206 protein-coding genes, 3 pseudogenes and 1 riboswitch (2 of these 210 cut by a window edge) are annotated in these 224,166 nt (G+C 72.3%); of the genes and pseudogenes, 107 read left to right on the top strand and 102 right to left on the bottom strand.

All coding sequences use genetic code 11. From position 1 onward, the window contains the following. On the bottom strand, positions 1–89 hold the beginning of the coding sequence (locus ACIQJT_RS02945; RefSeq protein WP_402640063.1) for a beta-galactosidase. Its footprint begins 2,296 nt before the window's first position; only the first 89 of its 2,385 coding nucleotides appear in the window; it begins with the start codon at positions 87–89; its stop codon lies beyond the left edge, outside the window. Positions 90–231: 142 nt separating this feature from the next. Further along, the gene (locus ACIQJT_RS02950; RefSeq protein ID WP_402639346.1) at positions 232–1,407 is read right to left on the bottom strand and encodes an MFS transporter; all 1,176 of its coding nucleotides are present in this window, start codon (positions 1,405–1,407) and stop codon (positions 232–234) included. A gap of 133 nt (positions 1,408–1,540) precedes the next feature. Here ACIQJT_RS02950 and ACIQJT_RS02955 point away from each other — a divergent pair, with 133 nt between their 5' ends. The 3 genes from ACIQJT_RS02955 to ACIQJT_RS02965 all read left to right on the top strand — a co-directional run bounded on the left by ACIQJT_RS02955 (position 1,541) and on the right by ACIQJT_RS02965 (position 3,677). Continuing rightward, entirely contained in the window at positions 1,541–2,194 is a 654-nt protein-coding gene (locus ACIQJT_RS02955; RefSeq protein WP_402639348.1) for a transcriptional regulator, read from the top strand. Then, the gene (locus ACIQJT_RS02960; RefSeq protein WP_402639350.1) at positions 2,191–3,168 is read left to right on the top strand and encodes a threo-3-hydroxy-L-aspartate ammonia-lyase; all 978 of its coding nucleotides are present in this window, start codon (positions 2,191–2,193) and stop codon (positions 3,166–3,168) included. Before ACIQJT_RS02955 ends, ACIQJT_RS02960 begins: the two co-directional genes overlap by 4 nt. Before the next feature lie 149 nt (positions 3,169–3,317). After that, positions 3,318–3,677, top strand: a complete 360-nt coding sequence (locus ACIQJT_RS02965; protein WP_365459447.1) for a cupin domain-containing protein — start codon at positions 3,318–3,320, stop codon at positions 3,675–3,677. A gap of 26 nt (positions 3,678–3,703) precedes the next feature. On the opposite strand, the gene ACIQJT_RS02970 is transcribed toward ACIQJT_RS02965, so the two are convergent. Next, positions 3,704–4,678, bottom strand: coding sequence for an NAD(P)-dependent alcohol dehydrogenase (locus ACIQJT_RS02970; protein WP_402639352.1), 975 nt, complete (start codon positions 4,676–4,678; stop codon positions 3,704–3,706). 123 nt (positions 4,679–4,801) lie between these two features. On the opposite strand from ACIQJT_RS02970, the gene ACIQJT_RS02975 reads away from it, so the two are divergent. Next, a complete protein-coding gene (locus ACIQJT_RS02975; RefSeq protein ID WP_365459441.1) occupies positions 4,802–5,503 on the top strand; it encodes an SDR family oxidoreductase in 702 nt (233 codons plus the stop codon). Positions 5,504–5,540: 37 nt separating this feature from the next. Here ACIQJT_RS02975 and ACIQJT_RS02980 read toward each other — a convergent pair whose 3' ends face one another. The 4 genes from ACIQJT_RS02980 to ACIQJT_RS02995 all read right to left on the bottom strand — a co-directional run bounded on the left by ACIQJT_RS02980 (position 5,541) and on the right by ACIQJT_RS02995 (position 9,973). Continuing rightward, the gene (locus ACIQJT_RS02980) at positions 5,541–6,887 is read right to left on the bottom strand and encodes a VWA domain-containing protein (protein ID WP_365459438.1); all 1,347 of its coding nucleotides are present in this window, start codon (positions 6,885–6,887) and stop codon (positions 5,541–5,543) included. Next, a complete protein-coding gene (locus ACIQJT_RS02985; RefSeq protein ID WP_365459612.1) occupies positions 6,884–7,741 on the bottom strand; it encodes a MoxR family ATPase in 858 nt (285 codons plus the stop codon). The genes ACIQJT_RS02980 and ACIQJT_RS02985 overlap by 4 nt, the downstream gene beginning before the upstream one ends. A 132-nt stretch (positions 7,742–7,873) precedes the next feature. Further along, entirely contained in the window at positions 7,874–9,184 is a 1,311-nt protein-coding gene (locus ACIQJT_RS02990) for an FtsX-like permease family protein (RefSeq protein ID WP_402639355.1), read from the bottom strand. 3 nt (positions 9,185–9,187) lie between these two features. Next, complete coding sequence (locus ACIQJT_RS02995) at positions 9,188–9,973, bottom strand: ABC transporter ATP-binding protein (RefSeq protein WP_365459432.1); 786 nt, start codon at positions 9,971–9,973, stop codon at positions 9,188–9,190. A gap of 155 nt (positions 9,974–10,128) precedes the next feature. Here ACIQJT_RS02995 and ACIQJT_RS03000 point away from each other — a divergent pair, with 155 nt between their 5' ends. From ACIQJT_RS03000 to ACIQJT_RS03010, 3 genes are all read left to right on the top strand, one after another. Next, positions 10,129–10,773, top strand: a complete 645-nt coding sequence (locus tag ACIQJT_RS03000; RefSeq protein WP_402639357.1) for a hypothetical protein — start codon at positions 10,129–10,131, stop codon at positions 10,771–10,773. A 45-nt stretch (positions 10,774–10,818) separates the two neighbouring features. Then, a complete protein-coding gene (locus ACIQJT_RS03005; RefSeq protein WP_402639359.1) occupies positions 10,819–11,418 on the top strand; it encodes a hypothetical protein in 600 nt (199 codons plus the stop codon). A gap of 144 nt (positions 11,419–11,562) precedes the next feature. After that, positions 11,563–14,532 carry a family 78 glycoside hydrolase catalytic domain gene (locus ACIQJT_RS03010; RefSeq protein WP_402639361.1) on the top strand — a complete coding sequence of 990 codons (2,970 nt, stop codon included), beginning with the start codon at positions 11,563–11,565 and terminating at the stop codon, positions 14,530–14,532. On the opposite strand, the gene ACIQJT_RS03015 is transcribed toward ACIQJT_RS03010, so the two are convergent. From ACIQJT_RS03015 to rhaI, 6 genes are all read right to left on the bottom strand, one after another. Beyond that, positions 14,505–15,161, bottom strand: coding sequence for a lactate utilization protein C (locus ACIQJT_RS03015; protein WP_402639363.1), 657 nt, complete (start codon positions 15,159–15,161; stop codon positions 14,505–14,507). The genes ACIQJT_RS03010 and ACIQJT_RS03015 overlap by 28 nt on opposite strands. Continuing rightward, positions 15,158–16,636: a LutB/LldF family L-lactate oxidation iron-sulfur protein gene (locus ACIQJT_RS03020; RefSeq protein ID WP_365459417.1), complete on the bottom strand. Its 1,479-nt coding sequence runs from the start codon at positions 16,634–16,636 to the stop codon at positions 15,158–15,160. Before ACIQJT_RS03020 ends, ACIQJT_RS03015 begins: the two co-directional genes overlap by 4 nt. Beyond that, positions 16,633–17,388, bottom strand: coding sequence for a (Fe-S)-binding protein (locus ACIQJT_RS03025; protein ID WP_402639365.1), 756 nt, complete (start codon positions 17,386–17,388; stop codon positions 16,633–16,635). The genes ACIQJT_RS03020 and ACIQJT_RS03025 overlap by 4 nt, the downstream gene beginning before the upstream one ends. 71 nt (positions 17,389–17,459) lie before the next feature. Further along, positions 17,460–18,896, bottom strand: coding sequence for a rhamnulokinase family protein (locus tag ACIQJT_RS03030; protein ID WP_402639367.1), 1,437 nt, complete (start codon positions 18,894–18,896; stop codon positions 17,460–17,462). Then, positions 18,893–20,932, bottom strand: coding sequence for a bifunctional aldolase/short-chain dehydrogenase (locus ACIQJT_RS03035; protein WP_402639369.1), 2,040 nt, complete (start codon positions 20,930–20,932; stop codon positions 18,893–18,895). The genes ACIQJT_RS03030 and ACIQJT_RS03035 overlap by 4 nt, the downstream gene beginning before the upstream one ends. Before the next feature lie 114 nt (positions 20,933–21,046). Beyond that, on the bottom strand, positions 21,047–22,207 hold the full coding sequence (gene rhaI / locus ACIQJT_RS03040) for an L-rhamnose isomerase (protein ID WP_365459407.1): 1,161 nt from the start codon (positions 22,205–22,207) through the stop codon (positions 21,047–21,049). 274 nt (positions 22,208–22,481) lie between these two features. Here rhaI and ACIQJT_RS03045 point away from each other — a divergent pair, with 274 nt between their 5' ends. The 11 genes from ACIQJT_RS03045 (at position 22,482) to ACIQJT_RS03095 (ending at position 34,003) form a co-directional block, all read left to right on the top strand. Next, entirely contained in the window at positions 22,482–23,999 is a 1,518-nt protein-coding gene (locus ACIQJT_RS03045; RefSeq protein ID WP_365459404.1) for a sugar ABC transporter ATP-binding protein, read from the top strand. Continuing rightward, on the top strand, positions 23,996–25,036 hold the full coding sequence (locus ACIQJT_RS03050; protein ID WP_365459401.1) for an ABC transporter permease: 1,041 nt from the start codon (positions 23,996–23,998) through the stop codon (positions 25,034–25,036). The genes ACIQJT_RS03045 and ACIQJT_RS03050 overlap by 4 nt, the downstream gene beginning before the upstream one ends. Next, positions 25,029–26,039, top strand: a complete 1,011-nt coding sequence (locus ACIQJT_RS03055) for an ABC transporter permease (RefSeq protein WP_365459398.1) — start codon at positions 25,029–25,031, stop codon at positions 26,037–26,039. Before ACIQJT_RS03050 ends, ACIQJT_RS03055 begins: the two co-directional genes overlap by 8 nt. A gap of 54 nt (positions 26,040–26,093) precedes the next feature. Then, positions 26,094–27,173, top strand: a complete 1,080-nt coding sequence (gene rhaS / locus ACIQJT_RS03060; RefSeq protein WP_365459395.1) for a rhamnose ABC transporter substrate-binding protein — start codon at positions 26,094–26,096, stop codon at positions 27,171–27,173. Positions 27,174–27,198: 25 nt separating this feature from the next. Next, positions 27,199–27,519: an L-rhamnose mutarotase gene (locus ACIQJT_RS03065; RefSeq protein ID WP_365459392.1), complete on the top strand. Its 321-nt coding sequence runs from the start codon at positions 27,199–27,201 to the stop codon at positions 27,517–27,519. Between the two features lie 41 nt (positions 27,520–27,560). Next, entirely contained in the window at positions 27,561–28,985 is a 1,425-nt protein-coding gene (locus ACIQJT_RS03070; protein ID WP_402639373.1) for a BNR repeat-containing protein, read from the top strand. 81 nt (positions 28,986–29,066) lie between these two features. Continuing rightward, positions 29,067–30,092, top strand: a complete 1,026-nt coding sequence (locus ACIQJT_RS03075) for a LacI family DNA-binding transcriptional regulator (protein ID WP_365459386.1) — start codon at positions 29,067–29,069, stop codon at positions 30,090–30,092. Between the two features lie 103 nt (positions 30,093–30,195). Further along, positions 30,196–31,497, top strand: coding sequence for an alpha/beta fold hydrolase (locus tag ACIQJT_RS03080; RefSeq protein ID WP_402639376.1), 1,302 nt, complete (start codon positions 30,196–30,198; stop codon positions 31,495–31,497). A gap of 123 nt (positions 31,498–31,620) precedes the next feature. Beyond that, complete coding sequence (locus tag ACIQJT_RS03085; protein ID WP_402639378.1) at positions 31,621–32,232, top strand: FxLYD domain-containing protein; 612 nt, start codon at positions 31,621–31,623, stop codon at positions 32,230–32,232. A gap of 54 nt (positions 32,233–32,286) precedes the next feature. After that, positions 32,287–33,150, top strand: a complete 864-nt coding sequence (locus tag ACIQJT_RS03090; protein ID WP_402639380.1) for a sigma factor — start codon at positions 32,287–32,289, stop codon at positions 33,148–33,150. 49 nt (positions 33,151–33,199) lie between these two features. Continuing rightward, the gene (locus ACIQJT_RS03095; RefSeq protein ID WP_402640066.1) at positions 33,200–34,003 is read left to right on the top strand and encodes a pentapeptide repeat-containing protein; all 804 of its coding nucleotides are present in this window, start codon (positions 33,200–33,202) and stop codon (positions 34,001–34,003) included. Here the strand turns inward: ACIQJT_RS03095 and ACIQJT_RS03100 are convergent. Then, positions 33,971–35,485: a cytochrome P450 gene (locus tag ACIQJT_RS03100; RefSeq protein ID WP_402639382.1), complete on the bottom strand. Its 1,515-nt coding sequence runs from the start codon at positions 35,483–35,485 to the stop codon at positions 33,971–33,973. The two genes, ACIQJT_RS03095 and ACIQJT_RS03100, sit on opposite strands and share 33 nt — an antisense overlap. 107 nt (positions 35,486–35,592) lie before the next feature. Here ACIQJT_RS03100 and ACIQJT_RS03105 point away from each other — a divergent pair, with 107 nt between their 5' ends. Further along, positions 35,593–36,201: a TetR/AcrR family transcriptional regulator gene (locus ACIQJT_RS03105; RefSeq protein ID WP_365459368.1), complete on the top strand. Its 609-nt coding sequence runs from the start codon at positions 35,593–35,595 to the stop codon at positions 36,199–36,201. An 89-nt stretch (positions 36,202–36,290) separates the two neighbouring features. Beyond that, complete coding sequence (locus ACIQJT_RS03110) at positions 36,291–37,016, top strand: DUF2470 domain-containing protein (RefSeq protein ID WP_402639384.1); 726 nt, start codon at positions 36,291–36,293, stop codon at positions 37,014–37,016. On the opposite strand, the gene ACIQJT_RS03115 is transcribed toward ACIQJT_RS03110, so the two are convergent. The 3 genes from ACIQJT_RS03115 to ACIQJT_RS03125 form a co-directional block, all read right to left on the bottom strand. Next, positions 36,984–38,228 carry a lactonase family protein gene (locus tag ACIQJT_RS03115; RefSeq protein WP_402639386.1) on the bottom strand — a complete coding sequence of 415 codons (1,245 nt, stop codon included), beginning with the start codon at positions 38,226–38,228 and terminating at the stop codon, positions 36,984–36,986. The genes ACIQJT_RS03110 and ACIQJT_RS03115 overlap by 33 nt on opposite strands. Positions 38,229–38,322: 94 nt before the next feature. Beyond that, positions 38,323–39,348, bottom strand: a complete 1,026-nt coding sequence (locus ACIQJT_RS03120) for a hypothetical protein (protein ID WP_402639388.1) — start codon at positions 39,346–39,348, stop codon at positions 38,323–38,325. Between the two features lie 36 nt (positions 39,349–39,384). After that, a complete protein-coding gene (locus tag ACIQJT_RS03125; RefSeq protein ID WP_365459359.1) occupies positions 39,385–40,662 on the bottom strand; it encodes an aromatic acid exporter family protein in 1,278 nt (425 codons plus the stop codon). Between the two features lie 224 nt (positions 40,663–40,886). On the opposite strand from ACIQJT_RS03125, the gene ACIQJT_RS03130 reads away from it, so the two are divergent. Further along, positions 40,887–42,197, top strand: a complete 1,311-nt coding sequence (locus tag ACIQJT_RS03130) for an erythromycin esterase family protein (protein ID WP_402639390.1) — start codon at positions 40,887–40,889, stop codon at positions 42,195–42,197. Here ACIQJT_RS03130 and ACIQJT_RS03135 read toward each other — a convergent pair. Then, the gene (locus tag ACIQJT_RS03135; RefSeq protein WP_365459353.1) at positions 42,161–42,748 is read right to left on the bottom strand and encodes an ABATE domain-containing protein; all 588 of its coding nucleotides are present in this window, start codon (positions 42,746–42,748) and stop codon (positions 42,161–42,163) included. The two genes, ACIQJT_RS03130 and ACIQJT_RS03135, sit on opposite strands and share 37 nt — an antisense overlap. A 139-nt stretch (positions 42,749–42,887) precedes the next feature. On the opposite strand from ACIQJT_RS03135, the gene ACIQJT_RS03140 reads away from it, so the two are divergent. The 4 genes from ACIQJT_RS03140 (at position 42,888) to ACIQJT_RS03155 (ending at position 46,852) form a co-directional block, all read left to right on the top strand. Further along, positions 42,888–43,895 carry a zinc-binding alcohol dehydrogenase family protein gene (locus tag ACIQJT_RS03140; protein WP_402639392.1) on the top strand — a complete coding sequence of 336 codons (1,008 nt, stop codon included), beginning with the start codon at positions 42,888–42,890 and terminating at the stop codon, positions 43,893–43,895. Positions 43,896–44,268: 373 nt separating this feature from the next. Next, positions 44,269–45,261: a phosphotransferase family protein gene (locus ACIQJT_RS03145; RefSeq protein ID WP_402639394.1), complete on the top strand. Its 993-nt coding sequence runs from the start codon at positions 44,269–44,271 to the stop codon at positions 45,259–45,261. A gap of 6 nt (positions 45,262–45,267) precedes the next feature. Then, complete coding sequence (locus tag ACIQJT_RS03150; protein WP_365459344.1) at positions 45,268–46,548, top strand: ROK family protein; 1,281 nt, start codon at positions 45,268–45,270, stop codon at positions 46,546–46,548. Between the two features lie 61 nt (positions 46,549–46,609). Further along, positions 46,610–46,852, top strand: coding sequence for a hypothetical protein (locus ACIQJT_RS03155; RefSeq protein ID WP_365459341.1), 243 nt, complete (start codon positions 46,610–46,612; stop codon positions 46,850–46,852). A gap of 18 nt (positions 46,853–46,870) precedes the next feature. Here ACIQJT_RS03155 and ACIQJT_RS03160 read toward each other — a convergent pair whose 3' ends face one another. Continuing rightward, positions 46,871–47,899 carry an SDR family oxidoreductase gene (locus ACIQJT_RS03160; RefSeq protein WP_365459338.1) on the bottom strand — a complete coding sequence of 343 codons (1,029 nt, stop codon included), beginning with the start codon at positions 47,897–47,899 and terminating at the stop codon, positions 46,871–46,873. 105 nt (positions 47,900–48,004) lie between these two features. Between ACIQJT_RS03160 and ACIQJT_RS03165 the strand changes: the two genes are divergently transcribed. Then, on the top strand, positions 48,005–48,661 hold the full coding sequence (locus tag ACIQJT_RS03165) for a M15 family metallopeptidase (protein ID WP_402639397.1): 657 nt from the start codon (positions 48,005–48,007) through the stop codon (positions 48,659–48,661). Positions 48,662–48,766: 105 nt separating this feature from the next. Here ACIQJT_RS03165 and ACIQJT_RS03170 read toward each other — a convergent pair whose 3' ends face one another. From ACIQJT_RS03170 to ACIQJT_RS03185, 4 genes are all read right to left on the bottom strand, one after another. After that, complete coding sequence (locus tag ACIQJT_RS03170) at positions 48,767–49,726, bottom strand: SDR family NAD(P)-dependent oxidoreductase (protein WP_402639399.1); 960 nt, start codon at positions 49,724–49,726, stop codon at positions 48,767–48,769. 296 nt (positions 49,727–50,022) lie between these two features. Further along, on the bottom strand, positions 50,023–51,192 hold the full coding sequence (locus ACIQJT_RS03175; RefSeq protein ID WP_402639401.1) for an aromatic acid exporter family protein: 1,170 nt from the start codon (positions 51,190–51,192) through the stop codon (positions 50,023–50,025). Between the two features lie 29 nt (positions 51,193–51,221). Beyond that, positions 51,222–51,878 (bottom strand): HAD family hydrolase, encoded by a 657-nt coding sequence (locus ACIQJT_RS03180; protein WP_402639403.1) that lies wholly within the window; start codon positions 51,876–51,878, stop codon positions 51,222–51,224. A gap of 38 nt (positions 51,879–51,916) precedes the next feature. Continuing rightward, positions 51,917–52,954: a PHP domain-containing protein gene (locus ACIQJT_RS03185; protein ID WP_402639405.1), complete on the bottom strand. Its 1,038-nt coding sequence runs from the start codon at positions 52,952–52,954 to the stop codon at positions 51,917–51,919. Positions 52,955–53,121: 167 nt separating this feature from the next. Between ACIQJT_RS03185 and ACIQJT_RS03190 the strand changes: the two genes are divergently transcribed. Genes ACIQJT_RS03190 through ACIQJT_RS03200 form a run of 3 tightly spaced genes read left to right on the top strand, consistent with a single transcriptional unit; the run spans position 53,122 to position 55,224 of the window. After that, positions 53,122–53,931, top strand: coding sequence for an SDR family oxidoreductase (locus ACIQJT_RS03190; protein ID WP_402639407.1), 810 nt, complete (start codon positions 53,122–53,124; stop codon positions 53,929–53,931). Beyond that, positions 53,928–54,944 (top strand): DNA topoisomerase IB, encoded by a 1,017-nt coding sequence (locus ACIQJT_RS03195; RefSeq protein ID WP_402639409.1) that lies wholly within the window; start codon positions 53,928–53,930, stop codon positions 54,942–54,944. Before ACIQJT_RS03190 ends, ACIQJT_RS03195 begins: the two co-directional genes overlap by 4 nt. 43 nt (positions 54,945–54,987) lie before the next feature. Beyond that, entirely contained in the window at positions 54,988–55,224 is a 237-nt protein-coding gene (locus tag ACIQJT_RS03200; protein WP_053852781.1) for a hypothetical protein, read from the top strand. A gap of 9 nt (positions 55,225–55,233) precedes the next feature. Here the strand turns inward: ACIQJT_RS03200 and ACIQJT_RS03205 are convergent, their stop codons facing one another. The 3 genes from ACIQJT_RS03205 to ACIQJT_RS03215 all read right to left on the bottom strand — a co-directional run bounded on the left by ACIQJT_RS03205 (position 55,234) and on the right by ACIQJT_RS03215 (position 58,315). Then, on the bottom strand, positions 55,234–56,469 hold the full coding sequence (locus ACIQJT_RS03205) for an RICIN domain-containing protein (RefSeq protein WP_365459314.1): 1,236 nt from the start codon (positions 56,467–56,469) through the stop codon (positions 55,234–55,236). A gap of 113 nt (positions 56,470–56,582) precedes the next feature. Beyond that, on the bottom strand, positions 56,583–57,137 hold the full coding sequence (locus ACIQJT_RS03210) for a VanZ family protein (RefSeq protein WP_365459311.1): 555 nt from the start codon (positions 57,135–57,137) through the stop codon (positions 56,583–56,585). 515 nt (positions 57,138–57,652) lie between these two features. After that, complete coding sequence (locus tag ACIQJT_RS03215; protein ID WP_402639412.1) at positions 57,653–58,315, bottom strand: DUF4230 domain-containing protein; 663 nt, start codon at positions 58,313–58,315, stop codon at positions 57,653–57,655. A 151-nt stretch (positions 58,316–58,466) separates the two neighbouring features. Here ACIQJT_RS03215 and ACIQJT_RS03220 point away from each other — a divergent pair, with 151 nt between their 5' ends. Then, complete coding sequence (locus ACIQJT_RS03220) at positions 58,467–59,660, top strand: cytochrome P450 (RefSeq protein WP_365459305.1); 1,194 nt, start codon at positions 58,467–58,469, stop codon at positions 59,658–59,660. Positions 59,661–59,675: 15 nt separating this feature from the next. On the opposite strand, the pseudogene ACIQJT_RS03225 reads toward ACIQJT_RS03220, so the two are convergent. After that, a pseudogene (locus ACIQJT_RS03225) lies at positions 59,676–59,981 on the bottom strand (GTP-binding protein); the annotation flags it as partial. A gap of 101 nt (positions 59,982–60,082) precedes the next feature. On the opposite strand from ACIQJT_RS03225, the gene ACIQJT_RS03230 reads away from it, so the two are divergent. Then, positions 60,083–61,036, top strand: coding sequence for a ribose-phosphate pyrophosphokinase (locus tag ACIQJT_RS03230; RefSeq protein ID WP_053852027.1), 954 nt, complete (start codon positions 60,083–60,085; stop codon positions 61,034–61,036). 57 nt (positions 61,037–61,093) lie between these two features. On the opposite strand, the gene ACIQJT_RS03235 is transcribed toward ACIQJT_RS03230, so the two are convergent. After that, a complete protein-coding gene (locus ACIQJT_RS03235; RefSeq protein WP_402639415.1) occupies positions 61,094–61,474 on the bottom strand; it encodes an anti-sigma factor antagonist in 381 nt (126 codons plus the stop codon). Positions 61,475–61,643: 169 nt separating this feature from the next. Further along, positions 61,644–62,081: a MarR family transcriptional regulator gene (locus ACIQJT_RS03240; protein WP_365459298.1), complete on the bottom strand. Its 438-nt coding sequence runs from the start codon at positions 62,079–62,081 to the stop codon at positions 61,644–61,646. A gap of 103 nt (positions 62,082–62,184) precedes the next feature. Between ACIQJT_RS03240 and ACIQJT_RS03245 the strand changes: the two genes are divergently transcribed. Continuing rightward, positions 62,185–63,639 carry an aldehyde dehydrogenase family protein gene (locus tag ACIQJT_RS03245; RefSeq protein ID WP_365459295.1) on the top strand — a complete coding sequence of 485 codons (1,455 nt, stop codon included), beginning with the start codon at positions 62,185–62,187 and terminating at the stop codon, positions 63,637–63,639. 23 nt (positions 63,640–63,662) lie between these two features. Next, complete coding sequence (locus tag ACIQJT_RS03250) at positions 63,663–64,769, top strand: NAD(P)-dependent alcohol dehydrogenase (RefSeq protein ID WP_402639417.1); 1,107 nt, start codon at positions 63,663–63,665, stop codon at positions 64,767–64,769. A gap of 7 nt (positions 64,770–64,776) precedes the next feature. Here ACIQJT_RS03250 and ACIQJT_RS03255 read toward each other — a convergent pair whose 3' ends face one another. After that, positions 64,777–65,727, bottom strand: coding sequence for an NADP-dependent oxidoreductase (locus ACIQJT_RS03255; protein WP_402639419.1), 951 nt, complete (start codon positions 65,725–65,727; stop codon positions 64,777–64,779). A 71-nt stretch (positions 65,728–65,798) separates the two neighbouring features. Between ACIQJT_RS03255 and ACIQJT_RS03260 the strand changes: the two genes are divergently transcribed. Both ACIQJT_RS03260 and ACIQJT_RS03265 read left to right on the top strand, forming a co-directional pair. Further along, positions 65,799–66,758 (top strand): helix-turn-helix domain-containing protein, encoded by a 960-nt coding sequence (locus ACIQJT_RS03260; RefSeq protein WP_365459286.1) that lies wholly within the window; start codon positions 65,799–65,801, stop codon positions 66,756–66,758. A gap of 61 nt (positions 66,759–66,819) precedes the next feature. After that, positions 66,820–67,656: a hypothetical protein gene (locus ACIQJT_RS03265; protein WP_402639422.1), complete on the top strand. Its 837-nt coding sequence runs from the start codon at positions 66,820–66,822 to the stop codon at positions 67,654–67,656. Between the two features lie 7 nt (positions 67,657–67,663). On the opposite strand, the gene ACIQJT_RS03270 is transcribed toward ACIQJT_RS03265, so the two are convergent. After that, the gene (locus tag ACIQJT_RS03270) at positions 67,664–68,227 is read right to left on the bottom strand and encodes a TetR/AcrR family transcriptional regulator (RefSeq protein ID WP_402639424.1); all 564 of its coding nucleotides are present in this window, start codon (positions 68,225–68,227) and stop codon (positions 67,664–67,666) included. Beyond that, the gene (locus ACIQJT_RS03275; protein ID WP_365459277.1) at positions 68,224–68,586 is read right to left on the bottom strand and encodes a DUF1304 domain-containing protein; all 363 of its coding nucleotides are present in this window, start codon (positions 68,584–68,586) and stop codon (positions 68,224–68,226) included. The genes ACIQJT_RS03270 and ACIQJT_RS03275 overlap by 4 nt, the downstream gene beginning before the upstream one ends. A gap of 92 nt (positions 68,587–68,678) precedes the next feature. Between ACIQJT_RS03275 and ACIQJT_RS03280 the strand changes: the two genes are divergently transcribed. The 3 genes from ACIQJT_RS03280 (at position 68,679) to ACIQJT_RS03290 (ending at position 70,176) form a co-directional block, all read left to right on the top strand. Further along, positions 68,679–69,212: a GNAT family N-acetyltransferase gene (locus ACIQJT_RS03280; protein WP_402639426.1), complete on the top strand. Its 534-nt coding sequence runs from the start codon at positions 68,679–68,681 to the stop codon at positions 69,210–69,212. Between the two features lie 25 nt (positions 69,213–69,237). Further along, positions 69,238–69,705 carry a pyridoxamine 5'-phosphate oxidase family protein gene (locus ACIQJT_RS03285; RefSeq protein WP_402639428.1) on the top strand — a complete coding sequence of 156 codons (468 nt, stop codon included), beginning with the start codon at positions 69,238–69,240 and terminating at the stop codon, positions 69,703–69,705. 78 nt (positions 69,706–69,783) lie between these two features. Next, positions 69,784–70,176 carry a VOC family protein gene (locus ACIQJT_RS03290; RefSeq protein ID WP_402639430.1) on the top strand — a complete coding sequence of 131 codons (393 nt, stop codon included), beginning with the start codon at positions 69,784–69,786 and terminating at the stop codon, positions 70,174–70,176. A 1-nt stretch (position 70,177) separates the two neighbouring features. On the opposite strand, the gene ACIQJT_RS03295 is transcribed toward ACIQJT_RS03290, so the two are convergent. Further along, a complete protein-coding gene (locus tag ACIQJT_RS03295) occupies positions 70,178–70,474 on the bottom strand; it encodes a DUF4235 domain-containing protein (RefSeq protein WP_053852038.1) in 297 nt (98 codons plus the stop codon). A gap of 28 nt (positions 70,475–70,502) precedes the next feature. After that, the gene (locus tag ACIQJT_RS03300) at positions 70,503–71,534 is read right to left on the bottom strand and encodes a glutathione S-transferase family protein (RefSeq protein WP_402639432.1); all 1,032 of its coding nucleotides are present in this window, start codon (positions 71,532–71,534) and stop codon (positions 70,503–70,505) included. A 96-nt stretch (positions 71,535–71,630) separates the two neighbouring features. Here ACIQJT_RS03300 and ACIQJT_RS03305 point away from each other — a divergent pair, with 96 nt between their 5' ends. After that, positions 71,631–72,602: a cation diffusion facilitator family transporter gene (locus tag ACIQJT_RS03305; protein ID WP_365459262.1), complete on the top strand. Its 972-nt coding sequence runs from the start codon at positions 71,631–71,633 to the stop codon at positions 72,600–72,602. Positions 72,603–72,664: 62 nt separating this feature from the next. On the opposite strand, the gene ACIQJT_RS03310 is transcribed toward ACIQJT_RS03305, so the two are convergent. After that, a complete protein-coding gene (locus tag ACIQJT_RS03310; protein ID WP_365459259.1) occupies positions 72,665–73,114 on the bottom strand; it encodes a nitroreductase family deazaflavin-dependent oxidoreductase in 450 nt (149 codons plus the stop codon). Between the two features lie 143 nt (positions 73,115–73,257). Between ACIQJT_RS03310 and ACIQJT_RS03315 the strand changes: the two genes are divergently transcribed. From ACIQJT_RS03315 to ACIQJT_RS03325, 3 genes are read left to right on the top strand one after another with little or no spacing between them, the layout of a single operon-like run. Beyond that, a complete protein-coding gene (locus ACIQJT_RS03315) occupies positions 73,258–73,452 on the top strand; it encodes a hypothetical protein (protein ID WP_402639435.1) in 195 nt (64 codons plus the stop codon). Between the two features lie 58 nt (positions 73,453–73,510). Then, complete coding sequence (locus ACIQJT_RS03320; RefSeq protein WP_402639437.1) at positions 73,511–74,710, top strand: cytochrome P450; 1,200 nt, start codon at positions 73,511–73,513, stop codon at positions 74,708–74,710. 18 nt (positions 74,711–74,728) lie between these two features. Beyond that, positions 74,729–74,929: a ferredoxin gene (locus ACIQJT_RS03325; RefSeq protein ID WP_402640068.1), complete on the top strand. Its 201-nt coding sequence runs from the start codon at positions 74,729–74,731 to the stop codon at positions 74,927–74,929. A 530-nt stretch (positions 74,930–75,459) separates the two neighbouring features. On the opposite strand, the gene ACIQJT_RS03330 is transcribed toward ACIQJT_RS03325, so the two are convergent. Beyond that, positions 75,460–76,011 carry a TetR/AcrR family transcriptional regulator gene (locus tag ACIQJT_RS03330; protein WP_365459253.1) on the bottom strand — a complete coding sequence of 184 codons (552 nt, stop codon included), beginning with the start codon at positions 76,009–76,011 and terminating at the stop codon, positions 75,460–75,462. Between the two features lie 106 nt (positions 76,012–76,117). Between ACIQJT_RS03330 and ACIQJT_RS03335 the strand changes: the two genes are divergently transcribed. From ACIQJT_RS03335 to ACIQJT_RS03345, 3 genes are all read left to right on the top strand, one after another. Further along, positions 76,118–76,576, top strand: coding sequence for a nuclear transport factor 2 family protein (locus ACIQJT_RS03335; protein WP_365459251.1), 459 nt, complete (start codon positions 76,118–76,120; stop codon positions 76,574–76,576). A gap of 9 nt (positions 76,577–76,585) precedes the next feature. Continuing rightward, complete coding sequence (locus ACIQJT_RS03340) at positions 76,586–77,122, top strand: flavoprotein (RefSeq protein WP_365459248.1); 537 nt, start codon at positions 76,586–76,588, stop codon at positions 77,120–77,122. 77 nt (positions 77,123–77,199) lie between these two features. Next, positions 77,200–78,171, top strand: a complete 972-nt coding sequence (locus ACIQJT_RS03345) for an aldo/keto reductase (RefSeq protein WP_402639440.1) — start codon at positions 77,200–77,202, stop codon at positions 78,169–78,171. Between the two features lie 13 nt (positions 78,172–78,184). On the opposite strand, the gene ACIQJT_RS03350 is transcribed toward ACIQJT_RS03345, so the two are convergent. Continuing rightward, on the bottom strand, positions 78,185–78,985 hold the full coding sequence (locus ACIQJT_RS03350; RefSeq protein ID WP_365459242.1) for a phytanoyl-CoA dioxygenase family protein: 801 nt from the start codon (positions 78,983–78,985) through the stop codon (positions 78,185–78,187). Positions 78,986–79,048: 63 nt separating this feature from the next. Between ACIQJT_RS03350 and ACIQJT_RS03355 the strand changes: the two genes are divergently transcribed. Both ACIQJT_RS03355 and ACIQJT_RS03360 read left to right on the top strand, forming a co-directional pair. Continuing rightward, on the top strand, positions 79,049–79,981 hold the full coding sequence (locus ACIQJT_RS03355; protein WP_402639442.1) for a helix-turn-helix domain-containing protein: 933 nt from the start codon (positions 79,049–79,051) through the stop codon (positions 79,979–79,981). A 366-nt stretch (positions 79,982–80,347) separates the two neighbouring features. Further along, complete coding sequence (locus ACIQJT_RS03360) at positions 80,348–82,273, top strand: ricin-type beta-trefoil lectin domain protein (protein WP_402639444.1); 1,926 nt, start codon at positions 80,348–80,350, stop codon at positions 82,271–82,273. Positions 82,274–82,279: 6 nt separating this feature from the next. Here ACIQJT_RS03360 and ACIQJT_RS03365 read toward each other — a convergent pair whose 3' ends face one another. The 3 genes from ACIQJT_RS03365 to ACIQJT_RS03375 form a co-directional block, all read right to left on the bottom strand. Further along, the gene (locus tag ACIQJT_RS03365; RefSeq protein WP_402640070.1) at positions 82,280–83,536 is read right to left on the bottom strand and encodes an arsenic transporter; all 1,257 of its coding nucleotides are present in this window, start codon (positions 83,534–83,536) and stop codon (positions 82,280–82,282) included. An 88-nt stretch (positions 83,537–83,624) separates the two neighbouring features. Then, positions 83,625–84,287 carry a DUF4232 domain-containing protein gene (locus tag ACIQJT_RS03370; protein ID WP_402639446.1) on the bottom strand — a complete coding sequence of 221 codons (663 nt, stop codon included), beginning with the start codon at positions 84,285–84,287 and terminating at the stop codon, positions 83,625–83,627. 176 nt (positions 84,288–84,463) lie between these two features. Further along, positions 84,464–86,845, bottom strand: a complete 2,382-nt coding sequence (locus ACIQJT_RS03375) for a SpoIIE family protein phosphatase (RefSeq protein WP_402639448.1) — start codon at positions 86,843–86,845, stop codon at positions 84,464–84,466. Between the two features lie 1,190 nt (positions 86,846–88,035). Between ACIQJT_RS03375 and ACIQJT_RS03380 the strand changes: the two genes are divergently transcribed. After that, positions 88,036–90,279, top strand: coding sequence for a glycoside hydrolase family 9 protein (locus ACIQJT_RS03380; RefSeq protein ID WP_365459227.1), 2,244 nt, complete (start codon positions 88,036–88,038; stop codon positions 90,277–90,279). On the opposite strand, the gene ACIQJT_RS03385 is transcribed toward ACIQJT_RS03380, so the two are convergent. The 3 genes from ACIQJT_RS03385 to ACIQJT_RS03395 all read right to left on the bottom strand — a co-directional run bounded on the left by ACIQJT_RS03385 (position 90,224) and on the right by ACIQJT_RS03395 (position 93,473). Beyond that, positions 90,224–91,747 carry a cytochrome bc complex cytochrome b subunit gene (locus ACIQJT_RS03385; protein ID WP_402639450.1) on the bottom strand — a complete coding sequence of 508 codons (1,524 nt, stop codon included), beginning with the start codon at positions 91,745–91,747 and terminating at the stop codon, positions 90,224–90,226. The genes ACIQJT_RS03380 and ACIQJT_RS03385 overlap by 56 nt on opposite strands. Next, complete coding sequence (gene sigJ / locus ACIQJT_RS03390; RefSeq protein WP_402639452.1) at positions 91,744–92,658, bottom strand: RNA polymerase sigma factor SigJ; 915 nt, start codon at positions 92,656–92,658, stop codon at positions 91,744–91,746. The genes ACIQJT_RS03385 and sigJ overlap by 4 nt, the downstream gene beginning before the upstream one ends. Positions 92,659–92,750: 92 nt before the next feature. Continuing rightward, on the bottom strand, positions 92,751–93,473 hold the full coding sequence (locus ACIQJT_RS03395) for a 2OG-Fe(II) oxygenase (protein ID WP_402639454.1): 723 nt from the start codon (positions 93,471–93,473) through the stop codon (positions 92,751–92,753). A 150-nt stretch (positions 93,474–93,623) separates the two neighbouring features. Here ACIQJT_RS03395 and ACIQJT_RS03400 point away from each other — a divergent pair, with 150 nt between their 5' ends. From ACIQJT_RS03400 to ACIQJT_RS03410, 3 genes are all read left to right on the top strand, one after another. Further along, complete coding sequence (locus ACIQJT_RS03400; RefSeq protein ID WP_402639456.1) at positions 93,624–93,869, top strand: hypothetical protein; 246 nt, start codon at positions 93,624–93,626, stop codon at positions 93,867–93,869. Between the two features lie 3 nt (positions 93,870–93,872). Beyond that, positions 93,873–94,250, top strand: coding sequence for a hypothetical protein (locus ACIQJT_RS03405; protein ID WP_007386606.1), 378 nt, complete (start codon positions 93,873–93,875; stop codon positions 94,248–94,250). 537 nt (positions 94,251–94,787) lie between these two features. Beyond that, positions 94,788–96,404 carry an RICIN domain-containing protein gene (locus ACIQJT_RS03410; RefSeq protein WP_402639458.1) on the top strand — a complete coding sequence of 539 codons (1,617 nt, stop codon included), beginning with the start codon at positions 94,788–94,790 and terminating at the stop codon, positions 96,402–96,404. 122 nt (positions 96,405–96,526) lie between these two features. On the opposite strand, the gene ACIQJT_RS03415 is transcribed toward ACIQJT_RS03410, so the two are convergent. The 4 genes from ACIQJT_RS03415 to ACIQJT_RS03430 form a co-directional block, all read right to left on the bottom strand. Next, the gene (locus ACIQJT_RS03415; RefSeq protein ID WP_402639460.1) at positions 96,527–97,696 is read right to left on the bottom strand and encodes a lactate 2-monooxygenase; all 1,170 of its coding nucleotides are present in this window, start codon (positions 97,694–97,696) and stop codon (positions 96,527–96,529) included. A 58-nt stretch (positions 97,697–97,754) separates the two neighbouring features. Beyond that, on the bottom strand, positions 97,755–98,456 hold the full coding sequence (locus ACIQJT_RS03420) for an alpha/beta hydrolase (protein WP_365459205.1): 702 nt from the start codon (positions 98,454–98,456) through the stop codon (positions 97,755–97,757). Then, entirely contained in the window at positions 98,453–100,021 is a 1,569-nt protein-coding gene (locus tag ACIQJT_RS03425) for a cytosine permease (protein ID WP_365459202.1), read from the bottom strand. Before ACIQJT_RS03425 ends, ACIQJT_RS03420 begins: the two co-directional genes overlap by 4 nt. A 156-nt stretch (positions 100,022–100,177) precedes the next feature. Further along, a complete protein-coding gene (locus ACIQJT_RS03430; protein WP_402639463.1) occupies positions 100,178–100,741 on the bottom strand; it encodes a hypothetical protein in 564 nt (187 codons plus the stop codon). Between the two features lie 322 nt (positions 100,742–101,063). Between ACIQJT_RS03430 and ACIQJT_RS03435 the strand changes: the two genes are divergently transcribed. Next, a complete protein-coding gene (locus ACIQJT_RS03435) occupies positions 101,064–101,495 on the top strand; it encodes a protease inhibitor (RefSeq protein WP_402639465.1) in 432 nt (143 codons plus the stop codon). Positions 101,496–101,629: 134 nt separating this feature from the next. Here ACIQJT_RS03435 and ACIQJT_RS03440 read toward each other — a convergent pair whose 3' ends face one another. The 7 genes from ACIQJT_RS03440 to ACIQJT_RS03470 form a co-directional block, all read right to left on the bottom strand. Then, a complete protein-coding gene (locus tag ACIQJT_RS03440) occupies positions 101,630–102,028 on the bottom strand; it encodes an STAS domain-containing protein (RefSeq protein ID WP_402639467.1) in 399 nt (132 codons plus the stop codon). A 136-nt stretch (positions 102,029–102,164) separates the two neighbouring features. Beyond that, positions 102,165–102,374, bottom strand: a complete 210-nt coding sequence (locus tag ACIQJT_RS03445) for a CDGSH iron-sulfur domain-containing protein (protein ID WP_402639469.1) — start codon at positions 102,372–102,374, stop codon at positions 102,165–102,167. After that, positions 102,355–103,041, bottom strand: a complete 687-nt coding sequence (locus ACIQJT_RS03450) for a HemK2/MTQ2 family protein methyltransferase (protein ID WP_365459187.1) — start codon at positions 103,039–103,041, stop codon at positions 102,355–102,357. Before ACIQJT_RS03450 ends, ACIQJT_RS03445 begins: the two co-directional genes overlap by 20 nt. Then, complete coding sequence (locus tag ACIQJT_RS03455) at positions 103,042–104,055, bottom strand: iron-containing redox enzyme family protein (RefSeq protein ID WP_402639471.1); 1,014 nt, start codon at positions 104,053–104,055, stop codon at positions 103,042–103,044. 57 nt (positions 104,056–104,112) lie between these two features. Continuing rightward, complete coding sequence (locus ACIQJT_RS03460) at positions 104,113–104,283, bottom strand: hypothetical protein (RefSeq protein ID WP_402639473.1); 171 nt, start codon at positions 104,281–104,283, stop codon at positions 104,113–104,115. A gap of 22 nt (positions 104,284–104,305) precedes the next feature. Continuing rightward, on the bottom strand, positions 104,306–105,316 hold the full coding sequence (locus ACIQJT_RS03465) for a Ppx/GppA family phosphatase (RefSeq protein ID WP_365459178.1): 1,011 nt from the start codon (positions 105,314–105,316) through the stop codon (positions 104,306–104,308). Between the two features lie 197 nt (positions 105,317–105,513). Continuing rightward, positions 105,514–107,016, bottom strand: coding sequence for an MFS transporter (locus ACIQJT_RS03470; protein ID WP_365459175.1), 1,503 nt, complete (start codon positions 107,014–107,016; stop codon positions 105,514–105,516). Between the two features lie 166 nt (positions 107,017–107,182). Between ACIQJT_RS03470 and ACIQJT_RS03475 the strand changes: the two genes are divergently transcribed. Continuing rightward, a complete protein-coding gene (locus ACIQJT_RS03475; protein WP_365459172.1) occupies positions 107,183–107,527 on the top strand; it encodes a metalloregulator ArsR/SmtB family transcription factor in 345 nt (114 codons plus the stop codon). A 6-nt stretch (positions 107,528–107,533) separates the two neighbouring features. Then, positions 107,534–108,043 carry an SRPBCC family protein gene (locus ACIQJT_RS03480; protein ID WP_365459169.1) on the top strand — a complete coding sequence of 170 codons (510 nt, stop codon included), beginning with the start codon at positions 107,534–107,536 and terminating at the stop codon, positions 108,041–108,043. Positions 108,044–108,047: 4 nt separating this feature from the next. Here the strand turns inward: ACIQJT_RS03480 and ACIQJT_RS03485 are convergent, their stop codons facing one another. The 5 genes from ACIQJT_RS03485 to ACIQJT_RS03505 all read right to left on the bottom strand — a co-directional run bounded on the left by ACIQJT_RS03485 (position 108,048) and on the right by ACIQJT_RS03505 (position 115,139). After that, entirely contained in the window at positions 108,048–110,861 is a 2,814-nt protein-coding gene (locus ACIQJT_RS03485; RefSeq protein WP_402639476.1) for an NHLP bacteriocin export ABC transporter permease/ATPase subunit, read from the bottom strand. Between the two features lies 1 nt (position 110,862). Further along, positions 110,863–113,085: an NHLP family bacteriocin export ABC transporter peptidase/permease/ATPase subunit gene (locus tag ACIQJT_RS03490; RefSeq protein WP_365459163.1), complete on the bottom strand. Its 2,223-nt coding sequence runs from the start codon at positions 113,083–113,085 to the stop codon at positions 110,863–110,865. Continuing rightward, complete coding sequence (locus ACIQJT_RS03495; protein WP_402639479.1) at positions 113,082–113,888, bottom strand: HlyD family efflux transporter periplasmic adaptor subunit; 807 nt, start codon at positions 113,886–113,888, stop codon at positions 113,082–113,084. Before ACIQJT_RS03495 ends, ACIQJT_RS03490 begins: the two co-directional genes overlap by 4 nt. Positions 113,889–114,059: 171 nt before the next feature. Next, positions 114,060–114,275, bottom strand: coding sequence for a type A2 lantipeptide (locus ACIQJT_RS03500; protein WP_365459157.1), 216 nt, complete (start codon positions 114,273–114,275; stop codon positions 114,060–114,062). A 450-nt stretch (positions 114,276–114,725) separates the two neighbouring features. After that, a complete protein-coding gene (locus ACIQJT_RS03505) occupies positions 114,726–115,139 on the bottom strand; it encodes a PaaI family thioesterase (RefSeq protein WP_365459154.1) in 414 nt (137 codons plus the stop codon). 192 nt (positions 115,140–115,331) lie between these two features. On the opposite strand from ACIQJT_RS03505, the gene ACIQJT_RS03510 reads away from it, so the two are divergent. Further along, positions 115,332–116,720, top strand: a complete 1,389-nt coding sequence (locus tag ACIQJT_RS03510) for a S1 family peptidase (RefSeq protein WP_402639482.1) — start codon at positions 115,332–115,334, stop codon at positions 116,718–116,720. A gap of 198 nt (positions 116,721–116,918) precedes the next feature. Here ACIQJT_RS03510 and ACIQJT_RS03515 read toward each other — a convergent pair whose 3' ends face one another. Then, on the bottom strand, positions 116,919–119,063 hold the full coding sequence (locus tag ACIQJT_RS03515; RefSeq protein ID WP_402639484.1) for a SpoIIE family protein phosphatase: 2,145 nt from the start codon (positions 119,061–119,063) through the stop codon (positions 116,919–116,921). A 579-nt stretch (positions 119,064–119,642) separates the two neighbouring features. On the opposite strand from ACIQJT_RS03515, the pseudogene ACIQJT_RS03520 reads away from it, so the two are divergent. Then, positions 119,643–119,927: pseudogene (locus ACIQJT_RS03520) on the top strand (LuxR C-terminal-related transcriptional regulator); the annotation flags it as partial. Here ACIQJT_RS03520 and ACIQJT_RS03525 read toward each other — a convergent pair. From ACIQJT_RS03525 to lanKC, 4 genes are all read right to left on the bottom strand, one after another. Continuing rightward, positions 119,850–121,730, bottom strand: coding sequence for an ATP-binding cassette domain-containing protein (locus ACIQJT_RS03525; RefSeq protein ID WP_402639486.1), 1,881 nt, complete (start codon positions 121,728–121,730; stop codon positions 119,850–119,852). The pseudogene ACIQJT_RS03520 and the gene ACIQJT_RS03525 sit on opposite strands and share 78 nt — an antisense overlap. Next, positions 121,727–123,448 carry an ABC transporter ATP-binding protein gene (locus tag ACIQJT_RS03530; RefSeq protein WP_402639488.1) on the bottom strand — a complete coding sequence of 574 codons (1,722 nt, stop codon included), beginning with the start codon at positions 123,446–123,448 and terminating at the stop codon, positions 121,727–121,729. Before ACIQJT_RS03530 ends, ACIQJT_RS03525 begins: the two co-directional genes overlap by 4 nt. Before the next feature lie 88 nt (positions 123,449–123,536). Then, a complete protein-coding gene (locus ACIQJT_RS03535; RefSeq protein WP_020117173.1) occupies positions 123,537–123,653 on the bottom strand; it encodes a SapB/AmfS family lanthipeptide in 117 nt (38 codons plus the stop codon). A 59-nt stretch (positions 123,654–123,712) separates the two neighbouring features. Further along, positions 123,713–126,334, bottom strand: a complete 2,622-nt coding sequence (gene lanKC, locus ACIQJT_RS03540) for a class III lanthionine synthetase LanKC (RefSeq protein ID WP_402639490.1) — start codon at positions 126,332–126,334, stop codon at positions 123,713–123,715. A gap of 195 nt (positions 126,335–126,529) precedes the next feature. Between lanKC and ACIQJT_RS03545 the strand changes: the two genes are divergently transcribed. The 5 genes and pseudogenes from ACIQJT_RS03545 to ACIQJT_RS03565 all read left to right on the top strand — a co-directional run bounded on the left by ACIQJT_RS03545 (position 126,530) and on the right by ACIQJT_RS03565 (position 131,450). Further along, the gene (locus ACIQJT_RS03545) at positions 126,530–128,971 is read left to right on the top strand and encodes a SpoIIE family protein phosphatase (protein ID WP_402640072.1); all 2,442 of its coding nucleotides are present in this window, start codon (positions 126,530–126,532) and stop codon (positions 128,969–128,971) included. 46 nt (positions 128,972–129,017) lie between these two features. Further along, positions 129,018–129,437, top strand: a complete 420-nt coding sequence (locus ACIQJT_RS03550; protein ID WP_402639492.1) for a CBS domain-containing protein — start codon at positions 129,018–129,020, stop codon at positions 129,435–129,437. Between the two features lie 154 nt (positions 129,438–129,591). Next, complete coding sequence (locus ACIQJT_RS03555; protein ID WP_365459133.1) at positions 129,592–129,768, top strand: hypothetical protein; 177 nt, start codon at positions 129,592–129,594, stop codon at positions 129,766–129,768. Between the two features lie 85 nt (positions 129,769–129,853). Next, positions 129,854–130,018: pseudogene (locus ACIQJT_RS03560) on the top strand (sugar phosphate nucleotidyltransferase); the annotation flags it as partial. Between the two features lie 628 nt (positions 130,019–130,646). Further along, positions 130,647–131,450 carry a class I SAM-dependent methyltransferase gene (locus tag ACIQJT_RS03565; RefSeq protein WP_365459130.1) on the top strand — a complete coding sequence of 268 codons (804 nt, stop codon included), beginning with the start codon at positions 130,647–130,649 and terminating at the stop codon, positions 131,448–131,450. A 68-nt stretch (positions 131,451–131,518) separates the two neighbouring features. Here the strand turns inward: ACIQJT_RS03565 and ACIQJT_RS03570 are convergent, their stop codons facing one another. After that, entirely contained in the window at positions 131,519–133,462 is a 1,944-nt protein-coding gene (locus ACIQJT_RS03570) for a glycosyltransferase family 2 protein (RefSeq protein ID WP_402639495.1), read from the bottom strand. 311 nt (positions 133,463–133,773) lie between these two features. Here ACIQJT_RS03570 and ACIQJT_RS03575 point away from each other — a divergent pair, with 311 nt between their 5' ends. Beyond that, the gene (locus ACIQJT_RS03575; RefSeq protein WP_402639497.1) at positions 133,774–134,286 is read left to right on the top strand and encodes a metallophosphoesterase family protein; all 513 of its coding nucleotides are present in this window, start codon (positions 133,774–133,776) and stop codon (positions 134,284–134,286) included. A 624-nt stretch (positions 134,287–134,910) separates the two neighbouring features. On the opposite strand, the gene ACIQJT_RS03580 is transcribed toward ACIQJT_RS03575, so the two are convergent. Then, positions 134,911–136,011 carry an XdhC family protein gene (locus ACIQJT_RS03580; RefSeq protein WP_402639499.1) on the bottom strand — a complete coding sequence of 367 codons (1,101 nt, stop codon included), beginning with the start codon at positions 136,009–136,011 and terminating at the stop codon, positions 134,911–134,913. 499 nt (positions 136,012–136,510) lie between these two features. On the opposite strand from ACIQJT_RS03580, the gene ACIQJT_RS03585 reads away from it, so the two are divergent. Further along, complete coding sequence (locus ACIQJT_RS03585; protein ID WP_402639501.1) at positions 136,511–138,475, top strand: GTP-binding protein; 1,965 nt, start codon at positions 136,511–136,513, stop codon at positions 138,473–138,475. A gap of 77 nt (positions 138,476–138,552) precedes the next feature. After that, positions 138,553–140,412, top strand: a complete 1,860-nt coding sequence (locus ACIQJT_RS03590; RefSeq protein WP_402639503.1) for a cellulase family glycosylhydrolase — start codon at positions 138,553–138,555, stop codon at positions 140,410–140,412. Positions 140,413–140,506: 94 nt separating this feature from the next. On the opposite strand, the gene ACIQJT_RS03595 is transcribed toward ACIQJT_RS03590, so the two are convergent. After that, positions 140,507–141,751, bottom strand: coding sequence for a YncE family protein (locus ACIQJT_RS03595; RefSeq protein ID WP_402639505.1), 1,245 nt, complete (start codon positions 141,749–141,751; stop codon positions 140,507–140,509). Between the two features lie 184 nt (positions 141,752–141,935). On the opposite strand from ACIQJT_RS03595, the gene ACIQJT_RS03600 reads away from it, so the two are divergent. Then, entirely contained in the window at positions 141,936–142,598 is a 663-nt protein-coding gene (locus ACIQJT_RS03600; RefSeq protein WP_402639507.1) for a TetR/AcrR family transcriptional regulator, read from the top strand. Between the two features lie 242 nt (positions 142,599–142,840). On the opposite strand, the gene ACIQJT_RS03605 is transcribed toward ACIQJT_RS03600, so the two are convergent. The 3 genes from ACIQJT_RS03605 to ACIQJT_RS03615 all read right to left on the bottom strand — a co-directional run bounded on the left by ACIQJT_RS03605 (position 142,841) and on the right by ACIQJT_RS03615 (position 145,726). Then, positions 142,841–144,064 (bottom strand): glycosyltransferase, encoded by a 1,224-nt coding sequence (locus tag ACIQJT_RS03605; RefSeq protein ID WP_402640073.1) that lies wholly within the window; start codon positions 144,062–144,064, stop codon positions 142,841–142,843. Positions 144,065–144,141: 77 nt separating this feature from the next. Further along, on the bottom strand, positions 144,142–145,005 hold the full coding sequence (locus ACIQJT_RS03610; protein WP_402639509.1) for a bifunctional 5,10-methylenetetrahydrofolate dehydrogenase/5,10-methenyltetrahydrofolate cyclohydrolase: 864 nt from the start codon (positions 145,003–145,005) through the stop codon (positions 144,142–144,144). A gap of 22 nt (positions 145,006–145,027) precedes the next feature. Then, positions 145,028–145,110: riboswitch (ZMP/ZTP riboswitch) on the bottom strand. A 250-nt stretch (positions 145,111–145,360) separates the two neighbouring features. Then, positions 145,361–145,726, bottom strand: coding sequence for a nuclear transport factor 2 family protein (locus ACIQJT_RS03615; RefSeq protein WP_053849960.1), 366 nt, complete (start codon positions 145,724–145,726; stop codon positions 145,361–145,363). Positions 145,727–145,899: 173 nt separating this feature from the next. Here ACIQJT_RS03615 and ACIQJT_RS03620 point away from each other — a divergent pair, with 173 nt between their 5' ends. After that, complete coding sequence (locus tag ACIQJT_RS03620) at positions 145,900–146,190, top strand: hypothetical protein (protein WP_053849959.1); 291 nt, start codon at positions 145,900–145,902, stop codon at positions 146,188–146,190. Positions 146,191–146,298: 108 nt separating this feature from the next. Here ACIQJT_RS03620 and ACIQJT_RS03625 read toward each other — a convergent pair whose 3' ends face one another. Beyond that, positions 146,299–148,053, bottom strand: a complete 1,755-nt coding sequence (locus ACIQJT_RS03625; RefSeq protein WP_402639511.1) for an ABC transporter ATP-binding protein — start codon at positions 148,051–148,053, stop codon at positions 146,299–146,301. Positions 148,054–148,336: 283 nt separating this feature from the next. On the opposite strand from ACIQJT_RS03625, the gene ACIQJT_RS03630 reads away from it, so the two are divergent. The 6 genes from ACIQJT_RS03630 to ACIQJT_RS03655 all read left to right on the top strand — a co-directional run bounded on the left by ACIQJT_RS03630 (position 148,337) and on the right by ACIQJT_RS03655 (position 153,370). Further along, positions 148,337–149,422, top strand: a complete 1,086-nt coding sequence (locus tag ACIQJT_RS03630; protein WP_402639513.1) for an S-(hydroxymethyl)mycothiol dehydrogenase — start codon at positions 148,337–148,339, stop codon at positions 149,420–149,422. Continuing rightward, the gene (locus ACIQJT_RS03635) at positions 149,422–150,051 is read left to right on the top strand and encodes an MBL fold metallo-hydrolase (protein ID WP_402639515.1); all 630 of its coding nucleotides are present in this window, start codon (positions 149,422–149,424) and stop codon (positions 150,049–150,051) included. Before ACIQJT_RS03630 ends, ACIQJT_RS03635 begins: the two co-directional genes overlap by 1 nt. Beyond that, on the top strand, positions 150,041–150,415 hold the full coding sequence (locus ACIQJT_RS03640) for a DUF4180 domain-containing protein (protein ID WP_365459093.1): 375 nt from the start codon (positions 150,041–150,043) through the stop codon (positions 150,413–150,415). The genes ACIQJT_RS03635 and ACIQJT_RS03640 overlap by 11 nt, the downstream gene beginning before the upstream one ends. A gap of 97 nt (positions 150,416–150,512) precedes the next feature. Further along, positions 150,513–151,427, top strand: a complete 915-nt coding sequence (locus ACIQJT_RS03645) for an SDR family oxidoreductase (RefSeq protein ID WP_365459090.1) — start codon at positions 150,513–150,515, stop codon at positions 151,425–151,427. Positions 151,428–151,766: 339 nt separating this feature from the next. Further along, positions 151,767–152,570 (top strand): SDR family NAD(P)-dependent oxidoreductase, encoded by an 804-nt coding sequence (locus ACIQJT_RS03650; RefSeq protein WP_402639518.1) that lies wholly within the window; start codon positions 151,767–151,769, stop codon positions 152,568–152,570. Between the two features lie 104 nt (positions 152,571–152,674). Beyond that, positions 152,675–153,370, top strand: coding sequence for a L,D-transpeptidase family protein (locus tag ACIQJT_RS03655; RefSeq protein WP_053849951.1), 696 nt, complete (start codon positions 152,675–152,677; stop codon positions 153,368–153,370). Between the two features lie 29 nt (positions 153,371–153,399). On the opposite strand, the gene ACIQJT_RS03660 is transcribed toward ACIQJT_RS03655, so the two are convergent. The 4 genes from ACIQJT_RS03660 to ACIQJT_RS03675 are packed head-to-tail and all read right to left on the bottom strand — an operon-like array spanning position 153,400 to position 157,885. Then, positions 153,400–154,602: a Gfo/Idh/MocA family protein gene (locus ACIQJT_RS03660; RefSeq protein WP_402640075.1), complete on the bottom strand. Its 1,203-nt coding sequence runs from the start codon at positions 154,600–154,602 to the stop codon at positions 153,400–153,402. 29 nt (positions 154,603–154,631) lie between these two features. After that, on the bottom strand, positions 154,632–155,972 hold the full coding sequence (locus tag ACIQJT_RS03665) for an ABC transporter substrate-binding protein (RefSeq protein WP_402639520.1): 1,341 nt from the start codon (positions 155,970–155,972) through the stop codon (positions 154,632–154,634). A gap of 10 nt (positions 155,973–155,982) precedes the next feature. Beyond that, positions 155,983–156,912, bottom strand: coding sequence for a carbohydrate ABC transporter permease (locus tag ACIQJT_RS03670; protein ID WP_402639522.1), 930 nt, complete (start codon positions 156,910–156,912; stop codon positions 155,983–155,985). A 16-nt stretch (positions 156,913–156,928) separates the two neighbouring features. Further along, positions 156,929–157,885, bottom strand: coding sequence for a carbohydrate ABC transporter permease (locus ACIQJT_RS03675; RefSeq protein WP_402639524.1), 957 nt, complete (start codon positions 157,883–157,885; stop codon positions 156,929–156,931). A gap of 167 nt (positions 157,886–158,052) precedes the next feature. Between ACIQJT_RS03675 and ACIQJT_RS03680 the strand changes: the two genes are divergently transcribed. The 3 genes from ACIQJT_RS03680 (at position 158,053) to ACIQJT_RS03690 (ending at position 160,278) form a co-directional block, all read left to right on the top strand. Then, positions 158,053–159,213 carry an ROK family protein gene (locus ACIQJT_RS03680; RefSeq protein WP_402639526.1) on the top strand — a complete coding sequence of 387 codons (1,161 nt, stop codon included), beginning with the start codon at positions 158,053–158,055 and terminating at the stop codon, positions 159,211–159,213. A 99-nt stretch (positions 159,214–159,312) separates the two neighbouring features. Then, complete coding sequence (locus ACIQJT_RS03685) at positions 159,313–159,498, top strand: hypothetical protein (protein ID WP_007386663.1); 186 nt, start codon at positions 159,313–159,315, stop codon at positions 159,496–159,498. 549 nt (positions 159,499–160,047) lie between these two features. After that, the gene (locus tag ACIQJT_RS03690) at positions 160,048–160,278 is read left to right on the top strand and encodes a hypothetical protein (RefSeq protein ID WP_402639528.1); all 231 of its coding nucleotides are present in this window, start codon (positions 160,048–160,050) and stop codon (positions 160,276–160,278) included. A 7-nt stretch (positions 160,279–160,285) separates the two neighbouring features. Here the strand turns inward: ACIQJT_RS03690 and ACIQJT_RS03695 are convergent, their stop codons facing one another. Together ACIQJT_RS03695 and ACIQJT_RS03700 are read right to left on the bottom strand one after the other, a co-directional pair. Continuing rightward, positions 160,286–161,653 carry a S1 family peptidase gene (locus ACIQJT_RS03695; protein ID WP_402639530.1) on the bottom strand — a complete coding sequence of 456 codons (1,368 nt, stop codon included), beginning with the start codon at positions 161,651–161,653 and terminating at the stop codon, positions 160,286–160,288. Between the two features lie 253 nt (positions 161,654–161,906). Next, positions 161,907–162,596: a TetR/AcrR family transcriptional regulator C-terminal domain-containing protein gene (locus tag ACIQJT_RS03700; protein ID WP_402639532.1), complete on the bottom strand. Its 690-nt coding sequence runs from the start codon at positions 162,594–162,596 to the stop codon at positions 161,907–161,909. Positions 162,597–162,662: 66 nt separating this feature from the next. On the opposite strand from ACIQJT_RS03700, the gene ACIQJT_RS03705 reads away from it, so the two are divergent. Beyond that, entirely contained in the window at positions 162,663–163,781 is a 1,119-nt protein-coding gene (locus ACIQJT_RS03705) for an FAD-dependent oxidoreductase (protein WP_402639534.1), read from the top strand. A gap of 159 nt (positions 163,782–163,940) precedes the next feature. Beyond that, positions 163,941–164,321, top strand: coding sequence for a PPOX class F420-dependent oxidoreductase (locus ACIQJT_RS03710; RefSeq protein ID WP_365459055.1), 381 nt, complete (start codon positions 163,941–163,943; stop codon positions 164,319–164,321). Positions 164,322–164,381: 60 nt separating this feature from the next. Here ACIQJT_RS03710 and ACIQJT_RS03715 read toward each other — a convergent pair whose 3' ends face one another. Continuing rightward, positions 164,382–167,126, bottom strand: coding sequence for an alpha/beta hydrolase family protein (locus ACIQJT_RS03715; RefSeq protein WP_402640077.1), 2,745 nt, complete (start codon positions 167,124–167,126; stop codon positions 164,382–164,384). A 209-nt stretch (positions 167,127–167,335) separates the two neighbouring features. On the opposite strand from ACIQJT_RS03715, the gene ACIQJT_RS03720 reads away from it, so the two are divergent. Beyond that, on the top strand, positions 167,336–168,688 hold the full coding sequence (locus tag ACIQJT_RS03720) for a Gfo/Idh/MocA family oxidoreductase (protein WP_402639537.1): 1,353 nt from the start codon (positions 167,336–167,338) through the stop codon (positions 168,686–168,688). Between the two features lie 39 nt (positions 168,689–168,727). On the opposite strand, the gene ACIQJT_RS03725 is transcribed toward ACIQJT_RS03720, so the two are convergent. After that, entirely contained in the window at positions 168,728–169,141 is a 414-nt protein-coding gene (locus ACIQJT_RS03725; RefSeq protein ID WP_402639539.1) for a Zn-ribbon domain-containing OB-fold protein, read from the bottom strand. A 208-nt stretch (positions 169,142–169,349) separates the two neighbouring features. Then, positions 169,350–170,018 (bottom strand): TetR family transcriptional regulator, encoded by a 669-nt coding sequence (locus tag ACIQJT_RS03730; protein ID WP_402640079.1) that lies wholly within the window; start codon positions 170,016–170,018, stop codon positions 169,350–169,352. A 156-nt stretch (positions 170,019–170,174) separates the two neighbouring features. On the opposite strand from ACIQJT_RS03730, the gene ACIQJT_RS03735 reads away from it, so the two are divergent. From ACIQJT_RS03735 to ACIQJT_RS03745, 3 genes are all read left to right on the top strand, one after another. Then, complete coding sequence (locus tag ACIQJT_RS03735; RefSeq protein WP_365459046.1) at positions 170,175–171,008, top strand: hypothetical protein; 834 nt, start codon at positions 170,175–170,177, stop codon at positions 171,006–171,008. A gap of 108 nt (positions 171,009–171,116) precedes the next feature. After that, complete coding sequence (locus tag ACIQJT_RS03740) at positions 171,117–171,776, top strand: peptidoglycan-binding protein (protein ID WP_402639541.1); 660 nt, start codon at positions 171,117–171,119, stop codon at positions 171,774–171,776. Positions 171,777–171,785: 9 nt separating this feature from the next. Then, complete coding sequence (locus ACIQJT_RS03745) at positions 171,786–172,277, top strand: flavin reductase family protein (RefSeq protein ID WP_365459040.1); 492 nt, start codon at positions 171,786–171,788, stop codon at positions 172,275–172,277. Between the two features lie 65 nt (positions 172,278–172,342). Here the strand turns inward: ACIQJT_RS03745 and ACIQJT_RS03750 are convergent, their stop codons facing one another. The 4 genes from ACIQJT_RS03750 to ACIQJT_RS03765 form a co-directional block, all read right to left on the bottom strand. Further along, positions 172,343–174,730, bottom strand: coding sequence for a SpoIIE family protein phosphatase (locus ACIQJT_RS03750; RefSeq protein ID WP_402640081.1), 2,388 nt, complete (start codon positions 174,728–174,730; stop codon positions 172,343–172,345). A gap of 162 nt (positions 174,731–174,892) precedes the next feature. Beyond that, a complete protein-coding gene (locus tag ACIQJT_RS03755; RefSeq protein ID WP_365459037.1) occupies positions 174,893–175,459 on the bottom strand; it encodes an antibiotic biosynthesis monooxygenase in 567 nt (188 codons plus the stop codon). A 49-nt stretch (positions 175,460–175,508) separates the two neighbouring features. Next, positions 175,509–175,892: a hypothetical protein gene (locus ACIQJT_RS03760; RefSeq protein ID WP_365459034.1), complete on the bottom strand. Its 384-nt coding sequence runs from the start codon at positions 175,890–175,892 to the stop codon at positions 175,509–175,511. Between the two features lie 354 nt (positions 175,893–176,246). Continuing rightward, positions 176,247–177,170, bottom strand: coding sequence for a MurR/RpiR family transcriptional regulator (locus ACIQJT_RS03765; RefSeq protein WP_402639544.1), 924 nt, complete (start codon positions 177,168–177,170; stop codon positions 176,247–176,249). Between the two features lie 283 nt (positions 177,171–177,453). On the opposite strand from ACIQJT_RS03765, the gene ACIQJT_RS03770 reads away from it, so the two are divergent. Then, positions 177,454–177,855, top strand: coding sequence for a DUF3662 domain-containing protein (locus ACIQJT_RS03770; RefSeq protein ID WP_365459028.1), 402 nt, complete (start codon positions 177,454–177,456; stop codon positions 177,853–177,855). A gap of 29 nt (positions 177,856–177,884) precedes the next feature. Here the strand turns inward: ACIQJT_RS03770 and ACIQJT_RS03775 are convergent, their stop codons facing one another. The 3 genes from ACIQJT_RS03775 to ACIQJT_RS03785 all read right to left on the bottom strand — a co-directional run bounded on the left by ACIQJT_RS03775 (position 177,885) and on the right by ACIQJT_RS03785 (position 182,660). Then, positions 177,885–179,564, bottom strand: a complete 1,680-nt coding sequence (locus ACIQJT_RS03775) for an ArnT family glycosyltransferase (protein ID WP_402640084.1) — start codon at positions 179,562–179,564, stop codon at positions 177,885–177,887. Between the two features lie 94 nt (positions 179,565–179,658). After that, positions 179,659–181,590 (bottom strand): phosphatase PAP2 family protein, encoded by a 1,932-nt coding sequence (locus tag ACIQJT_RS03780; protein WP_402639546.1) that lies wholly within the window; start codon positions 181,588–181,590, stop codon positions 179,659–179,661. A gap of 170 nt (positions 181,591–181,760) precedes the next feature. Then, a complete protein-coding gene (locus tag ACIQJT_RS03785; protein ID WP_053848141.1) occupies positions 181,761–182,660 on the bottom strand; it encodes an N-acetylglucosamine kinase in 900 nt (299 codons plus the stop codon). Between the two features lie 307 nt (positions 182,661–182,967). On the opposite strand from ACIQJT_RS03785, the gene ACIQJT_RS03790 reads away from it, so the two are divergent. The 6 genes from ACIQJT_RS03790 (at position 182,968) to ACIQJT_RS03815 (ending at position 191,164) form a co-directional block, all read left to right on the top strand. Further along, positions 182,968–184,089, top strand: a complete 1,122-nt coding sequence (locus tag ACIQJT_RS03790) for an ROK family protein (RefSeq protein ID WP_402639549.1) — start codon at positions 182,968–182,970, stop codon at positions 184,087–184,089. 277 nt (positions 184,090–184,366) lie between these two features. Continuing rightward, the gene (locus tag ACIQJT_RS03795) at positions 184,367–185,689 is read left to right on the top strand and encodes an ABC transporter substrate-binding protein (RefSeq protein ID WP_402639551.1); all 1,323 of its coding nucleotides are present in this window, start codon (positions 184,367–184,369) and stop codon (positions 185,687–185,689) included. A 124-nt stretch (positions 185,690–185,813) separates the two neighbouring features. After that, entirely contained in the window at positions 185,814–186,725 is a 912-nt protein-coding gene (locus ACIQJT_RS03800) for a sugar ABC transporter permease (RefSeq protein WP_365459012.1), read from the top strand. Further along, positions 186,722–187,624: a carbohydrate ABC transporter permease gene (locus ACIQJT_RS03805; RefSeq protein ID WP_365459009.1), complete on the top strand. Its 903-nt coding sequence runs from the start codon at positions 186,722–186,724 to the stop codon at positions 187,622–187,624. Before ACIQJT_RS03800 ends, ACIQJT_RS03805 begins: the two co-directional genes overlap by 4 nt. Before the next feature lie 2 nt (positions 187,625–187,626). Then, positions 187,627–189,318: a hypothetical protein gene (locus ACIQJT_RS03810; RefSeq protein ID WP_402639553.1), complete on the top strand. Its 1,692-nt coding sequence runs from the start codon at positions 187,627–187,629 to the stop codon at positions 189,316–189,318. A gap of 13 nt (positions 189,319–189,331) precedes the next feature. Further along, positions 189,332–191,164 carry a hypothetical protein gene (locus tag ACIQJT_RS03815; RefSeq protein ID WP_402639555.1) on the top strand — a complete coding sequence of 611 codons (1,833 nt, stop codon included), beginning with the start codon at positions 189,332–189,334 and terminating at the stop codon, positions 191,162–191,164. A gap of 15 nt (positions 191,165–191,179) precedes the next feature. Here the strand turns inward: ACIQJT_RS03815 and ACIQJT_RS03820 are convergent, their stop codons facing one another. Further along, entirely contained in the window at positions 191,180–191,836 is a 657-nt protein-coding gene (locus ACIQJT_RS03820; RefSeq protein WP_402639557.1) for a nucleoside/nucleotide kinase family protein, read from the bottom strand. Between the two features lie 78 nt (positions 191,837–191,914). Between ACIQJT_RS03820 and ACIQJT_RS03825 the strand changes: the two genes are divergently transcribed. The 5 genes from ACIQJT_RS03825 (at position 191,915) to ACIQJT_RS03845 (ending at position 198,468) form a co-directional block, all read left to right on the top strand. Next, positions 191,915–192,352: a nuclear transport factor 2 family protein gene (locus tag ACIQJT_RS03825; RefSeq protein WP_402639559.1), complete on the top strand. Its 438-nt coding sequence runs from the start codon at positions 191,915–191,917 to the stop codon at positions 192,350–192,352. 43 nt (positions 192,353–192,395) lie between these two features. Then, positions 192,396–193,133 carry a beta-phosphoglucomutase family hydrolase gene (locus tag ACIQJT_RS03830; protein WP_402639561.1) on the top strand — a complete coding sequence of 246 codons (738 nt, stop codon included), beginning with the start codon at positions 192,396–192,398 and terminating at the stop codon, positions 193,131–193,133. Beyond that, a complete protein-coding gene (locus tag ACIQJT_RS03835) occupies positions 193,130–195,484 on the top strand; it encodes a glycoside hydrolase family 65 protein (protein ID WP_402639563.1) in 2,355 nt (784 codons plus the stop codon). The genes ACIQJT_RS03830 and ACIQJT_RS03835 overlap by 4 nt, the downstream gene beginning before the upstream one ends. 161 nt (positions 195,485–195,645) lie before the next feature. After that, positions 195,646–197,133, top strand: coding sequence for a hypothetical protein (locus ACIQJT_RS03840; RefSeq protein WP_402639565.1), 1,488 nt, complete (start codon positions 195,646–195,648; stop codon positions 197,131–197,133). A gap of 156 nt (positions 197,134–197,289) precedes the next feature. Continuing rightward, the gene (locus tag ACIQJT_RS03845) at positions 197,290–198,468 is read left to right on the top strand and encodes a HoxN/HupN/NixA family nickel/cobalt transporter (protein ID WP_402639567.1); all 1,179 of its coding nucleotides are present in this window, start codon (positions 197,290–197,292) and stop codon (positions 198,466–198,468) included. A 13-nt stretch (positions 198,469–198,481) separates the two neighbouring features. Here the strand turns inward: ACIQJT_RS03845 and ACIQJT_RS03850 are convergent, their stop codons facing one another. Together ACIQJT_RS03850 and ACIQJT_RS03855 are read right to left on the bottom strand one after the other, a co-directional pair. Next, positions 198,482–199,441, bottom strand: coding sequence for a hypothetical protein (locus tag ACIQJT_RS03850; protein WP_402639569.1), 960 nt, complete (start codon positions 199,439–199,441; stop codon positions 198,482–198,484). A gap of 11 nt (positions 199,442–199,452) precedes the next feature. Beyond that, positions 199,453–200,925 (bottom strand): APC family permease, encoded by a 1,473-nt coding sequence (locus ACIQJT_RS03855; protein WP_402639571.1) that lies wholly within the window; start codon positions 200,923–200,925, stop codon positions 199,453–199,455. 353 nt (positions 200,926–201,278) lie between these two features. Between ACIQJT_RS03855 and ACIQJT_RS03860 the strand changes: the two genes are divergently transcribed. Next, positions 201,279–201,761: a DUF5709 domain-containing protein gene (locus tag ACIQJT_RS03860; RefSeq protein WP_365458978.1), complete on the top strand. Its 483-nt coding sequence runs from the start codon at positions 201,279–201,281 to the stop codon at positions 201,759–201,761. Positions 201,762–201,764: 3 nt separating this feature from the next. On the opposite strand, the gene sthA is transcribed toward ACIQJT_RS03860, so the two are convergent. Continuing rightward, positions 201,765–203,168 carry a Si-specific NAD(P)(+) transhydrogenase gene (sthA, locus tag ACIQJT_RS03865; protein WP_402639573.1) on the bottom strand — a complete coding sequence of 468 codons (1,404 nt, stop codon included), beginning with the start codon at positions 203,166–203,168 and terminating at the stop codon, positions 201,765–201,767. A 148-nt stretch (positions 203,169–203,316) separates the two neighbouring features. Between sthA and ACIQJT_RS03870 the strand changes: the two genes are divergently transcribed. Beyond that, positions 203,317–204,450 (top strand): sulfite oxidase, encoded by a 1,134-nt coding sequence (locus ACIQJT_RS03870; RefSeq protein WP_402639575.1) that lies wholly within the window; start codon positions 203,317–203,319, stop codon positions 204,448–204,450. A gap of 88 nt (positions 204,451–204,538) precedes the next feature. On the opposite strand, the gene ACIQJT_RS03875 is transcribed toward ACIQJT_RS03870, so the two are convergent. Then, positions 204,539–204,745: a hypothetical protein gene (locus tag ACIQJT_RS03875; RefSeq protein ID WP_402639577.1), complete on the bottom strand. Its 207-nt coding sequence runs from the start codon at positions 204,743–204,745 to the stop codon at positions 204,539–204,541. Positions 204,746–204,921: 176 nt separating this feature from the next. Between ACIQJT_RS03875 and ACIQJT_RS03880 the strand changes: the two genes are divergently transcribed. Next, on the top strand, positions 204,922–207,171 hold the full coding sequence (locus ACIQJT_RS03880) for an MMPL family transporter (RefSeq protein WP_402639579.1): 2,250 nt from the start codon (positions 204,922–204,924) through the stop codon (positions 207,169–207,171). On the opposite strand, the gene ACIQJT_RS03885 is transcribed toward ACIQJT_RS03880, so the two are convergent. Together ACIQJT_RS03885 and ACIQJT_RS03890 are read right to left on the bottom strand one after the other, a co-directional pair. Further along, on the bottom strand, positions 207,128–208,201 hold the full coding sequence (locus ACIQJT_RS03885) for a PP2C family protein-serine/threonine phosphatase (protein WP_402640086.1): 1,074 nt from the start codon (positions 208,199–208,201) through the stop codon (positions 207,128–207,130). The two genes, ACIQJT_RS03880 and ACIQJT_RS03885, sit on opposite strands and share 44 nt — an antisense overlap. Before the next feature lie 56 nt (positions 208,202–208,257). Further along, positions 208,258–209,448, bottom strand: a complete 1,191-nt coding sequence (locus ACIQJT_RS03890; RefSeq protein ID WP_402639581.1) for a glycoside hydrolase family 64 protein — start codon at positions 209,446–209,448, stop codon at positions 208,258–208,260. A gap of 334 nt (positions 209,449–209,782) precedes the next feature. Here ACIQJT_RS03890 and ACIQJT_RS03895 point away from each other — a divergent pair, with 334 nt between their 5' ends. Then, a complete protein-coding gene (locus ACIQJT_RS03895) occupies positions 209,783–210,679 on the top strand; it encodes a GNAT family N-acetyltransferase (RefSeq protein ID WP_402639583.1) in 897 nt (298 codons plus the stop codon). Positions 210,680–210,710: 31 nt separating this feature from the next. Here the strand turns inward: ACIQJT_RS03895 and ACIQJT_RS03900 are convergent, their stop codons facing one another. Next, positions 210,711–211,610, bottom strand: a complete 900-nt coding sequence (locus ACIQJT_RS03900) for a Gfo/Idh/MocA family protein (RefSeq protein ID WP_402639585.1) — start codon at positions 211,608–211,610, stop codon at positions 210,711–210,713. 254 nt (positions 211,611–211,864) lie between these two features. Here ACIQJT_RS03900 and ACIQJT_RS03905 point away from each other — a divergent pair, with 254 nt between their 5' ends. The 3 genes from ACIQJT_RS03905 (at position 211,865) to ACIQJT_RS03915 (ending at position 214,504) form a co-directional block, all read left to right on the top strand. Next, positions 211,865–212,722: an aldo/keto reductase gene (locus tag ACIQJT_RS03905; RefSeq protein WP_402639587.1), complete on the top strand. Its 858-nt coding sequence runs from the start codon at positions 211,865–211,867 to the stop codon at positions 212,720–212,722. A 103-nt stretch (positions 212,723–212,825) separates the two neighbouring features. Further along, positions 212,826–213,644, top strand: a complete 819-nt coding sequence (locus ACIQJT_RS03910) for an SAM-dependent methyltransferase (RefSeq protein WP_402640088.1) — start codon at positions 212,826–212,828, stop codon at positions 213,642–213,644. A 128-nt stretch (positions 213,645–213,772) separates the two neighbouring features. Then, entirely contained in the window at positions 213,773–214,504 is a 732-nt protein-coding gene (locus ACIQJT_RS03915; RefSeq protein ID WP_402639589.1) for a class I SAM-dependent methyltransferase, read from the top strand. Positions 214,505–214,513: 9 nt separating this feature from the next. Here the strand turns inward: ACIQJT_RS03915 and ACIQJT_RS03920 are convergent, their stop codons facing one another. Together ACIQJT_RS03920 and ACIQJT_RS03925 are read right to left on the bottom strand one after the other, a co-directional pair. Beyond that, entirely contained in the window at positions 214,514–215,431 is a 918-nt protein-coding gene (locus tag ACIQJT_RS03920) for a helix-turn-helix transcriptional regulator (RefSeq protein WP_365458945.1), read from the bottom strand. A 130-nt stretch (positions 215,432–215,561) separates the two neighbouring features. Then, a complete protein-coding gene (locus ACIQJT_RS03925; RefSeq protein ID WP_402640090.1) occupies positions 215,562–215,783 on the bottom strand; it encodes a DUF397 domain-containing protein in 222 nt (73 codons plus the stop codon). 216 nt (positions 215,784–215,999) lie between these two features. Here ACIQJT_RS03925 and ACIQJT_RS03930 point away from each other — a divergent pair, with 216 nt between their 5' ends. From ACIQJT_RS03930 to ACIQJT_RS03940, 3 genes are all read left to right on the top strand, one after another. After that, positions 216,000–216,581 (top strand): ATP-binding protein, encoded by a 582-nt coding sequence (locus ACIQJT_RS03930; RefSeq protein ID WP_402639591.1) that lies wholly within the window; start codon positions 216,000–216,002, stop codon positions 216,579–216,581. A 28-nt stretch (positions 216,582–216,609) separates the two neighbouring features. Beyond that, positions 216,610–217,152 carry a hypothetical protein gene (locus ACIQJT_RS03935; protein WP_365458936.1) on the top strand — a complete coding sequence of 181 codons (543 nt, stop codon included), beginning with the start codon at positions 216,610–216,612 and terminating at the stop codon, positions 217,150–217,152. Between the two features lie 88 nt (positions 217,153–217,240). Next, a complete protein-coding gene (locus tag ACIQJT_RS03940; RefSeq protein ID WP_402639593.1) occupies positions 217,241–219,007 on the top strand; it encodes an ABC transporter ATP-binding protein in 1,767 nt (588 codons plus the stop codon). A gap of 18 nt (positions 219,008–219,025) precedes the next feature. Here ACIQJT_RS03940 and ACIQJT_RS03945 read toward each other — a convergent pair whose 3' ends face one another. After that, positions 219,026–219,373, bottom strand: coding sequence for a hypothetical protein (locus tag ACIQJT_RS03945; RefSeq protein ID WP_365458930.1), 348 nt, complete (start codon positions 219,371–219,373; stop codon positions 219,026–219,028). Between the two features lie 172 nt (positions 219,374–219,545). Between ACIQJT_RS03945 and ACIQJT_RS03950 the strand changes: the two genes are divergently transcribed. Next, positions 219,546–219,788 (top strand): DUF5133 domain-containing protein, encoded by a 243-nt coding sequence (locus ACIQJT_RS03950; RefSeq protein ID WP_365458927.1) that lies wholly within the window; start codon positions 219,546–219,548, stop codon positions 219,786–219,788. A 24-nt stretch (positions 219,789–219,812) separates the two neighbouring features. On the opposite strand, the gene ACIQJT_RS03955 is transcribed toward ACIQJT_RS03950, so the two are convergent. Beyond that, positions 219,813–220,787 carry a GlxA family transcriptional regulator gene (locus ACIQJT_RS03955; protein ID WP_402639596.1) on the bottom strand — a complete coding sequence of 325 codons (975 nt, stop codon included), beginning with the start codon at positions 220,785–220,787 and terminating at the stop codon, positions 219,813–219,815. Between the two features lie 180 nt (positions 220,788–220,967). Here ACIQJT_RS03955 and ACIQJT_RS03960 point away from each other — a divergent pair, with 180 nt between their 5' ends. Together ACIQJT_RS03960 and ACIQJT_RS03965 are read left to right on the top strand one after the other, a co-directional pair. Then, a complete protein-coding gene (locus ACIQJT_RS03960; protein WP_402639598.1) occupies positions 220,968–221,423 on the top strand; it encodes a hypothetical protein in 456 nt (151 codons plus the stop codon). A gap of 117 nt (positions 221,424–221,540) precedes the next feature. Beyond that, a complete protein-coding gene (locus tag ACIQJT_RS03965) occupies positions 221,541–221,756 on the top strand; it encodes a hypothetical protein (RefSeq protein ID WP_053848107.1) in 216 nt (71 codons plus the stop codon). Here the strand turns inward: ACIQJT_RS03965 and tgmB are convergent. The 3 genes from tgmB to ACIQJT_RS03980 form a co-directional block, all read right to left on the bottom strand. Beyond that, positions 221,750–222,733 carry an ATP-grasp ribosomal peptide maturase gene (gene tgmB / locus ACIQJT_RS03970; protein ID WP_402639601.1) on the bottom strand — a complete coding sequence of 328 codons (984 nt, stop codon included), beginning with the start codon at positions 222,731–222,733 and terminating at the stop codon, positions 221,750–221,752. The genes ACIQJT_RS03965 and tgmB overlap by 7 nt on opposite strands. Before the next feature lie 16 nt (positions 222,734–222,749). Continuing rightward, positions 222,750–222,941, bottom strand: a complete 192-nt coding sequence (gene tgmA / locus ACIQJT_RS03975) for a putative ATP-grasp-modified RiPP (RefSeq protein ID WP_053848105.1) — start codon at positions 222,939–222,941, stop codon at positions 222,750–222,752. Positions 222,942–223,072: 131 nt separating this feature from the next. Further along, on the bottom strand, positions 223,073–223,390 hold the full coding sequence (locus tag ACIQJT_RS03980; protein ID WP_053848104.1) for a YkvA family protein: 318 nt from the start codon (positions 223,388–223,390) through the stop codon (positions 223,073–223,075). A 213-nt stretch (positions 223,391–223,603) separates the two neighbouring features. Here ACIQJT_RS03980 and ACIQJT_RS03985 point away from each other — a divergent pair, with 213 nt between their 5' ends. Next, positions 223,604–224,166 carry the 5' portion of a hypothetical protein gene (locus ACIQJT_RS03985; protein ID WP_402639603.1) on the top strand. 457 nt of this gene lie beyond the right edge of the window, so 563 of the gene's 1,020 nt are visible here — the first part of the coding sequence; it begins with the start codon at positions 223,604–223,606; its stop codon lies beyond the right edge, outside the window.

The following is a 224,166-nucleotide window of genomic DNA, read 5'->3' on the forward strand; positions in this document are numbered from 1 at the left end:
GGCACCCCGGGCGCGTCCGTGAAGGGCAGGTGCCCGGTCAGCGGAGGCCCGGCAGGGGAGGGGAGGCGCAGGTGGTGAGGGTGGGACATCAGTCGTTCTCCGGTACGAGGTCGGGTGTGAAGTAGTGCACCGCGCCGGAGATGATCCGGAACGGCTCGCCGTGCAGGAGGCAGCCGTCCGAGGACGTCGTCAGAGCGGGCATGCGGGGCATCCCTTCGATGCGGCGGGAGTTCAGTGGGTTCGGGTGCTGCGGACGAGCCAGAGGGTCGCGGCCAGGCACACCGCCGAGACACCGCTCAGCAGGAGCGGGACCGCCCTGATCCCGGACCACTCGATGGCCTTGCCCAGCGCGGGTCCCGCCGCCACACCGCCGATCATCGAGGCGGCGATGACCAGGGCGCCGGCCCGTCGGGCGCCGGGGGCGGCCCGGTGCAGCCAGGGCAGACCGGTCGGGAAGACCGGCGCGATGAACAGACCGACACCCGCGTACGCGTAGGGCGCCAACTCCCCTACGGATGCCAGGAGCAGACAGACCGTCATGCCCGCGCAGGACACGGTGATGATGGTCTGCGCCGAGAACCGCAGGGCGACCGGGGCGACCAGGAAGCGGCCCACGGTCATCATCAGCCAGTAGACGGAGGTGACGGTCGCGGCCACCGCGGCACTGTGTCCCACGGTCTCCAGATGGGTGGGCTCCCAGCCTCCGACGCCCGCCTCGACGCCCACGTGCAGGACGTAGAGCGCGACGAACACGCCGAGCACGGAGGCCAGGCTGCGGCCGAGGACGGCAGGCGGGCCAATGGTGTCGGGAGCCGGGCCGGACGGCTGCGGTGCCCGGTCCCGTACGCCCTTCAGGCACAGCACCAATGGCAGAACGACCAGCGCGAAGCCGAGGAAGACCGCCGGGTAGTGGCCTGCGCCCACCGCGCCGATCAGTGCCGGACCGAGGATCGCGCCGATGCCGAAGTGCGCGTTGAGGATGTTCAGCATCGCGGTGGAACGGTGCCCGAAGCCGACCGCGAAGAGCTGGTTCAGGCCGTAGTCGATGCCTCCGAAGCCGAGACCGGCGAGCAGCGCGGCGGCCAGGGCGGCCGGCCAGTTCGGCGCGAGCGCGAAACCCGCCGCGCCGAGCGCCATCAGCAGGTACGAGGCGCCCAGGAGCCGCCGGTTGCCGGTCCGGCCGAAGCACCGGTCGAACAGCAGGACACCGGCCACTCCGCCCGCGAAGTGGGCGCTCAGCCCCAGTCCGGCCCCGGAGGGAGAGAGGCCGAACTCCTCGCGGATCGCCGGGATCGCCGGGCCGTACAGCGCTTGGAGCGCGCCGATCAGTACGAAGCCGCCGCAGGAGGCGACCACTGCGGCCGGGCTGAGGACCGGAGTGCGCGCGAGCGCCGGTGCCGAGGACATGGTGAGGAATGTTACCGGTAACATCCGGGCCGTCAAGATCTGCGGACAATCGTCGGAAGAGGCAGGGTTCTGGACTGGTGGTCCAGAGGCTGGATTGCTAGTCTAGAAGGACTGGTGGAGGCGGGAGGGCGTGATGGAGGCCGAGCGGGACGCGATCATCGCCGCGCTCAGGACGGTCGTCGACGGGATCGCGGCGACCTTCGGGCCGGTGTGCGAGGCGGTGCTGCACGACTACCGGAGACCGGAGAGCTCGGTGGTGGCCATCGCCGGCTCGGTGACCGGGCGCTCGGTGGGCGGGGCGATGAGCGAGATCGGCCTGCGCATGGTGGCCCGGGGCGACGAGGCGGCCGACGAGCTGAACTACGTCACCCGGACCGGCACCGGCAAGCTCGTCAAGTCGTCGACGATGCTGTTGCGGGACTCCTCGGGCGCGGTCTTCGGAGCGCTGTGCGTCAATGTCGACGTCACCGCGGCGAGCGAGGTCCATGCCCTGCTGGGAGCCCTGGCCGGGATCGGAGCCGCCCCCGAGGAACCGCCCGTCACCACCTTCGGCGACGACATCGACTCCGTCGTCGACGTCATGCTCGACGCGCACCGGCACCAGTCGTGGGCGCTGCTCGACCGTGCCGGACGCCTGGACCTGTTCCGCAGCCTGGACGAACGGGGCGTGTTCGCGGTACGGCGGGCGATCGAGCAGGTGGCCGGACGGCTCGGCATCTCCCGCGCCTCCGCCTACAGCTATCTGTCCCAGTCCCGGAAACAGGCGACCACCGGAGGCCCCTCGTGACGACCACCACCCCACCGGTCACCCTGGACGACGTCCGGGACGCGGCCGCCCGGCTCCAGGGCGTCGCACACCGCACACCCGTACTGCGCTCACGGACCCTCGACGCCCTGGTCGGCGCCGAGGTCTTCCTCAAGTGCGAGAACCTCCAGCGGGTCGGCGCCTTCAAGTTCCGCGGCGCCTACAACGCCGCCTCCCGGCTCACCCCCGAGCAGTTGGCCCGAGGCATCGCGGCCTACTCCTCGGGGAACCACGCCCAGGCCGTCGCCCTGGCCGCCCGCGAGCTCGGCACCACCGCGGTGATCGTCATGCCCGAGGACGCCCCGGCCTCCAAGCGGGCGGCCACCGAGGGCTACGGCGCCGAGATCGTGACGTACGACCGCTACACCGGCGACCGCGAGGCCATCGCCCAGGGACTGGCCGCCGAGCGGGGCCTGGCGCTCATCCCGCCGTACGAACACCCGCACGTCATGGCGGGTCAGGGCACCGCCGCCCTCGAACTCCTGGAGGAGACGGGCGAGTTGGGTGCGCTGCTCGCGCCGGTCGGGGGCGGCGGGCTGATGGCGGGCAGCGCGACCGCCGCCAAGGGCCTGTACCCGGGCATCCGTATGGTCGGCGTGGAACCCGAGGCCGGTGACGACACCAAGCGGTCCCTGGAGGCGGGGCGGCGCGTCAGCGTCCCGGTGCCGAGGACCATCGCCGACGGACAGGCCCTGCACACGCCCGGCGAGCTGACCTTCTCGGTGAACCGGCGGCTGGTCGACGAGGTCGTGCTGGTCTCCGACGACGAGATCCGCGCGGCCATGCGCTTCGCCTTCGAGCGGCTCAAGACCGTCGTCGAGCCGAGCGGCGCGACCCCGCTGGCCGCCCTGCTCAGCGGCCGGCTGAGCGGCCTCCCGGACCGGGTCGGGGTGATCGTCTCCGGCGGCAATGTCGACGCGGACCGTTTCGCGCGGCTCTGCGCGGGCGGCGACTGACCCGGACGCCCTTCACCCGAATGGCAGGCCCGACCGGACGGGCGGACGATGGAGTGATGGGGCCAGGCCCCCGCCGGTGCCGCCCGGGCAGGGCGGGAGACGGAGGCGGCCCCGGCCGTACCGCAACACGGCCGGAAGGGAGAGCCGTCATGTTTGAGGTGAAGACGCTCGACAAGCCGGACGAGCGTCGCGATTTTCCGCGGGGCCACCTCGAAGCGGTCCACATGAGCGGGCTGGACTTCGCCGTGGGCACCTTCGAGCCGGGCTGGCGCTGGTCGGAGTCCGTGGGGCCCATCGCGGGCACCAAGAGCTGCGAGGTCCACCACAACGGCTATGTGGTCCAGGGCCGCATGCACGTCGTCACGGACGAGGGCGGCGAGGGCGAAGTGGGCCCCGGCGACGTCTTCGTGCTGGCGCCCGGACACGACGCCTGGGTCGTCGGTGACGAGCAGTGCGTTCTCTACGACTTCGCGGGCGGCATGGCGAAGGACTACGCGAAGGGCGAGTGAGGCACACCCGCTCCTGCCGTCGCCTCTCACACCGTGACGACGATCTTCGCGCGCGCGTGCTCCACCTCCAGATGGCGGATCGCCTCGGCCGCCTCGCTCAGCGGGTAGGTCCGCTCGACTGCCGGAGCGATTCGGCCTGCCTCGGCGAGTTCGCGCAGGGCCGCGAGGTTCTCCTTGCGTGCCTTCGCCATGAGCTGGAGCAGCCGTTGCCGGACGAAGGGGGACAGGAGCGTGCCGCGCAGCGTGAGCCGCACCGGGCCGAGGACACTGCCGCCCTCGTACACACCCCCGCCGGACAGCACGACCGTGCCGTCGGGGGTTGCCGCGCGCCGCAGGTCGCGCAGTGACCGGTTGCCCACCAGGTCCAGGACGACGTCGTGGCGGCGTCCGGCGCGGGTGAAGTCCTCCCGGGTGTAGTCGACGATCTGGTCCGCGCCGAGCGACCCGACGAGTTCGACGTTGCGCGCGCCGCACACGCCGGTCACCTCGGCGCCGTACGCCTTCGCGATCTGCACGGCGAACGTGCCCACGCCGCCCGACGCGCCGTTCACCAGGACGGACTGCCCGGCCCGCACCCGGGCCACGTCCCGCAGTCCGACGAGCGCGGTGTTCGCGGCCAGCGGCATGGCGGCCGCCTGCTCGAAGGAGAGGCCGGCGGGCTTGAGGTCCGTCCGGCTGTCCTTGGCGCACACGAACTCGGCGAAGGTCCCGTCCGCCTCGCCGTACACCTCGTCACCGGGGCGCAGGCCCGTGACCCCGGCGCCGACCGCCTCGACGCGGCCCGCGAAGTCCCGGCCCCGGATGCGCACCTTCGGCGCGCGCAGCCCGAACGACAGCCGGGCGATCTTCGGGTCGCCGCGGAGGTAGTGCCAGTCGTAGGCGTTGACCGAGGCCGCGTGCACCCGCACGAGCACCTCGTCGGCGGCCGGCACGGGCTGTTCGACCTCCCGCAGCTCCAGTGTGTCCGCCGAGCCGTACCGGTCCTGGACGACTGCCTTCATGGGACCCCCTCCGTCGCTTCAGGAGCGTAGGGAAGTGGCCTCGCCTTGCCATCGGAAACCGATCGGTTTACTCTGCTGGACGTAGGTAAACCAATCGGTTTCTCAACGTTCCTGGAGATCCCCATGACCACCATCGAAGGCTCCGTCGCCCTGGTCACCGGCGGCAGCCGCGGCATCGGCCGGGCCCTGGTGTCCGCCCTGTACGAGCGCGGTGCGAAGAAGGTGTACGCCACCGCCCGGGACCCGCGGACCGTGACCCACCCCGACGCGGTGCCGCTGGCCCTGGAGGTGAGCGACCCCGCCTCGGTGGCGGCCGCCGCCGAACAGGCCCAGGACGTCACCCTGCTGATCAACAACGCCGGCGCGTCCGTGAACGCGAACTTCCTGGACGCCCCCGTCGAGGACGTCCGCCGCGAGTTCGAGACGAACTTCTACGGCCCCCTCCTGGTGACCCGCGCCTTCGTCCCGGTCATCGAACGCAACGGCGGCGGACACATCCTCAACGTCCACTCGGTGCTGTCCTGGCTCGGCGTCGCCGGCTCCTACAGTGCCTCCAAGGCCGCCCTGTGGTCGCAGACCAACTCCCTGCGCCTGGACCTGAAGCCGCGCGGCATCGAGGTCACCGGACTGCACGTCGGATACGTCGACACGGACATGGCTGCGCACGTCGACGGCCCGAAGACCACCCCTGAGAGCGTGGCCGCGCAGGCCCTCGACGGCATCGAGGCGGGCGCCTTCGAGGTGCTCGCCGACGACCTGTCCCGCCAGGTGAAGGCGGGCCTCGCCGCGGATCTCGGCGCGCTGTACCCGCAGTTGGCGGCCTGAGCCACCTGTGGGACCCCCGCCTCGGCCGGAGCGGGGGTCAGATCGGCAGCAGGCGCCCCACCAGGGCGCTGAGCTGCCGGACATTGCGGCACTCGTGCATCTCCACCAGCTCGGCGTACGCGTACGCGGCCGAGTCGCCGGTGCCCCACTGCGCCCGCGCCTCCGGGTTCAACCAGTGGACGCGGCGCGCCCGTTCGGTGATCTCGCGGACCGCGGGCAGGTTCGGGTCGCTCATGTTGGTCCGGGCGTCGCCGAGGACGAACACAGTGGTCCGCGGGCTCAGCGCGTCCCCGTAGAGCGACGCGAACTCCCCCAGCGCCACACCGTAGTCGCTGCTGCCGTGCCACCCCGTGAGCGTGGCCTCGGCCCGGATGCGGGCGCCGAGCCCCTCCGGGTCGGCCGCACCGTGCCGCAGGAGCGGGGTGACCTCGTCGAGGCGGTTGACGAAGGCGAACACCCGCACCTTGCTGAACTGGTCGTGCAGCGCCTGCACCAGCAGCATCGTGAAGTCCGAGAACCCCGACACCGAGCCCGACACATCGCACAGCAGCACCAGTTCGGGCCGGGCCGGCCGGCGCCTGCGCAGCACCGGCTTCATCGGCACCCCGCCCGTCGACAGCGAACCGCGCAGGGTCCGCCGCAGATCGATGCTGCCCCGCGCGGCACGACGGCGGCGGGCCGCGAGCCGGGTGGCGAGCTTGCGGGCCAACGGCTGCACCGTGCGCCGCAGTTCGGCCAGCCGGTCCTTCCCGGCGAACAGGAAGTCCACCCGGTCGGCCGTCGGGGCCACCGCCCGCCGCGCGATCTCGTCCCGGTCCCGGCGCTCCGCGACCCGCCGCCGGGCCTCGGCCGCCACCAGTACCCGGAACGCCTCGATGCGCCGCCGGATCTCGTCCTCCAGGAGCCGGTCCGTGAACCCGGACATGCCCTGCCGCCCCCGCACGTCGTCCCGGACGCGCGCGAGCAGCGTCTGCGGGCGCAGCCGGTCGAGCGTCTGGTACGACGACCAGCCGTCCGAGGAGGGGGAGCTGCCGTATCCGCCGAACCCGTCGACGGCCTCCGCCGCGAGGCGGGCCAGCAGCGTCTCGTCGTTCGCGGCCAGGGCCCCGGCGAGGCGCTCGCGCAGGTCCTCCCGGTCCGCGGGGCCGGTGCCGGGCCCGCCGACGCCCCGCGGGAAATAGAGGTCGAAGACCGGGTCGAACACCGGCCGTTGGGCCGTGCTGTGCAGCAGGGTCGCCGCCAGCCCCTCCCGCAGCAGCTCGCGGTCGGCGAGTCCGAGGGCCTCGACCGCCTGCGCCGCGTCCACGGTCTCGCCCGTCCCGACGCGCACGCCGTGCGCGCGCAGGGCGCCGACCAGGGAGGTGAGCCGCTCGGCGGTGCTCACACCGCGTCCAGGTCGAGCTTGGCCCCGGCCTTGAGGATGTCGTCCTGATGCTTGAGCAGCACGCCCAGACTGTCCCGTACGACCGTCTCGTCGAGGTGGTCCGCGCCGAGCGCGAGCAGGGTGCGCGCCCAGTCGACGGTCTCCGCGACCGAGGGCACCTTGCGCAGGTCCATGGCCCGGAGCGCCCCCACGACCCGCACCACGGACTTCGCGAGCGTCTCGTCGAGGCCCGGCACCTTCAGCCGTACGATCCGCCGCTCCAGCTCCTCCTCGGGGAACCCGATGTGCAGGAACAGGCAGCGGCGGCGCAGCGCCTCGGAGAGTTCGCGGGTCGCGTTGGAGGTGAGGACGACGAAGGGCCGGCGGGACGCGGTGATCGTGCCCAGCTCGGGGACCGTGACCTGGAAGTCGCTGAGCACCTCCAGGAGCAGGCCCTCGACCTCGACGTCCGCCTTGTCGGTCTCGTCGATCAGCAGCACCTTGGGCTCGTCGCCGCGGATCGCGGTCAGCAGGGGCCGGGAGAGCAGGAACTCCTCGCTGAAGATGTCCGTGCGGGCCTCGTCCCAGGTCTCGTCCCGGCCGGCGCTGATGCGCAGGAGCTGCTTGGCGTGGTTCCACTCGTACAGCGCCCGGGACTCGTCGACGCCCTCGTAGCACTGGAGCCGGACCAGCCGCGCCCCGGCGACCTCGGCCACCGCCTTGGCCAGCTCCGTCTTGCCGACCCCGGCGGGGCCCTCCACCAGCAGCGGCTTGCCGAGCCGGTCGGCGAGGAAGACGGTCGTGGCGACCGCGGGCGAGGCGAGGTAGCCGGACTCGGCGAGGCGTGCGGAGACGTCGTCGACGGATGTGAACAGCAACGGGGCCTCCCGGGCGGCGCGAACTCGTTCCGCCAACTATCTAAGCGCTTGTTCACCGCTTCTGTCACGTGGTGCGGGAGCACACGGCGGGGGGCGCCACCGAAGCGGCGCCCCCACCGGCCAGGCCCCTCACGCCGTCGCTCCCACCGCCTGCACCGCAGGAGTGCGCAGCACCCGGTGGGCCGTCGCCAGGCTCGTCCCGATCGTCGCGGCCGCCGCGATCGCAGCCACCGCCCACCAGATGCCGAGACCCTGACGGGGCAGCACCGAGTCGGTGCGGACCACCGTGAACGGGACGATCCCGGCCAGCGCCGCCACCGTGCCGAAGAACAGCCCGACCGCCGTGAGGATCAGCCCCTCCGCGCCCACCGTGCCCAGCACCTGACCCGGGCTCGCCCCGGCCAGCCGCTGCTGGCCGAACTCCCGGACGCGGTAAGCGGTCGCCGCGTACAGCGAGTTGACCAGCATCACGCACACGAACACCACGATGATGCCGACGACCGTGAGGTTCAGCGTCTCCAGGTTCTTCGCGTCGACCGTCTTGACCGCGCCCGACGCACTCATGGCGTCGCTCTCGACACCCTGCATGTACAGCGTGGCGACGGACACCGCCGTGAACAGGATCAGCGACACCAGGATCCCGGAGAGGTCGTCGAGCCGCCGGCGCAGGTTCCGCACGGCCAGCCAGCCGCTCGCGCCGGTCAGCGGCAACCGGTCCAGGACGCCCTTCAGCAGCCGCGGAGCGAGCAGCGCGCACCCCACCGAGAGCAGGATCGCCCCGTACGCCGGCGTCGCCATGAGTGCCTCGTCCGTCGCGGAGAAGGCGAAGGTGGAGGTCACCGACAGCGCCCCGGCACCGAGCGCCGCGTACGCGAGGAACGCGCGCCCCCGGCCCTGGCGCCGGCGCCCGCGTGTGGCCCGTCGTACGGCGAGGAAGGCGGCGCCCGCCGCCGCGACCAGCGTGATGTCGACGCCCGACAGCAGCGCGACCGGACCGAAGGAGTGGTCGACGTCCTCCGCCACCTGCCCGCTGTCGCGGAAGACGTCCAGCAGCGCCCGCCCGCCGAGCACCGCCGGACCGATCGCCAGGACGGCACCGGTCAGGGCGACCGCCACGGACTCGCCCACGACCATCCGCCTGATCTGGCCCGGGGTCGCCCCCGAGCAGCGCAGCAGCTCCAACTCACCCGCCCGCTGCCGGACGTTGACCGTCAGGGTCGACGCCACCGCGAAGAAGACCAGGAGGGTGCCGTAGCCGCCGACGACACTCGCGGACAGCGTCAGGGTGTCCGAGCTCACCCGGTCGACACCCGGCCGGCCCGCCGTGTCGTGGAGCGAGTTGAACGTCATGATGACGCCCGCTCCCAGGAAGGAGGCCAGCAGGGTTGCGAGAAAGCGTCCGGGCCGGTGCCGTATCGACCGCATCGCCAGCATGAACATCGCTCACACCCCCGTCGTCACGTCGTCGCCCAGGTGCGCGAGGCGCTCGGCCACCGCGTCCGGCGTCGGCGCGTCCATCCGGCCGACGAGCCGGCCGTCCGCGAGGAACAGCACCGAGTCGGCCCAGGAGGCGGCGACCGGGTCGTGGGTCACCATCACCACGGTCCTGCCGTGCACCCGCACCGCCTCCTGGAGCAGCCGCAGCACGTCCCGCGCGCTGCGGGTGTCCAGGGCGCCGGTCGGCTCGTCCGCGAAGATCACCCGGGGGTCCGCGACCAGCGCGCGGGCGATCGCCACGCGCTGCCGCTGCCCGCCGGAGAGCTGGTCGGGGCGGTGGCCGAGCCGGTCGCCGAGCCCGACGGCCGTGAGGACCTCCGTCACCCGTCCCCGGTCGACCTTCCGCCCGGCGAGCTTCAGCGGCAGGACGGTGTTCTGGGCGACCGTCAGCGTCTCCAGCAGGTTGTACTGCTGGAACACGAACCCCACCCGCCCGCGCCGGAACCGCGTCAGGTCGGCCTCGCCGCCGCCGGTCAGCTCCGTGCCGTCCACCCGCACGATCCCGCTGTCCGGCCGGTCGAGACCGGCCGCGCACTGCAGCAGCGTGGACTTGCCGGACCCCGACGGCCCCATCACCGCGGTGAAGGTGCCCCGGCCCAGGCTCAGCGTGACCCCGTCCAGGGCGGTCACGGCACCGTCGCCCGTGCCGTAGGTCCGGGTGACCTTCACCAGCCGCAGCGCCTCGGCGGCGGGCCCCGCGTCCTGCGGGCGTCGTGAACGTGTGCGCACCATCGTCGTCCCCCTTCGTCCGGCACGCCGTGTGCCTCGCTGAAGACGCTAGGGAGAGACGGGCCCGGGCACATGGGGCGCAGAACCCGTCTTCCGGGGTGTACTCAGTGACACCCCCCGGCGGATACGGCCGGGCGGATACGGCAGGGTTGATCGTCATGACCGACGGAATAGCCTGGCTCGCCGAGCCGAAGTCCATCGCCCGGGGCGGTTACAGCGTGGTGATCGCACCCGACCTCGAGTCGGAGTCACTGGCAAGGCGCGTCGCCGGGACCGCGCACCGGCCCTACCGCCCCCGCTCGATCGGCGAACTCACCGGCCGCCAGGTGCAGGACCTGCTGGAGGGCCTGTACGGAGACGTCCTGGAGGGCATCGCGCTGCGCCACGGCGAGCTCGACGAGTGGTCGTACGTCGTCAAGTACGGCGGCTGGCAGGGCGAGTTCGGCACCGGAAGCCGGCCGGTCGACCGCGGCGGACTGCACGTCTACCACCTGGAGTACGAGGAGGAGAACGGCAAACCGGTGCCCCCGCACTTCGCCTACCGGCACGACGAGAACCTGATGTGCACCTTCAACCTGCACCTGGACGGCAGTTGGGGCCACGGCAGTCCCGAGGGCGACCCCGAGGTGACCGCCGCCGTCCGGGAAGGGCTCACCGCCGCCGGACTGCCCGACGACGACCTGGAGCACCGTGCCGTGCACCGGGCCTGCCTGGAGGTGGTCCAACGGCACTTCGGCCTCACCCTGCCCCGCGGGCGGATCCTGGAGGACACCCTGCCCACGCTGCTGCTGACCGGCCCCTGACGGGACGCGGAGGCGTTGTCAGTGGGGCCCTGTAGCTTGCGGCGCATGGGGTTCTATCTGGTGAGCGTGGGTGCGCGGGAGTGGTTCGACGAGGACGAGGACGAGGGTGGCCGGGGCGCCCTCGCCGCGGCCCTCGGTGAGGAGTTGAACCGGCGAGGGCTGCCGCCGTTCACGTCCGTGCCGGAGGAGCCGGAGCGGGTCGTCCGCGGGGCGGGGCTCTCGTTCGAGGAGAAGCTCGTGCCGCCCATGGACGGGTTCGCGGCCCTGTGCCAGGCGCACCTGTCGCGGGAGGAGTACGAACTGCTCTGCGGCTGGTCGCTCCTGGTGCCCTTCGCGCTCGACGACGAGATATGGCTGCCGGTCGAGGACTCCTACGCCGACACGACGATGGTTGCCGGGGCCCCGCAGGTGCTCGCCCTCGCCGAACGGCTCGCGCGGGCCGTCGGCCTGCCGGTGGACGAGATACCCGAGACCTGCGACAACCTCGACCTCACCATGTGGTTCCTGGACGGCGAGGCGAAGCGGGTCGCGGCCGCGCGCCCCGGACCCTGGGCCGACGACCTCGACGCCGCGTTCTACGTGGCCCTGTACCTGCGCGCCGCCCAGCACTGCCTGCGGCGCGGCTGCCCGATCGTCTACACCTGACCTGACCGCGGTCCAACAGCGTCCCTTCGGTTTTGAACGGTTCAATGATCGACGCGGACAGTGGACACCCGTCGCATTCGCCAGTAACTTCAACCGCCCAACGGGCTGAATCGATACAACCCGAGCCGCCGAAGGGACCACGGCATGACCGACGGAGTCCACCGCACCGCCGTCGAGGGCCTCACCGTGGAGCACCGCACCGATCCCGTCGGCGTGGACGCGGCCCGCCCGCGGTTCGGCTGGCGCACCGCGTCCCGGGTCCGCGGCCGGCGTCAGACGGCGTACCGCCTCCTGGTCGCGTCCGGCCCCGGTCCGCTGGCCGAGGGCCGCGCGGACGTCTGGGACAGCGGCCGGACCGACGCGCCGGACTCGGTGGCCGTGCGCTACGCGGGCCCCGAGCTGCACCCCTCCACCTCCTACCACTGGACGGTCCAGGTCTGGGACGAGCACGGCCGCAGGCTCCCCGACGCCCCGGCGGCCCGTTTCGAGACGGGTCTGCTCAGCACCGACGGAGTGACCGGCTGGGACGGCGCGCGGTGGATCTGCATGGCGGGCAAGGCACCGGACAGCGCGGGCGCACCGCTGCTGCGACGGCAGACCACCCTGAAGGCCGGCCGGGTGTGCGCGGCCCGGCTCTACGTCTCCGCGCTCGGCGTGTACGACGCCTACGTCAACGGCAGCCGGGTCGGCGTGCCCCAGGACGGCGGCACCACGTACGAGCTCCTCACCCCGGGCTGGACCAACTACGACACCACCGTCAACTACTTCACGTACGACGTGACGGGCCTGCTGGAGGGGCAGCCCCGGGTCACCCTCGCCGCCGTCCTCGGCAACGGCTGGTACAACGGCCGTGTCTCCGAGAACAGCGTCTACCGCTCCGGGGGCGGCGATCGCCTCGCCCTCAAGGCCAAGCTCCTCATCCGCTACGAGGACGGCTCGGTCCAGACCGTCGTCACCACACCCGGCGACGACTGGAGGGCCACGGACACCGGCCCCTACCGCGCCGACGACCTCTACGACGGCCAGACCTACGACGCCCGCCGCGAACTGCCCGGCTGGACCGCGAACGGCTTCGACGCCTCGGCCTGGTCCACCACCGAGGAGCACGACTTCACCTCCCGGTTCCCCGACTCCCGGCTGGTCGCCCACCCCGGCGAGTCGGCCCGGCTGATGCCCGAGTGGGACCACGGCCCACGCTCGATCACGGTGTACACCGGTGGCGGCGATTTCGTCCCCGACCCCGCCCGCACGGTCACCGACCCCGCTGAGGCCGCCACCGCCCCCCTCACCCTGCACCCCGGCGACACCGCCGTGCTCGACCTCGGCCAGAACCTGGTCGGCGTCCTCCGCTACACCCTCCGCGGCCCGGCCGGCGCCCAAGTCGCCTTCCGTCCGGGGGAGATGCTCAACGACACCAGCCCGGGCGCGGACGGCCCCGAGGGGTCCGTCTACCGGGCCAACCTCCGCACCGCCGAGGCCACCAGCACGTACATCCTCAAAGGTGACCCGGAGGGCGAGACCCATCAGGACTCCCTGACCTTCTACGGCTTCCGCTACGTCTCCGTCACCGCTTCGAAGACGGTCACCCTCACCGGACTGACCGGCAGGGTCGCCACCTCCGCCCTCCACGACATCGGCCACGTCACCACCGACGACCCCGACATCAACCGACTGATCGACAACGTCCGTTGGGGCCAGCGCGGCAACTACCTCTGGGTCCCCACCGACTGCCCGCAGCGCGACGAACGCTGCGGCTGGACCGGCGACACCCAGGTCTTCGCCCGGACGGGCCTCTACAACACCGACGCGGTCGCCTTCCTGAGCCACTTCCAGGACACCCTGATCGACTCCCAGCGCACCTACGGCGCGGACGGCGCCCAGTTCCCGTGGATCGCCCCCGGCGCCCGCTACAACGAGCCGGTCCCGGCGAGCGGTTGGGCGGACTGCGGGATCGTCCTGCCTTGGACCGTGTGGCAGATGAGCGGGGACACCACCATCGTCGACCGCAGCTGGGACGCGATGACCGCCTACATGGACTGGATCCGCGCGCACACCGGCGACACCGGTGCCGGTCAGGGCGCGGTCTTCGGCGACTGGCTGGCCTTCCAGGTCACCAGCACCCAGCTCGTCAGCGACGCCTGCTACGCCTACAGCGCCCGGCTCATGGCGGACATGGCCCGTGCCACCGGCCGCAGCGCCGAGGCCCACGCCTACGAGGAGCTGTTCGCCCGCATCAAGCGGGTGTTCGTCAGCAAGTACCTCGGCACCGAGGACGGCCGGCTCACCGTGCGGTCCAGCCTCGGCTCCCCGCCGCCGTGGACCCCGGGAGGCAGCCCCACCCGGACCGAGGACGACAGCCAGACCGCCCTGCTCTGGGTCCTCAAACTCGGCCTGTACGACACCGAGGCGCAGCGGCGCGCGATCGTCGGCCTCCTCGTCGAGAACATCGGCAACTCCACCGCCTACAAGGCCGCCCACCCCGGCAGCACCCGTGTCGGGTACGCCGAGAACACCCTCTCCGTCGGCTTCCTCGGGGTGAACGTCCTGGCCCCCGTCCTCACCGAGGAAGGCCAGGTGGAGCTGGCCTACGAGGTGCTGCTCCAGGACGCCATGCCGTCCTGGCTGTACTCGGTGAAGAACGGCGCGACCACGATCTGGGAGCGCTGGAACTCGTACTCGAAGGAGGACGGCTTCGGGCCGGTCGAGATGAACTCCTTCAACCACTACGCCTACGGCGCGATCATGGAGTGGATGTACGAGAGCATGGCCGGCATCGCCGGGGACCCGGCCCACCCGGGCTTCAAGCACTTCTTCCTGCGCCCCCGTCCCGACCCGACCGGCAGGATCACCCGGGTCACCGGCTCGCACCGGTCGCCGTACGGCGAGATCGTCAGCGCCTGGACGGTACGGGACAGCAGGTTCACGCACCGAGTCGCGGTCCCCGCCAACAGCACCGCGACCCTGTGCGTCCCCACGGCCGACCCCGACTCCGTGCGCGAGGACGGCACCCCCCTGTCACAGGTCGGGGGAGTGGCGTACCTGGGCTTCGAAGGCGGTGTCGCGTCCTATGAACTCCCCTCGGGGTGCTACGAGTTGACGTCCTCGCTCGGCTGAGACCCCACCAGTACGACCTCCAGCGTGCGCGGACCGTGCACCCCCTCGACCCGGTCCAGCTCGATGTCACTGGTCGCCGAGGGACCGGAGATCCAGGTCAACGGTCGTACCGGGTCGAGGCGTTCGAGGGCCTGCGGCACGGAGGCGACCACCTGGTCCGGGACGCGCACGACACAGATGTGGTGGTCCGGGACCAGGGTGATGCGGCGCCGGCCCTGGTCCGGGCCGCCGTCCAGCACGATGGTGCCGGTCTCGGCGACCGCCACCGCGCACGCCGTGACCACGCTGTCGACGCGGTCCAGTTCGTGCGGGGTGCTCTCGGCCCGGTCCGGGACCTGCTCGACGGCGGCGTCCGCGAGCCACGCCGGTTCGAGACCCGGGGGCACCAGGACGGTCCTCGCGCCCCGTGCCGCCAGCATCCCGGCGAGCGTCGCGGGCAGGTCGGCCGTCGTGCAGCGGTGCACGATCGCCCGGTAGTCGGCGAGGTTCTCGGCCAGCAGCTCGACCGTCTCCTCGACGCTCCGGTGGCCGTGCTCCCGCAGATACGCGCGCTCGATCGGCACGTCCGCGCCCGGCGCGTCGGCCAGCGCGCGCCGCACCCGGCCCAGGATCCGCTCCCTGCTGCTCACTTGCCGCCCTCCTTGCCGCCGCCCGTGCGCTGCCACCAGTCGCGGAAGGGTTCCGCGGGCACCGGCGGCAGGTTCCGCGTGTCGCTCCAGGCCCGGCCGGGCCCCGGCAGCGTGCGGGGATGCAGACGCCGGGTCCGGGATGCCGCCCGCTGGCCGGTGCGCAGGACGCCGGGGTGGGCGAACGCCCAGCGGGCCGCCCGCATCGCCGCCCGCTCGGCCGCGTGCCCCTTGGCGGGCTTGAGGACCACCTTGTTGCCCTCGCGGACCACCGGCCCGCCCTCCACGACCCGCTCCCGCAGGTGCACCAGCACCTCGGGGATGTCGATGGCGACCGGGCACACCTCGTAGCAGGCCCCGCAGAGCGAGGAGGCGTACGGCAGGGAGGCGTCGATCTCGCTTGCCGTGCCCCGCAGTTGGGGGCTGAGGATCGCACCGATCGGGCCCGGGTAGACCGAGCCGTAGGCGTGCCCGCCGGCCCGCTCGTACACCGGGCAGACGTTCAGGCAGGCCGAGCAGCGGATGCAGCGCAGGGCCTGGCGGCCGACCTCGTCGGCGAGGGTGTCGGAGCGGCCGTTGTCGAGGAGCACCAGATGGAAGTTCTGCGGCCCGTCCTCGTCCGTCGTACCCGTCCAGGTGGACGTGTACGGGTTCATGCGCTCGGCGGTCGAGGAGCGGGGCAGCGTCTGGAGGAAGACCTCCAGGTCCTGCCAGGTCGGCACGATCTTCTCGATGCCGACGACCGAGATCAGCGTCTCGGGCAGGGTCAGGCACATCCGTCCGTTGCCCTCGGACTCCACGACCACCAGGGTGCCGGTGTCGGCAACCATGAAGTTGGCGCCGGAGACGCCGACCTTGGCACGCAGGAACTTCTCCCGCAGGTGCAGCCGGGCCGCCTCCGCCAGTTCGGCGGGCGTGTCGGTGAGGCCCTCGGGGGCCGGCCGGCCCCACTCGCTCATCTCGCGCTCGAAGATGTCCCGGATCTCGCCCCGGTTGCGGTGGATCGCCGGGACCAGGATGTGCGAGGGCCGGTCCTTGCCCAACTGCACGATCAGCTCGGCGAGATCGGTCTCGTAGGCCCGGATGCCCGCGGCCTCCAGGGCCTCGTTGAGCCCGATCTCCTGCGTGGCCATCGACTTGACCTTGACGACCTCCGACTCGCCGGTCATCTTGACGAGCCGGGTCACGATCTCGTTGGCCTCGTCCGCGTCGGCGGCCCAGTGGACGGTGCCGCCCGCCGCCACCACCGACTCCTCCAACTGCACGAGGTAGCGGTCGAGATGGCGCAGCGTGTGGTCCTTGATCCGCTTGCCCGCCTCGCGCAGCTCCGCCCAGTCGGAGACCTCGGAGACGGCCTTCGCCCGCTTGGCGCGGATGGTGTGCGTCGCGTGGCGCAGATTGCCGCGCAGGGTCTGGTTGTTGACCGCGTCGTGCGCGGCCCGGGGGAAGGCCGGCATCCCCACGAACGTCCCGCTCATACGGCCGGTTCCTCCTCCGTGCTCGCCAGGATCTCCGCGATGTGCACCGGCCGCATGGCCGACTCCAGCCGGCCCATCGTGCCGCCGATGTGCATCAGACAGGAGTTGTCGGCCGCGCACAGCACCTCGGCGCCCGTCGACTCGGCGTTGCGCACCTTGTCCGCGCCCATCGCCGCCGAGACATCGGAGTTCTTCAGGGCGAAGGTGCCACCGAAGCCGCAGCACTCGTCGGCGCCCGGAAGCTCCTTCAGCTCAAGTCCCTTGACCGCCTGGAGCAGCCGCCGGGGCCGGTCTCCCAGCCCCAGGCCGCGCAGCCCGTGACAGGTCGGGTGGTACGTCACCGTGTGCGGGTAGTACGCCCCGACGTCCGTCACCCCCAGCACGTCCACCAGGAACTCCGTCAGCTCGTACGTCTTCGGCACCACGGGCGCCAGCGTCGCCGCGAGGCTCTCCCCGCGCCCCTCGGCCCGGGCCCGCTCACCCATCCGCGGGTACAGCTCCCGCACCATCGCCCCGCAGGAGCCGGACGGCGTCACGATCGCCTCGTAGTCCCGGAAGACATCGGAGAAATGCCGGGCCAGCGGTTCCGCCTCATGCCGGTAGCCGGTGTTGTAGTGCGCCTGCCCGCAGCAGGTCTGGGACATCGGGAAGTCGACGTCGACGCCCAGCCTGGTCAGCAGTTTCACCACAGCGCGCCCGGTGTCCGGATAGAGCGTGTCGTTGACACAGGTCAGGAACAGGGCGACACGCATCGCGGCTCCTTGTGGTCGATCATCGGATGAGTGAAGCGTAGTCGGGGGCGCGGGGGCGGGGGAGACGCCGGTCAGTTCCCGCCGAGCCGGGCCTGGGCCTCGCGCCAGCGCGCGGGGTCGCCCTGCGGCTCGTACCGGGTGAGCGGCTGGGTCCGGGTGAGCAGGTCGCGCCCAACCGCGAGGTCGCTCACGAGCCCGTGGGCCCGCGCCTGGACCAGGACGTTGCCGAGCGCGGCCGCCTCGGTCGGCCCCGCCACCACCGGCAGCCCGCAGGCGTCGGCGGTGAGCTGGCACAGCAGGGCGTTGCGCGTCCCGCCCCCGACGACGTGCACGACGTCCACCGGATGGTCGGCCAGCCGCTGCGCCTCCTCGACCGCCTTGCGGTGGGCGAGGGCCAGCGAGTCGAGGATGCAGCGCGTGATCTCGGCGGGCGAGACGGGCACCGGCTGCCCGGAGGCACGGCACGCCTCGGCGATCCGCTCCGGCATCCGGCCCGGCGCCAGGAACACCGCGTCCCCCGCGTCCACCACCGACCGCAGCGCCGGCACCTCGGCCGCCTCCCGCAGCAGCTCGCCCAGGTCCGGGTCACCCCAGGCCCTTACGCACTCCTGGAGCAGCCACAGCCCCATGATGTTCCGCAGGTACCGGACCGTGCCGTCGAGCCCCAGCTCGTTGGTGAAGTTGGCGGCCCTGCTCTCCTCCGTCAGCACCGGCGCGTTAAGTTCGAGGCCCGCGAGGGACCAGGTGCCGGTGCAGATGTAGGCGAACCGCTCGCCGGACGCGGGCACGGCGGCCACCGCGGAGGCGGTGTCGTGGGAGCCGACGGCCGTCACCGGCACGGGCCCGGAGAGACCGGTCTCCTCCAGCACCTCGGGCCGCAGCAGGCCGGCCGGGTCACCGGGCTGCCGCAGCGGCGCGAACAGCCCCAGGTCGATGCCCAGCCGCTCGGCGATGTCGTACGACCATCCGCGCGTCCGGGGATCGATGAGCTGGGTGGTCGAGGCGTTGGTCAGCTCGGTGCCCTGCTCGCCGGTCAGCCAGTAGGTCAGCAGGTCGGGGATGAGCAACAGCCGCTGCGCGCCGGTGAGCCGGTCGGCGACGAGCTGGTACAGCGTGTTGAAGGGCGCGTACTGGAGCCCGGTCGCCGCGTACAGCTCGGGCGCGGGCACGGTCGCCCACACCTTCTGCGCGACCCCCTCGGTACGGGAGTCCCGGTAGTGCACCGGGTTGCCGATCAGCGCCCCGTCGGCGTCCAGCAGCCCGTAGTCCACGGCCCAGCTGTCGATGCCGACGGAGTCGACCTGCCCGGCCGCCCTCAGCCCGTCCAGGACACCGCCGTAGAGCGAGAGGACGTCCCAGCGCAGGCCCTCCGGCAGTCGCACGGGCCGGTTCGCGAACCGGTGTGCCTCGGTCAGCTCCAGGCTGTCGTGGCCGACGCGGCCGACCATGACCCGTCCGCTGGACGCGCCGAGGTCGACCGCGGCGTACGACGTCACGGACGCGCTCATCGCAGGAAGGCGGCCGCGACGCCGGCGTCGACCGGGACGTGCAGCCCGGTGGTGTGCGTCAGCTCCCCGCCGGTCAGCGCGAACACGGCGTTGGCCACGTGCTCGGGGAGCACCTCGCGCTTGAGGATGGTCCGCTGGGCGTAGAACTCGCCCAGCTTCTCCTCCTCCACGCCGTACACGGCAGCGCGCTGGGCGCCCCAGCCGCCGGCGAAGATGCCGGACCCGCGCACCACGCCGTCCGGGTTGACGCCGTTGACGCGGATGCCGTGCTCGCCCAGCTCGGCGGCGAGCAGCCGCACCTGGTGGGCCTGGTCGGCCTTGGTGGCGGAGTAGGCGATGTTGTTGGGCCCGGCGAACACGGCGTTCTTGGAGGCGATGTAGACGATGTCGCCGCCCAGCTTCTGCGCGATCATCACCCGGGCCGCCTCACGGGACACCAGGAAGGAACCGCGCGCCATGATGTCGTGCTGGAGGTCCCAGTCCTTGGCGGAGGTCTCCAGGAGCGGCTTGGAGATGGAGATGCCGGCGTTGTTGACCACGAGGTCCACCCCGCCGAAGGCCAGCAGCGCGGCCCGGAACGACTCGGCGATCTGCTCCTCGTCCGTGACGTCCACGGTCACGGCGACGGCCTTGTCGGGCCCGCCGAGCTCCTCGGCGACCGCGGCCGCGTTCTCGGCGTTGAGGTCGGCGACGACGACACAGGCCCCCTCGGCGACGAGGCGCTCGGCGATGGCCTTGCCGATACCACTGCCCGCACCGGTGACCAGCGCGACCCGGGTGGCGAGCGGCTTGGGCTTCGGCATCCGCTGGAGCTTGGCCTCCTCAAGGGCCCAGTACTCGATGCGGAACTTCTCGGACTCCTCGATCGGCGCGTACGACGAGACGGCCTCGGCGCCCCGCATCACGTTGATGGCGTTGACGTAGAACTCACCGGCGACCCGGGCGGTCTGCTTGTCCTTGCCGAAGGAGAACATGCCGACACCCGGGATCAGCACGATCGCCGGGTCGGCGCCGCGCATGGCGGGGGAGTCGGGCAGGGCGTGCCGCTGGTAGTAGGCGGCGTACTCCTCGCGGTACTCGGCGTGCAGTTCGCCGAGCCGTGCGACGGCCTCCTCCAGCGGAGCCGTCGGCGGCAGGTCCAGGACGAGGGGCCGCACCTTGGTGCGCAGGAAGTGGTCGGGGCAGGAGGTGCCGAGCGCGGCGAGGCGCGGGTGCTCGGCGCGGGCCAGGAAGTCCAGCACCGGCTCGGAGTCGTTGAAGTGCCCGACCTGCGGCTTGTCCTGGGATGCGATCGCGCGGACGTACGGCGCGAGAGCGGCGGCCCGCTCCCGGCGCTCGGCCTCGGACAGGGCGCCGTACCCCTCGATGACGGGTCCGAAGGGCTCGGCCTTGCCGCGCTCCTCCAGGAACTTCTCGGCGGTCCGGATGATGTGCAGCGAGTTCTTCTCGCACTCCTCGGCCGTGTCGCCCCAGGCGGTGATGCCGTGCCCGCCGAGGACGACCCCGATCGCCTGCGGGTTGGCCGCCTTGATGGCGGCGATGTCCAGTCCGAGCTGGAAGCCGGGCCGCCGCCACGGCACCCAGGCCACGGTGTCGCCGAAGCACTCCGCGGTCAGCTTCTCCCCGTCGGCGGCGCAGGCGAGCGCGATGCCGGAGTCGGGGTGCAGGTGGTCGACGTGCGCGGCCTCGACGAGCCCGTGCATGGCGGTGTCGATCGAGGGAGCCGCCCCGCCCTTACCGTGCAGGCAGTAGTCGAACGCGGCGACCATCTCGTCCTCGCGCTCCACACCGGGGTACACGTCGACGAGCGCCCGCATCCGGTCCAGCCGCAGCACGGCGAGCCCGGCCTCGGTCAGCGTCCCGAGGTCACCGCCGGACCCCTTGACCCACATCAGCTCGACGTCCCCGCCGGTGACGGGATCGGTGTCAATGCCCTTCGCGGACGCGTTGCCGCCGGCGTAGTTGGTGTTACGGGGATCGGAGCCGAGCCGGCGGGACCGGGCGAGGAGAGCGGCGGCTTCGGGATGGGTTGCCATGACGTTCGGTTCCTTACTGGGGATAGGGCGGGGATATGCCGTTAGGGGCGCGGGGAACTGCGCGACCAGCCACAGACGGCCGTCAGTCCGCAGACTTCGGAACGAGGCGGACGCTTACGCCCCCCAACCGGCCTGATGTCCACCCACTCGCTCAGCCACGATCTTCTCGGCCCACCCGGACCGCTTGTACGCGGCGATGGGGTTCGCGTCGATCCCCATCTCCTCGCGCACCTCGGCGAGCAGCGGCCGCACATCCGTGTTGTACGCGTCCATCAGCACCGCGTTCGCCTCCAGCACATCCCCCTCGCGCTGAGCCACCGCGAGGGCGTCCCGGTCGACCAGGAGCGCCTTCGCGGTCGCCTCCTGCACGTTCATCACCGACCGGATGATCGCCGGGATCTTCGCCTCGATGTTGTGGCACTGGTCGAGCATGAACGCCACCTCGGAGGTGAACCCGCCCCCGCGCACCACCTCGTACATGATCCGGAAGAGCTGGAACGGATCGGCCGCGCCCACCATGAGGTCGTCGTCGGCGTAGAACCGCGAGTTGAAGTCGAACCCGCCGAGCTTCCCCTCCCGCAGCAGCGTGGCGACGATGAACTCGATGTTGGTACCGGGCGCGTGGTGCCCGGTGTCGACGACGACCTGGGCCTTGGGCCCGAGCTTCAGGCAGTGCGCGTAGGCCGTGCCCCAGTCCGGCACGTCGGTCGAGTAGAAGGCCGGCTCGAAGAACTTGTACTCGAGGAGCATCCGCTGCCCGTCGCCCAGACGGTCGTACACCTCGGCGAGACCTTCGGCCAGCCGGTCCTGGCGGGCCCGCAGATCGTCCTGGCCGGGGTAGTTCGTACCGTCGGCGAACCACAGCTTGAGGTCCTGGGAGCCGGTCGCGTCCATGATGTCGACGCACTCCAGCAGATGGTCGAGGGCCTTGCGGCGCACCGAGGCGTCCGGATGGCAGATGCTGCCCAGCTTGTAGTCGTCGTCCTGGAAGGTGTTGGAGTTGACGGCGCCCAGCCTCACGCCCCGCTCCTCGGCGAACTTCGCCAGCGCGGCGTAGTCCTCGACCTTGTCCCACGGGATGTGCAGGGCGACGGTCGGGGCCACCCCGGTGAACGCGTGCACCTGTGCCGCGTCCTCCAGCTTCTCCTGCGGCGTACGCGGTACGCCCTGCTGGGCGAACACCTTGAAGCGGGTTCCCGAGTTCCCGTACGCCCACGACGGCGTCTCGACGGCCTGGGTCTTGAGAGCGGCCTTCACCGCGGCGAGCTCGGTCACTTGAGGGCTCCTGTGACGTGGGGTCTTGAGGGCTTTCGAACAGCTTCACTGTGAAACGATTCAAGACGGGAAAGTATGGGGCCCCCGCAGGGGTGTCAACCCCTGCGACCAAGGCTGTTGCTCGTGACCCCCCTGTGACCTGAGTTCATCGAAAGTTTTTCGACACGAACCCATTGACGTGACATGCGCTCCATGCCTAACGTCCCGGCAACCAAGTTGAAACCTTTCACGACGCCGTGAGGGCCGTCCCGCCGGCGTCGTCGAGGAGCCCCCAATGACCCACCCGTCCACCACGGGTCCGGCCCCGGTTCTCGCGCTCAGGGACATCTCGAAGTCCTTCGGCGCGGTTCGCGCCCTGCGGGACGTCTCCCTGGAGCTGTTTCCCGGGGAGGTGCACGCCCTCGCCGGCGAGAACGGCGCGGGCAAGTCGACCCTCATCAAGACCCTCGCGGGAGTGCACCGGCCGGACTCCGGTCAGGTACTGCTCGACGGCGAGCCGGTCGTCTTCCACGGTCCCGGTGACGCCCGCGACGCCGGTATCGCCGTGATCTACCAGGAGCCCACGCTCTTCCCCGACCTGTCGATCGCCGAGAACATCTTCATGGGCCGCCAGCCCCGGCGCGCCCTCGGCCGGATCGACCACAAGGCCACCCACACCGCGACCCTGGCCCTGATGCAGCGCCTCGGCGTCGAGCTCGACCCCGACCGCCCGGCGCGCGGCCTGTCCATCGCCGACCAGCAGATCGTCGAGATCGCCAAGGCGCTGTCCTTCGAGGCCCGCGTCCTGATCATGGACGAGCCCACGGCCGCCCTCACCGGCAGCGAGGTGGCCCGCCTCTTCGGCGTCGTCAAGGCGCTGCGTGAGCAGGGTGCCGCGGTGCTGTTCATCTCGCACCGCCTGGAGGAGATCTTCCAGATCTGCCAGACGGTCACCACCCTGCGCGACGGTGCCTGGATCTCCAGCGAGCCGATCGAGGGCATGACCGAGGACGACCTGGTCCGCCGCATGGTCGGCCGGGACCTCGACGAGCTCTACCCCAAGCAGGACGTGCGCCCCGGCGAGGTCGCGCTCACGGTGCGCCGGCTGACCCGGGAGGGTGTCTTCACCGACGTCTCGTTCGAGGTCAGGCAGGGCGAGATCGTCGGTCTCGCGGGTCTCGTCGGCGCGGGCCGTACCGAAGTCGCACGAGCGGTGTTCGGCATCGACCGCTGGGACGCCGGAGAGGTCACCGTGGGCGGGAAGCCACTGGTCAACGGCGCGCCCTCGACGGCGATGGCCGCGGGCCTCGCCCTGGTCCCCGAGGACCGGCGCGCCCAGGGTCTCGTGATGGACATGTCCATCGAGCGCAACATCGGTCTCACCGGACTGCGGACGACCGTCAGGGCCGGACTGATGGACCGCGGTGCCGAGCGCAGCCGTTCCCTCGACTGGGCCGTCAAGCTCCAGGTGAAGTACGCCCGGATCGCCGACACCGTCAACACGCTGTCGGGCGGCAACCAGCAGAAGGTCGTCCTCGCCAAGTGGCTGGCCACCGGCCCCAAGGTGCTCATCGTCGACGAGCCGACCCGCGGCATCGACGTCGGCACCAAGGCCGAGGTGCACCGGCTGCTGAGCGAGCTGGCCGCCGACGGGGTGGCCGTCCTGATGATCTCCTCCGACCTGCCCGAGATCCTCGGCATGGCCGACCGCGTGCTGGTGATGCACGAGGGCCGCCTGACCGCCGAGATCCCGCGCTCCGACGCCACCGAGGAAACCGTGATGGCCGCAGCCACCGGGAGGGCCGCCGCATGACGGTGACCACCCCCAACGAGGCCCCCGTGACCGACGTACCCAAGTCCAGCGGCACCCGCCTGGTCGACCGCGTCTTCAAGATGCGCGAGCTGGCCATCCTGGTCGTCTTCCTGGTGATGATCGTCGTCACCCAGATCGGGAACAGCGACTTCCTCACCGAGCAGGGCATCAAGGACCTGCTGCTGAACGCCACGATCCTGGTGCTGGTCGCCACCGGCCAGTCGCTGGTCGTCATCACGAGGAACGTCGACCTCTCGGTCGGCTCCACCCTCGGCATCAGCGCCTTCGCCGCCGGCACCTACCTCCAGGGCGGCGGCAACCCCGTCGTGGCGATCGTGCTCGCCGTCCTGCTCGGCGTGGGCTTCGGCCTTCTCAACGGTCTGCTCGTCAGCCTCGGCCAGGTGCCCGCGCTCGTGGTCACCCTCGGCACGCTGTACATCATCCGGGGCATCGACTCCATCTGGGTCGGCTCCCGCCAGATCACCGCGGCCGACCTCCCCGACAGCTTCGTGAACTTCGGCTCCGGCGGCATCTCCGCGGTGCCCTGGCTGGCCCTGATCGCGCTGGCGGTGCTCGTCGCCACCGCCTACTACCTGAAGCACTTCGGCAGCGGACGCGAGCTGTACGCGCTCGGCTCCAACCCCGAGGCCGCCCGGCTCGCCGGCATCCCGGTGCGCAAGCGGATCCTGGCCGCCTACACCTTCTGCGGCGCCCTCGCCGGCCTCGCCGGAGCGATGTACCTGGCCCGGTTCGGCAACGTCGACTCCGGGACCGGCAACGGCTACGAACTCACCGTCGTCAGCGCGGTCGTGGTCGGCGGCGTGGTCTTCACCGGCGGCTCCGGCAGCGTCTACGGCGCGGCCCTCGGCGCCCTGCTGCTGACCTCCATCAACAGCGTGCTGCCCGCCCTCGGCGTCAGCTCGGTCTGGGTGCTCGCCATCAACGGCATCCTGCTCATCCTCGCCATCGCGGTCGACCGGGTCGTCGCGCTGCGCGTGGCCTCCGCCCTGAAGAAGAGGAACGCCCGCCATGCCTGACTCCCTCACGCGTGCCATCCGCTGGGACACGGTCGTCGGCGCGCTCCTGATCGTGGTCCTGCTGCTGTCCTTCGGCACGGTCGACGGCTTCGGCAACGCGCTCAACCTGTCGTTCCTGATCGGCAACACCCTGCCGATCGCACTGATCGCCCTGCCCATGACCATGCTCGTGGTGTCCGGTGAGATCGACCTCTCCGTCGCCTCCACGGCCGGCCTGTCCGGGGCGGTGATGGGCGCCCTGTGGAACCAGGGCCTGACCATCGAGGTGATCATCCCGATCTGCCTGCTGCTCGGTGTGGTCTGCGGGCTGGTCAACGGCCTGCTCGTCACCCGGCTCGGCCTGCCCTCGCTCGCCGTCACCATCGGCACCCTCGCCGCCTACCGGGGCATCGCGCAGATCGTGCTCGGCTCCGACGCGGTGACCGACTTCCCCACCCAGTACCTGGACTTCGCGGCCGGGCGCATCGGGGACACCTTCGTCCCGCAGGCGTTCGTCCCCTTCCTGGTCCTGCTCGCGATCGCCGTGGTCGTCCTGCACGCCACGCCGTTCGGGCGGTCGGTGTTCGCGACCGGCGCCAGCGAGGAGGCGGCGCGGTTCGCCGGCATCCGGGTCAAGCGCCAGAAGCTGATCCTGTTCACGGTGACGGGCCTGATGGCCTCCCTCACCGGCATCTTCTGGGCACTGCACTACGCCAGCGCCCGCTACGACAACGCCACGGGGCTCGAACTCTCCGTCGTGGCCGCCGTGCTGCTGGGCGGCATCGACTTCGACGGCGGCAAGGGCACGCTCGGCGGCGCGATCGCGGGAGTCTTCCTGCTGGGCGCGCTGCAGAACGTGATGAGCCTCCAGGACGTCTCCGCGCAGTCGCAGATCGTCGTCACCGGCGTTCTTCTCGTCCTCTCCGTGCTCGGCCCCCGGGTCGCACGGCAGATCTCGGTTGCGAGGGCCGGCCGCCGAGCCGCCTCGACACCGGCGTCCAAGGCGCCCACCCCGGCCGGCTAGGCCCGGGCGCCCCGGAAACCTCGTATCCGCTCACCCTCGTAAGGAAGATCCGTCATGCGCAAGTCATCCCTCCGCCGTACCTGTGCGGCCCTCGCCGCCGGCACCTCCCTCGCCCTCGCGCTCACCGCGTGCGGCGGCACCACCAAAAAGGACGTGCAGGACGAGGGCGCCTCGGCGGCCTCCACCGCCAAGGCCGACCCGAACGCGGCCACCAAGAAGGGCCTGACCGTCGGGTTCCTGCCCAAGCAGGTCAACAACCCGTACTTCACCTCCGCCGACAAGGGCGGGGAGAAGGCGCTGACCGAACTGGGCAGCAAGTACAAGGAGGTCGGTCCGTCCAGCGCCACCGACACCGCCGGACAGGTCTCCTACGTCAACACGCTGACCCAGCAGCAGGTGAACGCGATGGCCGTGTCCGCGCAGGACCCGGGCGCCCTGTGCACCGCCCTCAAGCAGGCCATGAAGAACGACATCAAGGTCGTCACCTACGACTCCGACACCAAGCCGGAGTGCCGCAACGCCTTCGTCTCGCAGGCCTCCGCCGAGGACCTGGGCCGTACCGAGGTGCAGCTGCTCGCCGAACAGATCGGCTACAAGGGCGAGATCGCGATCCTGTCCGCCGCCCAGACGGCGACGAACCAGAACACCTGGATCGACTTCATGAAGGACGAGCTGAAGGACCCGAAGTACAAGAACGTCAAGCTCGTCAAGGTCGCGTACGGCAACGACGACGCCCAGCAGTCCTTCCAGCAGACCCAGGGCCTGCTCCAGGAGTACCCGAACCTGAAGGGGATCATCTCCCCGACCACCGTCGGCATCAAGGCCGCCGCCCAGTACCTGTCCGGCTCCAAGTACAAGGGCAAGGTCAAGCTGACCGGCCTCGGCACCCCCAACGACATGCGCAAGTACGTAAAGAACGGCACCGTCGAGGCGTTCGAGCTGTGGGACCCCTCGAAGCTCGGCGCGCTGGCCGCCCAGACCGCCGTCGCCCTGGCCTCCGGCCAGATCACCGGCAAGGAGGGCGAGACCTTCAAGGCCGGCGACACCACGTACACCATCGGCAAGGACGGCGTGATCAACCTCGGCAAGCCGACCGTGTTCGACGCCAAGAACATCGACCAGTTCAACTTCTGATCTCCCCCTGAAGGAGCGGTACTTCATGCAGCGCGTCTGTTTCCTCCTCAAGGTCCGTGAGGACCGGATCGCCGAGTACCGCGAACGCCACGCCGCCGTGTGGCCGGAGATGCTGAATGCACTCTCGGCCACCGGCTGGCACAACTACTCGCTCTTCCTGCGCGACGACGGCCTGCTCGTCGGCTACCTGGAGACCGAGGACTTCGAGGCCGCCAAGGCCGGGATGGAAGCCACCGAGGTCAACGCACGCTGGCAGGCCGAGATGGGTGAGTTCTTCGAGTCCCTCGACGGAGCCCGCCCCGACGAGGCGATGAAACCGCTCACCGAGGTGTTCCACCTCGCCTGACCCCTCCCCGCAGAGCTCACCAGGACCGCAGGAGCCGCTCCATGAGAAGACGCACGCTGCTCGCAGGTGCCATCGTGTCCGCCGTGTCCACCTCCGCGCTCACCGGCGGCACCGCCCGCGCCGCCGACCCCGGTCCGTCCGTCACCCGGACCGGGACCACCACGCTCGACGGCCAGGCCGTCTTCTTCGTCTCCTACGACGGCCTGGTGAACAACAACTCGTTCCAGAAGAACGGCCTGCTGACCTACAAGGGCCACCAGTACGCCGTCTGGTACACCGCCGACAAGAACGCCGTCGTCGGCCGCCGCGTCCTCGGCGGCAGCACCTGGTCCACCGTCCGGGTCGGCCACACCCTCAAGGCGAGCGACTCCCACAACGTCATCTCCATGGGCGTCTCCAAGGTGGACGGCCGCCTCCACCTCAACATGGACTCGCACAGCGACGGCTTCACCTACGTCAAGTCGGTCGCGGGCCTCATGGACGACCCGTCCGGACTGAGCTGGACCGCCGCCCGCTTCGGCGCGCCCCAGTCCACCCTGGACGGCCTGGCGCTGACGAGTCAGTTCACCTACCCGCAGTTCATCTCGGCCCCCGACGGCAAGCTCCAGCTCAGCTACCGCGTCGGGATATCCGGCAACGGCCGCAACGCCCTCGCGGAGTACAACGGTTCGTCCTGGACCGACCTCGGGGAGTGGTCCGCCTCCACCGGCACCTACACCAGCGAGCACGGCTCCTCCACGGCCCGCAACATGTACCTGCACGGCATCGACTACGACCGGAACGGCCGGCTGCACTCCTTCTTCACCTGGCGCGAGCAGAACGGCGCCGTCATGTGCAGCGGCGGCGGCATCACCAACCACGACACCGGCTACGTCTACTCCGACGACCGCGGTCGCACCTGGCGGAACAACGCCGGCACCGTCGTCGGCACCACTGGCGGCTCCGACAAGGTCGGCGTCACCGACTCCGGCCTGGTGATCGACGCGCTGAACCCGGACCACTCCCTGATGAACCAGGAGAGCCAGTTCACGGACTCCGCCGGCCTGCCGCACGCGATCATCAGCTACGTCCCCGGCCGCTTCGGGCAGTGCACCACGAACTACGTCGCCGACCGCACCGCCAACGGCCGCGCCTTCCACGTCCGCAAGAACTCCTCGGGCACCTGGCAGAAGACCGAGATCCCGGTCGTGCTCGGCTCCAGCCAGCGCACCAAGCTGCTCCTGGACAAGTACGACAACGCCTACGCGGTCTTTCCGTTCGGCCGGATCGCCGCCGCCTCCAGGTCGTCCGGGTACACCGACTGGAAGATCCTCTTCGACGGCAGCGGCCTCAACGCCTTCGGCGAGGTCGTCATCGACGAGACACGGATCGCCCAGGACAACGTGCTGTCGTTCATGTACCAGGAGAAGTCGAGCGGTACGACCCCCTCGGCGCTGCACGTCGTCGACTTCGCGTTGCCCGCCTGACCGTGACCGGTGTGGGGGCGGCTCGACGATAATGTGAAGGTCGTCCCGCCGCCCCTCGTCTCCCCTGGAGGTCCCTGCCCGATGGCCCAGTCGGTGGGTATCAAGGACGTCGCCCGCGCCGCCGGAGTCTCCGTCGGCACGGTCTCGAACGTCATCAATCGTCCGGACTCCGTCGCGACCGAGACCCGGGCGCGCGTCCAGTCCGCGATAGACCGGCTCGGCTATGTCCGCAGCGAGTCCGCCCGCCAACTGCGCGCGGGCCGCAGCCGGATCATGGGTCTGCTCGTCCTCGACATGGGCAACCCCTTCTTCGTCGACGTCGCGCGCGGCGCCGAGCGGGCGGCCCGCGAGGACGGCCTCGGCGTCATGGTCTGCAACAGCGCCCAGAGCGCGAGCGAGGAGGCGGAGTACCTGTCCCTCTTCGCCGAGCAGCGGGTGCGCGGTGTCCTGCTCACCCCGACCGACGCCTCCGGCCGCAACATCGACTCCTTCCGCCGCCACGGCATCCCCTTCGTCCTCGTCGACCGGGTCGCCGAGGGCACCACCGAGTGCTCGGTCTCCGTCGACGACGTCGCGGGCGGCGCACTGGCCGTGCGCCACCTCGTGGACGCGGGGCACCGCTCCATCGCGTACGTCAGCGGCCCGCCCGGACTCAACCAGGTCCGCGACCGCCGCACCGGCGCCCTGAACGCGCTCGCCGAGGCGGGCCTGGGCCCCGAGAACCTGCGCGAGCTGCCCACCGAACGGCTCGACGTGGCCGCGGGCCGGGACGCCGGCGCCCGTCTGCTCGGCCTCGCGGACCGCCCGACCGCCGTGTTCTGCGCCAACGACCTGCTCGCCCTCGGCGTGCTCCAGGCCATGTACGCGGCGGGGATCACGGTCCCCGACGATCTCGCCATCGTCGGCTACGACGACATCGAGTTCGCCGCCGCGGCGGCCGTCCCGCTCACCTCGGTCCGGCAGCCCGCCGTCACGATGGGCGCCCTGGCCGCCGAGCTGCTCCTGGAGGAGACCGAGGCGGAGACCACCGGCAAGCGGCACGAACACCGCAGGGTGGTGCTCCAGCCCGAACTCGTGGTGCGGCGCTCCAGCCTGGCGGCGCGCTGACCGGTGATTCAGTAAGATTTCATGATCGAAGGGGTCCGGAGGCGGACGAACATGTGCTGAACTGGGACGCGCCCTGAAGAATCCGTCCGTCCCGGGAGCCCTGTTGACCGCGACCTACCGCCAGCCCGGCCTCGTCCTCACCGACCGCCGCTTCACCGTCCCCCTCGACCACGACGACCCGGCCGGGGAGACGATCGAGCTCTTCGCCCGCGAGGCAGTCGCGAGCGACCGGGTGGGCCAGAACCTGCCGTGGCTGGTCTACCTCCAGGGCGGCCCCGGTTTCGGGGCGAACCGGTTCATCGGCAAGGGGGCCTGGTTCGGCCGGGCCCTGAAGGAGTACCGCGTCCTCCTGCTCGACCAGCGCGGCACCGGCCACTCCACCCCGGCCAACCGCCAGACGCTCCCGCTGCGCGGCGGCCCCGCCGCACAGGCCGACTACCTGGCCCGCTTCCGCGCCGACTCCATCGTCCGCGACTGCGAGGCGATCCGCACCGAGGTCACCGGGGGCGCCCCCTGGACCGTCCTCGGCCAGAGCTTCGGCGGCTTCTGCGCGACGACCTACCTCTCGTTCGCCCCCGAGGGCCTCGCCGGTGCCCTCATCACCGGCGGCCTGCCCTCCCTCGACGCCCACGCCGACGACGTCTACCGGGCCGCCTACCCGCGCATCGAGCGCAAGGTCGCCGCGCACTACGCCCGCTACCCGCAGGACGTCGAGCGGGCCCGCCGTATCGCCGACCACCTGCTGACCCATGACGTGACCCTGCCCAACGGCTACCGGCTGACCGTCGAGGCCTTCCAGTCGCTCGGCATCCTCCTCGGTGGCGGCGAGGGCAGCCACCGGCTGCACTACCTCCTGGAGCACGCCTTCGTCCGCACCCCGCACGGCCCCGAGCTCGCCGACGCCTTCCAGGAGGAGATCCAGGGCCTCCTCTCGTACGCGTCCCACCCGCTGTACGCCCTCGTCCACGAGGCCACCTACGGCCAGGACGAGCGGCCCACCGCCTGGGCGGCCGAACGCGTGCGCGCCGAGTTCCCGCAGTTCGACGCGGCCAAGTCGCTCGCCGGGGACGAGCCGCTGCTGTTCACGGGGGAGACCATCCACCCATGGCTGTTCGACTGCGACCCGGCCCTGCGGCCGCTGCGCGAGACGGCCGAGCTCCTCGCCGCCCGCACCGACTGGCAGCCCCTGTACGACCCGGCCCGCCTCGCGGCCAACGAGGTCCCGGTCGCCGCCGCCGTCTACCACGACGACATGTACGTCGACACGGCCCACTCCCTGGAGACCGCCCGCGCGATCCGCGGACTGCGCACCTGGGTGACGGACGAGTTCGAGCACGACGGCGTCCGCGCGGGCGGGCCGCGCGTCCTGGACCGGCTGCTCGCCCTCGCCCGTGACGAGGTCTGACGCCGCGGACCCGGGCGGTGGCCGGCCCGGCGGCCTCCGGGTGACGACATGCCTCGCTCTCAATTCCGGCATAAGGTTCATTTCGGTCGAGAGTCGACGCCGGAGCCGAGAGGACGTCAGCCGATGAGCACACCGTCACCCCACGGACGGTCCCGGATCGCCGCCCTCGCCGTGGCCCTGGCCGCCGCGAGCACGCTCACGCTGACGGCGTGCGGCAGCGACGACGACTCCGGCGGCACGTCGGTCTCCGCCGAACGGCCCACGGCTCCCGACACCGCCTCCTTCTCCGGCAACGCGGCCTCCGCGCTGGCGTCCGCCGAGGCCTCGGCACGGGCGAGGGCCTCCGAACGGGCCGCGTCCGCCTCCGCGGCCGCCTCCTCCTTCGAGGCCTCCGTCTCCGCCGAGACGGAACGCACCAACAGGGCCGCCCGGACGGAGCTCGCCAAGGTCGACGGACCGGGCAACGCCATGTCCGAGGTCACCATGACGGGCAAGCCGCGCTCCGAGACCGGCGGCCTGCTCGCCGTCGTCGTCACCGTCACCAACAAGTCCGGCGCGACGGCCTCCTACGCCGTGCAGGTCGACTTCCTCGACTCCGACGGCAAGGTGGTGGAGACCCGGTACGTCGGCGCCGAGGACCTGAAGGCGGGGGAGAGGGCACAGCCCCTCGTCGTCAGCCGCAAGCCCCCCGAGCCGGTGCTCACGCCCAAGCTGGCGAAGGCCCAGCGTTACTGACCCACGCCGTGCATCATGTGATCGTCTCGCTTTCACGGACGACACGGGGGTGGCGTGAACGGAACGGAACTGCTCGCGGAGCGCTTCCAGAAGGACCGTGGGCACCTCAGGGCGGTGGCCTACCGCATGCTCGGTTCGCTGCGTGACGCGGAGGACGCGGTCCAGGAGACCTGGCTCAGGCTGAGCCGCGGCGCCGGGGACGGGATCCCGGAACCGGGCGGCCGGCTCACCGCGGTCGTCGGCGGGGTCTGCCTCGACCGGCTGCGCTCCCGCGCCGCCCGTCCCGCGGAGGTCTTCGTCCCGGACCCCGTGATCGCGCCCCTGGCTCCGGCCGACCCGGAACAGGAGGCCCTGTACGCGGCCGCGACCGGCCTCGCGCTGCTGGTGGCGCTGGAGCAGCTGGAGCCCGCCGAGCGCCTCGTGTTCGTCCTGCACGACATGTTCGCCGTGCCCTTCGACGACATCGCGCCGATCGTGGCACGCACCCCGGCCGCCGCCCGGCAGCTCGCCGGGCGTGCCCGGCGCCTGGTGCGGGAGTCCGCTCCCGCCGCGGAGACCGACCCGGGCCGGCAGCGCGAGGCGGTCGAGGCGTTCCTGACGGCCGCCAGGGCGGGGGACCGGGACGCCGTGGTCGCCGTGCTCCACCCCGACGCGGTGCTGCGCGCCGACTCCGGGACACCGGCCGACACGGTCCGCGGCGCGCGGGCGGTGGCCGAACAGGCTCTGCGATTCCGGCAGTTCGCCGAGTGCGCCCGGCTCGCGCTGGTCAACGGCGAGATCGGGATCGTCAACCTGCCCGAGGGCCGCCCGCCGGCGGTCGCGGGCGTCACCGTCGCCGGGGGACGGATCGTCGCCCTGCACGTCCTCGCCGACCCCGCCCGCCTCGCTCGGCTCGACCTGCCGGGCACCGACCGCTGACCCGGACGGTCACGGGCGGGCCGTAGGCTGGGCTGCGATGCAAGAACAAATGATCGACCTGCGCGGCGACTGCGAGCGGTGCTTCGGCCTGTGCTGTGTCGCCCTGCCCTTCGCCGCCTCCGCGGACTTCGCCCGTGACAAGCCGGCCGGGAAACCCTGTCCGAACCTCGGGGACGACCACCGGTGCGGCATCCACGCCCGGCTGCGCACCGAGGGCTACACCGGATGCACGGTCTACGACTGCTTCGGCGCCGGACAGAAGGTCTCCCAGGTGACCTTCGGCGGCCGGGACTGGCGTGACGGCCCGCGCGCGGACGCCCGCCGGATGTTCGACGTCTTCCCGGTCGTGCGCCAGCTCCACGAACTGCTCTGGTACCTCACCGAGGCGCTCACCCTGCCCGCCGCCCGCCCCGTCCACGCCGATCTGCGCCGCATGCTGGAGCGGACCGAGGCGCTCACCCGGGGCGGCGCCGAGGAGCTCGCCGCACTGGACGTCCCCGCGCACCGGCAGGAGGTCAACCTTCTTCTGCTGCGCACCAGTGAGCTGGTGCGGGCGGGGGTCGGCGGCAGGAAGAAGGACCGCCGGGGCGCCGACCTGATGGGCGCCCGTCTCAAGGGCGCCGACCTGCGCGGGGCCAGTCTGCGCGGCGCCTACCTCATCGCGGCCGACCTCACCGGCGCCGACCTGCGCGGCGCGGATCTGATCGGCGCGGACCTGCGGGACGCCGATCTGACGGACGCGGACCTGACCGGGGCGTTCTTCCTCACCCAGCCGCAGCTCAACGCGGCCCGGGGCAGCGCCGGCACCCGGCTGCCGCGGTCAGTCACCCGCCCGGTGCACTGGGCAGCGTGACTCCGCGGCGGCGGCCTCGTCGGGGACCGGCATCGGCGCGGGGGTGGCGCCACCGGCCGTGCGGCGGTCCAGGTGCAGCCGCAGCCCCTCCGGCATCAGCGTCAGCCGCTCGGTGACGCTGAGCCGGTAGCCGGGGTCGGCCCGCAGCTCGTAGCGGCGCAGCAGCAGACCGAGCACCAGCGTGGCCTCGTGGAGCGCGAACTGGCGCCCGATGCACGCCCGCGCCCCGGTGCCGAACGGCTTGAAGACGTGCGGGGGCCGGGCCCGTACGGCCTTGGGTTCGAAGCGGTCCGGGTCGAAGCGCTCGGCGTCGGCGCCCCACACCTCGGGGTCGCGCTGGAGCATCGGCGTGAGCACCAGCGTCCACGCCCCGCGCCGCATCGGGTGCCGCCCGGCCAACACGGTGTCCTCGACGGCCTCCCGGGCGAACGCGGGTGCCGTCGGCCACAGCCGCAGCGACTCGTCCAGCACCCGGCGCACGTACCGCAGTTTGGCGACCTGGTCGTAGCCCGGCGCCTCGGCCGGGCCCCAGACCCGGTCCACCTCGGCACGCGCGCGTGCGGCGACCTCGGGGTGGCGGGAGAGGTAGTGCAGGGCGAAGGAGAGCGCGCCCGACGTGGTCTCGTGGCCGGCCACGAGGAAGGTGATGACCTGCCGGCGGACGTTCTCCGGCGACAGCCGCTCCCCGGTCCCGGGGTGGGCCGTCTCCAGCATCCGGTCCAGCAGGTCACCGTCACCGCTCGTCTCGCGCCGGGCCCGGACCAGGTCGTCGACCATGCGGTTGAGGTAGGCGATGTCCTGCGCGTTGCGCCGCGCGGCACGCCGCAGCAGAGCGGGGAACGGCACGGAGTTGAGCCGCTGGGCGTAGGTCAGGGTGCCCACCATCGCGGTGACGAAGGGGTGCGGCCGGTCCCGTTCGAAGGAGCCGAAGTCGTGCCCGAACCCGGTGCGCGCGATGGTCTCCAGGGTCAGCTTCGTCATGTCCCCGGGTACGTCCACCGACCGGCCCGCCGCCTGCTCGCGGTCCCAGTGGTCCGTCAGCCGGCCGGCCACGGCCAGCATCATCGGGTGGTAGGCCGCCATCGCCTCCCGGCTGAAGCCCGGGGCCAGCACGTCGTGCGCCAGCTGCCAGTTCGGCTCGTGGTTGTACGCGGTGAACAGCCCGTCCCCGGCGACCGGGCGCAGATTGGCCACCCCGAGACCCACGTGCTTGGCGAAGCGCGACTCGTCCGCCAGGTCCGCCACCAGATCGGCGCCCCAGGTGAACACGAACTCCCGGTTGAACGCCCGCCGCCGGTAGATCGGCCCCAACTGGCGGGCGAAGCGCAGGGAGTCCTGGAGCGGCGTGGCCCGGTTGACGCCCAGCACGTCGCCGAGGAGAGGGAGCCGGCGCGGCGGATGCGGAATGCGGTGCAGCTCGGGCCAGCCCAGCTCGGCGCTGCGGAATCCGGTCGGCCGGGTGGCCGTCGTCGTCTCCGCCATGACGAGATCTCCCTTGGTCCAGCGGCAGTTCAGCGCGTTGTACGTGGGTTCAATAACGCGGTTCAGTCTGGTCCTCCTGTTGAACCGGCGTCAAGTAAAGTGCGGGCATGGCCGGGAAGCAGGGCGGGCGCACGCGCCGCAGGCTCAGCACCGGGGAGCGCCGGGAGCAGCTCCTGTCGGTGGGGGCGAGGCTGTTCTCGGAGAGCCCGTACGACGACGTGTGGATCGAGCAGGTCGCCGAGATCGCCGGTGTCTCGCGGGGACTGCTCTACCACTACTTCCCGACGAAGCGGGACTTCTTCGCCGCGGTCGTCGAGCGCGAGAGCGAGCGGATGCTGGCCATGACCGCGGCCGTGCCCGGCGTCCCGGTGCGCGAGCAGCTCACGGCGGGCCTGGACACGTATCTGGAGTACGTCCACGCGCACGCGCACGGCTTCCGCGCCTTCCACCGCGCCGACGCAGCCGGGGACCAGGCCGTGCGCCGGGTCTACCAGCGGGCGCTGGCCGCGCAGGAGCGGCAGATCCTGGCGGCGCTGGCCGCCGACCCCGAGTTCGGCCCGGCGGCGCAGGAGCGCCCCGACCTCCGGCTGGCCGTGCGCGGCTGGCTGGCCTTCACCACGGCCGTGTGCCTGGAGTGGCTGCGCGGTGCGGACCTCTCCCGCGAGCAGGTGCGCGATCTGTGCGCACGGGCCTTGCTCGGCGTCCTTCAGCCCTGACGGGGATTCGCACGTCCGTCACACGTTCCCGGTTGGCTTCGTCGCCGATCTTCGCTAAGTTAGGCAAGCCTTACCTTAGGAGGAAGTGGATGGGTGACAGTCAGACCTGGACGGCCGCGCCTTCCGCGGCGGAACACGCCCGGTCGGTCCTCGCCGCCTCGTGGTCCTGCGCGGTGACCGCCGGGGGCGGCCGCGAGGAGTTCGTCGGCGCCCACAGCGTCACCGCGGACGGCCGGGTGACGCTGGCCGTGCCCGAGGACAGCACCCTGCTCACGGCCGCGATCTGCGCGCCCCGCGGTGAGCCGTCCGCCGTCCTGGAGTTCGCCGACGTGGCGCCCGTCCCCGTGCGCAGCCGGATCCGGGCCCGGCTGTGGATCGCCGGCCGGTTCGTCCCCGGGGACGGCCGACTGGAGTTCGAGGCCACGCGCGTGGTGCTGCGCCGGCCGTCCGGCGCGGTGGTCGTCGACCTCGACGAGTTCGCCGCCGCCGCGCCCGACCCGCTCGCCACGGCCGAGGCCGGGCTGCTCACCCACCTCGCCGACTGCCACCCCGACGCGATCGAGCGGCTCACGCGGCTTGTGGACCACGGCAGCCTGCACGGCGCGGTCCGCGTCCAGCCCCTCGCCGTCGACCGGCACGGACTGACCCTGCGCATCGAGCGCGCCCGCGCCCACGGCGACGTACGCCTGCCCTTCCACGCGCCGGCCGACGACGTGGCGGGGCTGACGGAGCGCATGCACGTGCTGCTGACCCAGGCGAGCGCGGCCGCCTGCCCGCGGGCCCTACAGCGGCAGCGCACAGACGGCGACGGGTGAGGCGAACGGCTCGCCCGCGAGCCGCAGACCCCCGTCGGCCGCGTCCACGTGGAACACGCTGACGGTGCCCGACCTCTGGTTGGCCGCGAAGAGCAGCCTGCCGTCCGGGGAGAAGGCGATCTGCCGCGGGAAGTCACCGTGCACGGGCACGGTGTCGAGCAGCCGCAGCCGGGCGCCGTCCGCCTCCACGGCGTACCGCGTGAGGCTGTTGTGACCCCGGTTGGCGAGATAGGCGTACGAGCCGTTCGCGGTGACCAGGAGCTGCGCCGGGTAGTTGGTGCCCGACCCCGTCCCCGTGGACTGCGGCGCCCCGACGGACAGCCGGCCGGAGGCGCGGTCGTAGGCGCAGACCGCCACCGTGTCGTCGGACTCGTTGGCCAGGTAGGCGTACCGGCCGCCGGGGTGGAAGGTGAGGTGACGCGGTCCGGCACCGGCCCGGGTGCGGGCCCGGGAGACCTCCGTGAGGGCACCGGTCCGTTCGTTCAGGCGGTAGCTGTAGACGGTGTCCGTGCCCAGGTCGACGGCGAGCACATGGCCGCCGTCGGGAGCGGTGAGGAACTGGTGCGCGTGCGGGCCCTCCTGGCCGGGCCCCGGAGCCGGACTGGAGTGCGTGACCAAGTCCCTGAGCTCGCCGAGCGCTCCCGAGGAGTCGATCGGGTGCACCGCCACACTGCCGGAGCCGTAGTTGGCGCTGAGCAGCCAGCGCCCGCCCGGATGCACCGACAGATGACACGGCCCCGCCCCGCCCGTGCTCCGGCTCCCCAGGACCTTGCGGTCGGACAGGCGTACGGCGGTCACGGCACCGGCCTCCTGCTCGGCCACCGCGTACAGGGTGCGGCCGTCGGGGTGCGAGGCGAGGTACGACGGGTCGGTGACGCCGGTGATGGTGCCGGTCCCGGTGATCCGGCCGCTCCCGGCGTCGTAGGCGGCGACGCCGATGCCGGTGCCGCCGCCCTCGCCGGAGGTGTAGGTACCGAGGTAGAGGGGGCTCGGTCCCTTCCGGGCCGGTACGGACGACGTCCTCGCGGGGTTCGGTGAGGCGGCTCCGGGGGAACCGGCGGCCCGGGAGGGCGCCGGGTCCGACGAACGTCCTGGCGGCGTCGGGGCCGACGACGGTCCCGACGACGTCGAGCAGCCGACCAGTCCCGCGCCCGCTCCCGCGAGAGCGCCGACGAACCGGCGCCTGTTCCAGCCGCCGTTCGCACTGCTCATCCCTGCGCACCCCGGGTGATCGACCGTCTCGGACCTGGACAGCCACCTTCACCCGGACCGGCGGGCCGGTGCAACCCGAGCCGCCGGCCGTCCGCTACCAGTCGCCGTCCTCGACCGGCTTGCCCGGCGCGTCCCCCAGCGGCTTGACCTGGCCCGGCGCGGGCGGCTGCCAGGGCTCGTGGTCGTCGCCGAGCCAGTCGCCCACCGGTTTCACGCCCTCCAGCGTGTCCGTCGGGGCGAGATCCTCCGCGTCCTGGTCGTAGTAGTCGAACCAGGGCAGGCCCGCCCTGGTGTAGGCCGCGCGGTCCACGGGCGACGGCGGGGGAGCCTCGCCGGTGATGCGGCGCCACTCGGGCGGTGTCACCAGGTGCACGAAGACCCGCCCGCCCGGGGTGTCCGCCCAGTCCGACAGCGGCCGCTCGTCCCGGTAGACCTCCTGGCGCATGGAACCGCCGACGCCCAGTCCCATCACGGGCGCGCCGCGGGGCGCCGCCGCCGGCGCGGGCGGCGCGGCCATCGCCGCCATGGGCACGGCCGCCCCGTAGGCCATGCCCGGCCCGCTCGCCGAGCGCAGTCGTTCCTGCGCCTGGCGCCACTGCGCCAGCCGCTCCTCCACCAGCGGGAAGGTCTGGAGCTGTACGCCGCCCCAGACCTCCTCGCCGGTGACCTGCCCCTCGACGGTGGCACCCAGCCCGAGGGGCACCGCGACGAACTGGCGGACCGTCCCCTCGCCGGAGTTGATGCCGTCCAGCCACGGCTGACGGGGCAGAACCACGTAGTTCTGCGGGTCACGGGTGAGCCGGTCGCTCCACGGCTTGCCGGAGACCGCGCACACCTTGCCCACCCCGACCTGGAGGGCGGCGGGTTCGGTGGTGCCCCCGAAGCTCAGCCACATCGCCTCCCGCAGGTACACCGGCAGCATCACCCCGCCCCGGGCCCGCCACTGCTCCGGCACGGTGTCCGGGTAGTCGGAGACGCGGCGCACCGGGAACTCGCCGAGCCCGGGAGGCAGCGGATGCGTGCCCGTCTCGGGCAGCCGCAGGGTGCGGACGAACCGCACCGCCGCACCGCCCGGCAGCCGCAGTGTGTTCCCGTCGATCCGCACGTTCGTGCCGGTCATCGCTCCGCCCCCTGGGTTGGTCCCGTTGTTCCTGTGTCACCTGGAACGACGGGAGAGTGCCGCGCGGTTCCGGCGCCAGCGTTCCCGCATGCGGGTCAGGTGCGGCATCCGCTCGCGCTGATCGCGGGACGCGCGGTCCAGCTCCTCCAGCAGACGGCGGGAGCGGTGCTCGGTGTCCAGCTCGTCGAGGATGCGGTTGACCTCGGTGAGCACCGCCCCGTGCAGCTGCCACTGGCGGGAGTCCCGCTGGATCTCCTCCAGCAGCAGCTGGGCCAGCTTGTCGCGGGTCGCCGAGGCCTGCCGCAGCTCGGCGGTGAGCCGGGCCTCCGCGGACTCGGCGCTCACGCTGACGTGGGTGGTGACCAGCACCGCGAAGCTGACCACGGCGTCACCGATCTCGGACAGCAACCGCTCCACGGTCCGCCCGGTCTCCGGACCGAACAGCGGGTCGGGCACCGGCTCCTCGTCGCTCGGGTACGGCTCGTCGGCGAAGGGGTCGCGTTCCTTGGCGAGGTCGGTGAGGGTGCGCGCGAGGACCCGCAGCACGACCGTGCAGATCTCCAGGGTGTCCAGGCCGGTGCGCAGCACCACCCGGTGCAGCAGGCCCTCCTTCACCCTGGGGTTCAGCTTGAGGCTGTCCTCGGCCTGCCTGAGGGCCGCGTCCACCTCGACGATGGCGTGGTCGAGTTCGCGGGCCTCGTACAGCCGGGCCGTCGCCACGTCCACGGGGGTGCGGCCCGCGGCCTCCTCACCCATCCGCAGCATCAGCTTCCGCACCCGGCGGGCCAGCCCCTCGATCGACTCGCCGGCCTCGTCCACCCACACCGGGGGAGCGAGCAGCAGATTGCAGGCGAGGCCGACGACCGCGCCGATCAGCGTCTCCACCACGCGTGCCCAGGCGGTGTCCCCGACCGTCGTCACCCCGAGCACCAGCATCGCGCTGATCGCCACCTCGGGCACGAACTCCTCGACCCGCACCAGCCGTCCGACCACCAGCGAGGCCACGATCAGCAGGCCGAGGCTCCACCAGGTCAGACCCACCAGGAGACTGAAGGCGATGGCGACGAGGACGCCGGTCACCACCGAGTTCACCCGGCGGACGCCGGTGGTGAGCGTGGAGTAGAGGGTCACCTGGACGACGAGCAGGGCGGTCAGGGGAGCGGTGAGCGGGGCCGCCTCGGGGCTGAGCCGCAGCGCGATGACGTACGCGATCGTCGCCGCGGCCGCCGACCGCAGCGTCTGCACGACCACGGGGTCCCGGCGCCGTTTCAGAAACCGCACCGGCGACGCCGTCCACTCACGTACATCTCGCATCCTCAGTGTGTTCCCCTTCCACATAAGCGACCGGTGCAGTCCTGGCGGAATGTGAAGATCCGCCGACGTGCCCCATTCTGGGACGCGGCGGCCCCACGGCAAGGACCCGGGGCAGTGACGGCGGACACCCCGGGCCACCTCGGACGATTCCTGGGGAGAACCCCCGCCGCCGACGGGGGCCCGCCGGATGGCCCGCGGGCGGTACCGAGCGACAGCGTGGAGCGATGAACCGGACCCGGATCTCGACCATCCTGACCCTGCTCGTCACTTTCGGCACGGCGGTGCCGGCCACGGGCGCGCCCCGGGCGCATACCCCCACCGTCGTCGAGGCCCTCGACCGGACCGCCCACCCCCTGCGTACCGTCGAACCCGGCGGCCGCACCCGGGATCTGCGCCCCCTCGGGCGGATGGTCGGCGGCGCCGGAGTCGTCGGCGTCGGCGAGGCCACACACGGCTCCCACGACTTCTTCGCCCTCAAGGACCGCCTCTTCCGGTACCTGGTCGAGGAGAAGGGCTTCCGCACCTTCGCCCTGGAGGCCCCCTGGAGCACCGGGCTGCGGCTCGACGACTACGTGGTGCACGGCACGGGCGACCCCCAGCGCATCATGCGCGAGGAGTTCCAGCGGGACTACCTGTGGTGGAACAACACCGACTACCTGCGGCTGGTCGAGTGGATGCGGGCCCGCAACGTCCGCAACCCGGGCGACCCCGTCCGCTTCGTCGGCGACGACACCGCGTGGACCGGCCCCGAGACGTACGACGCGGTCGTGGCCCGGGTGACCGCCCTCGACCCCACCGCGGGCGAGCGCCTGGCCGGGCTGTACGGCCGGCTGCGGCCCACCGAGCAGGCCGGGGCCTCCATCGAGCGCCACCTCGCCATGCCGTACGCCGAACGCAGGGAGCTGGCCGAGCGCAGCGGCGAGGCGCTGGAACTGGTGAGGCGGGCCGGAGCAGATGCCCGGACCGTCCAGGACGCGACGGCGATCGACCGGACCGCCCGTCAGTACGCCTTCGACTTCGAGGACCCCGGACAGGTCGCCGCGGCCATGCGCTACCGCGACGAGGCGATGGCCGCCAACGTGGTCTGGTGGCAGCGGCACACCGGCACCAAGATCCTTCTGTCAGCGCACGACGCCCATGTCGGCTACGAGAGCTACGACCCCGCCTCTCCGCAGTCGCAGGGCGCGTTCCTGCGGGACAGCCTCGGTTCGGCGTACGTGAACGTCGGCCTGACCTTCGGCCGGGGCTCGTTCGTCGCCACCGGTCAGGACGGCGCCGCCGTACGGCGCTGGACCGTGGGCCCGGCCGCCGCGGGCAGCAACGAGCGGACCCTGGACCGGGTCCGGTACCGCGACTACGCGCTCGACCTGCGGACGGTCGCCTCACCGGCCCGCGCCTGGCTGCACGGGGCCCGCCCGACCTACCGCATCGGCACTGCCTACCCCGACGGTCCGCACGAGGTCGCCCTGGCCCGCACCCACGACGTCCTGATCCACCTTCACCGGGTGACGGCGGCCCGGCTGCGGGACCGGTAACCGGCGATCTTCGCGAGGTTCCCGCAGCGGTCCATCGAGCACCAACGGCGGCGACGGGCCTGCGAGTCGTCCAGGAACAGCAGCGAACAGCCCGGGTTCTCGCACTCCTTGACCCGCTCCAGGAGCGGGCCGCGCACCAGCAGTACGGCGTCCCGCGCCACCGTCGACAGGGCCGCGCGGGCCGGACTGCGGGCCGTCCAGCGGGCCGGGCCGAGCTGGGGGGCGAGGTCCGGCTGGGCGGCGGCCGCGTTGACCCGCTCCACGTCGGAGGGGTCCGCTTCCCGCCCGGCCATCGCCGCGCGGACCAGGGCGTACACGGACTCGCGCAGGAGACGGGCCTGCGTCAGGTCCCTCGCGGTGACCCGCACCGGCTCCTCGCCGGTGGCCAGCTCGGCCTCCGTGAACCAGCGTGCGAGCGCGTCCGTGTCGGGGAGTCGCTCCAGCGGGGTGGCGTGCCGTTTGCCGAGGGTGGCGGCGAAGTCCAGACAGGGGCGGCCGCCGAGGAACGGGAACGTGAGGGCCGGGTCGGCGGGGGTGGGGCTGCCGGTCATGCCGTCGAGAGTACACCGGTTCAGGCGGTGTCGGTCGGTGTCGCACGAGCACTTGACACCGGTTGAGGCAGTGTCGGAGGGTGACACCACTTCAACCGGTGTCAGCGGCTCGGGTGACCGGGCAGGGAGCAGGTGCGGTATGCGTGCGGTGCGGATCGACAGCTTCGGCGGACCGGAGGTACTGGTGCCGGTCGACGTCCCCGACCCGGTACCGGGGCCGGGGGAGGTGCTGGTGCGGATCGGCGCGGCCGGGGTGAACCGGGCCGACGCCCTGCTCCGCGCGGGCCTCTACCACCGCGCCGGACGCCCGCCGCTGATCCCGGGCGCCGAGGCGGCCGGGGTCGTCGTCGAGGTGGGGGAGGGGGTGACCGGCGTCGCGCCGGGGCAGCGGGTCATGGCGCTGGACGGCGGCAAGTCGTCCGGTTTCTACGCGGAGTCGGCCACGGTGCCCGCCGCCAACGTGGTCGCGCTCCCCGACGGCGTGGACCTCACCCAGGCCGCCGCCCTGCCGATCGCCTGGCTCAGCGCCTGGTACTGCCTGCGCCACCTCGCCCGCGTCACCAAGGACGACACCGTCGTGGTGAAGGCCGCGGCGAGCGGGGTGGGCACGGCGGCCGTGCAGATCGCCGCCGAGGCGGGGGCGACGGTCATCGCCCTGGCCGGTTCGGCCGAGAAGGCCGCCTGGGCGGGGGAGTTCGGCGCCGACGTCACCCTCGACACCTCCGCCCACCCCGACGACGCCGAGGTCGAGGAGGTGCTGAGGCTGACCGGCGGACGGGGCGCCGACGTCGTCCTGGACACGGTCGGAGGGGCCGCCTTCGGGCGCAGTCTGCGCGAGGTGGGGCACGGCGGCCGAGTCGTCGCCCTCGCCAACGTGGCCCTGGAACCGAGCACCGTCGACACCCGCGACTTCTATCCCAAGAACGCCTCGATCCTCGGCTTCCAGCTCACCAACCTCCAGATCCACGGCTACGATCCGCGTCCCGACCTGCGGGAACTGGCCGAGCGGGTCGCCGCCGGCGTGTACCGCGTGCCGATCGAGACCGTCGTACCCCTGGAGGAGGCGCGGGCCGCCCACGAGCGGCTGGAACGGCGTGACAACCGCGGCAAGATCGTGCTGTCGGTGGGGTCCGGGTCCGGCACATGAGATGCGGGCGTCCTCCTCGTTGAACCGTGTCGCGGCCGTGTCCGGCTCACCGGACCGTTGCCCCGGGCGTGACGCATCGCGCTGAAATTCCGCCGTCAACTGGTCGGCGCCGCAGCGCGGTTCGGCTGCTCGCACATCCACCGGCCGGAGCACCGCTCGCCCGAGGTCCGGGAACTTCTGCGGGCTGTTGCCCGTGTGTACGTGTGTACGGGAACGGATCACGACGGCTCCCGGCGTGCGTTCCGTACCCTGTTGCGGGAACACACGCCCGACGCCGACGAGACGGCCGCCGAGCGGTGGTTGTACGGGCTGGGGCGGGACGGGCGCTGCATCGAGGACGTGTACGCCACGGGGTGACAGAAGGGGCGGGACGTTGGTGGACTCCTGGGAGTGGGCTCGGCAGGTGCTGGAGGACGCGGGCCTCGACCCCGGCCGGCTCGCACGCGTCCGCCCCCTGAGCGGCGGCACGTACAACACCGTCGAGGAGCTCCTCCTCACCGACGGCACCCGGTACGTCCTCAAGGTCCCGCCCGCGTCCACCGTCCCCGGCCTGCGCCACGAGCGTGAACTCCTCGTCTCCGAGGCGGAGTTCTACCGCGCGGCCGCCACGGTCGAGGTCGCGGCGCCGCACGTGGTGGCCGTCGGTGCCCGCACCGGCGTACCGCACCTGCTGATGACCGCCTGTCCCGGAGACCCCTGGGACAGCTCGGTCACCGAGGCCGAACGGGCCCCGCTGCGCAGGGAACTGGGCCGGCAGGTGGCCCGGCTGCACACGGTGACCGGGCCGGGCTTCGGCTACCCCTCCCGCGCACTCGGCCCGCTCGCCCCCGACTGGCGGACCGCGTTCACCACCATGATCGAGGCCGTTCTGGCCGACGCCCGGGACTACGGGGCACGGCTGCCCCGCTCCGTCGAACAGACCGAGAGCACGCTGCGGGCCGGGTTTCCCGCACTCGACGAGGTCACGGTCCCCGCACTGGTCCACTTCGACCTGTGGGACGGGAACATCCTGGTCGACCGCCCGGCCGGCGGGGAGCCGCGCGTCGGCGGGCTCATCGACGGGGAGCGGATGTTCTGGGGCGACCCCCTCGCCGACTTCGTCTCCCTGGCACTGCTCGGGGACATCAAGAAGGACGAGGCCTTCCTCGCGGGCTACCGGGAGGCGGGTGGCCGGGCCGGGTCCGACGTCCCGGCCCGGGTGCGCCTGGCCCTCTACCGCGCCTACCTCTACCTGATCATGCTGACGGAGACCGTCCCCCGGGCGGTCGACGACGAGAAGGAACGCCGGGTCCAGTCGGCGGTCGCCCCGGAACTCGTCGCCGCACTGGACGAGATCGAGGCCCTCGCCAGGGTCACGGGAGCCTGAACAGCCTTGAACAAACGCACCGTACGCGACCTCAGACGCGCCAACCGCACGGCCGTGTTGCAGCGCCTCTACTTCGACGGACCCCTCAGCCGCTTCGAGCTCGGCCCCGTCACCGGCCTCAGCTCCGGCTCGGTCAGCAACGTCGTCGCCGACCTCGTGGCCGACGGCCTGCTGGAAGAGGCCGGGAGCGTCGACTCCGACGGCGGACGCCCTCGCACCCTGCTGCGGGTGGCGCCCGGTAGCGGCCACATGATCGGCGTCGACGTCGGCGAGACCCGGGTGCGCGTCGAGCTGTTCGACCTCACCCTCACCGAACTCGTCCGCGCCGAACGGCCGTTGACCCAGCCGGGCTACGACGTCGAGGCCATCGTCGGGCACATCCGCGACGGCATCACCGAGGTGCTCTCCGCCGCCGCGGTCGAGCCCGAGGCGCTGCTCGGCGTCGGTATCGGCGTGCCCGGCATCGTCGCGCACACCCCCGAGCGGGGGGCCGTCGTGCACGGGCAGACCATCGGCTGGGACGCCGTCCCGCTGGAGGCCCTGCTGCGCACCGGCTCCCCGCTCCCCGCCGGCGTCCGGTACTTCATCGACAACGGCGCCAAGACCCTCGGCCAGGCCGAGATGTGGTTCGGCGGCGGACGCGGTGCCCGCAGCGCCGTCGTCGTCCTCTTCGGCTCCGGCGTCGGCGCCTGTCTGGTGACACCCGAGGTGGAGCACGGCCGGGGGGTCGAATGGGGGCACCTCACCGTACGGGTCAGGGGGCGCCGCTGCCGCTGCGGTGCCCTCGGCTGCCTGGAGGCGTACGCGGGCGCCGAGTCGCTGCTGGAGCGCTGGCGGGAGGCGGGCGGCCGGCCCTCCGAGGGCGCCGACGAGGAGAGCGCGCTCACCGAGATGCTCGCCGCCGCCCACCCGGCCGAGGGCACCCCGGGCGATCCCGTGGCGCTCGCCGTCCTGGAGGAGACCGCCGAGTACCTGGGCGCCGGGCTGTCCGACCTGATCAACCTCTTCCAGCCCGAGCGGATCATCGTCGGCGGCTGGGCCGGGCTCCAGCTCGGCGAGCGGTTCCTGCCGGCCGTACGGCGCCATGCGACGGCGTACGCGCTGCGGTACCCGGCCGAGAAGGTCACCGTCGACCTCGGCCGCCTCGGGCCCGACGCGGTCACCGTCGGCGCCGCCATCCTCCCGCTGGCCGACTTCTTCGCCCGCGGCGGCCGGCGCCCCGAGCCCGCACCCGAGGGACCGGCACCGGCCTGGCGGACCGCCCTGGAGGAGCGCGCCCCGCACTGACGTTTCGCCGACCGGCGCGGAGGTACTCGCGCTCCCGCCGTGCACACGAAGGGAGAACACCGTGGACCACCGCAACGAAGGCCCGGGCGAGAACGGCGACCCCGTCCCGCGGGATCTGCCGGACCAGCAGGCCGGTGAGGGCGAGGACCCCTGGGAGGTCGCCGGCGTCCCGGACGGGGAACCCGGCACCGACGAGCCGGAGGACGTCCCCGACACCGACGAGGCGGGAACCGGACGGCAGGGGTCGGCGCGGTCGGACACCGTGCACCCCGAGCACCCGGGGGCCGAGGAGTCCTCCGGCTGACCCGGGCGGCCCGCCGGGTCAGCCCACCTTGCGGCCCTTCATCGGCTCCGTCCGCGCCCCCGCGCCCTGCTGCATCCCGTGCAGGAACTCCTCCAGGACCTCGGTCGCGGTGTGTTCCGGGTACCAGCCCAGTTCCGTACGCGCCCGCGTGCAGTCCATCAGGGGCAGCCGCAGCACCGCGTCGAACAGATGCGGGGACGCGGGCAGCAGGTGCAGGCCCCACGCGGCCGCGATCGCCGAGCGGGCCGCGCTGCGCGGCAGCCGCACGCGGCGGGTGCCGAGCATCTCGCCCAGCAGCTCGGCGTCGACCGGCGGCTCGCCGGCCAGGTTGAAGGCGCCCCGCACGTCCGAGTGCACCGCCAGCGCGTAGGCCTTGGCGGCGTCGTCGGTGTGCAGTGCCTGCACCCGCAGCCCGGGGATGTCGGGCAGGAAGGGCAGCAGGTCGGGCCGGGCGAGCTGGCCCGGCAGGAACCGGCCGCCGAAGATGCGGCGCTGCTCGCTCGCCGACTCCCGCTTGAAGAGGAACGCCGGGCGCATCCGGACGACCCGGACGGCGGGGTGGTCGCGCTCGAAGGTGTCCAGGGCGCGCTCCAGATACGCCTTCTCCCGGCAGTACGCGGCGTCCGGCCAGCCGTGCGTCGGCCACGACTCGTCCACCGCGTGCTCCTTGGGGCCCGGGGAGTAGGCGCCCACCGACGAGGCGTGCACCAGCGTCGGCACCTTCGCCGCCGCCACCGCCTCGAACACCCGGATCGAGCCGAGGACGTTGGTGCGCCAGGTCACCGCGGGGTCGTGCGTCGGCTGGAACGCCCACGCGAGGTGGATCACCGCGTCGGCGCCCGCGAACTCCTCGACCAGATCCGTCCGTTCCGAGGACAGGTCGACCGCGGACCACTCCGTCCTCGCGGGCGACCAGTCCGGGATCCGCCGGGCCAGGCCCCGTACGGAGCCGACCTCCGGATCCTCCGAGAGAAGGCGCACCACACTGGTTCCCACGTTGCCGGTGGCGCCCGTGACCACGATCCTGCTGCCGGTTGAAGTGCTCACCTTCAGGCTCCTTCGGGCCGCTGGGGCGGGGGGCCGCCCGAGTACCCGGCCTCCGGCGATGCACGCGACGCACACGACGGTCCGCGGCCGCGGGATGATCACCCCATGAGCGAGATCATCCTGATGTCCGACGCCCGGGTCGCCGCCGTCCCCGTCGAGGAGAGCGGCGAGCCCCTCGTGGACGTCCGCGGCCGTCTCCTGGTCGACGACCGCAAGCAGGAGGACTCCCTGGGCGCCGAGGTCTTCCTGCGCCGGGGTGTCCTCGACCGGCTGCTGCGGGCGCAGGCCCTGCTGCCCGGCGGACTGCGCCTGCTCTTCGTGGAGGGGTACCGGCCGCCCGCCCTCCAGCGCCGCTACTTCGAGGAGTACGCCGAGGAACTGCGCGTCGCCCACCCCGACTGGGACGCCGCCCGGATCCGCACCGCCGCCAGCCGCTACGTCTCCCCGCCCGAGATTGCCCCGCACAGCGCCGGCGCGGCCGTCGACCTCACCCTGGCCGACGCCGACGGCCGCGAACTGGACCTGGGCACCGCGATGAACGCCAACCCCGAGGAGAGCGACGGCGCCTGCTACACCGGCGCCGGGAACATCACCGAGGAGGCGAGGGCCAACCGGGCCGTGCTGGGCCGGGCGCTCAGCGCGGCGGGCCTGGTCAACTACCCGACCGAGTGGTGGCATTGGTCCTACGGCGACCGCTACTGGGCGCTGGTGACCGGAGCGCCCGCCGCGCTGTACGGGCCGAAGGAGGCGGCCGGTCTCTGAGCGACCCGTACGGGCCGAAGGAGGCGGCCGGTCTCTGTCAACCCGTACGGGCGGAAGGAGGCGGCCGGTCGCCGAGTCACCCGCCGACCGCCCGCGGGCCCCGGCTCAGGCGAACGCGTTCACGCCCGTGAGCTCCGCCGACAGGCTCCACAGCCGGGCGGCCTGCTCCGGGTCGGTCGCCCACGCCCGCACGCCGCTGCTCTGGTCGCCCTCGACGGCGGGCTCGGCGATGTCGCAGTCCTCCAGGTAGACGCCGCCCATCCCCGCGAGCTGGGGCGAGGTCGCCGCCCACACCTGCGTGGCCGCGCCCTGCTCGGGGCTCTTGAATCCCGAGGGGTTCAGGGCGTTGCCCTGCTCGTCGATCCAGCCGCGCTCCACCATCTCCGCCTTGGGGAGGTGGCGCTGCAACGGGGTGAGGATGCCGCCCGGGTGGAGCGCGAAGGCCCGCACCCCGCGGTCGGCGCCGAGCTTGTCGAGGTGGACGGCGAACAGGACGTTCGCCGTCTTGCCCTGGCCGTACGCCTGCCACTTGTCGTAGCCCGTCCGCCAGTGGACGTCGTCCCAGCGCATGCCGGAGAAGTGGTGGGCGCGCGAGGACACCGACACCACCCGGGCGCCGCCCGGCTCGATGGCCGGCCACAGCCGGTTGACCAGGGCGAAGTGCCCGAGGTGGTTGGTGGCGAACTGCGCCTCCCAGCCCGGCCCGACCCGGGTCTCCGGGCAGGCCATGATCCCGGCGCTGTCGATGACGAAGTCGACCGTGCGGCCCGAGTCGAGGAACCGCTCGGCGAAGCCGCGGACGCTGTCCAGGTCCCCGAGGTCGAGTTCGTCCAGTTCGACACCGCCGAGGCCGGCGAGGGCCTTCCAGGCGGTGTCGGGACGCCGGGCCGGGACGACGACCCGGGCGCCGGCCCTGGTGAGCGCACGGGTGGTCTCCAGACCGAGCCCCGAGTAGCCGCCCGTGACGATCGCGAGCTTGCCGGACAGGTCGACACCCGCGAGGACGTCGTCGGCCGTGCTGTGGGCGCCGAACCCCGAACCGATCTTGTGCTGTGCAGTGCTCATGCCGGGAACGCTACGAATTGGAGTGCTCTCGAAGTCAAGCCGGCCCGCCCGGCGCGCCGGTCCCGGACATGAGGAAGCCCCGACCGGACGGGGGAATCACGGTCGGGGCGGTCAGGTGGTGGGCACGGATGGCGGTCGCCTCTCGGCGAAAGGCTCCACAGGGCTTCAGCCGAACGATCGTCCCTGTGGGCGAAAGGTGAGGCCCGGGGACACTGTCCCATCCGTACCCACGGTCTGTTCAACGGGCAACGACCCTTCGGTGTTCCACCGTACGGCGTACTTCCGGGTGAGCTGCGTCACCCGTGCCGACCGGTCGGAACGGTCTCGCTCCACAGGTTCTCCGCCTGCAACAGCAGGGTCCCCAGCACCGCCGCGCCCTCGGCCCCCTGCCCGGCGTGCTGCCGCAGCCCCTCCTGGAGCTGACCCCGAAGTTCCCGCATCGCCGCCTCGGCGTGCTCGTCCGGCCGCGCCTCACCGTCGGTCGCCAGCAGCCGGTCGCCCTCCGCGCGGCACGCGTCGCCGATGAGCTGGAGCAGATCGGCGTAGGCATCCAGGGCCGGTCCGGCGGGCGGCACGGGGGCGCGGTCCTCGTCGGCGGCCACGGCAAGCGTCCGGGTGAGCGCGCGGACGTGCCCGGTGACCCGGCTCCAGCGTTCGTCCTCCTGCTCCGACGGCAGCGGCGCGGGAGGCCGCCGTACCGCACGCAGCGGGGTGGCGGTCAGCCGCAGGCTCTCCCGGCTCCAGGCACGCGCGGACCGCAGCGCCTCCAACCGGCGCTCCAGCCGGGACGAGGCGTGCGACCAGCCCTGGGTGTCCCAGGCACCCTCGCGCAGGTCACCGGCCACGGTGTGCAGGGTGTCGCCCGCCTCCCGGGCCAGCGCCGCGAGGTTCTCCCGTACGTCCCGCAGATGGATCGGCGGGAACACGAACGCGTTGACGGCGAGACCGATGACCGCCCCGAGCGCGGCCTGTCCCACCCGGTGGCCGACGGCCGAGGCCCCGGCGGCGCTGGTGGAGAGGGTGAACAGCGCGGTGGTGGCGCCGTAGATCCCCTGGTCGCCGAAGCGCGGCCAGTTCGCGAGGAGCACCAGCAGCGGCACGGACAGGGCCACCGCGCCCAGTGTGCTCCCGGTGACCGCCAGGGCCACCGACGCCAGCACGGTCCCGCAGCAGATCGCCGCGAGCTGCCGTACGGCCTGCATCAGCGAGCTGTACACCGTGGCCTGCACCAGCACCACCGCCACCCAGGGCGCCATCAGGGCCATCGGGTCGCCCATCCACACACCCGCCACCAGCCAGGCGAGGATCGCGGCGGCCGAGGCCTTGAGCGACTGCACGAGCAGGTCGCGCTCCCGCCCCGGCCCACGGCAGGCGGCACGGGCCGCCCGGCCCACGGCACCGGCCTCCTGCCGCAGGGCGTGCGTCGGACGGGGCTGTCGGCGGAGGGCTTCTGTCACACCAGTCATGAGCTGTGGGTTCCGTGCCGTCGGGCACGTCATGCCAGCGGACTGTCCGCCAGGGACGCCAGGAGATGGGCCGGGTCGTCGTAGATCGCCTGCGCGCCCGCCTCCTCCAGGTCGGCGCGGGGGATGCCGCCGCACAGGACGCCGACGCAGCGCACCCCCGCCCGGGTGCTGGCCTGCATGTCCCAGACGGTGTCGCCGACGAAGACCGCGCGCTCGGCGGGGACCCCGGCCAGCTCAAGGGCGTGCTCGACCGGCTCCGGGGCGGGCTTGCCCTCCTCGACGTCGTCGGCACTGGCGGTGGCCATGATGGCGTCGTCGGCGGAGATCGCCCGGCGCAGCGCGGACAGTTCCGCCCCGCCCGCCGAGGTGGCGAGGACCACCCGCCAGCCGTCGTGGTCGAGGCGCCGCAGCAGCCGGCCCGCGTCCCGGAGGGCGGGCAGCCGGTCGAAGTACTGCCCGTACAGGGCCTTGTGGGCGGCGCTGAGCTCGTCGTCCCGGTCCTTGTCGCGGTCCTCGCCGAGGAGGTGGGCGACGAGGTCGTCGGAGCCGAGCCCGATGGCCCGGTGGACGGCGTGCATCGGCACCTGGTGACCCGCCTGCCGCAGCGCCTCCCACCAGGTCGTCACATGCAGGTGGTTGGTGTCGACCAGGGTGCCGTCGACGTCGAACACTGCCGCCCGTTCCATGTACCGCTCCTTTTCCGTGGGGGCGCACGGGTACCACGTCAGGCGCCCGCCACTCGGGCCGGCACCCGGCCCTCCCGGGACCAGGCCAGCAGGTCGCCGAGGCTCCAGGTGGTCACGATCCGCTCGGCGGGCACCCCGCACTCCTCCGCCCGCTCGCAGCCGAGGATCTGCCAGTCGAGCTGGCCGGGCGCGTGCGCGTCGGTGTCGACCGAGAACAGCACGCCCGCCCCGACCGCCCTGCGCAGCAGCCGGCGCGGCGGGTCGAGGCGCTCCGGGCGGCTGTTGATCTCCACCGCCGTGCCCGACTCGGCGCAGGCGGCGAACACCTCGTCCGCGTCGAACTCCGACTCGGGCCGGCCCCGCCCGGTCACCAGCCGTCCCGTGCAGTGCCCGAGGACGTTCGCGTGCGGATTGCGTACGGCGGCCACCATGCGCCGGGTCATCGAGCGGGCGTCCATGCGCAGCTTGGAGTGCACGGACACGACCACGACGTCCAGGCGTTCCAGGAGTTCGGGCTCCTGGTCCAGCGAGCCGTCGTCGAGGATGTCGCACTCGATACCGGTGAGCAGCCGGAACGGCGCCCAGGTCTCGTTCAGGGCGGCCACCACGTCCAACTGCTCCCGCAGCCGCTCCGGGGACAGCCCGCGGGCCACGGTCAGCCGTGGCGAGTGGTCGGTCAGCACCGCCCACTCGTGGCCCAGCTCCGCGGCGGTGCGGCCCATCTCCTCGATCGGGCTGCCGCCGTCCGACCAGTCGGAGTGCAGATGGCAGTCACCGCGCAGCAGCGCCCGCAGCCTCTCGCCGCCCCGCGCCCGGGGCGCGGTGGACTCCGCCTCCAGTTTCTCCAGGTAGCCGGGCACGCCTCCGGCCAGAGCCTCGCGCACCACCTGGGCCGTCTTCGGGCCGACGCCCTTGAGCGACTCCAGCGAACCGGCCTGCGCGCGCTGGCGCACCTCGTCCGCGGACAGCTCGTCCAGCACCCGGGCCGCCGTACGGAAGGCACGGACGCGGTACGTGGGCGCCAGGGACCGCTCCAGCAGGAAGGCGATCCGTTCCAGGGCCTCGACGGGTTCCATGGCCACCTCCACCTCCAGAGTTCCCCAGGGGCCCGGGGGCCGCACGACGGGCGGGCGGTTTGTGCGGTACGGCGCCGGGTACTGCGATGCCTCACCGGATCACCTCCGGGTGTCCGGCAGTTGCCTGGTCGTCCCCCGACGACACCCCGCCCCACGAGGAGGCCGACATGTCCGCCCCCACCGAACCGCGCAGCAAGGTGGCCGTGATCACCGGCGCCGACTCCGGCATCGGCCGGGCCACCGCCGTCCGCCTGGCCCGGGCGGGGATGGACATCGGCATCACCTGGCACACCGACCGTGAGGGCGCGGAGGAGACCGCCGAGGAGGTCCGCGCCCTGGGACGGCGCGCGGCCGTGGCGCAGATGGACCTGACCCGGCTGCCCGGCGCCGCCGGCACCGTCGACGAGCTGTGCGACCGGCTCGGGCGGCTGGACGTCCTGGTCAACAACGCGGGCACCGGCACCATGACGCCGTTCCTGGACATCGGGCTCGACACGTTCCGCGAGGTCCTCGACGTCGATCTGGTCGGACCCTTCCTTTGCGGGCAGCGGGCCGCCCGGCACATGATCCGGCAGGGCGACGGCGGCCGGATCGTCAACGTGACCTCCGTGCACGAGCACCAGCCCCGGGTCGGCGCGGCCCCCTACTGCGCGGCCAAGGGCGGCCTGGGACTGCTCACCCAGGTCATGGCCCTGGAACTCGCCGAGCACGGCATCACCGTCAACGCGGTCGCGCCCGGTGAGATCGCCACGCCGATGACGGGCCAGGAGGACACCGACGTCCGCACCGAGGAGCGCCCCGGTGTCCCGCTGGGCCGCCCGGGTGACGCCCGCGAGGTCGCCGCGGTGATCGCCTTCCTGGCCGGGCCCGAGGCCACGTACGTCACCGGCGCGTCCTGGAGCGTCGACGGCGGCATGCTCAGGATGGGGCCGCAGGCCGGCTCGCACCTGGAGAACGACGAGTGGAGGCGCCCTTGAGACTGCGGACCAGTTCCTGCGACCGCCCCGGCTTCACCCGCGTCCGTTGTGGCCGGGGCTTCCGCTACCGCGACGCGGAGGGCCGGCCGGTCACCGACCCGGACGCGCTCGCCCGCATCCGCGCGCTGACCATCCCGCCCGCCTGGCGCGAGGTGTGGATCTGCCCCTGGCCCAACGGCCACCTCCAGGCCGTGGGCACCGACGACGCCGGGCGCCGCCAGTACCTGTACCACGAGCGGTTCCGTGAGCAGCAGGACCAGGCCAAGCACGAGCACGTGCGCGAGGTGGCCCGGGCGCTGCCCGCGCTGCGCGAGCGGGTCGCCGAGGACCTCGCGGGCCGGGGTCTGAGCCGCACCCGGGTCACGGCCTGCGCGGTGCGCCTGCTCGACCTCGGCTTCTTCCGGATCGGCAGCGACCGGCACACCGCCCGGATGGAGACCTACGGCCTGACGACCATGCTCCGCGAGCACGTCACCTGCGGTCGTGAGGAGCTCACCTTCGCCTATCCGGCCAAGGGCGGCATCGATCTGGTCCGCGCCCTCGTGGACGAGGACGCCCTGGCCGTCGTACGCGCGCTCAAGCGCCGCAGGCGGGGCGGGGACCGGCTGCTGGCGTTCTGGGAGGGCGGTGCCTGGCACGACCTGCACGGCGCCGACCTGAACGAGGCGCTGCGGAGGCTGTCCGGCACCGACGTCACCGCCAAGGACTTCCGCACCTGGCACGCCACGGTCCTGGCCGCCGTCGCCCTCGCCGTCACCGCCGAGGACGGCCGGGCCACCGAGACGGCCCGGCGCCGGCAGATGGCCCGGACCGTGCGCGAGGTCAGCCACTACCTGGGCAACACGCCGGCGGTGTGCCGGGCCTCGTACATCGACCCGCGGGTCTTCGAGCTGTTCGAGCAGGGGAGGACGGTCGCCCCCGCACTCACCCGACTGGGCGAGCACGGGGACTTCGGACGGCCCGCCACCCAGGGGGCGGTGGAGGCGGCTGTCCTCGACCTGCTGGGCGGATGACGTCCGCCTCTCCCTCCCGCGGGATGCGTTCTACGCTCGTTCCATGACCGAAATCGCGAGCCCGCACATCGGCAAGCCGCGGATCATGGTGCTCGGGGTCCAGCCGACCACGCCGCCGTTCCGCATCGTCGAGATCGACGGGGAGGTGGTCGGCGAGGCGAGGACCGTGACCGACGTGTTGGAGGCGGCCGCCGCCTTCGGCATCACCGTCCACGACCTGGACGATCCGGACGTGGTGCGCTGGGTGGGCGGCGACAAGTTCACCTGGACCCGGCACTGACCGGCCGGCTCAGCCGACCGTCCACTTCTGGTTGGCGGCGCCCGTGCAGGTCCACAGCTGGAGCCGGGTGCCGTTGGCGGAGTTGTTGCCGGTCACGTCGAGGCACTTGTTCGCCTGCTGGTTGACGATGTCGCGGGCGCCCGTGACGGTCCACCGCTGGGCCCCGGTGCCGTTGCAGTCGTAGAGCTGTGCCGGCGTGCCGTCCGCGGTGCCGCCGCCCGTCGCGTCCAGGCACTTGCCGAGCGCGCGGATCGTGCCGTCGGAGCCGACGGTCCACTGCTGGGCGGCGGTTCCGTTGCAGTCGTAGAGCTGGACGGCGGTCCCGTTCGCCGGATTCGCCCCGGCCACGTCCACGCACTTGCCGGCCAGGCCACGGATCGCCGAGCCGGTGGCCGTGTCGCCGGTGGTGACCGACACGTGGTCCACGACGAGCTGCTGCGGGAAGGCCGTGGAGCCGTCCGGGTCGCCGGGCCAGTAGCCGCCGACCGCGAGGTTGAGGATCAGGAAGAACGGCTTGTTGAACACCCAGGTGCGGCCGCCCAGGTCGGCGGGGGTGCGCCGCTGGTAGACGGTGCCGTCCACGGACCAGGTGATGGAGTCGGGCGCCCAGTCGACGGCGAAGGTGTGGAAGGCGTCCGCGAAGGCCTGCCCGTTCGGCAGGGTGTAGCCGGCGCCTATGCCGCCCGAGCCGGAGTAGCCGGGGCCGTGGATGGTGCCGTGCACGGTCGAGGGCTCGAAGCCGACGTTCTCCATGATGTCGATCTCGCCCGAGTCGGGCCAGTTGACCGGGGTGCCGAGCATCCAGAACGCGGGCCACATGCCCTGTCCGCGCGGGATCTTCATCCGTGCCTCGACGTGCCCGTACTGGGCGGTGAACTTCCCGGAGGTGTTGAGCCGGGCCGAGGTGTACTGGCAGGTGCCGTACCAGCACTGGTAGTTGGCCGGGTTCTCCTTCCGCGCGGTGATGACCAGGTGGCCCTGGCCGTCGAGGGCGGCGTTCTTGTTGCCCGACGTGTAGTACTGCCGCTCGTGGTTGTTGACGTTGTCGCCGGTCTCGATCTGCCACTTCGAGGAGTCGACCGCGGCTCCCGCGGGTCCGTCGAAGGTGTCGGAGAACGTCACCGCCGCCGCGGCGGCGGCAGCGGTGGGGGCGGCGGGCGGGTCCGCCTGGGCGGTACCGGAGGCGATCAGTACGGCGGACAGCGCGGTGAGGAGACATCCGCGCAGCAGGCGTGAGGCGGCCACGGCTCATCCTTCGGGAGTGGGGGGTGAAGGTGTCGCCTCTTGATTTAAGGAGTGAGTTAAGGGGTCGTCAATACTTTGGTACAGACCAGAAGTCGAGCGGACCGCCGGACCGCCTACGCCTTCTTCTCCTTCGCCGGCTTGTGCACCGCCCGGCTCAGCCGCCGCCCCAGCAGCAGATAACCGATCAGGGCGCCGGAGGTGTTGAGGATGACGTCGTCGATGTCGAAGGCCCGGCCCTCCACCAGCGCGCCCTGCGCGAACTCCACCAGCAGCATCACGACGGCCGTCAACAGCACGATCCGCAGCATTCCGCGCGTCTTCGGGGCGATGATCGGGACCAGGATGCCGAACGGCACACCCAGCAGGATGTTCCCGCCGATCTGCTTGACCGCGTCCCGCATCTCGGGCTGGTCCAGATATGCCTTCAGGGATGCGCCGGGATGCAGGTTGGTGTGGGTGAGATCGACCGACGCGGGCGAGGGTTCGAGCGTCAGCCGGGCCAGCACGACGGCGAACGCCACCATGAACGCGAAGGCGAACACCATCGCCACGAAACGGACGACGAGCGAGAGCGGGTCCCGCCGGGGACGGGTGGGTTTCGCCGCGCGCTCGGTCTTGGGAGTGCCGGTGTCCGACCCCGCTCGCGAACGTGAGGGCGCCCAGGCCATTACATTCCTCCGCTCATCAACTTCCCTGTGTCGTAAGGCGATTACCCCTGAACGTTCCGAGGATGCCGCCGCGCCCCGACCGGACTCCGGTTTCCCCTCCGCTTGCGCGCGACGGGCGCTTCCCGGGCGACGGCGCGGGGAGGCGGCGCGTGTGCGCACCGGGGAACCGGGCACGCACGCGATCGGCCGGGAACTGCACGCACACGGGCGGCCGGACGCCGTGGTCCTCGCCGCGTTCGTCCTCCGCCTCGGCAAGTCCGTCACCGAGCAGGGCGCGGGGGCCGGACACCGTGCTGTGCGCGGCGGCGAGCTCTGCGGGTCGCCACCCGCGTGCACCGGGGCGGCGTCAGGGCCGAGGCGGGGTCCCTCACCTCCGTCCACCGGACCCCGGCCGGCGTCCTGCTCGACCGCGTCGGCCGGGGTCCTCTCCCACCTCGCCGTCACCTGCCCGAAAAGGTGGTTCGCGTGCCACGCCGATGCGGCCGGACATCACCGCCCGTGCGCTCGGCGGCTGATCAGGTGCCGTAGGTGACCTCGACCTTCTTGAAGCCGAGGGACCCCAGCAGGCCCTTGAGCATGTGGGTGGTGTTGGTCTCGGCCCGCTTGGTCAGCTCGCTCTCCTTCGCCGCCTCGGTGATGTGCTTCACCGCGAGCTTCTGCACCGCCTGCTCGCTGTTGGGGTTGTCGGAGAAGAAGTCGCCGAGCCGGTCGAGCAGACCGCGCTGCTTGGAGACCGCGTAGGAGCGGTCGGCGTCCAGCGTGGCCTTGCCGAGCCGGGCGTGCGGGAGGTGCAGGGTGGCGGCCGTGCGGTCCTCGTTGACCGTCACGTCGTCCTTGGCGACCTTGCCGAGGTCCACGTAGGCGTCGACGGCACCCGCCCCGACGTACAGGGTGCGGGAGCCGCGGATCGCGTCGGGCAGGAACTTCGTGTCCTTCTCCAGGTCCACGACGACCTGGAAATTGCCGGAGGCGGCGTCGTAACGGCTGATGTCCTGGATGGACTCCAGGAGTGCGGGACCCGAGCGGTCGCGGGTCTCCGTGCCGAACAGGTCCTTGAGGCCGGGGAGCACACTGAACCGGATACCGGCGAAGAACACCACGAGCACCACCACGACGGCGGTCAGCACCTTCGCCCAGCCCGGCATGCGCCTGGACACGCGCCTGATGGGAGTCGTCATGCGACGGCCCTCCTTCCTACTGCACGGATGCCCACGGATGACCCCCAAAAGCCAGGCCGCTTCGTCTTGTTGGCCAATTGCGACACAGACGGGGGCATGAGCGGCGCACTAGCGTGGAGACCTCTGCCCGCCGGCGTGTCTGGAGACCCGGATGAGCACGGACAGCACGTCCCGGACCCTTCGCCCCATGCACCGCGTCCCCCTGCCGGAGAACGGCCCGCCCCGGCTCACCGCCCTGGCCACCGGCACCCCGGTGTGGCTCGTCACCCGCTACGCCGACGTGCGCCAGGTCCTCATGGACCCCCGCTTCGACCGTCGGTCGCTGCACGCCGAGGACGCCCCGCCGCTGCTCCTCGTGCCGAACCTGCTGGACTCCCCGGACGGCCTCCTCAACCAGGACGGCCCCTCGCACCAGTTGCTGCGCGGCACCGTGCAGCGGGCCTTCACCCCGCGCGCGATCGCCCGCTGGCGGCCCTGGACCGCCTCCGTGGTGGAGTCCCTCCTCGACGACCTGGCCCGGCAGCCGCAGCCCGCCGACATCGTCGAGGGGTTCACCCGCAAGCTGCCGGTCTCGGTGATCTCCCGGCTGATGGGACTCGAGCACGCCGACTGGGAGCGCATCCGCGACTGGGCCGACCACGCCCTGTCCGGCGGCGCGCACACCGCCGAGGAGGTCGGCGCGGCGATGGCGGCGTTCGGGCGCTTCTGCGCGGAACTGGTCGCCGAGCGGCGCGAGCAGCCGGGCGACGACCTGGTGAGCGCCCTGGTCGCCGCGGGCGACGGGCTCGGCATCGAGGAGCCGCGCCTGGTCGTCCTGGTCCTGGGACTGGTCGTCGCCGGACACGAGACGACCATGACCGCCCTCGGCAACATCGTCGTCCACCTCCTCACCGACGGGCGGCAGGCCTGGCCGGGCCTCGCCGAGAGCCAGGAGGCGGCCGAGACCGCCGTCGAACAGTTGCTGCGCACGATCCCGCTGAGCGAGGGCAGGGTGCTGCCCGGGCTGATCCGCCGGGCCGTCGCGGACGCCGAGGTCGGCGGGGTGACGATCCCGGCGGGGGCCGTGGTGGCCGTCCAGACCAACGCGGCCAACCGGGACCCGGACGTCTTCCCGCGTCCGGAGGAGACCGATCTGTTCGCCCCGCTGACCACCCCGAGCGTGGTCTTCGGCGCGGGTCCCCACCACTGCCTGGGCGCGTGGCTGGCCCGTCTGGAGCTGGGGCTGGCCCTGCACCGGCTGGCGGTCCGGTTCCCCGGCCTGCGGGCCGAGTTCACCCCGGAGACGATCGCGTGGCGGGAGGGGCAGATGACCCGGGGGCCGCGGCGGCTGCCGGTGTCCTGGTGAGCACGTCCGGTGCGGCTTGACCTCGCGGTCGCCCGAGGGCCTTGACCACCACACCCCCTCACCGTGGGTGAGCCCGGGCAGCCGCAGCTCGATCTCCCGCACCCGCCGGGCCGGGAGCTCACCGGTGATCACCCAGGCCGCGGTGCCGCCCGTCGTGCCCGTGAACTCGGCCCCGGCCAGGGCGAGCCGGCCGGGGACCGAGGCCGGCGCGGCCGACGGCACCTCGGCCTCGAACGCGTGACAAGGCTCGAACAGCCGGGTCCCCGCCCGCTCCAGGGCCCGCCGCAGCACGACCGGCGTGAGGTCACGGAAGGCGCCAGCCGGCCGGGGCACCGCAACCGGTTCTCGGCGCCCGGCCGGCCGACGGGCGGGCCAGTAGCATGAGCCCGGCAACCCGAGATGATCATCCTAGGAGCGGATCCGTGCGAGACATCGCCGTGTTCAGCGGTAGCGCCCACCCCGAACTGGCGGCGGAGGTCTGCGCGCATCTGGGGGTGCCGCTCAGCCCCACCCGGGTCAGCCGGTTCGCCAACGACTGCCTGGAGGTGCAGCTCCAGGCGAACTGCCGGGAGCGGGACGTCTTCCTCGTGCAGCCGCTGGTCAGGCCGGTCCAGGAGCACCTGGTGGAGCTGCTGCTGATGTGCGACGCGGCCCGCGGTGCCTCCGCGCGCCGGATCACCGTCGTCATGCCGCACTACTCCTACGCCCGCTCCGACAAGAAGGACGCGCCCCGGATCTCCCTCGGCGGACGCCTGGTCGCCGACCTGATGGTGTCGGCCGGGGCGAGCCGGGTCCTCGCCATGACCCTGCACTCCCCGCAGGTGCACGGCTTCTTCTCGGTGCCCGTGGACCACCTGCACGCCCTGCGCGAGCTGGCCGCGCACTTCCAGCAGTACGACCTCTCCCGTACCACCGTGGTCTCCCCGGACCTCGGCAACGCCAAGGAGGCGGCCGCCTTCGCCCGGCTGATCGGCGCCCAGGTGGCCGCGGGCGCCAAGCAGCGCTTCGCCGACGACCGGGTCAGCATCAGCGACGTCATCGGCGAGATCGCCGGGCGGGACGTCATCGTGCTGGACGACGAGATCGCCAAGGGCAGCACGGTCCTCGAACTGCTCGAAAGGCTGCGGGAGTTGGGCCCGCGTTCCATCCGGGTCGCCTGTACGCACGGGCTCTTCGCCGACGGCGCCCTCAAGCGGATCGGGGAGCAGCCCGACGTGCTGGAGATCGTGTGCACCAACACCGTGCCGGTCCCCGACGAGGAACGGACCGACAAGCTACGGATCCTGTCCATCGCCCCCGCCCTGGCCGAGGCCGTGCGGCGCATTCACAACGGCGAGTCCGTCAGCGCCCTGTTCGACGCGCCCCGGAGCGAGTAGCCGGGAAGCGGCTCGGGACGACCCGGGCATCATCCCGGTGACCGGGCGTGCCCTCGGTCATAACGTCTCGGACGTCGCCTCGGTCTGTCCCAGGGCCGCGTCCAGCGACGGCAGCGGGGGCAGCAGCCGGGCCAGGCCGGTCACCCGGACGATCCGCAGGGTCAGCGGGTGCGTGCAGACCAGGAGCAGCGTGCCGTGGTGGGCGAGTACGCGTGAGCGGGCCCGGTACAGCAGCCGCAGCCCGGAGCAGTCGAAGAACTCCACGGCACTGAGGTCGATGACCAGCCGTGCGCCGGGCTGCCCGGTGAAGCGGTCGAGGTGGGGGAGGAGCTCGGCGGCCGCGGCGATGTCGATCTCGCCGTGGAACTCCAGCACGGTGTGGCCGCGGTCCTGGTGGACGCGCAGATGCCGGGACGGCGGCGCGGGTTCCTGCTGCACGACGACATCGCCTCCAACCGGCTCCTCGGGGGGCACGGGAGTGCGTGCAAACCCTTTCCCTGCCCTGCAAGTTACCCTCGATGGAGTGAATTTGAGCATGTTCGATTGACATATGTCTTTGATTTGCGGCGCTAGTTCGCGCCGTGTTCACGCGGGGCTCGCGCCCGGCTCACGACAAGGCGTGCCAGGCCCTGGTCAGCGCTTGCCGGAACTGCTCGGTCTGGTGCGCGGTGAGGTCCCGCACCATCCGTTCCTCCAGTTCCCGCACGGGGCCCGCGTGCCGAGCGAGCAGCGCCCGCCCCTCCTCGGTCAGCAGGATCAGCAGCTCGCGGCGGTTCTTCGGATTGCGCTCCCGGCGCACCAGTCCGCGGCTCTCCAGGGAGCGCACGAGATCGGCGATCGACTGGGCGGTGACGAAGGAGTCCCGGGCCAGTTGCGCCGCGGACAGTCCGTCGTGCCGCTCCAGGACCGTGAGGGCCGTGTACTGCAGAGCGGTGATCCCGGACGGCCTGACCAACTCGTCCAGATGGGAGCGGACGACGAGCTCCACCTGTTTCACCATGTAGAGGAGTGACGGGGGCGCCTTGGTCACCTGTGTGTCCAGCATGGGCTCAGGCTAGACCATTGACAGGAAACCTGTCTGTAAAGAGACTGCGAACCAACAGGAATCCTGTTTGTTGAAATCTTGGCGACGAAGCTGAGGAGCGGCGATGTCCTCCATCGAGATCGAACCCGGGCGGTTGTTCGTGGGCGGCCAGTGGCGCGAGGCCGCCGACGGCGCCCGCACCGAGGTGGTCGACCCGTCCCGGGGCGCGGTCCTCACCACCGTCGCGGAGGCCGGCGCCGCCGACGTGGACGCGGCCGTCCGCGCCGCCCGCGCCGCCTTCGACGACGGCGCCTGGTCGGGTCTCAGCGGCCGCGAGCGGGGCCGGATCCTGCACCGGGTGGCCGAACTGATCCGCGAGAACGCCGACGACCTCGCGCAACTGGAGAGCCTGGACGTCGGCAAGCCGATCTCGCTGTGCCACGCCGTGGACGTGACCAACGCGGCCAACGACTACGAGCACTTCGCGGCCCTCGCCCACTCCCTGGACGGCGCCGTCCGGGACACTCCCATGAACGCCCTGGCCTACACCAGGCGCGAACCGCTCGGCGTGGTCGCCGCGATCACCCCCTTCAACTTCCCGCTCGTCCTCGCCGGTTCCAAGATCGGCCCCGCCCTCGCCGCGGGCAACACGGTGGTGCACAAGCCGGCCGACGAGACCCCGCTCAGCGCCCTCCACATGGCCGGACTGCTCCAGCGGGCCGGTGTCCCGGACGGGGTCGTCAACGTCGTCACCGGCGCCGGGCCGGTGGCCGGCGAGGCCCTGCTGCGCCACCGCGGGATCGACAAGGTCGCCTTCACCGGCTCCACCGCGATCGGCCGGCACGTGGCGGCCGTCGCGGGTGAGGCCCTCAAGCCCGTCACCATGGAGCTCGGCGGCAACGCGGCCCACATCGTCTTCGAGGACGCCGACCTGGAGAAGGCGGTCGGCGCGATCATCAAGGCGTTCGTCTTCAACACCGGCCAGTTCTGCATGGGCGGCCCGCGCCTGCTCGTGGCGCGCCCGGTCCACAGCACCCTGCTGGGCATCCTCGCCGACGCCGTGCCCAGGGTGCCGGTCGGTGACCCGCGCGATCCCGGGACCGTCGTCGGTCCGATGGCGGGGGAGAAGCACCTGAAGAAGGTCGAGGAGTACGTCGACCTGGCCCGCAAGGAGGGCGGCCGGATCGTCTGCGGCGGTGCACGCCTGGACCTCGACGGCGGCTTCTACTACCGGCCCACCGTGATCGCCGACCTGTCCGACGACTCCCGGGTCGTGCAGGAGGAGATCTTCGGCCCGGTCCTGACCGTGCAGCCCTTCGACACCGAGGACGAGGCCGTCGCGCTCGCCAACTCCACACCGTACGGCCTGGCCGCGGGTGTCCAGACGACCAACCTCGCCCGGGCGCACCGGATCGCCGGCCGGCTCCAGGCGGGCATCGTCTGGGTCAACGACTGGGCGATGCTCGACCCCGCGGTGCCCTTCGGCGGGGTCAAGGACTCCGGCTACGGCCGTGAGTACGGCCCCGAGGCGCTCGACGCCTACACCAAGGTCAAGTCCGTCGTCGTCTCGCTCGACTGAGCGCCCGCAGAGGAGTCCGTACGATGTCCGTCACCACCCGTGCCGCAGTGGTCGAGTCCGGCGGCGCACCCTTCACCCTCTCCGACGTCACCCTCGACGAGCCGGGACCCCGTGAGGCGCTCGTCCGCATGGTCGCCACCGGCCTGTGCCACACGGACCTCGGTGTGGCGAGCGGGGGACTGCCCTTCCCGCTGCCGGGAGTCCTCGGGCACGAGGGCGCGGGAGTCGTCGAGGCCGTGGGTTCCGCCGTCACCGGTGTGGCCGCCGGCGACCATGTCGTGCTGTCGTTCACCTCCTGCGGCGACTGCCGCAACTGCGCCGGCGGACACCCCGCCTACTGCGCGACCTGGCTGCCGCTGAACCTCCTCGGCGGCCGCCGACCCGACGGCACCAGCACGATCAGCCGGGACGGCGAACCGCTCGGCGGCCACTTCTTCGGCCAGTCCTCCTTCGCCGAGCGCGCCCTGGTCGACGAGCGCAGCCTCGTCAAGGTCGACCCGGACGTGCCGCTGGCGTCCGTCGCCCCGCTCGGCTGCGGAGTGCAGACCGGAGTCGGCGCCGTGTGGAACGTACTGAAGCCGGTCACCGGCTCCACCATCGTCGTCCTCGGCGCCGGAGCCGTCGGCCTGTCCGCGGTCATGGCCGCCGCCCTCACCCCGGCCACGACGATCGTCGCCGTCGACCGGGTCGGTGAACGCCTCACCCTGGCGCGGGAGTTGGGCGCCACTCACACCGTCGACGCGGCCGAGGAGAACCTCGGCGAGGCCCTGGCCGCCATCACCGGCGGGCAGGGCGCGGACGGGGTCGTGGAGACCACGGGCAACGTGAGCGTCCTGCGCCAGGGCGTCGACGCGCTCGGCGCCCGCGGCACGCTGGTCGTCGTCGGCGCCCCGCCCTTCGGCACCGAGGTCTCCCTCGACGTCAACGGACTGCTCGGCGGCAAGCGGGTCGTCGGGCTCACCCTCGGCGACGCCGAGACGCAGAGCTTCATCCCCGCCCTGGTCCGCCTCGTGAAGGAAGGCCGGCTCCCGCTGCACCGCCTGATCAGCACCTATCCGTTCGCGGACATCGACCGGGCGGTGCGGGACATGGGCGCGGGCAAGGCGATCAAGCCCGTGCTGATGTTCTGAGCCGGGGTCAGTCCGTCACGAGGACCAGCTTCCCCTTCGTCCGGCCGGTGTCGCCCAGCGCATGCGCCTCGGCGGCGTCGGCCAGCGGGAAGGTGGCCGCGATGGTGGGGCGCAGCTCGCCCTTCTCGACCAGCCCGGCGATCGCCTCCATCCCCGTCCGGTCGGCGTCCACGAGCATGCGCACGGCCCGCACGCCGAGCCGCTCGGCCTCCTCGCCGAACTCGTCCGAGCCGACCGGCAGGATCGACACCACGATCCCGCCCGGCCGCAGCACCCGCAGCGAACGCACGGACGTCTCGCCGCCGAGCGTGTCCAGCACGACGTCCACGTCCTTCACCGCCTCGGCGAAGTCCGTCTCCCGGTAGTCGATCACCTCGTCCGCGCCCAGCTCACGCAGGAAGTCGTGCTTGCCCGCGCTCGCGGTGCCGATCACATGGGCGCCCAGCGCCTTGGCGATCTGCACGGCCACATGACCCACCCCGCCGGCCGCGGCGTGGATCAGCACCCGCTGTCCCGGCTGGAGGTCGGCGCGCTCGACCAGCGCCTGCCACGCGGTCAGCGACACGAGGGGCAGCGCGCCGGCCTGGACGTGGTCGATGGAGGCCGGCTTGTGCGTGAGGGCGCGCACGGGCGCGATCACGTACTCGGCGTGCGAGCCGTGCCCCCACGGGTACGGCAGCATGCCGAACACCTCGTCACCCGGCTCGAAGGCCGCGACGCCGATGCCGACCGCCTCCACCACGCCGGAGACGTCCCAGCCGAGGACGAACGGCGGCTCGCCGAGGAAGCCGCCGGTGGCGCGGTGCTTCCAGTCGGTCGGGTTCAGGCCGGCGGCCCGGACCCGGACCAGCACCTGGTTCGGTCGCGGCGCGGGGCGTTCGACCTCGATCTCCTTGAGGACCTCGGGACCGCCGAGGGTGTCCTGGCTGATGGCTCGCATGGTGTTCACAGTGCTCATGGTCGTTCAGCCTGCCCGGTTCCGCCCGTCCGGGAAATGGCATGATTGCCAAGCTTCGATAGGATCGTGCCATGCGAGATGTGCAGCGGACCGAGCGGGTCGTCGTACTGGCCCTGGACGGCGTCTACCCCTTCGAGCTGGGCATCCCCAGCCGGATCCTCGGCGCCGCCGACGGCCGGTACGAGGTGCTGACCTGTTCGGTCGACGGCCGACCGGTGCGCAGCAACGCCGACTTCACCATCGGCGTGGAACACGGACCCGAGATCCTCGCCACGGCCGACACGGTGGTGATCACACCCGTCGCGGCGGAGCGGATGCCCGTCGAGCTCCCGGAGGAGGTGCGCGAGGCGCTCGCCCTCATCCGCCCCGACGCCCGGATCGTCTCCATCTGCACCGGCGCCTTCGTGCTCGCCGCGGCCGGTCTCCTGGAGGGCCGCCGGGCGACCACCCACTGGCAGCTCGCGGACCACTTCCGGCGCCTGTACCCGCACGTCGACCTCGACCCCGACGTGCTCTTCGTCGACGACGACCGCATCCTCACCTCGGCCGGCGCCGCCTCCGGCGTGGACATCTGCCTGCACCTCGTCCGCAAGGACCACGGCAGCGAACTCGCCAACACCGTCGCCCGGCGCTGTGTGGTCCCGCCGTTCCGGGACGGCGGCCAGGCCCAGTACATCGAGCAGCCCGTCCCGGAGCAGGGCGCCGCGAGCACGGCCGGAACCCGCGCCTGGGCGCTGGAACGCCTCGACGAGCCCCTGACCCTGGGCGATCTCGCCGCCCACGCCCGGATGAGCCTGCGCACCTTCGCCCGCCGCTTCAACGACGAGGTCGGCCTCAGCCCCGGCCGCTGGCTGATCCAGCAGCGCGTGGTCCGGGCCCGGCACCTCCTGGAGTCCAGCGATCTGTCCGTCGACCAGATCGCCGCCCGCGTCGGCTTCGCCACGGGGGCGTCCCTGCGCCAGCACCTGCACGCGGCGATCGGGGTGTCCCCGCAGGTCTACCGGCGCACTTTCCAGACGGCGGCCCGCTGAACGTTCCCGGCCGCCCCGGCGTCGAAGGATCATGCAGGCGGACGGAGTACAGGGGGCGGGCATGCGCGCAGGTCTGTGGGTGGCACTGGCGGCCGTGGCCATGACGACGGTGGGCTGCGAGTCGGGGGAGGGCCTGGTGATCGAGGGCGACGCGCCGGCCACCGTCTACGACGGACCGATGCACGTCCCCACCGAGGAACTGGACGGGCACACACCGCGGGCGCTGCGGATCGTCTCGGGAGCCGCCGGACGTGCCCTGGAGTGCACGGGGGATATCCACAACGGCAACGGCCCCGACGGCTGGAGCGAGGACGACGGCGGGGACAGCCCGGAGGAGGGACTGGAGCTGTACTTCGACCTGTTCGACCCGGGCGAGCCCCGCTCCGGCTACCGCGTGGAGCGCCGGGAGACGGACCGCGTGCTGTACTCCTACGACGTCGGAGGCCGGACCAAGGTGGCCGTCGTGGTCGCCAAGGACCAGCGGGACAGGCCCGGTTGGGGCCCGGAGACCAGCGCGTCCTGCGACCCCTCCGAACTCCCGGCCGAGTGGACGGCCTCCCACGGCTACGAGATCTGGACCGACCGCGCGGGCGAGCGGGTGCCGACCACCGAGGTGAGCAGCCGGCCCGGGGACGACCACTGCGACTGGAGTGAGGTGCACTTCCTCCATCTGGGCGGGCGGACGTACGCCCGTGACCCGGAGGGCCTGCTCGAACCCGGCGTGCTCACCGCGTCGTACGACGGCTCGGCCACCCTGCCGCCGGACGCCCGCGACACCGGATACCGGTACGGGGACCAGCAGTTGTGGCTGGCCGAGGACTCGCGCTCGGCGTACGTCCGCACGCCCACGGGTGTCGAGGTCTGGCCCCTGCTCAGGGAACAGGTGGCCTGCAAGTGAGTCGAGTTCACCGGCTGGCGTGCAGCGCGACCAGCAACTGCCAGACCTGGTCGGCGATGTCGGCCGCGTCGGCGTCGAGCAGGCCGTGCAGCCAGTCGGCGAGGACGCCGGCGAAAGTGGCGGCGACGGCCGAGGCGACCAGCGGGGCGTCGGCGGCGCCCGCGAGCTCGCGCTCCCGCAGGCTGTAGGCCCGCAGGTCCCGGTGCAGCACCCGGCCCAGCGGTCCGCCGCCGCCCGGAGCGAGCAGGGACCGGTACAGGGCGGCGTGCGGGGTGAGCGAGGCGAAGAACTCCGCGAGTGCGGGCGGCGCGTGCACCGGGTCGGGTCGCCCGCGCCAGGCGTGCAGCGCCTCCACGGCGTCCCGGACGACGTCCGCGCAGGCGTCGACGGCGAGCGCCTCCAGGCCGTCGTAGTGCACGTAGAAGGTGGCCCGGCCGACCCCGGCCCGGCGCACCAGCGCGGCCACGCCGACCTCCTCCAGCGGCCGCTCGGCGCACTCCGCGAGCAGTGCCTCCCGCAGCTTCGCCCGGGTGCGGGCCGCTCGCGGGTCCTCAGGGGCGGGGCGGGTCACCGCGCGAGGAGGACGGCGGCCAGGGCGAGCGCGCCCGGCAACGCCTGCGCGGCGAGGATCCGGACGTTGGCGGTGACGGCGCCGTACACGCCCGCGACGATCACGCAGACCAGGAAGAACACCTGCGCCCGGAAGCCGGTCGGGTCCCCGGCCACCAGACCCCACACCAGGCCCGCCGCGAGGAAGCCGTTGTAGAGCCCCTGGTTGGCCGCCATGGCGGCGGTGGCCCGGGCCATCTCCCGGTCGAAGCCGTGGAAGGACATCCCCGGCTTCCGCTGCCACAGGAACATCTCCATCACCAGGATGTACACGTGCAGCGCCGCCACCAGGCCGACCAGCACGTTCGCCAGGATCTCCATCAGCTTCCCCTACTTCTTGGACGGGTGTCCACTATAGCTGGACATCCGTCCAGGAAATCCGCTGTCAGTGGCAGCCGCTAGCGTGCGGGTCCATGACCACCGACGAAGACCTCACCGTCCGCCGCGCCCGTCACGACGACATTCCGGGGCTCGTCGCCTCCAGTGCGGGCCTGTTCGCCGAGGACGCCGGGACCAGGGACCCGAGCGTCGACATCGGCTGGCCGCGCGAGCACGGGGCGGCCTCCTTCACGGCGGCGCTGGAGGATCCGGCCCGGCTCGTCCTGGTGGTGGCGCACGGCGGCGAGGTCGTGGGACACCTGACCGGTTCCCTGACCGAGCCCTCGGCCGTGCGACCCGTCAAGTCGGCCAAGCTGCAAGGCCTGTACGTCCGACCGGCCCACCGGCGCGCCCGCGTCGGCGCCCGGCTGGTGGCGGAGTTCCTGGCCTGGGCCGAGGACCAGGGGGCCCGGCAGGCGGAGGTCGCCGCCTACTCGGCCAACCCGGAGGCGATCCGCTTCTACGAGCGCCAGGGCTTCGGCGCCCACGCCGTGACGCTGCGGCACGCCCTGGGGCGAAAGAAGGAGGCGGAACCCGGGGCGAACGACCAGACTGATCACGTCAGTTGACGACCCGCCAGGAGGACGTACGCCGATGGCCCCGCAGCCGCCCCGCCCCGCGAAGCAGCGCAAGCAGGACACCCTGCACCGGCTGGAGCACGACGAGGACGTCTGGGTCGCCACGGCCCCGGACGACGGCTCGGGGGTGCCGTACCTCGTCCCGCTCTCGTTCCTCTGGGACGGCTCCGCGCTCCTCCTCGCGACCCCCGAGGCCAGTCCCACCGGCCGGAACCTGAAGGCGACCGGCCGGGTGCGGCTCGGCCTCGGGCCCACCCGGGACGTCGTGATGATCGAAGGGACGGTGGACACCGTCACCCAGGACGAGTTGAGCCAGGAGGAGGGGGACCGGTTCGCCGAGCGGACCGGCTTCGACCCCCGGCAGCTCACCACGCCCTACCTGTACTTCCGCGTCCACCCGCGGCGCGTGCAGGCCTGGCGGGAGGCGAACGAACTCACGGGGCGTGAGCTGATGCGGGACGGACGGTGGCTGGCCGCCGACTGAATCGGCCGTGCCGGGATATCCGCAAGGTACAGGGCCGCGGGGCGCCAACACCCCGTGGCCGGACCCTTCGGAGGAGACATGGCACTGGTGAAAGCGGGGGTCGTCGTGCTCGACTGTGCCGAGCCCGAGAAACTCGCCGTGTTCTACAAGGAGCTGCTGGGGGCCGAGGAGACCGACGCGACCGCCAACCGCGTGGAGATCAGGGGAGCGGACGGGTTCCGGCTGGCCTTCCGCCGTGACGTGAACGCCACACCGCCGAGCTGGCCCCGCCCCGAGAACTCCCTCCAGGCCCACATCGACTTCGTGGTGGAGGACCTGGACGAGACGGAGCGCAAGGTGGTGGAGCTCGGGGGACGCCCACTGGAGACGAAGGACGCGGCGGGGCCGTTCGAGGAACGCGGATACGCCGACCCCGCCGGACACTCCTTCACCCTGCGCCTGGTCGCCTCGACGGCGCCCAAGCAGGGCTGAGTCAGTCGCGGCCGCCCTTGTCGTCGGCCGGCCAGACTCCGGTGGAGCGTTCGATGGCCGTGGCGCCCGCGCGGTCCACCGCGCTGCGGACCACGGCGAAAATGGCGCCCTGGACCGCCGCGGCCAGCAGGATCTCCCCCCAGCCGCGGTCACGGTCCAGGGCGTCGGGCGCGTTGTCCTCGTGACGGATCGCCTTCCAGGTCTTCTGGAAGGCCAGTCCGGCCACCGTGCCGCTCGTCCAGCCCAGTACGAAGCCGAGGGGCTTGTAGGCGAGGGGCAGCTTCTTCTTCTTTGCCATGTCTGTCTCCTTGGTCAGTGGTCAGTGGTCAGTGGTCAGCGGTGGGTCGGTGGTGTGCCGGGACCGCCTCGGCCGGCGGCACCGGGCCCGGCGGGGTCCCGTCGCCGAACGGACGGCCGCCGAGCTCCTCGCGGTGATGCGGCGTCAGCCACCCCGCCAGGTCCGGCCCGAGCGGCACGATGCCGGTCGGGTTGATACCGGAGTGCACCTGGTAGTAGTGCCGCTTGATGTGGTCGAAGTCGACGGTGTCGCCGAATCCCGGCGTCTGGTACAGATCGCGGACGTACGCCCACAGCACCTCGTTCTCCGTCAGCTTCCAGCGGTTGCACTTGAAGTGACCGTGGTAGACGGCGTCGAAACGCACCAGTGTGGTGAACAGGCGGATGTCCGCCTCGGTGATGGTGTCCCCGACGAGGTACCGCTGCCGTGCCAGCCTCGGTGTCAGCAGCTCGAGCCGACGGAACACACCCGCGCACGCCTCCTCGTACTCCTCCTGGCCGGTCGCGAAACCCGCCCGGTACACACCGTTGTTGACGTCCTCGTAGATGTCCGCCATCACCGTGTCGATCTCGTCGCGCAGCGCCCGCGGGTACAGGTCGGGCGCGCCCTCCCGGTGCAGGGCCGTCCACTCGGTGGCCAGGTCCAGGGTGAGCTGCTGGTAGTCGTTGGTGACGAGCTTCCCGCTGGGGACGTCCACGAGCGCGGGCACGCTGACCCCGCCCGGATAGTCGCTCTCCCGTTTGTCGTAGGCCTCGCTCAGGTAGCGGATGCCGAGCACCGGGTCGCGGCCGTCCGGGTCCAGGGTGAAACGCCAGCTGCGGTCGTCCTGGATCGGATCGGCGATCGCCATCGAGAGCGCGTCCTCGAGCCCGAGCAGCCGTCGCGAGATCACCGCCCGGCTGGCCCAGGGGCACGCGCGGCTGACCACCAGGCGGTAGCGGCCGGCCTCCACCGGCCAGCCGTCCCGGCCGTCGGCGGTGACCCGGTCCGCGAAATGACTCTTGGACCGCTTGAACGCCTTCCGGCCGTACGCGCTGTTGCCGTCGTCGGCGCTGCCCATGCTTCCTCCTGTGTGCCGCCTGTCCTGGTGGACGCGTTCCCCGTTTTCGGGAATCGGCACGGTGTGAGTGCCCCTTGAGCCGGGCATTCGGCGTTGGTGAGCGGGACATCGACGAACGACGAAGCGGACCGGAAAACTCGTGTCACCGTACTGGTGGCCCTGGCGGCGAACCTGGTGATCGCCGTCGCCAAGGCCGTCGGCGGCCTCCTCGCGGGCTCGCCCGCGCTGCTGTCGGAAGCGGCGCACTCCGTGGCGGACAGCCTGAACGAGGTCTTCCTGCTGGCCGCGCTGCGCCGCAGCCGCCGCCCCGCCGACCGGCGACATCCCTTCGGCTACGGCAAGGAGCGGTTCTTCTGGTCGCTGATCGCGGCCGTCGGCATCTTCGTGATGGGCGGCTGCTTCTCCTTCTTCCAGGGCGTGGAGGCGCTCCGCAACGGCGCCGAGGAGGAGCTCAGCGGCTATGTGGCCGGTCTGATCGTGCTGGGCGTGGCGTTCGTCGCCGAAGGCGTGTCGCTGCTGCGGGCCCTGCACCAGGTGCGCAAGCAGGGCGGGGCCGCCGAGGGCATGCGCGACCCGGCCCTGCGCACGGTCGTCGCCGAGGACGGCACGGCGGTGCTCGGGGTGACGCTGGCCATGGTCGGCATGGCGCTGCACATGGTCACCGGGCAGGTGGTGTGGGAGGCGTCCGCCTCCCTGGCCATCGGGGTGCTGCTGGTCTACGTGGCCTACCGGCTGGGCCGCGAGGCCAAGGGGCAGCTCATCGGCGAGGCCGCGGACCCGGAGTCCAGTGCCCGGATCAGGGCGGTGCTGGAGGCGCAGCCCGAGATCGACAGCGTGGAGGCGCTGTTCACCATGAAGATGGGGCTGGACTCGGTCCTGGTGGCCGCCCGGGTCGACCTGGTGCCGGGCCTGGACAGCGAGGAGGTCGAGGAGGTCGCCGTACGCATCAAGCGGTCCGTGTCCCGGACCGTGGCCGAGGCGGACCAGATCTTCCTCGACGTGACCGACCGGCCGGCCGAGGAGGCAGCGGAAAGCCCCGCCGCGACGGGGGAACGCGGCGGGGCCTGACGCTCAGGTGCCCGGCCGGAGCCGGTCCATGCGTGGGCGTCGGGACATTTCCCGGCGTCCGGTCAGTTGCCGTCCGAGGGTTCCAGCACGAAGACCGGGATCACCCGGTCCGTCTTCTTCTGGTAGTCGGCGTAGGGCGGGTACGCGGCGACGGCACGGTCCCACCACTCGTCCTTCTCCGCCCCCGTGACCTCGCGGGCGACGAAGTCCCGCTTGACCGGGCCGTCCTGGAGCTCGACGTGCGGGTCGGCCTTGACGTTGTGGTACCAGACCGGGTGCTTGGGGGCCCCGCCCAGCGAGGCGACCACCGCGTACCGCCCCTCGTGCTCGACCCGCATCAACGGCGTCTTGCGGATGCGGCCGCTCTTCGCGCCCCGGGTCGTCAGCACGATGACCGGCATCCCCGTGTCCATGAGCGTGTTGCCCTCGGTGCCACCGGAGCTCTCGTACAACTCCACCTGCTCACGCACCCACTGGGTCGGGCTGGGCTCGTACTCGCCCTCAAGAGGCATGGTTCACGTCTCCTCGTTCGCTACGGCGTCTCGCACGGCACTGCAACGCAGCCCCGCTCGGGAATCATCCCGAGCGGGTTCCCAGGGACCTGCCCCCTACGACGACCGCTGACACGGCGCTCCGCGGTGACGACGAGCACGTCATGGCCGACGGAGCCCACACCGTCGGCGCCCGGTGTGGCCGGATACCGAGGTGGGCGGAGGGCTCCCTTCCGGCGGGGCGGGCACGATGCCGGGACACGGCCGCCCCGCTCGGCAAGAAAACCCTCGGCACGGCGGCGATCTCCGGCCAGATTGTTGCCGCCACCGATCTGGCCGAACTTCTCGTCGCCCTATAGATGCCCGGGGCATCTAATGAAGATCTGCACGAGGCACCCTTCGTCTGCGAGGTCTTCCATGACGGAAACGGAACCCGTCGCCTTCCCCCAGGACCGGACCTGCCCCTACCACCCGCCCGCCGCCTACGACTCCCTGCGCGCCGACCGCCCGCTGTCCCGGATCACCCTCTTCGACGGCCGTCCGGCCTGGCTGGTCACCGGACACGGCACCGCGCGCGCCCTGCTCGCCGACCCCCGGCTGTCCACCGACCGCACCCGGGACGGCTTTCCCGCGCCGACGGCACGCTTCGCGGCGGTCAGGAACCGGAGGACCGCGCTGCTCGGCGTCGACGACCCGGAACACCGCGTCCAGCGACGCATGATGGTGCCCAGTTTCACGCTGCGCCGGGCCACCGAACTGCGCCCCCGCATCCAGGAGATCGTCGACGAACGCATCGACGCGATGATTGCCCAGGGGCCGCCCGCGGAACTGGTGACCGCCTTCGCGCTGCCCGTCCCCTCGACCGTGATCTGCGCCCTGCTCGGCGTGCCCTACACCGACCACGACTTCTTCGAGGGACAGTCCCGGCGCCTGCTGCGCGGCCCCACGGCCGACGACGTCATGGACGCACGCGATCAACTTGAGGCGTACTTCGACGAGTTGATCGACCTCAAGCAGAAACAGCCGGAGCCCGGCGACGGTGTGCTAGACGAACTCGTGCACCGCGAGCTGCGGAACGGGGAGCTGAACCGTGAGGGACTGATCGCCCTGGCGATCATCCTGCTGGTCGCCGGCCACGAGACCACCGCCAACATGATCTCGCTCGGCACCTTCACCCTCCTGCGGCACCCCGACCGACTGGCCGAGTTGCGCACCGACCCCGCGCTGATCCCGAACGCGGTCGAGGAGCTCATGCGGATGCTGTCGATCGCCGACGGACTGCTGCGGATGGCCCTGGAGGACATCGAGGTGGCCGGCACGACGATCCGGGCGGGTGAGGGGGTGGTGTTCGCGACCTCCGTCGTCAACCGCGACGAGGACGTCTACCCGGACCCCGACACCCTCGACTGGCACCGGTCCGCCCGGCACCACATCGCGTTCGGCTTCGGCATCCACCAGTGCCTCGGCCAGAACCTCGCCCGCGCCGAACTGGAGATCGCCCTGGGCACCCTCTTCGACCGGCTGCCCACCCTGCGGCTCGCGGCCCCCGCCGAGGAGATCCCCTTCAAACCCGGCGACACGATCCAGGGGATGCTGGAACTCCCCGTGACCTGGTAAGAGGCTCCGACGATGCGCATGGACATCGACATCGACAAGGACGTCTGCATCGGGGCGGGCCAGTGCGCCCTGGCCGCCCCGGGCGTCTTCACCCAGGACGACGACGGCTTCAGCACGCTCCTGCCCAGCAGGGAGGACGGCGGCGGCGACCCCATGGTCCGAGAGGCCGCCCGGGCCTGCCCCGTCGCCGCCATCACCGTGTCGGAGACGGTGAGCTGACAAGCGGGGGCGCCGTCGTACGGGCTGCTCCGCCCGTCCTCAGCCACGCAGCTGAGCAGGAGCAGCGGCCGTCCCGGGGCGCCGCCCGCGAACCGGAAACACTCACGCCGAGCCGCGGGCGCCCCGCGCGGCAGCGCGACCGGGCCGGGCGCACCGCACCCGGCTGCCGCGCCGGGGCCGCCGCACCCAGCGAGAGCCCCACGGCCGCCGGGCCGCCTCATGCGCCTCGGCGGCGGGGCTGGGGCCTAGGTGTAACTCTCGCCATCGCCGTCCCACAGCCTGGGAGCCGCCCGCACCCCGGTCTGTCGCCGTCGTGCCGGCCCGGGCGCGGAGACCGGCGGACCGTCCCGCTCAAGTGTCCTTGGTGGGCGCCTAGCAGCAGCCGGACCGCCTCACCCGCCTCGGCGGCGGGGGCTGGAGCCTCCGGCTGATCCGCCCCGTCCCGGCTCCCGGCGTCCCACGGCCTGGGAGCCCGCCCGCATCCCGGTCTGTCGCCGCCGTGCCGGCCCTGGCGTCGAGACCGGCACCGTTTAGCGGGCGCCCAGCAGCAGCCGGGCCGCGTCCCGTGCCTCCGTGGCCGGGTGGGTGGTTCCCGTGATGCCCGCCGTCACCATCGCGCCCTCGGCGAGCAGGAAGAGCGGGCCCGCCAGAGCCGCGGGCCGCCCCGCGTCGGCCACGAGGGAGGCGAGGTAGTCGGCGAACGCCCTCTTGTGGGCCCGGACCTGGGTGACCACCCGGTCCGAGGTCGCGCCCAGCTCGCCGTAGGAGTTGATCCAGGCGCACCCGCGGAAGCCCTCCTCGCCGAACCATTCCTCCAGCCAGTCGAAGACAGCCAGGATCCGATCCTCGGGGTCCGGCCGGAGTGCCACGAACTCGGCCAGCCGGCCCCGCCAGCGGCCGTCCCGCCGCTCCAGATAGGCCTCCACGAGCTGCTCCTTGGCCGGGAACAGCTGGTAGAGCCGCTTGAGGGAGACCCCGGACGCGCCGCGTATCTCGTCCATGCCGACGGACTGGACGCCCCGCCCGTAGAACAGCTCCTCGGCGGCGTCCAGCACCCGCTCGCGGGCCACTGCGCTGTCCATGGACGACCACTCCTTGACGTGAGAACGTGCGTTCTCCTACGGTAGCAGGCACCCCGGAGAACGCCCGTTCTCCGCCTTGTCGGCCGCTTCGGCCACGGAGGACGAGATGAACGACCGCCCGCCCCTGCCGCCCTTCACCCGCGACACCGCCGCCCAGAAGGTGCAGGCAGCCGAGGACGCCTGGAACACCCGCGACCCGCAGCGGGTGGCGCTCGCGTACTCGGAGGACTCCGTGTGGCGCAACCGCGGCACCTTCGTCACCGGCCGCGCCGAGATCGTCGAGTTCCTCACCGCGAAGTGGGCGCGCGAGCGGGAGTACGCGCTGCGCAAGGACCTGTGGGCGTTCGACGGCAACCGCATCGCGGTCCGTTTCCAGTACGAGTGCCAGGACGCTGAAGGGCAGTGGTGGCGGTCGTACGGCAACGAGCTGTGGGAGTTCGACGAGCACGGGCTGATGACCCGGCGCGAGGCGAGCATCAACGACGTGCCCATCGAGGAGAAGGACCGCCGGATCCGCGGACCGCGGCCCGAGAGCGAGCGCGGGCTGTCCTTCCCGCTTCAGTAGGGTTCCTGGATGACCGCACAGGGCTCTCGAGCGACCGCGCAGGACGGGACACCGCCCTTCCTGTACGTCGTCGTCTGCGCCGCCGGCATCGCCGCGGGCGTCGGCAGGCTGATCACCGCGGCGCAGGAGCGGGAGTGGCGGGTGGGCGTCATCGCCACGCCCACCGCCATGAACGGCTTCTTCGACGCGGCCGCCGTCGAGGCGCAGACCGGCTACCCGATCCGTTCCGCGTGGCGCCGCCCGGGGGACGCGCGGCCCTTCCCGGACCCGGACGCCGTCGTGGTCGCCCCGGCCACCTTCAACACGATCAACAAGTGGGCGGCCGGCATCGCCGACACCCTCGCCGTGGGCACGCTGTGCGAGGTGGTCGGACGGGGCGTGCCCGTCGGTGTCCTGCCCTGTGTCTCCGACGACCTCGCCGGGCACCCCGCCTACCAGGACAGCCTGATCCGGCTGCGGGGGATGGGGGTGCGGTTCGGACACCCCCACCGGGGCGAGGGGGACGGGGAGTTCGCGTGGGAGCGGGCGCTGGACCTGGTCGAGTAGGCCGGGGAGGGGACCTTGATCGCCCGCGAGGTCGTACGCTCCCCTTCGGACCCCTCTGGAAGGCAGGAGCAGCAACGATGCAGTACGTGAAGCTCGGTTCGACGGGCCTGGACGTCTCGCGGATCTGTCTGGGCTGCATGTCCTACGGCCTGCCGGACCGCGGTGTGCACGAGTGGACCCTCGACGAGGAGGCGTCGCGGCCACTGATACGCCAGGCCCTGGACGCCGGGATCAACTTCTTCGACACCGCGAACGTCTACTCCGACGGCACCAGCGAGGAGATCGTCGGCAAGGCCCTCGCGGACTTCGCGAACCGCGACGAGATCGTGCTCGCGACCAAGGTGAACGGCCGGATGCGGTCCGGGCAGAACGCGGCCGGGCTCTCCCGCAAGGCCATCATGACGGAGATCGACCACAGCCTGCGGCGGCTCGGCACCGACTACGTCGACCTGTACCAGATCCACCGCTTCGACCCCCGCACCCCGGTCGAGGAGACGATGGAGGCGCTGCACGACCTGGTGAAGGCGGGCAAGGTGCGCTACATCGGGGCGAGTTCGATGTACGCCTGGCAGTTCTCCAAGATGCAGTACACGGCCGAGCGGCACGGCTGGACCAAGTTCGTGTCCATGCAGAACCACTACAACCCCCTCTACCGCGAGGAGGAGCGCGAGATGCTGCCGCTCTGCGCCGACCAGGGGGTCAGCACCCTGCCGTGGAGTCCGCTGGCCCGCGGCCGCCTGACCCGGGACTGGGGCACGGTCACCGACCGCAGCTCCACCGACGACTTCGGCAGCCGCCTCTACCAGGACGGTGACCGCACCATCGTCGAGGCGGTCACCCGCATCGCCGGCGACCGGGGCGTCCCCCGCGCCCGGGTGGCCCTGGCCTGGCTGCTGGCCCAGGACACGGTGGCGGCCCCGATCGTGGGAGCGGGAAAGCCGCACCACATCGAGGACGCCGTGGCGGCGGTGGACCTGGAACTCAGCGAGAAGGAGATCGAGGAACTGGAGAGGCCCTACACGGCCCGCCCCGTCGTCGGTCACGGCTGACAGGCCCGCCCGGCTAGTGCGGTCCGTGCGGTGCGAACTCCGTACCGCACGGCCCCGCCCCCTCGCTCTCCGCCAGGGGCACCCGCTCGCCGTTCATCGACAACGTCCGGTAGTAGTGCCCGATCCGCTCGGTGGAGGCGCCCACGTAGTGCCCGATGAACGAGCGCCGGAACCGGTCGGCGGTGCGGTTCGGCCGGGACCCGTGCACCAGGCTGCCGTTGAAGAACAGGACGTCCCCCGGAGCCATGTCGACGGGAACCGGCGCGAGCCCCGGCGGCGGTGCCACGTACTCCCGCGCGAACGACACCTCGGGGTCCGCGAGTTCGGGGCAGAACAGGTCCATCCGGTGCGTGCCCGGGACGACCTCGAGACCGCCGTTGTCCCGGTCGATCACATCGCAGGCCACCCAGGCCGCGACACACGTGCCCGGCTCGGCCCGCAGATAGAAGTTGTCCTGGTGCAGCGCCTGCCCGCGGGCCCCCGGCGGCTTGAAGTAGAACATGCTCTGCGCGGCCAGCACCTCCTCCCCGAGCAGCGTCTCCAGCACCTCCCGCAGTCGCGCGTCCAGCAGGAACCGCCGCGCAAGGTCGCTGATCTCGTGCGGCTGCATCACGCGCGGATACCTGCGCAGCGGATCCGCCGGCTCACCCGGCGCGCCCGGCTCGAAGTGCCCCGGCACCGGCCCCCCGGCGTGCAGGGCCGTGAACGCGGCGCACAGCCGGTCGATCTCCTCGCGCGCGAACAGCCCGCGGGCGACCGTGAAGCCGTCCTCCTGGAACCGCCGGACCTCTGGCGCGATGCCTGTGACTGTCATGTGTCCCCTCCTCGGTCTGATGTGTTCCACTCGTCACGCTAGGCCGCAGCCCGTGCCAGGAGGATGCCCGTGACCGCCGACGGATTGCCCGAGACCGCTGCCTCCCTGGACCCCGGCCCGCCGCCCGGCCTCGTGGTCGTGGGCCGCTACGACGAACGCCCGGGCTACGCCGTCCAGCGATCGCGCGGCGCCGAGAGCTGGCTGTTCACCTGGACGCTCAACGGCCGGGGCACCCTGCGCCAGGGACGGAGCGAGACCATTGCGGGCGCCGGCGACCTGGTGGTGCTCGCCCCCGGCATCCCGCACCGCTACGGCGTCCAACAGGGCGCCGACCGCTGGGAGTTCTGGTGGGCGCACTGCGGAGCCCGGCCGTCCTGGACCGCCTGGCTGGGGCCGCACGACAGGGGGGACGGGCTGTACGCCGTCACCCCGGAGCCCGCCGGCGCCGGCTCGCACGCCCGCATCGAGACGGCCTTCCGCCGGATGCTCGCCGACGCCCGCTGGACCGGCACCGGCACCCCGCCCGACACCGCCCCGCCCGACGACCGGGTGGCCGTCGCCGTGGCCCACGGCACCACCGCCCGCGAACTCGCCCTGTGCGCACTGGAGGAGGTCGTCCTGCTCACCGCCGGAGCCGCGCGCGGGACGCGGTCCGGGACCGGCGTCGATCCGCGCGTCCAGCGCGCCCAGGAGCTGATCGCCGCCGACCCCGGCGCCCCGCACACCGTCCGGTCGCTCGCCGCCGAGGTCTCGCTCTCCCCGTCCCGGTTCGCCCACCTCTTCACCCGGCAGTTCGGCCGCTCACCGATGCGCGCGCTCCGCGAGGCGCGGTTGCAGCACGCCGCCCGACTGCTGGAGAGCACCGACCTGTCCGTGGAACGCGTCGCGGCCGCCTCCGGTTTCGCCAGTCCCTTCCACTTCAACCGCGTCTTCCGCGACCGCTACGGCACTCCACCGGGTGCCTACCGGGCGGGCGTCCCAATGGTTGGGACGTGACGTCACGGGCCGCCGATACGTGCTGTGTAGTGGACGTTCAATGGTTGTCCGGATCTCTTCACGGAGTTGACCGGATCTCGTTTCCCATTGCCGAATCCCGAGAACCGCAAAGCGCGGGACGCCGGTGTTGACAAGACGTCTATCTGTGCCGGGCCAACGGGAGGCGTAAAAGCGCGACATCACTTGTTGGGCGTCCCTGACCTGTGCAAAGGTGTGCCTTGTCAGCGCACGGACAATGCAAATTCCCCCTGTGCGCACGTGACCCCCGCCGTACGCCCTTCACGCTTCAAAAGAGCTGTCCCAGGCGGACGAACCCATTGGTATGGACTTATGCAACGCAGCATGCCCTCGGGAGGAAATGCCGCCGTGAAAGACGCAGGACTGTCGAATTCCCCGTCTCCGGTTCGCCCGTACGACGTCACGGACGAGCAACTGAGCGCCGAGCTCAAGAAGTGGAGCGGCACGACACCGGCCCTGCAACCCGTCGGTGAACTCCTCGACCGGCACTGGGAAGCCGCCTTCGCCTACGCGCGGCTGTGCACCGACGGTCCCCGCCCCGCGGGCATGCTCACCACGGCGGCGTTCACCCGCCTCTTCGGCGAGTCCCTGCGCCAGATGGGGCCGACCGCCGCCTGGCGGCCCCATCTGCTCGTCACCGTCCGCCGGATCGCGGCCGAGTGGGACGCCGACGGCCGGCGGGAGATGCTCCACCCCGAGCTGAGAACCGAGGCGGGCGGCGACCGCGCCGCGGCCCGGCTGCTGCCCCCCGCCGAGCGGCGCCTGCTGTCCGGTGCCTTCCAGCGCCTGCCGCAGTCCGCCCGCTGCCTGCTGTGGCACACCGAGGTCGAGGCCGAGCCGATCTCCGTCCCCTCGGGCCTCCTCGGCCTGGACGAGGAGGACGCCCGCGTCGAACTCCGCCGGGCCCGCGAGCGGCTGCGCGAGGAGTGCCTCCAGGTCCACCGCGAACTCGCCCCCGAGCAGGAGTGCCGGCACTATCTGCGCCTGCTCGACGTGACCTACCGGCGCGGCGGTGTCGACATCGACCCCGATCTGCGCGCGCACCTGGAGCGGTGCAGGCACTGCATGCACACCGCGGACCAACTGCACCAGTTCAACGGGCAGCTCGGACTCGCCCTCGCGGAGGCCGTGCTCGGCTGGGCTGCCGCCGCCTACGTCCAGTCGCGGCTGACCGTCGACGACCCGGGAGCGGCGCGGGAGGCCCGGCGGCACGCTCCGGCGAGGCCGTTCGCGGCCGAGGACTTCGCGGCTCCGACGCCCTTCGCCGAACCTGGCCGGGACGCCGCGGCAGCCGGCCCCGCTCCCGTCGGCCCGGCGGCCACCACTGCCGGTCCCGGCCCCCGCACCCGCTCGGCGTCCCGCCGCTCGGCCCACAAGGCCGCCCGCCGCGCCTCCCGCCGCAACCTCGCCCTCGCCGTCCTGACGGTGAGCGGGCTCGTCGTCCTTCCCCTGGTCATGTGGTCCTCGTTCCGCTCCGACGACAACGGCCCCGCCGACGCCGCCCCCTCCGAGGCGCCCGGCTCCGACGCGGCCTCCCCGACCAGCGACCCGTCGAAGGCCGGGGCGAGCGCGACACGCCAGGGAGAACTGCGCGGCCGTCTGCACAACGTCGAGTCCGGGCTGTGCGTCGATGTCGTCGGCGGGAAGCTCGCCCGGGGCGCCGAGACCGCACTCGCCGACTGCTCCGGGGCCGAGGGCCAGCAGTGGACGTACGAGACCGACGGACTGCTGCGCAGCGGCTCCGACCCGGACCTGTGCCTCGACTCCCGCCTCGGGTTCTCGGTACGGCTCGCGACCTGCACGGGGGCGAGCGCGCCCGACGCCAAGGACATCCGCTACGACTTCACCCTCCAGGGCACCCTCGTACCGCGCTGGAACCAGGACCTCGCCCTGACCCCCGCCGCCACCGACGGGTCCGGCGCGTTGGTTTTGAAGAACCGCGAGAACGGCCCGGCCCAGCGCTGGGTGTTCGACACCTCGACTGCCGACCCCCAGATGGCGGCGGTCAACTGGGACGAGGACAGCAGCCCCGTGCCCACTCCGAAGTCCGCCCCCGCGCCCTCCAGGACGCCGGCGCCGACCCCGAAGACGACCGCCGCACCGACGGCCACGCCGACCCAGTCGAGCAGCCCGTCCCCGGGCGACGACTGCTCCACCGACCCGTACTACTGCGCCTGGGACGACCGCAGCGGCGGCGGATACGGCGGCCACGGCGGCGGATACGGGTACGGCGGTGGTTACGGGTACGGAGGCGGTTACGGGGGCGGGCGCTGACCCCGCTCAGGTTCCGACGAGCTGGAGCGATCCCCACAGAGCAGCCACCGACGCGGCCAGCGCGGTCGGCACGGTCAGCAGGCCGAGCCGGGTGAACTCGCCGAGGCCCACCTCGTGGTCGTCGCGGTGCAGGATGCGCCGCCACAGCAGCGTGGCCAGGGACCCGGCGTAGGTGAGGTTCGGGCCGATGTTCACCCCGAGCAGCACTGCGAGGACCGCGCCCGGCCCGGCCGCGGCGGTGAGCGGCAGCAGGACCAGGACCGCGGGCAGATTGTTGATCAGGTTCGCCAGTACGGCGGCCAGCGCGGCGATCCCCAGCAGCGCGAGGAGTCCCGTCCCGTCGGGCAGGACATGGCGCAGGGCGTCCGCGAGGCCGTTGTCGACGACCGCGCGCACCACGATGCCGAGGGCGAGCACGAAGGCCAGGAAGGCGGGCGCCGCCGCCCGCAGCACCGACACCGGGCCGGCCTTCCTCCGGACGAGCGCACGGCCCGCGAGCACCAGGGCCCCCGCGCACGCGACCCAGGCGGGATCGACGCCGAAGGCGGAGGCCACCACGAACCCGGCCAGCGTGCAGCCGACGGTGACCAGCGCGAACAGCGGCAGCCTGGGCTCCTCGGACGGCTCGGGAGAGTGGTCGACGACGGTGAGGTCGGTCTCGAAGAACCGCCGGAACACCGCGTACTCGACGGCGATCGCCGCCAGCCAGGGCAGCGTCATCAGCAGCGCGAACCGGGTGAAGCTCACCCCGCTCGCCTCGAAGGCCAGCAGATTCGTGAGGTTCGACACCGGCAGCAGCAGCGAGGCCGTGTTCGACAGGTGCGCGCACGCGTACACGTGCGGCTTCGCACGGGCCCCCATCCGGGAGGCCGTGACCAGCACCACCGGTGTCAGGAGCACCACGGTGGCGTCCAGACTGAGCACCGCGGTGATCGCCGACGCCAGCCCGAACACCCCGGTCAGCAGCCGCCCGGGCGAGCCCGCCGACCGCCGGGCCAGCCAGGCCCCGCAGGCGTGGAACAGCCCCTCGACGTCACAGAAGTGGGCGAGGACCAGGACCGCGGCCAGGAAGCCGACCACCGGCCCCAGCCGCTCGGCCTCCGCCCACGCGTGCTCCGGGGTGATCGCCCCGGTCAGGACCACGAGCCCCGCCGCGGGGACCGCGACCACGGCCTCCGGCAGGCCCCGGGGACGCAGGACCGCCCACACGAGTACGGCTACGAGAAGAGCGACGGACAGGGTTTCGGCGAGCGGGGTGTTCAGGGCGGTTCCTTCGAAGGGCGGACATACCGTGCCCGGACATGAAACCAGGCCCGGGTAAGAACCCTCCAAACGTCCCCGACCTGGGCCGTCAGGCGCCGGTGCCCGGGCTGAAGGGGATGAGCCGGACCGACGCCTCGTCGCCGGACACCGGGACCTCGCCGCCCTTCCAGGCCACCTTCAGCGGGTCCTCCTCGTCCGGCGGGGTCACCAGCAGGGCGGCGGGGGTGGCCGTGCGCGCCCCGCTGACCTCGGGGTTCGCGAAGGACAGTCCGGCCCAGGCGCTCTGCCCCGGCGCCAGTCGCACGGTCTGCGGACCGGTCGCGGAGCGCTCGGGGTCCGGGCCGAGCTGCCTGCCGGACGCGTCGACGAAGGCGGTGCCCGGATAGCCGTACAGGGTGCAGGTGCGGCTCGACCTGTTCGTCAGCACGACCGGGAAGTTCTCCTGCCCGGCGCCGGGGTTGTTGCGGCCGACGGACGCGCTGAGCTCGGAGGTGTGGCAGCGGGTCGCGCCGGCCGGGGACGGTGTCGAGGACGGGGTCAGGGAGTTGCTCACCGCGTCGGTGGGGACGCCGCTCGGGTCCTGCGAGGCGGACGGCGCCGTGGTACCGGTCGCGGGTGCCGCCGTGCCCGACTCCGTACCGGAGCCGTCCGCCGTGCCGTCGCCGCTGCCGCAGCCCGCCAGCACGCCGAGCACCGCGACCGACGCCGCGAGCAGTGCCGACCGCCGCACACCCAGGGACCTGTTCGTCATGTCTCCACACTCCCGGAGATTGCGCGCACGCGCCCGTACGGCGCCTTGTGCCCCGTCACCGAGGTCCCGATGCGGCACGGACCGGAAAAGTTCGCTCACCGTGCCGCTCATCGTGCCACCGTCGTGCCGAACGCGCCGGCACCCGTAGGTCCGGCCCGGGCCGCGCGGGTGGCGGCTCACTCCAGGTCGAGGAGCCCGATCTCCGCCCAGATCGTCTTGCCGTCGGCCGTGTGGCGGCTGCCCCAGCGCTGGGTGAGCTGAGCGACCAGGAGCAGTCCCCGGCCGCCCTCGTCCCACGTCTTGGCGCGCCGCAGATGGGGCGCGGTGTGGTTGGTGTCGGAGACCTCGCAGATCAGCGTGGCAGCGTCATGGATGAGACGCAGCCGGATGGGACGGGCGCCGTACCGGATCGCGTTGGTCACCAGCTCGCTCGTCACCAGCTCGGCCGTGAACGAGGCCTCGCTCAGGTCCCAGCGGGCGAGCTGCTCCACGACCTGCTTGCGGACGGGCGCCACCAGCGACGGGTCGGCGGGGATGTCCCAGGTCGCCACCTGGGAGGCGGGCAGCCCCAGAGTGCGCGCCAGCAGCAGGGCCACGTCGTCGGTGGAACCGCCGGCCGGGAGCAGTGCGTGCAGCACCCGGTCGCAGCTCTCCTCCAGGGAGTCGGAGGGCACGGCCAGGGTCTCGCACAGCAGCGCGCGGCCGGCGTCCGCGTCCCGCTCCCGGGACTCGATCAGCCCGTCCGTGAACAGGGACAACACGGTCCCCTCCGGCAGCGCCAGCTCGGCGGACTCGAACGGCAGCCCGCCCAGGCCCAGCGGCGGCCCCGCGGGCAGGTCCACCAGGCGCGCCTCGCCGCCCGGCGTCAGCATCACGGGTGCGGGGTGCCCGGCCCGGGCCAGCGTGCAGCGCCGCGACACCGGGTCGTACACCGCGTACAGACAGGTCGCCCCGACCTCGCCGGGGCTGCCCTCGCCACCGGCCTCCGCGGACAGCCGTACGACGAGGTCGTCGAGGTGGGTGAGGAGCTCGTCCGGGGCCAGGTCGATGTCGGCGAGGGTACGCACGGCGGTGCGCAGCCGTCCCATCGTCGCCGAGGCCTGGATGCCGTGTCCGACCACGTCCCCGACGACCATCGCGACCCGCATCCCCGACAGCGGGATCACGTCGAACCAGTCGCCGCCCACCCCGGCGCGCGCGGCCGGGAGATAGCGGGAGGCCGCCTCCACGGCGGCCGTGCGCGGCAGAGAGCGGGGCAGCAGACTGCGCTGGAGGGCGAGCGCGGTCTCGCGCTCGCGGGAGAAGCGGCGGGCGTTGTCGATACACACCCCGGCCCGCGCGGTGATCTCCTCGGCCAGCAGCACGTCGTCCGGGGTGAAGGGGTCGGGACGCCGGTAGCGGGTGAGGACCGCGACCCCGAGGGTCTGGCCGCGGGCCTGGATCGGCACGGACATCGTGGAGTGGATGCCGTACTCCTTCACCCGCTCGCCGCGGGTGGTGTTCCAGGTGAGCCACCGGTCGAGGCGTCCGGAGGCCACGGTGGCGACGATGGTGCGGCCCGCCGTCAGCGAGTCGGCCTGCGGTGAGGTGTCGGGGTACACCTCGGTGTGCCCCGGCTTGACCACCGCCAGCGGATTGCCGGGGTCCACCGACTGGTGGGCGGCGCGGCGCAGCTCGACCGGTGCGGTGAGCGGCGCCGGGGCCTCGCCCTCCTCGCGCGCGTCCAGCAGGTCGACGCTGACGAAGTCGGCGAGTGCCGGGACGCAGACGTCCGCCAGCTCCTGGGCCGTGCGGGTGACGTCGAGGGTGGTGCCGATGCGCACACTCGCCTCGTTGACGAGCTGGAGCCGCTCGCGGGCGAGGAAGTTGTCGGTGAAGTCGTGGGCGGCCAGGCACACGCCCCGCACCCGGCCCGCCGGGTCCGTGACCGGCGCCATCCGGGCCAGCCAGGCGTGCGCGCGGTCCTCGCCGCCCGTGCGCATGTACGTCTGCACGTCCTGGGGCCGGCCCGTGGTGAGCACGTGCAGCAGGTGCTCCTCCAACTCCTCGCTCTGCGGCTTCCCGCCGATCTCGGACAGCCTGAGCCCCTGGATGCGCTTCTCGGGCAGTCCGATCACGTCGGCCATGGCGTCGTTGACCCGGCGCAGCCGCAGGTGCTCGTCGTACACGGCGACGGCACAGGGCGACTGGGTCAGCACGGCCGTGCCCAGCGGGTCGTCGGGGGAGCGGGGGCCGCCGGGCTCCAGGGGGGTGACCACGAGCCAGTGCCCGGGCCCGCCGTCCGACGAGTTCTGGTGGTGGGCGAGCAGCCACACCGAGACCGCGGTGCCGTCGCGGTGGCACAGCGTGAGGGTGCCGTCCCAGCGGGCGCCCACGGGCCCGTCGGGCCCTTCCTCGCCCCCGCTGACCAGGAGGTTCACCGCCGGTCTGCCCACGACTTCGGCGGGTGACCAGCCCAGCAGCCGCTGCGCGCCGGCGTTCCAGGCGACCAGCGTGCCGTCCTCACCGACGACGGCTCGAGCCGTCGCCGCGTCGTCGAACGGGTACACGAGGGTCATCGTCGCCACTCCATTGCGCGCACTCTCAGTGAACAAACAGGTCACTTGGGTTCCAGCCTAGTGCGTCGCGCTCGGTCACGAACGGCGAACCCCTGTGCACGCCCCACCCGTGACCGGACCGCCGTCAAGGGGGAAATCCGGCCGGGTCGGCGGGCGGGGGAGGAGCAGCCGACCGCACCCTCGACCGCCCTGACCGGCTCACAGCTGCACCAGCCCGCACGGCAGCGCGGGCACGTTCCATCCGTCATGGCAAGTGCCCCGCCTGCCAGGCGAGTTGACCGTGGTTGCGAGGACGACCGGCAGGGCGGTCGCCACCGACGTGCTCCGCACGGCCGGTAGGCCCCTCGCGCTCCCTCTCGCCGCCGACCGGAAGTCCCGCGCCGCGGACGGCCGTTCGCCGGTCCTCGTCACCGCCGACGTCGTCGACGCCTGTGAAACGGTCGTGCTCGACGCGAGCATCACCCGGACCGGCCCGCACCGCCTCGCACGGCAAAATCCTCACGATCGTCCGGTTCGGCGCCGAACGGATCGTGAGGGTGACGGCGAGCGCGGAGGGGAAGCGGGCGGAGGCGGCGAAGGCGCATCACCCCGTCCCGCTCGGCGGCTCTCACCGAGCCGGCCGACCTCACCCCCGGCCTTCCGCCCCTTGCGAACCGCCCTGCGGGGGACGCCAGTTACTTCGGCGGAACCGGACACGTCTCCCGCCGCCATGCTCGACGGTGACCCCGCCACCGACTGGTCCGACGACTTCAGCGAGGCCGCCGTCGCCCTGCCGCCCGCCTTCGGCGGCACGCGGCCCAGGTCTGGGTCCTCGTGGACCGCGGGCGGCCCTGGACCCTCGTCCGGGCGGCGATCTCCTTCACCCTGAGCGCGTCCCCCAGCCTGCCCCGGATACGCGCTGGTCGGCGTGAGCCGGGGCGGAGAGCCGCGGACGGCGTCGAAGGTTCTCACCGTCGGCACACTCGAGACGGCACCCCGTGGCGACGGTCTCCTCCTGCGTGACCTGGGGAGCGGTGCGCGTCGCCGAGCCGGACGTTCCGGCGAGCAGACCGCTTCGCCGGCGGTCCCGGCGGCAACCCGTCCCGTCCGGACCGTTGACGGGGTGTCATGCCTGCAACAAACATGGCCTGCGACCGTTGGGAGCGCTCCCATTCCGAGCGCCGCCCGTATCTCCTCCGAGGAGCCCGGACGTGAACAGACGCAGAACCGCCCTGTTGTCCCTGACCGCGCTGCTGGGTGCGGCACTAGTGGCCTCGCCCGTCTCCCCGGCCGCCGCCGACGAGGTCGAGCAGCTCAAGAACGGCACCTTCGACACCGCCGTGGAACCCTGGTGGGCGAGCAGCAACGTCACCGCGGCCGTGTCCGACGGACAGCTCTGCGCGGACGTGCCGGGTGGCACCGCCAACCGCTGGGACGCCGCCGTCGGCCAGAACGACGTCACCCTGGTGAAGGGGGAGTCGTACAAGTTCTCCTTCACGGCGAAGGGTTCGCCCGAAGGGCATGTCGTGCGGGCGATCGTGGGGCTGCAAGTGGCGCCCTATGACACTTATTTCGAGGTGAGCCCGCAGCTCAGCGTGTCCGGGAACTCCTACTCGTACACGTTCACCTCGCCCGTCGACACCGCCCAGGGACAGGTCGGCTTCCAGCTCGGCGGCAGCGCCGACCCGTTCCGGTTCTGCATGGACGACGCCTCCCTGCTGGGCGGGGTCCCGCCCGAGGTGTACGAGCCCGACACCGGGCCGCGCGTGCGCGTCAACCAGGTCGCCTACCTGCCCGCCGGACCCAAGAACGCCACCCTGGTCACCGACGCCACCGCGCAACTGCCCTGGCAGCTCAAGAACGCCTCCGGCGCTGTCGTCGCCCACGGCACGACCGTGCCCCGGGGTGTCGACGCCTCCTCCGGGCAGAACGTCCACTCCATCGACTTCAGCGCCTACAAGAAGCGCGGCACGGGCCTCACGCTGGTCGCGGACGGCGAGACCAGCCGCCCCTTCGACATCGGCACGGGCGCCTACGAGCAGCTCCGCCTCGACGCGGCGAAGTACTACTACACCCAGCGCAGCGGCATCGCCATCCGCGACGACCTGCGCCCCGGCTACGGCCGCGCCGCCGGTCACGTGAACGTGGCCCCCAACCAGGGCGACAAGGACGTGCCCTGCCAGCCGGGCGTGTGCGACTACACCCTCGACGTCACCGGCGGCTGGTACGACGCCGGCGACCACGGCAAGTACGTCGTCAACGGCGGCATCTCCACCTGGGAGGTGCTCAGCACCTACGAACGCGAGCTGCTGGCCCGCACCGGGCAGCCCGCGAAGCTCGGCGACGGCACCCTCGCCATCCCCGAGAGCGGCAACAAGGTCCCGGACATCCTCGACGAGGCCCGCTGGGAGCTGGAGTTCCTGCTGAAGATGCAGGTGCCGGACGGCAGGCCGCTGGCCGGGATGGCCCACCACAAGATCCACGACGAGCAGTGGACCGGTCTGCCGCTGCTGCCGAGCGACGACCCGCAGAAGCGTGAACTGCACCCGGTGTCCACCGCGGCCACCCTCAACCTCGCCGCGACGGCCGCGCAGGCCGCCCGCCTGTACAAGCCGTACGACAAGGCGTTCGCGGCGAAGGCCCTGGCGGCCGCCCGCAAGGCCTGGACCGCAGCCCTGGCCCACCCCGACCTGTACGCCTCGGAGAGCGACGGCACCGGCGGCGGCAGCTACGCCGACAACAACGTGACCGACGAGTTCTACTGGGCGGCCGCCGAGCTGTACCTGACCACGGGCGAGAAGTCCTTCCAGGAGCACGTGCTCGCCTCACCGGTGCACACCGCCGACATCTTCAGCCCCGTCGGCTACGACTGGGCCCGCACGGCCGCGGCGGCCCGGCTGGACCTGGCGACCGTGCCCAGCAAGCTGCCCGGCCGCGACAAGGTCCGCCAGTCCGTCGTCAAGGGCGCCGACCGCTACCTGGCCACCCTGAAGGCCCACCCCTACGGCATGCCGTACGCCCCCGAGGGCAACCTCTACGACTGGGGCTCCAACCACCAGATCCTGCACAACGGCATCGTCATCGCGACCGCCTACGACATCACCGGCGCCTCCAAGTACCGGGACGGCGCGCTCCAGGGCATCGACTACATCTTCGGCCGCAACGCCCTGAACATCTCGTACGTGACCGGCTACGGCGAGGTCAACTCCCACAACCAGCACGCCCGCTGGTACGCCCACCAGCTCGACCCGAACATGCCGAACCCGCCGAAGGGAACCCTCGCCGGCGGGCCCAACTCCTCCATCCAGGACCCCTACGCACAGAGCAAACTCCAGGGCTGTGTCGGTCAGTTCTGCTACATCGACGACATCCAGTCCTGGTCGACCAACGAGCACACCATCAACTGGAACTCCGCTCTGACCCGGATGGCGTCGTTCGTGGCGGATCAAGGCTGACCCTCGCGTGTTCCACCAGCTCACCGGGCCGTTCGTGCGCGGTGAGCGTGTGGAGCCGGGCCTGATCGAGCGGCTGGTGCACCTCGACGTACTCACCGTGCGGCAGCCGCTTGATCAGCCCGGTCTCCCGGCCGTGCAGCACCAGCTCGCGGTCCCGGAGCTGGAGGCCGAGGCAGATGCGCCGGGTGGCGACGAAGACGGCCACCGGGACCACGAACATCCCGATCCGAACGGCCCAGGTGACGGTGTTGATCGACAGGTGCAGCCGGGTGGCCACGATGTCGTTGCCGCCGCCCGCCAGCAGGATCAGGTACAGGCTGATCCAGGAGGTGCCGATCGCCGTGCGGACCGGCCTGTTGCGCGGGCGGTCCAGCAGGTGGTGCTCCCGCTTGTCCTTGGTGAACCGGGCCTCCAGGAACGGGTAGATCCCGATGAAGACCAGTAGCAGCGGGAAGACCACGACCGGGATGAGCACCCCCAGGATCAGCGTGTGGCCCCCTACGGTGATCTCCCAGCCCGGCATCACCCGCACCAGGCCCTCCGCGAAGCCCAGGTACCAGTCCGGCTGCGCGCCGGTGGAGACCTGGTCGGCGCGGTAGGGACCGTACGACCAGACCGGGTTGATCGAGGCCACGGCCGCGATCAGGGTGAGTGTCCCGAACACCAGGAAGAAGAACCCGCCCGCCTTCGCCAGGTACACCGGGAAGAACGGCGTGCCGACCACGTTGCGTTCGGTCTTGCCGGGGCCCGCGAACTGGGTGTGCTTGTGGTAGACGACCAGGATCAGGTGGGCCACCACCAGGGCCGCCATGATGCCGGGGATCACCAGGATGTGCAGCGAGTAGAAGCGGGCCACGATGTCGTGGCCGGGGAACTCGCCGCCGAACAGGAACATCGCGAGGTAGGTGCCGACGATCGGCACCGACAGGGTGGCGCCGTAGACGAACCTGAGGCCCGTGCCGGACAGCAGGTCGTCCGGCAGGGAGTAGCCGAACAGGCCCTCGAACAGGCCGAGGAACAGCAGCGACCAGCCGAACAGCCAGTTGACCTCGCGCGGCTTGCGGAACGAGCCGGTGAAGAAGTGCCGCATCATGTGCGTGAGCATCCCGGCCACGAAGATCAGCGCCGACCAGTGGTGCAGCTGCCGGATCAGCAGTCCGCCGCGCACGTCGAAGCTGATGTCGAGCGTGGAGGCGTACGCCTCCGACATGCGCACGCCGTTCAGGGGCGTGTAACTGCCGTGGTACGTCACCTCGTTCATCGACGGGTGGAAGAACAGGGTCAGCCACACCCCGGTCAGGATCAGCACGACGAAGCTGTACAGGCAGATCTCGCCGAGCAGGAAGGACCAGTGGTCAGGGAAGACCTTGCGCAGGTACTTAGCGCCCAGTGTGCGGGTGCCCAGCCGTCCGTCGAGCCAGCCCGAGAGCCGCTCGCCCCTGCCCGCCGGGAGTTCCGTGCGCGTCACGCCTCCTCCTTCTGCACATGCGAGAGCTTGTCGGGGTTGGTGACGACGAAGAGGCCGCGGACCCGGTCGCCCTCCGGGGTGAGGTCCAGGACGATCACCGCGTACGGCGCGTCGTCCCGGAACAGCACGGCCGCGTCGTCGCCGTTGACCCTGCGGTGGCGCAGCTCCAGGGCGGATCCCAGGCCCCCGCCCCGCTTCGCGTAACCGGTGAGCAGCCGAACGGCCTTGTCGCGGCCGTGCACCGGGCGCAGCGCCGTCGGCCTGCGCTTGCCGCCGCCGTCCGTCCACACCGTCACGTCCGGCGCGAGGATCTCCATCAACTCCGCGATGTCCCCGCCGACGGCGGCCTTCACGAAACGTTCCGTCGCCTCCCGGCGGACCCGGGGGTGCGCCTCGTACAGCGGCCGGCGGGCGAGCACATGGGCCCGGGCGCGGTGCGCCACCTGCCGTACGGCGGCCGGGGTGCGGTCGAGGATCTCCGCGATCTCGGTGTGGGCGTAGCCGAACACCTCGTGCAGCACGAACACCGCGCGTTCCAGCGGGGACAGCGACTCCAGGACCACCAGCATCGCCAGCGACACGGACTCGGTGCGCAGCGCGGGGTCGTCGGCGCCGTCCTCGTCGGCGACCAGCGGCTCGGGCAGCCACGGGCCGACGTAGGTCTCCCGGCGGCGGCTGATCACGGCCCGCCGCTGGAGCGTGTGGTTGACGGCGATCCGGACCAGGTAGGCGCGGGGGTTGTCGACCCCGTCCGCACCCCGGCGCGACCACGACAGCCAGGTGTCCTGGAGCACGTCCTCGGTGTCGGCGACGCTGCCCAGCATGTTGTAGACGACGCCGAACAACAGCTCCCGGTGCTCGACGAAGACACCGGTCGCCGCCTCGGCGTCGGGATCGCGGATCTCGGACATCTTGTGTGGCCTCCCAGTAGCGCGCTCACTACTGCGAGGCCCCGCGGCCGCGGAATGTGACATCCGCGGCTGGAATGTGACCCACGCCTCACCTAGGAGGCGTCGTGGAACACGATCCCCAGCGCGTGCCGCCGCCCGGAGCGCACTGTGCTCACCCCGTGCCGCATCGCCCCGGCGGACCATCCGCGCTTCGTGCGCACCGGCCGTTCGCGGGTCGTGAAGACCACGCCGTGACCCCGGGGGAGGACGGTCGCCGTGCCCCGGGACTGGGCGCGGGGACGCTGCTCGACCATCAGGAACTCGCCGCCGGTGTAGTCGTTGCCGTACTCGTCCAGACCCACCACCACCTGGAGGGGGAAGACCAGGTCGCCGAAGACGTCGCGGTGCAGGGCGTTCCAGTCGCCCGCCGTGTAGCGCAGCAGGATCTGGGCCGAGCGGTCCTGCCCGGCGGCGTGGCAGCGCTCCAGCCACTCGTCGAGGGAGTCCGGCCAGGGGGCGGGACGGCCGAGCCGGGCGGCCCAGTCACGGGCCACGGGCAGCAGGCGGGGGTAGAGCGCGGCGCGCAGCGCGGCGACCGGGGCGGGCAGGTCGTGGGTGAAGTAGCGGTACTCGCCCGAACCGAAACGGTGGCGTGCCATGTCGACGGTGGTGCGGAACAGCTCCGGTTTCCCGTACAGCGCCGTCAGCTCCCGGCACTCGGCCGGTGTCAGCAGCGGTGCCGTCGGCGCGCAGCCGTGCACGTCCAACTCGGCGGCGAGCGCGGCCCAGTCGGTCTCGGCGGCCCGGGCGGCGGCCAGGTCGGGGGTGACTGTCATGACGTTTCCTCCTCACCTCGAGTCTCGGACCCGGACCCCCGCGCGTCCGGCGGGAATCGGACGTCGTGCTCGGCCCCCTTCGGTACCGCTTGCTGACCGGTCTGACCTGCGACTATTTACGGCCGAGTACCCGCGCGGTACCGTGAAGGCATGCCAGCTCTCAACGTGGAGTTCAGCGATCGCGAGCTAGAGGACCTGCGGCAGATCGCCAAGGAGCGCGGTACGTCGATGAAGGCCCTCGTCCGGGAGGCCGCCGCGGCCGACATCGCCCGGCACCGGGCGCTCCAGGAGGGCGCGGAGGCGTTCCGGCGCTTCTTCTCCACCCACGCCGAAGAGTTCGCCGCCGCCTTCCCCGAGGACGAACCGGCCTCCAAGGGCGCGGGGCGGGTCGCCTGAGCGATGGCATCCGTGGTTCACATCGACGTGCCCTGGCTGCTCCAGCGGCACGAAGAGGTCCTGCCCGACCAGCCCACGATCAACGACTTCTCGGCCCTCGTCGCAGCCGTCGCCCGGCACCGCGTCGACCCGCCCCGCCTCGGCGTGGACTCCGACCCGGCCTGGCGCGCGGCGGCCCTCCTGCACACCCTGGCGCTGCTCAAGCCCTTACCGTCGGCCAACGCCCGCTTCGCCTGTGCCACCGCCGTGGCCTACATGTTCGTCAGCGGCGTCGGCATCGACCCGCCCTACGGGGCCCTCGTCGACCTGGCCCGCGACCTGATCTCCGGCAAGACCGACGTGTACGGCGCGGCCGACCGGCTGCGCTCCTGGCAGATCTGAGGACGCCGGTCGCGCCGCCGGTCCGGAGCCCGACCCGGGCGCCCGGCCGGACGCCGACCACCTCGCCCCCGGGGCCGCCGACCGAGGGCGGGAGGAACGGGGTCGGCGGCCGGGGTTTCGCGCGGGAGAGCCGCCGTCCCGCGCGGGGCCTTCGAGAAGGGCCGTCTCCAGTGGACTACCGGTCAACTCGCCGGGGGAGCGTGCGCGGCGCTCCGGCGCGTGCGCGGGTTTCACACGGGGCGCATGAAATGTCGAAAGCCGGTGCGAGGGCACGCAGTTGCGACTTCGTCTGACCATCTTTCAAAGTGCTGCGGATGTTGCCCGGGTGCCTTGTTGGCCGTGAGTGACCTGTGCAAGGGTGAACCACCTGTGTGGGGGGCAAGGCCGGGTCGCATTCGCCCCGTGGGGAACCGGGGCGAGGGGGCGCCGGCGCATTCGTGCTTCCCACCCTCGCGCCCGAAAGGGATGCCCTTCGGCACGCCTTTTCGGCAGGGGAACTTCAGTGCGTCCCATGTCTGTGGGAAGGAAACCCGCTCAGTGCCCACCCCCCACCCCCCGCTCCCTCCTTACCCGCCGCCCGGCGGCGCCTCCGGAGAATCCGACGAGGATCTCGCCGCTCGCCTCAGGGGCCGTCCCGACGGTGAGGCCGCCCGGGCCGTCGCCCTGCTCATGGCCCGCCACTGGAAGCCGGCCCAGGACTACGCCGTCATCTGCCTCGCCTCCTCGTCCGCGACCGCCTCCATGGTGGCCGCGGCCGCCTTTCACCAGGTCCTGGACCGGCTCGCGCTCGGCGAACCCGCTCTCGCGCTGCGTCCCAGAACCCTCGTGGCCGTGCGGGACACGGTCAGGCAGTGGACGGCCGAGGACCGGACCACCGGTGTGCTGCCGGACCTGATGAAACCGAACGGCGGCCGCGGAATGCGGGCCGCCAAGTCCATGACACCCGAAAACCGCAAGCTCGCCGAGCGGTCATTCCAGTCCCTTCCCGGACTCGCCCGCTGTCTGCTGTGGCACACCGAGGTGGAACGGGAGTCGACAACGGTGCCCGCCGCACTCCTCGGCATGGACACCGACACCGCGTCGGCCGCGCTCGAACAGGCGCGGGAGAAATTCCGTGAAGGGTGTGTACACGCCCATCGGGAACTCGCGCCGACGAAGGACTGCCGCTTCTACAACCGTCTCCTCGACGTTCCCATTCGCCGCGGCGGAGCCCTGCTGCCGGATGTCCAGCAGCATCTCGCCGAGTGCCGCTACTGCCGCTCCGCCGCGGAACAACTGAGCCATTTCGAAGGAGGGCTGGGGGTACTCATCGCCGAGGCGGTGCTGGGCTGGGGTGCCCGCCGCTATCTCGAACTGCGCGCCGGGCGTACGCCCCCGCCGGCGGCCCGTGGCCGGGGCGCCGGCCGGCACGGCGCGGGACGCCGCGGCATCCTCGCGCGCATCCCCGCTCCCGGCCGCCGCGCCCCCGGCGAGGGCGGGGGGCCGCGGTCCTCACGGACCCTGCTCACCGGCGTGGGCCTGACCTCCGCCGGCCTCCTCGCGGCCATGCTCGCCGCAGGCCTGTGGTCGCACGACGGCGGCGCCGACCCCGCCGCCTCCAACAGCGCCACCGGGAGGGGCACGACTCCGGGTGCCGGGACCCGTACGCCGGGCACCGCCCAACTGCCCACCGCCCCCGCGGTGACCCGGCTGCGCAACGCCGCCGCCGACCTCTGCCTCGACATCCGGGGCGTCGTGAAGGCGGGCGCGAGCACCGAACTCGCCGCCTGCTCCGGCGGGTTGACCCAAAGATGGTCGTACGGAGCGGACGGCCTGCTGCGCAGCGAGGCGGACCCCGAGCTGTGCCTGGACTCGCACAAGGACGCGGGCGTGGTCATCCTCGGCACGTGCGCCGACGAGAAGTCGAAGCGGGCCGACGACGTGCGCTACGACCTCACCGTGCAGGGCGAGTTGCTGCCCCGCTGGGACGAGCAGCTCGCTCTCGCGCCCACTGCCGGGAACCCCGGCGCCGATGTCGTCGTCAAGGTGCGCGACCGCTCCGACCAGCAGCGGTGGCTGGCCGACACGGCCACCGGGGCGAGTCCCGGTTCGCTGTCGGTGACCGGGAGCGAGGCGCCGCGGGCCCGGCCCGCGGACCTCAGGGACCGGGTCTAGCGACGGTCCCCTCGCGGGTTCGCGGGCCCGTGGCCGGCGGGGAGGCGTTCCCCGGTGGATGCCTCCCCCTCTGTGGGGGCCTCCCCGCAGGCGGGATCATCCGCCTCGGTGGGGGCCTCCTCTCAGGCCGGGTCCTCCACGAGGTCGTCGGGGCCGACCGTGGCCGGGCCCGCGTGGCCGGAGAGGGCGAGCGTGAGGTCCAGCTCCGCGAGCAGACAGCGGATCACATGCTCGACGCCCGCCTGTCCGTCGAGTCCGAGGCCGTAGACGTACGGGCGTCCGAGGAGCACCGCGCGGGCGCCGAGGGCGAGGGCCTTGAAGACGTCGTCGCCGGTGCGGACACCGCTGTCGAAGAGCACGGTCAGCCGGTCGCCGACCGCCTCCACCACCCGCGGCAGCGCGTCGGCCGCCGCGACCGACCCGGCGACCTGCCGGCCGCCGTGGTTGGACACGACGACCCCGTCCATCCCGGCGTCGGCCGCCCGGCGGGCGTCGTCCGGGTGCAGAACGCCCTTGAGGACGATCGGCCCGTCCCAGTTCTCCCGGAGCACCGCGAGGTCGGGCCAGGTCTTGCCGGGGTCCGCGAACATGCCGACGAAGTGCAGCACGGCGGCGTTCGGGTCCTCGTGCACCGGCTTGGCCAGGCCCGCCTGGAAGGCCGGGTCGGAGAAGTAGTTGGCGGTGCCGACGCCGTGCAGGAACGGCAGGTAGGCCTGGTCGAGGTCGCGGGGCCGCCAGGACAGCAGCGGGGTGTCCAGGGTGACGACCAGGGCCGTGAAACCGGCCGCCCTCGCCCGGTCCAGGAAACTCAGGGCCACCTGCGGGTCCTTGGGCCAGTAGAGCTGGAACCAGCGCTCGGCGTCCCCCATCGCCTCGGCGACCTGCTCCATCGGTGTGCTGGAGGCGGACGACAGGATGTAGGGCACGCCCTGTGCCGCCGCCGCCCGGGCCGCCGCCGACTCCGCGTCCGGGTGCATGATCGACAGGACGCCGACCGGTGCGAGCGCCAGCGGTGCGGGCAGCGGACGGCCCAGCACCTCGACGGACAGGTCGCGTTCGTGGACGTCCCGCAGCATGCGCGGGACGATCCGGCGCCGCTCCAGCGCGGCCCGGTTCGCCCGCGCCGTACTGCCGTCGCCCGCGCTGCCCGCCACGTAGCCCACCGGACCCGGGCCGAGGCGCTGCTCGGTGAGCTCCTCCAGCCGGGTCAGGTCGGTGGGCAGCCGGGGCACCGCACCCGACATCCCGTTCAGGTAGATCTCGTACTGGAAGTCCGCCCAGTGCCTGGCCATCGGTCCGAACCGCCTCTCCTCGTCGGGTCCGCCGACGATATCGGGGGGCGGGCGCCGGTCAGGAAGGGGTGGCCGTGCCCAGGCCGGCGAGGATCGCGGCCAGTTCGGCCGGCTCGGAGAACATCGGCCAGTGCCCGGTGTCCATCTCGACCAGCTCCCAGTGTCCGCTCTTCACCAACTCGGCCACGACGGGCGGCGGTTCCTCGTCGTCGAGGACGCACTTGACGTACGTCGCCGGGAGCTCGCCCAAGGGACGGGTGAGGACGGCGGGTTCGGTGAGCGTCGCCCCGGGGTGCGGGCACGAGCGGTCGACGATCCGGGCGATCTGCTCGTCCGTGAGCCCCTGGCCGGCGAAGTGTTCCGCGGGTGCCGGCGGCCAGAAACCGTCGTGTGCCGCCATGGCCTCGCGGATGTGGTCGCTCGGCCAGCCCGACAGGAACGACTCCCCGTCCACGGGCACCTCCGAGTCCACGAACACCACCCGCGCGAGCCGGTCGCCGATCCGCTCGGCCGCCTGCCCCACGGGCACGCCCGCGTAGCTGTGCCCGACGAGCACCACTTCGCGCAGGTCCAGGCGCTCGACCTCGTCGACGACGTCCCGCACATGGGTCTGCTGCCCCGCCGGGACGTGCCGCTTCTCCGCGAGACCCGACAGCGTCAGCGGACGGGGCCGGTGCCCGGCGGCGCGCAGCCCGGCCGCCACCTCGTCCCACGCCGACGCCCCGAGCCGCGCTCCCGCCACGAGTACGAAATCAGTCATGCCCGCAACGTAGCCGACGGCGCGGGCGACGCCCCCGGCCCGGTGACCGGCGGCACCGGCACCTCGACGGTGCGGGCCAGCCGCGCCCCCTCGGGCCCGTACACGGCCCGCGGTTCGGGGAAGGCCCGCAGCAGCGTCAGGAACAGCACCGCGGCCACCACCAGCGACAGCGGCAGGCTGATGTCGACGCCGTTCGCCAGATCGCCCAGCGGGCCGACGAACTGCCCCGGGATGTTGGTGAACAGCACGCCGAGCACCGCGGACACCCACCACGCGGTCATGCCCCGCCAGTTCCAGCCGTGTGCGAACCAGTAACGGCCGCCGCGCTGACGGCGGTTGAAGACCTGGAGGGCGTCCGGGTCGTACCAGCCGCGCCGGGTCCAGAAGCCCAGCATCATCACCACCATCCACGGTGTGGTGCAGGTGATGATCATCGTGGCGAAGGTGGAGATGGACTGCACGAGGTCGAGCCCGAACCGTCCGACGAAGATGAACACGGTCGACAACACGCCCACCAGCAGCGTCGCCCGCACCCGTGACAGACGCGGGAACACCGAGGAGAAGTCGAGGCCGGTGCCGTACAGGGCCGTCGTGCCCGTCGACATGCCGCCGATGAGGGCCAGCAGGCAGACCGGCAGGAAGTACCAGCCGGGGGAGATCGCGAGCAGCCCGCCGACGAAGTCCGGGGCGGCGGGATCGACGTAGTCGGGTGCCTTCGCCGCGATGATGCTCGCGGTGGCCAGGCCGAAGACGAACGGCACCAGGGTGGCGACCTGGGAGAGGAACGCGGCGCCCATCACCCGGCGGCGCGGCGTGCTCGCCGGGATGTAGCGCGACCAGTCGCCGAGGAACGCGCCGAACGACACCGGGTTCGACAGCACGATCAGGGCCGCGCCGATGAACGACGGCCAGAACAGGTCCTTGGTCGCCGCGTCGGCCGTGTCCGTGAAGACGCCCGCGTACGACGCGTCGAAGTCGCCCGCGAAGGCGATCGCGCCGAGCAGGAAGAGCACGGTCGCCGAGGCCACCGCGACCTTGTTGACGAACAGCATGAAGCGGAAGCCGTACACGCACACCGCGAGGACCAGACCCGCGAACAGCGCGTAGGCGACGGCGTACGTCAGATCGCCGCGGCTCAGGCCGAACAGCCGGTGCGCGCCGCCGACCAGGGCGTCGCCGGAGCTCCACACCGAGATGGAGAAGAACGCGATCGCCGTCAGCAGGGAGAGGAACGAGCCGACCACCCGGCCGTGCACACCGAGGTGGGCGGAGGAGGAGACGGCGTTGTTGGTGCCGTTGACCGGGCCGAACACCGCCATCGGGGACAGGATCAGCGCACCGGCGAGCACGCCGAGCACGGTGGCGGCCAGGCCCTGCCAGAAGGAGAGCCCGAAGAGGATCGGGAAGGCGCCGAGAACGCACGTGGAGAAGGTGTTGGCGCCGCCGAAGGCCAGGCGGAACAGGTCGAGCGGGCTCGCGGTGCGGTCGGCGTCGGGGATGCGCTCCACGCCGTGGGTCTCGACCTCGGTGAGGGACTGCTCGGCGGAGTCGGACTGCGGGGACAAGGGGGCTCCAGCGGGAAGAACGGCGGTGGAGCGCGGGGTGACGCGTCGGGGGAGGACGGCCCGTGTCCGCCACGGGGTGTGCGGCGCACGCGGATGCCGTCCTGCGGGGGTGTGCCGACGCTACGGCCCGCTCAAGTGTCCCGACCAGTGGACGTTTCATCCATCTTCCGGGTCCCCGGTGGAGGAATCGGCCACCTCCCCGGTGTCCGGCCCCCGCTCCCGCACCCGCTGGACGTGCTCCAGGGACTCCCGCAGCTCGGTGAGCCAGTCGTCGGTGTGCCGCTGGACCAGCCGGACGCACCAGGCGAGCGCGTCACTGCGGCTGCGGGCGACCCCGCCGGCGATCAGGGTGTCGAGGACCTGCCGCTCGGGCTGGCGCAGCCGGGTCATCACGGGCGCGGCCACGTGGGTGAACAGCGCGCGCTCGCCGGCGCACTCCACACCCCAGGACACCTTGCGGCGGAACCTGTGCTCGGCCTCGCGGGCGACGGCGACACGGTCCTCGCGGGTGCGCTCCCGGAACTCCTGGATGCGGCCCTGCACGGCCGCCTCCCGCTCGGCGGCCGAGACGTCCTCTGGGGTGCGGGGGCCGGGGATGCGTCCGATGACCGTGATCTCCTCGCGGTCGACGACCAGCTCGACCAGGGACTCGAAGAGGCCGTCGGGCAGCCGGCCGGTGAACCAGCCGCGCACTGTCTCTCGTTGTTCGTCGGTAATCATGTAATGACGATTACTCCGCCGTTCCATGAACGCAAGGGGTTGCGACGGTGTGCGCCGAGGGCTGAAGCGGAATGTTTCAGGCCTATTGCCGAGGCGGGGTAATCCGGCCATCCGGCCGGATCGGGCGATCAAGAACCGCCCTGTTGCGGGGCTCGACTGTTCGGATGATGTGACTTCACGCCACTGATTCAACACGCAAGGTTACTGAAAGCTGTGGGGTCGATGTGAAGTTGTGGCCAGGACTCGGCAGACTCGCGCTCGCCGCTCCGGCACCGACCGAGTCGGACGGCACACCCTCGAATCCAGCGGAAGGATGCACACAATGCGGAACACCGCGCGCTGGGCAGCGACCCTCGGCCTCACGGCCACCGCCGTCTGCGGCCCCCTGAGCGGGGCCGCCCTCGCCGAACCCGCCGCCGTCCCGTCGGGTCTCTACGCTCCGTCGGCCCTCGTGCTCACCCTCGGCCACGGCGAGAGCGCCGCCACCGCCACCCCGGAACGTGCCGTGACCCTCACCTGTGCCCCGACCCCCTCGGGCACCCACCCGGCGGCGAGCCCGGCCTGCGCCGAACTGCGCTCCGCCGGAGGGGACTTCGACGCGCTCGGGGCCGGTTCCGACGCCGTGTGCACCAGGGAGTACGCACCCGTGGTGGTCACCGTCGACGGTGTCTGGCGGGGCAAGCGCGTCTCCTACGAACGGACCTTCTCCAACGAGTGCGTGAAGAACTCCTACGGGACCGTCTTCGCGTTCTGATGGACCGGGGTCGCGTGGTGTCCGTGACCTGCCCGGGGGGCCCGCAGTTGGGGAGTGCCGCCCCTCTCACGGAACCGTGCGATCCCGCACCGAGGTCCGGCGGACGGAGTGGGGCCGTCCGCCGGGCCCTCGGGTCACCGCCTGTCCGGGGACTCCGGAAACGCGGATGTGCCCGGGAGTTCGAGGAGCGGGGTGAAGCGGCCCCACAGACCGGACGCGCGCAGGAGCCGGTGCAGACGCGGTCCGTCGGCGACCACGCGCAGCCGTCCGTCGCGTCGTCGGGCCCGGGACTCGGCGCGGCAGAGCACCCGCAGGCCCGAGCAGTCGAAGAACTCGACGCGCCGCAGGTCGACCAGGACGTCCGGCCGGCCGGACGCGGTCGCCGCGTCCAGGTGCTCCGCGAGGAAGCCCGCCGTCGCGAGGTCGATCTCGCCGACGGCCTCCACCACCGTGAAGCCGTCGCTCCTGCGGGTGCGGGCATACGGGTTCGCCGCGGGCGTTACGGGAACGCGGTCGTCGGACTCCGGTGTCATGGCCGCTCCACCAGGGCGAGGGAGCATTCGGTCCCGGTAGTTACCCCGCGGCGGTCCGGGCCATCCACGCACGGGGGCCCGCACCATCCGGTTCACTCGACTCGGTAAATTTGTACTGATTGCGTTGACTTTCCGCCTATGAACGGGTCCGTTCCCGGTGGCTGGTGTCGCACCACGGGTAGCGACGACTGCGCCGACAGGTGCACAGGGCCACCCGGAAGCGGTCGGAGGCGGCCGTGGAGCCGTCCTCCAGTTCCACTTCCACGGGGCCCTCCACGAGCAGGGGGCCACGGCGCTGGACCCGGATGCGGCACGGCTGGTCGGGGTCAGAGGGGGAGTTCGGCACGGACGACCACCAGCTCTTCCTTCTCGTCGGCCGCGGACAGCAGACCGCGCTGCCGCAGCCAGTCCTCACGCGTACGCAGCACCGGTCCGAACGCGATGCGGTGACGACGGGTCACGGCGGCCTTGAGGCCGGCCGCACGCAGATGACCCACCGTCCGTCCGGAGTCGCTCAGTTCGGAGTGCACGATCAGCAGAACCCCGCCGGGGCGCAGCAGGCCGGGCGCCTCCCGGCAGACCTGGTCCAGCACGTACCGGCCGTCGTGGCCCGCGTCCCAGGCCCGGGCCCTTCCGCGGGGCGGCCGGCCGCCCGTCGGCGCCGGCACGTACGGCGGATTGGTCAGGATGAGGTCGAACGACTCGTCCCGCACGGGATGGAAGAGGTTGCCGCGCCTGACCCGGACCGACGCGCCGGTCAGCCAGGCGTTCGCCCGGACCGTGCACACCGCCCGCCACGACACGTCGACCGCGGTCACCCGGCTGCCCCGGCGCGCCGCCTGAAGGGCGAGGGCACCGGTCCCGGTGCCCACGTCGAGGACCTCCGCGCCGGGCGGCAGCGGTTCTTCGGACAGGGCTCCGGCCAGCAGTTCGGTGTCCTCCTGCGGCTTGTACACGCCCGGAAGGACCAGTGGGGGATTCAGTGATCTCACGTCGCCCAAGTACCCCGACATTCAGGAAGTATGGTGAATTTCGGAAGCCAGGGGCGTGCGCAGGGACGAACGTCCGTCCGCCCAGTCCCGCAGCAGGCGGTCCGCGAGCCGGTCCTCGACGTGTCCGGTGACGTCGATGCCGAAGGCCACGTCGGCGGCGAGGTGCGGTTCCTCGGCCAGCAGGCCGCCGATGACCTCGTGGCGCACGACCTGCTCGTGGACGGCGTCGGCCTCGACGTGCTCGTCGTAGAAGTGCTCGGCGGCCGGTCCCGCGCCGGTGCGGCGCATCGCCTCGGCGAGCCGCCGGGAGCCGGGGGAGGAGGTGATCTCGACCGCCGCGAAATGGCCCACGAGAGCTCCGCGCAGGCTGCGGTGCAGGCCCAGCAGGGACATGAGGTTCACGGTGGCGAGCATCTCCGCGCAGGCCGCGTCCAGGTAGTGACCGTACGTCGTGTCCAGGCGCAGGTCCGTCATGAGGTTCGCGAAGAGCAGGGCGTGCACGCGGTCGGGTCGACCGCCGCCGAACTCGTCGAACTCCACCGCCGCCATGCCGGCCTTGGCCCGGCCCCACAGCCGCGGCAGCACCCACGCGTGCGGGTCGGCCTCCTTCAGGTGGTAGAGCGAGCGCTGGGCCGCGTACTCGCGCACGTGCCACAGTTCGCCCTCCTTGCTCAGGAAGTGGCTGACCCCGGTGCCGTCGACCGGCTCCACGAGGAGGTCGGCGACTGCGTCCTCGACGCTGTCGTGGACCGGGGTGTCCCGGCGCAGGGCGGACAGGAAGCGCTGTTCCAGCGCCGCCCTGGTGCGCAGCAGGTCCGGGTCCCACTCGTGGTCGCCGGAGACGCCCGCGAAGCCGCGGTAGTGCAGTTCGTAACAGAGGTAGAGGGCCAGCTGGAGGTCGTCGCCGTACGCGTCGGCCGCGTCGACGGTCTCCTGGCGCGGCAGCGGTCCGGCGCCGAGCAGGTACTCCTGGACTGCGGCGGAGAGCGGGCCCCGGGCCGGGGGTAGCTGTGGTTCTCGAGGGTCCTGAGGCATGGGCCCCGGGTACCCGGGCGGCGGCGGATCACCCCCGCCCGCCCGGGCCGGTGCGGGTCACTCGCCTGCGGATTCCTCCTGGGCGCGCTGGTTGGGGGTGGTCGCGTCCCCGGCCTCACCCCGGTGCGCGCGCTCCTCGTCGTTGTCCCGGACGCGCTTCTCGGCGTCCTCGAACTCGTGCAGGGCCCCCTCCAGGGCGGTGTCGGGCTTCTGCTTCTTCTCCGGCACGGTTGTCTCCTCGTTCGCTCGGTCAGGTGGTGGCGGCCGCGATGCGCAGGGGCACCGGCTCGGCGGGCACGGTGTCCTCCTCGTTGCGGCGGGCGATCTCGGCCCACCAGGAGGCACCGTCCTCGATGTGCCGCAGCAGGACTCCTTCGCGGATCGCCCAGGGGCAGATGGTGACGGTCCTGACCCCGGTCAGTTTCATGGCCGTGTGCCCCACCACGGCCCCGGCCAAGCTCTGCGCGGCGCGCGGAGCGGAGATGCCGGGCAGTTCGGCCCGCCGTGCGGCCGGGAGGGCGGCCAGGCACCCGATGGCCTCCCGCAGGTCGGCCCGGTGCATCCGGCGTTCCACGAACGGTCCGCGCCGCCCGGGCGGGGTGCCGCACAGCCGTCCCAACTGCTCGAAGGTGCGTGAGGTGGCGACCGCGGTGCGCGGGCCCTCCCAGCGGATCCGCGACGCCACGTCCCGCAGCTGGTGGCGCACCTTGCGGCGAAGGGCCCGCACCGCCTCCGGGGACGGCGGGTCCTGGCCCTCGAAGAACTCATGGGTCAGCCGGCCCGCGCCCAGCGGCAGCGAGGCCACGTAGTCCGGCAACCGGCCCCTGCCGAAGGCCACTTCGAGCGAACCGCCGCCGATGTCGAACAGCGCGAGCGGTCCCGCCCGCCAGCCCATCCAGCGTCGCGCCCCGAGAAAGGTGAGCTCCGCCTCCACCTCGCCCGGCAGGGTGTACAGCCCGATGCCGGTCCGGGTGCGGACGGTGCGCAGTACCTCCTGGCGGTTCGGGGCGGAGCGCACGACCGCGGTCGCGAAGGCCAGCGGTCCGGCCGCGCCCCACCGGGCGGCGGTCCGGCTCGCCCCTTCCACCGCTTCCACCAGCCGTTCCACGGCCTCCTCGGGGATCGGGTCGCCCGGTCGCACGTGCTCCGCGAGTCTCAGCCGCCACTTCGCGGTGTGCACCGGCAACGGCACCCCGCCCTCCGCGTCCGCCACCACCAGACGGACCGTGTTCGACCCCACATCAACCACGCTTATTCGCATGGCCATGTGGGTACCCACACAGGTCCCCTTCCAACGTCGGCCGTTCCGGCAGGGCGTCGCTCTCAGCCACCGCCCGGACACGCGCGGACAACACTCCCGTGCGTGACAAGCCGTCAGGGGGGCGGCCCGAGGACGGCGAGAAGGGCCGCCGTCTTCCTGCTGACGGCGGCCCCAGGGCCCGGCGGCTCTCGCGGCGGCTACATGTGGACGACCGGTGCAGCGTCCGCGTCCTGCTCCGGCACCCCGCGCCGGAAGAGCGCGAAGGCGATCAGCGCGCCGACGGCGAAGAGGCCCGCCGACCACCAGAAGGCGGTGGTGTAGCTCTCGATCGTCGCCTGCGCCTGGACCAGCCGGTTCGTCGCGTCCTTGCCGGCCAGGTAGTCGGTGGCGGCGCTCGCGGCCAGCGTGTTCAGCAGCGCCGTACCGATGGAACCGCCCACCTGCTGCATGGCGTTGACGGTGGCGGAGGCGACTCCCGCGTCCTCGGCCGCGACCCCGCCGGTGGCGAGCTGCATGGCGGGCGGCATGACCAGTCCGAGGCCGAAGCCGGTCACGATCAACTGCGGCAGGACGGCGGACAGGTAGCTGGAGCCGACGCCGATCCCGGTCAGCCAGGCCATGCCGGCGGCGGCGACCGCGAAGCCCACCGGGATGACCGTCTTCGGTCCGATGCGCGGGACCAGCGTCGTGGTGCTGACCTGGGCCGCGACCATCAGCGCGGCGACCATCGGGAGGAAGGCCGCACCGGTCCTCGTCGGGCTGAAGCCGAGGTTGAGCTGGAGGTAGTAGGTGAGGAAGAGGAAAACCCCGAACATGCCGCCGCCGGAGATCAGCACGGCGAGGAAGGAGGCCGCCCGGTTGCGGTCCAGCAGGATGCGCAGCGGCAGCAGCGGGTGCGCGGCACGGGTCTGCCACCAGGCGAAGGCGGTCAGCAGCAGTCCGCCCACGAGCAGGAAGCCCCAGGTCTCGGGGGAGCCCCAGTCGTGCGTCTCGGCGTTGGAGAAGCCGTAGACCAGGGAGAAGAGGCCGGCGGCGACCAGCAGGGTGCCGGGGACGTCGAGCTTGGAGTTGGCGGCGTCGCGGTGGTTGTGCAGCAGCAGCCAGCCGCCCGCGAAGGCGGCGACGGCGATGACGACGTTGACGTACAGGGTCCAGCGCCAGTCGAGCGCGTCGGTCAGGACGCCGCCGAGCAGCAGGCCGACCGCGCCACCGGCGCCGGCTATCGCGCCGTACACGCTGAACGCCCTGGCCCGCTCGCGGGCGTCGGTGAACGTCGTGTTCAGCAGGGAGAGCGCGGCCGGCGCGAGGAGCGCGCCGAAGGCGCCCTGGAGGGCACGGGCGGTGACCAGCATCTCGAAGTTGGTGGCGGCACCGCCGAGCGCGGAGACGGCCGCGAAGCCGACGACACCGACGAGGAAGGCCGTCTTGCGGCCGAAGAGGTCGGCGATCCGGCCGCCGAGCAGGAGGAGGGAGGCGAACGCCAGCGCGTAGGCCGTGACGATCCACTGCCGGTTGCCGTCGGAGAAGCCGAGGTCGGCCTGGGCCGAGGGGAGGGCGATGTTCACGATGGTGGCGTCGAGCACCACCATGAGCTGGGCGAGCGCGATGACGGCGAGGATCCACCACCGCTTGGCCGAGGCGTCGGCCGGTGCCTCGACGGCACCCTCCTGCCCGTTCTCGGTCAGGGTCTTGTGGGACATGGGGACAACTCCGGGGAAAGTCGGCTGAGCCCTACCGCCTCAGGAACGAAACGGTTTCGTACTCGACGAGAGTAGAGCATGCGGAGCGAAACGGCAACGTTTCGCTAGGGGCTCCGGATGTGTGCATTCCTTGACCGGCATATAACTGCTGAGGCATATTGGAACCATGTCCGACGCCTCGTTCTGGACCGCCCTCGCCGATCCCCACCGGCGGACCATCGTCGCGCTCCTCCTCGAGCGGGCCCGGCCCGTCGGGGAGATCGTGGAGGCGTGCGGACTGAGCCAGCCGAGCACGTCGAAGCACCTGAAAGTGCTCAGGGAAGCGGGCCTGGTCCGGGTGCGGCAGGACGCGCAACGGCGTGTCTACGCCCTGGACCCGGGACCGATCGCCGAGCTGGACGCCTGGCTGGCCCCCTACCGAAAACTCTGGAACACGAGCCTCGACGCCCTCGGCGACCGCCTGGACGAGACGGCGCCGGACACCCCCGAGGAACCCGTCCCGAAGGACTGATCCACCATGGCCGCAGACCTCACCGGCACCTATCTGACCCTGGACGACGGGCGCCCCGCCGTCCGCTTCAGCCGCACCTACGACCACCCGGTCGCCCGCGTCTGGCAGTTCGTGACCGACGCCGACGAACTCGCCCACTGGTTCCCGTCCCGCGCAGAGATCGAGCTGCGCCCCGGCGGCACCGTCAAGTTCAGCGGCGACCCGCACATGGAGGACTCCACGGGCCGGGTCGTCGCCGTCGACGAACCCCGGCACCTGTCCTTCGAGTGGGGCGGCGACGAACTGCGTTTCGACCTGGAGGCCCTGGACGAGAAGCGGACCCGCTTCACCCTCACCAACGTCCTGGGCGCCGCCGACACCGCCGCCCGCAACGGCGCCGGGTGGGAGGTGTGCCTCGCCGCTCTCGACGCCCGCGCCCGCGGCGAGAACGGCGACCGGCCGCGGTGGGAGGAGCTCTACCGGGCCTACATCGACGCGGGGCTGCCCGCGGGGGCGCCGGTCCCGGGCACGGACTGAGCCGTCACGCCATCTGGCGTCGCACCAGCTCGTGCAGCCGGCCGCCGGTGTCCGCGAGGAGCTGCGCGGGCGGGCCCTGCTGGGCGACCTTGCCGTTCTCCATCACGATCACGCGGTCGGCGTCCAAAACCGTGGACAGCCGGTGGGCGATGACGACACGGGTGGCGTTGAGGGCCTTGGTGGACTCGATGACCGTGCGCTGGGTGTCGTTGTCGAGGGCGCTGGTCGCCTCGTCGAAGAACAGGATGCGCGGCCGGCGGATCAACGCCTGGGCGATCATGAGCCGTTGGCGCTGGCCGCCGGAGATCGCCCCGCTGCCCGAGACGATGGTGTGCAGGCCCATCGGCATCCGCTGGATGTCCTCCGCGAGCCCCGCCATCGCGGCCGCCGCCATCGCCTCCTCCGGCGTGTAGGGCTCGGTGCCGCAGATGACGTCCAGGATGGAGCCGGTGAACGGCTGGGCGTGCTGGAGGACGACACCGCACTGCCGGCGCACCGCCGACTGGTCGAGGGCGGCCAGGTCCTGGCCGTCGTACAGGACGCTCCCGGAGACCGGGCGGTCGAAGCCGATCAGCAGCCTGAGCAGGGTGGACTTGCCGCAGCCGCTCGGGCCGACGATCGCCACGAACTCGCCCGGCCGGATCTCGAAGGACACGTCGTCCAGGACCAGGGGGCCGTCGTCGGAGTAGCGGAAGGAGAGCCTGCGGGCCTCCAGCGCCCCGGTGAGCGGCCCCGGCCGGGTGCTCGCGGTGCGCACCTCCGGCTGCGCCTCCAGGACCGGCTTGATCTCCTCGAACAGGGGCAGCGCGGCCACCGCGGAGACGAACGCGCCGGTGAGCTGGGTGACCGACGTCAGGAGCATCGTCACCGAGGTGTTGAAGGTGAGGAACTCCGCCGCCGACATCGAGCCCCGCGCCGGGCCCGCGAGCAGCATGAACATCAGCAGGGTGCACAGCGGGAGGTAGACCGAGCCCATCACCGAGGTGAGGTTCTTGATCCGGCCCACCTTCTGCTGGAGCTCACGGCTGCGGGCGAACTCCGAGGCCCACGCCGCGTACGCGTAGTTCTCCGCGGCCGCCACCCGCAGCTTGGGCAGACCGCGCAGGGTCTGGAAGGCCTGGTTGTTCAGCTTGTTGCCGAGCACCACGAGCCGTCGCTGCCAGCGCACCTGCCACAGCCCGAGCCCGAGGAATCCGGCTGCGATGACGACGAGCATGCCGATCGCCGCCATCGCCATCGGAACGCTGTACCAGAACAGCAGGCCCAGGTTCATCGCACCGACGGTCACGGACTGGGCGACCGTCGGACCGATGCCCGCCATCATCCGGCGGATCGAGGAGATCCCCATGGCCTGGCTGGCCAGTTCGCCGGTCGAGCGCTCGGTGAAGAACTTCGTGGGCAGCCTCAGCAGGCGGTCCCAGACGGCCGGTTGGAGGGTCGCCTCGATGCGGCCCTCCAGGCGGAGCATGGTGAGGTTCTGGAGCAGCATGAAGGCCGCCGTCACCACACCGCTGACCATCACGGCCAGACACACCTGCACGATCAGGCCGGTCTGCGCCCTCGGCACGAACTCGCCGAGCACCTTGCCGGTCGCGATGGGGACCAGCGCCCCGATCGCCACCGTCACCAGACCGCTGAGCAGCAGGTTCGTCACATCGCTTGCGGTGCCGCGCATGCTGAACCGCACCAGCCCGAGCGGACTGAGCTTCCGGTCGGGCAGGGGGCGGTAGAACATCACCGCGCGCGGCTCGAACTCCTCCGCGTTGTCCTTCTCGATCGGCGTCTCGCGTCCGGTCGCCGGATGCACGGCCACGTAGCCGCCGCGCCGCCACAGCAGCGCGACCGGCGCTCCCGACAGGGCCCGGTGACCCACCAGCGGCCCCACGTTGTCCCGCCACCAGCGGCCGTCGAGGCGCACCGACCTGATGCGGACGCGGGAGGCGAGCGCGATCCGCTCGACCGGGTCGAGACGGTCGCTCTCGGTGCCGCTGTGCGCGTTCTCGGCGAGCCGGATCCCGGCCGCGTCGGCGACCAGCCTGCACGCCGCGTAACTCGCGTCGGCGTCGGCGGCCGTCGCCCGCTGCTTCGACTTGCCGATCGACGCGAGCAGGGTCCGGTCCGCCTGGACGCGCACCGCCTCCCCGGCCTTGATACCGGCGGCCGTACGGGTCTCGTGGGTGCGCTCCACCTGCTCGATCCAGCGGTCCAGCGTGGTGAGCAGCCGGTACTGCTGGTCGACCATGGACTGCCAGACCGCCGGGTCCATCAGCAGGTCGGCGGCGGCCTCGGCGCCGTAGAGCGAGCCGTACTGCACACTGCCCGGCGGGACCTGCATCCAGAAGACGTCGTCGTCGGTCGGGGCGGCGGCCCGCTCGTCGGCCATCGGTGCCTGGAAGAGGATGGACAGGCTCCGTCCCACGCCGAGCGCGAGGGCGTACTCCAGCGGGCTCGTCGTCGGCGGCACGTACTGGGGGTTGCCGTACTCGTCGTACGACCACGTCTGGGTGGGCGCCGGCTCGTACAGCTCGCGCAGGCCGATGCGGTGGACGACGCAGTCCCGCAACGGCCGTGCCACCAACGTGTGGTGCGGGCCGGGCACCGGACCGAGCAGCAGCGCGCCCGGCTCCAGACGGCCCAGGTGGTGCCAGTGGCCCTGCAGTTCGGCGTCCACCGCGAACAGGTCCACCGCCCCGGACACGACCAGCCACAGCACCTGCGGCCCTTCAAGGTCGATGCGGCTGAATCCGGCGCAGTCGACACGCGTGCCCATCTGCCCGAGGGCGCCCAGAACGACGTCTCCTTCGTGTGCGGTAGTCATCTCACCGTTCCTTGACCAGGGCCGCGTACGCGCCGCCGCGCGCCACCAGCTCCTCGTGCCGCCCGCGCTCCACGATCGTGCCGTGCTGGAGTACGACGATCTCGTCGCTGTCGCGCACGGTGCTGAGCCGGTGCGCGATCACCACACAGGCGCAGCCCCGCCTGCGCAGGTTGTCCATGACGACCTGCTCGGTCTCCGCGTCCAGCGCGCTGGTCACCTCGTCCAGGACCAGGATGCTGGGCCGGCGTACCAACGCCCGGGCGATCTCCAGGCGTTGGCGCTGGCCGCCGGAGAAGTTGCGGCCGTCCTGCTCGACCCTGCTGTGGATGCCGCCGGGCCGGCGCATCACCACGTCGTACAGGGCCGCGTCCCGCAGTGCCTCCACCACGGCGTCGTCCGGGATGGACGGGTCCCACAGCGCCACGTTGTCGCGGACCGACCCCTCGAAGAGGAAGACGTCCTGGTCGACGAAGGACACCGAGGAGGCGAGCGCGCCGCGCGGGATGTCGTCGAGGCGCCGGCCGTCGATGCGGATCACGCCCTCCCACGGCGTGTACAGGCCCGAGATCAGCCGGGACACGGTCGACTTGCCGCTGCCGGAGCCGCCCACCAGCGCCACCTGCCGGCCCGGCCCGACGGTCAGGTCGAAGCCGGTGAGCAGCGGCTTGTCGAGCGGGTTGTAGCCGAAGGTGATGTTCTGGAGCTCGACGTGCCCGTGCAGGCGGCGCGTCGAGTCGCCCGCTCCGGGGCGGCCGTAGAGCGGGTCGGCCTTGAAGTTCTCCACGTCCTTCAGGCGGGCCACGTCGGCCGCGAAGTCCTGGATGCGCCCCGCCACGCCGTTGAGGCGGGTGATCGGCGCGGTGAAGCGGGTGACCAGGGCCTGGAAGGCGACCAGCAGACCGACCGAGATGCCGCCCTCGACGGCCCGCATGCCGCCGATCCACAGGATGAGCGCGCTGTTGAAGGTGGCCAGCATCGGCGCGACGACCCCGAGCCAGGCGCTCGGTATGCCGAGCTTCTGCTGCTCCTCCAGCGTGGTGGCGTGCTGTCCGGCCCATTTGCGGAAGTAGCCGTCCTCGCCGCCGGTCGCCTTCATCGTCTCGATCAACTGGAGACCCGTGTAGGCGGTGTTGGTGAGCCGGGCGCTGTCCGCGCGCAGCTTCGCGGTGCGGGTGGCGCGCAGCCGGATCACGACCCGCATGGCAACCACGTTCAGCAGGGCCACACCGATGCCGACATAGGTGAGCTGGGGGTCGTAGGTGTAGAGGAGGATCGCGTACAGGACGACGACCACCGCGTCGACGCCCGCCGCCGCGAGGTCGCGGGCCAGGGTCTCGGCCACCTGGTCGTTGGACTGGAGGCGCTGGACCAGGTCGGCCGGGCTGCGCTGCGAGAAGAACGTCACCGGCAGGCGCAGCAGGTGGCGCAGGAACCGGGCACTGGACAGGGTCGAGGAGATGATCCGGCCGTGCAGCAGGTTCGCCTGCTGGAGCCAGGTCAGGGCCAGGGTGAGCGCGACACAGGCCCCCATCGACGCGAACAGCACGCCCAGCAGCGAGGTCTGGCCGCCGATCAGGAACATGTCGATGTAGGTGCGGGAGAGCGCGGGGGTGGCCGCGCCGACCAGCACCAGCAGCAGGCTCGCGAGGACCGCCGCCGGCATGGTGCCCGCGGTGCCGCGCAGCCGGGCCGGCATCGCGCCCAGCACTCCGGGCTTGCGGCCGCCCTTGGTGAAGCCCTCGCCGGGTTCCATCACCAGCACGACACCGGTGAAGCTGCCGTCGAAGTCCTCCATGGGGACGAAACGGCGGCCCTTGCCCGGGTCGTTGATGTAGACCCCGCGGCGGCCGAAGCGGCGGCCCATGCCGTCGTAGACGACGTAGTGGTTGAACTCCCAGAACAGCACGGCCGGGGTCTTCACCTCGGCGAGGGCGGCCGTGTCCATCTGCATGCCCTTGGCGGTCAGACCGTAACTGCGGGCCGCCTTGAGGAGGTTGCTGGCGCGCGAGCCGTCGCGGGAGACACCGCAGGCGATGCGCAGCTCCTCCAGCGGGACGTGCTTGCCGTAGTGGCCGAGGACCATGGCGAGGGAGGCGGCGCCGCACTCCACGGCCTCCATCTGGAGGACGGTCGGGGTACGGACCGTCTTCGCCTTCCCCATGGGGACCGGGCGCTTGGGCGGGGCGGAGCGGCGTCTGCTCCGGGTCTCCTGTGCGGTGCTCACGGCAGCAGCCAATCGACGGGGCGCTGATCGGCCAGCCGGATCGAACCCGAGGCCACGGTCATGGAGGTGAGGGCGAACGGCGGGCCGTCCGCGGACGACCACCGGTAACCGCTCTTGGTGCTGGTGGACCTGTCCAGCTTCACGAGGACGGCGACCGGACGCCCGTCCTTGGTGAACTGCTCGCCGAGCTGGCTGTCCCCGAGGAACGCGGCGATCTGCTGCGCCGACTGGGCCGAGCGGTCCACCGACTTCACATGGCCGCGCAGCACGCCGTACTCCTGGGTGGGCACCGAGGACACGGTCAGCTCCACGGCCGCGTGCTCCGGTATCGAGGCCGCGTTCTCCGCGGGCACGTACACCGTGGCGTACAGCGGATCGGAGGCGTGCGCGACCTTCTCCACGGCGGCGACGTTCGCACCGGTCGAGATGATCTGCCCGATGGTGGCCGCGAGCGCGGTGACCCGGCCCGCGGCGACCGTGCGGACGACGGTGTCGCCCCGGGCCGTACGGACCTTCAGCACGGGGGAGCCGGCGGGCAGCCGCCGCCCCTCCTCGGCGATCACCTGGGTGACCTGGCCCGCGACCGGGCTCTGGAGGACGTAACTGCCCTGACCATGGGTGAGGATGGCGGGCGCGCTCACCGTGGAGGCCACCGAACCGGTCACCGCCCACACGGACGCGGCGGCCATCACGACCACCGTCACGGACATCACCAGCCAGCCCTGCGGGCGGGCGAAGCGCACCGGAAGGTCGAGCTCCTCCGGTGACTGGAGCTTGGCGAGGGCCTGTTGACGGAACTGCACGGGTCTTCCCTCACCTGCGAGAGCGTGCGACTGCTACGCATGCTGCCAATGACAAAGGACCGACTCGCCCCGAGCCGGCCGGATTACGGCACCCAAGAGTCCCGGAACCGCCGGTTTGCGGCTCCGGGACGGGTCGACCACAAGTAAGTGATCAGATCACGAAGAATGTGATCAGAGACCGGCGACCAGGCCGGTGACCGGGGCGGTGTTGAGGCCGGTGACACCCTCGACCGTGCCGACGACCGTGTTGACCAGGCCGGAAACCGGGGCGACGCCGTCCACCAGGTCGGTGACGGTGCCGAGGGCGTTGAGCTGGAGGCCGCCGGAGACGTTGTCGAGGTCCGCGTCCGAGATCTCGACGGTCTCAACCTGGGGGGTGGAGTTCATGATGGAACTTCCCTTCGTATGGGGATTTCACAAGGGGGGAGCGGCCCCCTCTGGGGACAGATGACGGCCGCAGTCGCAAGGCGCCGGATCCCGTTCCCGGGAGCCCCGGCGGCCTTGCGGTGCGATGGATCAAAGCACGCCGCCGCTCCGCCCTTCCAATTAACCAGCCGTCCCACCAGGGCACTTGAGTCACAGAAGGCTTCATCCGTGCAGGCTTGCGCACGCCTTGGTGCCGACTTCTTCACACCAGATGTCGCGGCGGCCCGGCAGGACTCTTGCCGTCGCCGTGGCGAATCCGACACACCTCGCCAATGGCGTGCGCGCCCGTCCGCGCTTGTGCAGAACTCCCGCTCCCGGTGACCTGGTTGCGCATTCGATGTGCAGATTCGCGGGAGGGGGGATTCGGGGCGGCGTTCACAACAGACCGTTGCCGACCGATCGCTGAGCGTGTCAGCCCAGAAGTGCGTAGACCGTGCTCGCCCGGGCCGCGAGCTCACCCGTCGCGGAATCGGTCATGGTGATGTCGGCGAATGCCATGCGGCGGCCCAGCTTGGTGACCACCGCCCTGATCAGGACATCGGAACCGGTCACCGCCCGCTGGAAGGCCGTGGACTGCTGCACCGTCGTCATCGGTCCGTAGGCACCCCGGGCCGCCGAGACGGCGATCACGGTCGCGGTGTCGGCGGCCGCCATCAGGGCCTGGCCCGACAGCGCGCCACCCTCCCGGGCCAACCGCTGCGACCAGGGCAGACGCAGGACGGCATGGTCGTCGCCGAGGGACTCGACGCTCAGCGCGAGGTCCAGGACCCAAGGGGCGAAGTTGTCGGCGAGGATCTTGTCGGCTTCGGCGCGCGTCATCGTCATATGGGGGATTGTTCCCGCCCGCCGGCCGCCCGGCACGGGCCGTGGCCGAATCGGCGTGGCAACGGGCGCGTAAAGAAACGGCATTGAACGCCCCGCGCACACCGTGCGTACCCATGGCCATCCAGGCGCCCCGAACCACCGACTGCCGTACGGCGGTCACAAGACTCCGGTCCCCCCAGGAGGTCGAGAAGTTTGAGTCACAAGCGAATTCCGAAGCGCAAGGCCGCGTTCGCGGCAGGCACCGTGGTGGCGCTCGGAGCGGCCGCGATTCTGCTGCCCAACGCCAACGCGTCCCAGGACGGCTCGTCGAACGACGCGGCGGCCATCGCGCCGAAGACTCTGAAGGCCACGGACGCCTCGGACCTCGCCTCGCAGCTCGAGGGGTTGCTGGGCGACGCCTTCGCCGGGTCCTACTACGACTCCGACAGCCGGCAGCTCGTCGTGAACGTCATATCCGGCGAGAACAACAACGTCGTCGTGCAGGCGAAGAAGGCCGGTGCGCAGGTCCGCGAGGTCGAGAACAGCCTCACCGAACTGGCGGCCGGCGCGAAGACCCTGAAGGAGGAGGCGACCATCCCGGGCACCGCCTGGGCGGTCGACCCGCGCACCAACAAGATCCTCGTGACCGCCGACAGCACGGTCACCGGCGCCAAGTGGAACACCCTCGAGTCGACCGTGAAGAGCCTCGGCTCCGACATGGCCACCGTGAAGAGGTCGGCCGGCACCTTCAAGACCTTCGTCTCCGGCGGTGACGCCATCTTCGCCGGTGGCGCCCGCTGTTCGCTCGGCTTCAACGTCACCGCGGGCGACGGCAGCCCCGCCTTCCTGACCGCCGGTCACTGCGGGGTCGCGGCCGAGCAGTGGTCGGACAGCCAGGACGGCCAGCCGATCGCCACCGTCGACCAGGCCACCTTCCCCGGCGACGGCGACTTCGCCCTGGTCAAGTACGACGACCCGGCGACCGAGGCGCCCAGCGAGGTCAACGTCGGCGGCGGCCAGACCGTCGCCATCAACCAGGCGGCGGACGCCGAGGTCGGCCTCCAGGTCTTCCGGATGGGCTCCACCACGGGTCTCGCCGACGGCCAGGTCCTCGGACTCGACGCCACCGTGAACTACCCCGAGGGCACCGTCACCGGGCTCATCCAGACCAACGTCTGCGCCGAGCCCGGCGACAGCGGCGGCTCGCTGTTCACCCAGGACGGTGCGGCGATCGGTCTGACCTCCGGCGGCAGCGGTGACTGCACGGCCGGCGGCGAGACCTTCTTCCAGCCGGTCACCACCGCCCTCCAGGCGGTCGGCGCCACGCTCGGCGCCGGTGACGCGGCCGGCGGCGCGGGCGACCAGGCGGGTGGCGAGGAGGCGGGCGCCAGTGGTGACGCCGGAGCCGGTGCGGGCGAGGAGGCCGGAGCCGGCGGCGACGCCACGGCGAGCCCCGGTGACGAGGCCGGCGCGGGTCAGGAAGTCGGCGGTGAGGAGGCCGGCGGTGACGTGATCGGCGGCGAGGAGGCCGGCAACGGCCAGGACACCGGCGACGGCGCCGGGGACGCGGCGGGCGACGCAGCGGACCAGTCGCACAACTGACCTGACCGGTCAGGCACCACTCCTCGAACCGGCCGCGTCGGCAGCGGTCCCCCCACACCCGCCGCTGCCGACGCAGGCCCTTCGGTCACCTCCCGGCCACAGCGCGGTTCCGGCCCGGGAGGTCCGACGGTCCGGCCCTCCGGCGGGAGGGCCGGACCGTCGTGCTCCCCGGCGGGTGGGGCGGGACGGTCCCGCGCCTCAGCCGTCCGCCCGCAGCAGGAGCAGCGCCACGTCGTCGACCCGCTCCCGCGCGGCCGCGCTGCGCCGGACGAGTTCGTCGGCCAGTTCGCCGAGCGGCCGGTCACCGGCCTCGGCGAGCTGTCGCCCCAGCTCGGCCAGCGCGTCCTCGATGTCCACGCCCGGGGACTCGATCAGACCGTCCGTGTACAGCGCGAGGACGGAACCGGGCGCGAGAGCCACCTCCGTGGTCGGATAGTTCGCCGAGCCGTCGATGCCCAGCAGCGGGCCCCCGGCCAGGTCCAGCACCCGCACCCGGCCGTCCGGCCGCCGCAGCAGGGGTGGCGGGTGCCCCGCCCGGGCCATGACCGCCCGCCCGCGCCGCGGATCGAGACGCAGGTACAGGCAGCTCGCGAACAGGTCGGCGCCGAGGTCGATCAGCAGCCGGTTGGTCGAGCGCATGACCTCCTCCGGCGTCTGGCCGACGGTCGTGTACGCCCGCACCGCTGTGCGGAGCTGCCCCATCAGCCCGGCCGCCGTCACGTTGTGGCCCTGCACGTCCCCGATCACGGCGGCCGCCAGCCCGTCCACCGGCACCAGGTCGTAGAAGTCACCGCCGATGTCCATGCCCTGGGTGGCCGGCAGATAGCGGGCCGCCGCGTCGATGCCGGGCAGGGCGGGCAGGGTGTGGGGGAGGAGCGCCGCCTGGAGGCCGTGCGCCAACTGGTGCTTGGCGTCGTACAGGACGGCCCGCTCCAGGGCCTGCGCGATCAGACCGCCCAGACTCGTCAGCACCGCCCGCTCGTCCGCGGGGAACGGGTGCCGTTCGGCGTAGGCCAGCACGCAGGTGCCGACCGGGCGGCCGGAGGCGATCAGCGGCAGATAGGCCCAGGCCGCGAATCCGTCGGGGGTGGCGTGGCGCAGCGGATAGAGGCGTTCCAACTGGTCCCGGGACTCGAAGAACGCGGGCACCCCGGTGGTGAGGGCATGGGTGCCCGGCGTGGATTCGGTCAGCGGCAGCCCGTCGAACCGCTCCACGACCCGCGCGTCCGGATACCCGCGGTGTCCGAGCACGTGCAGCCGTCCGGCCCGCGAGCCGAGCACGACCAGGGCCTGGCTCCCCGCTGCCGGGGCGATCTCGTCGGCCACGAGCTGCACCACGTCCTGCACGCCCACCGCCTCGGTCAGGGCCCCGGCCAGGCTCAGTACCTGCGAGATCGTGACCAGCCGGGGCGGGGAGTCCCCGGGCCGCGGCCCGGCCCGGCTCATCTCCGCCACCGCCCGGGCCCGGCTCACCCGGACGCTCAGCCCGGTGGTGCTGGGGTACAGCCGGAACGACAGCCAGTCCCCGGGCGGCCGCAGCGCCACGAAGGACGTGCTGTGCTGGCTGAGCAGCGCGGCCCGGTAGCGGTCCTCGTAGACCGGGTCGTTGAGCCAGGGCACCGCCGCCCACAGCTGCGAGCCCAGCAACTGGGAGACCGGGACGCCGATCAGCTCGGCCGCCGCCGCGTTGGCGAAGGAGATCCGTCCGTGCAGGTCGAGCGAGCACAGTCCGTACGGCAGCCTCGCCACCATCCGGGCCGCCTCCACCGTGCCCAGCGTCCCGGCCGGGCTGCCCACGTGGGCGGAGGCCAGCAGGTCCGGTTCGGTGTGCGGGGCGAGGCTGTCCTCCACCGTCCGCTCCAGCCGCACCGCGAGCCGCCCGCAGGCCGCGGTCAGATGGTCCCTCTCCCGGTCGGACAGGTCCGGGGGGTGCGAACCGGGCCAGGTCACGAAGACCGCGCCGTACACCTTGGACGCGGTCGCCACCGGCACCGCGGCCAGGGCGAAGGGATACGGCAGCACCACGGCGATCCGCGGATAGCGGCTCGCCATCTCCTGCTCGCCGCCCACCCACACCAGCCGCCGCTCCCGCGCCGCCTCCGCCACCGGGATAGGCGCGCTCAGGCCCACCCGCTCCCAGGGCGCCGCGAACGCCCGCGGCAGACCCGCCATGACCGCCATCTCCAGCACGGGTTCGTCGGCGGCCATGAGGTACACCGCGCCGGAGTGGGCGTGTACCTCGTCCATCATCGACGCCAGTGCGAGCGAGAGCAGCGGCCGTCCCACCCGCGTCCGGGCGCTCGCCGGCGCCGGGGACATATGCCCGTCGGACACGCCGACCACCTCCTCGCACGGGCGCGGGCCGGAAAGAGCGCGGGCCGCTGTCGCGCGCCGGGCTCCCAGGGATCAAATCTGCCCCCTCACGGCGCGTCCCGCACGGCGAGCGTCGCCCGGTGCGGGCACACGGGTGCCCGCACGACGGTGAGGGCGGCCGCGTACCCCCTCGGCCCCGGACCATGCCCCCACAGTCGAAGCGCGGCACGGCACACGGGCGCCGCTCGTGCGCCCCCGCGCACCCTGATGGCCAATTCTTCGCGCCCGAGGGCGGTCCGGGACCCGAACAATGGGGCACGCGTTCATGCCACGGGACCGAGTACGGCGAATCGAGGGGGACGAGTAGTGATCCGGGTGCTTCTGGTGCACGACGCGTGTCTGGTGAGATCGGCCCTGGCGGAGTGGCTCCGCCGGGAACCCGACCTCGGGGTGTTCGACACCCCGTGGCAGACCGCGCCCGGCCGTCTGCGGACCGTGCGTCCCGATGTCTGCGCGGCCGACCTCGAATGCTCGGACACCTACGGCCTCCCGCCGCTGGGGGAGCTGTCCCTGCGCGAGCCGGACCGCAGTCCGCCGCGCCTCCTGGTGATGGCCAGCGCCAACCGGCCCGGGCTGCTGAAGCGGGCCGTGGAGGCGGGGGCGCTCGGCTACGTCGACAAGGAGGGGGCGGCGCCGGACCGGCTCGTGCGCGGAATCCGCCGGGTCGCCGAAGGGAAACGTTTCGTCGACGACTCGCTGGGCTTCGGTTTCCTCCAGGCCGCGGAGATGCCGCTGACCAGACGGGAACTGAGCGTGTTATCCCTCGCGGCCGAGGGAGCCTCCGTCGCGGAGATCGCGGGGAGCCTGTGCCTGTCCCACGGGACCGTGCGCAACTACATGGCCGCGATCACCCGCAAGACCGGAGCCCGCAACCGCATCGACGCGATCCGGATCTCGCAGGGCCAGGGCTGGCTCTGACCGTCCGGGGGACACGGCCGTCCAGCCGCCCACGAGCGCGCGGTACGCGGGCGAGTCCCGCACCAGCTCCTCGTGCGTGCCGTACGCCGTGCGCGGGCCGTCCATCAGCAGCACACGGTCGGCGCGGCGGGCCGAGCTGATCCGGTGGGCGACGACCACCAGCGTGGTGCCGGGCCGGTCCGCGAAGGCCCGCTCGGCACGCTCCTCCGCCCGGGGGTCCAGATGGCAGGTGGCCTCGTCGAGCAGGACGAGGGGGGCGTACGACAGATAGGCCCGGGCCAGTGCGACGAGCTGCCGCTCACCGGCCGACAGCGCGCCCGGGTCGACGGCCGCCCGCGGCCCGCCGAGCGCCTCCAGGAGCGGGGTGAGTCCGACGGCCTCGGCGGCCGCCAGCAGCTCCGCCTCGGGCACCGGGTCCGCCCTAAGGTGCCCGAGGTTCTCGGCGAGGGTGCCGGTGTGGACGTACGCCTCCTGCGGGATGAGCACCCGCAGCGCCGCCGCGTCGGGGGAGGGCACGGGATGTCCGCACAGCCGGATCCTCCCCCCGGTGGGTTCGAGCAGCCCTGCGACCAGCGCGGTGAGCGTGGACTTCCCGATCCCGCTGGAGCCCACGACGGCCAGGTGGGCGCCGCGCGGCAGGGTGAGGTCGAGGCGGTCGACGACGGGGGTGGCGGCGGGACCGTAGGCGAAGGAGACGCCGGTGAGGGAGAGGGCGGGAACGTCCGCGGGGGCGGGGACGTCGGCGGTGGTGCCGTGGGCCCGGCCGTGGGTGTCCGCGGCGGGCTCGCGGATCAGTCGCCGCAGGACCACCAGCAGGCGGGACCCGCTCGTGCCCAGGCCGTGGACCAGGTTGCGCAGGGCCGGCAGCAGGGACTGGGTGACGTAGGCGAGGGCGCCGACCAGGGCGCCCGTGGTGACGCCGCGGGCCAGCAGCCAGGGCGCGCAGGCGAGGAGCAGCACGATCGGGAGCTGGCCGCCGAGGGCGAGGCAGGCCACCCGCAGGACGGACCAGCGGGCGAGGGAGTACGCGGCCCGCCGCTCGGTGTCCACCAGCCGGCCCGTGCCGGCGGCGACCCGGTCCTCCGCGGCGGCCGCCGTGATGTCCCGCAGTCCCGGGCAGACCGTGCCGAGACCGTCGGCCAGGGCCTCGTCGGCGACCAGGAACTCCTCCTGGCGGCGGGCCAGCGGGCGCAGGGTGGCCGCGAACAGGGCCAGCCCGGCGGCGAGCGGAGGCCCCACGACCAGCAGGAGCAACGGGTCCAGGGAGGCCAGTCCGACCGCCGCGCCGACAGCCGTGAACACGAAGGAACGCGACACCATCACCAGCCCGGCGAACGTGTCCCGCGCGATCTCGACCTGCTGGGTCAGCCCGGACAGCGCCCCCGTGTCGGCCTCCCGCACGCCGCGCTCGACCACTCGCTCGACCAGCAGGTCCCGGAGCGGCTCGACCAGCGCGGCGACGGCGGCGTACACCCGCACCGTCCCGAACGCGCCGACCAGCACCCCGATCCCGGCCACCCCGAGCCAGACGAGTCCGACGCCGGGCCGCCCGGCCAGGAACCCCTCGTCCAGGGCGCGGGCGGGCGCGTACCCGGTGAGGAAGGTCTGCGCGGTCTCCAGCACGGACCATCCGCCGAGCCGGACCAGAACCCGCCACCGGGCCCGCAGGAAGCCGAGACCGAGCGTGCCGATCCCGCCGGGTGCCGAGCCGCCGCTCATGCGGGCTCCCCGTCCGAGGCGTCCGTGCCGTCCGCGGCGCCCCCGAACACCTCCCGGTACTCCGCCAGCCGCCACAGCTCCTCGTGCGGCCCCACCGCCCGTACCCGTCCGCCGTCCAGCCAGGCCACCGCGTCCGCGCGGGCCGCCGTGGCGGCGCGGTGGGCGACGAGCAGGCGGGTGCCGCCCGCCCCGCCGCCGACCAGGGCCTCGGCGATGCGGGCCTCCGTGACCGTGTCGAGGCTGGAGAGGGCGTCGTCCAGGATGAGCAGACGGCCGCCGTGGGCGAACGCCCGGGCCAGCCCCAGCCGTTGGGACTCCCCGCCGGAGCGGGGGGCGTCGGCGACGAGGGTGTCGTAGCCGTCGGGCAGCCGGCGCACGAAGTCGTCCGCGTGGGCCGTGCGGGCCGCCTCCCGGACACGGGCGGGGGAGGGGGACGGGAGGGCGAGGCCGATCTCCTCCTCGACGGTGCCGCCGAGCAGAGCGGGGCGCTCGAAGGCGTAGCCGATCGAACGGCGCAGTTCGTCGTGGGCGAGCTCGCGCAGCGGCACCCCGTCGAGCAGCACCTCGCCGCGGTCCGGGTCGGCGAGCCGCCCGGCGACCGCGGCGAGCAGTGACTTGCCCGCCCCCGACCGGCCCACCACGGCGAGCGTCGTCCCGCCCCGGACGACGAGGTCGACCCCGTCGAGCACGGCGCGCGCGCCGCGCAGGGCGGTGACGCCGCGCAGTTCCAGCCGTCCGGGACCGGGCGGCAGCCGGCGGTCGCCGTGCTCGACGGCGGGTTCCGCGAGGACCTCGTCCAGCCGTCCGGCGGCCGCCCGCGCCCGGGCGAGGCCCGAGAGCTGGCCCACCAGGACGCCGACGCCGGCCGCCAGGACCGCGTACCGGGAGGCGGCGAGGACCTCGCCCACGGTGATGCGGTGCCGGGCGAGCAGGAGCCCGGCGACGGCGACGACCCCGAGCTGGAGCAGCGGGGCGACGGCGACGGACTGGCCCGAGGCCCGGCCCTGCACCCGCCACATGCGGTGCCCGGCCTCGGACAGCTCGGGCAGCGGGCGCAGCACGCGGGCCGTCTCCCGGTCCTCCGTTCCCGCGGCCCGGATGGTGCGGTGCCCGCCGACGGCCTCCGAGAGGGCCTGCGCCATCCGTCCCTGCACCTCCTGGTAGCGCGTCACGCACTCCCGGGTGTCGCGGGCGAAGGCGCGCAGCAGCAGGGCCAGGACGGGCGCTCCGGCCAGGAACACGGCCGCGAGCCAAGGGGAGATGAGACCGAGGGCCACGACACCGCCGACCGGTCCGGCGAGCGCGGCCAGGAGGCCGGCACGGGCGGCCGGTGCCGTGCCGGCCTGGGCGGCGTTGCCGACGAGGCGGGCGACCAGGTCTCCGGGCCCGAAGCGGGCGGTGGCGCGCGGGCCGACGGCCAGGACGTGACCGGTGAGGCGGCGGCGCAGCCAGGCGGTGGTGCGGGCGTCGAGGGTGCCGCCGAGCACGGTCTCCGCCGCGTCGAGCAGGGCGATGAGGAGGACCAGCGCGGCGCAGCCCAGCACCCAGCGGGTCGCCGGGGCCTGTGCGAGCAGCAGGTCCAGGGTGCGGCCGAGAGCCGCGGGCAGCAGCAGTCCGGCGCCGGTCGCCGCCGTGCTCACCAGGCACAGGACCAGGCAGCGGGCGGGGGCCGGACCCAGGAGACCGTGCGTGGCCGGAGGCGAGGTGGGAGTCGTCATTCGGCGGCCTTCCGGAGGTGTGCAGGACCCCGGGCGGCCCCTCCCTCGCGGGAGTGGACCGCCCGGAGTCATGGGCGCACGATGCCTGTCAGAGACAGAGCGTGACGCTCGCGGCGCTGACGCAGGACAGCAGGCTCAGGGTGCTGTTGCCGCCGCCGCCGGTGTGCTCGTCGGACTCCATCGTCTGCAGGTCGAGAAGTGCCATCTCGGTTTCCTTTCCTCGGTGTCGTCCACCCGTGGGGACGGGGTTGGGTCACGGCTCCGTCAAGTCGCGGAACCGCGTTCGTGGGGCCGCCCGAGCGGCGGCAGGAACGGCAGGTGTGCGGTGGCCGGGGCGCCGGGGGCCGTGTGGGCCGCGCCGAGCGCGAGCAGGCACCCTGCCGTTCCGGTGCCCAGGTCCATCGACAGCCGCATCATCTGGTGGCCGGGGAAGGCCAGTTGGCCCTGGTAGTCCATGGCGAACCAGCCGAGTCCGTCGATCTGTTCGGCGAGCCGCTCACGAGTCGCGCCCGGGGTGTCCGTGCGCGCGAGGTGCAGGATCATCCCGGCACGGCCCTGGAAGAGGCCGGGCTGGACGTAGAAGCGGCTGGTGGCGGCGGTCAGCACGCCGGCCCGTGCCCGCTCGAACTCGCCCTCGGTGTCGGCGCCCTGGGCGAGGTAGTCGTCCAGGACCATCCCGATGCCGGCGCTTCCCTCCCCGAGGTAGGGCAGCGTCCGCCAGCCCTCGTCGACCTCCAGCGAGCCGCTCGGATGCGTCACGCAGCACTCCAGGTCCCTGCGCAGCGCCACCTCGGCCGCCCGCAGCAGCAGCGGCTCGCGGGTGTGTTCGTACTGCCGCAGCAGGAACAGCGCGGGCCCGGTCCACCCTTTCAGCAGCCCGGCCCGGCGCCGCTTGGTGTCGGCGGGAGGCTGCGCGAGCCGTCGTACGAGGACGTCGGCGGCCTCCGCGGCCCGCTCGTGCAGCTCCGACTCACCCGTGGCGCGGGCCAGTTCGCCGAGGACCAGGCCGAGGCCGGCCAGGCCGCCGTGCAGGTCGGCGGAGAGGTTCTGCCAGCGCTCGGCCAGGACGCGCTCGACCAGGTCGAGGGCGCGCTGCCGGTGGCCGAGCCGGTCCAGGACGTGGGCGACGCCCGCGAGGCCGTCGTAGAGCCCGAGCGGTGTGCCGGTCGGCGGGGGCGCGGTGCGGGCCAAAAGCCAGCGCTCGCCCTCCTCGTACCGTTCGGCGCCGACCGCGTCCAGCGCGTACAGCACTCCGGCCGCGCCGTGCGCGAGTCCGAGGCCGCCGCCGTCGTTGAACTGCGTGATGTCGCCGGGGAAGAGCCGGTCCTCGCGCTCCGGGGTGGCCGAGGCGAGGAGCGCCTTGACCATGGAGTCGCGGCTGTAGGGCCAGTCGCCGGGTTCGACGAAGGACGGCGCGGTCCTCGGGACCGTGCGCCCGCCGGTGTCCGTGGCGGTGTCCCGGGTGATCTCCGCGACCGCCTCGTCGAGGAACTCCTTCGGCACGTCCGGGAACTGACGCCTGATCACCTCTGCCAGGTGGGCCGCCTTCCCGCGGTCCACCACGAACAGCGTGGTCACCGGAAGGAACAGGGCGATCCGCAGACAGGCCAGGGCGTAGCGGTCGACGTCGACGCCCTTGCGGTCCGGCGGGGCGAAGAAGCCGGGGTGGGCGACCACCTGGCGGCCGTTCTCCTCGACCGGCGCGGCCGCCTCGAAGTCGAGCAGGGAGACCGACTCCTCGTCGGGACCGACCATGATGTTGAAGACGTGCAGGTCGTTGAAGACGATCCCGCGGGCGTGCACCGCCTCCACCGCCCGCTCCACCGCGCCGTGGATGCGCACCGCCCACGCGGTGTAGTCGGCGACGGCCCGCGGATCGGGGTCCGGACCGAGCAGCGGATGCCGCTCCGCGAAGAACGAGTTCAGCGGGCGCCCCTCCAGGAAGTCCATGACGAGGAACCGGTGGTCGCCGAGGGTGAACCAGTCCCGCACCTCGGGCACCACACCCGTGCCCGCCACCCGTTCCAGGGCGTCCTTCTCCCGCTCCAGCCGGGCGATGGCGTCCGCCCCGTCGGCGGCCAGTCCCGCGTGCGGCCGGCCCTCCTTGAGGACGACCTTGCGTCCGTCGCGGGTGTCGGTGCCGGTGTAGACACCGCCGCCGTTCGAGAAGTGCAGCGCCTTCTCGATCCGGTACGGCAGGTCGCCGACCGTGGTGGTGTTGCGCGCGTCCAGATGGGGCTGGAGGAAGGCGGGCAGCGTCACCCACTCGGGCACCTGGAAGGACGGCTCCCGCCGGTCCGGCACCAGGGTGCCCTCGCCGTCGCGCACCGCCGGCACCAGCGAGCCCCGGTCGTCGACGACGAAGGTGCGCGCGAACGCGCCGTAGCGCACGTACAGCGGGCCCCGGTGCCAGCGCAGGTCGGTGAGGATGTACGGCCCCTCGAAGCCCTCCAGGAGCTCGCCCAGCTCCCGGAGCACCTCGTGCAGCTGCTCCTCGTCGGCCGGGTAGATCGTGACGAACTTGCCGCTGGTGTCGCGGGCCGCGTACTTGGTGTTGCGCAGGTGCAGCAGGTGCGGGCCCGGCACGAACTTGAACGAGATGCGCCGGGGCACGCAGTAGTCCCACACGATCGCGGCGATCCGCTCCGCGTTCGCCCGGGTGGCCGAGGCGTGGATCTTCCAGCCCTGCGAGGGGCCCGGCACCGGCCTGCCGTCCGCGCCCAGCGGCGTCAGCGTCAGCCAGTCGCCGATGCGCGCCGCGTCCCACCCGTCCGGCACCGCGCGGCGCGCCGTCTCGTAGACGGGCGCCTCACCGGCGGAGATCCGGTCGGGCGTCTCGTAGAAGTGTCTGTCGGCTAGCGCGTACACCTCGTAGCGCTTGTCCATGCGTCCCCTCCTTGGCCCGACACAGAGCCTTCCAGCGGGGTGGTGGCCACGGACAGTCACGGCTGTCACGAGACCACCGTGAGAAACGCATGCGTCAAGAATTGTTCGAGAGGTTTCGAGCACCGCCGCGGCGCCCGCTCCCCGGAACGCTCACAGGGGCTGCGCACGTGCCGTATTAGCGCTCTAATGGCGAACGTGGTGAGTGAGGGCGCTGCGGGACGCAGAACGAGAACGCTGCGTGCCGAAAATGCCCTGACACGGCTCACGGACAGCCCCGATTCGCCGGAACGGCTGCGCCGCGTCCTCGAACAGGCCCTCGTCTTCACCGGGGCCACCCTGGCCGCCGTGTACACACCCGGTGAGGACGGGGACCTGAGCCTCGTCGAGTCGGCCGGCGTCCCCCGGACGGTGTACGGGCTGCGCGACAGCTATCCGGGCTCCGGCGGCTCCCCGCCCGCCGACGCGCACCGCTCGGGCCGGCCCCTCTTCCTCGGTCCCGAGGACGCCGCCGTCGGCACCGGGTCCGGCGGGGCGGCCCGGCGGGACTTCCACCTGGCCGTGCTGCCCGCGCACGGCGACGACGGCCGAGCCTGTCTCGTGGCCGTCAGCGAGGACCCGCACGGCTTCGACGACGACGACCGCAAGTGCCTCGAACTGATCGCCGGCGCGATCGTCTGCCCCGCCCCGCGGGCCGCCCCGGAGAGCACCGAACCGAGCTCCCACGCGTTCAGCCTCGCCATGGACACCGGCCGGGTCGAGGTCGGCGACGGCATCCTGGAGCTGTTCGGCACGAGCCGGGCCGACTTCGACGGCAAGGTCGAGACCCTTCTCGGCCTGACCGTCCCCGAGGACCTGCCCTCGCTGATGTCCCTGTTCGAGGCCGGCCACACCGTCGGCGACCGCGAGCTGGAGTTCCGCGTCCTGCAACCCTCGGGCCCGCCCAGATGGCTCAGGCTGCGCGGCCGCATGCTGGCCGGCGCCGAGGGTCTTCCCGCCCGGCTCGTGGGCACCGTCGCCGACGCCTCCACCCTGCGCTCGGACGTCACCGACGTGGCCCGCGTCCAGCGCCTGGCGGCCGCCCTCGCCATGGCGGGCACCGTCCGCGACGTCAGCCAGGCCGTCGTCTCCGCCCTGCGCGCCCCGCTCAGGGCCGACCGCATCGCCCTCGCCGAGCTGGAGAACGACCGGCTGGTCGTCACCGTCCTGGACCCGCCCGCACCGGAGGCCTGGCCCGAGCTGTGGCGGCTGGAGTGGCGCAGCGAGTGGCCCGAGGCACCCGTACGGGCCATGCCCACCCTGGCCACCGCCCTGCGGGAGGGCCGGGCCCAGATCTGGCCGGCCGGGACCGTCCTGGAACCCGCCCTCGCCGACGTCGGCCCCGGCGGCCTCGCCGTCCTGCCGCTGCCCGCCGCGGGCCGCATGGCCGGCGCCTGCCTCATCGGCTGGGACACCCCGCACCACTTCGACCCCGACGAACGCGCCCTGCTCACCGCCTCGGCCGGCCTCGCCGGGCAGGCCCTGATGCGCGCCCACGCCCTGGACGCCGAACACGAACTCGTCGGGATGCTCCAGCGCCAGCTCCTGCCCCGCCGCCTGCCCCGGCTGCCCGGCGCGGTCGCCGTGGCGCGCTACCTGCCCAGCACCGCGGGGCTGGAACTGGGCGGCGACTGGTACGACGTGATCCCGCTGCCCGACAACCGTGTCGCCCTGGTCATCGGCGACGTCCAGGGCCACAGCGCCGCCGCCGCGACCCTCATGGGCCAGATGCGCACCGCCCTGCGCGCCTACGCCGTCGAGGGCCACCCCCCTGACGTGGTCGTCGCCCACGCCAACCGGCTCCTCATGGACCTGGAGACCGACCTCTTCGTCACCTGCACCTACGTGGACCTCGACCTGGAGGAGGGCACCGCCTGGTGCGTCCGCGCCGGCCACCTGCCGCCGGTCCTGCGCCACCCCGACGGGACCACGGAGATCGCGGAGTCCGACGGCGGCCCCCCGCTCGGCGTGGTGGCGCAGGCCGACTTCCCGATGACCCCGCTGCGCCTGCTGCCCGGCACCCTGGTCGCGCTGACCACCGACGGTCTCGTCGAGTCCACCGAGGCCGACATCGACACGGGCATGGACCGCTTCGCGCGCGGAGTGGCCACCGCCGACCCCGCCCACCTCGGACTCGTCGCGGACGTCCTGCTCGGCGGCGCCCGCCGCAGCGACGACGTCGCCCTGCTCCTGCTGCGCTACGACGGCATGGCCACCCACCCGCTCCGGGAGAGCTGGACCGTCTGGCGGGTCCCCGAGGCCGCCCGGCACGCCCGCCGCTTCACCCGGCGCACCCTGCGCGCCTGGGGTGTCCCCGAGGACGCCATGGACACCGCCCTGCTCGTCGTCTCCGAGCTCGTCACCAACGCCCTCGTGCACACCGGCGGCCAGGTCCGCCTCGACCTCACCCTCATCGGCAGGCGACTGCGGGTCTCCGTGGCCGACGCCTCGCCCCGTACCCCCGCCAAACCCACCAGCATCGGCTGGGAGGCCACCGGAGGCCGCGGCATCCTCCTCGTCGAGGCGGTGTCGGCGGCCTGGGGCAGCGTCCCGGTCAGCGGCGGCAAACAGGTGTGGAGCGAGATCGCACTGGACGCCTGAGGAGGGGTACCCGGAGCGGACCATCCCCGCAGCAGAGAGGTACGTCATGACTCAGCACGTCAGCGACATCATGACCAGCGCCCCGGTCACCGTGGAACCGCAGACCTCCGTGACGGCCGTCGCCAGGATCATGCGGGACCAGGACCTCGGCGCCGTCCTGGTGACCGACGGCGACGAACTGCGCGGCCTGGTCACCGACCGCGACCTCGTCGTGCGGTCCCTCGCCGCGGGCGGCGACCCGGAACAGACCACCGTGGCCGGCGCGTGCAGCGACGACCTGGTGACCGTCACCCCCGAGGACGACCTGGACCACGCGATCGAGCTCATGCGCGAGCACGCGGTGCGGCGGATCCCCGTCGTCGACCACGGCCACCCCGTCGGCATCGTCGCCCTCGGCGACCTGGCCATGGAACGCGATCCCGAGTCGGCCCTGGGCGACATCAGCGTGGCACGGCCCAACACCTGAGCCGGCGGGGCCGGTTCGGCCGGCCGTCAAGTCCCGGTGCTCCCGACCCTCGACGAATGTGTGTGCGGGGGCGGCGGGCTGACGGGCGTACCGCCCGTTTGTCCCGCGCCCTCCGGGGGACCCGGAAAGGAGCATGGAAGGACGGTGAACCGCCGTGACACCGCACACCGTTGAGAAACCCGCAGCGCGCCGACCCGAGACGGGCTGGTCCAGGGCCCGCCGCCTGCACGGCAAGGGCGACCTGCGGACCTGTCTGCCCGCGGTCGAGGACCGGATCGGCCCCACCACGGCGCACACGGGGGAGGACAACATCTTCCGCGGCGAGGACTGAGCGCCCGCCCCGCGACACCCGCAGCACCCCCAAGTCACCCCCCGGTCATGGCCGGTTCCTCCGCATCCGGGCTATGGTGACGCAGATGAAGGCTCTCGTGCTGTCCGGCGGGGCCGGTATCCGGTTGCGCAGGCTCACGCACACCTCGGCCGAACGACCGGTGCCCGTCGCCGGGAAGGCCGTCCTGGTGGACGGCCCGGAAACCCCGGCCGACGCGGGTATCACCCCGGTCGGCGTGATCGTCGGCGACGGATCCGGACGCGCCCCGAGCGAGCAGCCCGGAAACGGCCTCCCGCTCATCCGCACGCATCGGCGCACGCCGACGGACCATGCCGCCGTACGGGCCGTCGAACCGCCCCGGCGGGGCGAGTTGGAGATCATCCACCCCCTCCGGCCCCTGCACGGCGAGCCCCGCGCCCTCCGCGGGGGCCACGGCGAGGTGCGGGTCCCCTCATGAGCCTCTCCGCCGCCGGTCACCTCCTCTCCGTCGCCGAGCACCCCCGCGCCGGCGAGCACGGTGCCGCTTCCCGAACCCGGAGGGCCACCCTCCGTCTTTCCGCACTTTGCGAGCCTTTTCCCCCAGGATCATGCTCCTCGGCGCGAAGTCCTGTCATGGGGAGCTCACAGCAGGTATGTTCCACGGAACCGGTTTCGGCGCGGTCAGCCGCTACGGACCGGTGCGGGGAACGTCCCGGCACCTCGGCCGGCCCGGACCGGGACGGCCCCACCAGCAGCGGGGCCTGCAACGGGCCCGCACCACGCCCCGCCTACAGCGCCCTAGGGCACGACCGGTGGACGGAGGTCGCGCCGGCCTCGCACCGGGACCGGCGGTCCGCCCTGCACGAAGCACTGCCACACATCCGCAAGGAGATTTCCCAGTGAAACGTCACGAGTTCCTGCGGGGGCTCCACAAAGCCAGCGCGAACCGCAACTACCTGGAGATCGGCGTCAACGACGGCCGCAGCCTGACGTTCTCCCGGGTACCGAGCATCGCGATCGACCCGGCGTTCAAGGTGGTCTCGGAGATCCGCTGCGACGTCCATCTGGCGAAGGCCACCAGCGACGACTTCTTCGCGCGCGAGAACCCGCTGCAGCACCTCAAGGGCGGCCGCCACCCGCTGCGCAACATCGTCCGCAACCGCAGCCCGTTCGGCTACTGGAAGGACGTCACGCTCGACCTGTCCTTCATCGACGGCATGCACCTGTTCGAGTACGCGCTGCGCGACTTCATCAACGTCGAGAAGTACTCGGACTGGGCCAGCGTGATCGTCTTCGACGACATGCTGCCGCGCAACGTGGACGAGGCGGCCCGCGACCGCCACACCAACGCGTGGACCGGTGACGTCTACAAGATCATCGAGGTCCTGAACCGCTACCGGCCCGACCTGGTGACGGTCCTGGTCGACACCGAGCCCACCGGCCAGCTCGTCGTCTTCGGCGCGGACCCGACCAACACGGTGCTCAAGGACAAGTACGACGAGATCATCGCGGAGTACGTGGTCCCCGACCCGCAGAAGGTGCCCGAGACGGTCCTGGAGCGGACCGTGGCGATCAAGCCGGAGACGCTGATCGAGGCCCCCTTCTGGAAGGCGCTGGTCAACGCCCGCAACCGGGGCAGCAAGCGCGACCGCAGCTGGGAGCACCTGCGCACCAGCCTGAAGCAGCTCAGCGACGCCGGCTGAGCCGAGCGCCGTGCGCCGCCGGGGAGGACGCGATCGCGTCCTCCCCGGATCTGTTTTTCCCGCCGTTCCTACCTGCCGCGCGCCCTCAGCCGGCGGACCAGCTTCCCGGCCAGCCGCCTCGCCCTGCGGACCAGGGGCTGCCCGGCGGGCCGCGGCGGGCGTACGGCCACGACCTCGACCCTGCCCCCCGTCACCCGCAGCGCGAACGGCAGCGGATGGAAGCGGGGCTCCTCGGCGTCGGGCGCCGGGCTCAGCGCGACCCGCCAGGCCGCCCCGGCCAGCTCGCCGACCGGCAGCACCGCCTCCAGGAGGGCCGCGGAGCCCTGGGGACGCAGCGTGCCGGGCACCTTGGCGGGCGCGGCCCCGGACCGGGTGAGTTCGAGCAGCACCGGTGTGTCGCCGGGCACGTGGAACGGCACCGGCACCTCGACGCGGTCACCGGTGACCGTGACCTCCCCGGGCGTGACCCGCCCGAGCCGCAGGCGCTCGCCGGCCGTGTCGACGTCCAGGGCGAGGGTGCCCTGCTTCGCGGTCCAGTACGGCAGCACGACCCGGCCGCCCGCCACACCGGCGTCCGCGGCCGTGTGCCCCTTCAGGGAGACCGGGCCCAGCCGGGACTGCTTGGTCCAGCCGCCGAGCTTGACGCGGACGAACACGTCCCACAGCCCGGCCTCCAGCGGGCCGCCGTCGGCGGCGGTGGCCGGATCCAGGGCCGCCGTGCCCCGCAGCACCAGCCGCACCCGGCCGTCCTCGGCCGGGACGGTCTCGCGGGTGAACTCCACGGGCTGGAAGTACTGGGCGGAGCTGGCGCGTTCCGTCAGCAGCAGTTCGACCGTGGCGCGCTTGAAGCCGGCCACGCTGTGGGCGCCGACCCGGTCCACGGCCTCCTCGACGGAGGCCGGCGGCTCGGTGATCGGGGCGGCGCTGCCCTCGGCGGGGAACGTCATCGGCGTACCGCCGGAGGCGAGCTCCGCGGACAGGCCGACCCGCAGCACACCCCCGTCCCACTCGACGCCGTCCGGCTCGACCCGGGAGGCCACGGAGGACTCCCACTCGGCGAACGCGACCAGGTCGTCGAGCCGGCCGTCGGCGATCAGCGCGGCGACGACCTGCTGGGTGGGCTGGAGGCCGGCCGCGACACCGGGGCCGAAACGTTCCACGACCACGCCGCGGATCTCGGTGAAGAGCTCCCTGCGGTAGTCCTCGGGCGCGGCGAGCAGCCGCCTGCCGCGCATCCGCTCGACCATCTCGTTGCGCAGCCAGCGGCGGAACAACCGGTCGCGGGTGGGCCCCGGTTCGGTGTACTTCTCGACGACGTCGAGCGCCTCGCGCAGGTTCGCGAAGTAGCCCACCGGGTCGAAGCGCTGGAAGCCCGCGTTGGAGGCATCGTCGCGCTTGAGGTGGTAGTAGCAGACGTAGTCGCTGAGCACGGAGACGTTGTCCGCGCGCAGATACGCCTCGGTGACGAAGACGTGGTCCTCCAGCCGGCGCCTGCCCTCGGGGAAGCGCAGGCCGATGCGGTCGAGGAAGGCCCGCCGGAACATCTTGTGCGGGGTCAGGCTGTCGATCAGCGGGGCGTTGTCGACGGTGGCGCGGGGGTGGTTGCGGCGGAACAGCTCCACCGGGACACCGCGGCCCTTGCCGGCCATCTTGCCCACGACCACGTCGGCACCGTTGGCGACCGCGTAGTCGTACATCCGCTCCAGGGCCTCGTCGCCGAGGTAGTCGTCGTTGTCGACGAACATGACGAACTCGCCCCGGGATGCCTCGATCCCGACGTTGCGGGGCTTGCCCGACCAGCCCGAGGCCTCCTGGTGGATGACCGTGATGTTCTCGACCTCGGCGGCCAGCGCGTCGAGCCGGGCCGGCGTGTCGTCGGTCGATCCGTCGTCGACGAAGATCGCCTCGAACTCGTCCGGGGGCAGGGACTGCCTGCGCAGCGAGGCGATGCAGTCCTCGATGTAGTTCCCCGGGTTGTAGACGGGGATGACGACGCTGACCTTGACCGGCATCGGTGTCCGGACTCCTTGGGTGACTTGTGGCTTGCGTCACGGATTGACGCGTTGTGGGCCGATGTTAACGCCGACGGACAAGTGCCGCGGCAGCAGGCTGCTTTGCCCGGCGGCACCCCGCCGACGGCGCGAAGTGCGGCGGGCCGCGGCAGCGACGCCGGTGACGGCCGACGCCACGATCGTCGTACCGCGTCAGTGAAGATGTCCGAAGGGCCTCGCCGGTTCCTCGACTTCGACACGAACTTCGAGGCCGGCACAGATACACGCCTCAGGTGTCGGGCGCCGGCCTCGAATCCCTCTAGGGTGACCCCGTGCGCCTGCTGCTGATGTCCGACACCCACCTTCCCAAGCGCGCCAAGCAGCTCCCGGCCCCGCTGCTCGCCGAACTCCCGCACGCCGACGTGGTGTTCCACGCCGGCGACTGGGTCGACACCGCCACGCTCGACCTGCTGGAGAGCCGCAGCGCCCGGCTCGTCGGGGTCTACGGCAACAACGACGGGCCCGAGCTGCGCGCCCGGCTGCCCGAGGTGGCGTACGTCGAACTGGGCGGCCTGCGCTTCGCCGTCGTCCACGAGACCGGTGCCGCCCAGGGGCGCGAGGCCCGCTGCGCCGCCCGCTACCCCGACGCCGACGTGCTGGTCTTCGGCCACAGCCACATCCCCTGGGACACCACCGCCCCCGGCGGACTGCGGCTGCTCAACCCCGGCTCACCGACCGACCGCCGCCGCCAGCCCCACTGCACGTACATGACCGCCACCGTGTCCGACGGCCGCCTCACGGACGTACAGCTGCACCGCCTGCCGCCCCGCACCGCTTCTTCCTGAGACCCTGGGGCGCTCGGGCGTCCGCGGGTCAGTGCCGGGTGCCAACGGTGTCGGCTCCCTGACCTGCGGTCTCGCCCAGGACGGCGGGATGCTCGGGGGCGCGCGGACGGTCCAGGACGTGGGTGACGTCCTGCTGCTACGCGGACGCCGCAGCGCCGGCGCTGAACCTGCTGCCGGGCGCTGTGCGGCCGACCCACCGGCGGTCATGAGATCCGGGCCGCTCCGAGTACAGGGGAACGGCCCGGACGCTACGAGTGTGCGCTTTCACGGACCCCCTTCCCGATCGGAGGCGGGGTGAGGGCTCGGACGCCCCCTCCCGTACGTCGCCGCGTACCCCTCGGCGCGCGCCTCACACTCCGCGCCTCACCTTTTTCGCAGCCGCCGTCACACCTGCGTGGGCGCGACGCCCACGACGGCGGCAACCGCACGTTTGGTGACCGGTACGCCGATCGTGCGCGGCCGGTCGAGCGGCTGGACCTCGGCTACCCGGCCTGACTGCGTCGGCCGACCCGCCACGGCCATATCCGTCCGCACCGACACGGGCGTACCGTGCCCGCCAGGTGTCGTCGACCGGGACGGGCACGGTGGTCGTGGTGCGGTTCCGTGACCTCCGCCAGGCCGGCTTCACGAAGGGGGATGGATCGCCCCCGCCGTCGCCGTCAGCGGGGCACCGCTGCCGCCCCAGCGCAGCGCGACGATCTCGGCGGCCACCGACACGGCGACCTCCTCCGGCGTACGGGCCCCGAGGTCGAGACCGATGGGGGAGCGCAGCCGGGACAGCGCGGCCCCGGTCAGCCCCGATGCGGCGAGCCGCGTCATCCGGTCGTCGTGGGTACGCCGGCTGCCCATCACCCCGATGTACGCCGCGGGCCGGCGCAGTGCCTCCTCCAGCAGAGGCACGTCGAACTTCGGGTCGTGGGTCAGGACGCAGATCACGGTGCGCTCGTCGGTGGCGGTGCCGGCGAGGTAGCGGTGCGGCCAGTCCACGACGACCTCCACCCCGTCCGGGAAGCGCTTGGGCGTGGCGAAGACCGGGCGGGCGTCGCACACGGTGACCCGGTAGCCGAGGAAGGCGCCGATCCGGGCGACGGCGGCCGCGTAGTCGATCGCGCCGAAGACCAGCATGCGGGGCGGCGGGGCGAAGGAGTGCAGGAAGACGCCGACCGCGTCCTCGCGCCGCTCCCCGTGCGGGCCGTAGTGCCTCAACCCCGTCGCACCCAGGGCGAGTTCACCGCGTGCGTCGGCGGTGACCGCCACGTCCAGTCCGGTGCTGCCGAGGGTGCCCGCGACCCGGTCCGGCCACACGGAGAGCGTGGCGCCACGGGGCGCGGGGCCGTCGGTCACCGTCGCCAGGGTCACCGGGCGGCCCGCGGCGACCGACTCGGCGACGCCGGCGAACGCGGGATCGAGGGCGGCCGTCACGGGCCGTACCAGAACGGTGATCTCGCCGCCGCAGGTGAGCCCGACCGCGAAGGCGTCCTCGTCGCTGTACCCGAAGGTCTCCAGCCGGGCCTCGCCGCTCGCCACGACCTCCTGCGCCAGCTCGAAGACGGCCCCTTCGACGCAGCCGCCGGACACACTGCCGACGACCTCGTCGTCCGGCCCGACCGCCATGGCCGCGCCCGGATCACGGGGCGCACTGCGGCTCGTCGATACGACCGTGGCCAGCCCGAACGGCAGCCCCGCCGTGTACCAGTCGTTCAGCACCGGGAGGATGTCACGCATCGTCGGCCCCTTTCACCATCGCCGCCGGACGCTCCAGCGCGGCCGGGCTGTGCCCCTGGGCGAACGCGTCCGCGCTCACCATCGCGGCCGCCGTCACGGTGGCCAGGGGCGCGTGACCGGGGCGTGCCCTGAGCGGATCGGCCCGGATCGCCCGGTGTGCCGCCGGTGCAAGCGTCGCATCCGGGCCGCGATCAGCTCCGGACCGCCACGCTCCCGGCCGCCCGGCAGCACCACCACGACCGCCCCGCGCGCCGTGCCCCGCCGCCCCGGCGGCCCAGGGTGCGGGTTCTGCCCTCCCAGGATCACGGACGGGACCGCTCCAGGGACGGGGACGGGGGCGAGGGCGCGACCGGTTGAGCGTTAATCCGTTGCCGTCGAAGGGGCACACCTGCTGCACTTCGGATGTCCTTGCCGTCGCACGATCCAGGAGCCGTCATGCGCACTGCGTCCATGTCCACCCCGGAAGGAATCTCCGTCTCCTCGAAGGACATGACGCTTCGTGCACCTGCTCAACCTCGGGATCCTCGCCCATGTCGACGCCGGTAAGACCAGCCTGACCGAGCGGCTGCTGCACTCGGTCGGGGTGATCGACGAGATCGGCAGCGTCGACGCCGGCAGTACGCAGACCGACACCCTCGCGCTGGAGCGCCGGCGCGGGATCACCATCAAGTCGGCCGTCGTCTCCTTCGCGGTGGACGACCTGACCGTCAACCTCATCGACACCCCCGGCCACCCGGACTTCATCGCCGAGGTGGAGCGGGTCCTCGGCGTGCTCGACGGCGCCGTGCTCGTCGTCTCGGCAGTAGAGGGCGTCCAGGCGCAGACCCGGGTCCTGATGCGGACCCTCCAGCGGCTGCGCATCCCCACCCTCGTCTTCGTCAACAAGATCGACCGGCGCGGAGCCCGGTACGACGGTGTCCTGCGGGCCCTCGCCGAGCGGCTCACCCCGGCGATCGTGCCGATGGGGACGGTGGCCCGGTCCGGCACGCGCGAGGCCCGGTTCCTCCCTGGCATCGGTGCCTACGACGTCCTCGCCGACCATGACGACGACCTGCTGTCGGCCTGGGTCGAGGGGCGGGTCGACGAAGAGCTGCTGCGCGGGGCACTGGCCGCCCAGACCCGGCGGGCCCTGGTGCACCCGGTGTACTTCGGGTCGGCGGCCACGGGCGCGGGCGTGCCCGAACTGATCACCGGCATCCGGGAGTTGCTGCCCGCCGCCGGCGGTGACCCGCAAGGGCCCGTCTCCGGCACGGTGTTCAAGATCGAGCGGGGCCCGGCGGGGGAGAAGGTCGCGTACGCCCGCCTGTTCTCCGGCACGCTCGGCGTCCGCGACAAGGTGCCGTTCGGTGCGGCGCGCACGGAGGGCCGCATCACCGCGATCAGCGTCTTCGACGGCGGTACCGAGGTCCGTCGGGAGTCGGTCCCGGCGGGCCGGATCGCCAGGATCCGGGGTCTCACCGACATCCGCGTCGGCGACGCACTCGGCGAACCACGCGAGGCCCACGGCCACTTCTTCGCCCCGCCCTCCCTCGAAACGGTCGTCGTGCCGGGTCCGGGCACCGACGCCCGGTCCCTCCACCTCGCCCTCACCCGGCTCGCGGAGCAGGACCCGCTGATCGGCCTGCGCCACGACGAGGTCCGCCAGGAGACCTCCGTCTCGCTCTACGGCGAGGTCCAGAAGGAGGTCGTCCAGGCCACGCTCGCCGAGGAGTTCGGCCTCGACGTCACCTTCCGCGAGACCACGCCCCTGTGCATCGAGCGCCCGGCCGGGACGGGCGAGGCCGCCGAGTTCGTCAAGAAGGACGGCAATCCGTTCCTCGCCACCGTGGGCCTGCGAGTCGACCCGGCACCGGTCGGCTCCGGCGTGGCCTTCCGGCTGGAGGTGGAGCTCGGGGCCATGCCGTACGCCTTCTTCAAGGCCGTCGAGGACACCGTGCGCGAGACACTCGGGCAGGGCCTCGCCGGCTGGCAGGTCACCGACTGCACGGTCACCCTGACCCACTGCGGCTACTGCCCCCGGCAGAGCCATGCCCACCAGGGCTTCGACAAGAGCATGTCCAGCACCGGAGCCGACTTCCGGGGCCTGACCCCGCTCGTCCTCGTCGAGGCGCTGCGCCGGGCGGGCACCCGGGTCCACGAGCCGATGCACCGGTTCCGCGTCGAGGCCCCGGCCGACACCCTCGGCGCCCTGCTGCCGGTGCTGGCCGCGCTGCGGGCCGTACCGCGGACGACGCGGACCCAGGGCGACCGCTGCGTGCTGGAGGGCGCGGTACCGGCCGCCCAGGTGCACGGCCTCGAACAGCGGCTGCCCGGACTGACGCGCGGTGAGGGGGAGTTGGAGAGCGGCTTCGACCACTACGCGCCGGTCTCGCACGGAACCGTCCCACGGCGCCCACGCAGTGATCACAATCCCCTCGACCGGAAGGAGTACCTGTTGAACGTGACGCGTCGAGTCGGCGGGTGAGGCAGCGGATACGACGAAAGTGAAACTTACTCATCAGTCAGATGGTGTTGACGTTGTACCGAAATGGCCGGACTGTAATGGACATGCCGAATAAACGCGCACGTCTGCTCGTTGTTCTGGTTGTCCTCTGCGGATTCCTGACGGTCGCGGGTGTCCGGCCCGCCCCCGCCGACGCCCTCACCGACTCCCTCCCGTTCGACGACACCCCCCTCACCGTCCAGAACGGACGGTTCGTCGACGGCAACGGCCGCGAGGTCGTGCTGCGTGGCTACAACGTCTCCGGCGAGACGAAACTCGCCGAGAACAAGGGCCTGCCCTTCGCCTCCGTCGCCGACGCCAGGAAGTCGGCCACCGCGCTCAGAGCCCTCGGCGGCGGCAACTCCGTGCGCTTCCTGCTCTCCTGGGCCTACGCGGAGCCGGTGAGGGGCCAGGTCGACACCGCCTACCTCGCGAACGCCACCGCCCAGCTGCGGGCCTTTCTCGACGCGGGCATCCGGGTCTACCCCGACTTCCACCAGGACCTGTACTCCCGCTGGCTGTTCGACCGGGGCAGCTGGTACACCGGTGACGGAGCCCCCGCGTGGGCCGTGGCGCTGGGCGGCTACCCCGCCGAGTCCTGCGGCATCTGCCTGCTGTGGGGCCAGAACATCACCCAGAACGGCGCGGTGAAGGCGGCCCAGTACGACTTCTGGCACAACCGGTACGGCCTCCAGGACTCCTTCCTGGCCACCGCCCAGAAGACCATGGCGTACCTCAAGGACCACCTCTCCGCCGGGGAGTTCGCCGGTGTCGTCGGCTTCGACCCCTACAACGAGCCCTACGCCGGCGCCTACGACTCCGGGCAGAACAGCCGCACCTGGGAACGCGACCTGCTGTGGCCCTTCTACGTGAGGTTCCGGGCCCGGATGGACGCGGCGGGCTGGACGGACAAGCCCGCCCTGGTCGAGCCCAACCTGTTCTGGAACGGCAACGTCAGCAAGGAGGAGGGCGGCCTCCTCGACGCCGGCACCCTCGGCTCCCGGTACGTCCTCAACACCCACTTCTACGACCAGAAGGCCATCTCCGGCATCCTGATGTGGGGCAACGCCTCCGACGGCCAGTACGTCGGCGACTTCGGCACGGTCCGCGACCGCGCGGCGGCGGCCGGGACGACGGCCGTGGTCAGCGAGTTCGGGCATCCGCTGAACGGCTCGACCGCCGGCAAGGCGCCGACCGTCCTCAAGGCCATGTACCAGGCCCTCGACTCCCGGGTGAAGGGCGCCGACTGGTGGTCGGCGCCCGCCGGTTCGGGGCCCGTCCTCTCCGGCAGCCAGTGGCAGTGGGACATCTACAACGGGCGCCACCACGAGCTGATGAACGACAACCCCGACAAGGTGAAGACCTCGGGCGACGCCTGGAACGACGAGGACCTGTCTGCCGTGCGGCTCGACGGCTCCGGCACGGCGGTGCTCCGCCAGGACGCCCGGCTCCTCGACCGGGTCTACCCCGGCGCCACCTCGGGCACAACGGTCGCCTTCACCTACGAGGACCGCTCGCGCGACGGCACCACGACCCTGACCTGGAACCCGGTGCCGAGCACCCTGCCCAAGGTCTCGTCCCTGGTCGGATCCGGCCAGTACGCCGTGCTCGTGTGGCGCTCGGCCGACGGCTCGGCGCCCACCGAACTCCACCTGCCCGCATCCTTCCCGACCGCGGCGACCACGGTGGTCTCCGACGTGGGCACGGTTTCCGGTCCGCCCGCCTACACCTCGTCGACCCCGGTCGGCGCGACCCCGGAACCCGGCGGCACCGGCAGCCGCCGACTGCTGCTCACCGACTCGGACTCCGGCGTCCTGCACTACGCGCTGGTGACCAACGGGGCGAGCTCACCCTCCACGACCGCGCTGAACGCGGCCAGGACCGAACTGGCGGCCTGGGCGGCCCAGAAGTTCGGCTGACCGGGAGCGGCCCTCCCGGTGCCGGCACCGGGAAGCCGGGTACCGCCTCCCCGCGGGGGCGGTACCCGGCCTCGGACTCCCGGATCCCCGCGGCCTACGAGGAGGGGCTGGTCCAGTCCGCGGCGACGTGACCCAGCCGCACCCGCTGCGGATGGTCTCCCACCGGCACGGACGCCGTCTTCTGCCCGGTCGCGAAGTCGATCGCGGTGACCTGGTCGGCGCCGCTCTCGGACACCACACAGCTCTTGCCGTCGCCGCTGACGGTCGCCCAGTACGGCTTCGAGGCGGTGACGAGCGGACCCTCCTGGAGGGTGGCGCGGTTCACGACGGTCGCGTAGTCGTCCATCGTGCCCGCGACACACAGCTTGCTGCCGTCAGGGCTCATCGAAAGGCCGTGGTGGCGCGAGTCGTTGACCATGGTGGTGCGGTCGTCGCTGGTCGCCGGGTTCTTCGGCAGGGTCTTGGTGCGGGTGATCTTGTCTGTGGCGATGTCGTACTCGAAGAAGCCGTTGAAGAACGACACCTGGAAGTAGAGCTTGGACTCGTCCGGCGAGAACACGGCGGGACGGACGGCGTCGGAGTAGTCCTTGAGGCCGATCGCGTTCAGCCTGTCCCTCATGTCGATGGTCTTGACCTGCTTGTAGGTCGTCGCGTCCACCACCGTGATGTGCCGGTCGCCCTTCGTCCAGTCCAGCCAGGGCGCGTCGGAGTCGGTGTTCACGTCACCGATCGCCATGTTCCAGATGTACTTGCCGTCCCTGCTGAAGATGTTCTCGTGGGGCTTGTCCCCGGTGGCGAACGAGCCGAGCTGCTGACCGGTGCCGATGTTCAGCACGTGGACCGTGTTCGCGGTGGAGGCGGAGACCGCGACCCGGGTGCCGTCGGGGGAGACCGCCATGTGGTCCGCGCGGTAACCCGAGACCTTGAAGCGCCAGTTGATCTTCCCGGTGGCCAGGTCGATCGACACCACGTCCGCGAAGCTCGGCCTGGAGACGACGACGGACCGGCCGTCCGGCGTGGAGTACATGTCGTCGACGAACTGGTCGTGTCCCTCGCCGACGCTGTTGCGGATGGCCATGAAGTAGATCCACTTGATGGGGTCGGCGTTGATCTCCGCCATCCGCGCGTCCTTGTCGGGGACGACGTTGATCCGGCCGACCTTCGTCAGGTCGCCGGAGGACTTGATGACGTCGGCGGTGCCGTCCCAGTTGTTGCCCACGAACAGCACCTCGCGCAGGGCGGCGGTGTCCGCGGCGGAGGCGACGGTCGCGGGGGCGGTGACGGTCAGGACGACGGCGGCGGCCATGGCACACAGATGCCGGGGCTTGAGAACAGGCATGACAGGTCTCCCTCTGGGCGGCTCATGACGGGGGCATGCCAAGACGGCGAAACTGAAGACGCGTGCTTTCACAGTCAACTTACTGCAAAGTAAGGAAGGGGGGTCCTTCTCCACAAGACTGCGTACACGACAAAATTGGCGCTCATACGGGAGGCCGGACGCTCCGGCCCGGGTGGGAGGTTCGGTGACGGGCAGGCTCACGGCCCCGACCGGTCGCTACGGCGGCAAGACGGCCGCGGAGCGGCAGGCCGAGCGGCGCCGCCGTTTCCTGGACGCGGCGCTCCAGCTCTTCGGGGACGCGCCCGGTTACCGCGCCACCACCGTCGCGGCCCTCAGCGAGGCCGCGGGCCTCTCCACCCGCCAGTTCTACGAGGAGTTCCGCACCCTCGAGGACGTCCTGGCCGCGCTGCACCTGGAGGTCAACGACTGGGCGACGGCGGCCGTGGTGGCGGCGGTGGCCGACGCGGACCACCTGCCGCTCGCCGAGCGCGCGGCCGCGATCTTCCGCGCGTACGCGGCGAACGTCACGTCCGATCCCCGCCGGGTCCGGATCACGTTCGTGGAGATCATCGGCGTCAGCGCGCGGCTGGAGGAACAGCGGCTGGCCCGCCGGGCGCACTGGGTCGACCTGGTCTGCGCCGAGGCGAACCGGGCCGTGGCGCGGGGAGAGGCGGTCCGACGGGACTACCGGCTCGCGGCGACCGGGTTCATCGGCAGTGTCAACGGCCTGCTGCACGACTGGAACGCCGGGTGGGTGGACGCGACCCTGGACGAGGTGGTGGAGGAACTGGTCCGCCAGCTGCTGGGAATCCTGCGGCCGCCCGGGTGGGACCCGGGCGCGGAGTGAGCGGGCCGGCGCGGCCGTCGTCCCGCCCGCCCATCGGTACCCGACCGGCGTGACCCGGCGCCCCTCGCGGCCGCGGGCGCCGGCCGGCCGGGCACGCCCTGGGGCGGTGGTCGTCGAGGACGACTACGACGGGGAGTTCTGCTGAGACCGGCAGCCCTTCGGGGTGCCCCAGGGCAGGTCGTCCACCTCGGGGCGGCGCCCGGGACGCTCGGACCAGCGACCCGGCGCGGCGGACCGGCGCGTCAGAGCCTGTCCACCGCCTCCAGCACCGGCGTCACACCGTCCTCCGCACGGATGCGCGCCCCGAGCTCCCGCGCCCGCTCCCGGAACTCCGCCTCGCGCGTGACCCGGAGCAGGGCCGCCTCCAGCGTGTCGGCGCTGAGGTGCCGCAGCGGCAGGGCATGCGGAGCCACGCCCAGCGCCACCAGCCGCGCCGCCCAGAAGCTCTCGTCGAACTGGACCGGCACCGGTACCGCCGGCACCCCGGCGCGCAGGCCCGCCGCGGTCGTGCCCGCGCCCGCGTGGTGGACCACCGCCGCCGTCCGAGGGAAGAGCGCGGAGTGCGGCACCTCGTCGACGGTCAGCATGTCGTCGCCCGTCACCGACAGGCCCGCCCAGCCGCGCTGGACCACTCCGCGCAGACCGGCCCGGCGCAACGCCCGCACGACCTCGGAGCTGACCCGCGCGGGGTCGGGCACGGTCGCGCTGCCCAGGCCCACGAACACCGGCGGCGGGCCTGCCTCGAGGAACCGCAGCAGGTCGTCGGGGAGCGGCGCGCCGCCGTCGTACGGCCACCAGTAGCCCGTCACGTCGAGTCCGGCCCGCCAGTCGCGGGGCCGGGCCACCACCTGTGGGCTGAAGCCGTGCAGGACCGGCCAGCCCCGTCGTTCACGGGTGCGCAGTGCCGCGGCGGCGCTCGTGCGGGGCAGGCCGAGACGGGCCCGGAGCGGGGGGAGGGCCGCCGCGAAGACCTGTTCCACGGCCAGGTTCAGGCCCAGCCCGGCGACCCGGTTGCCCAGGCGGCCCCAGGAGCCGGTGGCCGGCATGGGCGGCGCGAACTCCCGGGTGGGGGCGAGGGGCTGGAGATTGAGGCCGAGACTCGGCAGCCGCAGGCCCTCGGCGACGGCGTGACCGAGTGGTGCCACCGAGCCGGACAGGAGCAGCGCGTCGCTCGCCCGGGCGGCGGCCACCAGGTCGTCGACCATCTCCACGGCCAGTTCCCGTGCCATGGAGACCACCCGCACCAGCTTGCCCACGCCGGTCGTGCTGCGATGCAGGGCTCGCCCGCGCGAGGACTCCAGCTCGGCGCGGGGGTCGACGGGCAGGGCGTGGAAGCCGATGCCTGCCTGCGCGGCGAGCGGTCCGAAGCGGCCGTGGGTGACCAGCGTGACCTGGTGCCCGGCCCGCGCCAGAGCGTGTCCCAGCCCGGTGAAGGGGGCCACGTCACCCCGGGAACCCGCTGTCATGATCGCTACTCGCACGCCCGACAGTATGGCGCCGGACCGCACCGCCCGGCGCGAACGACCCCTTCGCATCGGCCGGTTCACCCGCCCGTGGTGCTCTGCCGTGCGGCCGTCTCCGCTGCCCGGACCGTCTGTTCCAGCAGCGTGGCGATGGTCATCGGACCGACCCCGCCCGGCACCGGTGTGATCAGCGAGGCCCGCTCCACCGCGGAGTCGAAGTCGACGTCACCGACGTTGCCCGCGTTGTAACCGGCGTCGACGACGACCGCGCCGGGCTTGATGTCCTGGCCGCGGATCAGCCGGGGCCGGCCCACCGCGGCGACCACGATGTCCGCCTCCCGTACGGCCGCCGACAGGTCCGCCGTACGGGAGTGGCAGTAGGTCACCGTGGCGTCCCGGGCGAGCAGCAGCATCCCGGCCGGCTTGCCGAGGATCGCGCTGCGGCCCACGACCACGGCCCGCTTGCCGGCCGGATCGACGCCGTACTCGTCGAGGAGTCGCATGATCCCGCCGGGGGTGCACGACACGAACCCCGGCAGGCCGAAGCTCATCGTCGCGAAGGAGGCGAAGGTGACCCCGTCGACGTCCTTCTCCGGGGCGATCGCCTCGAACGCGGCCCGCTCGTCGATGTGCGGGCCCATCGGGTGCTGGAGCAGGATGCCGTGCACGCCGGGGTCGTCCGAGAGGGCGCGCAGCGTGCCGACCAGTTCCTCGGTGGTGGTGGTTGCCGGCAGCTCCACGTGCCGCGAATCGATACCGGCCGCGCGGCAGCGGTTGCGCTTCATCCGGACGTAGGTGACGGAGGCGGGGTCCGCGCCGACCACGACCGTGGCGAGACAGGGCGCCTTTCCGGTGCGCGAGGTGACGTCGGCCGCTCGCTTCGCGGTCTCCTCGACGATGCGCCGGGCGAGCGCGGTGCCCGACATGAGCCGTGCCTGGGACATGATCCACTCCTGAGCCGATCGAAGGAATCGCCCAGGCGCACGGCATCGAGTGTGCGGACCGCTCCCCGGTGGTGCTCCACCTCAGCGCCAGTCACGGTCCGGACATGACATTAACGGACGCGGTACGACGGCCGGGACCCGCACTCCCGCGGCGGTGCCGTCGGACCGGGCCCGGTCAGGAGGCCCACCGCCCGGGCGAGGACGTGCTCGGCGCCGATCGCCTCGATCCGGCGGGCGATCTCCCGGGCCAGGTCCTCGCCGGGCCGCGTCGGAAGGGGCCGGGTCTGGCGGGTGGTGGTCGGCCGGCCGGGTGGTCGTCGGCCGGGGTGTGATCCGGTCCCTCGGTGCCCTCCCGTTACTCGTCCCAGGCCTGGATCATGGTCTGTTCGACGATCTTGCCGTCCCGGAGCGTCAGCATCGACTCGGAGAGGACGCGTACCCCGTCGGAGTACAGGCAGGACTCGCTGAAGGCGACGTGATCGCCGTCGACGACGCACTGTTCCAGCTTGTGCGTCATGTCACGGCTGTAGACGTCGTCGAGCATCGCGCCGATCTCGTCCCTGCCGTGCACCACCTTGGGGTGGCTGGGCTGGCTGTTGCGGTCCACGACGCGTATCTCGGCGTCGTCCGCGTAGAGCGACAGAAGATTCGCCGCTGAGTTTCCTTCGATGCCGCTGCGGAGGGTTTCGCTGGTGAAGCCGGAGCTTGCCGCGGTGCCCATGGTGACCTCCTTCGAGGGCCGCGACCCGACGAGCAACGGGCCGCGCAGGGCCTGTTTCTTCGAGACTCCTCCGTCCCGGCGGCCACGGCAAGCGCAGACCGGGCGCTCCGCCTGACGGGTGAGGAGCTTCGGCCGGCCGTGTCCGGCAGGGGTCCGGCGGCGTTGCTGACAACATGATCTCAACTCGACGTATCGTTGCCGCCGTCGGTCTCGCCGTCGGCGTCACCGGCCTCACCGCCCCCCTCGCGAACGCGGCCGACGCGGCCGCCTCGGACGCCGGGCTCAACCCGATCGCCGTGCTCGACTCGCTCGCGTCGAGCGACATCCCCGCGGAGCACCGGGACGAGATCCCGCCGGTCTCCCGGCAGCTCGCCGGACTCAACCGGGTCAACGACCTGAACCAGCTCGGCCAGGTCACCGGCCTCGTCGCCCCCGTCACCGGGCTGGTGCCGGCCGTCCACTGACCTTCGCGACGAACACCGAGGGCCACCCGGATCGCCGGGCGGCCCTCGACGCATGTCCGCCCCCCGGCCCCTCCAGCCGCCCCTGCCCGCCGGGATCCGCCCGCCTGCTCACCTGGCCGTGGCGAGGAACTGGGTCGCCGCGAGTTCCGCGTACAGGGGGTCCCCGTCGACCAGTTCCCGATGCGTCCCCACCGCGCGGACGCGCCCCGCGTCCATGACCACGATCCGGTCCGCCATCGTCACCGTGGACAGCCGGTGCGCGACGACCAGCACCGTGGTCGTGCGCGCCACCTCCGCCACCGTGTCCCGCAGGGCCGCCTCGTTCACCGCGTCCAACTGAGAGGTGGCCTCGTCCAGCAGCAACAGCCGGGGCCGCCGCAGCAGCGCCCGGGCGATCGCCACCCGCTGCCGCTCCCCGCCGGACAGCTTGGTCCCCCGATGCCCGACCAACGTCTCCAGCCCGCCGGGCAGCCGGGCCACCAGGCCGTCCAGCCGGGTCGTGCCGAGCACGCGCGCCACCGCATCCTCGTCCGCCTCAGGGTTCCCGAGCAGCAGGTTCTCCCGCAGCGACCCGGACAGCACGGGCGCGTCCTGCTCCACGTACCCGATCGCTGACCGCAGTTGCGGCAGGTCCCACTCGGCGAGGTCCCGCCCGTCCAGCGTCACCACCCCGGCGTCGGGATCGTAGAACCGCTCGATCAGCGAGAACACCGTCGTCTTCCCCGCTCCCGACGGCCCGACGAACGCCGTCATCCCGCGCGCGGGCACATCGAACGTCACCCCGTGATGGACGTACGGCAGATCCTCGGCGTAACGGAACCGCACGTCCGTGAAGGAGACGGAGGCCGGCGCGGCCCCGTCCGCGGGCAACGGCGCGGGCGGCGCGACCGGTTCGGCGGGCAGCCGCAGCGCCTCCTGGACACGGGCGAGCGCCGCGGCCCCGGTCTGGTACTGCGTGACCGCCCCCACGACCTGCTGGATCGGCGACATCAGATAGAACACGTACAGCAGGAACGCGACCAGCGTGCCGACGTCGATGGCCCCCGTGGCGACCCGCGCGCCGCCCACCGCGAGCACCGTGATGAACGCGATCTGCATGGCGAGCCCCGCTGTATTGCCGGCCGCCGCCGACCACTTGGCGGCCCGCACACTCTGCCGCCAGGACTCCTCGGCCGCCGCGTGCAGTGTCCGCTCCTCCCGGTGCTCGGCGCCGGACGCCTTCACCGTGCGCAGCGCGCCGAGGATGCGTTCCAGTGCGGCCCCCATCACGCCGACGGCGTCCTGGGCCTGCCGGCTGGCCCGGTTGATGCGCGGCACGATCACCCCGAGGACCGTGCCCGCGGCCAGGATCACCGCCAGCGTGACGCCCAGCAGCACCGGATCCACCAGGCCCATCATCGCCACGGTCGCCACCAGCGTGAGCCCGCCTGTCCCGAGGCCCACGAGCGAGTCGGTGGTGACCTCGCGCAGCAGGGTGGTGTCCGAGGTGATCCGGGCCATCAGATCCCCGGGCTCGGTGCGGTCCACGGCCGTGACGCGCAACCGCAGCAGGTACGACGACAGCGCGCGCCGCGCCCCCAGCACCACCGACTCCGCGGTGCGCCGCAGCACGTACGAACCCAGCGCCCCCACCGCCGCGTTGGCGATCACGAGACCCGACATGACGACCAACGCACCGGTGATCGTGCGGTCGTGGGACAGGTCGTCGATCAACTCCCGGGCCACCAGCGGCAGCAGCAGACCGGTCGCCCCCGTCAGGAGCGAGAGCACGGCACCCGCCGCCAGGGCCCAGCGGTGCGGCCGTACGTATCCGAGGAGCAGCCGCCAGGTCGGCGGCCCGGTCTGCGTCTCGGTGCTGCTCACGGCGCTCCTTCGGACCTCGCGGGCGTGCGGAGCCCTCAGGCTACGTCCGCGCTCCGACACAGAGCCCGGCGGCTCGGGCGCCGTGACCGCGACGGCGGCCCTCGACCGGCCCGGCTGCGCGATCATCGCCTTCGTGTGCCGGCAGGACCCCGGGCTCGTCCGGCGGCCCCATGGCACGGCGTACTCCCCGGGGGTACCCCTCCGCGCGGGAACCGGTGCCGTTACTGATCAGTCACGCGTAGGGTCGGAGGGACGTGCACCGGGCGACGGAAGGGGTCAGGCCATGGCGCAGGAGGTACGCGGAGTGATCGCACCCGGCAAGGACGAGCCGGTGCGGGTGGAGACGATCGTGGTGCCGGATCCGGGACCCGGGGAGGCCGTCGTCCAGGTGCAGGCCTGCGGGGTCTGCCACACCGACCTGCACTACAAGCAGGGCGGGATCAACGACGACTTCCCGTTCCTCCTCGGTCACGAGGCCGCCGGTGTCGTGGAGTCGGTCGGCGAGGGGGTGACCGACGTCGCGCCCGGCGACTTCGTGATCCTCAACTGGCGTGCCGTGTGCGGCAATTGCAGGGCCTGTCTGCGCGGGCGGCCCTGGTACTGCTTCAACACCCACAACGCGAAGCAGAAGATGACCCTCGGTGACGGCACCGAGCTCTCGCCCGCCCTGGGCATCGGCGCCTTCGCCGAGAAGACGCTGGTCGCCGCCGGACAGTGCACCAAGGTCGACCCCTCGGTCTCGGCCGCGGTCGCGGGACTGCTGGGCTGTGGCGTGATGGCCGGCATCGGCGCCGCGATCAACACGGGCAACGTCGGCCGGGGCGACACCGTCGCCGTCATCGGCTGCGGAGGCGTCGGTGACGCGGCGATCGCGGGCTCGAACCTCGCGGGCGCGGCGAAGATCATCGCCGTGGACATCGACGACCGGAAGCTGGAGAAGGCCCGCACGATGGGCGCGACCCATACCGTCAACTCCAAGGACACGGACCCGGTCGAGGCGATCCGTGAACTGACCGGCGGCTTCGGCGCCGACGTCGTCATCGAGGCGGTCGGCCGCCCCGAGACGTACCGGCAGGCCTTCTACGCCCGCGACCTCGCCGGCACGGTCGTCCTCGTCGGCGTGCCGACGCCCGAGATGAAGCTGGAGCTGCCGCTCCTGGACGTCTTCGGGCGCGGTGGTTCGCTCAAGTCGTCCTGGTACGGCGACTGCCTGCCGAGCCGTGACTTCCCGATGCTGATCGACCTGCACCTGCAAGGCCGCCTGGACCTGGGGTCGTTCGTGACCGAGACCATCCAGCTCGACGAGGTGGAGAAGGCCTTCGAGCGCATGCACCACGGCGACGTCCTGCGCTCGGTGGTGGTGCTCTGATGTCCGCCCGCATCGAACGCCTCGTCACCTCGGGGCAGTTCAGCCTCGACGGCGGCACCTGGGACGTCGACAACAACGTCTGGATCGTCGGCGACGACCACGAGGCCGTCGTCATCGACGCCGCCCACGACGCCGACGCCATCCTCGAGGCCGTCGGGGACCGCAGGCTGACCGCGATCGTCTGCACCCACGCCCACAACGACCACATCGACGCCGCACCCGCCCTCGCCGAGCGCACCGGCGCCACCATCTGGCTGCACCCCGACGACCTGCCCCTGTGGAAGCAGACCCATCCCGACCGCGACCCCGACGCCCATCTGCGCGACGGCCAGGTCATCGAGGCCGCGGGCGCCGACCTCCAGGTGCTGCACACCCCCGGCCACGCGCCCGGGGCGGTCTGCCTCTACGACCCGGCCCTCGGCACCGTCTTCACCGGCGACACCCTCTTCCAGGGCGGCCCGGGCGCCACCGGACGGTCCTTCTCCCACTTCCCGACGATCATCGACTCGATCCGCGACCGCCTGCTGGCCCTGCCGCCCGAGACGAAGGTCCTCACCGGCCACGGCGACCCCACCACCATCGGCGCCGAGGCCCCCCACCTCCAGGAATGGATCGACCGTGGCCACTGACGACGTCGTGCACCGCGGCGGCGTGAACGTCCTGCACTGCGCCCCCGACGGACCGCCGCTGGACGGCGAGCGGGCCGCCCTCGACCTGATCGGCGACGCGATGGGCCGCGACGCCCAGGTGGTCGCCGTACCGGTCACCCGGGTCCCCGAGGAGTTCTTCCGGCTGCGGTCGGGTGTCGCGGGCGCGGTGATGCAGAAGTTCGTGACCTACCAGGTGCGTCTGGCGGTCGTCGGTGACGTCAGCCGCCACCTCGACGAGAGCACAGCCCTGAGGGACTTCGTCCACGAGACGAACCAGGGCGGCCACATCTGGTTCCTGCCGGATCTGGACACCCTGGACGACCGACTGCGTACGGCCGGATGACCCCCCTGCACAGCACCCGTTTGTAAATCCCGACAGAGGTTGTCCGGCTTCCCGGCCATGCTCGAACCCACATCGCGCACAACGGGAGGTCGGACACATGTCACAGCCGCTGCAGGGCAAGGTCGCACTGGTCGCCGGGGCCACACGCGGAGCCGGACGCGGAATCGCCGTGGAGCTCGGGGCGGCGGGCGCCACCGTCTACGTCACCGGACGCAGCACCCGCGCCCACCGCTCCGACTACGACCGCCCCGAGACCATCGAGGACACCGCCGACCTCGTCACCGCGGCCGGCGGCCACGGGATCGCCGTACCCACCGACCACCTGGACCCCGCCCAGGTCCGCACGCTCGTCGACCGCATCGCCGACGAGCAGGACCGCCTCGACGTCCTCGTCAACGACATCTGGGGCGGCGAACACCTCTTCGCGTGGGACAGCCCGGTGTGGGAGCACGACCTCGACAAGGGCCTGCGGCTGCTCAGGCTCGCGATCGACACCCACGCGATCACCAGCCACCACGCCCTGCCGCTGCTGCTGCGCAGGCCCGGCGGCCTGGTCGTCGAGATGACCGACGGAACCGACGCCTACAACCGCGAGAACTACCGCGTGTCCTTCTTCTACGACCTCGCCAAGACGGCCGTCGTCCGCATGGCCTTCGCCCTCGGCCACGAGCTGGGCCCGCGCGGCGCGACCGCCGTCGCGCTCACCCCCGGCTGGCTGCGCTCGGAGATGATGCTCGACCACTTCGGCGTCCGGGAGGACAACTGGCGCGACGCCCTCGACCGCGTCCCTCACTTCGCCATCTCGGAGACCCCGCGCTACGTGGGACGCGCCGTCGCCGCGCTCGCCGCCGACCCCGACGTGGCCCGCTGGAACGGACAGTCCCTCGACAGCGGCTCGGTCGCCCGGACGTACGACTTCACGGACCTCGACGGCAGCCGCCCCGACGCCTGGCGCTATCTGGTCGAGGTCCAGGACGCGGGAAAGCCGGCGGACGTGTCCGGTTACCGTTAGGTCAGTCGGGCCGCAGGGGAGGCGGCTGCCACCGCACCGCGAGGTCCGGTGGCAGCGCCAGGTCGTCGCGTACTGCCGCGTGGTAGCCGTCCCGCCCGTTGCGATGCCGCTCCAGCAGTGCCCGCCATGCCGCCGGATCGCGCTTCAGGGCGCGCAGAAGCAGCGCCTCCCCGGCCGGGTCCCTGGCCGGCGTGACCGACTTCTTCAGCGTCCGCGCGTACGCGAGTTACAACCGCGCGCGCTGATCACGACGCCCATGAACGCGGGGAGTTGCTGCGGAACGCGGACATGGACGCACGGCATCTGCCCCGTTGATCACCGAGCGGCTATCTTCGGCGCATGACCCACACCAAGCGCTTCGAGGGACACGCGGCTCTGGTCACGGGCGCCGCCCGCGGGATCGGCGCGGCAGCCGCCCGCAGGCTGGCCGAGGAGGGGGCGCGGGTCGTGCTGGCCGACCGCGACGGGCAGGTGGCCGAGGAGACGGCGGCACACCTGCGGGAGCAGGGCCTCACCGCACGGGCGGTGGAGTGCGACGTGGCCGACCGCGCGGCGGTGGAGGCGGCGGTCGCCCACACCGTGGCGGCGTTCGGCTCCCTGGACGTCCTGGTCAACTGCGCCGCCCGGTGCACCCCGGAGACCCCGCTCTTCGAGGACGACTCCGACGAGGACTGGGCCCGTGACCTGGACGTCACGCTGAGCGGGCCGTACCGCTGCTCGCGGGCCGCGCTGCCGCACCTGGCCGCCTCGGGGCGCGGCGCGATCGTCACCATCGGCTCCGTCAACGGCCTCCAGGACTTCGGCAACCACGCCTACAGCGCCGCCAAGGCGGGCCTCGGTTCCCTGACCCGTACGCTCGCCGGGCACGCGGCCGCCCGCGGGGTACGGGTCAACCTGGTCGTCCCGGGCACGGTCCGCACCTCCGCCTGGGAAGGGCGCGAGAGCGAGCTCGCCGACCTGCGGCGGCTGTATCCCCTCGGCCGGGTCGGCGAACCCGAGGACATCGCCGCCGCGGTCGCCTTCCTCGCCTCCCGCGACGCGGCGTGGATCACGGGCACCGCGCTGGTCGTCGACGGCGGGCTCACCGCGGTCAACACCGGATTCCACGCCGCGGTCCATCCGGACCGGGGCGCGGTGTCGTGAGCTTTGTCACCGTTCCGTCCCAGCAGGCCTGGCGGTACAACGATCGGGCAGGCACACCCGTCTAGCTGGTAGAGATCGCAGGACCTTATGAAGGGGACAGGACCATGGGGGACATACGCAGACGGGGTGCCGTCGCGCTCGGGATCACCGGACTCGTCGCACCGCTGACCATCGCGCTGGGCGCCGCGCCCGCGCAGGCGGCGAGCTGCACCACGCAGGCGGGGCCGTACCAGAAGAAGGTGGAGAAGTTCCTCGGCCGTCCGGTCGACGGCAGGCAGTCCACCGCCGACTGCAAGGCGATCAAGGCCTTCCAGACCAAGCACGGCATCAGCCCGAACATCGGCTACGCGGGATCCGTCACCTGGGGCGTGATGGACCTGATGAACAAGCAGAAGGCCGTCGGCTCGAACCCCAACCGGGACGGCAAGTGCCCGACGAACAAGGGCCGCATCGCCTGTGTGAACCTCACCCTCCAGCTGAGCTGGATCCAGGACGGCGACCGGCTCGTCTACGGCCCCGTCCCGGTCCGCACCGGCCGCGACGGCTACGAGACCCGCACCGGCCTGAAGAAGATCTACTGGCGTGACATCGACCACGTCTCGTCGATCTACCACGTGCCGATGCCCTACAGCCAGTTCTTCGACGGCGGCCAGGCCTTCCACTCGGTGAACCTCAGCATGTGGAACCCGCCCGGCTCGCACGGCTGCACCAACATGACGCCCAAGGACGCCAAGAAGTACTGGTCGCTCCTGAAGAAGGGCGACGACGTCTTCGTGTACGGCCGCAAGCCGGGCACCTGAGACACCAGGCGCCCGGCGTGACGGCACGCTCACGCCTCGGGCGCGTCCCCGAAGTCCGGGATCTCCAGCCTGGCTCCACCCTGCCGCGCCGAGTCGTGCGCGATGATGCCCGGCAGGGTGTAGCGGGCCGCCACCCAGGCGTTCACCGACGGCAGGGTGCGGGTGTTCACCGCGGTCACGAAGTCGTCCACCAGGAAGTGGTGGCTGCCCTCGTGGCCGTTGTGCAGGTGGTCGAACGACCGGGGCAGCCGCGCCCGGTCGTGCACCGGCGCCGACCCGGACGTGAACGCGGCCCGCAGGTCCGGCGCGATGTGCTGGAGTGACGGGTCGTCAGGAGCCATGGTGGGCTTGGGCTCCAGGAGTTCGCTGATGTCCTTCACGCCCTTCTTGTCCTGCCAGAGGGCGACCGTGGCGAGCTGCTCCATGCTGGCCTCGGTCCCGAAGAACCGGAAACGCGACTCCCTGATGTGGGAGGGGTAGCCCACCCGCCGGAACTCGTTCGTACGGAACGAACCGCCCCCCGCCACCTCGAACAGGGCCGTCGCGTTGGAGAAGTCGTTGCCGAACCGGCTGACCTCCTTGTCGAACACGCCGTCCCCGCGGTCGTCGACCACACCGATCGCCGACACGCTCACCGCGTGCGTCTGCCAGGCGCCCAGCACCCCGCCCACCGAGTGCGTGGGGTAGAGCAGCGGGGGATAGCTGGCGGTCTCCTTCCACCGCTCGCCGCCGCTGTAACGGTACGCGTCGTAGAACCCCAGGTCCATGTCGTGGACGTAGTCGCCCTCGGCGTAGAAGAGCCGCCCGAAGGCGCCCTCGGCGATCTGGTTGCGGGCGTGCACGGTCGCGGGGTTGTACTGGCTGGTCTCGCCCATCATGTACGTCAGCCCGGTCGCCCGGACCGCGTCGATGATGGCTGCTATCTCCTCCGTGGTGATGGCCATGGGGACCGCGGAGTACACGTGCTTGCCGGCGTTCAGGCCCTGGAGCACCAGGGGGCCGTGCGTCCAGCGCTGGGTGAAGACGGCGACGGCGTCGACCTCCTTCGACTCCAGCATGGCCTCGTAGGTGGGGAAGGTGCCGGCCAGCCCCTGTGCCGAGGCGAGCCGCTCGGCGCGTTCGGGCAGCAGGTCGGTGACGTAGACGTCGCCGACACCGGGGTGGGCCTGGAACAGCGTGGCGAACTGGCCGGAGAACTGGCCGGCGCCGACGATGCCGAGGGAGAACGTCATGGAGTGCGTGCCCTTCACTGGTCGCGCGATCACTGCGAGAGGATCAGGTTGATCTGGTCATTGGTCTGGTCGAGGCTGTGCACGGACCTGCCGTTGCCGAAGATGTCCTGCATGGCGGGATGCATCAACGCGAACACGTCCGCCGCGTAGTCCGTGATGGGGTAGGAGAAGGTCGTGAAGTCCTTCTTGTCGGCGACCGGCTCGGTGAAGGCCGTGACGTCGATGCCCTTCTTCTTGTAGGCGGCCACGGCGGCCGCGGTGCCGTCCGGAGTGGCGGGGAAGACGATGCCGTAACCGCCCACGGTCCGCTGGCACTCGTCCGACGCCAGGTATTTCACCCACTTGCGGGCGCCCTCCTTGTTGCGGGCGTTCCTGGTGATGGAGTCGGCGAGGCCGTTCATCATGGTGGCGCGCTTGCCGGTGGGGCCCTCGGGCGTGACCGCGGTGCGCATGTCGAGACCCTTGAATCCGGCATAGGTCGAGATCATCCAGGCCCCGTCGAAGGCGGTCGCCGCCTTTCCGGCCGCGATCTGGGTGTTGGCCTGGTTGGACTGGGAGTTGTAGTCGGTGAAGGGCGCCATGTAGCCCTTCTCCGCAAGCCCGAAGTACCACTTGACCGCCGACTGGAAGGCGGGGCTGTCGTACTGGTACTTGGTGCCCCACCGCTTCTTGTCGGTGTAGTTCCAGCCGGCGGAGGCGGTGAAGGTGCTCCACTGGGTCTGGCCGTCGCCGTCCCCCGCGCCGTTGGTGGCGAGGCCGTACACCTTGACGTTGTTCTTGTCGAAGCCGGGTTCGTCGCCCCGCTTGCCCTTCCTGTCGACGGTGAGGTGGGCGACGGCCTTCTCGAAGGTGCCGCCGTCCTTCGGGTTCCACGCCAGGTCGTTCAGCTGTGCCGCCGTGAGCCCGGCCGCGTCGGTCATCTTCTTGTTGTAGAAGAGGGCGACGGTGTCCCAGTCCTTGGGGGCGCCGTAGCGGTGGCCGTCCTGGCCCTTCCAGTTGGCCGCGAGCCCGGGCTGGTAGGCGGACTCGTCGATGCCCAGGTCGTCGAGGGGTTCGAGGACCTTGAGGTCGGCGAACTGGCCGAACTTCTGGATGTGGTCGGTGAACACGTCCGGTTCGGTGCCCGCGATGAAGCTCGCGGTGAGCTTCGTCCAGTAGTCGTCCCAGCCCAACTGGGTGATCTTCACGTGGAGTCCGGGGTTCTGCCTCTCGAAGTCCTTGGCGCAGGCCTGGTAGGCGGGCTGCTGGTTGGAGTCCCACAGCCAGTAGCTCACCGTGTTCGAGGAGGACCCGGCGGAGCCGCTCCGTGCACACCCCGTCAGGCACAGGGCCAGTGCGCCGGCCAGGGCGGTCAGGGTACGAAGTCGCATCAGGAGTCCCTCACTTGATCCCGGTGAAGCTGATGGTGGACACGATGCGGCGGGCGAAGAACCCGAACAGCACCAGCATCGGCAGCGCGGCGATAAGCGTCGCCGCCATGAGGCCCGACCAGTCGACGCCGGTCTGCGGGGTCTGGGCCCGGAAGATGGCCAGGGCCACGGTCAGGACGCGTGAACTGTCGCTGTAGGACACCATCAGCGGCCAGAAGTAGTCGTTCCAGGACGTGATGTACGTCAGCACGGCCAAGGTCAGGACGGGTGCGGACGCCATCGGCAGCAGCACCCGGAAGAAGATCCGCACCTTGCCGGCACCGTCCAGCAGGGCCGCCTCCTCCACCTCCCGGGGCACGTTCATGAAGAACTGCCGCAGGAAGAACACCGCGAACGGCGTCATGAACATCGTCGGCAGTGCGATGCCCAACAGGTTGTCGATCAGGCCGAGTTGCTTGATGAGCACGAAGTTCGGCAGCAGGGTGAAGATGGCCGGCACCATCAGCCCGGCGAGGAACAGCGCGAACATCTTGTCGCGGCCCCGCCAGCGCAACCGTCCGAAGGCGTAGGCGGCCATCGCGGAGAAGAAGATCTGGCAGCCGGTGACCAGGGTCGAGACGATCACCGAGTTGAGCAGGTAGCGCCAGAACTTCAGCCCGCCGCCCGCGCCGCCCTGCGCGATCGCGTCCTTGGTGGACTCCAGGCCCAGGGCGCGGGCGAATCCGGTGCCGGTCGGGGCCACCGGCAGCGGGTCGGAGGCGTGGGCGGCGAGTCCGGAGTTGGTGGACAGCGCGGTGCGCAGGATCCAGTAGAACGGCAGCAGGGTCACGAGCACGATCGCGCCCATCGCCGTCCACGCGAGGACCCGGCCGGGGGAGAGCGGGCGGCGCCGGGTGGGCCGTATCCGTGTCGTGGTCGTGGTGGTGGTCACGGCAGCCATGTCGACTCCTTCCGGGTCAGCCGAGATCGGTCTGGCCGGCCCGGGTGAGCCGGTACTGCAGGACGGTGATCGCGCTCAGCACCACCAGGAGGGCGACGGACATCGCGGACGCGTAGCCGAACTGGAAGCGGCCGAAGGCCGATTGGTAGATGTAGAACTGGAGCACGTTGGTCGCGTTCGCCGGGCCGCCCCCGGTCGTCACGGCGACCGTGTCGAACACCTGGAACGAACCGATCACCGTCATGATCAGGACGACCGCCAGCACCGGACGCAGCAGCGGCATGGTGATGCGCCAGAACATCCGCCACTCGCTCGCGCCGTCCACCTTCGCCGCCTCGTACATGTCGTTCGGGATGGCCATGAGGCCCGCGAACAGCAGCAGCGCGGTGTAGCCGACGTGCCGCCACACGTTGATCAGGGCGATCGTCGGGACCGCCCACGTCTCGTCGGCGAGGAAGGGGACCCGGTCGAAGCCGAGCCCGGCGATGATCTCGTTGCCGATGCCGAGCTGGTTGTCGAGGATCCACAGCCAGACCAGGCCCGCGACGACGTTCGACATCAGATACGGCGTCAGCACGATCCCGCGCAGTACCGGGGACTGGGTCAGGCGCTGGAGGAGCACGGCGATGGCGAGGGCGGACACCGTCTGGACACCGATGTTGATGACGACGTACTCCACGGTGACCTTCAGCGAGTCCCAGAAGATGGGGTCGTGGATCATCCGGTCGTAGTTGGCGAACCCGACCCACTCCGCCGGGGTCAGCAGGTTGAAGCGGGTGAAGCTCAAATAGATGCCCCGCAGGGTCGGCCAGAGCAGGAAGACCACGAAACCCGTCAGGGCCGGGGCGATGAACACCGCGGCCAGGCGCCCGTCGCCCCTGCCCGGGGCTCGGCCCTTGCCCCGTTCCGTCCGAGCCCCCTCGGTGCCGCTGAGCGGCAACCGCGACGGAGGGCTGCTGGTGGCCATGGTCATCGGGAGACTCCCTCGTCTGCGGTGGCTCGTCCTCGGCCACTTACTTTCGTCACGAAAGAATCAGCGCGTCAAGAGGGGTGCAGACATCTTCTCGCGGGGTCGTCCACGCCGTAATCTGGTTCATGTTGCTTTTATGTCGGAAGAAATCATGTGGGAGTCTGACCTTCATGACCGCAGTTGCCGCAAGCTGGCTACCCCTGAGCGCCGGTGAGCGCTCGGTCGCGATCGAGGTGCTCGTCCACGGCCCGCTGTCGCGCACCGAACTCGCCCGCCGCCTCGACCTCTCCGCGGGCAGCCTCACCCGGCTGACCAAGCCGCTCATCGAGTCGGGTCTGCTGGTCGAGGTCCCCGAGGCGGGCAGCCCCGCCGAAGTGCGCCAGGGGCGCCCCTCGCAACCTCTCGACGTGGTCGTGGAGTCCCGCTCCTTCATCGGTTTCAAGATCACCGAAGACATGGTCTACGGCGTCGTCACCACCCTCAGGAGCGAGATCGTCGCCCGCCACGACCGGCCCCTCACCAGCCACGATCCCGCCGAAGTGGCCGACCTGCTCGCGGAGATGACGAGCGAGCTGGCCCGCGCGTACCCGCGGCTCGCCGGCATCGGCATCGGGGTCGGCGGCTTCGTCCAGGAACGTGCCGTGGTGGGCGAGTCCCCGTTCCTGCACTGGCGGGACGTTCCCCTCGGTGAACTCGTCGAGGAGCGCACGGGGTTGCCGGTGGTCGTCGAGAACGACGTGGCCGCCCTCGTCGAGGCCGAGACCTGGTTCGGCGCGGGACGCGGCCTCGACCGCTTCGTCGTCCTCACCATCGGGGCCGGCATCGGGTACGGCCTGGTCATCGGCGGCCGACGGGTCCCCTACGCCGAGGAGGACCGGGGCTTCGGGCGGCACTGGATCATCGACCCCAACGGTCCCCTCACCCCCGACGGCAACCGCGGCAGTGCCGTCTCCCTGCTCGCCATCCCCAGCATCCGCTACCAGGTGCACGCCGCCACCGGGCGCGATCACACCTATGAGGAGATCCTCGCCCTCGCCGCGGCCGGCGACCCCATGTCCGCCCGCGTGGTCGAGGAGGCCGGGCATGCCCTCGGTGTCCTCGTCGCCCAGATCGCCAACTTCGCCATGCCGCAGAAGATCATGCTCGCCGGAGAGGGCGTCGGCCTGATGGACGTGGCAGGCAAGACCGTCGAGGACACGATCCGCGCCCACCGGCACCCCCTCGCCACCCCCATCGACCTGGAGACCAGGGTGTCCGACTTTCACGACTGGGCCCGCGGGGCCGCCGTGCTGGCGATCCAGGTGCTGGTCCTGGGAGTGGCCGAAGTGTGAACCGGGCCACAGTCGTTGGTAGTTGACGTGATCAGCAACACGGTCCGGTATGTCCGTTTCTGGTGTGATTACTCACGCCGCCTTCACGTCCGGAGCCGTATGCTTCACACCATGTCCACCACTGTTGAACCCGTGACCGATCGATCGGCCGACGAGGTCAACGAGGAGATCCGGGCCCTGTGGCGCCGGGCGGGCGGGACACTGAGCGGCGAGCAGCGCGAGGAGTACCAGCGCCTCGTCCTGGAGTGGGCCGCCGCCGCTCCGCAGCCGGTCCGGGCGGCCTGACCCCGGCGACCTGCGCGGGGCATCACCGCCCCGTCCCGGGGCACCCCTGACGGGATGGGCCCTCTCCTCGCACTGGCCTCAGCGGTCTGCTCGGCATCGTTGTCCCCCAGCTCTCGGCTGCGCTCGAGCCGGGAGGTGCCCCCATTCGGGCGGTCTGCTGTCCCGCCGCGCGTACCACGCCGCCGTCACCTTCCTCGGCCAGATCGGCGGCCTGCTGCTCGCGTCCGCGTCCGCGTCCGCGCTTCTCCTTCCCGCCGACGCCGTACGGCCCGTCGACCTCCTGTGGGGCGCCCTCTCCGGCGTCGGGAGCGGCGCCGCCATGCACTTCCTCAACCGCGGCCTCAGCCACGGCGCCATGAGCGTGGTCGTACCCGTCAGCGCCGTCACCGGCGTCGGCCTCTCCGTGGTGTGCGGGGTGCTGCTCGGCGACCGGCCGACCGCCGTGGCCTGGCTGGGCATCGCTCTCACCGCGCCCGCGCTCTGGATGGTCTGCGGCGGCGGCACCGACGACGACGGTGGAGCCGTCCCGGGCGGCTGCGCCTGCCGCCCGTGCGGGCCGTGCAGGCCCTGCTCGTCGGAGCGGGCGCAGCCCTCGGGCTCATCCTCTATCTGCTCGCCGCCCAGCGGCAGTTGCTGGCCGTCGCCGTCGTCCTGGCCTCCCTCTACCCGGCTCTCCCCGTGATCCTCGGACTCGCCCTGCTGCACGAGCGGCTGAGCCGGAGACAGATGGCGGGTCTCGTGGGAGCGGGAGTGGTCACCGCACTGCTCACCCTGGGATGATCCCGTCTCAGCCCCACGTGGCCGAGTAGTACCGCTGATAGGCCTTGCGGTCCTGTTCCGAGCGGATGTACCGCGTCGCCACCAGCGCGATCAGGCTTCCCCCGACGACCAGCAGACCGGGTCCGACGTTCCGGGTGTCCGTGAGCCGGCTCAGCAGGGGCGTGCCCTCGGCCCCCTGCACCGCCGCCGAGGAACCGGGGGAGGCGGCACCGGGAGCGATCGAGCCCTGCGCGGCGGTGGCCGACGGCGCGGGAGACGCCCCGCCGGCGGCGGGCGGGTTCGACACGATCAGCTGCATGCCGAGTTCCTTCAGCGCCTTCGTCACCGGCTGGAAGAACGTCGTACCGCCCTGGGTGCAGTCACCGCTGCCGCCCGAGGTGATGCCGAGCGCGATCCCCTCGGAGAACATCGGCCCGCCGCTGTCCCCGGGCTCCGCGCACACGTTGGTCTCGATCAGCCCGGTGACCGTGCCCTCGGGGTAGTTCACCGTCGAGTTGACCCCCGTCACCTGGCCGTCGCGCAGTCCGCTGGTGCTGCCGCTGCGGAACACCCGCTGCCCGATGGCCGGATCGCCCGCGCCGGTGATCTGCACACCCTTGCCGTTGCCGATGAACACGACGCCGGCGCCGTCGCCCGCCTTGCCGTCGGCGTACTGCACCAGCGAGAAGTCGTTGCCCGGGAAGCTCTGGGCGACCGTCCGGCCGAGCTGGTTGGTGCCCCCGGTGTCCGCGAACCAGACCGACCCGTCGGGACCGCAGTGCCCGGCTGTGAGGATGAAGTCGCTCTGGCCGTTGGTCACGTTGAAGCCCGCCGAACAGCGTCCACCGGTCGACAGGATCGGCTGCGCCCCGTTCAGGCGGGGAGTGAAGGTGCCCTCGGTGCGCTCCATGCGGACGAAGCCGCCGATGCCGTCGGCGACCCTCGTCATCTCGGCCCAGTCGGACGCCGAGACGGTGCTGTCTCCCCGCACGACCACCTCGTTGGTCCGGTAGTCCATGGACCAGGCGGTCCCGGCGACCCGGGGCGCGGAACGCAGCGTCCTGGCCGCCGACTTGAGCTCGTCCATGCTGTGCTCGACGACCTTCGCCCGGGCTCCCGCCTCGCGCACCTCGGCGGCCGCCCGCTCGTCGGTGACCGCGACGACCGGCTTGCCGTCGGCGCCGATCCAGGTGCCCGCGGTCCGGGAGCTGCCGAGCCGGGACACGAGCTGCGCCCCCGTCTGCCCCGCCTTCACGGCATAGGTGTGCGGCACGGCGGTGGTCGCGGGAGGCTCGCTCGCGACGGCCCGCGTGACCATCACACCTCCCAGGAGGAGTCCGCCGACTGCCGCCAGCCGTGTCACCCGCCGGACGACCCGTCGTCGTGCGTGCCTCATGCATGGCTCCCGAACCCGAACAAGCGGTGACTGCACCGCGGGGCCCTCCGGTCGTTGAGCGCCCTCCTTGCATACGCGGCCCGGGCCGGGCGCGTTCACGGCAGCGGGCGTTCGTGTACCGGGGAATCCCGGTGAGGCATCTCAATCAGCCATGGTCCGAGCCGAGTTGGCCGGATCGTGGAGGACGTGACACCGGCCGCGCCTGCTGCTCTGCGCCGGGAAAACCAGCGGTGACGGTCGGGGCGCCCGCCGCTCAGGGAGACCCGTCGAGTCGGGCGGCCACGGCGTCGAGGACCCAGTCCAGGCCGGTCGCGAAGGAGGTCTCGGCGTCCACGTGCGTGCCGTCGTACACGGCCTTGGCCAGCGCCGGGAAGCGGCCCGTGGCCAGCATCCGCGTCACGTGCGGGCCGGAGGCGCGCTGCCAGTCGCGCTTGGACAGGCCCGTGGCGCGCTCGGCCCGCAGGTTCGCGACCTCGCGCCTGATCGCGCCCGTCACGTAGGCGCTGACGGTCTCCGCGGCGCGCATGACGGTGTCGACGTCGGCGAGCCCGTCGAGCGCCGCAAGCTTGGCCTCGGTCACGGCGAGGCCGTTCGGACCCAGGGCCGGGCGGCCGCCGAGCAGATCGGCCAGCCATTCGTGCCGGAGAGCGGCCTGCCTCGTGCGGTGGGCGAGGACGCCCAGCGCCTCCCGCCAGTCAGCGGGACGCTCCTCGGGCAGGATCTCGGCCTGGACCTCGTCCGCCATGAGGTCGAAGAGCTCCTCCTTGGTGGAGATGAAGCCGTACAGCCGCATCGGACCGGCGTTCAGCCGGGCGGCGACCTTGCGCAGCGACACCGCCTCCAGTCCGCCCTCGTCGGCCAGTTCGACGGCGGCGGCGACGATCCGTCCCCGGTCGAGCGGCACGGGGCGAGCCGGCGGCTCCGGCCGGTCCCACACGGTCATGGTCACACCGTTCTGTCGCGAGACGTCCTTGCGGTACATCGTAGTCGAGAAATACAGTGTATCGACATGAGACGTCGTATCGCCGTGGTCGGGGCCGGACCCGCCGGCCTGACCTTCGCCCGTGTCCTGCACCGGCATGACCACCCCGTGACCGTGCTCGAACGCGATCCCGCCCCCGACGCCCGCCCCCCGGGCGGCTCGCTCGACCTGCACGAGGGGCTGGGCCGGCTCGCCCTGGCCAAGGCGGGGCTGCTGGCGGAGTTCGATGCGCTGTCCCGCCCCGAGGGGCAGGCGATGCGGATCCTGGACACGGACGGGACCGTCCTGCGGGACTGGCGGCCCCGCCCGGACGAACGGGCCAATCCCGAGATCGACCGCGGGCACCTGCGTGACCTGCTGCTCGGACCTCTCGACGTCCGGTGGGGCCGGGGCGTGACCCGGGTGGTGCCGGGGACCGAGGACGGCGTCCGGGTCGACTTCGAGGACGGGCGGCAGGAGACGTTCGACCTCGTGGTCGGCGCGGACGGCGCCTGGTCCCGGGTCCGTCCGGCGGTCTCGGCCGGGACACCGCGGTACACCGGCGTCACCTCGGTCGAGACCTCCCTGGACGACGTCGACACCCGCCACCCCGAGCTCGCCCGGCTGATCGGTGACGGCTCCCTGGCCGTCTACGGCGTGAACCGCTCCGTCGTCGCCCAGCGCAACAGCGGCGGACACGTCAAGGTGTACGCCAAGTTCCGTGCCCCGCTGGACTGGCATGCCGACCTCGACCCGGCCGACGACGAGGCCGTGCGAGCGGCCCTGCTGGCGCTGTTCGACGGCTGGGCCGCTCCCGTCCTCGACCTCCTCCGCCAGGGCACGGCCTTCTTCCACCGCCCCTTCCACGCCCTGCCCGTCTCCCACACCTGGACCCACGTCCCCGGCGTGACGCTGCTGGGCGACGCCGCCCACCTGATGCCCCCCTTGGGAGCGGGCGCGAACCTCGCGATGCTGGACGGTGCCGAACTCGCCGAGGCCCTCGCCACCTGCTCCGGCGACCCGGACGAGGCCGTGCGCGCCTTCGAGGAGCGGATGTGGGCACGGGCCGGCCGATGGGCCGAGATCACGACAGCCGGTCTGGAACGCCTCGTCAGCCCCGACCCGGCCGAAGCCGTCGCCCAGTTCGACCAGGTCCAGCCGGCCTGACCGCCGCACGGGGGAGCACCGGAACCGAGACGCTCGGCACGGGGGAGCACCGGAATTGAGGGCCCGGCACGCGGGAGGACCGGCACCGAGGGACCCCGCACATGGGAAAGTCCGAACCGCGTACCCGCGCCGTCGGACACCCCTGCCTAGACTTCCGTCATGGACGACACGCCGCTGGAGCGGCTCGGTGCGGGCAAGTACCTGCTGCTCACCAGCTTCCGCAAGAACGGCACGCCGGTCGCCACCCCCGTGTGGGTGGTCCGCGACGGGGACGCGCTCGGCGTGTGGTCGGTCGCCGACTCCTGGAAGGTCAAGCGGATCCGGGCCCGCGGGGACGTCCTCGTCGGCCCCTGCGACGTACGGGGCAACCCGACCGGCGACCAGGTCCCGGCCACGGCGGAGATCTGCGACGCGGCGACCACCGCCCGCTACCGCAAGCTGCTGGCCAGGAAGTACGGCATCCTCGGCCGGCTCACGCTGCTCGGCAGCAGGCTGCGCCGGGGCACGGACGGAACGGTCGGGATCCGCGTCACCCTGTGACATGCGGGGCCCGGTGGGACCGGGCCCCGCACAGGAGGGCGGATCACCCACGGGCCGCGCTCACGGCCGGTCGAGCACCGTCCCGGTCAGCACCGGCCGCCCGGGCAGCGGCTCGGCGTTGCGGTCGGTCAGCGCCAGGCGCATCGACTCGTCCGGCTCGGCCACCTGGTCCGCGACGGTCGGCACGGTGAAGTCCACGCCGGTGCTGCCGGGCGGGATGTTCAGCCACACCCACAGACTCGCGTCGGACAGCGGCCGCTCGGGGTCGGGCACGTCACCGGACCACTCCTCGAGCCACTGCGGATCCACGTCCTTGGTGGACAGTTCCGTGCCCTCGGTGACCGGAAGCACCCGCACCGGCTGCCAGATGTCCACCGCCACGGGCGCCTCGATGGACAGCCGCCAGGTCAGCGTCCCGCCCTCGGTGACCCGGTCGGTGCCCGGCGACAGGGTGATCACCGGCTCGGGGTCGTCGTTCTCGACGGTGACGCCGCCCCGGTACTTCCCGACGACCGCACCCCGTACGGCCTTCACGGCGATGTCGTGCTGCACGTCCTCGCCGTACTGCGTGTCGCCCTTCACCTCGACCGGTACGTCGATCGCGTGGCTGCCGGGCCGTACCGTCACCAGCCGGGGCTCGGCCCGGCCGCGGTCCGGATCGAGGACGTACACGCGGACCTGGCCGCTGCCGTGCCCGGAGATCCGCACCGGGACGCGGTAGGTGCGGGTGCCCGAGTCGCCCTCCTTGACGATCGTGCGGCCCACGTCGACGCGGGGCAGCGCGGCCGCCTTGACCGGGGGAGTACCGGGGGCCCAGCCCCAGGCGTCCATCAGCCAGGCCCGCCCGGACCGCGAACGGGGTGTCAGCTCCAGGGACTTGACGTGCCGCAGATCGAGTCCGGCCCGGGAGGCCGCGGTCAGCGGGACGCGCAGCTCCTGCGCCCAGTAGGACGCGGTGTACGAGGAGCCCGGCAGGCCGGCCACCTCGACCCGGCCGAGCGTCGCCCGGCGGTTGGCGGAGTCGGTGACGGACACGTCGAACTCGGTGCCGTTTGTGTTCGGCGGTACGAAGATGCGGAGCGCGAGCTGCCGGGAGCCGTGCAGGGAGAGCGGCGCGCGCGGAGTGACACGCGCGGCCGTGCCGGGCGCGGACCACTTCAGGTCCACCGCGCCGCGGCCGGTCTCCTGGTTCGTCTCCCACTGCGCGAAGTGAGGCGACGAGCCGGGGGTCTCCGGGTCCAGACAGGCCACGGCCGGATCGGGGTCGACCGCCGCACACAGCCGGGCATGGGTGACCTTGACCCCGTTGTCCGGCAGGAAGCCGCCGCTGCGGCGACCGCCGACGGCGTGGGTCAGCACCCGGGCCGGGTCCGCGGACGGGGCCCGCTTGCCGGAACCGTCGAGCAGCGGACGCACCCGGTCGTCACCGGCGAGGAAGAGCCGGGCCGCGGCCGCGATGTACGTGGCGCCCGCCTTGTGCTGCTGGGCGGCGGTCAGGCGGGTCGCGGCACCCGGCGAGCACACCGGGTCCGGCTGCTCCGGGGCGGCCCCGAAGTCATCCTCGGCCGGTGCCTCGGCCTCGCCCGGGGTCCACTCGCTGTTGAAGTAGTTGTGGTTGGCGCCGACCATGTAGACCGCGCTGTGCAGTGCGGTGCCCCGGCCGACCCCGCGCGTCCCGTCGACGAAGTCCTCGCCCTGGAGGTCGGACACGTCGCCGTCACAGCCCGGCAGCAGGGTCACGGACGGCACGTCCGCGACCGGATTCTGGCCGAAGATCGTCGGTCCGACGAGCACGGTCCCGCGCACCTTCCAGCGCACCGGCCCCCGGTAGCCGTCCTCCGCCGCGGGCGGCGGGTAGAGGCTGTCCATGGCGGCCCGGTTGACGCCCTCGCCGCCCCGCGAGTGGCCGACGAGCAGCACCCGGGAGAGGTCCGCCTTCGGCGCCTCGCGTACGACGGCCGGGGCGGAGGAGCGGTGGGCGGCCCAGTCGGCCCAGCGGGCGAGGTGCTGCCGCACCAGTGAGGAACGCGCCTGCGCGCCGGAGTCCTCGGGTTCCCAGTCCTGGGCGTTGACGCCGTTGGCCGAGATCGACACCGTGACATAGCCCTGGGAGGCCAGCAGTCTCTGGTCGCGCAGATAGCCCTTGTCGCTGGGGATCGGCCTGTAGCCGTCCGCGCAGGGCCAGTCGATGGTGACGTCGTCCTCGCTGCCCGGTCGGTAGCAGGTCGCGTGGCGGCCGTGCAGGAACAGCGCGAGCGGCCGGCTGCCGGTGGCACCCTTCGGCGCCACCACCTGGGCGCGCATCTCCACGGGGGTGTCGAACCCCGGCAGGCGCACGGGCGGGAGTTCGTACTCACCGCTGACCGTGCGGTACGAGCCCGGCTTCCCGGGATCGACAGCGTTCGCCGGTGCCTGCGCGGGCAGCCGCACCCCTCGTGCGTCGGGCCGGCGCGGCTCGTCGGCCGCCGCGTCCAGCCGGCGTCCGGCCGCGATGACCTGAAGGTCCGTCAGTTCCGTGGACGCGGCCTTGTCCAGGGCGAGCCGGAAGGTCCGTCCGTCCTTCGCCGGCCTCGGCACCCCGAGCAGCCGGTCGCCGGTGCGGAACTCGACCCGCGCGTCGCCCATGGGCACGGACTCCGGTGCGCGCCAGACCAGTTCACGCGCGCCGCGCTCCCCGTCGATCCGCCACCCCGGCGGAAGCCCGTTGTCGTCCGTCGCGCTCAATAGGCTTGAAATGGGCGGCTGTTGGGCTTGTGCCAGTCCGGGCGAGCCCGCCAGGGCCGCCAGTACCGCCACGGCGGTCACACATATTCGCCGGGCACGGATCAATGGTTCTCTCCTCGAATCCCCGTGCGCAGACGTCCCGTCGGTCCCGGGTGCCTCTCGCGCCACTTAGGACGGGGGAGGAGTGCCTGTGGGTTGTCTGTGCGGAGCCGAAGATCACGGACCGGGGGCGCGAACAAGCCAAGGGGGGCGGGGGACTAGGGCGCCGCCCAGAAGGGGAAGCGCTTTCCATGACGTCGACTCCCCACCTCCGCGCGGCCGTTGTCGGCACCGGCCACCGTGCTCAGCTGTTCACCCGGGCCCTCGCGGCCCGCCCCGGCCACCGTGTCGCGGCCCTGTGCGATCCCAGCCCCACCCGCATGGCCTTCCACAACCGGCTGCTCGCCGAGGCCGGCGAACCCGCCGCCGCCGAGTGGGAGCCCGAGCGCTTCGCCGACCTGCTCGCCGAGGAGGGCATCGACGAGGTCGTCGTCACCACCGTCGACGCCGAGCACGACCGCTACATCGTCCCCGCGCTGCGGGCCGGCTGCCGGGTGGTCACCGAGAAGCCCATGACCGTGGACGCCGACCGCTGCGCGCGCATCCTGGACACGGTCAGGGCCACCGGCAACTCCCTCACCGTCGCCTTCAACTACCGCTTCAACCCCGTGCACGAAAAAGTACGCGCCCTGCTCGCCGACGGCGCGATCGGCGAGATCCTCTCCGTGCACTTCGAATGGCTCCTCGACACCCGGCACGGAGCGGACTACTTCCGCCGCTGGCACCGCGAGAAGCGGCACAGCGGCGGCCTGATGGTCCACAAGGCGAGCCACCACTTCGACCTGGTCAACTGGTGGCTCGCCGACGAGCCGCAGGAGGTCTTCGGCTACGGGCGGCTCGGTTTCTACGGGCGTGAGGCGGGCGAACGCCACGGCCTGCGCCGCGCGTACACCCGGGCCCACGGGGCCGCGCCCGCCGCCGACGACCCCTTCGCCCTCGACCTGGCGGCCGACGACACCCTCCGCGCCCTGTACCTCGACGCGGAGCATGACGACGGATACCTGCGCGACCGCAACGTGTTCGACGGCCCCGTCACCATCGAGGACGACATGGCGCTGGTGGTCCGCCACGCCCGGGGCACGACGATGACGTACCACCTGACCGCCTACTCCCCGTGGGAGGGCTACCGGGTGATGTTCAACGGCAGCGCGGGCCGGCTGGAACTGGAGGTGGAGGAGAGCCGTTGGCAGGCGCCCCGGACCGGGATCACCTCGGCGAGGGGCGCGCTGCACGGGGACACCGCGGCCGATCACCCGGGCGGCGCGCGTCTCACCCTGCGGCCCCTGTGGCGGCCCCCGGTCGAGGTGCCCCTCGTCACCGCGCACGAGGCGCACGGCGGGGGAGACCCGCGCATGCTCGACGCGCTCTTCGGGCCGGTGGACCCCGGTGCGGGGCCGGCGGGCGAGGACGCCGGTGCCGTGCCGCGTCCGACGGCGACCGAACGGGACGGGGCCCTGGCGCTGGGCGTGGGCATCGCCGCCAACCGGTGCTTCGAGACGGGGCGGCCGGTGCGGGTGCGCGATCTGCTCCCCGAGGTGTGGTGAGCCCGGAGTCCCGTGCGCCCGACCAGAGGTGACGGGGTGTCAGCTCCAGGCGCGGTAGGGCTCGTCGACGAGCTGGAAGACCGGTTCGCCGCGGACCGGGTCCTTGGCCGTCGACATCCGCACCCGGTCACCGCTGTGGATCGCGGCGGGCGGGCCCATGACCCGGCCCCGGACGACGAACCCCTCGGCCAGCTCGATCAGCGACACGTTGCGGGCGGCGGGGGTGTTGCGGTGCACCACCGTCGAGTGCCGGACCGTGCCCACGCCCTCGCTGCGCTCGGTACGCAGGTCGCCGCCCTGGCACACCGGACACAGCAGCCGGTGGTACATCGCCGTGCCGCACCAGGTGCAGCGCTGGAAGAGGATCGCGTCCGTGGCCGGAGCGGCGGGCTCGAGTACGCCCGTCGCGGAGCCGGCTGCCTGACGAGCAATGCTTCCTGAGTGGTGGTACACGCTGTCAACTCCCTGCGCTCGGCCGGATCCCACGTGCCCGGGTAACCGTGCACGGACGTGCGCGGCTCCCCGTGCCGCCGTGCACACGGTCAGCGTATGGCACTCAGTGTCAGCCGTAAAGGTACTGCGTACCCTCATCTTTTCGTGGGGGCGCCAGACCTGGCCGGCCGGCGGGCGGGCGCGGACGTCGTCGTACGGCCGGTGCGGGTCAGTCCCGGTCGAGCGTGGACTCGATCTCCTGGACCACCCGCCACATCGGGGCACCGCGGCGGGAGACGATCACCACGACGTCCTCGGGCGGCTCGTCGGCGGGCGGCGCGCCGGGCGCGCCGAAGGCGGCCTGGACGTAGCCGAGCGCGTGCTCCACCGCCTGCTCGGCGTCGCCCTTCCCGTCCGAGCGCAGCCAGGAGCGCAGGGCGTTGTTGTGGGCCGCGGCCACGGCGGCGGCGATGACGTCGGCCCGCAGCGTTCCGTCGTGCAGCCCCTTCAGGCGCCCGCGCAGGTACTCCGCGAAGGAGCGCTCGTAGCGCCACACCACGGACAGCTCGTAGGCGCGCAGGCCCGGCACCTGCTTGGTGAGGCGGTAGCGCTGCACGGAGAAGGTCGGGTTCTCGGTGTACATGCGCAGCACCAGCCGCACCGCCTCGCAGACCCGCTCCAGCGGGTCGCACCCGGGGTCGCTCGCCGCCAGGAAGGCCGTCATGTCGGCCAGGCACCGCTCGTGGTCGGGGAAGACCACGTCCTCCTTGGACGGGAAGTACCGGAAGAACGAGCGACGCCCGACTCCGGCGAGCGCGACGATGTCGTCGACGGTGGTCTGCTCGTAACCCCGTTCCAGGAACAACTGGAAGGCTGCCGCGACCAGTGCGTCCCGCATGGCGGGCTTGGTGGAGCTCATGGTCGCGAACGTAGCATCCCAGCCGCCGGAATGGCACTGGGTGCAGCCTGATCGGGGAACTGAGTGCCGCCGCCCGCGTTGTGGGGTGACCGGCGCACCGCATACGATCGGCGCCCGCCCGCCGAGGAGTCCCGCATGTCCCGCCGCCCCGCCCTTCTGTACGTCACCGACCTGGCCTACCCGGCCCGCGGGCGCCGCTACTGCGACGAAGACATCTTCCTCACCGCGCGCCTGAGGGAGGACTTCGACCTCGCCCTGTGCCATCCCCGGGACGCCGACGCGCTGGCGGACGGCTTCGACGCCGTCGTCGTCCGCAACAGCGGGCCGGTCCTGGCGTACCAGGAGGCGTACGACACGTTCCGCGAGCGGGCGCTGCGCGACGGCACGCGTGTGTACAACCCCCTGACCGGCAAGGCCGACATGGCGGGCAAGCAGTACCTGCTCGACCTCACGGCCGCGGGACACCCCGTCATCCCGACCGTCGACCGTGCCGAGGACCTGGACCGGCTTCCGGCGAGCGACCGGTACGTCGTCAAGCCCAGGCTCGGCGCCGACTCCATAGGCCTGCGGATCCTGTCCGCCGACGAGGTGCGCGACCACATCGACGGACAGGTCCTCGTCCAGCCGTGCGTCGACTTCGCCTACGAGGTCTCCTTCTACTTCGTCGACCACGACTTCCAGTACGCCCTGTACGCCCCGCACACCGACCGGCGCTGGGCCCTTGAGCCGTACCGGCCCACCCCCGACGACCTGGAGTTCGCCCGGCGCTTCGTCGAGTGGAACGCCCTCGGCCACGGCATCCAGCGCGTGGACGCCTGCCGGGCACCGGACGGCGAACTCCTGCTGGTCGAGCTGGAGGACCTCAACCCGTATCTCTCCCTGGACGCCCTGGACGAAGCGGGCAGGGACTCCTTCGTCGCCGCCATGAAGGCATCCCTGCACGGGTTCCTCGGCTCCTCTCCCCGATGAGCGGCGGGCCCCGGGGCATGCGGAGAGCTGAACTCCCGGGCCCGCGGCGCCGTATCACTCCCCGGGGGACGGCCCAGACCCGTGTGCGCGGGAGGGAAGGAGACCAGGATGCCGACACCGTCCGACCGAGGGGTGCCGCCGGCCGGGCCGCCCATCGAGCCCGTCCGGGTGCTGCGTCCGCGCCGCACCGACGCGCTCGCGGAGCTCATGAAGGACATGCCGCCCCGAGGGGCCGTCGGCTACGAGTCCGTCGCACTGCCCGCCCCACCGTCCGGAACCGAGGACGCCACCGAGGAACTGCCGCCGCTCCGGGACGACCTCGACCGCACCCGCACCTCCCGTGACATCCCCCGCGGCCGGGTGCGGGGACTGCGCCGCACGGCGATCGCGGCGGCCGTGGCGGCGGCCGCGGTGATCGGCTTCGGCTGCGCGCTCCTGCTCGTCGACCGCGGACCGAGCGCCGCCGAGGCCGCCCCGCAGCCGACCGCGACCGCCTCCGCGCCCGCCCCCACGGTCTCCGCCCCCACCGACCCCGACGGTCCCGGCACCCTGCGCCAGGGGGACAGCGGCCCCCAGGTGACCGACCTCCAGGAACGCCTGCGACGCATCCCGAACGTCTACGACGACGGCGCCACCGACGGCACCTACGACACGACCCTGACCGCCGCCGTGGCCCGCTTCCAGCTCTGGTACGGCATCCGCGGCGACGAGGACGGTGTGTACGGCGACGACACCCGGCGGGACCTGGAGTCCCGTACGGGCGGCTGACCGACGAGGATGGCGGGCATGGACGTGTTCATCGACCGGCTCGACCCCGACATGTGCGTCGTGACCGCCGCCGCCGACGGCGACCGCGCGGGCTGTCTCGTCGGATTCGCCTCACAGTGCTCGCTGGAGCCCGTGCGGTACGCGGTGTGGCTGTCGAAGGCCAACCGCACCTACCGCGTGGCCCGCACCGCGGACCGCCTCGCGGTCCATCTGCTCACCCGCGAACAGCGCGGCCTGGCCGAGCTGTTCGGCGGGGAGACGGGGGACCGGACGGACAAGTTCGCGCGGGTCGGCTGGCGGGAGGAGGCCGGCGGGGCCGTCGTGCTGGAGGAGGCGGCGGCCTGGTTCGTCGGCACCGTGGTGCAACGCGTCGAGGGGGGTGACCACGTCGGGTTCGTCCTGGAACCGCAGGCGTGGGGTGCGCGCGGGGACACCGGGGGCGCGGGGCTGCTGCGGCTGTCCGACGCGGTGTCCATCTCCCCCGGCCACCCGGCGGACTGAGCCGGTACGGGGGGCGCGGTGCGTGCGCCGGCGGCTCACCGCGGCGGACTGTGGCTCGCTCGGCCTCACCGGGGCGAGGACGGCACCCTGATGTCCACGACACAGACGTCGTCGCGCCGGTTGCCGTCCAGCACCGAGTCCAGCAGCGGCGCCAGGGAGCCGGGCTCGTCGGCGGGGTGGGCCGCGAGGGCGGCGGCGAGCCGGTCCAGTCCGTGGTCGATGCCCTCCGGGGGCCGCTCGACCAGACCGTCGGTGTAGAGCAGGACGCGGTCGCCCGGCTCCAGGACGCAGCGCGCCTCCTGGAAGTCCGGGTCGGAACTGGCCCCCAGCAGTATGCCGAGGGGACGGTCCAGACGACGCGCCTGCCCGTCGCGCACCAGCAGCGGAGGCGGATGGCCGGCCTGGGCCCACACCAGGCACCGCTCGCCGGGATCGTAGCGGGCCAGGACCATGGTCGCGGTGCCGTGGGAGTCGCGCGAGTGCAGCAGCAGGGTGTTGAGACGGGCGAGCGCCCCGGTGAGCGAGGAGCCCGTGATGACCATGCCCTTGGCGGTGAAGCGCAGTTGGGCCATCGTGGCGACGGCGTCGATGCCGTGCCCGGCGACGTCACCGACCACGAACAGGGCGTCGCCGTCGGGCAGTTCGATGGCGCTGAACCAGTCACCGCCGACATGGATCCCCGACTGGGCGGGCAGATAGGCCACTTCGACCCGCAGTCCGGCGAGGTGGACCGGACGGGTGGGCAGGGGCAGCAGCGCGTGCTGGAGACGGGCGGCCAGCGTCCGCTCGGCGTGCAGCACACCGTGCTGCGTCACGATCGCCTGTTCGCTCTCGACGAGGGCCAGTTCGGCGCTGCGCTGCGCGGTGAGGTCCTGGACGCAGCCGTGCACCTCCACCGGTTCGTTCCCGGTGTCCGTCACGACTTCGGCGACCATCCGCAGATGGCGGACCTCGTCCCCGGCCCGGATCCGGAACGGGACGTCGAACGGGAGCCCCGCGCGCACGAGTTCCTGCACGGCGTGGGCCAGCACCGGCGCGTCCTCGGCCAGGGCGAGGCGGGGAAGGTCGGTCAGCCGGACCGGTCCGAGCGCGGGATCGCGGTTCATCACGACGAAGGTCTGGGAGGACCAGTTGCCCTCGCCGGTGACCAGGTTCCAGTTCGCCCAGCCCAGGTTCCCCAGCCGCTGCACGTCCGCCAGGCGCTGCTCCTGCCGGTCGGAGGAGTCGCGGCGGACCCAGGTGACGACCAGGGCGTCGCCGAGGCGGGCCGTGTGCACCGCGTACGTGGCCAGCTCGGCTACACCGTCCACGACCTCCTGACAGGCGAACGGCTCGCCCTCGAACGGCTCGCCGGTGGCCAGCGTGCGCAGACAGCCGTGCCACAGCGCCTCGTCCGCCATGCCGGGGAAGCACTCCAGGATCCGGCGGCCCAGCAGTTGCCCGCCGGTGCGGCCCACGACGTCGGCCGCCTCCTCGGTGGCGGCGTCGATGCGGTAGTCCTCGACCTCTCCGGAGGAGCCGCGCAACGGCGTGAGCAGCATCGCCGAGCCGGGCAGCGAGTCGAACACCGGCTGGGCGGCGGCGGCCGAGGCGGCGGCACTGCGCTCCGGCCGGGTGCCGAAGGAGCGCAGCCAGCCGGCACACAGCCGGACGACGGCCTGCAGGAGCTGCCGGTCCCGCGGCGAGAAGGTCCCGCTCCGCGCGCGCAGCACCCCCAGGCAGACCTCGGCCTCGTCACCCGCCGGCACCGGCAGCCAGGCACGCGAGAGCCAGCGCTCGGGCGGGTCCCCGATGAGCAGGTGCCGTTCCCGGTCGGCCGCGAAGTCCTCCAGCCAGCGGGGCTCCCGCGTCCGGAGCGCTTCGAACGCGGCGACGCCGCTCAGCGGGGGCACCCGCGCCCACTGGGCGGCCAGGGTGGCGTCGATACCGGCGTGGCCGATCAGTTCGAGGCCCCCGGCCGGCAGCGACCGGAAGATCAGGAGGGCGTCGGCGTCGGCGTCCGCCGCCAGCTCCTCCAGGAGACAGCCGGCCAGGTCCTGGGGGGTGGCCACGTGGGCGAGGGCCTTGCCGAGGCGGCCGAGCGCGGTGAACCCGTCGTCCGGGGCACAGGAGTCCCGCCCGGCGGGGACGGCGGTGCCCGCCGGGACGGAGCGGGGACCGGCCGGGCCGGGGATCGCGGACAGGGGTGCGGCGGGCACGTCGTCGCCGGGGAGTTCCGCGGGGGCGCCGAGCGGGGGCAGGGAGCCGAGGGTGATCCAGCACTCCTCGAGCAGCGTGCGGTTGCCGGCCTTGGCGCGCTGGAGCAGATCCTCGACGGCCGCGTCCGGCGTGCAGCCGGTCAGCGCCATGACGGCGCCCTTGGCCCGCTCCAGCACGGCCGAGGTGGCGGCCTGGTCCCGCAACCGGTCCATCTCGGCACGTTGTCTGGCCACGACCTTGGCCAGTGCGGCCATGTCGGGCGCGGTACCGGCGTGCGGGGGGCCGGTCGACTCGCTCGTCACGCGTTGAGCATTGCACATGCGCCAGGTGCCGATCGCGCTGTTGTGAGCACGATCCCACACACCGGTGACCCCACCGGTCGACCGAACCGGCCGGGCCACCGGTTCGCGACGGGCTCAGTGCTCGGGCGGCGGGTAGAGCCACCGCCGCAGCAGCCGGCTGAGCACGGGCATGACCAGGTAGGTGAGGAGCGGCAGCAGGACAATCGGGAACACCGCGGCCCGCAGCGGCAGGGGCCAGGCGGCGGTGCGGGGCGTCACCAGCCACTGGATGAGCAGCGTGCACGGGAAGGCGCCGAGGAACGTGGTCAGCACCATCTTCCAGCGGACCGGGGGCCGCACGGTGGTGCCGGGCAGGCTGAACCAGGTCTCGAGCCCGGTCGTCGACTGCCGTTCGCTGCCGAGTTCCGTGGCGATGCCGTCGATCCGGGCGTGCCAGTCCGCCCGCTCGTCCGACTGCAGCCAGGCGGTGAGCCGGCGGGAATCGGACCAGCGCAGCACCGCGTGGAAGCGGTGGCCGTCCTCGGGACGCAGCCAGGAGACGCCCTCGTTGCCGGGGAACCGTCTGGCGCAGCGGGTGATCCCCCGCGTCCAGCGCTCGAACTCACGCTCCCGGCCGGGACGCACCTCCCAGGTGAGGACGGTGGTGACCGGGTCGCCGTGGCGTACGTCGGTGGTGCTCATGCTCACCACGGGTGCCACGTACGGCGTGGGTCATGCCCTCGGGGCAGGGTCAGCGCCCTTGGTGCTCGACCAGGGCCTGGGTGACCGCGCGGATGCTGCGGGCGATGTGCTGGAGCTGGAGCACCTCGGCCGCGTACAGCTTGATGGTGTGCTCGATGACCGACTCCGGCAGCCCGAGCGAGGGCAGGTCCGCGCGGGCGGTCTGGAGTGCGGTGCGGGCGACCCGGATCTCGTGCTGGACCTGGATCTGCGCGTGGCGGGCGAGGAGCACGGTGTGCCGCGTCAGGGCCGGATAGCTCGCGTACCGCGCCGGCACCAGCTCGCGCAGCCACTTGGCCGCCGAGCGTTCCCAGTCGTAGCTGCCGGGTGTCTTGACCTGGCACGGCCAGTCGGGGCCGGGACGGGTGGTGGTCCGCGTGGTCGTCAGGGGCATGGTGATCGCTTCCGGGTGTGCGGCGTCGTGCGGGTGTTCCGACGGATCGGGCGGCCCCGGCCTAGGGGATGACCGGGGCCGCCACGGGCTCGCGTGCAGGCGAGGCCCAGTCGAACACCTCGGGCGCCGACGCGGGTAGGTGGCGACGGCCCGGGATGTCCGTGAAGGAGCCCTCTCGGGCGGTGTGGGGGTGGGGACGGGGACAGGGGTGCGGACGGTCCCGGTGTGGTCCCGGGGGTGATCCGTGAGCAGTATTTATATATGCCGTCCGCTTGGCAAGACGTATGAAAACATTCATGCTCGACTTATTGCGGATGGCCCCGTTGTGCAGGCGTATGACCGGGGTGGAGGGGGTCAGTCCCGCAGGAAGAACTGGTGCTGGTCGGAGATCTGCTCGTACTCCTCCAGCCGGGCCTGGGTGCGCTCGGGGTCGGCGTCGGTCATGGCCTGGAGCAGGGCGGCGGCGATCACGCCGGGCGCCGCGTAGGAGTCGAAGACCAGCCGGGAGCCGGTACCGGTGGAGAAGAGGACGTCCGCCTCGTCGGCCACGTGCCCGAGTGCCAGGTCCGTGACGAGGGCGATCTTCAGCCCGGCGCTGCGGGCGACCCGCAGGGCGGTGAGGGTCTCCTGGGCGTGCCGCGGCATGGAGAACGCCAGCACCCAGGTGCCGCCCGCCTCGCGCGACTGCAACAGCGCGTCGTAGGCGACGCTGCCGCCGCGGGTGACCAGCCGTACGTCGGGGTGGATACGGCGTGCCGCGTAGGCGAAGTACTCGGCCAGGGACGCCGAGATGCGCAGGCCGAGGACGGTCAGCGGGGTCGACTCGGAGAGCTCGCGGCCGAGTTCGATGACCTGGTCGGGGTCGGCGAAGTCGCGGCGCAGGTTCTCCAGGTTCTCGATCTCCGCGTCCACCGCGGCCTGGAGTTCGTTGCCGCGCGACTCGTCGTCGGTGACCGGTCCGCCGGCGAGGGTGCCGAGCGCGATGGACTGGAGCTTCTCCCGCAGGGCGGGGTAGCCGCTGAAGCCCACGGCCGCGGCGAAGCGCGTCACCGAGGGCTGGCTGACGCCCACCCGCTCCGCGAGATCGGTGATGGACAGGAACGCCGCCTCGGTGATGTGCTCGATCAGGTACTGCGCGATGCGCCGCTGCCCGGGGGAGAGCCGGGGCCTGTCGAAGAGCGTCCTGAGCTGGGAGGCCGGGGCCGCCTCCGTCTCCGGTGCGGTCTTGCCCGAGGTGATCGCGGATGCCTGTGCGCGTGCCTGCTGCGGCGATGACACCGAGGCTCCTCCTTTGTCTGCCACGGGGAGTCAACATAGCCCACACCCCCCCGGTGACCAGCGCTTGTGGGAAGGCGTCCGGCGGGCGCCGATCGGGACGGGTACGCCGCTGCCGATCGGGAACCCGCCGCTGGGCAAGGCCTTCGACGACACGTGAGGAGCAGCCCCGTATGACGGTCCCCGAGGAGCACCGGCGCAGGACGGAAGCGCGGGTGGCACCCGGCGACTTCGCCCGGGAATGACGCCGTACGGGAAAACCAGAGCTATCGGCAGGAGAGTGGCAATGGGTGCGCTGAGCGCGCTGGAACAGGCAATGGAGCACGGGTGGGAGGCGCTGTGGGCGCGGGTCGTCGACCGGGAGCCGGTCGAACTCCTCGACGCACTGCGGCAGGAGTGCGACAGCAACGTGGTCGTGTGCAGCGAGAGCAGGGTGGTGGTCCCGAACGCGTACGACGTCGAGCTCGCGGACTTCGCCTACGACGAACTGGTGCGCCGGGGCAGCGATGTGGGGCAGGAGCTCACCGACAGCCTGGCCCGGCACGGTGAGCGGCACGGCTACGAGTGGGCGGGCCCGCTGACCGTGCACATCTCCAGGTCCGACCGGGTGCCCAACGGCCGTTACCGCGTGACGAGCGCGGCGATGCCCCATGTGAGCGCCGAGGGCTTCCAGCAGGCGCCGCGCTGAGCGGCCCCGGGGCGTGCGCGCCGCGCCGGTCACCGGCGGTAGATCGTGATCGAGTGGCCGACCTCGTCGACCGGACGGCTGGAGTCGATCAACTCGGCCAGCCGGCCCTTCGCCTTGGCGACCGACGAGTCCGACACGACCAGCAGCCCGTGCACCTCGTCCACCGGCACCTCGCGCGGATCGGCCGCCTCGATGCCGTAGGACGCGGGCAGTCCGCTGCCCTTGTAGACGAGCCAGATCCGCTCGTCCGGGTAGCGCTCGCGCAGGTGGTCGGCGAGCCGGCCGAGGTCCTGGCCCCAGTCGACGTTGGAGTCGTGCAGCCGCAGATGGGTGCGGGCCGGTCCGCCGAACGCCTCGTTGGAGTACGGCAGATAGTAGGGGAAGGTGCGCACCGAGCTGACCGCGACGAACAGCACCAGTGCTCCCGTCAGGACCGTCGCCCAGCGCCGGCGCACCGCGAGGACGCAGCCGGCGGCCACCGTCAGGAACATGGGCAGGAACAGGGTGTACCGGGTGCCGAAGTCGCGTGAGCCCGTCATGGCCGAGGCCAGCAGCACCGCGGCGGGCACGAGCAGGTACGGGGCGGCGGGCCGCAACCGCCGTACCGCCACCAGCACCACGGCACCCGCGGCCCACAGCGCGAGCAGGCCGAGCGGGGTCTTCACCAGGAGCGCGGCCGGCAGGTAGTACCAGAGGTGCCCGGTGTACACCCGCCCGAACAGGAAGCCCTCCCAGGGGTGGTTCTCGAAGCGGAACTGGATGCGCATCCCGTCCGCGTAGGCCGGCGGGAACGGCAGCAGGCCGGCGAGGGTCCCGCGCAGTCCGCGCACCACGGGCACCTGGTCCGGGGCGACTCCCCGCAGCCGTGGATCGACCACGAGGTACGACACCCATACGACGGCGACGGCGGCCAGCGTCAGGACCGCGGCCGCGGCGAGCACGCGCGGCACCCGCCGACGCGTCCCGGCACCACGGTCCGCGGTCCACACCGAGAAGGCGGCCAGCCCCAGCAGGACCGGTACGGCCGGCAGCGCGCTCATCTTCGTCGCCAGGGCCGCGCCGAGCGCCAGACCGGCGAGCGGCAAGTGGAGCCGGGGCCGGGCGCGGGCCCGCCACAGCAGCCACGCCGAGGTGAGCAGGAAGCCGGCCATGGGCACGTCGAGCGTGGCCAGCGAACCGTGGGCGACGACGTCGGGGGAGAAGGCGTACAGGGCGAGGGCCGCGACCCCCGCCGCCCGTCCGGCCAGTTCCCGGGCGAAGGCGAACACCACCAGCCCGAACAGCAGCGTCAGCACCATCACCGGGAGCCGGGCCCAGAACATCAGCCGCCAGGGGTCGTTGCCCGACTCGTACAGCAGATGGGGGCCCAGGTCGATCTGGGGCCCGTCGAACGCCGTGTCCACGTGCGGGTCGGCGATCGCCACCCCCACGGCGATCACCAGCTTGCCGAGCGGCGGGTGCTCGGGGTTGTGGCGGATGCCCTGGCCGTGCAGGTACTCGGCGGCCGTGGCCACGTAGACCGGCTCATCGATCGTGGGGGTCTGCTGCACGGCGGTCGTCGCCATGACGGCCGCCATCTGCGCGAGCAGCACGGCGACCAGGAGCGGCACCAGCCACCGCCGGACCGGGCGCGGCCGCCGCACCTCGTCGTCACGGGTCCGGGAGCCGGGGACCGCGTCCAGGACCGTCTGCTGCTCGCTCGCCATCATCCGCCCCGCGGTGAGACCGGCCGGGCGGCGGCGGGAGCGATCCGGGAGCACCTCATGAGGGCCACTCTCGCACCAGCTCCCGCCTCCGCGGGCGTCACCGCTTCAGGAGTCGTACCGACAGACCTTCCGCCGTGTAGACGGGTACGGCCCGCAGGGTGTCGGAGTTCAGCTCGATCCGGTCGAACTGGCCGCGCAGTCCGCGGCAGCCGAGGACCCGGACCGTGTGTCCGGCCGCCGGCGGCCTGGTCGCGTCCAGCTTCAGCGAGAGCACACTGCCCGCGCCGAGCACCGCGCGCCGCGTCACCTCCAGGACCGGCTCCTGGCCCGAGCGCAGCGTCACCTCCAGGGCGCCGGCCTCCTGACCGTACGTGCCGTGGATCTGGAGCGACTTGCCGGCCACGGTCAGCCTGCCGCCCCGCACCCGCACGTCGCCGTGGCCGAGGGCGTGGGCCGAACCCGCCACCAGCGCACCCTCCTTCACGACGGTCCCGCCGGTGTACCGGTTGTGCCCCGTCAGGGTGAGCGCGCCGCTGCCTTGCTTGGTCAGACCGCCGCAGCCGTCGATGTCGTTGCGCCAGGCGTCCGCCGCGTGGAAGCCGCCCGAGGCCGCGTCCAATGTGACGGTGACGTCCGCGTCGAAGGAGCCGTAACCGTCCGCCGCGGCGAACAGGTCGAGCCGGCCCCACTGCTCGAAGCCGTCCAGCAGGACATAGCCCGAGGGCAGCCCCGTGGTCCGCAGCACCTCACGGCGCTGTGCCGCGTCGAGGTACGGCAGCCGCGTCTCCAGCAGCACCTCCGCGCCCTTGGGCACGGTGAACGGCGCGTTGCCGCCGTCCCGGTGCAGCACATAGGTCAACCGGGGCCTGACGGAACGGGCGTTGGCCTCCCGGTCCGCGTACGCGTCGGCCGGGTCCGAGTGGGCGTAGGCGAAGAGCGTGTCGGCGGTGGTGCCGGTCCGCTCGGTGAAGTACTTCAGCGCCTGCGCCCGTGCCGCCGCCTTCAGGCCGGCGTTCGCGGGGTCGGCCAGCGTGGCGGCGGCCAGCGCGGTGGCCATGATGCGGCCGCCCATGACGTCGACCGTCGAGTGCATGCCGGACATGATCCGGGTGTGGCTCAGCTCGAAGGCGCGCGTCACGAGCTCCTGGAAGCGCTCGGGCACGGCGTACGCGAAGGCCAGGCCCGCCAGGTGGAAGGCGTTGGTGTGGCCGCTGGGGAAGCCGCCGTCGTCCACCGGGGAGGTGCTGCGCTGGCGCAGCAGCTGGGGTGCGACCACCACCTGGGAGTCGTAGACCGGGTAGCCGAGCGCGTCCTTGGCGCCGGTGTCGACGACCTGGCTGTCCTCGTTCATGCGCCACGGGCGCGGGTACTGGAAGGAGTACTTGGCCGGGTTGCCGGAGGCGTACGGGCCGCGCACGGTGTCGACCAGCCTGGCCACCTGGCCGAGCGAGGAGTCGTAGGAGCCCGCGCCGAGCGCCGAGCCCGCGGGGGCGTCGGCCGGCACGGCGTCGCTGATCGTGGTCGGCGGGGTGGAGTCGGGCGCGACGGTGATCGAGGTGACCGCCATGGCGCCGGACCGGTAGAGGCCGGCGAGCGGGCCAAGGCCGCCGATCATGGCGTAGCTCTGGTGCTGGCGGTCGTAGAGGAAGGCCTCCTTGGCCTGCGCCTCGGTGCGCGCCTGGGTGACGCGGGCGCAGTAGCGCATGTTGGCGCGCAGCACCTCGGGCCGCAGCGGGGTGCCGGTGTTCCAGGCGTCGCCGGTCTTCCACACCCGGGCGAAGCCGCCGAGTGCCCGCACCACCGCGTTGGTCTCGGGCGTCAGGTTCGCCATGACGTTGGACTTGTAGTCGTCCACGAACGCGGCCGCGGCGGTGGCGGCCTTGGCGTCCGCGGCGCCCAGCCAGGAGGCGAAGGCGGGCGCGGCCAGGACACCGGCCGAGGCGCCGAGGGACGTCTTGAGGAACCCCCTCCGCCTCATGGCGCGTTCGGTGAGCGGCGCGGGCGAGTGCTGCCCGGCGGATGACGGCATGGGTCTGCCTCTCTCTGGAGTTCTGCGGCCATGCGGCCGGGGAGGTGGTGCGAACGCGACTCCTGACGCGCCGGACGGCCTGTGCGCCGAACGCGCTTTCCGAAGTCGTACGAGCGAAGAACTACGGGCGGGTCATGTCGGAGCGGAGGAGACTCGGCGTCCGCCGGATGTCACAGGAGTGAACGGGCCATCGCCACCGCGCCGTCCACCGGCGGTGCCCGCAGGGGGCGCGGCCGTGCCGACGGCACGCCCTCGGCCAGCGCGGACGCGAAGGCGTCGTACAGGGACGGCTGGGCGAGGACGGTACTGCCCGCGACCACGACGTCGTCGACCACCACCCCGCGGGCGGCGAGCCGTTCGACGAGCGCGGCCAGGGCGCGGCCCGCCTCGGCGATCACGGTGCGGGCGAGCGGGGATCCGGCCTCGGCGGCGGCGAAGACGGCCGGTGCGTGCCGGCCCCAGTCGGCGGACGCGGCCGTGGCGTGTTCCAGGGCGGCGCCGAGCGCGGGTACCTCGGGGACGCCGAACCCGGAGAGCAGGCCGAGCGCCAGCGCGTCGGGCTCCTCGCCGCGGTCGTGCGCGGCCCACACGGCCCGTACGGCCTCGCGGACGAGACCGGCGGCGCCGCCCTCGTCGCCGAGCAGCGCGCCCCAGCCGCCGACCTGGACCGGTGTGCCGTCGGCGAAGCGGCCCACGGCGACCGAGCCGGTGCCGGCGACCAGCCCGACCCCCTTGTCCAGCCCCGCGGCGGGGACCAGCAGTTCGGCGTCGCCCACGACGAGCGCGGGCGCGTCGAAGTGCAGTTGGAGAGCGGTGCGGATCTGCGCGCACTGGCGCGGGGTCTCGCAGGCGTGCCCGCCGACGGCGAGGGCGGCGGGGCGGGCGCCCGCGGGAAGCGCGTCGGCGGCCAGTGCGGCCAGCCAGCCGGCGGCGGCCACCGGGTCGTGGGGCCGCCAGCCGCTGCTGGACCGGACGTGGTCGGCGACGGGGGTGTCGCCCGCGAAGGCGCGGAGCTGTGTCTTGGTGCCGCCCACGTCGATGCCGACAACCAGGGGTGCGGTGTCCTGCACGGAACCTCTTTCGTCGTTGCGCTGTGTGCTGCGACGGTGGGCGAACCGTGCCTTGGGGCAAGGCAGTTGGAGAACTAGGGAAGCCCCGGGACAGGCTTCTGACGGACCACGGCAGGCGAGTACCGTGACGTTCGTTAGGAAGTTAACTAACGAAGTACAGTGCGTGTCAATAGGCGTCGCGCACTCGACTTCCCGGGCTCCCTGTCCCGGGTGGGAACGTACGACGCCGGAGCAACCCATCGCCGCCGCCCGCCGAGCCGCTCGGGCCGGGAGCGGCCTGTGAACTGGGGGAAGTGTGGAACACGACGTGGCGAGAGCCCCCCGTCTGACCGAGAGCGCGAGCGCCGTCTTCGCCGTGCTCGCCCAGGCGGGCACCGCGACCCGGCCACAACTTGCGAGCCTGGCGCGCCTGTCCAAACCGACGGTCTCCTCCGCCGTGGCCGAACTGGAGGGTGTCCATCTCGCGGCCCACTCCGGCACCTCGTCCGGCGCCACCGGACGCAGCGCCGCCGTCTACCGCCTCGGCCCGGCCGCGGGCGCCGTGCTCGCCGTCGACCTCGGCCCCGCCCTGACCCGGGTCCGCGGCTGTGCCCTGGACGGCACCCTGCTCGCCGAGGCCACCGGCCCCAGGGACGAGGCCGCCGACGTGGTCCGCGACGCCCTCGCGGCACTGCCCCCGGACGCCCCGCTGCGCACCATCGTCGTGGCCGTCGGTGATGTCACCGCGCCGCAGCGGATGCGCCCGGCCACGGCCAAGGCGGGACCCCTCTTCGACGCCGTGACCGTCGCCCTGCCGCCCGGAGTGCCCGTCCACCTGGAGAACAACGTCAACTGCGCCGCCCTCGCCGAACTGCACGAGGGTGCCGCCCGCGGCCGGCACACCTTCGGCTACCTGCGGATCGGCGTCGGCATCGGTCTCGGCATCGTCGTGGGCGGCCAGGTGCTCGCCGGGGCCAACGGCGCCGCCGGAGAGCTGGCCAGGCTGCCCTACCCCTGGGACGACGGCCAGGAGCCCCGCCACGAGGCCCTGGAGGAGTACATCGGGTCCCGCTCCCTGCTGCGCAGGGCCGCCGAGGCGTGGCCCGAGTCCGACGGTGCCTGCCCCCGCACGGCCGAGCGGCTCTTCGCCCTCGCGGCACAGGGCAGCGCCACGGCCCACGCGGTCGTCGCCAGACACGCCGTGGACGTGGGCCGGCTGGCCGCCGCCGTGACCGCCGTACTGGACCCGGGGCTGCTCGTGCTGGGCGGCAGCACCGGCGCGTATCCGCAGCTCCTGCCCGGTGTGCGGGCCGAGCTGGAGCGGCTCAGCTGGCCCACGGAGGTGGTCAGCAGCCAGGTCGGTGAGCTCGGCACCGTCGTGGGCGCGGCACGGCTCGCCGTCGCCCGAGGAGTCCAAACCGTGACCCAGGCGGCGCGGACGAAGGATTGACGGGTTCGGACTCGGTCTGCCAATGTCCGGACAAGCGCTTTCTAAGTCGGCCGGGACGCCGGCTTGGGCGAGCGTCCCGCCCGTACTCGACGTACGGCGACCGCACGAGGGCGTGCCCGTGCGGAGACGGCCGACAGCGGCCGGGGACCCTCGCCCGTCAGGATGACGCGGCCGGGCGAGGCCGCGCCCTCGGAAAGCGAACCTCCTGCAAACTGCACCAGTGCCGCCTCGGTCGGCGCCGTGCTCCGTCCCCTACCACGAAAAAAAGGGATCGAAGATGACCACTGTGGGTGTGCGGCGCTCTAGCCGTCTCGGCCGCGGCGGCACGCGCCGCCTGGTTTCCCTCGCTGCCGCTGTCGCGGCGGGTGCTCTGACGCTCACCGCCTGCGGCGGGGACGGCGGCTCCGGCGGCACCTCCAAGTCGCTGACGTTCTGGATCTCCACGGTTCCGGGGCAGGACGCGGGCTGGAAGAAGATGGTGGCGCAGTACAAGAAGGAAACCGGCGTCAACCTCAAGCTCGTCAACATCCCCTACGACGGCTACACCACGAAGCTGCACAACGCCGCGCAGGCCAACTCCCTGCCCGACGTCGCGGCCGTGCCGGCGCTGGACCCGATCTGGTCGAACAAGCTGCTCGACCTGAGTTCCATCGCCGACAAGAAGAGCAACAACATCAACCAGAACTTCCTCGCGAAGGACTCCTCCGGGAAGGTGCTGTCCATCCCCTCGGACGTCACCGCGTCCGGCCTGTTCATCAACAAGTCGCTCTTCGAGGAGGCCGGGGTCTCCTTCCCGACGGAGCCGTCGAAGACCTGGACCTGGACCGACTTCATCGCCGCGGCGAACAAGGTCCGCGAGAAGACCGGCGCCAAGTACTCCCTGACCTTCGACCAGTCGCCGTCGCGGCTGCGCGCCATGGTGTACGAGATGGGCGGCAAGTACGTCCACGCCGACGACTCCGGCAAGTTCTCGGTGGACGCGGCCACCAAGAAGGCCGTGAACACCTTCGTCGGCTGGAACGACGACAAGACCATGCCGAAGTCGGTGTGGACGTCCGGCGCCGACCCGTCCGCCATGTTCCAGAGCGGTGACGTGGTCGCGTACTGGTCCGGTGTGTGGCAGGTCGCCTCCTTCGCGGACAGCATCAAGAAGTTCGAGTGGGCGAGCGTCCCGACCCCCGCCCAGCCGGTCCAGGCCAGCGACGTCAACAGCGGCGGCATGGTGGTCGGCTTCAACAACAACGGCGACGCCGCCAAGGCCGCGACGGGCTTCCTGTCCTGGCTGTACGAGCCGGCCCACTACAAGGCGCTGTGCGAGGCGTCCGGGTTCCTGCCGGTCGAGAGCGGGCTGAACCCGACGTACCCCTTCAAGTCCGAGGCGGCGCAGGCGGCGTTCAAGCTCTACAACGAGTCGATCCCGCTCTACGCCCCGATCTCCGGCTACTTCAACAGCGCGCAGACCAACTGGGTGCTGAAGGGCAAGAGCCTCACCGAGGACCCGACCAAGACGGAGCTCGGCAAGGCCATCAACGGCCAGCAGTCGGCCGACAAGGCCCTCCAGAACATCGTGGACGGCTACAACCAGCAGGTCGGCGGCTGATCACAGGCCCCGAGCGTCCGGGCGGCGGCGTCCCGACCCCGCCGCCCGGCCCGGCCGCCCACGTGATGCCGGGCTCATGGCCTGAGCCCACCGCAACCCCTTCCACCAGCACGGAGTCAGGAAGATGACAAAACGCGCCGCGGACGTGTCCGTGAGCCCGCCCCGGAGACGCAGTAAGTACACCCTCGCGCCGCTCGTCCTCATCGCGGCCAACGTCGTGCTCTTCGCGCTGTTCTTCGTCTGGCCGGCGGTGATCGGGCTCGTCTACTCCTTCACGAACTACACGGGCGTGGGGGTGTTCCAGTGGGTCGGACTGGACAACTACCACAACCTGTTCGGCGACTCCACGTTCTACGACGCGCTGACCCGGACGCTGCTGTACACCGTCCTCTTCGTCCCGCTGAACTTCGTCGTCTCGCTGCTCGCCGCCAACCTGGTGGTGAGCAAGCACGCCAAGGGCGGGTCCGTCGCCCGCGTCGTCTTCTTCATCCCGTGGCTGCTGTCGCCCATCGTCGTGGGTGTCCTGTGGCGCTGGATGTTCGGCGAGAACTTCGGACTGGTTAACTACGTCATCGAGAAGTTCGGCGGAGACGCCGTTCCGTGGCAGTCGAACGCCGACCTCTCGTTGCTCGTGGTGGTGATGGCGGCGGCCTGGGCCTGGACCGGCTTCACGATGCTGCTGTTCATCGCGGCGATCAAGAACGTACCGGTGTCGTACTACGAGGCCGCCTCGCTCGACGGCGCCGGCCCCTGGCGCCAGTTCTTCAGCATCACCCTGCCGAGCATCGCGCCCACCTCGTTCATCGTGATCCTGCTCAACACGATCAACTCGATGAAGGAGTACCCGGTGTTCGTCGCCCTCAACAACGGCGGGCCCGGCACCTCGAACAACCTGCTCGTCCAGTACATCTACGAGACCGGCTTCAAACGGGGGCAGATCGGCTACGCGAGTGCCGCGTCGTTCGTGCTCATGCTCATCCTGATGGCCGTCGCGATCATCCAGCTGATTGTCAACCGGCGGGTGGAGAACCGATGACAACCACAGACATCCCGCGCCCGGCCGACGTCGACTCCGGACGGAGAGCCCCCGGGAAGCGGCCCCGCAGGACAAGCAACGGCGGGATCCGGCAGGCCGTGTCCGCGACGACCCTGCTGTGGATCATGGCGTGCCTGTACGGGTTCCCGGTGCTGTGGTTCGTGCTCAGCTCGCTCAAGCCGGCCAGCGACCTGTTCTCCTATCCGCTCACGCTGGTCCCGCACAACCCCACCCTGTCGGGATTCAGGGCCGCGTGGGACAGCGCCAACTTCTCGCAGTACTTCATCAACACGGCCATCGTCTGCGTGATCACGACGATCCTCACCGTGGGAGTCAGCTGCTGCACCGGGTACGCGCTGGCCAAGTACGACAACCGATGGCTCAAGGCGTTCTTCCTCTGCATCCTGGCCACCACGATGCTGCCGGGCGAGGTCATGCTCGCCCCCGAGTTCCTGGTGGTCCGCAACCTCGGCCTCTACAACTCCTTCGCCGGCATCATCCTCCCGGCCGTGCTCACCGCGACCGGCTGCTTCATGTTCCGCCAGTTCTTCCTGACGGTGCCCGACGAACTCGTGGAGGCCGCCCGCATCGACGGCGCCAGGGAGCTGTCGATCTTCCTGCGGATCATGGTGCCGCTCTCCCGGCCCATCATGCTGACCCTCGCCATCCTGTCCTTCCAGTGGCGGTGGAACGACTACATCTGGCCGCTGCTGATGCTCAACGACCCCAACAAGTTCACCGTGCAGATCGGCATCCAGAGCATCGTCGGCGCACAGAACATCAACTGGTCGGTCCTGCTGGGCGCGTCGGTCATCTCCATGATCCCGCTCATCGCGATCTTCCTGGTCTTCCAGAAGTACGTCATGGGCGCCGACATCAACGCCGGTCTGAAGGACTGACCTTGCCCGCTCCGATCGACCACGAGTTCGTCCGCGCGGCGGCGCTCGCCGCCGACGGGTCGGCCGACCCGTCCGCGGAGTTCGTCGAGCCGCACCGCGCCCTGGCCCGGCGGGTGAAGACGCTGGTCGCGGCGTACCGCTCGCCGGAGTCGGCCCTGCACGGCAGTGAGCGGGCCGTCGCCGCCGCGCTGACCCACCTGCGTGCCCTGCGGGCCGTGCAGACGCCCTCCGGTCTCTTCGCGGGCGGCGACAACGTGCAGTCGCCGCCGGACTCCGCGTTCACCGTCAACGACGTGTGCGACGCGTACGTCCTCGCCGGGGGTGCGGGGCCCGAACTGGCCGACGTCACGGCGGCGCTCGCCGAGATCGCATGCGCCGCCGCCGAAAGCCTCCTGACCGGTGGGGTGCACACCCCGAACCACCGCTGGGAGCTGTCCGCCGCGCTGGCCCGGCTGCACCGGTCGTTCCCCGACGACCGGCTGCTCGCCCGCGCCGAGGAGTGGCTCGCCGAGGGCGTCGACATCGACGCGGAAGGCCTGTACTCGGAACGCAGCGCCGTCTACGCGTCCATCGTGACCAACCCGGCGCTGCTGTTGCTGGCCGAGGTGCTCGGACGCACCGACCTGGTGGCCGCCGTCGAACGCAACCTCACCGCGACCCTGGACCTGATCAGGCCGGACGGCACGGTGGAGACCGTCCACTCGCGCCGCCAGGACCAGCGGACGCCGTTCGCGCTGTGGCCCTACCTGCCGCACTACCGGCTGCTCGCGATCCGCACCGGCCGGGGAGACTTCGCCCGCGCGGCCCGCCTGGCGGCCGTCGGCGGCATCCACGACCCCGACCTGCTCGCCCAGACCCTCCTCACCCCGGATCTGTGCCGCACCCTGCCCGCCCCGGACGCGGAGCAGCTCCCGCGCGACCGGTACCTCCCCACCGCACGTCTCGCGCACCATGTCTCGGCCACCGCGCACACCGTGGTGTACGGCGGCTCCGACGTGCCCCGGCACCGGCGCATCCGCTCGGGCCTCGCCTGCAACCCCACCTTCCTGCGCATGTTCGCCGGTGCCGCCGTCCTCGACGCGGTCCGCCTCTCCCGGGGGTTCTTCGACCTGGGGCCGTTCCGCGCCGCCGACATGGAACGGCTCGCCGGTCACCGGTACCGGCTCACCCAGACCCTCACCGCCGCCTACTACCAGCCGCTCCCGAAGGACCGCAGACGCGACGACGGCGCCTACCCCCTGGTGGACGAGGGCCGCTTCTCCGCGGCCATGGCCTTCGCCGACCGCCCGCAGGACGAGGTCTCCCACACGACACAGGTTGAGGTCGACCTGCGGGAGGACGGGGCCGACCTGCGGATCGACATCAGCGGCCCCCCGGTGCCCTGGGCCCTCGAACTGACCTTCCGGCCGGGCGGCGAGCCGCAGGGCGCCGTACCGCTCGGCGACGGACGCTGGTGCATGACGGGCGAGCCGCTCACCTACCGCGTCGGCGACGACGGGATCCGGGTCGAGGCCGCCGTCGAGACGGGCGAACCGCTCGTCGGACCCGACCGGAGCGACGTACTGCGCTACGACCCGGGGCAGGACCACACCGTGACCGGCGGCACCGACGCGACGACCGGGAACCGTGTCTACCTCGGTGGGCACGGGCCGCAGACACTGACCCTCGCACTGCGGGCCACCTCTCAGGCATGAAGGGCTGATCTCCTTGCACCTCCCACGCCAGCTCGGGCCGCTGCACGACCTGCCGGACACACCGCAGGCGTACGACGCCGTCCTCGCCGACGTCATCGAGCAGGCCCTCGCCCGTCTCACCCCCGAGGGCTGCCTCGAACACCCCGACTGCGTCGACGACATCGGCGACACCTCCCTCGGCATCACCTCGCTGCTCGCCTTCGCCTGGCAGCGCACCCGGGACGACCGCCTGCCGGAGGCGGTCCGCCGCAGCCTCGCCTTCCATCTGCGCGAGCGGGTCTACGTCGACGACAACCCGGGCTACCCGAACCTCAGGGTCCGCGACTCCGGCCTGCCGTACGCCCGTTACACCCTGGCGGCGGGCGCCCACCCCATCGGCGACTGGCCGAGCACGGTGTGGGCGCTCCTCCAGGCGGTGAACGTGCTCGACGCGGCGGAGGGCCTCCTCGACGACGGTCAGAAGGCCGAACTCCTCGACGTGGCCCGCGGATACTGGCGCTGGCTCACCGAGGCGACCTTCTTCAACCCGCAGGAGGCCGGCAACCAGGCGATCGGCTGTGTGGTCGGCGGCCTGATGCTGGCGGCCCATCTGCCCGGCCCGGAGGCCGAGTCGGTGCGCGCGCGTGCCCTGCGGCTGTACCGGGACGAGATCCGCGCCCACCGGGTCGAGGACCGCGGCGCGGCCCTGCCGCCCGAGCACGGCGGCGCCTACGACAACAACTACGGCCCGATCTCCCTGTCCTTCCTCGCCCAGGCCCACCGGGTCAGCGGCGAGACGATGTTCGCCGAGGACGGCGACACCCTGGCCCGCTACATCGACGCCCGGCTGACCAACGGCGGCTTCGACACCGGCGGCCCGCGCTACAGCGAGCAGCACTCCGCCTTCGAGGCGGTCCTCGGACTGCGCTACTTCGGCGCCCGCATCGGCGCCGACCTCGGCCGCTACCGGGGCGACAGCCGCTGGGCCCGGCACGCGGTCAAGGAGGACGGCGGGGTGGACGGCCACTTCGCCTGGATGCTGGTCTGGCAGATCCAGGACACCGCACGCTGGCACCGGGAGCCGTCCACGGCGACCGCCCGCCACCAACTGCGGGCCGGCGGCGTCTCGGTGGCCTTCGACTCCCGGATGACACCGGCGGTCGTGGAGGCTGCGGGCACCTACTACCTCCCCGCGGCCGTGAACCGGCAGCACGGCTTCGGCCCGGTCGCCGACGGCTTCCTGCTGTGCCGCCCCATGGGCGAGGTCCGGGTGCGCGACGTGCGCGCCGACGGCCTCACGGCCAAGCTGGTCACCAAGCCGGTCGTCGGCCGCGACCACGTCCTGCGGCACATCCAGTCCCTGTACGTCACCGACGGCACGAGCCTGTGGACCGCGGTCACCCTGGAACGGCTGCCCGGCACTCCCTACCTGCTGGCCGGGCTGCCGTACGCCGAGGACGACGGCGACCGGGTGCGCCGGACGGCCGACGGCGAGGTGGCCTCCGTGGGCGCCCTGCGGCTGACGCATCCCGGGGCGGAGGGCGTCGACCACTTCGACGCCCGCTCGGCCGCCACCCAGGAGCAGGCGGCCTTCGCCCTGGCCGCCGACCCCCGCGGCTACGGCAACCCCGACGAGGGCTGGCGCCACCTGGTCAGCTCCACGGCACTCGAAGCCGACCCCGCCCCGGACGCACCGGACGACCTGCACGCCTTCGCCGTGCGCTACGGCCCCGGAGGCACCTTCACGGCCGCGTTCGCGCGCGAGGGCACGGGCCTCACGGTGCGCACCGAGGCCTTCACCGCGCACATCGGTGACCCGGCAGGGGACGCCCACGGCGAGCCGGAACTGACCCTGTCCGCCCGCTGAGGCGCGGGGCGGCGGTCACCCGTCCACGCCGGGCAGCGCCGACTGCGGCACCACCAGGTCGGCGCGGTCCCGGGTGGCCGCCACCAGTTCCGCGTTGGCCTGGTCGGAGCGCCGCACCCACGCCACCGCCTCCTCGTGGGTCTTGCCGAACTCCTCGTGCCGGGCGACCAGCCGGCGCACCCGCTCGTCCTCGTCGAGTGCGCAGAACCACACCTCGTCCAGCGCGGGTCGCACCCGCGCCCACGCACCGGTGCCGAGCAGCAGGTAGTTCCCCTCGGTCACGACCAGACGGGCGGTCGGCGGCACCGGGATCGCCCCCGCGACCGGCTGCTCCAGCACCCGCTCGAACCCCGGCGCGTACACGACGTCCCCCTCCGTCTCCTCGCGCAGCCGCCGCAGCAGGGCCGCGTACCCGGCGGCGTCGAAGGTCTCGGGCGCCCCCTTGCGGTCGCGCAGCCCGAGCCGCTCCAGCTCCACGTCGGCCAGGTGGAAGCCGTCCATGGGCACGTGCGCCACCCAGGGCTCACCCGGGCCGTTCAGCGCCCGCACCAGATGCTCGGCGAGGGTCGTCTTGCCCGCGCCGGGGGAGCCGGCGATGCCGAGCACGGCCCGCCTCCCGGGCTCGGCGAGGGAACGCGCGCGGGTCAGGAGGTCGTCGAAGGTCAGCGGCACACACCGAGTGTGTCATTCGATGACTTCGGGTCGGCCAGGCACCCTGGAAGGCGCAAGGGGGAGAAAGGAGCCCCAGACGTGCCCCAGTACGACGACCGGTCCGACGCCTCGGGCGCTGCCGGCGCCACCGACGAGGAGCGCATCCGGGCCCTCATCACCGCGTGGGCCGCGGCCGTGCACCGCGGTGACCTCGCCGGCGTGAGCGCGGACCACGCCCAGGACATCGTCATGTTCGACGTGGCCTCACCCCACCACGGCATCCGGGGACTCGCCGCCTACCGCGCGGCCTGGCCGCCCTTCCTCGCCTGGCAGGCGCAGGGTGCCCGCTTCGACATCGAGTCCCTCCACGTCACCGCGGGCACGGACGTCGCGTACGCCCACGCCCTGGTGCGCTGCGCCACCCCGGAGGAACTCGCCGCGGACCCCGGCTTCCGGCTCCGGCTCACCTTCGGTCTGCGCAAGGAGCGCGGCCGCTGGCTGGTGGCCCACGAGCACCACTCCTTCCCGCACGACTGAATCCGTTTGTTGACGAAGCGAAAGGCTGGGCACCGTGTCCTTTATGACGGAGCTCGGTCTACCCGCACAGATCAAGGCATGCCTGTTCGACCTCGACGGGGTCGTCACCAGGACGGCCGTCGTGCACGCGGCGGCCTGGAAGGAGATGTTCGACGCGTTCCTGCGCGAACGCGAGGGCGATCATTTCCGGCCTTTCGACGACCACGACTACGACCAGTACGTCGACGGCCTGCCACGGGCCGACGGCGTGCGCACCTTCCTCGCCTCCCGCGGCATCGAACTGCCGGACGGGAAACCCGACGACCCGCCCGGCACGGAGACGGTCCACGGCCTCGGCAACCGCAAGAACGCCCTCGTCCTGGAGAAGATCCGCACCGAGGGAGTCGAAGCCTACGACGACACCCTGACCTACATCCGCGCGGCCCGCGCCCAGGGCCTGCGCACCGCGATCGTCTCCTCCAGCGCCAACTGCCGTGACGTGCTGCGCGCGATCGACGCCGAGGACCTCTTCGACGTACGCGTCGACGGCGTGGTCGCGGCCGAGCGCGGGCTCCCCGGCAAGCCGCACCCCGACACCTTCCTCGCCGCCGCCGAGGACCTGGGCCTCGACGCACCCCGCTCCGCCGTCTTCGAGGACGCCCTCGCCGGCATGGACGCGGGCCGCGCCGGAGGCTTCGGGTACGTCGTCGGCCTCGACCGCGTCGGGCAGACCGACGCCCTGTACGAGCACGGCGCGGACATCGTCGTGAAGGGCCTCGCCGAACTCGGAGGACACGCGTGATCACCCAACGCTCCTACACCGTCGAGCCCTGGGCCGTCCGCGAGACCTCCCTCAAGCTCGACGTCCTGGCCCAGAGCGAGTCCGTGTTCGCCCTGTCCAACGGCCATGTCGGCTGGCGCGGCAACCTCGACGAGGGCGAACCGCACGGCCTGCCCGGCACCTACCTCAACGGCGTCCACGAACTGCACCCGCTGCCGTACGCCGAGGCCGGCTACGGCTACCCCGAGTCCGGCCAGACCGCCATCAACGTCACCAACGGCAAGATCGTGCGGCTCCTCGTCGACGACGAGCCCTTCGACCTGCGCTACGGCCGTCTCGTGGCCCACGAACGCTGCCTGGACCTGCGCCGGGGCGTCCTGGAGCGGACCTGCGAGTGGATCTCGCCGGCGGGCTCGCGGATAAGGGTGCGCTCGACCCGGCTCGTCTCGCTGAGCCAGCGGGCGGTCGCCGCCGTGGCCTACGAGGTGGAGCCCGTCGACAGCCGCACCAGGGTGGTGATCCAGTCCGAGCTGGTCACCAACGAGAGCCTGCCCGGCCCGAACGGCGACCCGCGCGCCGCCAAGACCCTGAAGTCGCCCCTGGAGCACGAGGAGGGCTTCGCCGACGGGACCCGGCTGCGCCTGGTGCACCGCACCCGGCACAGCGGACTGCGGGTCGCCGTGGCCGCCGACCACGTGATCGAAGGACCGGAACGCACCACCACCAGCAGCGAGGAGACGGTGGACCTGGCCCGGCTGACCGTCACCTCCGTCCTGGAGCCGGGGGAGCGGCTGCGGGTGGAGAAACTGGTCGCCCACGGCTGGTCCGGGGCCCGCTCCCGGCCCGCGATGAGCGACCAGGTCGACGCGGCCCTGGCGGCCGCGGCCCAAAGCGGCTGGGACGGACTCCTGGACGAACAGCGGTCCTACCTCGACGACTTCTGGGCCCGCGCCGACGTCGAGGTCGACGGCGACGAGGAGATCCAGCAGGCGGTCCGCTTCGCCCTCTTCCACGTCCTCCAGGCGGGCGCCCGCGCGGAGCAACGGGCCATCCCCGCCAAGGGACTGACCGGTTCCGGGTACGACGGGCACGCCTTCTGGGACACCGAGACCTTCGTGCTGCCGCTGCTCACCTACACCGAACCGCGTGCCGTGGCGGAGGCGCTGCGCTGGCGGCAGAAGACGCTGCCCGCCGCCCGCGAGCGCGCCGCGCAACTCGGCCTGAACGGCGCCGCGTTCCCCTGGCGGACCATCGAGGGCTCGGAAGGGTCGGCGTACTGGCCCGCGGGCACCGCCGCCTTCCACGTCAACGCCGCCGTCGCGGACGCCGTCGTGCGCTACACCGAGGCCACCTGCGACACCGACTTCGAACGCGACACCGGCGTCGAACTCCTCGTGGAGACGGCCCGGTTGTGGCGCTCCCTGGGCCACCACGACCACCACGGCGTCTTCCACATCGACGGCGTCACCGGGCCCGACGAGTACAGCGCGGTCGCCGACGACAACACCTACACCAACCTCATGGCCCGCGCGAACCTCCTCGCCGCCGCCGACGTCTGCGGCCGGTATCCGGAGCGGGCCGCCGAACTCGGCGTCGACGACGAGGAGAGCGCCGCCTGGCGAGACGCCGCCGAGGCCGTGCACATCCCCTACAACGACGAGCTCGGCGTGCACGAACAGCACGCGGGCTTCACCCGTTACCAGCGCTGGGACTTCGAGAACACCCGCGCCGACCAGTACCCGCTGATGCTGCACTTCCCCTACTTCGACATCTACCGCAAGCAGGTCGTCAAGCAGGCCGACCTGGTGCTGGCGATGTACCTGTGCAGCGGCTGGTTCGAGGAGTTCCACGACGAGGAGCAGATCGCCCGCAACTTCGCCTACTACGAGCCCCTGACCGTGCGGGACTCCTCCCTGTCGGCCTGCGTCCAGGCGGTCGTCGCCGCCCGCGCGGGCCACCTGTCCCTCGCCTACGCCTACACGGCCGAGGCGGCGCTGATGGACCTCGTCGACCTGGAGAGCAACACCCGCGACGGACTCCACATCGCCTCCCTCGCCGGCACCTGGACGGCCCTGGTCGCCGGGTTCGGCGGACTGCGGCGCGACGGGGACTCGCTGTGCTTCGCCCCGCGGCTGCCCGAGCGGTTCAGCCGTCTCGCGTTCAACCTCCAGCTCCTCGGCCGCTGCCTGCGCGTGGAGATCGGTCCGGACAAGGCGACATACACCCTGAGGTCGGGAGAGCCCCTGACGATCCGCCACCACGGCACCAGGCTCACCGTGAACGGCGACGGGCCCGTCGTCCGCCCCGTCCCGGCACCGCGTGACCGCCCCGCTCCGGACCAGCCCCGGCACCGCGCACCGCACGCCCGCTGAGCCGGCCGGGCGGTCCGGACAGGCACCGCCTGGCCGAACTCCGCCCTGCACCCCCTCCCGCCCCGGGTTAGGTTGTCCATGTCCTCGAGGACAGAAGTCCTCGAGGACGGAAGCCTCGAGGACCGGACCAGTCCCGAGGCACACGGGGTGAGGGATGGACGATGGCACACGGCGACAGCGCCCTGCTCGTCGGAGGCAACCGGCGTACACCGTCGGCTGCCTCCGACGCTCTGCGGCGCACCGGAAGCTCCTGGCCGCTCGCGGCGGTGGCCGCCGCCTTCACCCTGGCCCAACTCGTGCTCGTCCGCCCCGGCATGGGCCTGGGCTGGGACGAGACCGTGTACGTCAGCCAGGTCGGCACCCAGGCTCCGGCCGCCTTCTTCAGTGCCCCGCGCGCCCGCGGTGTCTCCCTGCTGGTCGCGCCGATCGCGAGCTGGTCGACCTCGACGGAACTCCTGCGGGTGTACCTCGCCGTGCTGTCCGGTCTCGGCCTCTGGCTGGCCCTGCGCGCCTGGCGCGGCCTCTTCCCGGTCCGCGTCCTCGCCGTCGGCGGCGCCCTGTTCGCCTCCCTGTGGATCACCGTGTTCTACGGTCCCCAGGCCATGCCCAACTACTGGGTCGCCGTCGGCGGGCTGGGCGCGGCCGGCTGCTTCCTGCGGGCCCGAGAGAACCCGAGGGCGCTGTGGGGGGTCGCGGCGGGCGCCTGCCTCATGGCGTGGATGCGGCCCACCGACGCCGTGTGGGTCACCCTCCCGCTGCTCGCCGCCGCAGCCGTCGGCCGCCGTGCGCGGTCCGTCCTCACCCTGGTGGCGGGACTGGTGGCGGGCGGCACGCAGTGGGTCGTCGAGGCGTACGTCAGCTACGGCGGCCTGGCCGAGCGCCTGCACGAGGGCTCCCGCATCCAGGGCGGGCTCGGCCCGCAGTTCGCCGTCGACGACCAACTGCGCAGCCTGAGCGGCCGGTCCCTGTGCCGTCCCTGCACGGGGCCGCTGCCGGACCCCGCCGTCATGGCCTGGTGGGCCGTCCTCCCGCTGCTGGCCGCCGTCGGACTGGTGGTCGCCGTACGGGCCGGGCGCACCCGGGCCACCCTCGTCCCGCTGGCCTGCGCCGCGACGGCCGCCGTGCCCTACCTGTTCCTGATCGGGTACGCGGCCCCGCGCTTCCTGCTGCCCGCCTACGCCCTGCTCGCGATCCCGGTCGCCGACGCGCTGTTCCACCTGGCGACCACCCCGGCCGGCCGGTGGCGGCCCGTCCCGGCGGTGCTGCTCGCGATCGGGCTGGCGGGACACCTGGCGGTGCAGTACACCGTGCTGGAGCGCACGGTGAAACGCACCACGGGCCACCACCGCGACTGGGCCGACACCGCGGACGAGCTGAACCGCCTGGGGGTGCGCCGGCCCTGTCTGCTCACCGGCCATCTGTCGGTCCCCGTCGCCTACTACGCCGGGTGCACCTCGGCGGCGGCCCTGGGCCCCAACACCAACAGCACCGAGGCGGGGATCGTCGGGGCGTCCCGCCGTATGCCCGTCGCCGTCCTCACCCGGCCGGGGGCCGCGCCACCCGCCTACGCCCGCGACTGGCCCACCGTGCCCGCCGCCGGGATGGACATCCACGTGGCACCGAACGTGAGCGCGCACGGGCCGACATGAGGTCCGGGCGCCGCGGGGCGGCGCCCTGAACGGGTGCTTTCCCCAGACGTGGGAAAGACCTGCCACGGGCTTTACTGCACATCACTTGCAGGTGCCGGAGGATGACACAAGGCTGCTGACCGCGGCCGTGCCCACCGAAGAAGGAACCTCCGCCCGATGACGGCCGCCCCTGACTCCGCTCCGCCCCTCCTCCCCGCCACCGCCGCCCCCGTGAGGGGCTCGGTACGGCACCGCGTCCGTGGCTCCATGACGCGGCAGGAGTGGGTCAGGGCGGGCGGCATGGCCGCGGTCGTGGTGGGCCTGCACGTGATCGGCTGGTTCACCCTCGTCGCGATCGTCGCCCCGCACCACTACGCCGTCGGCGAGAAGTCCTTCGGCATCGGCATCGGCGTGACCGCCTACACGCTCGGCATGCGGCACGCCTTCGACGCCGACCACATCGCGGCCGTCGACAACACCACCCGCAAGCTGATGGGCGAGGGACAGCGGCCGCTGTCGGTGGGCTTCTGGTTCTCGCTCGGCCACTCCAGCGTCGTCTTCGCCCTCGCGCTGCTGCTCTCGTTCGGCGTCAAATCCCTCGCGGGACCGGTCCGCGACGACGACTCCCGGCTCCACGACATGACCACGCTGATCGGTACGACGGTCTCGGGGGCGTTCCTCTACCTCATCGCCGCGGTCAACCTGGTCGTCCTCGTGGGCATCTGGAAGGTGTTCCGGCGGATGCGCTCCGGCCGCTACGACGAGGCCGCGCTGGAGCAGCAGTTGAACAACCGCGGCTTCATGAACCGCCTGCTCGGCCGTGTCATGAAGTCCATCACCAAGCCGTGGCAGATGTACCCGCTCGGCCTCCTCTTCGGCCTGGGCTTCGACACGGCGACGGAGATCGCCCTGCTGGTCCTGGCCGGGTCGGGCGCGGCCTCCGGGCTGCCCTGGTACGCGATCCTCACCCTGCCCGTCCTCTTCGCCGCCGGCATGTCCCTCCTCGACACGATCGACGGCTCCTTCATGAACTTCGCCTACGGCTGGGCGTTCTCGAAGCCGGTCCGCAAGGTCTACTACAACCTCACGATCACCGGCCTGTCGGTCGCTGTGGCCCTCCTCATCGGCACGGTCGAACTCCTCGGCCTGCTGGCCGACGGGCTGGACCTCCACGGCCCCTTCTGGAGCTGGATCGGCGGCCTCGACCTCAACCTCCTGGGCTTCGTCGTCGTGGCCCTGTTCCTCGCCACCTGGATCGTCGCCCTGGTGGTGTGGAAGTTCGGCCGCATCGAGGAGAAATGGACGGCCGGGACGGCCGGGACGGCCGGGGCGGCGGGGGAGCGGTCCGGCGGCTGAGGTCGTCCGCCGCTCAGCCCCGCACCCGGAACTCCTTCCGCCACTTGACGAACTGCTGTTGCGGATCGCCGGTGTACGACCACGGGGCGCGGGTGCCCCGGCGGTCCAGGAGACGCAGCAGCGGCACCGCGATCTCCGCGAGACCCGCGTGACAGGCCGCGTGGGTCAGGTAGTTGAGGTCGCGCAGCTCGCCGGGAGCCACCGTCCGGTCGGCGCGGCCCACGATCCAGCGCTGCCAGGTGCGCCGTACGTCACTGACGGCCCCGTCGTTCTTCCAGTGCTGCCCCAGGCCCACCGAGGTCCGCCTGTCCTCGGCGGCGTCCGTCGCGATGCGGTACTCCTCGACCCGCGCGTACTGCACCAGCACCGGCAGCGCGGAGCCCGGCGGTGCCACTCCGGCCGCGTCGCGGGCGAAGTCGTACATCAGGCCGTTCGAGCCGTGCCAGCGGGCCGAGTAGTAGTGCAGCACCTGGAGGTGCCCCTCGACGCTGTACGGGTCCCGCGCGTGCAACTCGTCCCACCAGCGCCCCAGTTCCTGCCGCCGCACGCCGGCCGGGTACAGCCTGGCCACCGAGATCAGGGAGATCCACGGCGTGGGGTCGTCCACGAACGCCTCCGACGCCTGGAGGCAGGCCATCACCGCGGCGTCGACGCGGCGCTGGTCGATCGGCACACCCCGGCCCGCGGCGATGGCCAGGTTGAACGCCCGGGCCGTCTCGGTGGCCGCCCGCAGCACCAGCGCGTCACCGTTGTGCGGTTCGGCCGCGAGCCACGACTCGACCGTCGAACTGCCCGCGCAGGCCTGGGCGAGCACCCGTACCCGGTGGCCCCGGGAGAGCCAGTCGGGCCCGGTGGCGCGCAGCAGTTCGCGCAGACCCTGCCACCGGCCGATGACGATGTCCTGGCGGGCGCTGGTGAGTTGGACGTCCCCGCAGTCGGGATCGAATTCGGGTGCGAAACGGTCTCTCGCCATCGCACAACCCCTCAGAAGTCGGTGGGGAGACCCTCGTGGACGAGTGAGGGCCCGGCCGCCCCGCCGTCGGGAACGTAGTCCGCCTCGACGGTACGGCTCGCGTCGAGCCGTGCGGGCCGGTAGTAGTCGCTGCCCCGACGCCAGTACCAGAGCATCGGGACCAGCCCCACGGCCAGTCCGCCGACGCCGATCGTGATCGCGGCGGTGCTCAGCTCGCCCAGCGACTCGACGAAGACCCAGAACATGAACAGGGCGCCCAGCAGCGGCCACAGACCGCCGAGCAGGAAGTCGGCCGGGGACTTCAGCAGCATCTTGCGGTACGCGACGACGACCGCGAGGCCGCTGAGGCCGTAGTACACGGCGATCTGCAGGCCGATCGCCGAGATGGCGTCGGAGAGGATGTCGCCCACCGAACCGAGGGCGTTGGAGGCGATGAACATCAGCAGCGCCACCGTGCCGACCACCACGATCGCCACCCAGGGGGTGTTCCAGCGGCGGTGCACCCTGCCCAGCGCGGACGGCATCGTACGGTCCCGGCCCATCGCGAACAGCGAGCGGGTGACCTGGATCAGCGTGGTCTCCAGGGTGGCGATGGTCGACAGCATCACCGCGACGATCAGCAGCTTGCCGCCCCAGCCCGGCCAGACCTCCTCACCGAGCACGGCCAGCACGTTGGCGTCGTTGTCCTCGATCTGCTTCGAGGTGAGGACGACGTTCACCGCGATGGTGAAGACCTCGAACAGCAGGAAGACGATGCCGACCCCGATCAGCCCCGCGAGTCCCGTCGTGCGGCGGCTGTTGCGGGTCTCCTCGCTCAGGTTGCTGGTGACGTCCCAGCCCCAGTAGTAGAACGCGGCGATCAGCGCGCCCGACGCGAAGCCGGCCATGCCGTCGAAGTGGCCGAAGCCCAGCCAGGACCACTCGAAGGTGCGCGCGTTGCCGGAGTGGAAGAGGGCGAGCACCGCGAACAGGGCCAGTATCGCCAGCTCCACGCCGGACATGACGAGCTGGGCGCGCACGGTGAGCCGGGCCCCGCCGAGCACCACGAGCAGCATCAGCACGAACCAGGCCGCGCCCACGACGGTCGACAGCGCGGTGTCGTCCGCGAGGTCCGCGTCGAAGAGGGCCAGCGTCATCGAACCGGCCGGCAGCGAACCGGCCACCATGAAGATGGTCGCCGAGATCACCAGCGCCCAGCCGGAGACGAAGCCCAGGAAGGGGTGGAGGGTACGGCCCACCCAGGAGTAACTGGCCCCCGCGTTCACGTCGATCCGGCTCAGATAGCTGAACGCGAGCGCGATGCCGAGCATGGGTATCGCGCAGTACAGCAGAGCCGCCGGACTGGCCAGGCCCACCGAGCCGACCAGGACCGCGGTGGTCGCGGCGATCGAGTACGCCGGCGCGCTGCCCGCGACGGCCATCACCACGGTGTCGAAGGTACCGAGGGCGTTGGCCTGCAGCCCTCTGCCCCTGTTGATGCTCATGGTTGTGCTGCTTTCCGTAGGGCACGACGCACGGCGGAGGGGACCGTGCAGCGCAAAAGGGGTGGGGGGTGGCTCCGCTCCGGACCGCGAGAGGGATGGCCTCGGGCCGGGGCGGTGGAGAGAGGAACGGAAGGGGTGCGCAGGACCGTACGACCGCTGCGTGGACGGCCGGTCACTCCGTGTGTGCGAGTGATGATAGCCCTATTCCTTGACGCTTCAAGATTAACTGGGGGGTAACCTTCCGGCTGTGGAATGCCTTACTCCGGCAGCCTTTTGAGGTTGGGGAGCGCATACGGGGAAACGCGGATCAGGACATCGCACCGAACGTACGCGAAGCGCGAGGGAGGCAGCCCATGGGCACCGAACCGACACCTGCCGAGCCGATGGCCGACGACGCCTACCAGCCCACCGGAACCAACGAGGAGCAGGAGGACGCGGCGCCCCTGGACCTCCAGGACGCCCTCGACGAGCGGACCTACGACGACACCCTCGACGAGGGCTACTCGCCGCCGGAGAAGCCCCTCGGCGTCACCCGGCACGGCACCACCGCCGCCGAGCAGCACGAGGGCGAGACCCTCGACGAGCGCTTGGCCCAGGAGGTTCCCGAGGCGACCGAGCCCCTCGGCGACGAGATCGGCGACCTGCCCGGCGGAGAGGGCGAACCGGTCGACCCGCAGGCCGGCGCCGACCGCGCCGGACGCCTCGTCGCCCCCGACGAGGGCGCCCACCCCACCACCACGAAGGACGAGGTCGCCACCGACGTGGGCATCGACGCGGGCGCGGCCGGCGCTGAGGAGGCCGCCGTGCACGTGATCGAGGACCCCGACCAGCTCTGAGGGTCAGTCCCCGATCCGGTCGATCTGGCGGAGCTTGTTCGTGGCGTCCAGGGCCGCGACCTTGTACGACTCGGCGAGCGTCGGGTAGTTGAACACCGCGTCCACCAGGTAGTCGACCGTACCGCCGCAGCCCATCACGGTCTGCCCGATGTGGATCAGCTCGGTCGCCCCGGTCCCGAAGCAGTGCACCCCGAGCAGGGTGCGGTCGACCGGGGAGACCAGCAGTTTCAGCATGCCGTGGGAGTCCCCGATGATCTGGCCGCGGGCCAGTTCGCGGTACCGCGAGATGCCCACCTCGAAGGGCACGCTGTCCTCGGTGAGCTGGTCCTCGGTGCGCCCGACGAAGCTGATCTCCGGGATGGTGTAGATGCCGATGGGCTGAAGGCGGTGCATCTGCCCGACCGGCTCGCCGAACGCGTGGTAGGCGGCCGACCTGCCCTGTTCCATGGAGGTCGCCGCCAGCGCCGGGAAACCGATCACGTCTCCCACGGCGTAGATGTGCGGCACCTCGGTGCGGTAATGCTCGTCGACCGTGATCCGGCCGCGCCTGTCGGCGCTCAACCCGGCCTTGTCCAGGTCGAGTTCGTCCGTCAGACCCTGCCGGCCGGCCGAGTACATCACGGCGTCGGCCGGGATCTTCTTGCCGCTCTCCAGGATGGTCAGCGTGCCGCGCGGGTGGCGCTCGACGGCGGCGACGGTCTCCCCGAACCGGAAGGTCACCGCGAGGTCGCGCAGGTGGTACTTCAGCGCCTCGATGACCTCGACGTCGCAGATGTCGAGCATCCCGGCCCGCTTCTCCACGACCGTCACCTTGCTGCCGAGCGCGGCGAACATGGAGGCGTACTCCATGCCGATGACCCCGGCGCCGACGATGACCATGGAGCGCGGGACGTGTTCGAGGGCGAGCACGTTGTCGGAGTCCATGATCGTGCGGCCGTCGAACTCGACGCTGTCCGGCCGTGCCGGGCGGGTGCCGGTGGCGATGACGATGTTCTCGGCGCTGAGCAGCCGTTCGTGCCCGTTGACCTCGCGCAGGGCGACGGTGTGCGGGTCGACGAAGCGGCCGGTGCCGGCGTAGAGGGCGATGTGGTTGCGGGAGAGCTGGCTGCGGATCACGTCGACCTCCCGGCCCACCACGTGCTGGGTGCGCGCGGTCAGGTCGGAGACGGTGATGTCCTCCTTCAGCCGGTAGCTCTGGCCGTACAGGTCCCGCTGGGTGAGGCCGGTCAGGTACAGCACCGCCTCGCGCAGGGTCTTGGAGGGGATGGTGCCGGTGTGGATGGAGACCCCGCCGACCATGTCGGGGCGGTCGACGACGGCGACCCGGCGGCCCAGCTTGGCCGCGGCGATGGCGGCCTTCTGGCCACCCGGACCGGATCCGATGACAAGCATGTCGAAGTCGGGCACCCTCGGAAGTCTGGCAGCCGCGGGGCACCCTGCGAAAGGGTGAGCGGTGAACCGTCGGAACTCGGTCTGCGCGCAGCGCGGGGAACCGCCGCGCAGGCTGCTCCCCGTGGGCCGCGACAGGGCGGGCGGACCGCGGGACAATACGGCCATGGGCCGCCGCCTCGCCGACACCAGCACCCCGGCCCGGCTCGCCGCCCCCGAGGAGGGCATCGGCCGGGACGAACTGGCGCTCGCCACCCGCAACCACGGCCTTCCCCTGGAGGCCATGCGCCACGACCTGACCCCGCCGGGCCTGCACTACGTCCTCACGCACTACGACATCCCGTACGTCCCCGAGGGCGCCCCCTGGCAACTCGTCCTCGGCGGCCGGGTCCGCCGTCCGCTCACCCTGACCCCCGCCGAACTGCGGGCCCTGCCACGGGTCACCACACGGGTCACGATGGAGTGCGCGGGCAACGGCCGGGCCCTGCTCACGCCCCGCCCGGTCAGCCAGCCCTGGCTGGTCGAGGCCGTCGGCACCGCCGAGTGGACCGGCGTGCCGCTGCGCCTGCTGCTCGCGGCGGCCGGGGTGGAGGACGGCGCCGTCGACGTGGTGTGCACCGGCGCCGACCACGGGGTGGAGCGCGGCGTCGAACAGGACTACCAGCGGGCCCTGCCCCTCGACGTGGCCACCGGCACCGAACCCGAGGTGCTGGTGGCCTACGAGATGAACGGCGCCCCGCTGCCGCCGCAGCACGGCAGCCCGCTCCGGCTCGTCGTGCCAGGCTGGTACGGCATGGCCCAGGTGAAGTGGCTGCGCGGGATCACCGTCACCGACGCCCCCTTCGCCGGGTTCCAGCAGACCGTCGCCTACCGGCTCCGGCAGCACCCCGACGAGGAGGGTGAGCCGGTCACCCGGATCGCGCCGCGCGCCCTGCTCGTCCCGCCCGGCTTCCCGGACTTCATGTCCCGGGCCCGCGTGGTCCGGCCCGGCGCGGTCACGCTGGAAGGGCGTGCCTGGTCGGGGCGCGCCCCGGTCGTCCGGGCCGAGGTGAGCACGGACGCGGGCCACTCCTGGCACGAGGCGGAGCTCGAACCGGACACCGGTCACCGCTGGGCCTGGCGGCGCTGGCGCTTCGACTGGCGCGCCGAGCCGGGGGAGTTCGTGCTGAGCGCGCGGGCCACCGACGCGGAGGGGCACACCCAGCCGCTCCAACAGCCGTGGAACCGGGGCGGCTTCGCCAACAACCTCGTGCAGCGGGTCCAAGTGCTGTGCCTGGACGAGGAGTCGGCGGGGCACTGAGGGCGGCTGCCCGCCCTTGCGGTCGTCGCGGTCGTTGCGGGAGGCGTGTTCGGCCGTCCCGCGACAGCCGAACACCACCCGGTCGTGGCTAGGGCAGCAGTTTGTCGAGCGCTGCCGGGCCCTCCGCCTCCAGCTTGCGCCGGGCCCACTCGAGGGTGTGCGGGGTGATGTCCTTGCCCGAGGCGAGGACGAGGTCCTCCGGCGACGCTTCGGTGCCGGTACGGGCGTGGAGCAGGTCGTCCGGGGTGGTGCGGTCCTCGGACGACCCGGACACGTCGGGCTGTGACGTCGGCATGATCTGTGCTCCTAGGATCCGGATGACTGTGCGGCCCCGGTGCTGTCAACGGGTCCGATATCACCATTCAACGCCCGGGCCGACCCTGCATCCCGGAACGTCCAGGATGCCTGAATGATCTGGAAAGCGTGTAATGGGAGTATTGCTCTCCCGGGTCCGGCAGGGAAGACGATGCCATGTCCCGTACGCGAAACGGCTCCAAGGGCGGTCTGCGCAGACTGGGGGAGTGGTGCGCCCGGCACTTCGTGATCGTCCTGGTCGCCTGGCTCGTGGCCCTGGTGGCCCTGGTGGCCCTGAACCGGTCCTTCGGCGGGGAGTACTCCGACAACTTCTCCCTGCCCGGCGTCCAGTCGCAGGAGGGCCTCGACGTGCTGAAACGGCACGACCCGGCGGCCGGCGGCTACAGCAGCCAGATCGTGCTGCACGACGGTGACAAGGCGCTCTCCTCGCTCGGCTCGCAGATGTCCACGACCGTCACCGATCTCCAGAAGCTGCCGCACGTCCTGTCCGCGCAGAACCCGCTGTCCACGCCCGCCTCGAAGGTCGGCCCGCTGTCCTCGGACGGGAGGACGGCGTACATCACGGTCCGCTTCGACGTCCAGCCCTCGACCCTCGGCGACGGCTACCTCCACGGGGTCGACGACGCCGTACAGCCGCTGCGGGCCGCCGGGGCCGACGTCGAGTACGGCGGTCCGCTCGGTGAACTCGCGCGGCCCGCCGCCGACGACAGGGTGAGCGAACTGATCGGGTTCGCCGTGGCGATCGTCGTCCTGCTCGTCGGTTTCGGCAGTGTGATCGCGGCCGGGATCCCCCTGGTGACCGCGCTGATCAGTGTGATCGGAGGGCTGGCCTGCCTGGGGCTGCTGGCCTCGGCGTTCACCTTCGCCACCGTCTCGCCCACCCTGGCCACCATGATCGGACTCGGCGTCGGGATCGACTACGCGCTCTTCCAGATCACCCGCCACCGGCAGAGCCTGATGGACGGCAGGGATCCGGTGCGGGCGGCGGGCGGGGCCACCGCGACCAGCGGTCGAGCCGTCCTGGTCTCCGGCTGCACGGTGATCATCGCCCTGGCCGGACTGTCCGCGTCCGGAGTGGCGTTCATCGGGAAACTCGGTCTCGCGGCCGCCGTGACGGTCGTCTCCGCCGTCCTGGGCGCCCTGACCCTGGTCCCGGCCCTGCTGGGCCTGATCGGCAGCCGGATCGACCGCTACCGGGTCCGCAGGCCCGTCGCCGAGACCGGCGCCGCCGAGGGCGACAGCCCGCAGGGGACCTGGCACCGGTACGCCCAGCGGGTCGAGCGGCGGCCGTGGCACTACCTGGCCGCGGGCGTGACGGCCGTCGTCGTCCTCGCCATCCCCGTCTTCTCCCTCCAGCTCGGTCACATCGGCGACGGCGCCGACCCCACCTCCTTCACCGACCGGCGGGCCTACGACCTGATGACCGACGCCTTCGGTCCCGGCTCCAACGGCCCCCTCACCGTGGTCATCGACCAGACGTCCGTGCCGTCCGCCCAGCGCTCCGACCTGTCCTCCAAGGCACAGAAAACCCTCGACGGCGTGTCCGGCGCCGCCGCGGTGACCACGCTGACGCCAACGAAGGACGGGGACGTCCTGCTCGCCACGGTCTACTCCGAGAAGTCCCCGCAGAGCGCCACCACCACGGACCTCACCAACCGCCTGGTGGACACCACCCTGCCCGCCGCGGTCTCCGGCACCGACGCCAAGGGGTACGTCACCGGCACGACCGCCGCCCAGGTCGACTTCCGCGACATCGTCGCCGACCGGCTGCCGCTGATCATCGGCGTGGTCGTCGCCCTCGCCTTCCTGATCATCCTCGCGGTCTTCCGCGGACTGCTCGTCGCGGTGAAGGCGGCCGTCCTCAACGTCCTGTCGATCGCCGCCTCCTACGGCGTCGTCGTCGCCGTCTTCCAGTGGGGCTGGGGCGGCCCCGCGCTCGGCGTCTCCGGCAAGGTGCCCATCGAGAGCTATGTGCCGATGATGATGTTCGCGATCATCTTCGGGCTGAGCATGGACTACGAGATCTTCCTGCTGTCCCGGGTGCACGAGGCCTGGCTGCGCACCGGGGACGCCAAGGCCTCCGTCGCCCACGCCCTGGAGATCACCGCCCGGGTCATCACCTGTGCGGCACTGATCATGGTGAGCGTCTTCGCCGCCTTCATCGTCAGCGACAACATCGTGGTCAAGATGCTCGGACTGGGCCTCGCGGTGAGCGTGCTGATCGACGCGACCGTCGTACGGCTGCTCATGGTCCCCGCCGTCATGACCCTGCTGGGCCGGCGCGCCTGGTGGACACCCCGGTGGCTCGACCGGATCCTCCCCCACATCGACGCCGAGGGGGAGCACGAGCCGGAGCGGGCGGTCAGCGGGGCTCCGGGGCCGCGGGCGCGAGAACGAGCATCGTGACGTCGTCCTGGAGCGCCGGCGCAAAGCGGACGAGGTCGGCCCAGACCCGTTCGACCAGGTCCGGGAGGTCACCCGGGAACCCGGCGATCCGGTCGAGCAGCGGGTAGAAGTCCCCGGCGGCGTTCCTGGCCTCCCAGACGCCGTCCGAGGCCAGGAAGAGCCGGTCACCGGGCCGCAGCGGGACCGTGATCCCCCTCGGCGGCGAGGCGTCGGCCAGGCCCAGGCCCAGCGGGGTGCCCACCGGGGCGTCGAGTTCCACCGCCCGCCCGTCGCGCAGCAGGACCGGGCCGGGCTGCCCGCACGCCACGATCCGTACGGCCCCGGCGCCGAACTCCAGCACCACCGCCGTCGCGAACAGCTCCGAGTGCCGTACGGCCGAGGAGTCCACCGCCAGCCGCCGGTCCAGCCGAGCGGCCACCGACTCGGGATCCGGCCGGTCCAGCACCGCCTCCCGGAAGGCTCCCAGCAGCGAGGCCACGGTGGCGACGGCCGACAGCCCGTGCCCCTGCACGTCACCCATCACCGCCCGCACCCCGCAGGCCCCCTCCCGCACGTCGAAGAAGTCGCCCCCGACCAGCGTCCCGCGCTGCGCGGCCCGGTACAGCCCGGCACACCGCACGCCCGCCACCCGCTCGGGCAACGGCGGCACCACGGCCCGCTGCGCGGCCTCCGCGACCGCGCGCTCGGTCACCAGCTGGGCGTCCCGCCGGCTGCGGACGAACGACACGATCACACTGAGCGCGGCGACGAAGCCGACGGTCAGCAGATCGGTGCTGCCCGGATCGTTCAGCCGGAACACCGGCACGTTCAGCACGACCAGGACGAGCCCGCCGAGCACGGCGGTCGCCAGCGGTCCGTACGACAGCACGGCGAGCGGCGGGATGGCGCCCAGCAGGAACCCGATGTCGAGCGGACCGGGGCTCGCGAGGGTGGCCACGCACACCCCCGCCAGCAGCGCGGCGGGCAGCACCCGCACCCAGCCCGGCGGCGGCGCTCCCCGCAGCCAGCTCCGCCGGTCCCGGTCGCGCACTCCGCTCACACCACCACGCTGCTACGACCGGCCCGGCCCCGCACGCCGAACCCGCTCTAGAACGGCGTCAGCGTCAGCCGGATCCCGGTCGGAGCCGTGTCCTGGACGTAGGAGGCGAAGTCGGCCACGTCGTCGAAGGCGAAGCCGTACGCCTTGCCGTCCACCGTGGCCGCGTGCATGGCCTTGGCGTAGTGGTTGGTGAGCGCGGTCCGGTAGAAGGCGGCCGGATCGGTGGTCGGCTGGGCTGCGGAGCCGACCAGGGTCGACCGGTTGAACCCGGCGCCGAGCACCGCGGCGACCGGCCCTGTCGTGCCGTCGTTGGGAGCGGCGAGCGCGCCGTGGCAGAACAGCACGTCCCGGGTCGACGGCCGGGCGAAGGAGACCTGCGCGGGCCCGGTGAACACCAGCTGCTCCCCGCGCACCCGGCCGGTGAAGGTGCCCGCGTTCGTGGTGACGGTCAGGTCCCGGCCCGTGTACGTGCTCCACACCTCGTCGACGGCGGGCGCGAAGTAGTCGGCCGGGAACAGGCCGGCGTCCAGACCGTGACCGGGCGCGATGACCCGCGTGTCGTCCACGACGAGGGGCGCGAACTCCGGGACCTCGCGCAGGGCGGCGAAGGCACCGGCCCGCCCGGAGGGGCGCAGGGTGCCCGTCGTCTGGTCCTGTGCCCCGGTCAGCCGGATGCTCATCGGCACGCTGAACATGTCCACCATGGTGGTGTTGCAGAACATGCCCGCCGAGTTGTAGGTGAACTCGGCGCAGTCGTGCAGCACGGGGTAGTTGGGGTCCGAGGGCACCCAGCCGGCCGGGTACTGGAGGGCGGGGTTGCCGTTGCCGTCGGCGACGGCCTTGAACTTCAGCTTCGCGCCCAGGGACACGTAGATCCGGCCGGACAGGTAGGGCAGCGACAGACCGGTCTCGCCGTCGGCGGACAGGGGTATCGCGTAGTCGGTGTAACCGTCGGCGCCGTTGTCGGAGAGGGCGACCGGAGCGAGGGTGCCGTCGGGGGTGACGCGGACCTGCCTGCCGTCCTGGTTGCCCACGATGTACAGGTGGACGTTGGCGTTGTCGAAGGCGCCGGTGTTGTTGACGACGGTCAGCGGCAGGGCTCCGGCGGCCGAGCCGCGGTTGCCGTCGGCGAGGGCGTGGGGGGCCAGTGCGGCGACGGCGGGCGCGGCCGCCATCGCTCCGCCGAGGGCGAAGAGGACCTTGCGGCGACCGAGCCGGCGCTGGTGACGAGGTGTCATGTGGGGGGTCTCCTCAGCGAGATGAGAGCGCTCTCAAGGTGATGACGAGGCCCGATGGTACGGACGGCGGGCGCTGCGGCATACCGAGCCGACGGCTTTTAATCCGGCCTTAAGGGCCGTTTAAGCGGGGGCGGTCGCACCGGTCCGGTGTCACGAAAACCGATGGACACCGCTTCCGAAGATCCCGTAGCGTGGGCGGTCACGCCTCGACACCAGCGGAAGGAGGCGAGTGCCGTGCAGTCCACGACCCTTCAGCGCTCCCTCTCCGTCGTCCCGGCGTGCCTCGTCTGACCTGGAGCGCTCCTCGCAGTACGCATCCCGGAGGAATCCACTCATGACCGAGTTGGTCATCCGCGCGCTCGACCAGAGCGACGCCCACCTGTTCGACGCCCTGCCCGACCCCCTCGGCGCCCGTCAGGCCCACGAGCTCACCCGGCACCGCCCCGACTGGAAGCGCGTCGCCCTGCGCGACGGCGAGGTCGTGGCGCGCGGCGCCTGGTGGGGCGGCCCCGACGACACCGCACCCCTCAACATCAACTGGTTCGACGTGGCCGAAGGGGAGGAGGAGGCCGGCGTCGAACTCCTGCGCACCGCGCCCTGGCGGGTCGAGCTGGAGATGAACCTGCCCGCGGGCTGGCGCGAGGACCCCGCTCTGCGGGCCGCCGCCGAGACCCGCTTCACCGCCGTGCGGAAGGCCGGGTACGAGCTCCTGGTCGAGCGGTTGCTGTACCGGTGGACGCCGGAGCACGGGCTGCCCGAGCGGCCCGGACGGCTGGAGTTCCGTCCCGAGCCGGACGACGCGGTCTTCTTCGACCTGCTGCGCCGCATCCACTCCGTCACCCTCGACGCGCACGCCCTCAAGGCCGTCGAGGAGGGCGGCCTCGACCGGGCCGCCCAGGAGGAGCTCGACTTCTTCCATTGGTGCCCCTCGCCGCGCGAGTGGTGGCAGATCGCGTACACCCCGCAGGGCGAGGCGGTGGGCATCCACATTCCGGCCCACAACCCCTCGGGGCCCTGCATCGGCTTCATCGGGGTGGTACCGGAACAGCGCGGCCGGGGATACGCCTACGACCTGCTCGCCGAGTGCACCCACTGTCTGGTCGGACAGGGTGCCGAGTTCGTCTCCGGCGCCACGGACCGGGGGAACTTCCCCATGGCCCGGAACTTCGCCAGGGCGGGCTGTCCCGTCGTGCGGGAGCGCCTCAACTACCGGCCGACACGCACCGGCTGAGCCCGGTCCGACGGTCGGCGCCGGCCGGTGTCTACGCCGTGGGTGTCCCGGATCCGCCGCCCAGCAGGGTCTCGGCCTCGACCAGGATCTCGGTGACCCGCAGGGCGAACGCGGCGTCGCACGGATGGGCCTGGCCGGTGCGTGCGGCGGTGAGCAGGGCATCGCCGGCGCGGACCAGGGCGGGGACCACACCCTCCGACGACTCCGGGAGCAGGGCCACCCCGTTCGCGCCGCGCAGTTCGACGCCGGCGCCCGCCGCCGCGGGCGGTGCCGTGAGGCTCAGCGTCAGGGTGCTCGACGCGCCGCCGGTGTGCGTGAGGACCAGATGGACGGTGTCACCGGGGCCGTGCGCGGCGGCCGCCACCTCACGGACCTCGCCCAGGACCGGCAGCAGCACCGACAGGGCGTGCGGACCCACGTCCCACAGGGCGCCCTTCTCCTGCCGCCACGGCGAGTCGGCGAAGGGGCTCTCGCTGGTGAACACCGACCCCAGCCATTCGGCCCGTCCCGTGAACCAGCCCTCCACGCCCGCCTGTTCACCGATCCACGCCTCGGTCTCGGCGAGGAAGCGCGAGGTGAAGAACACGACTGAGGCGACCCCGCTCTCCCGGGCGGCCTCGACCACGGCCCGGCCCTGCTCGACCGTCGTCGCCAAGGGCTTGTCCAGCAGCAGATGGCACCCCGCCCGCGCGGCCCTTGCCGCCAGGTCGGCCTGCACGGCCGGCGGCAGAGCGACGGCGACGGCGTCCACGTCGGCGAGCAGCGCGTCGACGTCGTCGTAGGCACGCGTGCCGTGCTCGTCGGCGAGCTCCTTGGCGGCGTCCGGGCGCCGGCCCCACACCCCGGCGAAGTCCAGCTCCGGGTGCGCGCCGAGCGCGGGGGCGTGGGCCATCCTGGCCCAGGGACCGGTGCCGAGCAGTCCGATGCGCATGCCGTCGCCTCTCTCGCCGTTCTGTCGAACCTCACGATGACCGGAGGGGCCCCGCCGGTCGAGGTGAGGGTGTCACACGCACACCGAGGACACGCAACCCCGTCACGTGCGCGGGTCGGCTCGGGCGGCACGGCCGGGATTCAGCACTCCGGTCGCTGAATGCGTTCTCATTCTTCTATTGGACCTTCGGCGGGTACGGCGGCCAGGCTGAGGTGAGCCCGGACCCGCGTGACACGCGAAAGAGGTGCAAGGTCATGCACACCCGCCGTATCGGTGATGTCGAAGTGAGCTCGATCGGACTGGGCGCCATGCCCATGTCCATCGAGGGACGTCCGGACGAGGAACGCTCCGTCGCCACCGTCCACGCCGCGCTCGACGCGGGCGTGACCCTGATCGACACCGCCGACGCCTACCACCTGCACGCCGACGAGGTCGGGCACAACGAGACCCTGATCGCCAAGGCCCTCGCCTCCCACGAGCGGGGCGGAGACGTCCTCGTCGCCACGAAGGGCGGGCATCTGCGCCCCGGGGACGGCAGTTGGACGCTCGACGGCAGCCCCGGCCACCTCAAGCGGGCCTGCGAGGCCTCGCTGCGCCGGCTGGGTGTGGAGGCGATCGGGCTCTACCAGTTCCACCGCCCCGACCCCCGCGTCCCCTACGAGGAGTCCGTCGGCGCCGTACGCGACCTCCTCGACGAGGGCAAGATCCTGCGGGCGGGCATCTCCAACGCGAACCCCGACCAGATCCGGCTGGCCAACGAGATCCTCGGCGGGCGGCTGGTCTCCGTGCAGAACCAGTTTTCCCCGGCCTTCCGCTCCAGCGAGCCGGAACTGCGCCTGTGCGACGAGCTCGGCATCGCCTTCCTGCCCTGGAGCCCCCTCGGCGGGATCTCCCGGGCGGGCGAACTGGGCTCGGCGCACGCCCCGTTCGCGCGGATCGCCGAGAAGTACGGGGTCAGCCCGCAGCGGGTGTGCCTGGCCTGGATGCTCGCCAAGTCGCCGGTCGTCGTGCCGATCCCGGGTGCGAGCCGCCCCGAGACGATCCGCGACTCGCTCGCCGCGGCCGATCTGGTGCTCGACGCGGAGGAGATCGCGGAGCTGGACGCCGCCTGAACCGGCGTTCCCGCCACGCGCGGACTGGCCCCGGCATTCATGGTGTCCCTAGGATGGACTCCCTGTCCTGCCAGGCCAGTTGGCGGCACGAGCTGGGGGAATGATGAGCACCGGTAAGAACCTGTCCACGTCGATCGACGCCTCGGTACCCACCGCCGCGCGCATGTACGACCACTACCTCGGCGGCAAGGACAACTACGCGGCCGACCGGGCCGCCTGCGAGGAGCTCGACAAGGTCGTCCCGAGCACCCGCAGGCTCGCCGTGAACAACCGGCGCTTCCTCCAGCGGGTGGTACAGACGCTGTCGTCGGAGTACGGCATCCGGCAGTACCTGGACCACGGCTCCGGCCTGCCCACCCAGGACAACGTCCACCAGGTCGCGCAGCGCATCGACCCCACCACGCACGTGGTCTACGTCGACAACGACCCGATGGTCCTCGTCCACGGCCGGGCGCTGCTGGAGCAGGACGAGCGGACCGCCGTCATCCACGCGGACATGCGGGAGACCGACCAGATCTTCGGTCACGAGGACACCCGGCGGCTGATCGACTTCTCGCAGCCCGTCGCCGTGCTGTTCAACTCGGTCATGCACTGCATCCCCGACAGCGAGACGGACGGGCCGGCCGCCCTGGCCCGCCGGGTGCGCGAGCGGCTCGCGCCCGGCAGTTTCATGGTGATGTGCCAGCTCGTCAGCGAGGACCCAGAGGTCCGCGACTTCGTCACCGACTTCATGGCCAAGGCGACCCAGGGACACTGGGGCCGGGTCCGTCAGGAGAAGGACGTCGCCGAGTGGTTCGAGGGCCTGGAGATCCTCGACCCGGGACTCGTGGAGGTCTCCACCTGGCGCCCGGACACCGACGTGGCCCCTCGCCAGCTCACCCACGAATGGATCGAGTTCGGCGGCGTCGCCCGACTCCCCTGATCCGACGGGCGCACGCTCCCGGCGCGACCTCCAAGGTCCCGCGCCGGGGGCGCCACCAGAAGGAGGGCGCGTTCCGGGCGTGCGCGCCGGTCGGTTGCTCCATTCCACCGGTACGAGAGGCAGCGCGAGTGGACCGCACCATACGCACGGTGGAGGACGTGCTCCAGCTCCTGGACAGCCTGTTCGCTCCCCGGGCCGATCGCTGGACCGAGGACGCCGGTTCCTGGTGGGACGGCTTCTACGCGGACCGCTCCAAGCCGGTTCCCTTCTTCGTCGCGAAGCCGGACGAGAACCTGGTGTCCTGCCTCGACCGCGGCCTGGTCACCACCGGCCGCGCCCTCGATCTCGGCTGTGGGCCGGGCCGCAACGCGCTGTACCTGGCCTCCCGGGGCTTCGAGGTCGACGCCGTCGATCTCTCACCGGCCGCGATCGCCTGGGCCGGGGAGCGTGCGCTCGAGACGGCGGCCGACGTCCGTTTCGTGTGCGGCGACGCGTTCTCCCTGTCGGGCAGCGCACTGTGCGGCACCTACGACCTGATCTACGACTCGGGCTGCTTCCACCATCTGCCGCCGCACCGCCGTGTCAGCTACCTGGCACTTCTGGAACGGCATCTCGCGCCCGGCGGCCGCTTCGGCCTCGTCTGCTTCGCCGACGGCGCCGTGGGATCGGACCTGCCGGACGCGGAGGTGTACCGGCGGGGCGGGCTGGAGGGCGGCCTCGCCTACTCGGCCGCGTCCCTGCGAGGGATCTTCCGCGACCTGACGGAGATCGAACTCCGGCGCATGCGCGACGAGCCGCCCGGTTCGCCCTGGTTCGGCGAAGCCTTCCTGTGGGCGGGGCTGTTCGGCCGTGACGGCTGACGCGGGCTCTCAGCCGCCGTAGCGCTCCTTCATCGTCCGCTCCAGCATCCTGAGCGACTCGCGGGGTTCGAGCGCGTCGTCCGCCAGGCGGTCCAGGGCGAGGCGGTACTCCTCCGTCTCGTCCCGGTCCTCCAGGAAGTTGGCGCTCTTGATGTGCTCCAGGTACACGACGTCCGGCAGATCGAGCCCGCCGAACCGCAGATACGTGATCGGGATGGCCGGCGCCGAGGCGTTCGTCACGTCCAGGGGGATGACCTGCACCGTCACATTGGGGCGCTGCGCCATCTCGATGAGGTGGGCCAGTTGGTCCCGCATGACCTCCCGGCTGCCCAGCACCCGCAGCAGGACCGACTCGTCGATCACCGCCCAGAGCTGCGGGGCGTCCTCGCGCAGCAGCAACTGCGCACGCCGCATGCGCAGTTCGACGCGTCGGGCCACCTCGCTCGCCGCAGCGGCCGGCAGACCGCGCTCGACCACCGCGCGGGTGTAGTCCGGGGTCTGGAGCAGGCCGGGGACGTACTGGATCTCGAAGGTACGGATGGCCGCGGCCGCCTCCTGAAGTCCGACCAGCCGGTCGAACCACTCGGGCATCAGCCGCTTGTCGTACCGCTGCCACCAGCCCGGGTCACCGGCGCGCTGGAGCAGCTTGAGGAGGACCGAGGACTCGTAGTCCTCGGTGCCGTACAGCTCCAGGAGAGCGCGAACGTCGCTCTCCGACGGGGGCCTGCGGCCCTTGCCCGACTCGATGCGGGACAGCTTCGCGGGGCTGAACCCGAGGGCCCGGGCCGCCTGGTCCTGGGCGAGCCCGGCGTCCTCGCGGAAGCCCGCCAACTGGACGCCCACCAGCATCTTCAGCAGGGTGGGAGCCGGCTCGGTACGGTCCAGGTACGGTTCCAGGCGGGAGATGCGGTGGGACGCGGCTGACATCCTGACTCCCAGTAAACCGGCACAGAGACGACTCACACTATCGCACGCAGCGTGGCCGTACCGCACCATTCCGTAGATACCGGTGTGGGTGCGGGAGTCGGGACCCGGCTCGTCCCGGATCCCGGCCTCCTCACAGCAGGTGGTCGAACTCCCCGTCCTTCGCGCCGGCGAGGAACGCCGCGACCTCGGCCGGGGTGTAGACCAGCGCGGGGCCGTCAGGATCACGGGAGTTGCGCAGCGCGACACCGCCGTCGGTCAGCGAGGCCACCTCGACGCAGTTGCCCTCGGCGTTGCTGTGACGGCTCTTGACCCAGCGGGCGTCGAGCGAACTCGCCCGCACTCCGTTCTGCACTGGCACTGCAGTCTCCTTGCTGTTCACGATCTGTGCCGGGCGCCGCGCCCGGCCGTGCGGGGCGACCGGGGGCGCGCGACGGCAACCTCCGTGGCCCCACCCGTTGTTCGCGCAATTTCTCGTGCAATTGCACGCGGGCGCCTTCAGCGTGGATAATAGCTCCGGCGTCAACCCCTGCGGGTGCGCCCCGTCTTGACGTCGCATCAAGGAGATGCCGTGTCGTCACCTGCGAACCACGTGCTCCGGCCGCCGAGCCCGGCCGCGCCGGAGGTGGGTGATGCGGGCCCGGCCGGTGAGAACCTGCGGCGTCCGCGCCCGGCCGCCGCGCCACGGCGACCGGCGTCCGGCACGGGACGGGGCTCCGTACCGCCGGGGCCCGGTTCTCGCGGCTCCGCCACGCTGCTCGTCCATTGCAGCGCACAGGGATTCGCCCGGGCCCGCGCCTTCACACGCGAGACGCTGAGCTGCTGGTCCCTGGGACACCGCAGCGACGACGCCACCCTCGTGATCACCGAACTCGCCGCCAACGCCGTGGCCCACGCGGTGCTGCCGCCCGCGGCGCAAGGTGCGGCCGAGGTGTGGCTGGGGCTGTCCTTCGACCCCGCCCATCTGCTGGTGACCGTCTCCGACCCCGGTGACGAGCCGCCCGCGTACGCCCCCCGAGACGTCACCGCCCTGCGGGAGAACGGCCGGGGCCTGCACATCGTCGACGCACTGGCCGAGGAGTGGGGCTGGACCGCACGGCCCCCGGCCGGCAAGACCGTCTGGGCCAAGCTGTCGACCGCCCCTCCTCCCTGACATGACCGCCGCGGAAAGGTTTCACGCCATGCGCACCGCTCCGGACCAGCCGAGCAACGAGCGCACCAGCCGCCCCGTGCCCACGACCGGGGTGGCGCGGACCACGCCCCTCGCGGCGCTGAGCCGGGTGCCCTGGGGCGAGATCCAGGACTCCACCGGCTGCGCCGCCGCCATCCCCCTGCTCCTCAACAGCGTGGCCTGGGGGGACCCCGAGACCGCCAGCGCCGCGCTCGGCGACCTGCGCCGGCGCATCTGCCAGTACGGCTTCGTCGTGGAGCAGGCCACCGCCGCCACGGTCCCCTTCCTGTGGGAGCTGGCCCAACTGCCCCAGGTGACCTGCCGGGCGGAGATCATCCACCTGCTCAGGAGCATCGCAGGTGCCCGTCAGTGGGAGAGCACGGCGGCGGTCTACCCCAAGCTGCTCAACCACCGCGAGAACCCCGTGGTGTGGGAGCGAAGGGCCCGCCAGGCCGTTCGCGCCAAGAGCGGTGCCCTCAGCCGGCTGATGGCCGACGACGACAGCGAGATCGCCCACGCCACCACGGAACTCGCCCGCACTCTGGACGAGTAGGAGCAGCGGCCGCCACCTGGTGTAGTCCTGGCCGGTGAGGGGGAGAAAGCGCTTGCCCTCCACACGGCAACCGGAAGGACCACCGACGATGGCCTCGTCGCTGGAAAGACCGCTCGACCATCGCTACCGAGGCGAGCACCCGATCCGCACACTCGCCTACCTGCTCCGCGCCGACCGCCGCCGACTGGCCGCGGCCGTCGTGGTGTTCACCGTCAAGCACAGCCCGATCTGGCTGCTGCCCCTGATCACCGCGTCCATCATCGACACCGTCGTCCAGCACCAGCCGATCTCCCGGCTCTGGACGAGCACCGGCGTCATCCTGTTCATCCTGCTGGTCAACTACCCCCTGCACCTCCTCTACGTCCGCCTCCTGTACGGCAGCGTGCGCCGCATGGGCACCACCCTGCGCTCCGCCCTGTGCACCCGCATGCAGCAGTTGTCCATCGGCTACCACTCCCGGGTCAGCGCCGGCGTGCTCCAGGCCAAGGTGGTGCGGGACGTCGAGACGGTCGAGCAGATGGTGCAGCAGACCGCCGAGACCGGCCTCGGCGCCACCACGGTGCTGATCGGCGGTCTGGTCATCATCGCCGTACGGACACCGGAGTTCGTGCCCGTCTTCCTCGTCGTCGTGCCCGCCGCGGCCCTCGTCGTGGCCCGCCTCAGGGCCCGGTTGCGCACCCACAACGAGCACTTCCGGCACGAGGTCGAGACGCTCTCGTCCCGGGTCACGGAGATGACCCGCCTCATCCCGGTCACCCGCGCCCACGGCCTGGAGGGCAAGGCCCTGCGCCGCATGGACGGCACCCTGCGCCGGCTGCTGACCTCCGGGATGCGCCTCGACCTCGTCAACGGCCGCTTCGGCTCGCTGGCCTGGGTCGTGCTCAACGTGGTCGGCGTGCTGGTCCTCGCCGGTGCCGCGCTGGTGTCGTACTACGGCGTCTGGGGCGTCACCCCCGGCGACGTCGTGATGCTCAGCGCGTTCCTGACCACGCTCACCAACTCCACGACAACGTTGGCAGGGCTCGCCCCGGTCATCACCAAGGGCCTGGAGTCCGTGCGTTCCGTCGGCGAAGTCCTCCAGGCGCCCGAACTGGAGGACAACGAGGGCAAGACCGAGGTCGACTCGGTGCGCGGGGCCGTCGAGTTCCGGGGCGTCGGCCACAGCTACGACAACGGACGGCCCGCCGTGCGGGACTTCACCCTCTCCGTCACCCCCGGCGAGACGATCGCCCTCGTCGGCGCCTCCGGCGCGGGCAAGTCCACCGTGCTCAACCTCGTCATCGGCTTCATCCGGCCCACCGCGGGACGGCTGCTGCTCGACGGGAGGGACGTGAACACCCTGGACCTGCGCACCTACCGGCGCTTCCTGTCCGTCGTACCGCAGGAGTCCGTCCTGTTCGACGGCACGATCCGCGACAACGTCGCCTACGGCATGGACGACGCCGACGAGCGGACGGTGCGCGCGGCGCTGCGCGACGCGAACGCCCTGGAGTTCGTCGACCGGCTGCCGCAGGGCCTGGACACCCTGGTCGGCGACCGCGGGGCGCGGCTGTCGGGCGGACAGCGCCAGCGCCTGGCCATCGCCCGCGCCCTGATCCGCGACCCGCGGGTGCTCGTCCTCGACGAGGCGACCTCGGCCCTGGACACCCGCTCCGAGGCGCTCGTCCAGCAGGCGCTCGCCCGGCTGCTGCACGGACGGACGACCTTCGTGGTCGCGCACCGGCTGTCGACCGTGCGGGGCGCCGACCGGATCGTGGTGATGGGGGAGGGCCGGATCCTGGAGACCGGCACCCACGAGGAACTCCTGCGCCGCGGCGGGGCGTACACCGCGCTGCACGCCGGACAGCTCGCCTGAGGCCCGGCCCGCCCGGGTTCAGGCCGCGCTGCTCCGCGGCACCCGGCGGGGGCACGTCGAGTCGTGGTCGGTGCCGCAGCTCGTCCACCAGCGTTCGCAGCACGCGGTGTCGAGCTCGGCGCGGACGATGTCGTCGGCGGCCCCCGCGCCCGGCCCGCCGGCCCGGCCGCGCATTTCGGCCAGGGTGCGTCGCTGGTCCTGGAGCACGCTCTCGCGCACGACCGCGATGACCGGGACCAGGCTCGCGGCGGCGAACAGACACGCGGTCCACGGCGGGCCCTGGCGCAGCGCGAGGGCCGCGGTCCAGGCGAGTCCGGTGCTCGTCGCGAGATAGAGGGCACTGAGGAGACCTGCGGAGCGGTTCATGGGCGTATACCGTTCATGTGCGAGGGATGCCCCTTGTTCAACGGTTTGCGGCCCTTGGGGAAGCGGGTCCGCCCGCACGGTATTGCGCCAATCGCGTGCCGGGGAGCGGCGGACGGGATTGGGCCGGCGCACAGGGGGCATACGAGCGGAAAATTCGAGAGAGGGGCGCTTCGTGCTCGTTCCGGACCCTAAGGCCGTCAGAACCCTGCTGACCCGCTACGCGTCACTGAGGATCGCCCAGGCGGAGAGGGAGAGCCCGGCGACGGCTCGTGAGCTGGAGGACGTCAGTTACACGCTGTGCGTCATGATGGGCACCACCGACGTCCACGAGGCGGTCGCCAGGGCCGACGCCCTGCTGCCGGCCGCCGGGTACGCGGACCCGGACGGTGAGGACAGCCTGCCGCTGGCGGGATGACGGCACACCGGGCCCGGCGGACGGTCAGGGACGCGCCGCCGCCGGGACGGCGTCCTTCGCGTTGAATGCCGCGCGGTACGCCTGCGGGGTGGTCCCGACGACCCGGCGGAAGCGCTCCCGGAACGCCGTGGGGGAGCCGAACCCCGCCTGCCGCGCGATCCGTTCGACCGGGTGGGCGGTGTTCTCCAGCAGGTACTGCGCACGCCGCACCCGGGCCCGCAGCAGCCACTGAAGCGGTGTGCTGCCCGTCTGCTCCCGGAACCGGCGGCTGAAGGTGCGCTCGCTCATGCCCGACCGGGCCGCCATCGCCCCGAGGGTGATCTCGTGGGCCAGGTTGTCCTCGACCCACTCCAGCACCGGCTCCAGCGTCGAACCGCGGGGCACGGGCGGGTGGTCGTGCACGATGAACTGGGCCTGCCCGCCCTCGCGTTCGAGGGGCATCACCGACATCCGGGCGGCATGGGCCGCGACCGCCGACCCCAGGTCCCGGCGGATCATGTGCAGGCACAGGTCGAGGGCCGCGGCGGCTCCCGCGGAGGTCAGGATCCGACCGTTGTCGACGTACAGCACGTCCGGCTGGACCTCGACGGCGGGGAAGCGCCGTGCCAGCTCGTCCGCGGCCGCCCAGTGCGTGGTGGCGCGCAGCCCGTCCAGGAGCCCGGCCGCCGCGAGCACGAAGGCGCCCGCGCACACGGACGCGATCCTGGTGCCGGCCGCCGCGGCCTCCCGCAGCGCCGCCAGGGCGCGCGGGGAGGGGGGTGCGGCGGTGGGGGAGCAGCCCGGCACGATGACCGTGTCCGCGTCGGCGAGGGCTTCCAGACCGTGTTCGACCCGCAGGGCGAAGCCGCCGTCCGCGCGGACCTCGGGCGACTCGGCGCACAGCCGGACCCGGTAGGCGGGGCGGCCGTCGGGCAGCCGCGTCCAGTCGAAGACCTGCATGGGCGCCGCCATGTCGAACGGCACCACGTCGTCGAGAACGAGGATCACCACGGAGTGCATGACCGCCACGATAGGCAGGTTCCCGCCACCGCCGCGACCACGGGTGCAGGAGGAATCCCCTGTCCGGCGGGTTGGCGGGAATCCGTCGGCAACTGTCGTTTCAGCCTCTGTGTGATCACCCGCCGCCTTTCTAGCGTGGACGGGCACCGCCGACCGCACCGGAGAGGGATCCGCCACCCCATGAGCAAGTTCCTGCTGACCCTGCACGTCCTCGTCGCCATCGTCGCCGTGGGGCCGGTGACCGTCGCGGCCAGCATGTTCCCGCCCGCGGCCCGCCGGGCCGGCGCGGAGGAGGCCGGCGTCGGCACGGTACGGCTGCTGCACCGCATCTGCCGGGTCTACGCGGCCATCGGCATCGCGGTCCCCGTCCTCGGTGTCGCCACCGGAGCGGCGATGGGCGTCCTGGGCGACGCCTGGCTGACCGCCTCCATGGTGCTGACGGCCGCGGCCGCCGGAATCCTCGCCGCCTTCGTCCTGCCGAGGCAGGACGAACTGCTCGACGCGTTGACCGGACAGGGAAGTGTCGAACGCCGGACCACCGCCCAACTGGCCATGTTCACGGGCCTCTTCAACCTTCTGTGGGCCACCGTGACGGTCCTGATGATCGTCCGCCCGGGGTCCACCACCGGCGCATGACCGCCCGCCGGCCGTCAAGCCCGGAACCGGAATTCGCACGTCGGTGCGTGGAGGCGCCTAGACTCGTCAGCCGTGCCCATGCGCGTGGGCCCGCGAAAACGAAAGGCGCGTTGACGGGTGTTCCAGGATTCCCCCATCTACGACCGACTCGTCGCCGAGCGCGGCGACGTCCCCGCTCTGACCCGCAGGGAGGCCGAGCGCGTACGCAGGGAACTGGAGTACGTCATGCGGCCGTTGCAGTCCCTCATGCCCCCGGCCGCTCCCGAGCGCCCGGCCTCACCGGGCCAGGGATGGGTGCCCGCCCTGCCGCCCGCCGCCCCGCGGCCCTACTGATCCGGTCTCAGGACGCCCCGGTGCTCGCCCCGTTGACGGGGCAGCGCGGGACCGGGCCGGGCCAGCCACTCGGCGATGCTGCGCGCGATCGGCTGGCCCGTCTCCACCTCCACGAAGCCGAACTGCCCTGACTGGTTGCACTCCAGGAACCACCAGGTGCCGTCCGCGTCCTCGGCGAAGTCGAAGGCACCGTAGGCCAGTTCCGCCGCCCGGAGATAGTCCAGGACGGCCCCGGCCACCCGCGGCGGGACCTCGGCGGGCTGCCAGGGAGCGGTGGACGGGGCGAACCGTACGTCCACCTCGTCGTCGGCGCCCGCGGCCTTCCGGGCGGCCAGCATCGTCTCGCCCACGACGGTCAGGCGGATGTCGGCCCGCTTGGCCACCCGCCGTTGCAGCAGGGTCGGGCCGAACGCGACGGCCGAGAAGTCGGTGTCGGGCGCGACCCGGCTGGTCGGCACCGCCCGCGGCGGGTCCTGCGGATGTGCCCCGGAGACCGGCTTGACCACGAGGTCGGGATAGCGCTCGGCGAACTCGCGGGCGGCCTGCGGGAACGTCGTCACGATCGTGGCCGGCACGGGCAGTCCGCAGCGCTGGGCGAGCCGTAGCTGCCAGGGCTTGTGACGGGCCCGGCGGGCCGCGTCGGGATGGTTCATCCAGCGGGCGTCGCTGCCCCGGAGCATGCCGTACAACGCCTGGGCGGACTCCTCGGTCAGCCACTCCGAGGGTGCGGCGGCCCGCGCCGCTGGTGTGCCCGGGCGGCGGACCCAGATCGAACGCAGCCCGGAGATGCCCACCAGACGGCCGCCGACCGACAGGTGGCCCCGGAAGGTGCCGTGCACGTACTCCCCGGACAGCGCGACGCCGTCGGTCAGGTCGGCCGGGTCGAGCCGAACCACCGGAACCCCCGTGGCGTTGAGGTGCACCACGACCATGTCGGCCGTGACGTCCTCTTCGCAGGTAAGAATCAACACGGTCATCGGACGTCGGCCGTGTTCAGTCGTCGAAGTGAGTCTTGGAGCCCGCCGTGCTCGTGGTGGTCCCCAGTTCCCTCATCAGCGCGTGGTCGCGGGCCGCGACCCGGCCGTCCATGAGCACGTTCAACTGCAGCCCGGAGTCGTAGACGTACGGAGTGGTCGCCTCCAACGCCGCTGCCGGGCGTGCGTAGTTGAGCGCGAACGGTTGCATCGTCTCTCCCTCGCCGGTACTGCCTCTCACCGACGGCCTCTCCCCACGACGCCGTCAGGTCAGCCGAGTTGCTTCGGCTTCCAGAGACTTATACGAATCGAACGAGTGATTGGTTTCCTTACACTGCGTAATCACGGCCGCCGGACGGTCTCCCCGTCCCGCCCGTCGAGCCGCAGCGCGGCCCGGTCGGCGGCGGAGCCGCGCAGGGTGCGCAGGGCGAGCAGCAGGACGCCGATGTCGTCGAGGTACACCGGGTCGGGAACCAGGTCGGTGGGCAGGACGAAGTACAACAGGGCGCCCCAGAAGACCCAGCGGGGCCCGGTGGGCAGCCCCGCCCGACGCAGACCGCGCCGGGTCCTCACGAGCCGCACCAGCACCCCCACGGCCACCGCCAGCACCAGCGCGGCCAGCACCACGGCGGCGACGATCAGTGCTGTGCTCGAGTCCACGAGCCGACCTCCTCCTCCGCGCGCCGGACGGCGCGCTGTCTGACGGATTCCCGCATCCGGCCCCCCTAGGCCCGCCGCGGGCCGCACTCACACCCGTGGCTCATCCGAGTGGCACGCCGCCGTGTACCCGCTTACGAATGGGGTCATCTCAATGCCGCGGTCGCACGACGGGGGCGCGTAGGAGCGACCGCAACTCTTTGTCTGGAGCAGAGCATGACCACCGGCCCGACTGAAGCCTTCCCGAACGAACCCGCCATACCGATGGACCGGTCGTACGGCGATCCCGTCGGCGACCTGGTACGTGCCGCCGTGGCCGACCGTCCCCTGGAGGACGTCGTCCACCTCATCACCCTGCTGGAACAGTCACCCCAGTACGCGCAGTCCACCGCCGCGGCCCTGCGCGCCGTGGGCGTGGACCGGTCCGTGGAGGACGTCACCCGGCTCGTCGCCCTGCTGACCCGCCCGCCCCGGGACGCGGACAGCGCCGACGAGGCCATCCGGGCCGCCGCCGAGTCCCGTCCCGTCGAGGACGTGACCCGTCTGGTGGCCCTGCTGAACCGGTCCGAACTGCAACCCCACTGCGGACAGGAGGCGGTACGCGCGGCGGCCACCGGCAGGCCCGTCGAGGAACTCGTCGAACTCATAGGGCGTCTGGCCACGGAACCGCCCCCGCAGCCCTCGCCCGAGATGTACGAGGCGTACGACGAGGAGTTCCGGCCCGAACCGGAGGTGCCGCAGGCGAGCGCCTTCCCGGCCCCGCCGCCGCATCCGCCCGC

This window comes from Streptomyces sp. NPDC091972, assembly GCF_044756385.1.
Lineage (GTDB): Bacteria > Actinomycetota > Actinomycetes > Streptomycetales > Streptomycetaceae > Streptomyces.

Bases quoted from the DNA above. Each gene is read 5' to 3' on its own strand.
- ACIQJT_RS02965 (WP_365459447.1), top strand. From the start codon at position 3,318: ATGTTTGAGGTGAAGACGCTCGACAAGCCGGACGAGCGTCGCGATTTT.
- ACIQJT_RS03920 (WP_365458945.1), bottom strand. From the start codon at position 215,431: ATGTCAGCCGCGTCCCACCGCATCTCCCGCCTGGAACCGTACCTGGAC.
- ACIQJT_RS03685 (WP_007386663.1), top strand. From the start codon at position 159,313: ATGCTTCACACCATGTCCACCACTGTTGAACCCGTGACCGATCGATCG.
- ACIQJT_RS03665 (WP_402639520.1), bottom strand. From the start codon at position 155,972: ATGCGACTTCGTACCCTGACCGCCCTGGCCGGCGCACTGGCCCTGTGC.
- ACIQJT_RS03000 (WP_402639357.1), top strand. From the start codon at position 10,129: ATGACCGACGGAATAGCCTGGCTCGCCGAGCCGAAGTCCATCGCCCGG.
- ACIQJT_RS03315 (WP_402639435.1), top strand. From the start codon at position 73,258: ATGGCCGACGGAGCCCACACCGTCGGCGCCCGGTGTGGCCGGATACCG.
- ACIQJT_RS03070 (WP_402639373.1), top strand. From the start codon at position 27,561: ATGAGAAGACGCACGCTGCTCGCAGGTGCCATCGTGTCCGCCGTGTCC.
- ACIQJT_RS03430 (WP_402639463.1), bottom strand. From the start codon at position 100,741: ATGATTACCGACGAACAACGAGAGACAGTGCGCGGCTGGTTCACCGGC.
- ACIQJT_RS03190 (WP_402639407.1), top strand. From the start codon at position 53,122: ATGTCCGCCCCCACCGAACCGCGCAGCAAGGTGGCCGTGATCACCGGC.
- ACIQJT_RS03010 (WP_402639361.1), top strand. From the start codon at position 11,563: ATGACCGACGGAGTCCACCGCACCGCCGTCGAGGGCCTCACCGTGGAG.
- ACIQJT_RS03275 (WP_365459277.1), bottom strand. From the start codon at position 68,586: ATGGAGATCCTGGCGAACGTGCTGGTCGGCCTGGTGGCGGCGCTGCAC.
- ACIQJT_RS03605 (WP_402640073.1), bottom strand. From the start codon at position 144,064: ATGACAGCGGGTTCCCGGGGTGACGTGGCCCCCTTCACCGGGCTGGGA.
- ACIQJT_RS03210 (WP_365459311.1), bottom strand. From the start codon at position 57,137: ATGGCCTGGGCGCCCTCACGTTCGCGAGCGGGGTCGGACACCGGCACT.
- ACIQJT_RS03300 (WP_402639432.1), bottom strand. From the start codon at position 71,534: ATGGGCAGCGCCGACGACGGCAACAGCGCGTACGGCCGGAAGGCGTTC.
- ACIQJT_RS02990 (WP_402639355.1), bottom strand. From the start codon at position 9,184: ATGTTCATGCTGGCGATGCGGTCGATACGGCACCGGCCCGGACGCTTT.
- ACIQJT_RS03375 (WP_402639448.1), bottom strand. From the start codon at position 86,845: ATGACCCTCGTGTACCCGTTCGACGACGCGGCGACGGCTCGAGCCGTC.
- ACIQJT_RS03855 (WP_402639571.1), bottom strand. From the start codon at position 200,925: ATGAGCATCAACAGGGGCAGAGGGCTGCAGGCCAACGCCCTCGGTACC.
- ACIQJT_RS03415 (WP_402639460.1), bottom strand. From the start codon at position 97,696: ATGGCCAGGCACTGGGCGGACTTCCAGTACGAGATCTACCTGAACGGG.
- ACIQJT_RS03110 (WP_402639384.1), top strand. From the start codon at position 36,291: ATGGGTGACAGTCAGACCTGGACGGCCGCGCCTTCCGCGGCGGAACAC.
- ACIQJT_RS03940 (WP_402639593.1), top strand. From the start codon at position 217,241: ATGGCCTCGTCGCTGGAAAGACCGCTCGACCATCGCTACCGAGGCGAG.
- ACIQJT_RS03720 (WP_402639537.1), top strand. From the start codon at position 167,336: ATGACGTCGACTCCCCACCTCCGCGCGGCCGTTGTCGGCACCGGCCAC.
- ACIQJT_RS03345 (WP_402639440.1), top strand. From the start codon at position 77,200: ATGCAGTACGTGAAGCTCGGTTCGACGGGCCTGGACGTCTCGCGGATC.
- ACIQJT_RS03705 (WP_402639534.1), top strand. From the start codon at position 162,663: ATGAGACGTCGTATCGCCGTGGTCGGGGCCGGACCCGCCGGCCTGACC.
- ACIQJT_RS03405 (WP_007386606.1), top strand. From the start codon at position 93,873: ATGGCATCCGTGGTTCACATCGACGTGCCCTGGCTGCTCCAGCGGCAC.
- ACIQJT_RS03115 (WP_402639386.1), bottom strand. From the start codon at position 38,228: ATGAGCAGTGCGAACGGCGGCTGGAACAGGCGCCGGTTCGTCGGCGCT.
- ACIQJT_RS03320 (WP_402639437.1), top strand. From the start codon at position 73,511: ATGACGGAAACGGAACCCGTCGCCTTCCCCCAGGACCGGACCTGCCCC.
- ACIQJT_RS03355 (WP_402639442.1), top strand. From the start codon at position 79,049: ATGCCCGTGACCGCCGACGGATTGCCCGAGACCGCTGCCTCCCTGGAC.
- ACIQJT_RS03660 (WP_402640075.1), bottom strand. From the start codon at position 154,602: ATGACGTTCTCCCTCGGCATCGTCGGCGCCGGCCAGTTCTCCGGCCAG.
- ACIQJT_RS03485 (WP_402639476.1), bottom strand. From the start codon at position 110,861: ATGACTACCGCACACGAAGGAGACGTCGTTCTGGGCGCCCTCGGGCAG.
- ACIQJT_RS03780 (WP_402639546.1), bottom strand. From the start codon at position 181,590: ATGCCGTCATCCGCCGGGCAGCACTCGCCCGCGCCGCTCACCGAACGC.
- ACIQJT_RS03635 (WP_402639515.1), top strand. From the start codon at position 149,422: ATGTCCGCCCGCATCGAACGCCTCGTCACCTCGGGGCAGTTCAGCCTC.
- ACIQJT_RS03475 (WP_365459172.1), top strand. From the start codon at position 107,183: ATGTCCGACGCCTCGTTCTGGACCGCCCTCGCCGATCCCCACCGGCGG.
- ACIQJT_RS03260 (WP_365459286.1), top strand. From the start codon at position 65,799: ATGCGAGATGTGCAGCGGACCGAGCGGGTCGTCGTACTGGCCCTGGAC.
- ACIQJT_RS03670 (WP_402639522.1), bottom strand. From the start codon at position 156,912: ATGGCTGCCGTGACCACCACCACGACCACGACACGGATACGGCCCACC.
- ACIQJT_RS03680 (WP_402639526.1), top strand. From the start codon at position 158,053: ATGACCGCAGTTGCCGCAAGCTGGCTACCCCTGAGCGCCGGTGAGCGC.
- ACIQJT_RS03055 (WP_365459398.1), top strand. From the start codon at position 25,029: ATGCCTGACTCCCTCACGCGTGCCATCCGCTGGGACACGGTCGTCGGC.
- ACIQJT_RS03185 (WP_402639405.1), bottom strand. From the start codon at position 52,954: ATGGAACCCGTCGAGGCCCTGGAACGGATCGCCTTCCTGCTGGAGCGG.
- ACIQJT_RS03435 (WP_402639465.1), top strand. From the start codon at position 101,064: ATGCGGAACACCGCGCGCTGGGCAGCGACCCTCGGCCTCACGGCCACC.
- lanKC (WP_402639490.1), bottom strand. From the start codon at position 126,334: ATGGACAAGCGCTACGAGGTGTACGCGCTAGCCGACAGACACTTCTAC.
- ACIQJT_RS03910 (WP_402640088.1), top strand. From the start codon at position 212,826: ATGAGCACCGGTAAGAACCTGTCCACGTCGATCGACGCCTCGGTACCC.
- ACIQJT_RS03735 (WP_365459046.1), top strand. From the start codon at position 170,175: ATGTCCCGCCGCCCCGCCCTTCTGTACGTCACCGACCTGGCCTACCCG.
- ACIQJT_RS03760 (WP_365459034.1), bottom strand. From the start codon at position 175,892: ATGCCCCTGACGACCACGCGGACCACCACCCGTCCCGGCCCCGACTGG.
- ACIQJT_RS03470 (WP_365459175.1), bottom strand. From the start codon at position 107,016: ATGTCCCACAAGACCCTGACCGAGAACGGGCAGGAGGGTGCCGTCGAG.
- ACIQJT_RS03450 (WP_365459187.1), bottom strand. From the start codon at position 103,041: ATGTCGGGGTACTTGGGCGACGTGAGATCACTGAATCCCCCACTGGTC.
- ACIQJT_RS03955 (WP_402639596.1), bottom strand. From the start codon at position 220,787: ATGCACTCCGTGGTGATCCTCGTTCTCGACGACGTGGTGCCGTTCGAC.
- ACIQJT_RS03890 (WP_402639581.1), bottom strand. From the start codon at position 209,448: ATGACACCTCGTCACCAGCGCCGGCTCGGTCGCCGCAAGGTCCTCTTC.
- tgmB (WP_402639601.1), bottom strand. From the start codon at position 222,733: ATGACCGTGTTGATTCTTACCTGCGAAGAGGACGTCACGGCCGACATG.
- ACIQJT_RS02970 (WP_402639352.1), bottom strand. From the start codon at position 4,678: ATGAAGGCAGTCGTCCAGGACCGGTACGGCTCGGCGGACACACTGGAG.
- ACIQJT_RS03845 (WP_402639567.1), top strand. From the start codon at position 197,290: ATGACGGCCGCCCCTGACTCCGCTCCGCCCCTCCTCCCCGCCACCGCC.
- ACIQJT_RS03290 (WP_402639430.1), top strand. From the start codon at position 69,784: ATGGCACTGGTGAAAGCGGGGGTCGTCGTGCTCGACTGTGCCGAGCCC.
- ACIQJT_RS03615 (WP_053849960.1), bottom strand. From the start codon at position 145,726: ATGGGCACCGCGGCAAGCTCCGGCTTCACCAGCGAAACCCTCCGCAGC.
- rhaS (WP_365459395.1), top strand. From the start codon at position 26,094: ATGCGCAAGTCATCCCTCCGCCGTACCTGTGCGGCCCTCGCCGCCGGC.
- ACIQJT_RS03850 (WP_402639569.1), bottom strand. From the start codon at position 199,441: ATGGCGAGAGACCGTTTCGCACCCGAATTCGATCCCGACTGCGGGGAC.
- ACIQJT_RS03755 (WP_365459037.1), bottom strand. From the start codon at position 175,459: ATGAGCACCACCGACGTACGCCACGGCGACCCGGTCACCACCGTCCTC.
- ACIQJT_RS03550 (WP_402639492.1), top strand. From the start codon at position 129,018: ATGACTCAGCACGTCAGCGACATCATGACCAGCGCCCCGGTCACCGTG.
- ACIQJT_RS03030 (WP_402639367.1), bottom strand. From the start codon at position 18,896: ATGAGCGCGTCCGTGACGTCGTACGCCGCGGTCGACCTCGGCGCGTCC.
- ACIQJT_RS03875 (WP_402639577.1), bottom strand. From the start codon at position 204,745: ATGCCGACGTCACAGCCCGACGTGTCCGGGTCGTCCGAGGACCGCACC.
- ACIQJT_RS03945 (WP_365458930.1), bottom strand. From the start codon at position 219,373: ATGAACCGCTCCGCAGGTCTCCTCAGTGCCCTCTATCTCGCGACGAGC.
- ACIQJT_RS03805 (WP_365459009.1), top strand. From the start codon at position 186,722: ATGACAACCACAGACATCCCGCGCCCGGCCGACGTCGACTCCGGACGG.
- ACIQJT_RS03620 (WP_053849959.1), top strand. From the start codon at position 145,900: ATGATCTCAACTCGACGTATCGTTGCCGCCGTCGGTCTCGCCGTCGGC.
- ACIQJT_RS03895 (WP_402639583.1), top strand. From the start codon at position 209,783: ATGACCGAGTTGGTCATCCGCGCGCTCGACCAGAGCGACGCCCACCTG.
- ACIQJT_RS03165 (WP_402639397.1), top strand. From the start codon at position 48,005: ATGAGCGAGATCATCCTGATGTCCGACGCCCGGGTCGCCGCCGTCCCC.
- ACIQJT_RS03610 (WP_402639509.1), bottom strand. From the start codon at position 145,005: ATGTCCCAGGCACGGCTCATGTCGGGCACCGCGCTCGCCCGGCGCATC.
- ACIQJT_RS03750 (WP_402640081.1), bottom strand. From the start codon at position 174,730: ATGGCCGCACTGGCCAAGGTCGTGGCCAGACAACGTGCCGAGATGGAC.
- ACIQJT_RS03480 (WP_365459169.1), top strand. From the start codon at position 107,534: ATGGCCGCAGACCTCACCGGCACCTATCTGACCCTGGACGACGGGCGC.
- ACIQJT_RS03870 (WP_402639575.1), top strand. From the start codon at position 203,317: ATGGGCCGCCGCCTCGCCGACACCAGCACCCCGGCCCGGCTCGCCGCC.
- ACIQJT_RS02950 (WP_402639346.1), bottom strand. From the start codon at position 1,407: ATGTCCTCGGCACCGGCGCTCGCGCGCACTCCGGTCCTCAGCCCGGCC.
- ACIQJT_RS03220 (WP_365459305.1), top strand. From the start codon at position 58,467: ATGAGCACGGACAGCACGTCCCGGACCCTTCGCCCCATGCACCGCGTC.
- ACIQJT_RS03570 (WP_402639495.1), bottom strand. From the start codon at position 133,462: ATGCCGGTCAAGGTCAGCGTCGTCATCCCCGTCTACAACCCGGGGAAC.
- ACIQJT_RS03650 (WP_402639518.1), top strand. From the start codon at position 151,767: ATGACCCACACCAAGCGCTTCGAGGGACACGCGGCTCTGGTCACGGGC.
- ACIQJT_RS03295 (WP_053852038.1), bottom strand. From the start codon at position 70,474: ATGGCAAAGAAGAAGAAGCTGCCCCTCGCCTACAAGCCCCTCGGCTTC.
- sigJ (WP_402639452.1), bottom strand. From the start codon at position 92,658: ATGTCCGAGATCCGCGATCCCGACGCCGAGGCGGCGACCGGTGTCTTC.
- ACIQJT_RS03525 (WP_402639486.1), bottom strand. From the start codon at position 121,730: ATGAGCGGCGGCTCGGCACCCGGCGGGATCGGCACGCTCGGTCTCGGC.
- ACIQJT_RS03065 (WP_365459392.1), top strand. From the start codon at position 27,199: ATGCAGCGCGTCTGTTTCCTCCTCAAGGTCCGTGAGGACCGGATCGCC.
- ACIQJT_RS03255 (WP_402639419.1), bottom strand. From the start codon at position 65,727: ATGAGCACTGTGAACACCATGCGAGCCATCAGCCAGGACACCCTCGGC.
- ACIQJT_RS03830 (WP_402639561.1), top strand. From the start codon at position 192,396: ATGACGGAGCTCGGTCTACCCGCACAGATCAAGGCATGCCTGTTCGAC.
- ACIQJT_RS03140 (WP_402639392.1), top strand. From the start codon at position 42,888: ATGCGTGCGGTGCGGATCGACAGCTTCGGCGGACCGGAGGTACTGGTG.
- ACIQJT_RS03310 (WP_365459259.1), bottom strand. From the start codon at position 73,114: ATGCCTCTTGAGGGCGAGTACGAGCCCAGCCCGACCCAGTGGGTGCGT.
- ACIQJT_RS03420 (WP_365459205.1), bottom strand. From the start codon at position 98,456: ATGACTGATTTCGTACTCGTGGCGGGAGCGCGGCTCGGGGCGTCGGCG.
- ACIQJT_RS03745 (WP_365459040.1), top strand. From the start codon at position 171,786: ATGGCGGGCATGGACGTGTTCATCGACCGGCTCGACCCCGACATGTGC.
- ACIQJT_RS03695 (WP_402639530.1), bottom strand. From the start codon at position 161,653: ATGAGGCACGCACGACGACGGGTCGTCCGGCGGGTGACACGGCTGGCG.
- ACIQJT_RS03280 (WP_402639426.1), top strand. From the start codon at position 68,679: ATGACCACCGACGAAGACCTCACCGTCCGCCGCGCCCGTCACGACGAC.
- ACIQJT_RS03215 (WP_402639412.1), bottom strand. From the start codon at position 58,315: ATGACGACTCCCATCAGGCGCGTGTCCAGGCGCATGCCGGGCTGGGCG.
- ACIQJT_RS03350 (WP_365459242.1), bottom strand. From the start codon at position 78,985: ATGACAGTCACAGGCATCGCGCCAGAGGTCCGGCGGTTCCAGGAGGAC.
- ACIQJT_RS03840 (WP_402639565.1), top strand. From the start codon at position 195,646: ATGGCACACGGCGACAGCGCCCTGCTCGTCGGAGGCAACCGGCGTACA.
- ACIQJT_RS03535 (WP_020117173.1), bottom strand. From the start codon at position 123,653: ATGGCACTTCTCGACCTGCAGACGATGGAGTCCGACGAGCACACCGGC.
- ACIQJT_RS03630 (WP_402639513.1), top strand. From the start codon at position 148,337: ATGGCGCAGGAGGTACGCGGAGTGATCGCACCCGGCAAGGACGAGCCG.
- ACIQJT_RS03505 (WP_365459154.1), bottom strand. From the start codon at position 115,139: ATGACGATGACGCGCGCCGAAGCCGACAAGATCCTCGCCGACAACTTC.
- ACIQJT_RS03020 (WP_365459417.1), bottom strand. From the start codon at position 16,636: ATGAGCGGGACGTTCGTGGGGATGCCGGCCTTCCCCCGGGCCGCGCAC.
- ACIQJT_RS03740 (WP_402639541.1), top strand. From the start codon at position 171,117: ATGCCGACACCGTCCGACCGAGGGGTGCCGCCGGCCGGGCCGCCCATC.
- ACIQJT_RS03075 (WP_365459386.1), top strand. From the start codon at position 29,067: ATGGCCCAGTCGGTGGGTATCAAGGACGTCGCCCGCGCCGCCGGAGTC.
- ACIQJT_RS03795 (WP_402639551.1), top strand. From the start codon at position 184,367: ATGACCACTGTGGGTGTGCGGCGCTCTAGCCGTCTCGGCCGCGGCGGC.
- ACIQJT_RS03240 (WP_365459298.1), bottom strand. From the start codon at position 62,081: ATGCTGGACACACAGGTGACCAAGGCGCCCCCGTCACTCCTCTACATG.
- ACIQJT_RS03440 (WP_402639467.1), bottom strand. From the start codon at position 102,028: ATGACACCGGAGTCCGACGACCGCGTTCCCGTAACGCCCGCGGCGAAC.
- ACIQJT_RS03730 (WP_402640079.1), bottom strand. From the start codon at position 170,018: ATGCGGGACGCACTGGTCGCGGCAGCCTTCCAGTTGTTCCTGGAACGG.
- ACIQJT_RS03340 (WP_365459248.1), top strand. From the start codon at position 76,586: ATGACCGCACAGGGCTCTCGAGCGACCGCGCAGGACGGGACACCGCCC.
- ACIQJT_RS03580 (WP_402639499.1), bottom strand. From the start codon at position 136,011: ATGCGTGACATCCTCCCGGTGCTGAACGACTGGTACACGGCGGGGCTG.
- ACIQJT_RS03265 (WP_402639422.1), top strand. From the start codon at position 66,820: ATGCGCGCAGGTCTGTGGGTGGCACTGGCGGCCGTGGCCATGACGACG.
- ACIQJT_RS03130 (WP_402639390.1), top strand. From the start codon at position 40,887: ATGAACCGGACCCGGATCTCGACCATCCTGACCCTGCTCGTCACTTTC.
- ACIQJT_RS03880 (WP_402639579.1), top strand. From the start codon at position 204,922: ATGTCCCGTACGCGAAACGGCTCCAAGGGCGGTCTGCGCAGACTGGGG.
- ACIQJT_RS03045 (WP_365459404.1), top strand. From the start codon at position 22,482: ATGACCCACCCGTCCACCACGGGTCCGGCCCCGGTTCTCGCGCTCAGG.
- ACIQJT_RS02975 (WP_365459441.1), top strand. From the start codon at position 4,802: ATGACCACCATCGAAGGCTCCGTCGCCCTGGTCACCGGCGGCAGCCGC.
- ACIQJT_RS03645 (WP_365459090.1), top strand. From the start codon at position 150,513: ATGTCACAGCCGCTGCAGGGCAAGGTCGCACTGGTCGCCGGGGCCACA.
- ACIQJT_RS03530 (WP_402639488.1), bottom strand. From the start codon at position 123,448: ATGACGACTCCCACCTCGCCTCCGGCCACGCACGGTCTCCTGGGTCCG.
- ACIQJT_RS03500 (WP_365459157.1), bottom strand. From the start codon at position 114,275: ATGAACTCCACCCCCCAGGTTGAGACCGTCGAGATCTCGGACGCGGAC.
- ACIQJT_RS03325 (WP_402640068.1), top strand. From the start codon at position 74,729: ATGGACATCGACATCGACAAGGACGTCTGCATCGGGGCGGGCCAGTGC.
- ACIQJT_RS03005 (WP_402639359.1), top strand. From the start codon at position 10,819: ATGGGGTTCTATCTGGTGAGCGTGGGTGCGCGGGAGTGGTTCGACGAG.
- ACIQJT_RS03035 (WP_402639369.1), bottom strand. From the start codon at position 20,932: ATGGCAACCCATCCCGAAGCCGCCGCTCTCCTCGCCCGGTCCCGCCGG.
- ACIQJT_RS03710 (WP_365459055.1), top strand. From the start codon at position 163,941: ATGGACGACACGCCGCTGGAGCGGCTCGGTGCGGGCAAGTACCTGCTG.
- ACIQJT_RS03700 (WP_402639532.1), bottom strand. From the start codon at position 162,596: ATGACCGTGTGGGACCGGCCGGAGCCGCCGGCTCGCCCCGTGCCGCTC.
- ACIQJT_RS03675 (WP_402639524.1), bottom strand. From the start codon at position 157,885: ATGACCATGGCCACCAGCAGCCCTCCGTCGCGGTTGCCGCTCAGCGGC.
- ACIQJT_RS03775 (WP_402640084.1), bottom strand. From the start codon at position 179,564: ATGATGGCGAGCGAGCAGCAGACGGTCCTGGACGCGGTCCCCGGCTCC.
- ACIQJT_RS03245 (WP_365459295.1), top strand. From the start codon at position 62,185: ATGTCCTCCATCGAGATCGAACCCGGGCGGTTGTTCGTGGGCGGCCAG.
- ACIQJT_RS03595 (WP_402639505.1), bottom strand. From the start codon at position 141,751: ATGCCTGTTCTCAAGCCCCGGCATCTGTGTGCCATGGCCGCCGCCGTC.
- ACIQJT_RS02955 (WP_402639348.1), top strand. From the start codon at position 1,541: ATGGAGGCCGAGCGGGACGCGATCATCGCCGCGCTCAGGACGGTCGTC.
- ACIQJT_RS03175 (WP_402639401.1), bottom strand. From the start codon at position 51,192: ATGACTGGTGTGACAGAAGCCCTCCGCCGACAGCCCCGTCCGACGCAC.
- ACIQJT_RS03900 (WP_402639585.1), bottom strand. From the start codon at position 211,610: ATGCGCATCGGACTGCTCGGCACCGGTCCCTGGGCCAGGATGGCCCAC.
- ACIQJT_RS03250 (WP_402639417.1), top strand. From the start codon at position 63,663: ATGTCCGTCACCACCCGTGCCGCAGTGGTCGAGTCCGGCGGCGCACCC.
- ACIQJT_RS03125 (WP_365459359.1), bottom strand. From the start codon at position 40,662: ATGCGAGATGTACGTGAGTGGACGGCGTCGCCGGTGCGGTTTCTGAAA.
- ACIQJT_RS02995 (WP_365459432.1), bottom strand. From the start codon at position 9,973: ATGGTGCGCACACGTTCACGACGCCCGCAGGACGCGGGGCCCGCCGCC.
- ACIQJT_RS03590 (WP_402639503.1), top strand. From the start codon at position 138,553: ATGGACATGCCGAATAAACGCGCACGTCTGCTCGTTGTTCTGGTTGTC.
- ACIQJT_RS03285 (WP_402639428.1), top strand. From the start codon at position 69,238: ATGGCCCCGCAGCCGCCCCGCCCCGCGAAGCAGCGCAAGCAGGACACC.
- ACIQJT_RS03050 (WP_365459401.1), top strand. From the start codon at position 23,996: ATGACGGTGACCACCCCCAACGAGGCCCCCGTGACCGACGTACCCAAG.
- ACIQJT_RS03800 (WP_365459012.1), top strand. From the start codon at position 185,814: ATGACAAAACGCGCCGCGGACGTGTCCGTGAGCCCGCCCCGGAGACGC.
- ACIQJT_RS03960 (WP_402639598.1), top strand. From the start codon at position 220,968: ATGAGCAAGTTCCTGCTGACCCTGCACGTCCTCGTCGCCATCGTCGCC.
- ACIQJT_RS03770 (WP_365459028.1), top strand. From the start codon at position 177,454: ATGGGTGCGCTGAGCGCGCTGGAACAGGCAATGGAGCACGGGTGGGAG.
- ACIQJT_RS03335 (WP_365459251.1), top strand. From the start codon at position 76,118: ATGAACGACCGCCCGCCCCTGCCGCCCTTCACCCGCGACACCGCCGCC.
- ACIQJT_RS03395 (WP_402639454.1), bottom strand. From the start codon at position 93,473: ATGACAGTCACCCCCGACCTGGCCGCCGCCCGGGCCGCCGAGACCGAC.
- ACIQJT_RS03025 (WP_402639365.1), bottom strand. From the start codon at position 17,388: ATGCGTGTCGCCCTGTTCCTGACCTGTGTCAACGACACGCTCTATCCG.
- ACIQJT_RS03100 (WP_402639382.1), bottom strand. From the start codon at position 35,485: ATGGCGGAGACGACGACGGCCACCCGGCCGACCGGATTCCGCAGCGCC.
- ACIQJT_RS03085 (WP_402639378.1), top strand. From the start codon at position 31,621: ATGAGCACACCGTCACCCCACGGACGGTCCCGGATCGCCGCCCTCGCC.
- ACIQJT_RS03170 (WP_402639399.1), bottom strand. From the start codon at position 49,726: ATGAGCACTGCACAGCACAAGATCGGTTCGGGGTTCGGCGCCCACAGC.
- ACIQJT_RS03120 (WP_402639388.1), bottom strand. From the start codon at position 39,348: ATGACCGGCACGAACGTGCGGATCGACGGGAACACACTGCGGCTGCCG.
- ACIQJT_RS03370 (WP_402639446.1), bottom strand. From the start codon at position 84,287: ATGACGAACAGGTCCCTGGGTGTGCGGCGGTCGGCACTGCTCGCGGCG.
- ACIQJT_RS03330 (WP_365459253.1), bottom strand. From the start codon at position 76,011: ATGGACAGCGCAGTGGCCCGCGAGCGGGTGCTGGACGCCGCCGAGGAG.
- ACIQJT_RS03095 (WP_402640066.1), top strand. From the start codon at position 33,200: ATGATCGACCTGCGCGGCGACTGCGAGCGGTGCTTCGGCCTGTGCTGT.
- ACIQJT_RS03935 (WP_365458936.1), top strand. From the start codon at position 216,610: ATGCGCACCGCTCCGGACCAGCCGAGCAACGAGCGCACCAGCCGCCCC.
- ACIQJT_RS03180 (WP_402639403.1), bottom strand. From the start codon at position 51,878: ATGGAACGGGCGGCAGTGTTCGACGTCGACGGCACCCTGGTCGACACC.
- ACIQJT_RS03465 (WP_365459178.1), bottom strand. From the start codon at position 105,316: ATGCGAATAAGCGTGGTTGATGTGGGGTCGAACACGGTCCGTCTGGTG.
- ACIQJT_RS03655 (WP_053849951.1), top strand. From the start codon at position 152,675: ATGGGGGACATACGCAGACGGGGTGCCGTCGCGCTCGGGATCACCGGA.
- ACIQJT_RS03455 (WP_402639471.1), bottom strand. From the start codon at position 104,055: ATGCCTCAGGACCCTCGAGAACCACAGCTACCCCCGGCCCGGGGCCCG.
- ACIQJT_RS03105 (WP_365459368.1), top strand. From the start codon at position 35,593: ATGGCCGGGAAGCAGGGCGGGCGCACGCGCCGCAGGCTCAGCACCGGG.
- tgmA (WP_053848105.1), bottom strand. From the start codon at position 222,941: ATGCAACCGTTCGCGCTCAACTACGCACGCCCGGCAGCGGCGTTGGAG.
- ACIQJT_RS03135 (WP_365459353.1), bottom strand. From the start codon at position 42,748: ATGACCGGCAGCCCCACCCCCGCCGACCCGGCCCTCACGTTCCCGTTC.
- ACIQJT_RS03400 (WP_402639456.1), top strand. From the start codon at position 93,624: ATGCCAGCTCTCAACGTGGAGTTCAGCGATCGCGAGCTAGAGGACCTG.
- ACIQJT_RS03860 (WP_365458978.1), top strand. From the start codon at position 201,279: ATGGGCACCGAACCGACACCTGCCGAGCCGATGGCCGACGACGCCTAC.
- ACIQJT_RS03200 (WP_053852781.1), top strand. From the start codon at position 54,988: ATGACCGAAATCGCGAGCCCGCACATCGGCAAGCCGCGGATCATGGTG.
- ACIQJT_RS03905 (WP_402639587.1), top strand. From the start codon at position 211,865: ATGCACACCCGCCGTATCGGTGATGTCGAAGTGAGCTCGATCGGACTG.